We start from the raw sequence: 229116 nt of genomic DNA, 5'->3' as shown, positions 1-229116 counted from the left end.
CGAGGTCGTAGCCGGTGAGCGGGCCGTCGTCGAGATGGAGCGAGGAGAACATCGGGCTGTCGGCGCGGAAGGTGCCGTGGGCGGCCACGTGCGCGAGCCGGCAGCCGTCCACGGCTTCCAGCACCGCCTGCGCCGTGGCCGTGCCTCCTTCCAGCACGGTGAGCCCCGGGTCCTCGTACAGCTCCTCGATGGCCTGGATCTCGGCCTTGGCGTTGGGCACGTCAGGCCCGCCGACGAGGACGACGCCGCCGCCGGGTGGCGGCGCCGACGCGCGGGCGCGCAGCCAGGCGGCGGCGGACGGCGCCACGCTGAAGGCGGTCTCCCGCAGCGACGGGAGCAGCCCCCACGGCGCGGCGTGCAGCACGCTGGGCGGCACCACCACGCACGGCCCGCCGGCCAGCAGGGGGGCGACCGGCCCGAGCACGGCCTCCTCCAGCCGCCGTCCCAGCGCGGCCAGCTCCCCCGGGTCGGGCCGGAGCTGGTAGGCGAGGCGGCGCAGCCGGGACCGGGCGAACTCCGTCTCGGCGACCGCCCGCTCGGCCGGCCCGACGGCGTAGGAGCGCACCCGCCCGTCGCCGCACAGCAGCACGTGCAGGGTGCCGTCGATGAGCACCAGCTCGGCGAGCCGCCCGCCGGGGCCGAGCGCGTCCAGCACCCGGCGGCAGTCGAAGCCGCGTTCCTCTCGCCAGCCGGGGCCGCGCAGGCGCAGCGTCCCGGCCCGTACCCGGGCCTCCAGCGCGGCGCGCTCGCGTTCGAGGCGAGGGGCGGAGGCGGCGCCGCCGGAACGCGCGGCGGCCAGCAGCTGGTCGACCCGGCGCAGCGCGGCGAGCCGGCCGAGCAGCTCCTGATCGTCCGCCGGCGGCACGGGCGGCACGGCGATCGCGGTGGCGCGCCAGCGCTCGGTCCAGCCGAGCAGCTCTCGGCTGCGTCCGGCGCGGCGCAGGTGGCGCAGCGCGAGCTCGACCAGTTCGGCGCCCTGGGCGGTGACGAGCGCGCGCAGCTCCGACGAGCCGAACGTGAGCCGGTGCTCCTCGATCAGCTCAAGCCCGGCCCGGCAGGCGCGCAGCAGCCGGCGCGGCTGCCCGGCCGCCTCGGCCAGCAGCGCCTCGGCCAGCCACCCGCCGGCCCGAGCGGTGGCGGACCCGCCGTGCCTGGCCCGCGCCGCGGCGGTCAGGTGGCGGTCGGCCTCGGCGGCCCGGCCGAGCTTCAGCGCGATCCGGCCGGCCAGCAGGTGAGCCTGCCACGCGTCGGGAGAGCCGAGCTCGCCGAGCCGGCCGGCGAGGCGGCGGGCGTCGGCGAGCAGCCGCGGCGTGGCCCCCTCCGCCAGCCCGGCCTGGACGAGGATGAGCCGGGCGTGCTCGGCCCACCAGGCGCGCCGCTGCCTCGCGAACAGCGCCCGGGCCTCGGCGGCGCGCTCGCGGGCGGTCGCCGGGTCGGCGGCCAGCAGCGCGGCCCTGGCGGCGAGCAGCAGCAGCTCGGCCCGCCGGGTGGCCTGGCCGCGCAGCCGTGCGATCAGCCGCAGCCCGGCGTCGGCCTGCTCCAGCGCCTCGCGGGCGAGTCCGGCGGCGAGCATGACCGCGCACCGGTCGGCGACCAGGTCGGGCATCGGGGTGCCGAGCCGCTGGAACCCCTGGTCGGCCTCGTCGAGCAGGGCCAGCGCGGTGGGCAGGTCGCCGGCCACGAAGGCGGCGACGCCCCGGTTCTGCACGGCGACGACCGAGTCGTGCTCCTGCCTGGTGGTGGCGAACATGCGCTGCGCGGTGCGGAAGTCGGCGTCGGCGGCCCGCACGCCGCCGAGCGCGAGCTGCACGTGGCCGCGCAGGCTGAGCGCGCGGGCGGCCCACACGGTGTCGCCGGCCCGGCGCAGCGCCGGCGCGGCCACCCCGAGGTCGTCGAGCGCGTCGCCGTGCCGGCCGAGGATCCAGCGGGCCCCGGCCCGCCGGAAGAGCACGCGGGCGCGGGTGGTGCCGGTGGCCCGGCCTGCGGCGGAGTCGAGCGCCGACAGCCCGGAACGGGTGCGGCCGTGGTGCACGAGCGCGATGCCGAGGGTGGCGAGCACGTCGGCCTCCCGGTCCGGCGAGCCGGACCTGCGCGCCAGCCGCACGGCCTGCCGCAGCTCGCCGATCGCGGCCTCGATGTCGCCGAACTCGCGGTGCAGGATGCCGATCGCCTGCCGCGCGATCGAGGAGTCGTACGGGCCGCGCCGCCCCGCGAGGATGGCCCTGGCGGCCTGGAGCGCCTCTTTGGGGCGCGCGAACACCATGGCGAGCACGTCGTGTGAATCGCCGGGTTCGCGGGGCCCAGACACGCATAGATGGTAGAGCCGCCCCAGGCCCGCGTCCACGTGGTGTATCAACCGCCGGCACGGGCGCTCATAAGTGTCGGGGCGGCCTGATGGACTGGCCTCCCGCCGGCCAAGGCGACACTCCCCGGGAGGAACCGACGATGACGACACCGGATCCGGGTGGCGACGCCCGCTTCTGGACTCAGCTGGAGATGGTGAACGCCGCCCTGCCCGACGGCCTGCGCGCGGTCGCCGGGCCGGAGGGCGCCACGCCCGGCTCCTCGGTCGCGCCCGGATACGCCGAGCTCGACGGGCACGTCCTGGTGCCCGCGCAGGACCTGGAGCGGGCGGGCAACATGGTCCAGGACCTGGTGCCGGGCGAGGCCGACCCGCGGGTGGTGTGGCCGCCCGAGCACGACGCGGGCCGGGTGTCGGTGCGCCGCCTGTACGTGGGCGACCGCAGCGCCCGGCTGGTCGCCGACACGCTCACCGCGCGCCGGATGCGGGCCACGCCGGTCCACCTGGTCTCGGTGGCCGGGGTCAATCTGTGCCCCGGCGACGAGCCCGTGCCGGCCTCCGGGCCGCTGCGGCCGCCGCCGGGCGCCCGCGACGCCGGCGCCGGGGTGCGGGTGACCGTGCTCGACACCGGGCTGGTGCCCGGCTACCTCGACCACCCGTGGCTGGCGGCGGGTTCCGGCGACCCCGCGATCCCGGCCGTCGACGGCGACGTCACCGACGAGGTCACCGGCGGCGTGATCGGCCCGTACACCGGGCACGGCACGTTCGTCGCGGGGGTGGTGCGCTGCACCGCGCCGGCCGCCGACGTGCGCGTCCACCGGACGTTCCCGTACGCGGGCGCGGTGCCGGAGGACGAGCTGGGGCTGGCCGTCCGTGACACGCTCGGCGCCCACGGCTGGCCCGACATCGTGTCGCTGTCGGCCGGCACCCGCACGCGCGACGCGGCGGCGCTGCTCGGCCTGGCCGACTTCATGGCCGAGCTGACGCTGCACCCGGAGACGGTGCTGGTGGCGGCGGCGGGCAACGACGGCGGCACCGACCCGTTCTGGCCCGCCGCCTACGCCGGGCAGCCGGTCAACGCCTCCGGCGACCTGGTGGTGTCGGTGGGCGCGCTGCGCGAGGACGGCCTGGGCAGGGCGTGTTTCAGCAACCACGGCGACTGGGTGACCGTGTACGCGCAGGGCGAGCGGCTGGTGAACGCGTTCGCCTCCGGCCAGTACACCTACGGCTACCCGCACAGCGCGTCCTGCCGCCACTCCGACACCCCTCTCTACTCCGGCTGCACCTGCGTGGGGGTGATGAAGGCGGGCGACACGGCCACGTTCACCGGGCTCGCGCAGTGGAGCGGCACGTCCTTCGCCACCCCGATCGTGGCCGGGCTGATCGCGGCCCGGATGTCCGAGGCCGGCATCTCGTCGCGGCAGGCCGCGCGCCAGCTCGTGGCGGGCCGGCTGTCCGTACCGGATCTCAGCGGTTACCTGCGGTGACGGGACGTTCTCCTGTCCTGGAGCGGCTCACGAAATATCATGAGCTTTCCGCCCCTGGACCGAAAAGGACGTTGGACGACACCGTGGAAGACACCGCGCTGGACGACACCGCAGCCCTCGTCAAAGCAGCCGCCGGCGGGGAGGCCGACGCCTGGAGGGAGCTCTACCAGCGCTTCAGCGGCCTGGTGTGGGCGGTTTCCCGCGCCTACCTGCCGGTTGCGGCCGACGCCCAGGACGTCGCGCAGACCACCTGGTTCCGGTTCGCCGAGAATCTCACGAGGATCCGCGACCCCGAACGGGCCGGAGCCTGGCTGGCCGCCACGGCCAGAAACGAGGCGCTGCGCGTGATCCGCACCAGCGGCCGGGCCATCCCGGTCAGCGACGTCGCGCTGATCGGGTTCGACGTGGACGAGCGCTCGCCCGAGCTGCTGCTGCTGGAAGCCGAGGAGGAGGTCGCGGAGGCCGAGCGCGCCCAGGAGGTCTGGGCGGCCTTCCAGGAGCTGTCGGAGCGCTGCCGGCTCCTGCTGCGCGTCCTCATAGCCTCGCCGAAGCCCACCTACCAGGAAGTCGCCACCGGCCTGGGCATCGCGGTGGGCAGCGTCGGTCCCATGCGGGGACGCTGCCTGAAGCGGCTCGGAACGCTGGTGGAACGACGCGGAGTATCCGGGAGTTCCGAGTGAACGACATGGATGACGACCTCGCTCTGGAGAACGAGCTGCGCGTGATCGCGCGCCTGCTGGATCCGGTGCCGCCGCAGCTGATGGAGGACGCCATGCAGGCGTTCACGCTCCGGACGCTCGACGCCGAGCTGGCCCTGCTCGCCTTCGACTCGTGGGACGAGCAGGCCGCGACGCGGGTCCGCGGATCGGGCGCGCCCCGGCTGCTGACGTTCCGCACGGCGACGGTGGAGGTGGAGATGGAGGTGTCGGGGCCGCGCCTGATGGGGCGGCTGGTCCCGGCCGAGGAGACGGACATCCGCGTGCAGCGCCGCGACGGTGAGCAGCGGGTGCGTTCCGACGCGCTGGGCCGTTTCACCGCCGACGCCCTCGCACCCGGCCCGCTCCGGCTCCGGGTGGTCCCGCGCGGGGGCGGGCCTGTCGTCACCTCCTGGATCCGCGTCTGACAGGCCCATCGGGTGGCGGATTCCCCATGCGGTGGGGATGACCGGGTGCGCGCTGTGTGCGCGCACCCGGCCGTGCGTGGCGGGCGTTCCCGGCGATGCCGCCAGGACCCTTGGATGAGCATCGCCGTTCCCGCCGCCACGCGGCTTCGTGGCCGGCCGCGCCGGTCCCCTCCTCCCGGCGCGGCCGTCACCGTGCGGGAGCCGGGCAGGCTCCCGCCTCAGGACCCGGCTAGGGGTTCTCCCCGTAGGCGGCCAACCGGGCGGCCAGCGCCACCCTGGAGCCGATGCCGAGCTTGGTGTAGATCTTCCCGATGTGGTATTCGACGGTCTTGACGCTGATGAGCAGCTCGCGGGCGATCTGCCGGTTGGTCAGCCCGTCGGCCACCAGCGTCGCGGTGCTGAACTCCTGCGGCGTCAGCCCCAGCCGCGCCGTCACCGCCGGCTCCAGCCCGCACGCCTCCAGCTCCTGCGCGCACCGCGCGACCATGGGTCTGGCCCCCAGCCCCGCGAAGTCCGCCCGCGCGGCCTGCAACCGCTCGGCCGCCAGCCTCCTCCTTCCGGTACGGCGCAGCAGCCGGCCCAGGTCGAGCAGCACACGTGCCTCCTCCATGCGGCATCCGGCGTCGCCCGCGAGTTCGAGCGCGGCGGTGAAGCGTTCCTCGGCGGCGGCTGGAACGTTCCGCGCGGCGAACAGCAGACCTTCGAGCCTGGCCCGCTGGGCACGCGCGCGGGGCCCGTCACCGGCGTCGGCCAGGCCGTCGAGCACGACCTGCGCCTCCTGCAGCGCGCCCTCCGCCACGAACGTCTCCACGAGTTGCGGCCGCGGATCGGGCACGAACGCGTCCCCGGCGGTGGGCGGCGCCGCCCCGGCCCCGAGCACGGCCATGGCCAGATCCGCCTGCGTCTCGCCGAGCACGCTGCGCTGGCGCCCGGCCTCCTCCCGCGCCGCCGTGACGTGCGCCAGCGCCCGGTCGTGCTCGCCCCTGGCGGCCAGCGGCGCCACGCACGCCACCTCCAGGCACGGCAGCAGCCACCGCTGCCCCAGCCCTGCGGCCTCGGCCACGGCCCGCTCGGCCCGCTCGACCGCGTCGTCCCAGCGACCGTCGCGGTACTCGGCCACGGCCAGCAGGGCCAGCGCGAGCAGCCGGTGGCAGGGCAGCCCGGCCACGGCCAGCTCGCCCGCCGCCCGGTCGAGCACCTCGCGGGCCGGGCCGACCTCATCCTCTCGCAGCAGCCGCACCGCCTCGGCCAGGCTCCCCGGAGGCGCCTGCGGGCACGGGTCCCCGGCCAGGGCCAGCACGTCGTACGGTCGCGCGGCGGGGCTCTGGATCGGCTGGTCGAGCGCCAGCCTCGCCCACCGGGCCGCCTCCGGCCGGTCGTCGCCGAGCAGGCGCAGCCACGCGAGCCGCTCGGCGACGTCGGCCGCGTACGGCGTCTCCCGATGCGACCACGCCTCCTCCAGCAGCCTCCCGGCGTCCTCCAGGCGGCCCTCGGCCAGGGCGAGCCTGCCGAGCACGTAGCGGCGCACGGGGCGCGGGTCGGCGTTCGGCGACGCGGCCAGCTGGGCGGCGCGGACGACGTCGCCGCCGACCAGCACGTGCTCCAGGGCCGCGGTGCGCAGCTCGTCGCGCCTTCCGGCGGAGTGGGTGAGCCCGGCGGCCAGCTCCAGGTGGGTGGCGGCCTCGTGCCACAGCCCGTGCTGCGCCTCCTTGGCCGCGTACCAGGCCAGTTCCTCGGCCAGCCCTTCGTCGGGGCCGGACGCGGCGGCGGCCCGGTGGCGCAGCTCGGCGCCGGTGTCGCCGGCGATCCGGGCGGCGGCCAGGTGGAGCCGCGCCCGCGTCCCGGCTCCGAGAGCGTCGTAGGCTGCGGCCCTCCCCAGCGGTTCCCGGAACCGGATCGCCCGCCCGGCCTCCTCGACCAGGACCCCGGCCTCCACCGCGTTCTCCAGCGCGTCCAGCTCCGGTGTCCGGGCGCCGGTCGCTCCCTCCGTACGGGCTCCGGTCTCCGGGGAGTGGTCGGCTCCAGCCCTCGCCGCTGTGCCGGCCATCGCCCTGGCCACCGTGGCGGCCTCGTACAGGGTGCAGCCGTCCCCCAGCACCGCGCACGCCGCGATGAGCGCCCGCGCCCTCGGCCCACAGGATCGCAGCCGCCGCATGAAGGTGGCCGCGTACGTGACGGGGGCGGGCAGCCGCACTCCTGGGTCGGCGAGCACCGACGCCGGGAAGGCGGCGAGCATCGCGCGGGCGTGCAGCGGGTTGCCCAGGGTGTGCGCGTGCAGCCGCGCCGCCGCCCGTGGGGGCAGCGTCTCCCTGGCGGACGCCTGGCCCGTGCTCGCCCCTGTGGCGCCGGGTCCCCTGCTCAGCACCATGAGCGCCGGCCCGGCGCGCCCGCTCTCCTCCCCGGGCGGCGGCTCCCCGTTCTTCTCTCCCCCCGGGAGCCGCCGCCTCGTACCGGCCGCCTTTCCAGGACTCCCCATGTCCTTCGGCGGCCGTCCCCCGGTCGCGCCCTCAGGCGCCCGTTCGGGCAGCCTGGCCAGTTCCGCGACCGAGAGTCCCTGGAGGGAGATCCGGCAGGCGCCGTCGCCGGTCAGCAGCCGCCGCAGACCCACCGGCAGCCACGGATCGTCGGCGTCGCGGCAGACGACCAGCACCAGCACCCGCTCGCCGCCGAGCCTCCGCACGGTGTAGCAGAGCGCGCGCAGCGACGGCCGGTCGGCCCACTGCGCGTCGTCCACCAGCACGACCACGGGCCCGTCGGCCTGCGAGCGGCGGATCGCCTCACACATGGCCTGGCCGACGGTCCACGGATCGTCCCCCGCCACGTCGGGCAGCAGCTGGCGGACGATCCCGTACCGCAGGTGCCGTTCGCCGGCGTCGCCGCAGGCGGCGAGCGTCCGGACCTTGGAAGCGTCGCCGAGCGCTTGCCGGATGAGAGCGGTCTTGCCGATGCCTTCCGGCCCTTCGACCACCGCCCTGCGGGCAGGCCCGGCGGCCGACAGGCGCAGCTCGGCTCGTAGCAGGTCGAGCTCGGCTTCTCTCCCCACGAACATCGCTTCCTCCCTCCCTCGCCTTTCCCAGAGGTGGTTGGAGCGGATTTGATACACCTTTGAATCACGGTGTGGCAGCGGTCACACTCGCGCGGGCATCGGCTGCCGTTCGGGCGACGAGGCCGCCTGCCCGAGCTGCGCCGGCCGCTCGTCCTGGGCGTCATGGCCGCCGCCGCGCTCGTCGTCCACCGGCTGCCGCGCAGGAGCGACCGGCCGTGAACCGCCGCCCGGCCACGGCGGCACCGCGGACAGCACCAGCACCGCCCCGGCCGGCGTGATCCCCGCCGCGTAGCCGCGGCTGCCCGCCCCGGCTTCGGCCCCACGATCGCCCGGCCGTCAGCCGCTGACGAGCTCCAGGAGACGGCGCGCTTCCTCGGCCATCCTGCTGCCTCCCCGGCGGGCGGCCACCTCGGCCAGCCGTTCGATCCCGGGCCGTCCCCGCACCGGGGCCAAGGGCGCCAGGGGGCCTGCCGTCCGCGCGTACGCCGCGGTCTCGGCGGCGACGGCCAGCAGGCCCGCCAGACCGGCGCGGGGCCGCTCGCCCGGCGCGGGCAGCAGCGCGGGCAGAGCTTCGGCGAGAACACCCCACACCCCCGTGTACGCGCCGGCGGTCGTGGCCTGCTGCAGCGCCTCGGTCAGAGCGCCCAGCCTGACCGCGTCCGCGCCGAGGAGCTGGACGACGGTCCGGCCCACGGCGGCGGCGGGCAGCTCGCCCCGGGTGGTCAGCGTGACGAGCGCGTCGACGGCGTGGCCGCGCCGCTCAGGCCGGCGGTGGCCGAGGCCGAAGGTGACGACGGCCGCCACCGCGTCGCCTGCGGGCCCGTCAGCGTGCGCGAGCGCCGCCACGATCGCCTGGACCCTGTCGCTGCGGCTGAAGCCCTGAGGGAGGAAGCGGGCCAGATGGGCGGCGACGACCTCCCGGTGCGACGGCATGATCGCGGGCCACGCCGCCATGGTGTGCGGGTACGACAGGTAGCGCGCCCCGTCGAACGGCGTCCACAGCTCGGCGATCGGCGGCGGGATCTCCCGCGGCGCCGCGATCCGGCCGTCCACCTCTACGGACGCGGAACCGTACTGATTCGCCCTCGTCCGCACCTGGCACGTCACGTCGGGATCGGGCAGGCCGCCACGGCGCAGCCAGTGGGCCAGCGCCCGTCCGGGCGCGGACCCGAGCCGGTCGGCACGCTCGGCCAGTGCGGGGTCGAGCCGCCGCGGCAGGCGCAGCAGGGCCTGGTGGAAGTCGGCTTCGAGCGGCTCCGCACCGCCCGGCGACTCCATGCGCTCCAGCAGCGTCACCGGGTCGACGTGGCCGGTGGGCTCGGTGGGGGTGGCCAGCAGCACGGGCGCGCTCCCGCCCGACTCGAACAGCTCGATCACCTCGTTCAGCCGCCGGGCCAGGAACCGCTGGAGCGGGTGCGGGTAGTTCCAGTGCACGTCCTGGGCGACCATGTCGTCGGGCACCCCGCTCTCGCCGGGCGCCACCACCGCCAGCGCGCACCGGGCCAGCAAGCGCTGCAGGTCCTGCTGGGGGCCGGTCAGCAGGTACGGCTGCCGCTCGGCCGCCGTCCGGTGCCACGGCCGCAGGGCCTCGGCCAGGGCGTCGCGGTCGCGGTGGGCCAGCGTCACGAGCGCGGCGAGGATCCGTTCGGCCCGCTGCAGCTCCATCTGCCAGCTCATGGCGCCCAGCTCGTACGCGACCTCGCCGGGGGTCGTGATCGGAGGAGGCAGCGGCGCGAGCCCGCCGGGCACCGGCGCGGGCGGAACCGGCCCCACCTCCTCCCGCACCGGGATCGGCCCGATGACGGCGCCCAGCCGCTCCCGCCACCGCACGGGCAGCCCGCCCGCCGCCTCCCGCACCACCTCCACCGCCTCCAACGCACCGCCCCCGGCGACGTTCTCGATGTCTCCCACCTCCCCCGCGAGGCTCTCGGCGGCCCGCCCATCCCTCACGAGGTTCTCAGCGGCCCCCGCATCCCTCATCAGGTTCTCGGTGGCTTGCGCCTTCCTGGCGAGGCCGTCTCCCGCTCGGCGCGTAAGGGTCCTGCCGTCTCCCGCTTCGCGCGCAAGGTTCTCGGTGGCTTGCGCCTTCCTGGCGAGGCCATCTCTTCCCGCCCCGCGTGTAAGGGTCCCGCCGTCTCCTACCTCCCCCACGAGCGTCTCGAAGGGCCCCGCATCCCTCACGAGGTTCTTGGCGGCCCTCGCTTCCCTCGAAAGGATCTCGACGGCGCCCACCTCCCCCGTGAAGTTCTCGCCGTTTGCGACAACCGCCGGTTTCTGCGGCTGCTCGGTGGCCGGTGTGTACGCGCGGCCCTTCGCGGGCTTCCGACGAGGAGCGGCGGGGGACTCCGGGGTGGAGGGGGTGAGGGCCTGGTGGGCGAGGGTGGTGGCGAGGCGGGCGGCACGGTCGCGGAGTGCGGGGGACTCCTCGGAGAACACGGTGGCGAGGGCGTGCAGGGCGGCGGGGGCCCGGGAGGGCGTGGTTCGGTCGGCGATCCAGGAGAGGGCCGCGGCGACGTTCTTCTTCTCCGGGCGGAAGGCCAGCGACCGCACGGCCTCGCCGAACAGCTCGTCGTCCAGCAGCCCGGCCGCGTCGGCCCGGCGCAGCTCCCCGGCCAGCAGCCCCGCCAGCGCCGGGGACGCCGACGGCAGCAGGCGGACGAAGTCGAGCACCGGGATCTCGGTGACGTCCACGGCCAGACAGCTCCAGAGCGTCACGAACGGCGCGACCTCCTCGGGCGCTCCCCCGGCCATGAACCGGCCGGCACAGCCGTCGACCATCGTCTCCCGCTTGACCAGCCCGTCCGCGGCCATGCCCGCCAGGCGTGCCGCCGCGGAGACGCCGTGGTTGCGGGCCTCGCTCCAGTTGAGCGCAGCGGCCACCCCGGCCGCCTCGAACAGGCGGGGCGCCACGACGTCGAGCAGCGGCGGCACGTCCTGTGTCATCCAGACCGCCATGGCCAGCCGCCACGCCCAGCCCTCGGCGAAGGCGTCGTTGCCGGGTGGCTCGACGCCGGTGGCCTCGACCAGCGCGGCGGCCAGCTCCCAGTTGGGCACCCGTTCGTCGGACCCGCGCCGCCGCACCGGCCTCAGCCCTTCCACCAGGCGCACGGCGAGGTCGGCACGCCACTCGTCCGTACGGGGGGAGAGCAGGGAGACGATGCGGGCGGCGTCGGTCCGCGGGTTGCGCACCTGGCGCAGGTCCTGGCGGTCGAGCCAGTCGGCGACCTGCGCCGCCCCGCTCAGGCACGCGGCCCCGGCGGCGCGCAACCTGGGGGCCCGGTCCTGCAGCCACCAGCGGCCCTCCATGCCCTCGCGCCGCACCTCGGCCACGTACGAGGGCAGGTGCGCGGCGACGGCTCGCCTGCCGAGGTCGTTGAGCGAGTGCAGGAACGTCACCAGCTCGTCGAGCGTCCCGTCCTCGATCTTGTCGACGACCTCCCGCCACGGGTTCACCTGAGCACCTCCGCCTGGTCACGCCCGCGCAGGGGGCGTCCCAGGCGCACGATGCGCCGGAACGGCGACGGGCATGGCACGGACGCTAGCGATCACCCCCGACATTCCGCCCCACGCCGCCCACCACCCGCCCGTACGCCACGACGGGCCGGTTCGCGCGCCCCGGCATCACGACGTTGACGACACCGGGGCGGCACACGATCACACGACGACGAGCTCCCGGGTGGTGACGTTGAGACGGTCGGCGCCTGATTCGGTGCAGACGACGATGTCCTCGATCCGCGCCCCGTGTGACCCCTGCAGGTAGATGCCGGGCTCGATGGAGAAGGCGAAGCCGGGCTCCAGCGGCTCGCCGTTGCCGGCGACGATGTACGGGTCCTCGTGGCCCTCGACGCCGATGCCGTGGCCGGTGCGGTGGATGAAGTGGTCACCGTAGCCCGCCTCGGCGATGATGTCGCGGGCGGCCGCGTCGATCGACTCGCACGACACCCCGGGGCGGACGGCCGCGCAGGCCGCGTCCTGGGCGCGGCGCAGCACCTCGTAGTAGGCGGCGAAGTCGGCCGGCGGCTCGCCGACGCAGTAGGTGCGGGTGGAGTCGGAGCAGTAGCCGCTGGGCATCTGACCGCCGATGTCGACCACGACCGGCTCGCCGGCCTGGATGACCCGGTCGGACACGTCGTGGTGCGGGCTGGCCCCGTTGGGCCCGGAGGCGACGATGGTGAAGTCGACGGTGGCGTGGCCGGTGGCGAGGATGGCCTCGGCGATGTCGCGCGCCACCTCGCGCTCGGTGCGGCCGGCCCGCAGGAAGCCGGGCACCTGCCGGTGCACGGCGTCGATCGCCTCGCCGGCCTCGCGCAGCGCCGCCACCTCGGCGGGCGACTTGCGCATGCGCAGCTCGCGCAGCACGCTCCCGGCGAGCACCTGCTCGGTGTCGGGCAGCACGTCGCGGAAGCGCAGCGACGCCATCGCCCACATGCGGTCGGCGACGCCGACCTTGCCGACCGGCCCGAGCCGGTCGGCGGCGATCCGGTAGGGATCGTCCGTCTCGTCCCAGGCCACGAACTCCAGGCCGAGCCGGGAGGCGGGCGACGCCTGCGCGGCCGGCAGCTCCAGCCTGGGCACGATCATGTACGGGTCGGCCGCGGCGGGCACCACCAGGCAGGTCAGCCGCTCCAGCGGCTTGGCGTCGTAGCCGCTGACGTAGCGCAGGTCGGGGCCCGGCGTGAGCAGCAGGGCGTCGACACCGGCCTTGGCGGTTGCCTCCCGCACGGCGGCCAGGCGGGACACGGGATACAAGTCTGAGGACGTCACAGGCTTAATGTACTCGCCTAAAATCCGCGAAAAGCTCTCACCACACCCCATTCCCCAGGCACACAGCGCACGTGCATCATCACGTACTGTGATGTCAAATGTCCCGTTCCCACACCGGCCGGAGGTCCCGATGAGCATGCTCGACGGCGACATCGAGCTGCTCGCCGCCCGACTGGCGCACGCCCAGCGGCTGGGCAACATGGGCTGGGCGGAGTGGAATCTGCGCACCGGCGGCATCGTGTGGTCCGAGCAGGTGTACGCGATCTTCGGCAGGGACCCGGCGCAGGGCCCGCTGCCTCTGGCGAACCTGGCTGCCTACGTCGAGCCCGCCGACCTGGCCGCGCTGGACGAGCTGCTGTGGACGGTGACGCAGGGCGTGGAGCCGGTCCAGGCCGAGTTCCGGGTCCGCCGTGCCGACGGTGACGTGCGCAATCTGCGCATGGTCCTGGAGCCGCTGATGGCGCCCGGCGGGCCGACCGGCGTGCACGGGGTGATCCAGGACATCACGGGCCGCCGCCGCGCCGAACGCATCATGTCGGAGTCGCGCCGCCAGCTTCTGGAGGCGCGGGTGCAGGCCGCCGAGGAGCGGCACGTGATGCTGGCGCTGCGCGAGGCGATCCTGCCGGAGCCGGTCGGCTGCCTGGACCTGCCGCACACCAGGATCGCGGTACGGTACGTGCCCGCGGAGAAGACGGCGAGCCTGGGCGGCGACTGGTTCGAGGCGGCGGCCCTGCCCGACGGGCGGGCGCTGCTGGCCATCGGCGACGTGTCCGGCCACGGCCTGCCGGCGATCGCGCACATGGCCCAGCTCCGCCACGCCCTGGTCGGGCTGACGATGACGGGCGAGCCGCCGAACCAGCTGCTGACCTGGCTGAACGACCTGGTGCTGCACCGTCTGGCCGACACCACCGCGACGGCGATCATCGGCCATCTGGACGCGGCCACCCGGGTGTTCACCTGGGGGCAGGCGGGCAACCTGGCGCCGGTGCTGGTGCGCGACGGCGTGGCCAGCAGGCTCGCCCCGCCGCGCGGCATCCTGCTGGGCGCCACCGGCGAGGTGCCCTACCAGCTCGCCACGACCCGGCTGCGGGGCGGCGACCTGGTGCTGATGTTCACCGACGGGCTGGTGGAGCGGCGTACCCGCGACATCGACGAGGGCCTGGACCTGGTGATGACGGCGGCGTGCAAGCTGCCGGACCGCGACCTGGACGAAGGCCTGGACCGGCTGCTGGAGGACATCGGCGGCCCGAACCCGGAAGACGACGCGTGTCTGCTGGCGGTGGGCATACTGGGCACGTGCTGATGCTTCTGGACACTCCCTCGCTCTACTTCCGCGCCTTCTACGGCATCCCTGAGACGATCACCGCGCCCGACGGCATGCCGGTGAACGCGGTGCGTGGGCTGATCGACATGATGGCCACGCTGGTGCGCGGCCACTCCCCCACCGGGCTGGCGGCCACCATGGACGCCGACTGGCGGCCCGCCTTCCGGGTGGCGGCGCTGCCCTCGTACAAGGCCCACAGGGTCGCCCACGGCGACGTCGAGGAGGTGCCGGAGGCGCTGGTGCCGCAGATCGCGGTGATCGAGCAGGTGCTGGACGCGCTCGGCATCCCCCGGCCGCAGTCGCCGGGTTACGAGGCCGACGACGTCATCGGCACGCTCACGTACCGGGCGCCCGGCGCGGTGGACATCGTGACCGGCGACCGCGACCTGTTCCAGCTCGTCGACGACGCCCGCCCGGTGCGGGTCCTCTACACCGCGCGCGGGGTGCGCAACCTGCAGCTGGTGGACGAGGCGTGGGTGAGCGCCAAGTACGGCATCCCGGGCCGCGGCTACGCCGACTTCGCGACGCTCCGCGGCGACCCGAGCGACGGCCTGCCGGGTGTCCCGGGTGTGGGCGAGAAGACGGCGGCGGCGCTGGTCACCCGGTTCGGCTCGCTGGCGGCGATGCTGGAGGCGCTCGACGGGGGCGGCGCCGAGGGGTTCCCCGCGGGCGCGCGCAACAAGCTGGCCGCCGCGCGCGACTACCTGGAGGCCGCGCCGGTCGTGGTCAAGGTCGCGCACGACGCGCCGCTGCCCGACGCCGACCTGACGCTGCCGGTCAAGCCGCGCGACCCGGAGGCGCTGGTGGCGCTGGCCGACCGTTATGGGCTCGACGGGCCGCTCAACAGGTTGCTGGACGTGCTGAACCGCTAGGGCGCACGAGAATCCGACATATGGGTTTAATGCCGCGAGTCGCCCGGCCCGATAGGTTGACCCCGTGTCGAAGACGACCAGCATCCGGGTCCCGGCCGGGGTCCCCGCCCGCCTCGAAGACGGGTTCGGCCGGATCCGGCGCGAGCTGAAGCTGCCGGACGCCTTCCCGGCCAGAGTGGCCGAGGAGGCCGCCTGGGTGGCCCGGGTGCCCAGACCGGGCGGCGAGGACCTGACCGGTCTGCCGTTCATCACCGTCGACCCGCCCGGCTCGATGGACCTGGACCAGGCGTTCCACCTGGAGCGGCTGCGCGGCGGCTACCGGGTCTGGTACGCGATCGCCGACGTGGGCGCGTTCGTCCGCCCCGGCGGCGTGATCGACGCCGAGGCCCGGGCCAGGGGCGCGACCGTCTACCTGCCCGGCGGCAATGTGCCGCTGCACCCGCCGGTGCTGTCGGAGGGCGCGGCCAGCCTGCTGCCGGGCGCGGAGCGGCCCGCCGTGGTCTGGCGGATCGACCTCGACGGCGACGGCCGCACGGTCGGCGTGGACGTGCTGCGGGCGCTGGTGCGCAGCCGCGAGCGGCTCGACTACGAGTACGTGCAGGCGGCGGTCGAGACCGGCACCGCCGACGGCACGATCGGCCTGCTGGCCGAGATCGGCGGGCTGCGGCTGGCGCTGGAGCGCGACCGCGGCGGGGTGACGCTGCCGACGCCGGAGCAGCAGCTGGTGCCGTCCGACGGCGGCTACCGGCTGGAGTACCGGCTGCCGCTGCCCGCCGAGGCGTGGAACGCCCAGCTGTCGCTGCTGGCGGGGACGGCGGCGGCGCAGCTGATGCTGGAGGCGGAGATCGGCGTCCTCCGGGTGCTGCCCGCGCCCCGCCCGGCCGACCTGGACCGGGTGCGCCGGGTGGCGCTGGCCCTGGAGGTGCCGTGGCCCGAGGGCGCCGCCTACGGGGCGGTGGTGCACGGCCTGGACGCCAAGCTGCCCCGGCACGCGGCGTTCCTGCACGAGGCGCGGGTGCTGCTGCGCGGCGCCGGGTACGCGGCCTTCGACGGGACGCCGCCGAAACTGGCCGAGCACGCCGCGGTCGCGGCCCCGTACGCGCATGTGACGGCGCCGCTGCGGCGGCTGGTGGACCGCTACGCGAGCGAGGTGTGCCTGGCGATCGCCGCGGGCGAGCCGGTGCCGTCGGACGTGCGCCGGGCGCTGGCCGAGCTGCCGGAGCTGATGGCGGTCTCCGGCCGGCGGGCGGGCGCGGCCGAGCGGGCCTGCGTCGACCTGGTCGAGGCCTACCTGCTGCGCGACCTGATCGGGCAGGAGTTCACCGCGATGGTGGTGGACGTGCACGAGCGCGGCGGCGGGCTGGTGCAGCTGGCCGACCCGGCCGTGATCGCGCGCTGCGACGGCGACCTGCCGCTGGGCGAGCACGTGACCGTACGGCTCATCAGGGCCGAGCCGGCCACCCGCGAGGTCCGCTTCGCCCTCCCCTGAGCAGGTCCCCGGGCACGGTCCTGAGCACGGTCCTGAGCACGGTCCTGAGCACGGTCGCGGGGACGCTCCGCTGCGCGCGGGCGGTCACACCAGCGACGAGTACGCCACCACGCCGCGCCGCATCCCGTCGACGGCCTTCGTCGCGGTCTGCCTGATCGCGCTGCCGGGCGGGGCCGCGCTGCTGATCTGGCCGAGCAGGTCCATCAGCTGCTTGATCCAGCGGACGAAGTCGCCGGCCGCCAGCTCGCTGCCGTTGACGCCGTCCATCAGCACCGCGTCCAGGCTGTGGCCCTTCGTCCACCGGAACGCCGCCCAGGCGAAGGCCAGGTCGGGCTCGCGGATGGTGGACAGGCCGTGGTCGGCCTCGATGCCCTCCAGCTCGCCCCACAGCCGGATCATGGCCGTCAGCGCGTCCTGCGCCCGCCCGGCGGGGATCTTCGGCCTGCGGGCGTCGTCGGACTGGCGCGACTCGAACACCAGCGCCGACACGCACGCCGCCAGCTCGGCCGGGTCGAGCTCCTCCCACAGGCCGCTGCGCAGGCACTCGGCGGTCAGCAGGTCGAGCTCGGTGTAGAGGCGGCCCAGGCGGCGGCCCTCGTCGGTGACGTGCTCGCCGTGGAGGTAGCCCAGCTGCTCCAGCACCGAGCAGATGCGGTCGAAGGTGCGCGAGATGACGTGGGAGCGGCCCTCCACCCTGCGGCGCAGCCCTTGGGTCTCGCGCAGCAGCTTGTGGTAGCGCTCGGCCCAGCGGGCGTGGTCCTCGCGCTCGTCGCAGCCGTGGCAGGGATGCTGCCTGATCTGCCGGCGCAGGTCGTTGATCTCCTCGTCCTCCACCGCGTGGTCGCGCGCCCTGGGCGGCTTGCCCAGGTCGCGGTCGCCGATCTTGGCCAGCAGGGTGGAGACCAGGTCGGCGCGTTCCTTCGGCGAGCGGCCGTTGAAGTTCTTCGGGATGCGGATCTTCTCCAGCGGCTCGACCGGCACCGGGAAGTCGGCCGGGTCGAGCTTCTTGACCTGCTTGCCGATGGTCAGCACCAGCGGCGTCGGCCCCGTCGCCGCCGACCTGTTGCGCGGGTTGCGGCCGGGGTCGAGCACGATCGCCAGCCCGGCCCGCCGGCCGCCGGGCACCCGGATGACGTCGCCGGGCTCCAGCGCCTCCAGCGAGCGCACCGCCGCCGCGCGCCGGGCCGCGCCGCGCTGGCGGGACATCTCCGCCTCCCGGTCGGACAGCCGCCTGCGCAGCGTCGCGTACGCGCCGAAGTCGCCCAGGTGGCAGGTCATCGCCTCCTGGTAGCCCTCCAGCGCCTCCTCCTGCTTGCGCAGCTGCTTGGCCAGCCCGACGACCGCCCGGTCGGCCTGGAACTGCGCGAACGACTCCTCCAGCAGCGCCCTGGCCCGCTCCCGCCCGAACTGGCCGACGAGGTTGACCGCCATGTTGTAGGAGGGCTGGAAGCTGGAACGCAGGGGGTAGGTGCGGGTGCCGGCCAGGCCGGCCACCGACAGCGGGTCCATGGCGGGCTGCCACAGCACCACCGCGTGGCCCTCGACGTCGATGCCGCGCCGGCCGGCCCGCCCGGTGAGCTGGGTGTATTCGCCGGGGGTGAGGTCGGCGTGGGTCTCGCCGTTCCACTTGTCGAGCTTCTCGATGACCACGCTGCGGGCCGGCATGTTGATGCCCAGGGCCAGCGTCTCGGTCGCGAACACCGCTTTGACCAGGCCGCGGGTGAACAGCTCCTCCACGACCTCCTTGAAGGCCGGCAGCATGCCCGCGTGGTGGGCCGCCAGCCCGCGCTCCAGGCAGTCGCGCCACTCCAGGTAGCCCAGCACGGCCAGGTCCTCGTCGGGCAGGTGGGCGGTGCGCTCGTCGACCAGCTGGCGGATCTCGTGGCGCTCCCGCTCGGTCGTCAGCCGGATCCCGGCGTACAGGCACTGCTGGACGGCCGCCTGGCAGCCCGCGCGGGAGAAGATGAACGTGATCGCGGGCAGCAGCCCCTCGGCGTCGAGCTTCTCGATCACCTGCGCCCGGTCGGGCGGCCTGGACCGCGACGGCCGGTTGTAGCCGCGCCCGCGGCGGCCGGCCATCAGCCGCTCGGCGTCGCGCGTGACCCGCATCAGCGTCGGGTTGATGCGGGGCACGTCGTCATCGGGCAGGAACAGGTCGTAGATGCGGTTGCCGACCATCATGTGCTGCCACAGCGGCACGGGGCGGTGCTCGTCGACGATGACCGTGGTGTCGCCGCGCACCTCGCCGAGCCACTCGCCGAACTCCTCGGCGTTGCTGACCGTGGCCGACAGCGCGACCAGCCGGACCGACTCCGGCAGGTGGATGATGACCTCTTCCCAGACCGCGCCGCGGAACCGGTCGGCGAGGTAGTGGACCTCGTCCATGACGGCGAAGCCGAGCCCGGCCAGCGTGGCCGAGCCGGCGTAGAGCATGTTGCGCAGCACCTCGGTCGTCATGACGACGATGGGCGCCTCGCCGTTGACGCTGTTGTCTCCGGTCAGCAGGCCGACCTTGGCGGTGCCGTACCGCTTGACCAGGTCGTTGTACTTCTGGTTGGACAGCGCTTTGATCGGGGTCGTGTAGAAGCACTTGCGGCCCTGCTCCAGGGCGAGGTGGACGGCGAACTCGCCGACGACCGTCTTGCCCGATCCGGTCGGGGCCGCCACCAGCACGCCGTCGCCCGCCTCCAGCGCCCGGCAGGCGTCGATCTGGAAGTCGTCGAGCTCGAACTCGTACAGGCCCCGGAACGACCGGAGAGCGGCCTCGTCACCGGAGTACTTCTGACGGAAGGCCGCGTAGCGTTCCGCTGGCGTTGTCATACCGGCAAGCCTATCGAAACCGCCATTCCGGTCGGTCCCAAGGTGATCGTCTCCGGGCCGGCCGCCTTTACTAAGTCAGGTCAGTACGGTCAGCGTTCCCGGCCGGATCTCGCAGGTCACCGGGCCCGGCCCGATCCGCTCGCCGTCGGCGTAGGCCACCACGCCGGGCGCCTCCAGCCGCACGCTCCTGGCGCGCCGCACGGTGACGGCCCGGTGGGTCACGTGGGTGCCCCGGTAGACGCTGGGGAACACGCGCAGGAACTCGGCCTTGCCCAGCGCCTCCACCATCATCACGTCCAGCAGCCCGTCGTCGGGCAGCGCGTCGGGGCACACCCGCATCCCGGCGCCGTAGGAGGAGGTGTTGCCCACGGCCACGAGCATGGCCTCCCGCTCGTACGGCTCGCCGTCGTCGAGCGTGACCCGGAACGGGATGGGCTCGAAGGAGCGCAGCTCCTGCGCGGTGGCCAGCAGGTAGCGGGCCATGCCGGGCGGCCAGGTGAGCCGGTTGGCGCGCTCGTTCACCCGCGAGTCGAACCCGCAGCACACCACCCCGGCGAACAGCTCCTCGCCGTCGCCGGTGCCGATGCGGGCGGCGTCGACCGCCCGGGGCCGCATCCGCAGGACGGTCCCGGCCGCGGCGATCGGGTCCTTGTGCGCGAGGCCGAGCGCGGCCGCGATGTCGTTGCCGGTGCCGGCGGGGATGATGCCGAGGGGCACGTCGGTGCCGGCCACGGCCTGCACGGCCAGGTGCACCAGGCCGTCGCCGCCGAAGGCGACGAGCGCGTCGGGCCGCTCGGCGACCGCGAGGCAGGCCCGGTCGAGCGCGTCGGCGGCGTCGCCGCCGACGATCACGGACAGCTCGGCGCCGCCCGCGCGCAGTCTGCGGGCGACGGGTTCGAGCAGGCGCAGCGTCCGGCCGCCGCGGGCGGCAGGGTTGACGAGCAGGGCGAGATGGGGGGCCACGCCCCGGAACTTACCCCCTACCGCGCGGAACCGGAATCCTCTTCCAGCTTGCCGTCCGGATCGGAGCCGAGGTCGAGCGGCGAGATCTCGTCGTCGGACAGGTGGTCGAACTCGCCGGCGGGACGCCGCTTCTCCCGCAGGTACATGAACAGCTCGGCGCCCAGGAACAGCACGATCATCGGCGTGGCCAGCGCCATCATGGTGATCGGGTCACCGCCAGGGGTGACGATCGCGCCGAAGACGAACATCAGGAAGATGACCAGCCGCCGGTGCTTGGCCACCGTCGCGTGCTGCAGCACCCCGATGACGTTGAGGAACACCAGCAACAGCGGCAGCTCGAACGACACCCCGAAGATCAACAGCATGATCAGGACGTAGTCGAGGTACTGGTCGATCGCGATGGTGGCGACCGTGCCGTCGAGGCTGAAGCCGAGCAGGAACCCCAGGGCGACGTCCATGATGAGGTAGGACAGCGCCGCGCCCGCCACGAACAGCGGGATGGCCAGCGCCATGAACCCCATCGTGAAGCGCTTCTCGGTGCGGTAGAGCGCGGGGGTGACGAACGCCCAGATCTGGTAGAGCCAGACCGGCGACGCCAGCACCAGGCCCACCATCAGCGAGATCTTCAGCGTGATGAAGAACGACGAGAAGATGCCGTTGTAGGTGAGGCTGCACTCGCCGGTGAGCTGGTGTGACTGGGTCGTGGAGCAGTAGGGGTCCTTGAGCACCTCCCACACCGGCCCCGACACGATCCAGCCGGCGATCACGCCCACCGTCACGGCGGCGATCGCGATCAGCAGCCGGTTGCGCAGCTCGCGGAGGTGGTCCATGAGCGGCATCCGGCCTTCGGCGTCACGCGGTGCCTTGGGCTCCGACCGTTTCAGCAGCGCCATCGATGAGTCCTCGGGACGAGGTGGACGAGGTCAGGAACGCTTCTCGGTCTGGGCCGCGGCACGCAGCCGCGCGGCCTGCTCCTCCAGCTGGCGCGCCTGCTCCTCGGCCGACAGCTCCACCACGGGCGTGGCCTGGAGCTGCGGCGGGGGCGCCGGCTGGGACTGGGGCTGTGGCTGGGGCTGGGCCTGCACCACGGTGGGCTTCTCGTCATCGGTCAGCCCGCTGGTCTCCGCCTTGAAGATGCGCAGGGACCGGCCGACGCCACGGGCGAGATCCGGCAGCTTCTTGGCTCCGAAGAGCAGGACCAAGGCCACCAGGATCAGAATGATCTCCGGAGCTCCCAGGCTCATGTGACCCCCTTCATGATGAGAGCGAGGTGCGGTTTCCCCCCGATCGTACGCTGCCGGAGCCTCTGCCTCATCCCCTGGCGTCCTCTTTGCGATCGAATTGATGGTGAACATGGACAATTGCCCTGTTCAGCTTGGACGCGGCGGCGCCGACCCGGACGGCCGCGACCGCCAGGACGGCCAGTCCGGCCACACCGAGCCCGATCGACACCAGGATCCACGTCATGGCCGGTGAGCGTACAGCCCCAGCGCCCGCTCGGCCTCCTCGCGCACCCGCTCGGCCGTCCCGGGCGGCGAGACGACCCGGCCGGTGTCGCCGAGCCGCAGCGCCAGCTTGAGAATCCAGTCGTCGTCGCGGGCCCGCAGCGCGATCCGCAGCCGCCCTTCGCCCAGCTCGGCGACCTGCTCGCACGGGTAGTACTCGGCGACCCACCGCCCGGCGGCGGTCACCTCCAGCTCCACCAGCTCGTCGGTGGGCGACGGCCGGAACACCCCCTGGGCGACGTCGATCGGCTCGGCCTCGGCCGGCGGGTCGGCGGGCTCGTCGAGCACCTCGACGCCGAGCATCCGGTCGAGCCTGAACAGCCGCATCGCCTCGGCGCGGTAGCACCAGCACTCCAGGTAGGTGCGGCCGTCGGCGACGACGAGCCGCATCGGGTCGACCTCGCGCGGGGTGACCTCGTCGCGGCCCGGCACGTAGTAGCGCAGCGACAGCCGCCGTTTCCTGGTCAGCCCCTCGCGCACCCGGGGCAGCGCGTCGGGGGCGGCGTCGACGTCGACGGCGACCTGGCTGCTGACGGCGGCGGCGCCCTCGCCGGCGGCCCGCTCCAGCTTGGCGACGACCCGGGGCAGCGCGTCTCCCGGCAGCTCGGCCAGCTCAGGGGTGGCGGCGAGCATGCGCAGCGCCACCAGCAGCGCGCTGGCCTCGTCGATGCCGAGCCGCAGCGGCCTGGCGATGGTGTCGGCGTTGTCGATGAGGATCTCGCCGCCGTCCCAGGACACGTCGATGAGGTCGCCGGGGGTGTGGCCGGGCAGCCCGCACATCCACACCAGCTGCAGGTCGTCGATGAGCTGCTTCTCGGTCAGCCCGAACACCTCGGCCACCTCGCCGACCTGCGCGCCCGGATGGGACATCAGGTAGGGCACGAGGGCGAGCAGCCTCGGCAGCCGGTCGGCGGATCCGCTCACGCGAGCGCCCCCTTCAGTCGGCGGATGACGGCCTCGCGGGCGTCGGGCGGCCCGGCCACCTCGACGTCGGAGCCGAGGCTGGCCATCCATCCGGCCAGCCGTTCGGGGTCGGTGAAGGGCAGCTCGGCCTCGTCCCAGCCGTCGCCGCCCGGGGTGACGGCCCTGGCCAGCTGGCGCAGCCCCTCGCAGGCGCCGCGGCGGACGCGCACCACCGCGATCCGCTCCTGGGCGGGCTCGTCGGGGAAGGCCACCATGGCCCGCAGGTCGACGCCCTGCGGCACCTGGACGGCGCCGGCCTTGCCGGTGGTGGTCACCGGGCCGGTGATGCGGCTGAGCCGGAACGCGCGCGGCGCCTCGCGGCCCCGGTCGTAGCCGGCGAGGTACCACCGGCCGCGGCGGCTCACCACGCCCCACGGCTCGACGGTGCGGGTGTGCACGTTCTCGCTGCCGGCGCCGCGGTAGTCGAACCTGACCACCTTGCGGTCGCGCACCGCCTGCCACAGCGCGGGGAAGGCCGGGTCGCGGGTGTCGACGCGCAGCTCCAGCACCCCTCCCCCGATGCCGCCGCCGGGCCCGCCGCCGAGCGCGTCGTCGGTGTGGACGCCGCCCGCGCGCAGCTTCAGCAGCGCCCCCGAGGCCGCCTCGGCCAGGCTGGCCCGCTGCCACACCTGGGCGGCCAGGCCCAGCACGGCGGCCTCGTCGGGTTCGAGCGTGATCTCGGGCAGTTCGTACGACTGCCGCTCGATGCGGTAGCCGGGCTCGTCCTCCCAGGGATCGCGCACCACGTCGATGGGGATGCCGATCTCGCGCAGCTCGTTCTTGTCCCGCTCGAACATCCGCTGGAACGCCTCGTCGCTGTCGCGGTCGTAGCCGGGCACGGCGTGCCTGATCTGCTCGGCCGACAGCGGGCGCCGGGTGGCGAGCAGACAGATCACCAGATTCAGCAACCGCTCTGTCTTACGGCGCGACATCTGCTCACTCCTCCTTCAACGACGCTACCCTGCCCCCGTGATCAGATGGCGCAAGGGCGAGGTCGTACGGATCCGGCGCGAGTGGCCGGGAGCGATGGAACTGGATGTCGCCGTCCCCGGGGAGGACGGCCCGCCCGGCTCAGGGCCTGGCGCGCCGTGCCGGGCGCTGGCCTACCCGTCACTGGTGGGCCGCCCCGAACCCGGCGACGAGGTGCTGCTCAACACGACGGCACTCGCGATGGGTCTCGGTACGGGAGGTTACGCCATGGTGGTGGCCGTGCCGAACCGTTTGCCGGAAGATCCGCAGGGGCCCGGGCACCTGGTGAAGGCCCGCTACACGCCGTTGCAGGCCACGGTGCTGGGCGCGGACGAGCAGGACTCCCCGCACCACGAGGCGCTGCGCGAGGCGGACTCGGTCGACGGGATGCCGGTGGTGGTGGCCGACCTGCACTCGGCGCTGGCGCCGATCCTGTGCGGGCTGTACGCGGACGCGGGGCCGTCGGTACGGGTCGCGTACGTGATGCTCGACGGCGGGGCGCTGCCCGCGTGGTTCTCGATGTCGGCGGCGGCGCTGCGGGAGCGGGGCTGGCTGGCCGGGACGGTCACGGTGGGCCAGGCGTTCGGCGGCGACGTGGAGGCGGTCACCACCCACACGGGCCTGCTGGCGGCCCGCCACGTGCTGGGGGCGGACGTGGCGATCGTCGCGCAGGGGCCGGGCAACCTGGGCTCGGGCACCCGCTGGGGGTTCTCCGGGGTGTCGGCCGGCGAGGCGGTCAACGCCGCGTCGGTGCTGCTCGGGCGGCCGGTCGCGGCGCTGCGGGTGAGCGACGGCGACCGGCGCGAGCGCCACTACGGGATCTCCCACCACTCGCTGACCGCCTACGGCCGGGTGGCGCTGGCCCGCGCCAGGGTGCCGGTGCCGATCCTGCCGGGCGCGTTCGGCGAGCGGGTGCGCGACCAGGCCGAGCTGCTGGCCGTCCGCCACGAGCTGGTGCCGGTCGAGGTGGACGGCCTGCACGAGGCGCTGCGCGGCTCGCCGGTGCGGCTGTCGACGATGGGCCGGGGGCTGGAGGAGGATCTGCCCTACTTCCTGGCCTCGGCCGCGGCGGGCAGGCTGGCGGCCTCGCTGCTGGTGTAGGAGTCCTTGAACGTGAACGCCTCGGGGCCGGGGCCCTCGGTCCTGAGGCGTTCCAGCCGTGCCATCGCCTCGGCGAGCGTCGGGATGACGCCCTCGGGGACCCACCACATGACCATGTACGGCTCCGCCACCCGGTGGAACCACTCCCGGCGGAGGCGCAGCACCTCCAGGTGGCCGCTGCGGTAGACGTAGTTCCACAGCGAGTCGAGGTCCTCCCACACCGAGAAATTGACCAGCAGGTGGTCGCCGTAGTCGTGCACCACGGTCGCGGTGGGGTCCGCCTCGCTCTCCTTCAGCCGCCACACGAACCCGGGGGCCTCGTCGGCGAGCGCGTTGATCGGTTCGAGCAGGGCGACGAAGTCGGCGAGTTCGGCCGAGTCGACGGGGCCGCGCAGGTGCGCGATGTTGAGCTCCGCAAGATGCATGACGCTCAGCGAACCACTCTCCGCGCTTCTATGTCAATCTCCATTTGTTTTAGAAAGGGCGACGCAGCACTCCCCGGGCCGCGGATCCAGCCTGGCCCTCCCCGGGTCGTCGCCCAGCCCGTCGAGCAGGCCCTGGCACAGCGCCAGGTTCATGGAGCAGACGAGCAGCGGCTGCTCGTGCGACAGGACGTGGAACGGGCAGTTGCGCATGCGCAGGCCGCCGGCGTCGGCGTACGGCTCGTAGCCGCGCTCGCGCAGCACCTCCTCGACGGGCCGGCCGCCGCGGCTCCTGCCCAGCCGCTCACCGGCCAGGCGGGCCGCCCGCTCCGCCCGCTCCTCGGCGCCGAGCTCGTCGACCACTCCGGCGAGCACGGAGGCGAGGGTGACGTAGTCACGCGGCGGCAGGCTCACCGACCGCTCCCCCGCCGCCCTGCGGTAGACCTTCGCGGGCCGCCCGCTGCCCGGCCCTCCGCGCTCCGGCCGGCGAAAGCCGCTCTCCAGCAGCCCCGCCTCGACGAGCTTGTCGAGGTGGTGACCGGCGAGCGTGCGGGAGACGCCGGCGGCCTCCGCCGCCTCCTGCCTGCCCACCTCGCCGCCGCGGCCGGCCACCGCCTCGTACAGACTGCGCCGTACGGGATCGTGCAGCAGGGTCAGGGCATCGAGGTCGTCGTCGCTCACAGCCCGGAGTCTAGGGCCGGTGCGCGGCTTCTCGCGGACCCGCTCCAGCGTGCGGGCCCGGCCGGACTTCAGGCCCCCTACTGCTCGCGCGGCCTCGGCGTCGTGGCGCAGCGCGGGTGAGGAGGATCAAGGCTCTGATCATGTACGCGTGAGAACCGGGTTCGCAGGCCGTGCCCCGGGTCGCCGTCAGTAAGCGGCGAGCACGTCCACCACGTACACGAGCGTCTCCTCCGGCCCGATCCCGAGTCCCGGCTGGCCGGTGGCGCCGTAGCCGTCGTCGGGCGGCACCACCATGGCCACCCGGCTCCCGGCGGGGACCCCGGTCAGCGCCCGGTTCCAGCCCCTGATCACGCTCCCGTCGCCGACCGTGAACGCCTCGGGACGGCCGCGTTCCCAGGTGGACGTCACGATCCGGCGGTCGCTCCAGGCCGCGGCCACGTACTGGACGACGAGCAGCCGCCCGGCCTCGACCGCGGGCCCGGTGCCGCGGCCCAGCACGGCGGCGGCGAACCCGCCCGGCGGCGCCACGTCCGGGATCGTCACCCCCGGCGCCGCCCCACCGCCTACGCTAACCCCGGCCACCGCCCCCGCGTCGGCCTCCACGGCGGCGTCCCCGGCATGCGCGCCCAGAATGTCGACCACATAGAACAGATCCACCCGCCCGCCGTCCCCCGGACGGTCCTCCACCGCCGCAGGGTCCACGCCGCCCTGACGGACGGCCGTGGCGGGGCCCTCCATGACGCGGGCGGCGGCGGCGTGAGCCGCCGACGGCGAACCGGCCCACTGACCCGCAGCCATCGGGCCGTTCCCGGGCGCGTGCTCCCCAGCCCGATGAGCCGCCTGTGCCGCCTCAGATGGGAAGGTGACGTCCTGCGCCGCCTCAGACAGGAAGGTGACGTCCTGCGCCGCCTCAGACGGGAAGGTGACGTCCTGTGGCCCGCAGGGCCTGACGTCTCGTAGCCTGCAAGGCCTGACGTCCTGTGGCCCGCGAGGCCTGACGTCCTGCGGGCCGCAGGGCCCTGCCGTGAAGGCGGGTCCGCCGGTCTCCGGGCGACCTTTCGTCCCGGTGATGGTGGGCCCAGGGGTGCCGTCCCGCAACGGGATGGCGGCGGTCACCCGGCTGCCTGCCCTGCGGCCGCGGAGGGCGGCGTCGAGGCCCGCCGGGAGCGCGCCCAGCGGGAGCGCGGCGGGCGTGCCGCGGTTGAAGGTGGATTCGACGAGCCGGTTCTCCCGGCCGTCCCACAGGTGGGCGGTGTACTGGACGACGGCCACACCGCCCGGCTCCAGCGGCGCCCCGTGACCGGTGGCCGGTTCTCCCACGCGCGGTTCGGCGGGCGGCGGGCCGGCCGGGAAGGTGATCGTGGGCCGGGCTCCGAAAGACCCCGCGACCCGGGGCTCGGTCACTTCCGGTCCCGCCCCCGTACACGCGGCGAGCGCCACGAGCACGAACGCGAGCGCGACAGCCCGGCCCCGCCGTCGCCGGTGACCCCGTGGAGGGCCCTCCTGCCGCCGTCGGGACTCCCGGGTCCCGGGCAGATCCCCGACCCTGGAGGATCCTCGCTCCCGCGGGCCCGACCACCCGGAGGTCACCGCCGTGACCTCCTCGCGCACCGGAGACTCACCCGCGAGGCGCGCCCACGCTGGAGGCGGGATGGGCGGTGGACGAACCTCGTCATCGGGGCGCTGCGGTCGCCGGTGCAGGGACCGAGTGAGGGGTGGGCAACGGGATGACCTTCCTGCGCGGGCGTGCGCGCCTCCCGAAAGACACGCATGAGGGCTCGCACCGGGCACGAGCCCCGCGATGCTACCGCCCCGCCGGGTCACCCGTCAGCGAACGCGACGAAACGGGCAAGGCATTCCCGCAACCACACGACGGACGCGCCCCCGTACCGAAGGAGACACGCCCGTCGTCAGGACGGTCAGTAGGCCGACAGGACGTCCACCACGAACACCAGCGTGCTGTTGGCCGGGATGCCCTGCTGCTCCTGGGCGCCGTAGCCGAGGTCCGGCGGGATGCTCATCACCACGCGGCTGCCCACCGGCACGCCCTCCAGGCCCTTCTGCCAGCCCTGGATGACCTGCGCCAGCGGGAACGAGGCGGGCTCGCCCCGGCCCCAGCTGGAGTCGAACTCCTTGTCGGTGCCCCAGATCTTGCCGGTGTAGTGGACGCTCAGCGTGGCCCCGGCCTTGACCGGCTCGCCCTCGCCCTTGATGAGGGTCTTGACGACGAGCTCCTTGGACGGCTTGTCCTTGGTCTTCGTGGTCAGCGTCGGCGCCTTGTCGCCGCCGGGGCTCTCCACCTTGACGCCCTTGAGGGTCTCGCCGGTCTCCTTGCCGGTGGCGGCCGCGAGCGGCTTCGGCGGCGTGCCGACCACGTCCATCACGAACACCTTCGTCGCCTCCGTGGACGGCGACTGCCCCGCCGCCGGGGTGACGAGGTCGTTGGCCATGACCGCCAGCAGCCGCCCGCCGTGCTTCATCTTCGTGAAACCGTCACGCAGCAGCTGCGGGAGCTGCTCGTTCACCGGCAGGGTCTCCGGCGTCTTGGTGTCGTACGTGGAACCCTGCGCGGCGTTGTCCTTACCGTCCCAGTTCCAGACGGAAAGGTTGACGATGAGCTGGTCGCCCGCCTTGACCGCGGGGCCGTCGCCGGTCTCCAGGACCTTGTACGACGACGTGGTGGCGGGGTCGCCGGAGGGGAAGGTCACCGTGGGCTTGGCGCCCACCTCGCCGGTGACCTTCACCCCCGCGGACCCGTCTCCGGACGCGGTCGAGGCCGTATCGGAGCCGCACGCGGCGGCGAAGAAGAGCATAGGCACGGCGGCCAGAGCGGCCAGAGCGCGGCGCATGGATTTCCCTCGGGGAACGACGGTCAGATTCGCGTCACCCTACCCGAAGCCTGGTAGGCCCGAGGTAAACCGGCGCCGCTCACATGCCGGCGATCAGCTTGTCAACTCTCTCGTCCACGCTGCGGAACGGGTCCTTGCACAGCACGGTCCGCTGCGCCTGGTCGTTCAGCTTGAGGTGAACCCAGTCGACGGTGAAGTCGCGCCGCTTCTCCTGCGCCTTGCGGATGAACTCGCCGCGCAGCCGCGCCCTGGTCGTCTGCGGCGGCACCGACTTGGCCTCGAAGATCTTCAGATCGGACGCCACCCGCTCCACCGAGCCGCGCTTCTGCAGCAGGTAGTAGAGGCCGCGCTTGCGGTGCACGTCGTGGTAGGCCAGGTCGAGCTGCGCCACCCGGGGCGACGACAGCGGCAGGTCGTACTTCTTGCGGTAGCGCTCGATCAGCTGGTATTTCGTCACCCAGTCGATCTCCCGCGACACCAGGTCGAGGTCGCCGGTCTCGACGGCGCGCAGCGTGCGCTCCCACAGCTCCAGCACCCGGTGCGCGATGGCGTCGCCGCCGCGCCGGTCGACGAAGTCCTGCGCCTTCGACAGGTATTCCTGCTGGATCTCCAGGCTGGACGCCTCGCGCCCGTTGGCCAGCCGCACCCGCCGCCGGCCGGTCATGTCGTGCGACACCTCCCGGATGGCCCTGATCGGGTTCTCCAGTGTCAGGTCGCGCATCACCGTGCCGGCCTCGATCATGCGCAGCACCAGGTCGGTCGCGCCGACCTTGAGCAGCATCGTGGTCTCGCTCATGTTCGAGTCGCCGACGATGACGTGCAGGCGGCGGAACCGCTCGGCGTCGGCGTGCGGCTCGTCGCGGGTGTTGATGATCGGCCGCGACCGGGTGGTGGCCGACGAGACGCCCTCCCAGATGTGCTCGGCCCGCTGCGAGACGCAGTAGACGGCGCCGCGCGGCGTCTGCAGCACCTTGCCGGCGCCGCAGATGATCTGCCGGGTCACCAGGAACGGGATGAGGACGTCGGCCAGCCGCCCGAACTCGCCGTGTCTGCCCACGAGGTAGTTCTCGTGGCAGCCGTAGGAGTTGCCCGCCGAGTCGGTGTTGTTCTTGAACAGATAGATGTCCCCGGCGATGCCTTCTTCGCGCAGCCGCTTCTCGGCGTCGACCAGAAGGCCCTCCAGGATCCGCTCACCCGCCTTGTCGTGGGTGACCAGCTCGATGACGTTGTCACACTCGGGGGTTGCGTATTCAGGATGGCTGCCTACGTCGAGGTAGAGGCGTGCGCCGTTGCGGAGGAAGACGTTGCTCGATCGGCCCCAGGACACGACCCGCCGGAACAGGTAGCGCGCGACCTCGTCGGGGGACAGCCTGCGCTGCCCCCTGAACGTGCAGGTCACGCCGTACTCGTTCTCCAGCCCGAAGATGCGACGATCCATCACCTCACACTATGCCCACGGATGGGGAAGCGGGAGAGATCTCCGCCTGGTGTTTTCCGGCGTCAGGGCGTGAAGATCTCCTGGACCTTCACGATCTGGCCCTTGTGGACGGTGATGAGGGCCGGTCGCTCGCCTCGCTGGGCCCGCTTGATGAGGTCGGCGCGCGAGCAGCGCTTGCTCCCCAGACCGGTCCGGCGGTCGACGGTCAGGCCGGTCATCTTCTGGCCGCAGCCCAGCGCGGACAGGAAGACCACCTTCCGGGAGATGGGCGAGGCGTAGACGCGCACGTCGCCTTCCGGCGGGCCCACGAACCGGCCCTCGGTGACCTTGCCCTTCTTCCACCTGATGGGTTCGTACTCGGCCACGCCGCCGCTCACGTGGGTGATCCAGCCGCGCAGGATGCCGTTGTGGCGCGGCCGCGGCGACCTGGTGAAGTCGTGCTTCGGGTCGGCCTGGAAGGAAGTGCCGAAGATCTTGGGCGCTCTGTAGCGCGGGGCGGCGGCCTCGGCCGCCGCGGAGGACGTCAGGAGGATGGCCGCGGCGGCGCCGCCGGCGAGCAGGCTGCGGATCGTCGTGTTCACGGACCATAGGATGGCCGATCGCGCGCCGCGGTTCGACACCCCCGGCGTGATCCACCTCACACCGGGGGTTGTCGTACGAAATCGGCCGCTACAGCGGGGACGAGCCGTCGTCGACCGGGCCGTCGGGGCCCGTCGGCGGCGGCTTCTCGTCGGACTCCGCCGCCGGAGGCTCTTCGGCAGGGGGCGGGGCCGACGCCAGCAGCCGGTCGAGCTGGGCGCCCGCCAGCCGCTTGAACTTGCGGTGCTCGCGGTTGCGGTCGAGCACCGCGACCTCCAGCTGCTCCACCGGCGGCCGCTCGCCGCCAGGCTCGGTCAGCGCCTTCAGCGCCACCTCCAGCGCGTCGGACAGCGACATCGACTCGCGGTAGTGCTCCTTGAGCCGGCCGAGCACCGCGTCGGCCTGGCCGCCCATCGCGGCGAAGCCGTGCTCGTCGAAGACCGAGCCGTCGAACGTCAGCCGGTAGATCGCGTCGCCCTCGGGCCCGTCGCCCACCTCGGCGACCACGACCTCCACCTCCAGCGACTTGATCGACTCGGTGAAGATGCGGCCGAGGTTGGAGGCGTACAGGTTGGCCAGGCCGCGGCCGGTCACGTCGGAGCGGTCGTAGGAGTAGCCGTTGATGTCGGCGTAGCGGATGCCGCCCAGCCGCAGCTCCTCGAACTCGTTGTAGCGGCCGACGGCGGCGAACCCGATGCGGTCGTAGATCTCGCTGATCTTGTGGAGGGCGCGTGACGGGTTGGGCGCCACGAACAGGATGCCGTCGACGTACTGCAGCACGACCACGGAACGGCCCCGCGCGATGCCCTTGCGCGCGTAGTCCGCCTTGTCCCGCATGATCTGCTCAGGGGACGCATATCCGAAAGGCATGGACACGACTGAGGGTCCTTTCTAGCGCAGCGGGGCGATGGGGCCGTCGGGGGAGATCAGGCGCTCGTCGAGCATCTGCCGCACGTAGCCGGACACCTGCTCATCGGTCAGCCGGCGGAAACCGTCGGCGTCGATCAGCGACACGATCGGGAAGATCTTCCGCGTCATGTCGGGCCCGCCGGTCGCCGAGTCGTCGTCGGCGGCGTCGTACAGGGCCTGGATGAGCACCATCGTGATGTCGTCGGCCGACGCCCCCTCGCGGTAGAGCTTCTTGAGCGCGCCGCGCGCGAAGATCGAACCGGAGCCGATCGCGTCGAACCGCTCCCGCTCGTAAGGACCGCCCGCCACGTCGTAACTGAAGATCCGCCCCTCGTCGCGGTCGGGGTCGTAGGCGGCGAACAGCGGCACCACCACCAGCCCCTGCATCGCCATCGCCAGGTTGCCGCGGATCATCGTGGCCAGCCTGTTGGCCTTGCCCTTCACCGACATCGTGCGGCCTTCGAGCTTCTCGTAGTGCTCCAGCTCCACGCGGTAGAGCCGGGCCATCTCGATGCCGGTCGAGGCCGTGCCGGCGATGCCCATGCACGAGTAGTCGTCGGTCCGGAAGACCTTCTCCACGTCGCGCTGGGAAATGATGTTGCCGGACGTGGCGCGCCGGTCACCGGCCATCACCACCCCGCCGGCGAACGTCGCCGCCACGATCGTGGTCGCGTGCGGAACCTGGTCGCCGATCGGCGTAGCCAGCACCTCGTCTCTGCGGGGCAGCAACTCCGGCGCGTACGCGCTCACGAAATCGGTGAACGAGGAACTTCCGGTGTTCTGGAAAAGCTGGCTCACCAAGCCGGTGGGCAGATCCCTCTTCGCCACGCGACTCCCTCCCAACATTCAGTGTTCCTGTGCCGACCCTACTGTTGTTGCGTCGCTGTCTGCACTTCCCACGATCAGCTCAGGGCGAACCGTTCATCAGATCGTTTCTTTACGCCCCGCATCGCCCGTGCGATCGTCGGTATGTCCGCACGTCCTGAACAGGAGGACGCCATGCGCATGCCCCGCCTGCCCGTGCTCATCGCCGTCGCCGGCCTGGCGCTCGCCTCCTGCGGCACCGGCGCCCCCGCCGAGGGCGGCACCGTCACCCTCGCCATCGCCGCCAACTCGATCTCCGGCGGCAAGAACTCGGAATCCGCCGACTGGATCAAGAACTGGGTCATCCCCGAGTTCGAGAAGACCCACCAGAACGTCAAGGTGCTCTTCCAGCCCAGCGGCGTCGACGACGAGCAGTACAAGACCAAGCTCGCCCTGGACCTCAAGTCCGGCGCCGGGGCGGACGTCATCGACGTCGACGGCATCTGGGTCGGCGAGTTCGCCCAGGCCGGCTACATCAAGCCGCTCGCCGAGGTCGGCGGGGCCGCGGTCGACTCCTGGGAGGGCTGGTCTCAGATCCCGCAGGCGGTGCAGGGGCTGGGCATCTTCGACGGCAAGAAGTACGGGCTGCCGCAGGGCACCGACGGCCGCGTCCTGTTCTACAACAAGACCCTGTTCGGCAAGGCCGGCCTGCCCGCCGACTGGCAGCCCGCGAGCTGGCAGGACATCATCGACGCCGGCGAGAAGCTGAAGGCGGCGGGCGTGCCCACGCCCATCCAGATCAACGCCGGCACCGCCATGGGCGAGGCCACCACCATGCAGGGCGTCCTCCCCCTGCTCGCCGGCGCGGGCGCGGAGATCTACAGCCAGGGCAAGTGGACCGGCGCCTCCCAGGCGATGAAGGACGTGCTCGGCTTCTACGAGCGGATCTACGGCGGCAGCGGCCTCGGCGACCCCAAGCTGCAGCAGGAGGCCAAGGGCCGCGACAAGTCCTTCACCCAGTTCGCCGACGGCAAGATCGCCATCCTGCTCGAAGGCGACTACTTCTGGCGTTCCGTCATCGAGCCCAACGCCGGCGTCGCCCTCATGAAGGACCGCGACAAGGTCGTCGGCTACGCGAGGATCCCCGCCAAGGAGCCCGGCGCCGGCATCCGCGGCCAGGACCACGCCAGCATGTCGGGCGGCGCCGTCCGCGTGCTCAACCCCCGCTCCGCCGCCCCGCGGCTCGCCTGGGAACTGCTCGCGTTCATGCACTCCGCGGCCGCCACCGAGTCGCAGCTCGCCGGCCAGGTGCGCATCAGCTCCCGCACCGACGTCAACGACGAGGTGCTCGCCGGGGACCCGATGCTCGGGTACATCGCCGACGAGGTGCTGCCCATCACCGCCTACCGGCCCGGCCTCGCCGTCTACCCGCAGGTGTCGGTCGCGCTGCAGGAGGCCACCGCCGACATCGTCTCCGGCCGGAGCGCCGACGAGGCCGCCGCCGCCTACCAGGCGAAACTGGAAGAACTCGCCGGGGGCGCCGCCAACGTCAGCGGCTGACCCGCCGATACTGGACCCATGAGGACCTGGGTCCTGCACGTCGACCTCGACCAGTTCATCGCCGCCGTCGAGCTGCTGCGCCACCCCGAGCTGCGCGGCCGGCCCGTGGTCGTGGGCGGCGACGGCGACCCCACCCGGCCCCGGACGGTCGCCGCGACCGCCACCTACGAGGCCCGCGCCCGCGGAGTCCACTCCGGCACGCCCCTGCGCACCGCGCTGCGCCGCTGCCCCGACGCCGTCTTCCTGCCCAGCGACCCGCCCGCCTACGAGGCCGCCTCCGCCCGCGTCATGGCCGTCCTGCGCGACTTCCCCGCCGACGTCGAGGTCTGGGGCTGGGACGAGGCCTTCCTAGGCGTCCGCACCGACGACCCGGAAGCCCTCGCCCGCGACATCCAGCGAGCCGTACGCGAACGCACCGAGCTTTCGTGCTCCGTCGGCATCGGCGACAACAAGCACCAGGCCAAACTCGCCTCCGGCTTCGCCAAACCCGCCGGAGTGCACCGGCTCACCGGCGACACCTGGGCCGAGCAGATGAACCACCGGCCCACCAACGCCCTGTGGGGCATCGGCGCCAAGACCGCCGGGAAACTCGCCGAGCTCGGCCTGCGCACCGTCGCCGAGCTGGCCGCCGCCGATCCAGAGGGCCTCGCCGGCCGCTTCGGCCCCACCAACGGCCCCTGGCTGCGCTATCTCGCCCTCGGCAAGGGCGAGGCCGAGGTCGTCACCACGCCGTGGATCCCGCGTGGCCACAGTCGCGAGACCACCTATCGGGAGGACCTCACCGATCCCGCCGAGATCGCCGCCCAGGTCTCCGGACTCGCCCGCCAGGTCACCGCCGACGCCGCCGGAGCGGGCCGCGCCATCATCCGCGTCACCGTCAAGGTCCGTTTCGCCCCGTTCCTCACCCGGACCCGCCAGACGACGCTCCCCTCCCCCACCACGGACCCCGGGACCGTCACCGGCGCCGCCCTCGACGCCCTCGCCCGCTTCGACCTGAGCCGCCCCGTACGCCTCCTCGGTGTCGGCGCCGCCTACCAGATGCCCGCCCGGACCCGCACCGCGTCCCCGTAGAACGCCGGCCTCGCCGTCTCCTGAGCCGGGGCCGGACCCGGCACCCCGACTGCCCCGGACCCGGCCCGTCCGGTGGCAGTGGTCGACGGCGGAGCGTGCGCTCGGGTTGCCGTAGCGGTGTTTCAGCAGGTGGTCGTGCCGACTGTCATGATCCTTGATCTCGCGCATCGCTTCGGTAGGGCGAGGCGGGCAGCAGACCCTCTGCGCTCGCGACAGCTCTGGGTGGACCGTTTCCGGAAGCAGACCTTGGGGTGGCGCGCCCGCCCGTCGGGCACGCGTTCGTTCAGCCCGACTGCGGAGAGGCCAGGGGCCTCTCCGCAGTCGGAGCAGCGCTTACATCCTTCCGGTGGTTCCACCCGTTCGCACTCCTTGTCGATGTCCGCCTGGGCCTACTCTCCGCCCTTCTGGACGTAGCTCCGCACGAATTCCTCCGCGTTCTCTTCGAGGACCTCGTCGATCTCGTCCAGAATCGCGTCGACGTCGTCCGTGAGCTTCTCCTGGCGCTCCTGGACGTCCGGCGCCGCGGAGGCCTCGGTCTCCTCGACCTCGGACTCGCGCCGGCCGGTCTGCTTCTGCCCGCCGGTGTCCTTCGTAGCCATGCCCTACCTCCATGTGCGGGGGACTGCCTCTCAGTCCATATCTTCCCCGAACGGCCCGACATTTCGCGCCGATCGTCCCCTGACCTTACCCGCTTGACTGGATAGCGCTGCTATCCAATACTGGGACCCCCGATGACACAGGAGGTTCTGAGATGTCCCCCGCTTCACTCAGCACGGCAGGCGTGCTGCTCATCACGGTGCCGACCATCGCCTTCGGCGGTGTGACGCTGCTGCGGTTCCTGATGCGGAACGTTCCCGGCTATCTCGACAACCCGGTGCGGCGCGGTCTGTGGCGGGCCGGGCACGCGCATGCGGGCGTGCTGGTGCTCTTCAGCCTGGTGGCGATGCTGTACGTGGACCAGGCGGCGCTGTCGGACCCGGTGAAGGGGCTGGTGCGCCTGGCGATCGTGGCGGCGCCGATCCTGATGCCGCTGGGGTTCTTCCTGTCGGTGGTGCGGCCCGGCGACACCAAGCCGAACAAGCTGATCTACCTGACGTTCCTGGGCGGCGCGTCGCTCGCGGCTGGGACGCTGACGCTGGGCGTCGGGCTGGTGTAGCCCGACGCCCCGCTACTCACCGCCGGTGAGGGCGGCGACGAGGTCGGCCGCGGTGCGGCAGCGGTCGAAGAGCTCTCCGACGTGGGCCTTGGTGCCGCGCAGGGGCTCCAGGGTGGGAACGCGCTGGAGGGACTCCCTGCCCGGGATGTCGAAGATGACGGAGTCCCAGGAGGCGGCGGCGACGGCCTCGCTGTACTGCCGCAGGCAGCGGCCGCGGAAGTAGGCGCGGGTGTCGCTGGGCGGATGCTCGACGGCCCGCTGGACCTCGTCCTCGGTGATCAGCCGTTGGATGCGGCCGCGGGCGACGAGCCGGTTGTAGAGGCCCCGGTCGGGCCGGATGTCGGAGTATTGCAGGTCGACGAGCTGGAGCCGGGGGTGCGACCAGGCCAGGCCGTCGCGGCTGCGGTAGCCCTCGAGGAGCTCGAGTTTGGCGACCCAGTCGAGCTCCCTGGACAGCTGCATGGGGTCTTCGGCGAGGCGGGTGAGCACGGACTCCCAGCGGTCGAGGATGTCCTTGTTCATCTCGTCCTGCGCGGTCTCGCGTTCCTCGACGTACTTGCGCGCCTGTTCGAGGTACTCCATCTGCAGTTGGACGGCGGTGAGCTTGCGGCCGTCGCGCATGGCGATCTCGTAGCGGCAGGACGGGTCGTGGGAGACGGCGCGCAGGGCCTGGACGGGGTTCTCGACGGTGAGGTCGCGGGTGAGGAAGCCGTCTTCGATCATGGCGAGGACGAGCGCGGTCGAGCCCAGCTTCAGGTAAGTGGAAATCTCCGACATGTTGGCGTCGCCGATGATGACGTGCAGCCGCCGGTACTTCTCCGGGTCGGCGTGCGGCTCGTCGCGCGTGTTGATGATCGGCCGCTTGAGCGTGGTCTCCAGGCCCACCTCGACCTCGAAGAAGTCGGCCCGCTGGCTGATCTGGAAGCCTTCGCCGCGTGAGTCCTGGCCGATGCCGACCTTGCCGGCGCCGACCACGACCTGCCGGGAGACGAAGAACGGGGTCAGGTGGCGGACGATGTCGGCGAACGGCGTCGCCCGCCGCATGAGGTAGTTCTCATGGCAGCCGTAGCTGGCGCCCTTGGCGTCGGTGTTGTTCTTGTAGAGCTGGATGGGGGCGTTGGAGGGGATGGCGCCGGCCCGCTGCGCGGCGTCGTACATGACGCGTTCGCCGGCCTTGTCCCAGATGACGGCGGCGCGTGGGTTGGTGCACTCCGGCGTCGAGTATTCAGGGTGCGCGTGGTCGACGTAGAGCCTGGCCCCGTTGGTGAGGATGACGTTGGCGAGGCCGAGGTCCTCGTCGGTCAGCTGGCTGGGGTCGGCGACCTCTCTGGCGAGGTCGAACCCTCTGGCGTCGCGCAGCGGGTTCTCCTCCTCGAAGTCCCACCGCGCCCTGCGCGCCTTGGCCGCGGAGGCGGCCAGGTACGCGTTGACCACCTGCGAGGAGGTCACCATCGCGTTGGCGCCTGGCTGACCGGGTACGGAGATGCCGTACTCGGTCTCGATGCCCATCACCCGACGCACCGTCATGCGCACCCTCTGTTCGTCCGGATCTGTCTATCCGCCGTTTATATGCCCGAGCCTATGCCCTTCACAGTGCCCCAGGGTCACAGAGTTATGGCACCGACGTCTTTTCCACCTCTACCACGGGCGCCGCCGTGCTCACGGATGCCCGGCGGGGCTTGAGTATGCGCTGGATGGGACGTTCGGCGAACGCGTAGACCGCGTACGACACGACGACGGCCACGACGGTGGTGATGACCGCGGTGGCCCACGGCGGCAGATCGCCGACGAGGAGCGGCACGAGCGCGGCGGCGATCACGGAGTGGAACAGATAGAGCGGGTACGTGGTCGCGCCGAGCGCGGTGAGCGCGGGACGGGCGCGCAGGCGCAGCAGGCCGAGGGCGACGAGCGCCATGACCAGATAGATCAGCGTCATGGTGATGACGACGCTGACGTCGGTGACGGGCATGTTCTTGAAACCCGCGAGCTCGATCCGGCCGTGCACCCGTTCCAGCGCCGCGTGCAGGGACATGCCGTACGAGGCCGCGACGTAGATCCAGGGCAGCCAGGCGCTGCCCTGCTTGTGGATGAGGTAGAGGGCCATGCCCGCCACGAAGTAGGGCGCGTACCGGGGCATGAGGATCTCGTTGAGCACCGGGTTGCCGAGGAGTTCGGCGCCGAGCGCGGCGACGAGCCAGACGCCGCAGAAGACGAGCACCCGGCCGTAGGTGACGCCGGCCACGACCAGGATGGTGATGAGCAGGTAGAAGCGGAGCTCGGCCCAGAGCGACCAGTAGACGCCGGAGGCGTCGCCGATCTTGAACAGCCGCTGGAACATGGTGGCGTTGACCAGATACTCGCCGGTGGAGAGCTTGGGGTCGAGCGCCTTGGTGCTGGTGAGGCCGTAGACGCCGGCGACGGCGAGGAGGCTGAGCCAGTAGGCGGGGTAGAGCCTGACGAGGCGGGAGCGGGCGAACGAGCCGAGGCCACGCCCCCAGATGGTCATGAGGATGACGAAGCCGCTGATGATGAAGAACAGCTCGACGCCGAGGATGCCTAACCCGGCGATGGGGGCGAGGGCGGGGAACAGCTCGGCGGGCCGGTCGCCCCAGACGGACGCGTAGGCCACGAGGTAGTGGAAGGCCAGCACGGCCAGGGCGGCGATGAAGCGCAGGAGGTCGAGCTCGGCCAACCGGCCGTCCCCACGAGCATGCTTCGGCCGGTTCTGTTGGTGCATGGGGACTTGGACGCCCCAGTGATCATTCCGGTTCCCTCCTTTCACATCCGTCACACAGATGTTTTCTTAGCCCAAGTCGCGGTAAGCGGTCGCGATCGCCGGGGTCGGGCGCGTACCTGGTCACCCTGCGCTCTGAGCCCGCCAGGTCCGCTGAGACGTGATCGTGCGGCCTTCGCGCCGGGGTCCGGCGGCGTGCACGCGGCTCGGCCGCCGTGGCCAGCCGTGTTCTCCCAGCCGGGCACCCCGTCACTGATCGCCCGTACGGACTCCATGCCTCCGGCGCGCAGTTCCGGAGATCCGCTGTCGCCGCCATCGCGGTGGACCAGGTGGTTTCGCCTGGCCGTCACCACGGTGGCGGACGGCGCCACCTGCTGCGGGCCCGCGCCTGGTGGTGACGGCCGGCGAGGTGGCCGTCCGGGACAATGTGGTCACCCCGCCCGCCCCGGAAGGATCAGCACCATGACTCCCCGCGACCACCCCGTCCGCACGCCCGTCCCATCGTGGGAGGAGGCCGCCGAGGTTCTCCGGACGGCCGCCTCCGCCGTGGAGGCAGCGGACGGCGCCGATCTCACCATGGCGGCCGCGGCGCGCGGCGACTCCACCGCGCTCGCCGCGGCCCTGGAGCGCATAGCGGCCGCCTGCCCCGGCACGCTCGCCGTCTCCGTCCGCGCCATCACCACGCTCCCGCCCTCCGGATCGCCCCCCAGCCCAGGACGAACCGCCCCCACCTTCACAACCCCAGCACACACCGACCTCTCCGCCGCGGCCTCGGACCACACCGACCCCTTCGTCACGGGCTCAGCACACGCCGGCCTCTCCCCCGCAGGCTCTGCACACACCGGATCCACCGCCGTAGGTGCGGCCCGCACCGGCCCCTCTCTCGCGTCGTCGGCTCAGGCCGAACTCTCCGTTTCAGGCAGGGTGCACGCCGAGGTCTCCGGTATGGGGCCGGGGAGCCGGGTGGACGCGGGGCTCTCGGCGTTGGCCTGGTGTGAGGACGTGGAGCTGCCGCTGGCCAGTGTGGGCAAGGTGCTGCTGCTGGCCGAGGTGGCGATGGGCATCGACGGTGGCGTCCTGGACCCGGACGAGCCGGTGTCCCTGCATGACGACGACTACTGCGGCGGGTCGGGGCTGCTGCCCGGACTGTCCGCGCGGACGTGGACGGTCGGCGACCTGGCCCTGCTCACGGCGTCGGTGAGCGACAACACCGCGACGAACGCGCTGCTGCGCCGCATCGGCCTGGACCGGGTGAACGCCACCGCCGCGGCGCTCGGGCTGACCCGCACCCGCCTGCTGGACCGGATCCGGGAGCCTCGCGGCCCCGAGCATCCGCCGGCCTTCGCCCTGGGCACCGCCGGTGAGCTGGCGGGCCTGGCGGCGCTGCTGTCCGGCCCGGAGGGGTGGCAGGTGCTGATGCGCGGGTGGATGCTGGCCAACACCGACCACGGCCTGGTGCCCGCCTTCATGGGGCATGACCCGGAGGGCGGCCGGCTGGCCAACAAGACGGGCACCGACGACGGCGTCCGCGCCGATGTGGGCATCCTGGGCCCTGTCGCCTACGCGGTCCTGGCATCCGGCCCGCCGGGCTCCGACCACGGCCTCGTGCGGGCCGTCCGTCAGGCGGGCGCCCTCATCACCGCGGCGTCCCGTACGCTTCCCTGGCCCGCCGCTCCGGAGAGGGGCTAGCCCACGGCAGGAGCCGCCGACCGGCGTTTCGACGCGGCGGCGGCTCCTGGTCGTGATCTAGAGGTACTGACCGGTGTTGGCGACCGTGTCGATCGAACGGCCGGCCTCGGCGCCCTGCTTGCCGGAGACGAGCGTGCGGATGTAGACGATCCGCTCGCCCTTCTTGCCGGAGATGCGGGCCCAGTCGTCGGGGTTGGTGGTGTTGGGCAGGTCTTCGTTCTCGGAGAACTCGTCCACGCAGGCCGTGAGGAGGTGTTGCACCCGCAGGCCCTTCTGCTTGGTCTCCAGGAACTGCTTGATGGCCATCTTCTTGCCCCGGTCGACGATGTTCTGGATCATCGCGCCGGAGTTGAAGTCCTTGAAGTAGAGCACTTCCTTGTCGCCGTTGGCGTAGGTGACCTCGAGGAAGCGGTTCTCTTCGCTCTCGGTGTACATGCGCTCGACGACGCTCTGGATCATGCCCTGGATGGTGGCTTCTCGGGAGCCGCCGTGCTCGGTCAGGTCGTCGGGGTGGAGCGGGAGGTCGGTGACCAGGTACTTGGAGAAGATGTCCTTGGCCGCCTCGGCGTCCGGCCGCTCGATCTTGATCTTGACGTCCAGGCGGCCGGGCCGCAGGATCGCCGGGTCGATCATGTCCTCGCGGTTGGAGGCGCCGATGACGATGACGTTCTCCAGGCCCTCGACTCCATCGATCTCCGACAGCAGCTGGGGCACGATGGTGTTCTCGACGTCGGACGACACGCCGGACCCGCGGGTGCGGAAGATCGAGTCCATCTCGTCGAAGAACACGATCACCGGGGTGCCCTCGGAGGCCTTCTCACGGGCGCGCTGGAAGACCAGGCGGATGTGCCGCTCGGTCTCGCCGACGTACTTGTTGAGCAGCTCCGGGCCCTTGATGTTGAGGAAGAAGCTCTTGCCTTCCTGGCCGGTGCGCTCGGCGACCTGCTTGGCCAGGGAGTTGGCGACGGCCTTGGCGATGAGCGTCTTGCCGCAACCGGGCGGGCCGTAGAGCAGCACGCCTTTGGGCGGACGGAGCTGGTGCTCGCGGAACAGGTCGGAGTGCAGGTAGGGCAGCTCGATGGCGTCCCTGATCTGCTCGATCTGCCGGGAGAGGCCGCCGATCTCGTGGTAGGAGATGTCGGGCACTTCTTCCAGGACGAGCTCTTCGACTTCGGACTTCGGGATGCGCTCGTACACGTAGCCGGAGCGGGCTTCGAGCAGGAGCGAGTCGCCGGCCCTGATGGGCTGGCCGAGCAGCGAGTCGGCCAGGCGGACGACGCGCTCCTCGTCGGCGTGTGAGATGACCAGGGCGCGCTTGCCCTCGTCGAGGAGCTCCTTGAGCATCACGATCTCGCCGACCTCTTCGTAGCCGAGCGCCTCGACCACGTTGAGCGCCTCGTTGAGCATGACCTCCTGGCCACGCTTGAGCGAGTCGACGTCGACGGACGGGCTGACGTTCACCCGCAGCTTGCGGCCGCCGGTGAACACCTCGATCGTCCCGTCGTCTCTGGCCTCCAGGAAGGTGCCGAAGCCGGATGGCGGCTGCGCCAGCCGGTCGACCTCCTCCTTGAGGGCGACGATCTGGTCCCGGGCCTCCTTGAGGGTTGCCACCAGGCGTTCGTTCTGGCCGGTAACGGCCGCGAGGTTCGCCTGTGCCTCATGGAGACGCTCTTCGAGGACCCTGGCCTGACGGGGTGACTCGGCCAGCTTCCGCCTCAGCGCGGTGATCTCCTCTTGGAGGAAGGAGACCTGTGTTGAAAGATCAGCGACCTCCCGTTCGCGCTGCGCGGCTCGAGCCTCAGCATCATCGCGAGCTGCCACGCCCCGTCACCTCCTTCCCAGTCGAGGGCGACTACTAAGGACCTTACCTATCTCGGGCCCCTCCGTAACCTGGCCGGGCAGTGTTCGTACAGTGACTATCTGTATTCGGTGAATAATCCCCAATGGGGTGTTTAATACTCCCAGCATATGAACACGGTGATCTGTTCCCGTGTCACGCATCGGCGCAGCCTCGTGGCCAAATTGTCATAGTTCTTCGGTGGTTCCCTTCGGTCTCCGGCGGCGCGGCGGCGGGGTCACGCCGTCGGCCATGCGCCTGGCGGAGACGAGGAACCCGGTGTGGCCGATCATCCGGTGATCGGGCCGCACGGCGAGTCCTTCGACATGCCAGTCGCGAACCAGGGTCTCCCACGCGTGGGGCTCGGTGAAACTCCCGTGATCGCGAATGGCCTCGACCGTCTTGGACATCTGGGTGGTGGTGGCCACATAACAGCAGATGACGCCTCCGGGGGTGAGCGCCTTGGCGGCGGCGTCGACGCACTCCCAAGGGGCGAGCATGTCCAGGATCACCCGGTCGACGTCGGACTCGTCAATGGACGAGACGAGGTCGCCGACGACGAGCCGCCAGTTGTCGTCCATCGGGCCGCCGTAGAACTTCTCCACGTTCTTGGCGGCCACGTCGGCGAACTCCTGGCGGCGCTCGTACGAGGTCACGTGCCCTTCCGGGCCGACCGCGCGCAGCAGGAAGCAGGTCAGGGCGCCGGAGCCGACGCCCGCCTCGATCACCCGCGCGCCCGGGAAGACGTCGGCCATGCCGACGATCATGGAGGCGTCCTTGGGGTAGATGACGGCGGCGCCGCGCGGCATGGCGAGCGTGTAGTCCTGCAGCAGGTGGCGGAAGGCGAGATACTGGGTGCCGCCGGAGGAGCGCACCACGGAGCCCTCGGGCTGCCCGATCAGCTCACTGTGCGGGATGGCGCCCTTGTGGGTGTGGAAGACGCCGTCCTCCTTGAGCGTGATGGTGTGGCGCTTGTTCTTGGGGTCGGTGAGCTGCACCTGATCCCCGGGCCGGAACGGCCCATGCCTGCGGAAACCCATGGCGGCAAGGTTATAGGGCTTTCGGCGGGCTCCTGACGCGCGATATCTATGAGGGATGCTCCCGCGTGAAGTGATCGCCGTCGGCCCCCTGGTGCTGCGCGCCCCGGTGGACGAGGACGCGGCGGCGATACGTGCCACCTGCGACGATTCGCTGACGGCCCGCTATCTGCCGCTGATCTCGTCCCCGTACACGATGGAGGACGCGCACGAGCACGTGCGCCGGGCCAAGACCGTGTGGGAGTCGGGCGGAGCGGAGTTCTCGATCACCGAGGAGGGGCGTTACGCCGGCTCGGCGGGGGTGACGCCGCTCACCCCGTACGGGTCGGCGACGGTGGAGCTCGTGGTGGCGCCGTGGGCGCGCGGGCGGGGCGTGGCCGGGGCGGTGGCGCGCGGGCTGACGGAGTGGCTGCTCGACCACGGGGTGGAGCGGGTCGAGCTGGAGACCGAGGTGGAGAACCTCCCGTCCCTGCGGGCCGCCTACCGCGCCGGGTTCACCGAGGAGGGGCGGCGGCGCGACGCGAAGGCGCTGCGCGACGGCCGGCGGGTGGACCTGGTGTCGTTCGCCAGGATCGCCCGCGACGGCGGCGAGCCGGTGGAGCAGGCGCTGCCGTTCTTCGAGGGCGGCGAGCTGGGCGACGGGGTGGTGCGGCTGACGCGGATGGTGGTGGAGGACGCCGCCGACTTCCACCGGATGCTGGGCGAGCCGAGCGTGTCCCGATACAACGTGGGGCCGGGCAGTTCGCTGGAGGAGGACGAGCGGCGCTGCCGGGCCACGGGCTACCTGTGGCTGTCGGGGCAGCGGATCGAGCTGGCGGTCAGGGACTCCGTCAGCGGGGCGTTCGCCGGTCACCTGCAGCTCCTGCACAGCATGCCGGCGTTCGGCCAGGGCATGATCGGCTACTCGCTGCTGCCGGAGTTCCGCGGCAGGGGGCTGATGACGCGGGCGGTGCGGCTGCTGTCCGACTGGGCGTTCGCGCACACGTCGCTGCACCGGCTGGTGGCCGGGACCGACGCGGCCAACCTGGAGTCGCAGGCGGTGCTCGAACGTGCCGGGTTCGTGCGTGAGGGGGTGCGGCCGGAGTTCTTCCCGCAGCCTGACGGGAGCCGTACGGACGAGGTCTCGTGGCTGCGGCTGCGCCCGGGAAGACAGATTTCCTCTTGAGGTATGGCCAAGGGGCCCGTGCGGGGTGATACTCCGGGTCACCGCCCCTGAGTGTCGCGTGATCGGGCTGCGCGACCCTGTCGAGGGAGTGCCGCGATGCCGCTCGACCGTGCCGAAGTCGCCATGCGTGAGCTGGTCTCCTCCTTCACCTGCCTGGAGTCGTCCCGGCTGATGGACAGCCTGGCCCGGGCCGCCGCCGCCGTCGTCCGGGTGGGTTATGCCGGTTTCGTGCGGGTGGACCCGCTCCGGGAGGAGGCGTGTGCCGTGGTCACCCACGTGCCGCCGGGAGACCCGCTGCGGGTCCGGCTCTGGCTCGCGGAGTGCGGGGTGCTGAAGGAGCTGGCGGTGTCGCGCGGGCCGGTGCTGCTGGCCTGCGACAGGTCGGTGGGGACACCGGGGTTCCTGGCGACGCCGCTGGCCACGGTCACCTGCGACCACGCGTTCCTCTGGGCGGCGGGGCGGGCCTTCGACGACCGCGACGAGCACCTCCTCGGCCGCTTCGCGATCGCGGCGGGGCGGGCGCTGGAGGCGTCCAACGGCCTGGAGGCCGCGGCGCGGCTGCTCCGCGGCGTCCAATCCCTCCCCCTCTCCCCCAAACCCTGCCTCCCGGCCCCCCGCCGCCTCTCCCCCCGGCCTGACCCCCGCTGACCGTACGGAGTCTGGCGTCACCCAGCGGGATCCCCTCGTACGCATCCGGCTGCGGACGGAACACCGGCCCTCCAGTCGCAGCGCCCGAGCGCCCCGACCCGTCAAGGCAGCGCGGGGACGGCAAACTCCCGTACGGACTCGCGCCCTTCGCAGACAGGCAGTTGGATACGCGGGAAGACCGGCACCCCGGAAGTCCCCAGCGTCGGCGGGAACATCCGCGCCCCCCGTGCGATGACAGGTGGATAGAGAGAAGGCTCAGCACGGAGCCTGCGGCACGGCATGGCACGGCACGCATATGCACGGCACGGAGCGCAGTCGCACCGTACGAAAGCGGAAAGGGCCGGATTCGGACCCAGGGCCGGCTGCGGCATGAGGGCCGTTTGGGGTCGGAGGGCCGATTGCGGCGAGAGAGGCCCCTTGGGGCAGGACGAGTGCGGCGGCAAGGGCCCTTAGGCCGAGGGGTGGCAAACGCACCGTACGGACCCGGGCCCTCCCCGGACAGGCAGTTGGTGGGAACCACCGCGGGAGACCGGCACCCCCGCGTCGGCGGGAACATCCGACTCCCCGTGCGCTGTTAGGCGGATAAAGAGGGCGCGGCACGGAGCCTGCGGCACGGCACGCACCGAGCGCAGCGGCACCACACGAGAGGAAGCGGAAAGGGCCAGATTCGGACCCAGGGCCGGCTGCGGCGTAAGGACCGTTTTGGGCCGAAGGGCCGCTTACGGCATGAGGACCCGCCTGGGGCCGGAGGGCCGATTGCGGCGAGAGAGGCCCCTTAGGGCAGGACAAGTGCGGCGCCTGGAGGATCGGAGGGTCGATTGCGCGCCAGGACTCCTTGCGGCAGGACGACTACGGCGGCAAAGCCCTTTGGGGCAGGGGCCGGTTCGGGGTGGTGAGCCCACTAAGGCGATCGGGCCGCTTGGGACTCAAGGGGCAGTCGGGGCGAAGCCTGTCGGCCCGATCCCGGCGACCAGCTGCCCGTCAGCACGGCGTTTACGGGCCGCAGAGTGGGACACAAGGGCGGACTAGGACGGAGAGGTCCGTTCGAGAGGCTGAGACCGCAGGGCGATAGGGCTGATTGGGGCTTGAAGGGCAAGTCGCGGCGGGAGCGGTCGGCCCGATCCCGGCGATCTGCGGCTCGTCAGCCAACGGTGTGTACGGGGCGTGAGGGCCGTACACACCGTCGTACGGGGCGCCAAGTCCGGTGGGACCCCAGGGCCGATGGGGACGGCGAGGGTCGGGCGGGAGGCTGAGGCTATCCGCGGTCTGCGTCCGTACGGTGACTAGGTCCGTATGGTGAAGGGGTTGTGTACGGGGAGGACGTCGACGTGGTCCAGCCTGAGAGGGGCTGGGCGTCGATGGATGCCCGCGCCTTCGGGGAAGGCGCGGGGGTGGGGTGTCAGCCGCGGTGGGGTTCGAAGCGGAGGGTGCGGGAGACGCCGACGCGGACGGTGGTGCCGGGGGCGATGGTGACGGGCTCGTTGGGCGGGATGTCGTAGAAGTTGGGGTCGCCGGGCGGCTGGATCTGGGTGCCGTTGACCGAGCCGAGGTCGACCAGGTTGACGTCCCAGCCGTCGAGCGCCACGCGCAGGTGGCGGCGGGAGACCGACCCGTCGGGGCTGGTCACCTTGGCCGGGCGGGCGCTGCCGCCGGCGACCTCGGGCGCCCGCTCGGGATCGCGGCCCAGCAGGTAGTCGGTCTCCAGCGGCAGGGCGGTGCCGTCGTCGAGGACGAGGACGCCCAGCGCGGGGCGCGGGCCCTTGTAGGGGACGAGCGCGCGCTGCACGAGCGCGATGCCGCACACCGCGCAGTAGGGCGCGCGCGGGTCGTTGAAGTGGTCGTTCTTGCAGTCGACGCCGTAGACGAGCGGCCGGTCGCCGTGGTCCTGCTCCTGGACGGGCGCGGCCTGCTGCTCCTGCGACGGCGGGCCCATGGGCGGGTGCAGGTCGTGGGGCGGGCCCATCGGCGGCTGCAGGTCCTGGGGCGGGCCCATGAGGGGCGGGCCCGGGTCGTAGTGGTCCTGCGGGGGCGGGCCCATGGGGGCGGGCTGCTGTTCGTACTCCGGCATGGTGCCGTTGCCGGAGGACGGCGCGGCGGGCGCGGGCTCGTCGTAGGAGGGGAACGGCGCCGGCTCGGGCCTGGCGGGCGGCTGGTCGATGACCGGCGGGCCCATCTGCGGCTGGGAGTGGGGCTGCGGCTGCGGGCCGGAGGGCGGCTGGGGAGGGAGCGGCGGCGGCTGGTCGGTGCCCGACATGGGGTAGGGCGGCGCCTGGGCGGGCGCGGGCGGCTCCTGTCGCGGCATCAGGTCGGGCTCGAAGTGGAGCGCCGTGTTGGGCATCTCGCTGGTGAGCGGCCTGGAGGGAGCCGGGCTCTGGGCGGTGAGCTCGCCGACGATGCCGCCGCCGTGGACGACGCCGCTCTCGAAGCGGACGGCGGGGTGGGGGCGGCCGGCGCCGGGCAGGACCAGCTCGACGCGTTCGACGGGGCCGCCGATGAGCCGGTCGGCCCAGGTGAGCGAGTCGCTGCCGGACAGGCGCGTCTCGCCGGCCGGGCCGGTGACGTGGGCGGAGGCGGCGCCGCTGACCAGGACGGCCACGCCGTCGCCGACGCGGCCGGCGACCGCGCAGGTGCCGGGGTCGCTGGTCATGGTGGCGGCGAGCACCTGGGCTGCGCGCCGCGCGAGCGCCCTGCCGTCGCCCCCGGATGCGGCCGTCTGGCGCAGCGCGTCGATCAGGCGGGTGCCGGAGTCCTCGTCGACGTCGCACACCAGGAGCAGGCCGCTCTCGTACGCGACGAGCCCGTTGCCGGGAAGCGGCCGCACCGTCCCGAAGCCCTGGTCCGTCATGAGTCCTCCCACATGACCGTGCTGCGCTCGGTCACTCAACTGTCCTTCCCGGAAGCAGGCGATGCCGTGGTGCGCGCATCACCGTGCTGGCCACCAGCCATACGCATACCCAGGCAACAGGGCCGCGTCGCGTCTCGATTCGGTGAACCGTGGGACGCGGTGAACCCGTCAACTGTGCAAGTTTGGCCAAACAGCACACTATCGGGCCAGACGTCGTGCCTTCGAATCGCAGGGCCGGCTAGATCACCGGGAAAGACACTAGTCGTGGCCGGCCGCTTATTCGAGTGGGACAAATCAGACGCCGGTGAAGACCCGGTTGACGTCGGCGGTGGACAGCACGCCGTAGATCTCGCCGCCCCGCTCGACGAGGAGGTACTCGCCCGCGGGGGTTTCGCGCATGGCTTCGATGAGCGGCTCACCCACCAGGTCGGCGGCGAGGACCAGGGACGGCTCCAGGGACTTGGCCATGGAGCCGACGTTCACCCAGGGGCGCCGGTGCTCGGGCGTCGCCTGCACGGCCGACTCGTTGACGATGGCGAGCGGGCGGCCGTCGTGGTCGACCACGACGAGCGCGCCGGCGTGCTCCTCCGAGGCCCGGCGCAGCGCCTCGGCGAGCGGCGTCTCGGCCGTGACGGGGATCGCCCTGCGGGCCAGGGTGCGGGCGTTGACCTGGGGGATGCGGGCGCGGATGCGGGCCGCGCGCAGCGACTGGGAGGCGCCCATCCAGATGAAGGAGGCCAGCACGAGCGGCCAGATGAGGTCGCGGAAGTCGATCTCCTGCCCGGTGGCCGTCGCCAGCGCGAAGGGGGCGGCGACGAGCAACGCGGCGAGGATCCGGCCGCCCCAGGCCGCGGCGACGGTGCCGGTGCCGGGGTCGCGGGCGATCTTCCAGATTCCCGCGCGGAGCATCCGGCCGCCGTCGAGCGGCAGGCCGGGCAGCAGGTTGAAGACGCCGACGATGAGGTTGGCCACCCAGAGCTGCCAGATGAGCACCTGCGGGATCCCGTCGCCTTCGACCAGGAAGACGTCGGCCAGCCAGCCGACGCCGGCCAGGCCGAGGGAGAGCGCGGGCCCGGCGGCGGCGACCATGAACTCCTTGCCGGGGGTCGGCGGCTCCTTCTCGATCTCGGAGACGCCGCCGAGCAGGTAGAGGGTGATGCGGCGGACGGGCAGGCCGTACCACTTGGCCAGGACGCTGTGGGCCAGCTCGTGCAGCAGCACCGACACGTACAGCAGCACCGCGAAGGCGAACGCGACGCCGTAGGCCCCGGCGGCGCTGACGCCGGGGATCATGTAGCGGAAGGTGTCACCGAAGAGCCAGGTGATGAAGGCCGCGACGATGAACCACGTCCACGACACGTAGACCGGGATGCCGAACGGCTTTCCCATCAGAATTCCGGAGGATTCCTGTCGCGGGCTCTGCTCGCTCACCGCACTCCTTGCCGTCCAAGCGCCGTCCACATGCCGTCAGAGCCGTCGAACGCGCCGTCGAAAGCGCCCTCGGCCACGGGCTGTGCCTGCCTTGATGCTACGCGCCGCGCAGGGTGATCCAGGACGCGCGTGTCCCTTTTGTGCCGGGGCATTGTGTCGGAGGGGTGGCCTAGAGTGCGGGTCATGACGTTGACCGAGCCGGAGATCATCGGAGCCCTCTCCCCGTCCCGGGCGGGCGACTTCATGACCTGCCCGCTGCTCTATCGCTTCCGGGTGGTCGACCAGTTGCCGGAGAAGCCGTCGCAGGCGGCGGTGCGCGGCACGGTCGTGCACGCGGTGCTGGAGCGGCTCTACGACCTGCCAGCGCCGGAGCGTTCGGTACGCGCCGCCCTGGAGCTGCTGGAGCCGCAGTGGCTGCGGCTGCTGGAGGAGGACCCGCAGCTGGCGGAGATGTTCACCGGAGACGGCGAGCAGGCGGCGTGGCTGGCCCAGGCGCGCGAGATGCTGGAGCGCTACTTCACGCTGGAGGATCCCACCCGGCTGGAGCCGGCCGAGCGCGAGCTCTACGTGGAGGCGGTGCTCGACGGCGGGCTGATGCTGCGGGGCTACGTCGACCGGCTGGACGTCGCGCCGACCGGCGAGGTCCGGGTGGTCGACTACAAGACGGGCAGCGCCCCGGGGCCGGAGTTCGAGGCCAAGGCGCTGTTCCAGATGAAGTTCTACGCGCTGGTGCTGTGGCGCCTGCGCCGCGAGGTGCCGCGGCTGCTGCAGCTGGTCTATCTGGGCGGCCGGGGCGAGGTGCTGCGGTACGCGCCCGACGAGGCCGATCTGCTGGCCACCGAGCGCAAGGTCAAGGCGCTGTGGAAGGCGATCGCGCGGGCGCTCGACACCGGCGAGTGGCGGGCGCGGCGCAGCCGGCTGTGCGACTGGTGCGATCACCAGGCGTTGTGCCCCGAGTTCGGCGGCACTCCCCCGCCGGTGCCCGACCGGCAGCCGGGCGACACGGTGCGCGGCAGCCGCCGCGCCGCCACCGACGAGCTGTAGCCGCCTTCTCCTCCTGCAGGAGGAGGAGCCCCGGCTCACCTGGGCTTACAGTGAAGCGGTGCGCGCAGACCGAACGACGTTCCATGACTCGGTCCTGGCGGTGCTGGCGGCCGTGGTGTCGCTGTCGCTGTTCCTGACCGAGAACGTCGGCCGGCTGGAGGCGCAGGGGCTGGTGGTCGACGGGCTGCGCGGCCCCGACTCCCTGGGCGCCTTCCTGGTGCTGTCGAGCTGCGCTCCGGTGGCGGCGCGCAGGCGCTGGCCGCTGGCGGGGCTGTGCGCGAGCCTGGTGCCCGAGACCCTGCTGGCGGCCTTCGGCTACGGCTACGGCCTCGCCGGGGTGGGGGCGCTGGTGATGCTCTATTCGGTGGCCGCCAACCGAGGGCTGGCGGCGGCGCTGGGCGGGCTGCTGGTGTCGCTGGCGGTCTACTCGGTGGGGGCGGCGGCCGGGCCGGTCCGCACGGCCCACTGGAGCGACCATCTGATGATGGCCGTGGTGCTGGTGGCGGTCTGGGGCACGGGCCGGAGCATGCGGCTGCGCAGGGCGTACCTGGAGGAGCTGAAGGACCGGGCGGCGCGGCTGGAGCGGGCGCACGCGGCCGACACGCGGGCGGCGCGGGCGGAGGAGCGCTCCAGGATCGCCAGGGAGCTGCACGACGTGGTGGCGCATCACGTGTCGGTGATGACGGTGCAGGCGGCCGCGGCGCGCAAGGTGCTGGCGTCGGATCCCGACGTGGCGCGGGAGGCGCTGACCGCGATCGAGCACACCGGCCGGCTGGCGATGTCCGAGATGCGCGACATCGTGGGCGTGCTGCGCACCGACGCGGGCGTGGAGCTCGGGCCGCAGCCGGGGGTGCGCGATCTGCCCGCGCTGGTGGAGCAGATGACGGAGGCGGGCCTGCCGGCGCGGCTGTCGGTCGAGGGCGAGGCGGTCCCGCTGCCGGCGGGCGTCGACCTGGCCGCCTACCGCACGGTCCAGGAGGCGCTGACCAACAGCCTGCGCCACGCGGGGCCGGGCGCGAAGGCGGTGGTGACCGTGCGTCACGGACGGTGCGAGCTGGACGTGCGGGTGGTGGACGACGGGCGCGGCGAGGCGGCGCGGCCGGAGGAGGCGGGTCACGGTCTGGTCGGAATTCGCGAGCGGGTGGCCCTCTGTGGTGGAATTCTGAACATCGGCCCGAAATCGGGGGGCGGTTTCGAGGTGCGGGCGAGGTTCCCGTTGAAGGACGGATCATGACGATCAGGGTGCTGCTGGTGGACGACCAGCCGCTGCTGCGCACCGGTTTCCGCCTGATCCTCGAGGCAGAGCCCGACATCACGGTGGTCGGTCAGGCGGGCGACGGCAAGGCCGCGCAGGAGCAGACTAGGGCGCTGCTGCCGGACGTGGTGCTGATGGACATCCGCATGCCGGGGGTCGACGGGATCGAGGCGACCCGCCGGATCGTCCGCGACGCGCCCCGGGCGGTGCCGTCGGCGCACGTGCCGAAGGTGCTGGTGCTGACGACCTTCGACCTGGACGAGTACATCGTGGAGGCGCTGCGGTCGGGGGCGTCGGGGTTCCTGCTGAAGGACGTGCCGCCGGACGAGCTGGTGCAGGCGATCCGGGTGGTGGCGGCGGGCGACGCGATCGTGGCGCCGAGCGTCACGCGCAGGCTGCTCGACCGGTTCGCGGCCCGGCTGCCGGCGGCTCACGAGCAGCCCGCGCCCGCGCGGCTCGACCGGCTGACCGAGCGGGAGCTGGAGGTGCTGCGGCTGATCGCCAAAGGCATGTCCAACGCGGAGATCGCGGCCAAGCTGGTGGTCAGCGAGACGACGGTCAAGACCCACGTCGGCAACGTGCTGACGAAGCTGGGGCTGCGCGACCGCGTCCAGGCGGTGGTGCTGGCCTACGAGACGGGGCTGATCACCCCGGGCGCCCTGTCGTAGCGGACGCCCGGGGCGGCGATCAGGCGATCAGGCCTGGGCGGTGTCGTCCGCGGCGGCTCCCGCGGTGGCGACCGGGGCGTTCTCCGGGAAGTGGCAGGCCACCTGGTGGCCGTCGGCCAGCTTCTCCAGCGGCGGCTCGACCTTCTTGCAGATCTCCTGCGCCTTCCAGCAGCGGGTGTGGAAGCGGCAGGCGGGCGGCGGGTTGAGCGGGCTGGGCACGTCGCCGGTGAGGCGGATGCGCTCGCGGTCCCTGCGCGCCTTCGGGTCGGGCACCGGCACCGCCGACAGCAGCGCGTTGGTGTAGGGGTGCATGGGCGTCGCGTACAGGCTCTTGCGGTCGGCGATCTCGACGATCTTGCCGAGGTACATGACCGCGACCCGGTCGCTGATGTGCCGCACCACCGACAGGTCGTGGGCGATGACCACGTAGGTGAGGTCGAGCTCGCTCTGCAGGTCCTCCAGCAGGTTGACCACCTGGGCCTGGATGGACACGTCGAGGGCGGAGACGGGCTCGTCGGCGATGATCAGCTTGGGCTTGAGCGCGAGCGTGCGGGCGATGCCGATGCGCTGGCGCTGGCCGCCGGAGAACTCGTGCGGGTAGCGGTTGTAGTGCTCGGGGTTGAGCCCGACCAGCTCCAGGATGTCCTGGACGGCCTTCTTGGTGCCCTGCTCGGTCTTGATGCCCTGGATGCGGAAGGGCGCGCCGACGATGGCGCCGACCGTGTGCCGGGGGTTGAGCGACGAGTACGGATCCTGGAAGATCATCTGCATGTCGCGGCGGAGCGGCCGGAGCTTGCCCTGGCTCAGGTGGGTGATGTCCTGGCCCTCGAAGACCACCTTGCCGCCGGTGGGCTCCAGGAGGCGGGTGACCAGCCGCCCGGTGGTGGACTTGCCGCAGCCGGACTCGCCCACCAGGCCGAGGGTCTCGCCCTTGAACACCTCGAAACTGATCCCGTCGACCGCCTTGACGGCGCCGACCTGCCTTCTGAACAGGCCCGCGGTCACAGGGAAGTGCTTCTCCATGTTGTGCACGGAAAGAAGCGGCTCGTTCTCGCTCACTGGGTCTCCAGGACTGGCTTGATCTCGTTCTCCCACAGCGCCCGCCGTTCCGTCCTGGGCATGTGACAGCGCACCAGGTGGCCGCGCTCGGTCGGGGCCAGGTCGGGGACCTCGGTGGACGCGCGCCCCTCGGTGCGCTCGGCGTACGGGCAGCGGGGGTGGAAGGCGCAGCCCGGCGGCACGTTGATGAGGGACGGCGGGGAGCCCTTGATCGGCAGCAGCCGTTCGGTCGGCTCGCGGTCGAGCCGGGGCATCGAGCCGAGCAGCCCCCAGGTGTAGGGGTGCTCGGGCTGGTAGAAGATGTCGTCGGCCTTGCCGTACTCGACGCATTTGCCCGCGTACATGACGAGGATGTCGTCGGACAGCTCGGCCACCACGCCGAGGTCGTGCGTGATGATGATGAGCGCGGAGTTGAACTCGCGCTGCAGGTCGCGCATCAGATCGAGGATCTGCGCCTGCACGGTCACGTCGAGCGCGGTGGTCGGCTCGTCGGCGATGAGCAGCTCGGGGTCGCAGGAGAGCGCCATGGCGATCATCGCGCGCTGGCGCATGCCGCCGGAGAACTCGTGCGGGTAGCTGTCGACGCGTCTGGCCGGCTCCGGGATGCCGACGCGGCCGAGCAGGTCGATGGCGTGCTTGCGGGCGACCTGCTTGCTGACGTCGTGGTGGATCCGGTAGGCCTCGATGATCTGGTGGCCGACGCTGTAGTACGGGTGCATCGACGACAGCGGATCCTGGAAGATCATCGCCATCTTCTTGCCCCGCAGGCGGCGTACCTGCTCGGCGGACATGGCGACGAGTTCCTCGTCGTCGAGCCAGATCTCGCCGGAGATCCGCGCCCGGCCGCCCTTGTGCAGGCCGAGGATGCTGAGGCTGGTCACGCTCTTGCCGGAGCCTGACTCGCCGACGATGCCGAGGGTACGGCCGCGTTCGAGGGAGAAGCTGAGGCCGTCGACCGACCTGACGAGGCCGTCGTCGGTGGGGAAATGGACCTTCAGGTCCTTGACGTCAAGAAAGCTCACGACAACCTCACCCTCGGGTCGACCCAGGCGTAGAGCAGGTCGACGACCAGGCTCGCGACGACCACGAAGCAGGCCGCGAACAGGACGACTCCCATGACCTGCGGCAGGTCCTGGTTTCTGATGGCCAGGATGGCGAACTGACCGAGGCCGGGCAGAGTATAGGTGGTCTCGGTGAGGACGGCGCCGCCGATCAGCAGGCCGAAGTCGATGCCGAAGAGGGTCAGGATCGGGGTGAGCGCGGCTCTCAGGCCGTGTTTGACCACCACGTCCCGCTCGCGCAGGCCCTTGGCCCTGGCTGTGCGGATGTAGTCCTCACCCATGGTCTCCAGCATGCCCGCCCGGGTGAGCCGCGCGTAGGTGGCGGCGAACAGGAACGCGAGCGTGATCCACGGCAGCAGCAGATTGTAGGCCCACTGCGCCGGATTCTCGGTGAAGTCCGTCCACGAGCCGCCCGGCGGTGTCCAGCCGAGGCCGTAGGAGAAGACGACCAGCGTGACCATGCCGGTGAAGAAGATGGGCAGCGACACGCCTGCCAGGGCGGTGCCCATGGACAGGCGGTCGAACAGGGTCCCGCGCCGCAGCGCTGAGATGACGCCGACGGAGACGCCGGCGACCACCCAGAGGAACGCGGCGCCGATGGCTAGGGAGAACGTCACCGGCATCCGGTCGAGCAGGTCCGGCCAGACGGGCTGGCCGGAGATGAAGGAGTAGCCGAAGCAGGGCGCCGGGCACTGTTCCACGCCCGCGCCGTAGTCGTACTCGGTGCCGACGAAGATGCCCTTGACGAACCGGCCGTACTGCACGATCACGGGATCGTTGAAGCCCAGCCGCTCGGCGACCAGGGCCACCGTCTGTTCCGTGGCCGCGCGGCCGACGTAGCGCGAGGCCAGCGACTCCGGGGTCGACCCGGCCCACTGCGGCACCACGAAGAAGATGCCGAAGGTGACCATGCTGATGATGATCAACATGGCGATCGCGCCGATGAATCGTCTGATGATGTATGTGACCACCGCTGGCGGCCGGATGGCCTGCCCGTCGCCGGGCAGGCCATCCCTGCCTTCACCTGCCTTCGCTAGATCCCCGTGCCTCGCCTGCTACTCGACGCCGAGCAGGATGTAGTCGTACATGCTCTGGCCCTCGTTGTAGGCGATGTTCGTCACGCCCTCGCCGCGCAGGAGCAGAGCCTTGGCCCAGACCACCGGCAGGATGGAGGCGTCCTCCATGACCGCCTTGTCGACGTCGACCCACAGCTTGCCGCGGGCCGTCGCGTCGAGCTCGGCCGAGGCCTGGTCGATCAGGCCGTCGACCTTGTCGCTCTTGACGCTCAGGTTGTAGTTGCCGGCGTCGCGGATGGTACGGCTGTCGACGATGGCCTGCATGAAGCCGTAGCCGTCGGGCCAGTCGGAACCCCAGCCGTGACCGGCCAGGCCGATCTTGTTCTTCTTCTGGTACTCGACGTTGCCGGCGTAGTCGGAGAAGTAGCTGGAGGCCGGGAAGCCCTTCAGCGTGAGCTTGATGTTGACCTTGGCCAGAGCCTGCTGCATCGCCTCGGCCAGCGCCTTCTCACGCGGGCGCTCGGCGCGGTAGGTCATGGTGGTCTCGAAGCCGTCCGGGTGGCCGCAGGCGGTCAGGGCCTGCTTGGCCTTCTCCAGGTCGCCCTTGTTCTCGGGAGTCTGGTAGAGGTCGAACTTCTCCTGGCCGACGACGGGCGGCGGCATGACGTTGGTCGCGATGTCGCCACCGGCGACGGGGCCTCCGTAGGCGGTCTGGTTGGCGACGCGGTCGGCGGCCCACATGACGGCCTTGCGGCACTCGACGTTGTCCAGCGGCGGAGCCTCCGGGATCACGGAGACGTACCAGAGCCGGGGGATGACCGGGTTGTCCGTGCGCGCCTTCAGCGCCGGGTCCGGGAGGACCTTGCCGAGGGCGGCGGGCTGGAGACCGGTGCCGGGGATGTCCAGGTGGATGTCACCGGCGATGAGCTGGTTGTCGAGGTCGTCGGCGTTGACGTTGAGCTGGACCTCGATGCGGTCGGGCAGCGCGGGCCGGTTCGGGTCGGTCGCCGGGTCCCACTGGTCGTTGCGGACCAGGGCGAAGCGCTTGCCGGTCTCGTTGGTCTCGAACTTGTACGGACCGGAGGAGACGACCTTCTCCCGGTACTTCGCGCCGGTGTCCTTGTCCTTCGGAACCGGGGCCGTCATCGGCATCTGGACGACGTAGTCCATCGACGCGAACGGCTTCTTCAGCTTGAAGACGATGGTCTGGTCGTCGGGGGTCTCAATGGCGGAGCTGTAGTCCGCGTCCGGGGTCTTGTAGACGCCCTTGTAGTCCTCCGGCCAGTCGAGCAGCTCGTTGAGGTACGACGGGCCGTGCGGGAAGGTCTCCTTGTCGAAGGAGCGCGCGACCGCGTAGGCGACGTCCTTGGACGTGATCGGGGTACCGTCCTCGAACTTGACGCCCTGCTTGATCTTGTACGTCCAGCTCTTGCCGTCGTCGCTCGGCTCGCCGAGTCCCTCGGCGAGGTCGGGGATGACGGTGTTGCCCTCGGGGCCGGGGCCCGGCTTGTACATCGTCAGCGTCCGCCAGTAGAGCCGGCCGAAGTTGAACGAGTAGCCGTAGTAGGTGTCGGCCGGGTCGAGGCTGTCCCAGTCGCCGGAGTGCGCGGCCTTGAGGGTACCGCCCTTCTTGGTCGAAGGGTTGTAGACCTGGGTCAGGGCGGCGTCGGCCACGGGTTGCGCGGCGGCGCCGGAGGCCGACTGGGCCGGCTGCTGCTGCGTACCGCCCCCTCCGCCGCCGCAGGCGGAGAGCACCAGGGCGAGGGCCGCTGTCGCGGCCGCTGCCAGTGCGGATTTCCTTCTCATTGATACCCCTTGTTAGTGGAGATGGGGATGGAGCATGGGCGAAGGTCAGTGCGCTCGCGGGTCGAAGGCGTCCCTCAACCCGTCGCCGAACAGGTTGAACGCGAGAACGGTGATGAAGATCGCCAGACCCGGGAAGATCACGAAGTGCGGCAGCGTGTAGAAGCGCACCGCTTCGGAGAGCATGCCGCCCCACGTGGGGGTGGGCGGGTTGACGCCGACGCCGAGGAAGGACAGCGCGGCCTCGAACAGGATGTTGGCCGGGATGAGCAGGGTCGCGTAGACCAGGATCGGCGCCATCAGGTTGGGCAGGATCTCCCGGAACAGGATGTAGCCGTTGCGTGCGCCCAGGCTCCTGGCGGCGTCGACGAACTCGCGCTCGCGCAGCGAGAGCGTCTGGCCGCGGACGATGCGCCCGATGCTGGGCCAGCTGAAGAAGCCGATGATGAAGATCAGCATGGCGATCCGCAGCCCGTTGCCCTCCAGCCCGAACCCCTCGCTCGGCATGACGCCGACCAGCGCGATCGCGAAGACGAGCAGCGGGAAGGCCAGGAACACGTCCATGATGCGGCCGATGATCTGGTCGACCCAGCCGCCGAAGTAGCCGGCGATGACGCCCATGACGGTGCCGATCAGCACCGACACGATCGTGGCCAGGAAGCCGATCAGCAGCGAGATGCCGGCCCCGGCGACGATCCGGCTGAAGATGTCGCGGCCGTTGACCGGCTCGACGCCGAGCAGGTGCTCGGCGCCCATGCCGCCGTAGGCGCCCAGGGGCAGCAGGGTGTTCGGGTCGATCGCGTCCTGGTTGAACTCCAGGGGGTCCTGACCGAACAGGTTGATGATGGGCGTGGCGAAGATCGCCATGAGGATCAGCAGGAGCACGGTGATGCCGCCGGCGAGCGCGATCTTGTCGCGCCGCAGCCGCATCCAGGCGATCCGGGTGAGGGACCGGCCCTGGACGGCTCTGTCCGCTCCGGAAAGCGTGGGCTCCGGCGGCACCTGCGCCGAAGCACCGGAAACGTCGAGCGGTGCGGTCATGCCGGATAGCCCCCTGAATTCTCAGACGACGTTGTCTGGAGTTTCGTCTTTCAGACCGCTTCGTCGCGACCTTCAGGAGGCAGAATGTATGGCCTGAGCTGCGCTGACTAGCCCCTCAGACCGCTATGTGGCTCAACTGTGATTGACGCGAAACGCATTCGTATCGATCTTGGTGGGATTGTCCACGGCCAGTCCTGGTTGCGTCTCAGATCCGTGACATACGCGGATCTAGCTGATGCCACGTCGCCGGAGAAGATCCTCGATGTCCGAGAAATCGTCATCGCCCTTCGAGGCCTTCTTGTTCTCGACGGCGGGCTTGGCGGCCGCCTGTGGCCGGCCTGCGGCGGGCGCCTGGGCGGGGGTCTTCGCAGAGGTCTTCGCCGGGGCCTCTGCGGCGGCGGGCGCCCCGGCCTCGGCCTTGCGGAGCTTACGGCCGCGCAGCACGCCGGAGACGACGAACAGCACCACCGAGAGTCCGGCCACGGCCACGCCCGACCACACCACCGGGTTGAACACCAGGTTGGCCACGAACCCCACGGCGGTGGAGCCGATGGTCCAGATCGCGCGCAGGGCGTCGGTCAGGTAGGCGGCCAGCGGCAGCAGCGCCCAGGCGAGCATCCGCAGCCCCGAGGCCGCTCCCCTGCGCCGGAACGCCAGGAAGCTCAGCACCAGCCCCGCGGCGGTCAGGCCGATGCAGAGCGGGAACCATGCGATCTGTTCGAAACCCATTCGGGACACCCCTCGGTATGCGCGTTTCTCTCCATCCTGGCACGCGATCCGGCGTCTGCCCCTCCTCCGGGAGAACCACCGATCCCTTAGGGGGACCCGGCTCCCGGCCTACGGGATCTCCGGGTTCGTCCCCGAGGGCTCACCCGTGCGCCTTCTCGCGCCCGTACGGGAGCGTGAGGGCGTCAGGCGGCCAGGAGGGCGCGCAGGTCGGAGGGGCCGACCTCCGCGAGAGAGGAGACCACCAAGCGGCCCGGCGCCGGCTCCACCGGCAGCAGGCTGGGCACCGCGACCACCGCGCAGCCCGCGGCCGTCGCCGCGGCCACCCCGTTGGGCGAGTCCTCCAGCACCACGCAGCGCACCGGCTCCACGCCCAGCAGCTGGGCCGCCGTCAGATAGGGCTCCGGGTCGGGTTTGGTGCGGAGGACGTCGTCGGCGGTGACGACGGCGTCGAACCGGTCGCGCCCCACTTCCTTCAGCACCGCGTCCGCGATCTCCTTGAGCGAGGCGGTCACCAGCGCCACCGGCACCCCTTCGTCACGCAGCGCGTCGAGCAGCTCGGAGGCGCCCGGCATGACCCGCACGCCGCCCGCCAGGCGGGCCACCATGCCGGTCGCCATCCACTCCCGGACCGTCCACGCGGGCACCGTCGACTCCGACACGGCCAGCATGTAGTCGACGGTGCGCTCCATGGAGCCGCCGACGAGGTGGGCCTGGTGCCCGGGGGTCCACTGGGCGCCGAGCTGCTCCATCACCTCGGTCTCGACCTCCAGCCACACCGTCTCGGTGTCGACCAGGAGGCCGTCCATGTCGAAGAAAACCGCTTCCACCCGTGCTCCCTGGGACCGACGGACCGTCAGACGTTGAAGTATTTGGCCTCGGGATGGTGCGCGACGAGGGCGGAGGTGGCCTGCTCCGGGTGGAGCTGGAACTCCTCCGACAGCGTGACCCCGATGCGCTCCGGGTCGAGCAGCTGGAACAGCTGCACCTGGTCCTCGAGGTTGGGGCAGGCGGGGTAGCCGAACGAGTAGCGGCAGCCCTGGATGTTGACCTTGAGCATGTCGTCGAGCGACTCGTCGCCGCCGATGCCCCACTCCGACCGGGTGCGGGCGTGCCAGTATTCGGCCAGCGCCTCGGTGAGCTGCACCGACAGGCCGTGGAGCTCCAGGTAGTCGCGGTAGGCGTCCTTGGCGAACAGCTCGGCCGTGGCCTGGGAGATCTTGCTGCCCATGGTGACGACCTGCAGGCCGACCACGTCGGTCTCCCCCGAGTCCTTGCCCCGGAAGAAGTCGGACAGGCACAGGTGGCGGTCGCGGCGCTGGCGCGGGAACGTGAAGCGGGTGCGCTCGCCGCCCGACTCGTCGAGGATGATCAGCGAGTCGCCGTCGCTGACGCACGGGAAGTAGCCGTAGACGACGGCCGCCTCCAGCAGGCCCTCGGTCTGCAGCCGCTCCAGCCACATGCGCAGCCTCGGCCGGCCCTCGGCCTCGACCAGCTCCTCGTAGCCGGGGCCGTCGCCGCCCCTGGTCGGCTTGAGCCCCCACTGGCCGAGGAACAGCGCCCGCTCGTCGAGGAAGGCCGCGTAGTCGGCCAGCGGGATGCCCTTGACGATGCGGTCGCCGTGGAACGGCGGCTTCGGCACCGGGTTGTCGGCGGCCACGTCGGAGCGGGACGGCAGCTCCTCGACGGGGGTGCGGTCGAGCTTGGCGCCGGTCTTGACCCGCCGCTGGCGCAGCGGCGGCAGCTGGGCGCCCGCCACGCCGCGCTTGACCGCCATGATGGCGTCCATCAGGCGCAGGCCCTCGAAGGCGTCGCGGGCGTAGCGGACCTCGCCCGCGAACAGCTCGGCGAGGTCCTGCTCGACGTAGGCGCGGGTGAGCGCGGCGCCGCCGAGCAGCACGGGGTACTTCTCGGCCAGGCCCCTGGAGTTGAGCTCCTCCAGGTTCTCCTTCATGACCACGGTCGACTTGACCAGCAGGCCGGACATGCCGATGACGTCGGCCTTCTGCTCGTCGGCGGCCTCCAGGATGGCCGAGACGGGCTGCTTGATGCCGAGGTTGACGACCTCGTAGCCGTTGTTGGACAGGATGATGTCGACGAGGTTCTTGCCGATGTCGTGCACGTCGCCCTTGACGGTGGCCAGCACGATGCGGCCCTTCGTCTCGCCCTCGACCCGCTCCATGTGCGGCTCCAGCTGTGCGACGGCGGCCTTCATCACCTCGGCCGACTGCAGCACGAACGGCAGCTGCATCTGGCCGGAGCCGAACAGCTCGCCGACCGTCTTCATGCCGTCGAGCAGCACGTCGTTGATGATCTCCAGGGCGGGCCGCTGGGTCAGCGCGTCGTCGAGGTCGGTCTCCAGACCCTTGCGCTCGCCGTCGATGATGCGCCGCTTGAGCCGCTCCCACAGCGGCAGCGCGGCCAGCTCCTCGGCCTTGCCTGCGCGCAGGGCCGCCGCGTCGACGCCCTCGAACAGGTCCATGAACCGCTGCAGCGGGTCGTAGCCCTCGCGCCGCCGGTCGTAGACCATGTCGAGGGCGACCTGGCGCTGCTCGTCGGGGATGCGCGCCATCGGCACGATCTTGGACGCGTGGACGATGGCGGAGTCGAGGCCGGCGTTGACGCACTCGTTGAGGAAGACCGAGTTGAGCACCATGCGGGCGGCCGGGTTGAGGCCGAAGCTGATGTTGGAGACGCCGAGCGTGGTCTGCACGCCGGGGTAGCGGCGCTTGAGCTCACGGATGGCCTCGATGGTCTCCAGGCCGTCGCGCCTGGTCTCCTCCTGGCCGGTGGCGATGGGGAAGGTGAGGCAGTCGACGATGATGTCGTCGACCCGCATGCCCCAGTTGCCCGTCAGGTCGTCGACGAGGCGGCTGGCCACCCGCACCTTGTGGTCGGCGGTGCGGGCCTGGCCCTCCTCGTCGATGGTGAGCGCCACCACGGCGGCGCCGTGCTCGCGCACCAGCCGCATGATCCGCTGGAAGCGGGAGTCGGGGCCGGTGCCGTCCTCGTAGTTGACGGAGTTGACCGCGGCGCGGCCGCCGAGCATCTCCAGCCCGGCGCGCAGCACCTCCGGCTCGGTCGAGTCGAGCATGATCGGCAGGGTGGAGGCGGTGGCCAGCCGGAACGCCAGCTCCTTCATGTCGGCCACGCCGTCGCGGCCCACGTAGTCGACGCACAGGTCGAGCATGTGGGCGCCGCCGCGCGCCTGGTCGCGGGCCGTCTCCACGCAGTCGTCCCAGCGGCCTTCCAGCATGGCCTCGCGGAAGGCCCTGGAGCCGTTGGTGTTGCACCGCTCGCCGATGGCCAGGAAGGAGGTGTCCTGGCGGAACGGGATCGTCTGGTAGAGGGAGGAGACGCCGGGCTCGGGGTGCGGGCGGCGGCGGACGACCTCCCGGCCGTGCACCCGCTCGACCACCTGGCGCAGGTGCTCCGGGGTGGTGCCGCAGCAGCCGCCGACGATGGACAGGCCGTAGTCGCGGACGAAGGTCTCGTGGGCGGTCGTCAGCTCCTCGGCACTCAGCGGGTAGTAGGCGCCGTCGGAGGTGAGCACGGGCAGGCCGGCGTTGGGCATGCACGACAGCCGCAGCCGCGAGTGGCGGGCGAGGTAGCGCAGGTGCTCGCTCATCTCGGCGGGGCCGGTGGCGCAGTTGAGGCCGATCACGTCGACGCCGAGCGGCTCGATCGCGGTGAGGGCGGCGCCGATCTCGGAGCCGAGCAGCATGGCGCCGTTGGTCTCGATCGTCACCTGGGCGATGATCGGCACGTCGCGCCCGGCCGCGTCGATCGCCCGCTTCGCGCCGAGCACGGCGGCCTTGACCTGCAGCAGGTCCTGGGAGGTCTCGACGATGAGCGCGTCGGCGCCGCCGGCGATCAGGCCGGCCGCGTTGTCGCGGTAGGCGTCGCGCAGGACGGCGAACGGCAGGTGGCCGAGCGTGGGCAGCTTCGTGCCCGGCCCCATCGAGCCGAGCACGAAACGCGGCCGGTCGGGCGTGGACCAGTGGTCGGCGCGCTCCCTGGCGATCCTGGCGCCGGCCTCGGAGTATTCGTAGACGCGGTCGCCGATGTCGTACTCGCCGAGCGCGGCGAGGTTGGCGCCGAAGGTGTTGGTCTCCACGCAGTCGACGCCGACGGCGAAGTAGGCGTCGTGGACGCCCGCGACGATGTCGGGGCGGGTGACGTTGAGCACCTCGTTGCAGCCCTCGTGGCCCTGGAAGTCATCGAGGGTCGGGTCGTGGGCCTGGAGCATCGTTCCCATGGCGCCGTCGGCGACGACGACTCGCTGGGACAGCACTTCTCGAAATGACCGGGCGATGCTCATGCGCTCCAGCTTATCGGCTGCGCCACACCGGGATCCCCCGCCCGCCGGGCCCCGCCTCGCACGTCCAGCGCCTGGTGCGACGCCCTCCCCTCCGGAAGGGGACACACCAGGACAAGGCGGCGAAGAACCGTCCTCCGGCAGGGCCCGCGGGCTCAGCTCGCAGCGTACGCCGCTCCGCCCCGTCCCTCGCCTGACCTGGCGTTCCATCACAGCCTGTACGGCGGGAGCCACTGATCGCGCTTACCACGTGACAGGAGTACCTCCTCACCGCATAGGCTTAGCGCGATGGTGCAGACAGGAGGCGACACGTGATCGAGCTCGAAGGGCTCCCCGAGCTCGTCGACCCGGTGCTCATTGCCGCGTTCGAAGGGTGGAACGACGCGGGCGAGGCCTCGAGCGGTGTGATCGCCCATCTCGAGTCCGCCTGGAAGGCCGAGCCGCTGGCCGAGCTGGACCCTGACGACTACTACGACTTCCAGGTCACCCGCCCCGTCGTGGAGATGGGCGACGGGCTGACCCGGTCGATCATCTGGCCGACGACGAGGCTGCTGCGGGCCCGGCCGCCGGGCAGCGAGCGCGACGTGGTGCTGCTGCGCGGCATCGAGCCCAACATGCGCTGGCGGTCGTTCTGCGCCGACATCATCGACGTCTGCCGGGAGCTGGGCGTCGACATGGCCGTCATGCTGGGCGCGCTGCTCAACGACTCGCCGCACACCCGTCCGGTGCCGGTCCTCGGCTCGGCCACCGACGACGGCCTGGCGCGCTCGATCAACCTGGAGCTGAGCCGCTACGAGGGCCCGACGGGCATCGTCGGCGTCCTGCAGCACGCGTTCGGCCGCGCCGGCCTGAGCGCCGTCACGCTGTGGGCGTCGGTGCCTCACTACGTGGCCCAGCCGCCCAACCCGAAGGCCACGCTGGCGCTGCTGCGCCGGTTGGAGGACGTGCTGGAGATCCCGATGCCGCTGGGCGACCTCGACGAGGAGGCCCGGGCGTGGGAGCACGGCGTCGACGAGCTGGCCTCGCAGGACAGCGAGGTGGCCGAATACGTCAAGGAGCTGGAGGAGCGCAAGGACGCGGCGGAGCTGCCCGAGGCGAGCGGCGACGCGATCGCGGCCGAGTTCGAGCGCTACCTGAGGCGCCGCGACCGCGACACCGACGGCTGACGTCCGGCGTTCGCTTCCCCGCCGATCGCCGATCGGCCGCGGCCGAGGCCATGGGCGCCTTGGACGCCGGCGGACATTTGCGGCCAAAAACCTAAACGCCGGACTTTTTCCGTACGCCGGTTCATAATCGGGTTTCCGCTGACCGTCCACGTGAGGCCGATCATGGCGATTCCGTCCGGAAGCCCGCACCTGACCAGCCAGGACACCAGGCGTCTGGTCCTGCAGATGGCCGCGCCCCTGCGTGAGGACGGGCCCGGCGGTCAGGTGACCCACTTCCTGGCCCTGCTCCAGGACCGTCTCCCCCTCTGGCTGGGCGTCCTGCGCGACCTGGAGCACCGCGCGGGCCGGGGTCAGGTGCGCGACAACCTCGTCGTGGTGGCGCGGGCCGGCATCGGCTACTACGCGGACGTGCAGTCGGCCGCGCTGCCGGTGTTCTCCTCCCCCGCGGTCACCGTGCGCTTCCGGCACGCGCTCAAGGCGAACGGGCTGGGACCGCCCGCCGAGGTGACCCCGCTCGCCTCGTACCTGCGGGAGGAACGGCTGCTCGGGCGGGTGGCCGCGGAGGTCGACCCGGAGGCCAGCGCCCGGCTCCTGCTCGCCGGCTGCCTCCGCCACGCCTTCGTCGAGCTCTTCGTCGGCGCCGACGCCGGACCGTCACGCGAAACCGCCGCCGAGGAGATCGTCCGCGAACTACGGCTGGAACCCCGGTGAGACTGGAAAACGGGCTGAGCGGACCCCCGGGGCCGTCCTCCGGACGCGGCCAGAGCCACAGGCCGCCGCGCGGAGGCTGCCCGGCGGTGCGGGGAGACCGCCCGGCGGTGCACGAAGGCCGCACGGGGATGCGGGGAGGCCGCCCGGGGATGCGGGGAGGCCGCACGGCGGTGGGGTGTCAGCCGGCTGCCGAGGTGGCCGTGTGGTGGCGCAGGGCCTGGTCGTGGCGGTGCCAGACCAGGGCGGCCACGTCGGGGTCGGCGCCCAGCGGCGGGGTGACGAGGTCGGCGCCCGCGGCCGCCAGGCGGGCGTGGAAGAAGCCGGGCGCCAGCAGGTAGGAGGCGAGCGCCACCCGGGCCGCCGGGCCGGAGCGGAGCCGTTCCATCGTCTCCGCCAGCCCCGGCGAGCCGGAGGAGACGAAGGCGGCGGTGACCGGGCGGGACAGGCGGACGGCGAGCTGGTGGGCGGCGGCGCGCACGCCGGCCAGCGCGGACGGGTCGGAGGACCCGGCCGCGCCCAGCACGACCGCGTCCGTGGCGCGCAGCCCGGCCCTGTTGAGCCGGCGGGCGAGCGTGGCGGTCAGCAGCCGGTGCGGGCCGAGCGGCGGGGCGACGAGGGCGCCTGGCCGGTGCTCGGCGAGCACCGCGGGCAGGTCGACGTGCACGTGGTAACCGCCGGCGAGCAGCAGCGGGACCACGACCACCGGCCCGGGGACGGCCGGCAGCACGTCACGCAGCAGCGGCGCGCTGATCTCCAGGTACGCGAGCTCGACGCGGCGGCGGGGCCGGGCCGCGCGGACGGCTCCGGCCAGCGCGGACAGGGTGCGCTCCCCCTCCTCGCTGCGGGTGCCGTGAGCGGCCAGGACGAGCGTCGGGGTCACCGCGCGCCCTCGTACCGGCAGGCGAGCCGGTAGCCGCGCTTGACCACGGTCTCGACGATCCCGGCCGGCCCGAGCGCGCGGCGCAGGCGGGTGACGGCCATCTCGACCGCGTGCTCGGCCGAGTCCCTGACGGCGCTGCCGGGCAGGACGGTGCGCAGGTCGGCGCGGGAGACGACGTGGCCGGGCTTGTCGGCCAGGCGCTTGAGCACGGCCATCGGCGCGGGCGGCAGCGGCCGCAGCTCGCCGTCGACGACCACGGCGTGGCCGCGGATCTCCAGGCGGTGCCCGCCTGCTTCGAGCCGGGTGACGGACTGGGCGGGCAGGTGGCGGGCCAGGACGCGGGCGAGCGCGCCGAGCCGGGCCCGGTCGGGCTGCAGGGTGGGCACGCCGCGGTCGGCGAGCGGGCCCGCGGTGACCGGGCCGACGCAGGCCGCCACGACCGGGCCGGCGAACGCGGCCAGCAGGGCGTCCTCGGCCCCCTCCGCGCGGGCGGCGTTGAGCATGGCGTGCACGGCGGGCGCGCTGGTGAAGGCGACGGCGTCGACGGAGCCCGAGACCGTCTGGGTGATCAGGCGCCGCAGCGGCGACGGGTCGCGGTACGGCAGCCACCGGTAGACGGGGATCACGATCACCTCGGCGCCGGCCTCGCGCAGGTCGGCGACGAAGTCGGTGAGCGGCTCGCCGTGCTGCTGGACGGCGATGCGGCGGCCGCGCAGGTCCTGGGCGAGCAGGTAGTCCTTGACCTCGGCGCAGGATTCGGTGGCGGGGGTCCAGTGGTCGTTGAGCCCGGCGGCGCGGACCGCGCCTCTGGCCTTGGGCCCGCGGGTGAGCAGGCGTGCCCCGGCGAGGTGGTCGCCCAGGTCGGAGGAGAGGCCCCAGCCCTCCGCCGCGGCCATCCAGCCGCGGAAGCCGACGCCGGTGGTGACGACCACGTCGTCGACGGGCCTCTCCAGGCTCCGCCGGGTGGCGGCGAGCAGGTCGGCGTCCTCGGCGAGCGGGACGAGCCTGATGGCGGGGGCGCTCAGCACGCGGGCGCCGCGCCGTTCGAGCAGCGCCCCGAACTCCTCGCGCCGGCGGGTGGCCGTGACGCCGACGGTGAAGCCCGCCAGCGCGTCGGGCGCCGTCTCGGGCGAAAGGACGGCGTCCCCGATGGATGACCCGCTCATGCGAGAACCTCGTCGTGGATCGGGACACCCGGCCGGGCCCCGAGCACCCGGCCGGGCATCACACGTACGTGAACCGGAAGTGAGATCACGCCTTCATCGTGGATTCGGAGGGTTTCCGCGCTGGGTCTCTTCTGTTACCGCTGTGCTACAAGCGACAGCCCGCGCGGTTGGCGGCGGACCCGGGAGGGAAACCCGTCGGTGTGCGACGCGGCTATTCGGGGAGGCGCGGGTGACGGTGCGGCCGATCCTGGCTTTCGACGATCCGGCGCTCCGCTCGGTCGCGGAGCCGGTCAAGGACTACGACAAGGAGCTGCGCGGGCTGGTCAAGTCCATGACGGCGACGTTGCGGGCGGGCGTCGGCCGGGCCGGGCTGGCCGCTCCTCAGGTGGGGGTGCCGCTGCGGGTGCTCGTCTACGCCTACGAGGGCGCGTCAGGCCATCTCGTCAATCCGCGGCTGGAGCTGTCGGAGCGGCGGATCACGGCGGACGAGGCCTGTCTGTCGGCCCCGGGCGTGTGGTGGCCGCTGCGGCGCGCTTTCATGGTCGTCGCGCGTGGCCGCGACATGTTCGGCAAGCCCGTCACGGTGCGGGCGCTGGGCGTGCTGGCGAGGGTTCTGCAGCACGAGTCCGATCATCTGGACGGGGTGCTGTTCAGCGACCACCTGTCAGCGGACGAGCGCGAACGCTTTCTGGCCGCGGCGCTGCCCTCGGGATGAGCGCGCGGCGCTGTTCCGGATCCAGGCCGCCCCAGACGCCGTGCGTCTGGCCGCTGCTGATCGCGTAGTCGAGGCACGGCTCCCGTACGGGGCACGTGTGGCAGATCGTCTTGGCGCGTTCCACCTGCGACTGGCCCGGACCCTGGAGCGAGATCGGGAAGAACAGCTCAGGGTCCAGGTCAGAGCAGGCGGCCCTGCGTGACCAGTCGAGCATCATCATGCTCATCGCGCCTACCCAGCGCCTTCCGGGTCATACCTCTTCGAGCAGGCGGTCCCAGTCGAGCAGGAACCTGTCGAGCCCGTAGCGCGCCAGCGCGGCCGTCCGCGCGGCCTTGCCGGCCTGGGCGGCCCGCTCCGGGTCCGCCGCGAACTCCCTGAGCGCCTGGGCCAGCACGTCCACCCGGGTGGAGACGACGCCCGCCTCGGGCGGCACCGCCTCGACGGCCTCGGTGGCGGCCAGCGCGACCACGGGCATGCCCAGGGTCATCGCCTCGATGAGGGCGAGCCCGAGCGAGGTCCACCGGTAGGGGTGCAGGTAGACCCGCCGTCTGGCGAGCTCGGCGTGCATGCGGGCCTGCGGCAGGTCCTCGTACGTCCCGTACGGGAGACCTTCGACCTTCATGCCGAACAGGTCGAGCGGCACCTCGGCGGCGAAGCGCGGCAGCAGGTCGGTGCCGGCCACCCGGGTGCGCCGGACGGGCTCGTTGACCACGACGCCCGCCCGGGGCAGTTCGCCGGTGTAGAGGTGGCCTGGGTCCACGACGCCGTGCTCGACGACCCGGGTGGGAGCCCGGCCGTTGTCCCAGAACAGCTCGTTGAAGTGGGTGACGTGCACGAGCGTGATGTCGGAGCGGTCCGCCAGCGGGTGACGGGTGCGTGGCACGTCGCCGACCGGCGTGTTGTGCTCGACGTAGACGCCGGGCAGGTCGCGGCCGAGCCACTCGCGGGCCAGGTCGAGCTCGTGCGGGCGCTGGTAGACGACCACGTCGACCGGCTCGTCGCGGAGCCGGTCCCACGGCACTTCCCTGGCGCTACTAGGCCACGGATAGGTGTCGGCCCGTCCCCTGCCGTCGGGGCCGCGGCCGGGGACGAGCGGCAGGACGTACTCGTGGCGGCCGTGCACGAACGAGGTGGTCCACGAGCCGTGGACGTGCCAGAGGAGGATCCTCACCAGCGGCTCCAGCCGAGCGCCCGCGACCAGGCGGAGCCGCCGGCGGCGACGGGGGCCGGCGCGGCGTCCGCCTCGCGCAGCAGCCGTTCGGCCACGTCGGTGAGGTCGTCGGCGACCTCGGGAGCGTGCTCGATCTCCTCGCGCCGCGTCTCCACGGTCGGCACCAGGATGCCGCGCGCCCCGGCGGCCCTGGCCGCCTCCATGTCGCGGCCGATGTCGCCGACCATGACACACTCGCGCGGGCTCACGTCCAGCACCGCGGCGGCCCTGATGAGCAGGCCGGGCGCGGGTTTGCGGCAGGTGCAGCCGTCGCCGTCGTCGTGCACGCAGATCGCCCACGCGTCGAACGGCCCGAGCAGTTCCTCGACCCGGGCGTTCACCTGTTCCATCTCGTCCGCGGTGATCAGGCCCTTGGCCACGCCCGACTGGTTGGTCACCACCGCCACCGGCAGGTCGGCGCGGCGCAGCCTGCTCAGCGCCTCCAGCGCGCCCGGCATGGGCCGGACCCGGGCCGGGTCGCCGTTGTACGGGACATCCCTGATCAGGGTTCCATCCCTGTCGAAGAGCACCGCCCCGGGACGTCGTTGTTCGAACACCATCCACCTCCGTCGCGTGGCCCACAGCTACCCGGCGCCATATCGGGCAAACAACTACTCAGGGTGACCAGACGCCAGAGTTCGGGGGTGTTTGCCCATTTCAGCGAGGGGGGTGTGTTTGAGGAGCGCTCCTCTCGGTAGCCGTTCTCCTAATCTTCGCAGGAAGGGAACCGATGAGATTTCTCGGCATCAACGCGATCTTCCATGACCCCGCGGCGGCCCTGGTCGTGGACGGGAGGGTGGTCGCCGCCGCGGAGGAGGAGCGGTTCAGCCGGCGCAAGCACGGCAAGCGCCCGCTCCCGTTCTCCGCGTGGGAGCTGCCGGAGCAGGCGGCCGCCTGGTGCCTGCGGGAGGCGGGCATCGGCCCCGAGGACGTCGACGCGGTGGCCTACTCCTACGATCCCGCCCTGGTCGAGCAGCGCCCGGACGGCGACTGGGAGGAACTGCGCACCCGTTACGCGGTACGCGCCCCGCTGTTCCTGTCCACGGCGCTGCCAGGGCTGGACGCGGCGCGGGTGCGGTTCGTGCCGCACCACATCGCGCACGCCGCCTCGGCGGGGCTGGCCTCGCCCTGGCGCGACTGCGCGGTGCTGGTGTGCGACGGCCGCGGCGAGAACGTCTCCCACCTGGCCGGCCGCTACACCGGCGGCGAGCTGGAGGTGCTGGCCGCCCAGCCGCTGCCGCACTCGCTCGGGCTGATGTACGAGGACGTGACCGAGCACCTGGGATTCCTGCGCTCCTGCGACGAGTACAAGGTGATGGCGCTCGCCTCGTACGGGCGGCCGCGGTTCCTGGAGGAGCTGCGCGAGCTCGTCTACGCGACGGGTGACGGCGGCTTCCACGTGACGCCGATCGAGTGGGGCGGGTACGCCAAGGCGCTGCGCAAGGGCGAGCAGTGGACGGACGACCACGCCGACCTGGCGGCCAGCGTGCAGGCCCGGCTCGAAGAGGTGCTGCTCGACCTGGCCCGCTGGCTGCACGAGCGGACCGGCGAGCGGCGGCTGGCCCTGGCCGGCGGGGTCGCGCTGAACTGCGTGGCCAACACCCGCCTGCTGGCCGAGGGTCCGTTCGACGAGGTGTGGGTGCAGCCGGCCGCCGGCGACTCCGGCACCGCGCTGGGCGGGGCGCTGCACCTGGCCCAGGTGCACGGGGAGCCGGCCGCCCCGATGAGCACCGCGGCGCTCGGCCGCGGCTTCACCGACGAGGAGCTCGGGGCGTGGCTGGACGTGGCCCGCGTCCCGTACACGCGCCCCGCCGACCTGGCGGCGGCGGTGGCGGACGAGCTGGCCGCCGACCGGCTCGTCGCCTGGTTCCAGGGGCGGTCGGAGTACGGGCCGCGGGCGCTCGGGCACCGCTCGCTGCTGGCCCACCCGGGGCACGCGGCCAACACCGAGCGGCTCAACGACGTCAAGGGGCGCGAGCAGTTCCGGCCGATCGCGCCCATGGTGCTGGAGGACCGGGCCCCCGCCGTCTTCGGCCGGGGGCCGGTGCCGTCGCCGTACATGCTGTTCGTGCACGACGTGCTCCCCGGCTGGCGTGAGCGCGTCCCCGCCGTGGTGCACGTGGACGGGACCGCCCGGGTCCAGACCGTCTCCCCCGCCGCCGAGCCGCTGATGGCGCGGGTGCTGGCCGAGTTCGAGGCGCGGACCGGGCTGCCCGTCGTGGTCAACACGAGCCTCAACACCGCCGGGCGGCCCATGGTGGACGACCCGCGTGACGCGCTGGAGTGCTTCGGGTCCTCGCCGGTGGAGGTGCTGGCCCTGGGGCCCTACCTGATACGGCGGGGGGAGGTGTTCGCGTCGTGATCACGGTGGTGATCCCCACGATCGGGCGGCCGAGCCTGCGCGCCACGCTGGCCGCGCTGGCGGACGTCCCGGTCGTGGTGGCCGACGACCGGCCGGGCGCCGCCGAGCCGCTGGAGGTGCCCGGTGGCGTACGGGTCGTGCGCTCGGGCGGGCGCGGGCCCGCGGCGGCGCGCAACGCCGGCTGGCGGGCGGCGGACACGCCGTGGGTGGCGTTCCTGGACGACGACGTGGTGCCGTCGCCCGGCTGGGCGCGCGCGGTCTGGAAGGACCTGGTGGACCTGCCGGAGGACGTGGGGGGCAGCCAGGGGCGGATCACGGTGCCGCTGCCGTCCGGGCGACGGCCCACCGACGGCGAGCGGCACACCGCCGGGCTGGTGGACGCCGACTGGCCGACGGCCGACATGGCCTACCGGCGCTCGGCGCTGGAGCGGGTGGGCGGCTTCGACGAGCGGTTCCCGCGCGCCTACAGGGAGGACGCCGACCTGGCCCTGCGCGTGCGGCGGGCCGGTTACCGGCTGGTCAAGGGTGCGCGGGTGACGGTGCACCCGGTGCGCGACGACGGTTTCTGGGCCAGCGTCAGGTTCCAGCGCGGCAACGCCGACGACGCCCTGATGCGCCGCCTGCACGGGCCGGCCTGGCGCGCGGCGATCGGCGTCCGCGGGCGCCTGCGCCGCCACGCCCTCACGACGGCCTTCGCCGCCGCCGCTCTCGCCCTGGGCACCGCCTACAGCCTGACCGCTCACCAGGCCGCCTTCTCCCGTTGGAGGCTCGTCCGAGGGCCGGTCGAGGCCGGGGCCTGGCTGGCGGGGGCGGGGTGGGTGCTCATGACCGGGGAGTTCGTGTGGGCCCGGGTGCGGCCGGGGCCGCGGAGCCCCGGCGAGGTGGCGCGGATGGCCGTCACCGGCGTGCTGATCCCACCGGTGGCCTGCTGGCACCGGCTCAGGGGGGAATGGGAGGTGCGGCGATGAGCGCTCCGCGGGTGCTCGTGGCGCGGCTCGACGACGCCGGGGACGTGCTGCTGGCCGGCCCCGCCGTGCGGGCCGTGCGCGGGCGGGCGGGCGAGGTCGTCTTCCTGGCCGGCCCCCATGGCAGCGCGGCCGCCGGGCTGCTGCCCGGGGTGGACCGGGTGGTGGAGTGGCGGGCGCCGTGGATCATGAGCGAGCCGCCGCCCGTGACGCGGTCCGAGGTGGACGCGCTCGTCCGGGAGGTACGGGGCTGCGAAGAGGCGCTGATCCTGACCTCGTTCCACCAGTCGGCGCTGCCGCTGGCCCTGCTGCTGAGGCTGGCAGGGGTAGGGCGGATCGCCGCCATCAGCGACGACTACCCGGGCTCGCTGCTCGACGTGCGCCACCGGGTCGACGAGAGCGTCGACGTGCCGGAGGCGGAGCGGATGCTGGCGCTGGCCCGGGCCGCCGGGTTCGAGCTGCCGCCCGGCGACGACGGCAGACTCGCAGTTCGACAGCCACTTCCGGATATCAGCCGAGAAACAGGGCAATTGCTCAATGTCGGCGGCGTTGCCGACAAAGGCGCGTATGTCGTGGTGCACCCGGGGACCTCCGCTCCCGCCCGGACCTGGCCCGCAGAGAGGCATCGCCAGACCGTACGAGAGCTGGTCCACGACGGGCACCAGGTCGTGGTCACCGGCAAGGAACGCGATCTCACCGCCTTCGTCGCCGGCGAGGACGCCGTGGACCTCGGCGGGCGGACTTCGTTCGCCGAACTCGCGGCCGTCCTCCAGCGTGCCGGGGTGCTCGTGGCGGGCAACACCGGCCCGGCACACCTGGCGGCGGCGGTCGGCACGCCGGTGGTCAGCCTGTTCGCCCCTGTCGTCCCCGCCGAGCGGTGGGCCCCGTACGGCGTGCCCACGGTGCTGCTCGGTGACCAGCACGCGCCCTGCCGGGCGAGCAGGGCGCGCGTCTGCCCGGTCCCCGGGCACCCGTGCCTGTCGCAGGTGACGAGTGAGCAGGTGGTCAAGGCAGTGAGGGAGCTGACGCAGTGAAGATCGATCTCATCTCGGAGCACGCCGACCCGCTCGCCGCGATCGGCGGCGTGGACTCCGGCGGTCAGAACGTGTACGTGGCCGCGCTGGCCACCGCGCTGGCCGCGCGCGGCCACTCGATCGTCGTGCACACCCGTCGCTCCCACGCCGCCCAGCCCTCGTCGGTGCGGCTCTCCCCCCGCATCACCGTCGAGTACGTGCCGGCGGGCCCGGCGGCCCCGGTGCCGAAGGACGAGCTTCCCCCGTACATGCCGGAGTTCACCGACCGGCTGGCCGACCGCTGGGCGCTGCGCGCCCCCGACGTGGCGCACGCGCACTTCTGGATGAGCGGGCAGGCGGCGCTGCAGGCGGCGGACGGGTTCCCGGTGGTGCAGACGTTCCACGCGCTCGGCACGGTGAAGCGGCGCTGGCAGGGCGGCGCCGACACCAGCCCCGCGCACCGCGTGGCCACCGAGCGGGCCATCGGCCGGCGCGCCGACGCGGTGCTGGCGACCTGCGGCGACGAGGTCACGGAGCTCGTCGCGATGGGCGTGCCCGAGCGGCGGATCACGGTCGTGCCGTGCGGCGTCGACCTGGAGACGTTCTGCCCGGACGGGCCGGTGGCGCCGCGCACGGAGGGGCCGATGGTGCTCAGCATCGGCCGGCTGGTGCCGCGCAAGGGCGTCGACACGGTGATCGCGGCGCTGCGCCGGCTGCCCGGCGCCGAGCTGGTCATCGCGGGCGGGCGGACCGACGACGAGGAGGCGGTGCGGCTGCGCGAGCTGGCCGAGGGCTACGGGCTGGCGGACCGGGTGCACGTGATCGGCAGCGTGCCGCGCGAGCACGTCCCGGCGCTCATGCGCGCGGCCGACGTGCTGGTCACCGTGCCGTGGTACGAGCCGTTCGGCCTGGTGCCCGTGGAGGCGATGGCGTGCGGCGTGCCGGTCGTGGCGTCGGCGGTCGGCGGCCACCTGGACACCGTGGCCGGATGCGGGCTGCTGGTGCCGCCGCGAAGGCCGAGGGCGCTCGCCAGGGCGCTGAAGGAGGTGCTCGGCAGACCGGACATGCGCCGGGAGATCGGCGGGGCCGGCGCACGCCGGGCCCGGGAACGGTACGGCTGGCCGCGCATCGCCGAGCAGACCGAGGCCGTGTACACGCAGGTGATCGACGGACAGCCGAGCCGTCTCGCCGCGCTGGGGGGGTAATCATGGACACGCATCTGGAGAAGCTCCGCACGGCCCTGACCAGGGTCGACGACCACGCCACCACGATCCGCGCCTGGGGCGGCAAGCTCGGGGGCGTGCTCGCGGCCGGGGGCAGGCTGCTGGCGTGCGGCAACGGCGGGTCGGCGGCCGAGGCCCAGCACCTGACGGCCGAGCTGGTCGGGCGGTTCCGCGCCGACCGGTCGCCGTACGCGGCGATCCCGCTGCACGCCGACACCTCGTCGCTCACCGCGATCGCCAACGACTTCGGCGCGGACGAGATCTACGCCCGCCAGGTGCACGCGCACGGCCGTCCGGGCGACGTGCTGATCTGCCTGTCGACCAGTGGCCGCAGCGCCAACGTGCTGGCCGCGGCGCGGGCCGCCCAGGAGCGCGGAATCCTGTCGTGGGCGCTGACCGGGCCCGCGCCGAACCCGCTCGCCGACCTGTGCGACGACGCGGTCGCCGTGCCCGCCGACGAGACGGCCACGGTGCAGGAGGTGCACCTCGCCATGATCCACATGCTCTGCGACGCGGCCGAGGAGGCCCTGTGACGGATCCGCGGCGGGACCGGGACGTCCATCGCGGTCCCCCGCCGCCGGGTCCGCTGGTCGTGATCGGCGACACGCTGCTGGACGTGGACGTCGACGGCGAAGCCGTGCGGCTCTGCCCGGACGCGCCGGTGCCGGTGGTCGACGTGACGGCCGAGCACGCCCGTCCCGGCGGGGCGGGGCTGGCGGCGCTGCTCGCCGCCCGTGACGGCGCCGACGTGGTGCTGATCACCGCGATCGGCGACGACCCCGCGGGGCGCCGCCTGTGCGGGCTGCTGTCGGCCGAACTGGAGCTGGTACGCCTCCCGCTGCGGGGCGAGACCGTACGCAAGACCCGCGTACGAGCCGGAGGCCAGACACTCCTGCGCCTGGACACCGGCGACGGAACCGCCCCACCCTTCCCAGAAGCGCCCACGACCGGACCCGCCCACCAGGACGAACCGCAAGAAGCCCCCGAGACCAGGGACCCGCACTCTGACCACTTCGACCACCACGCCCTGCCCACCGAAGACCACACCCAAGACACGGACAGCCACACAATCGCCGCAGGCGAATATCCGCAGCACGCGAACGTGACCACCTCCGACCCGCACAAGCCGGAACCGAACCCAACCGCCGCTAACGGAAACGCCCGCGACGCGGACGTGACCGCCGCAGGCGGAAACACAACCACCGACCCACACACCCCGGAGCCGGACCCAATTCTCGCGAAGGGAAACGCCCGCGACGCAGACGTGATCGTCACAGGCGGAAACACGACCGCCGACCGACACACCCGGGAAGGGGGCCCAACCGCCACCAACAGAAGCGTGCGCGACACCGAACTGACCGCCGCAAGCGGAAGCGCGAGTGCCGCCAACCCACACACGCCGGGACCAGACCCAACCCTCGCGAACGGAAACACGCCCAACGCGGACATGACCGCCGCAAGAGGAAGCGCGAGTGCCGCCAACCCACACACGCCGGAATCGGACCCAACCGCCGCTAGGGGAAACACGCGCGACTCAGACGTGACCGCCGCAGGCGGAAGCGTCAGTGGTGCCGAACGACACATGTGGGAGTTGGGGCCGGATGCCGGTGTCCAGGACGTGACGGCCGAGGGCGTGGATACGGCCGTCGTGGGGGGACATTTGGCCGCTGGGGATGGGTATGCGCGGGCGGTTGAGGTGGTTGCCGGGGCGGGGGCGGTGCTGGTGGCGGATTACGGCCGGGGGGTGGCGGCGGTGGCGCGGGAGTTGTTGCGCGGCTGTGCGGCGCCTGTGGTGTGGGATCCGCACCCGAGAGGCGTAAGGCCGCCCCGGGGATGCGCGCTGATCACGCCGAGCGAGGCCGAGGCCAGGTTGCTGTGCCCGGGCGAGTTCCCGGGCGCCGACCGGGCGGCACGCGCCATCCGGGAGGAGCTGGACGCCGGCGCGGTCGTGGTCACCCGGGGCGCCGGGGGCGCGTCCCTGGCGCTGGCCGACGGCACGATGCTCAAGATCCCGGCGCCGGTCCGGGCGAGCGGCCAGGACCCGTGCGGCGCGGGAGACAGGCTGGCCGGGGCCGCGGCGCTCGCGATGCGGGCCGGGGCCGGCGTGGCGGAGGCGGTGATCACGGGCGTCGGCGAGGCCTCGCGGTTCGTCGCCGGCGGCGGCGCGGCCGCCGTCCGCGTCCAGGAGCAGGAGCTGGGCGACCGGCCGCGCACCGCCGTCGAGGTGGCCGAGCTGGTCCGGGCGTCCGGCGGCCGGCTGATCGCCACCGGCGGCTGCTTCGACCTGCTGCACGCCGGGCACGTCAGCCTGCTGCGGCGGGCCCGCGCGCTCGGCGACGCGCTGGTCGTGTGCGTCAACTCCGACGAGTCCGTGCGCAGGCTCAAGGGCCCGTCGCGCCCGATCGTGGACGTGACCGACCGGGTCGAGGTCCTGCGCGCGCTGAGCTGCGTGGACGCGGTGCTGGTGTTCGACGAGGGCACCCCGGTCCGCGCGATCGAGCTGCTCCGCCCTGACGTGTGGGTGAAGGGCGGCGACTACGAGGGCGGCACGCTGCCCGAATCCGAGGTCCTGGCCGGCATCGGCGCCGAGACGGTGGTGCTGGACCTGCTGCCGGGACGTTCGACAACCAATCTGATCAAGGAGATCCGATGAACGTACTGATCACGGGGGGCGCCTCGGGCCTCGGCCTGGCCACCGCGGAAGCGGTCGAGAAGGAGGGCTGGCGATCGTTCGTCGTCGACGTCCGCGAGCCGAGCCAGCGCTTCGAGCACACCACCGCGGACCTGGCCGATCGGGAGCAGGCCGAGCGCGCGGTCCGCGAGCTGGCCGAGCGGGCCGGCGGGCTGGACGCGGTCGTCACCGCGGCCGGCATCGACCGGTGCGGGCGGCTGGAGGACGTGCCCGCCGACGACTGGGAGCAGGTGGTCAAGGTCAACCTGCTCGGCACGGCCTCCGTCGTGCGGGCCGCGCTCCCGTACCTGAAGAGGTCGCGCGGCCGGATCGTCACCTGCGCGTCCACGCTCGGGCTGCGCCCGCTGAGCGACGCCTCGGCCTACAGCGCGTCGAAGTTCGGCGTGGTCGGGCTGACCCGGGCGCTGGCGGTCGAGCTGCGCGGCGAGGTGGGGGTCACCCTGCTGGTGCCGGGCGGCATGCGGACGGGCTTCTTCGACGGCCGGCCCGAGCAGTACAAGCCCGGCCCGGAGGCGGGGCTGAACGACCCCGCGGACGTCGCCCAGGCGATCGTGTTCGCGCTGGGCAGGCCGGTCGGCTGCGAGATCAGGGAACTCGTCGTCTGCCCGGACACGGAGACATCATGGCCCTAGAACTCCTGGTGCTGCGCGGGCTGGGGCTGGGCGACCTGCTCACCGCCGTGCCCGCGCTGCGCGCGCTGCGCCAGGCGCATCCGGAGCACCGGATCACGCTCGCCACCCCGTCCTATCTCGGCCCGCTGCTGCCGCTCACCGGCGCGGTGGACGAACAGATCGACGTGTCCGGGCCCGGCCCGGTGCCGTTCGAGCGGCCGGACCTGGCGGTCAACCTGCACGGCCGGGGCCCGCAGAGCATCGAGGCGCTGCGCCGTACCGAGCCGGGACGGCTGATCAGTTACGAGACCGGCCCGCCGTGGCAGGACGGCGTGCACGAGGTGCGGCGCTGGTGCGACCTGCTGAGGTGGTACGGCATCCCGGCCGACCCGCAGGACCTGACGCTCGGCGTCTCCGACCGTACGGGGCCGGCGATCGTGCATCCCGGCGCCGCCTACCCGGCCAGGCGCTGGCCGCCGGAGCGGTTCGCGAAGGTGGCGGCGCTGCTGGACGACGACGTGGTCGTCACCGGCAGCGCCGAGGAGGCCGGGCTGGCCAGGAGGGTGGCCGAGCTGGCCGGGCTGCCGGCGGATCGGGTGCTCGCCGGCCGCACCGACCTGGCCGAGCTGATCGAGCTGGTGAGCAGGGCGCGCCTGGTGGTGTGCGGCGACACCGGCGTGGGCCATCTGGCGACCGCGTTCTGCGTGCCGTCGGTGGTGCTGTTCGGGCCGGTCTCCCCGGCGCAGTGGGGGCCGCCGCCCGGGTGGCGGCACGTGGCGCTGTGGGCGGGCAGCCGGGGGGACCCGCACGGCGACCAGCCGGACCCGGGCCTGCTGAAGATCGAGGTATCCGAGGTCGTCGACGCCGCGATGGAGGTCACGTCATGAGGGCGCTGGTCACCGGAGGAGCCGGGTTCCTCGGCTCCCACCTGTGTGAGCGGCTGCTGGACCGGGGGGCTGACGTGGTGTGCATGGACAGCTTCCTCACCGGCGGGCCGCGCAACGTGGAACACCTGGTCGACCGTCCGTCGTTCCGCATCGTCGAGTGCGACCTGACCGGCTACGTGCACGTCGCCGGTCACGTGGATCTGGTGCTGCACTTCGCCTCGGCCGCCTCGCCGGCCGACTACCTGCGCTACCCGATCGAGACGCTGCGCGTCGGCAGCGTCGGCACGCTGCACGCGCTCGGGCTGGCCAGGGAGAAGGGGGCCAGGTTCGTGCTGGCGTCCACCAGCGAGGTGTACGGCGACCCGCTGGAGCACCCGCAGCGCGAGACGTACTGGGGGAACGTCAACCCGGTGGGGCCGCGCAGCGTCTACGACGAGGCCAAGCGCTTCGCCGAGTCGCTGACCACGGCCTACCGCGACTCGCGCGGCACCGACACCGGCATCGTGCGGATCTTCAACACGTACGGTCCGCGCATGCGGCCGTTCGACGGCCGTGCCATCCCGACGTTCATCCGGCAGGCGCTGACCGGCGAGCCGATCACCATCACCGGCGACGGCTCGCAGACCCGGTCGATCTGCTACGTGGACGACACGGTGTCGGGCGTGCTGGCCATGGCCGAGAGCGACTTCGACGGCCCGGTGAACCTCGGCAACCCGGACGAGCTGACCATGCTCGACCTGGCCACCATGATCAAGGAGCTGACCGGGTCGGCGTCGCCGATCGAGTTCGTCGAGCGGCCGGAGGACGACCCGAAGGTGCGCCGGCCGGACACCACGCTGGCCGCCGAGCGGCTCGGATGGACGGCGAAGGTGCCGGCCGGTGAAGGGCTGCGGCGCACCATCGAGTGGTTCGCCCGCGAGCTGGACGGTCACCGGCCGGCCCGGATGACGGTCTAGAGCGCCACGCCGAGCAGGGCGTCGGCCAGGTCGCGGACCAGGGCCGGCGCCGCCCGGTCGCTCCCGCCGCCGTCGAGTGCCTCGCCGGCCCACCGGTCGACGGCGGCCACGGCGCCGGGGGCGTCGAGGTCGTCGGCGAGCCGGTCGCGCACCTCGGCCAGCAACGCCTCCGCGGGCGGCCCGGCGGTCACGGCCACGGCGGAGCGCCAGCGCTCCAGCCTGGCCTCGGCGTCGGCGAGCAGGTCAGGGGTGTAGTCCCAGTCGGCGCGGTAGTGCCTGCACAGCAGGACGAGCCGGACCGCCATCGGGTCGTGCTCGGCCCGCAGCTTGGAGACGAACACCAGGTTGCCCTGGGACTTGGACATCTTCTCGCCGTCGAGGCCGACCATGCCGGCGTGCGTGTAGAAGCGGGCAAACGGCCACTCGCCGGCGGCCGCGTACCCCTCGGAGGCGCCGCACTCGTGGTGCGGGAAGATCAGGTCGGAGCCGCCGCCGGCCACGTCGAAGCCGGAGCCGAGGTTGTCGAGGGCGATCGCGGTGCACTCGACGTGCCAGCCGGGCCTGCCGCGGCCCAGCCGCGAGTCCCAGGCGGGCTCGCCGGGCCGCTCGGCCCGCCACAGCAGCCAGTCGAGCGGGTCTCGCTTGCCGGGCCGCTGCGGGTCGCCGCCCCGCTCGGCGGACAGCTCCAGCATCCGCTCCCGCGAGTAGCCGGAGACCTCGCCGTAGCGGGGGGCGGCGGCCGCGTCGAAGTAGACGTCGCCGTCGAGGGTGTAGGTGACGCCGCGCTCGGCCAGCTCGCCGATCAGCTCCGCCACCCGGCCGACGACCTCGGTGACGGCGACGTACTCGCGGGGCGGCAGGATGCGCAGCGCCTCCATGTCGGCGCGGAACAGGTCGATCTCGCGCTCGGCCAGGCTCTGCCAGTCGACGCCGGTCTGCTCGGCCCGCTCCAGCAGCGGGTCGTCGACGTCGGTGGCGTTCTGCGTGTAGTGCACGGTGTGGCCGGCGTCGCGCCACATCCGGCCGACCAGGTCGAAGGCGAGGTAGGTGTTGGCGTGGCCGAGGTGGGTGGCGTCGTAGGGGGTGATGCCGCAGACGTACATCCTCGCGGTCGGCCCGGGATCGGTCTGCCGGACCTGCCGGGACGCGGTGTCGTAGAGCCGCAGGGGGACGCTCGCGCCGGGGAGCCTGGGAACGTTGGGGGCGGACCACGATTTCATGTCTTCGAGCCTATCCGTGCTGATCAGCGGTCATGTCGGTGAACTCGTACGTCACGCCGTCCGGCGCCAGCGTCAGGAGGGTGACGCTGAGGGAGGCGAAGACGCGGCCGTCGGGCAGCTCGTGCCGGACGATCAGCGCGTCGGGGGCGTCGGAGGGCGGGTCGCGGAGCGGCTCGTGCCAGTCGGCGTCGCCGGCGAACCTCGGCAGGTTGGTGGTGACGCGCTCGTGGCCGGGGTCGAGCCCGGTGTTGACGATCACGCTGGTGCCGTCGGGCAGCTCGGCGGCTTCCAGCCGGTGCCCGTCCCAGCTGAAGACGCGGGCCCCGGACAGGCCGGCGAGCACCAGGTGGAACGGGTCGTAGCGGGTCAGGTCGACGTCCGGCATCTCGCCGGAGGAGACCGCGAGCAGCGGCAGGTCGCCGCGAGAGAGCTTGCTGATCTCGGGGGCGGGCAGCCCGCGGCCGTTCAGCAGGGCGGCGGCGCGGCGGGCCTGCCGGTCGACCGCGAGCCAGGTGCCGCCCGCCTTGAGGTCGCGCCCGCCGACGACACCGGGATGGTCGGGCCAGTGTTCGGCCGGGCCTTCCCACGGGCGGTCGGCGAACTCGTCCCTGATGCCCATCAGGGTCAGGGGCCGACCCGTTCTCACGATCACCGTGCACATGCGGCAAAGCGTACAAAACTGCTCTAGATGGGCGGCCAGGGGATGGCAGGCCAGCCCTCGAAGGGATACGGGTGCACGCCGGTGTCGAGCAGCCGCCGCACCCGCTTCCAGGTCGCCTCGACCTCGGCCGTCGTCAGCAGGTCGCGCAGCTTGCGGCCCAGCGAACCGGAGTCGAGGTCGCGCTCCAGCTTGGCCAGCACGCCCACCGCCTCGCGCGACAGCGGCTTGCCCCGCCACTGCCACAGGACCGTGCGGAGCTTGTCCTCCACCGCGAAGCAGACGCCGTGGTCGACCCCGTAGACGTGGCCGGTCGGCAGCGGCAGCAGATGGCCGCCCTTGCGGTCGGCGTTGTTGACCACCGCGTCGAAGATCGCCATCCGGCGCACCACCGGGTTGCGGCTGCGCACCAGCCGCATCAGGTCGATCTCGCGTTCGGTGTCGATCCACAGCTGGCACATGCCGGGCCCGAACGGCCCCTCGCGGTAGACCGTGGGCGGCACGATGTGCCAGCCGGTCGCCTGGGAGACCTCGTAGGCGGCGACCTCGCGGGCGGCGAGGGTGCCGTCGGGGAAGTCCCACAGCGGGCGCTCGCCGCGTACCGGCTTGTAGACGCACGCGACCGCGCGCTCGCCCAGCCTGACCGTGCAGTAGAGGGTCATGTTGGTGGCTTCGACGAGGCGCCCGGCCATCTCCAGGCGGCCGTCACGGAGCAGCTTGAGCGTCTCCTCCTCGTCCATGGCCGAGGGGAGGGCAGGCCTGACGGCGGGCTCGCTCTCCGGAGCGGTCATGAAGCCGCCTCACCTCCGCGGTAGCCGTTGAGACGTACGCACACGTGCCCCTCGGCGTCGAGCGGCTGCCCGCAGAGCGGGCAAGGCGGGCGGCCCGCCGCGACGATGTCCAGCGCCCGCCGGGTGAAGGCCCTGGCGGCGCCGGCGCTGATGCGGACCCGCAGCACCGCGGGCTCGGGCGCCCCGAGGTCTTCCTCGTCGACCATCTCCTGGGCCTCGATGACCACCTGCGACCTCTCGGGGTCCCACGCCAGCGCCATCGTGCCGACCCGGAAGTCCTCGGCGACCGGGACGTCGAGCGGGCCCTCGTCGGCCAGCTCGGCGGGGGCGATGGCGGGCACCTGGGCGGCGCCTCCGCTGCGCCGCAGCACCTCGTCGAGCAGCTCTTCGAGCCTGCCGGCGAGCGCGGCCACCTGCAGTTTCTCCAGCGCGACCGTGGTCAGTCTGCCCTCGGCCCTGGCCTGGAGGAAGAAGGCGCGCGCGCCCGGCTGGCCGAGGGCGCCCGCCACGAACCTCTCCGGCGGGTCGTAGTCGAAGACCGGCATAGCCTGACCTTACGTGGTCCCGGGCCCGCCGCCGACGGCGGCATCGCTCCCGGTGGAGTTTTCTCCCCCGTCTTTCTCCTCCGAATCCTCAGAAAGCTTCAATTCCCCCATATCGTTAAGTTTGAGAACAAAGGGACGCAAGGGTGCATAGCGAATAACGGTGAGAGCGGCCGGATCAGCGGTTATCCGCTGAAACTGATCGAGGTGGAGCCCCAGAGCGTCCGCGACGATCGCCTTGATCACGTCTCCGTGACTGCACGCCAGGTAGACAGCCTTCTCCCCCAGACGTCGATTCCAGCCCCGGATGGCGGCGACGGCGCGGTGTTGCATGGCGGTCATCGCCTCCCCGCCGGGGAAGACCGCCGCGCTCGGGTGGGCCTGCACCACCGGCCAGAGCGGATCCTTGGCCAGCTCCTTCAGCTCGCGCCCGGTCCAGTCGCCGTAGTCGCACTCCAGCAGCCGCTCGTCGGTCTCGACGGGCAGGCCGCGGCCCGCGGCGACGGCCTCGGCGGTCTCGCGGCAGCGCTCCAGCGGGCTGGAGACGATGGCGTCGAGGCGGACGCCGGCGATCCGCTCGGCCAGCGCGGCGGCCTGCGCCCGGCCGGCGTCGCTGAGGTGAACTCCAGGTGTGCGGCCGGCCAGGACCGGCCCGGTCAGATCGGTCAGCCCGTGACGGGCCAATAGCAGCGTCGTCATCCACCCAAGTGTCGCAGGCGTCTGTCGCGGTGTTTCACGGCCCCGAGCGGTAATCTGGCGGGATCATGGAGCAGCGTTATGTCGGCCGCAGCGGCCTGTCGGTGTCCCGGCTGGGCCTCGGCACGATGACGTGGGGGCGTGACACCGACGCCGACGACGCGGCGGCCCAGCTCGGGATGTTCCTCGACGCGGGCGGCACCCTCGTCGACACGGCCGACGTCTACACCGGCGGCGACGCCGAGCGGGTGCTCGGCCGACTGCTGCGCGACCAGGTGCCGCGCGAGGAGCTGGTGATCTCCACCAAGGCCGTGGTGACGCCGATGGGCCACCGGCAGCGCGACGCCTCCCGGCGCCACCTGATCGCCGCGGTCGACGCCTCGCTGAGCCGGCTCGGGGTCGACTACGTCGACCTGTGGCAGCTGCACACCTACGACGCCGAGGTCCCGCTCGACGAGACGCTGGCCGCGGTCGACACCATCGTCTCCTCCGGCCGGGCGCTCTACGCGGGCGTGTGCGACTACACCGGCTGGCAGCTCGCCGCGGCCTCGGTGACGCAGCGGGTGATCCCGGGCCGGGCGCCGATCACCTCGGTGCAGACCGAATACTCCCTGCTGGCCCGCGACGCGGAGCGCGAGCTGTTGCCTGCCGCCCACCACATGGGCGTGGGCGTGCTGGCCTGGTCGCCGCTGGGCCGCGGGGTGCTGACCGGCAAGTACCGCACCGGCATCCCCGCCGACTCGCGGGCCGCCACCCCTCACTTCGCCGACTTCGTCCGCCCGTACCTCGACGACAGGAGCCGCAGCGTGGTCGAGTCCGTCGTGACGGCGGCCGAAGGGCTGGGCGTCTCGGCGACGGCGGTGGCGCTGTCGTGGGTCCGCGACCAGCCGGGGGTCGCCTCGGCGATCGTCGGCGCCCGCACGCTCGCGCAGCTCAAAGGCACGCTGCTCGCAGAAGACCTGGAGCTCCCGATCGAGATCCGAGAGGCCCTTGATGACGTCTCGTCCCCCGAATGACGAACGAGAGCCTCGCTCGCGTGTTACTAGTCGATACCGAATCGCAACTTTACCCCGAAAAACCCTGCGTCGTCTGGCCTGTGTCCATAAGGATTTTCCTCGGAAGCGACGCGGGAGGGGACGGATGGGGAGCAGAACCGCGATCTCGGCTGGGATCCTCGCGGTGTCGATGGTGACGCTTCCCGTCGCCGCCGCCGCCCCGGCGGGGGCCCAGGTCCTCGACTGCGAGCACGGCGGGGGCGGCCTGCTCTCGGGCCTGACCGACGGCCTGTGCGACACCGTGGGCGCCGTGACCGGCACGGTCGACAAGCTGACCGGCGGGCTCACCGAACCTCTCACCGAAGGACTCGGCAAGACCACCGACAAGGTGCTCGGCACCGTCGGCGAGGCCGTGCCGACCGCCGCGCCGCGTTCGTCGGCCGAGCCTTCCGCCGACGCCAAGCCCTCCGCCAAGCCCAAGAAGACCCTGCTGCCCGAGCCGCTCAGCGACGTCTGCCTGCCGGGGCTGGCCTGCGAGGGCGAGGGCCTGCTGGAGGAGACGCTCCGCCCCACGCCCGAGACCACCGGCCGTACGACGGCCGAGCCCGAGCCCGAGCGGGAGCGCGAGGAGCGCCGCCGCGACCCGGCCGACCGGGACCGCGAGGACGACCGGGAGGAGGCGGACGCGGCGCCCACCACCTGGCCGACGCAGCCGCCCGCCCGCGAGACGCACTCCGTCGACGGCAGCGAGGAGCCGGTCACCGACGACCCGGCGGCCGACCCCGAAGACCTGCGCATCGACCTGCTGTGGCCGGATCCGTTCACCGACAAGCTGCCCCTTCAGGTGGGCAGGGAGCCGGTGGTGCGGCCGGTGGCGAAGGCCTCCGACGTGGTGGGCACCACGCTGACCGTGGTGCTGCTCGCCACGGCGGTCCTGGCCAGCCGCGTGGTGCAGCAGCGCAGGCGCCGGAGCGAGCAGCACGAGTCGATCCCGTTCGAGCCGGCGGGGCGGCACCGGCTCGCCTGAGGGTCAGCCGCCGATCGCGTGGACGCCGCCGTCGACGTGCACGATCTCGCCGGTGGTGGCCGGGAACCAGTCGGACATCAGCGCCACGCAGGCACGGGCGGCCGGCACCGTGTCGGCGAGGTCCCAGCCGAGCGGGGCCCTGTCGGGCCAGCTGTCCTCGAACTCCTTGAAGCCCGGGATCGACTTGGCGGCCATGGTGCGCAGCGGCCCGGCGGCCACGAGGTTGACGCGGATGCCGTGCTTGCCGAGGTCGCGGGCGAGGTAGCGGTTGCACGACTCGAGGCCGGCCTTGGCCACGCCCATCCAGTCGTAGACCGGCCAGGCCTTGGTGGCGTCGAAGTCGAGGCCGACGACCGCGCCGCCGTCCTTCATGAGCGGCAGGCAGGCCACCGCGAGCGCCTTGTAGGAGTAGGTCGACACGTGCAGGGCGGTGGCGACGTCCTCCCACGAGGTGTTGAGGAAGTTGCCGCCGAGCGCCGTCTGCGGGGCGAAGCCGATGGAGTGGACCACCCCGTCGAGGCCCTCGACGTGCTCGCCCACCCGGGCGGCGAGCGTGTCGAGGTGGTCGGTGTCCTGCACGTCGAGCTCCAGGACCGGAGCGGGATCGGGCAGCCGCTTGGCGATCCGCTCGACCAGGCTCAGCCGGCCGAACCCGGTGAGGACGACGGTCGCGCCCTCCTCCTGCGCCAGCTTGGCGACCGAGAACGCGATGGACGCGTCGGTCAGCACGCCCGTCACGAGGATCCGCTTGCCTTCGAGTATGCCCACGTCAGTGCCCCATTCCCAGACCGCCGTCGACGGGGATCACGGCCCCGGTGATGTAGGAGGCGTCGTCGCTCGCCACGAAGCGGACGACGCGCGCGACCTCCTCGGGAGACGCCTGGCGCCCGAGGGGGATGTTCTTGACGATCGCCTCGGTGTCGAGCTCGGCCGTCATGTCGGTGGCCACGAACCCGGGCGAGACCACGTTGACCGTGATGCCGCGCGAGCCGTACTCGCGGGCCATGGAGCGGGCGAAGCCGATCAGACCGGCCTTGGAGGCGGCGTAGTTGGTCTGGCCGGCCTGGCCGAGCAGGCCGATCACGGAGGAGACGAGGATGACGCGGCCGCGCTTGAGCCGCATCATGGGCCGGATGGCCCGCTTGGCGACGCGGTAGGCGCCGGTGAGGTTGGCGTCGATGACGTCGGTGAAGGTCTCCTCCTTCATCATCGCCAGCAGGGTGTCCTTGGTGATGCCGGCGTTGGAGACGAGGACCTCGACCGGGCCCTGCTCCGCCTCGACCTTGTCGAAGGCGGCCTCGACCTCGGCCATGCTGGTCACGTCGCACCGGACCCCGAACAGCCCTTCCGGCGGCTCCCCCGAGCGGTAGGTGACGGCGACGGCGTCGCCGGCGGCGGCGAGTTCACGGGCGATCGCGAGGCCTATGCCGCGATTGCCTCCGGTGACGAGTACAGAGCGTGCCATGACACCAGACGCTATCGGCTACCCGCCGGTACCCGCTTATCCGGGGGACACAAGATCACGGGGTTAGGATCGTGGACATGCGCCAGATCGACTCCGATTTCCTCGCGCTGCCGCTGCGGCGGCTCGCGGACGCCGCCCTGCAGCGCGCCCGCGACCTGGGCGCCGAACACGCCGACTTCCGGCTGGAACGCGTCCGCGCCGAGACGCTCAGCCTCTACGACGCCCGCCTCGAAGGCGCCTCCGACGCGGACGACCTGGGCTACGCCGTCCGCGTGGTGAAGGGCGGCACCTGGGGCTTCGCCGCCGGGATCGAGCTGACGCCGGAGGCCGCGGCGCTGGTGGCCGAGCAGGCGGTCCGGGTGGCGCAGGTGAGCGCGCCGATCAACCGCGAGCCGATCGAGCTGGCGCCCGAGCCGGTGCACGCCGACGCCACGTGGGTGTCGTCCTACGAGGTCGACCCGTTCGAGGTGCCGCAGGCCGACAAGGTGGCGCTGCTGGCCGACTGGTCGGCGGGGCTGCTCAAGGGCGCCGACCACGTCTCGGCCCGGCTGCTGCAGGTCAAGGAGCAGAAGTTCTACGCCGACACGGCCGGCACCACGACCACGCAGCAGCGGGTGCGGATCCATCCGAGCCTGAACGCGATGAAGGCGTCGGAGTCCGGCTTCGACGACATGTCCACGATCGCGCCCCCGGTGGGCCGCGGCTACGAGTACCTCACCGGCACGGGGTGGGACTGGCGGACGGAGCTGGAGGCGCTGCCGCTGCACCTGGCGGAGAAGCTGGCGGCGCCGTCGGTCGAGGCCGGCGACTACGACCTGGTGGTCGACCCGTCCAACCTGTGGCTGACCATCCACGAGTCGATCGGCCACGCCACCGAGCTCGACCGGGCGCTCGGCTACGAGGCCGCCTACGCCGGCACCAGCTTCGCCACCTTCGACCAGCTCGGCGAGCTGGTGTACGGGTCGCCGTCGATGAACGTCACCGGCGACCGCACGGTCGAGCACGGGCTGGCCACCGTCGGCTACGACGACGAGGGCGTGCTGGGGCAGAGCTTCGACATCGTCCGCGACGGCGTCCTGGTCGGTTACCAGCTCGACCGGCGGATGGCGCTGATGAAGGGGCTCGGCCGGTCCAACGGGTGCGCGTTCGCCGACTCGCCCGGCCACACCCCGATCCAGCGGATGGCCAACGTGTCGCTCCAGCCCGCGCCCGGCGGCCCCGACACCGAGGAGCTGATCGCCGGCGTGGAGCGCGGGCTGTTCATCGTCGGCGACAAGAGCTGGTCGATCGACATGCAGCGCTACAACTTCCAGTTCACTGGTCAGCGCGCGTACCGGATCTCCCACGGGAAGCTGGCCGGGCAGGTCCGCGACTTCGCCTACCAGGCCACCACGACCGACTTCTGGCAGTCGATGGAAGCCGTCGGCGGGCCCCGGACCTACGTGCTGGGCGGCGCGTTCAACTGCGGCAAGGGCCAGCCGGGGCAGGTCGCGCCGGTGAGCCACGGCTGCCCGTCGGCGCTGTTCAGGAACGTCCGGATACTCAACACCGTTCAGGAGGGCGGAAAGTGACTCCCCAGCAGATGGTGGAGAAGGCGCTGGAGCTCTCCACGGCCGACGGGTGCGTGGTGCTGGCCGACGAGCAGTCCACGGCCAACCTGCGTTTCGCCGGCAACACGCTGACCACCAACGGGGTGGCGCGCTCCAGCCGGCTCACGGTGATCTCGGTGGCCGGGCAGGGCGTCGGCGTGGTGTCGCGCGCCGCCGTCCGCCCTGACCAGCTCGCCGACGTGGTGGCCGCCGCCGACGCGGCGGCGCGCGACGCGCGGCCCGCCGAGGACGCCCGCGAGCTGGTGTCCGGGGTGCCCGCCAGCCCGTCCTGGGACGAGCCGGTGCCGCCGACCGGCATCGACGTGTTCGCGGACTTCGCGCCCGCGCTCGGCGAGGCGTTCTCGGCCGCCGCGTCGGGCGGCAGGAAGCTGTACGGGTTCGCCGAGCACACGCTCACCTCGACCTTCCTCGGCAGCTCCGCTGGGCTGCGGCTGCGCCACGACCAGCCGACCGGCAGGCTGGAGCTCAACGCCAAGTCCGAGGACCTCAAGCGCTCGGCGTGGACCGGCGTGGCCACCCGCGACTTCACCGACGTGGACGTCGCCGCCCTCGACTCCGGGCTGGCGCGGCGGCTCGACTGGGCCAAGACGCGGGTCGACCTGCCCGCGGGCCGCTACGAGACGCTGCTGCCGCCGACGGCGGTGGCCGACCTGATGGTCTACCTCTTCTGGTCCGCGGGCGCCAGGGACGCCGTGGACGGCCGCTCGGTGTTCGCCAGGCCGGGCGGCGGCACCAGGGTGGGCGAGCAGCTCGCCACGGTGCCCGTGACGCTCTCCAGCGACCCCGCGGCCGACGGCATCGCCTGCTCGCCGTTCGTGACGGCGCACTCCTCCGGCCGGCAGAGCTCGGTGTTCGACAACGGGCTGCCGCTGTCGTCCACCGACTGGATCCGTGAGGGGCGGCTGGAGGCGCTGCTGCAGACCCGCTACTCGGCCGAGCTGAGCGGGCTGCCGGTGACGCCCGCCATCGACAACCTGATCATGAAGGGCCCCGGGGAGGGCCGCTCGCTGGACGACATGATCGCCTCCACCAAGCACGGGCTGCTGCTGACCTGCCTGTGGTACATCCGCGAGGTCGACCCGCAGACGCTGCTGCTGACCGGGCTCACCCGCGACGGCGTCTACCTGGTCGAGCACGGCGAGGTGGTGGGCGAGGTCAACAACTTCCGGTTCAACGAGAGCCCGGTCGACCTGCTGGGCCGGCTGAGCGAGGTGGGCGGCGCCCGGCAGACGCTGGCGCGTGAGTGGGGCGACTACTTCACCCGCACCGTCATGCCCGCCGTGCGGGTGCCGGACTTCAACATGTCGACGGTCAGCCAGGCGAGCTGATCGCCAGCTCGTGCACCCTGCTCCACCGCTGCCCGGTGACCAGCCGGGCGGTGAGGTCGTCCAGGTCGTAGACGATCGACCAGCGGGTGTGCGGCTGCGCCACCCGGCGCAGCAGGTCGAGGGCGTCGGCGCCGGTGCCGGTGCCCTTGGCCAGGGCGCCGTAGCGGGCGTCCGACAGCCGGTCGGCCGGGCTGGTGCCGGCCATGGTGATGTTGGTGAGGATCCGGTCGTCGACGACGTGCAGTTCGCCGCCGCCGTACTCGGCGACGACGGCGCGGCCGGTCCGGTCGGCGATCAGGTAGTGCACCTGCGGCCCGCCGGTGAACTCGACGTCGTAGCGGCGCATCAGCGCGATCGCCTCGTCCACGGTGGCGGCCCGGTCGAGCATCAGCCGGATGATGCGCGTGGTGCCCACCAGCGCGCGGCCCGGCGTCCGTTCGGGCAGCTCGGCGTCGGGCGTCTGGGCCAGGCCGACGGCCAGGCCCTTCTCGTTCATGCCGTCGAACGGCAGCAGCACCGCGTGGCCGAGCCGCCGCCGGTGCCCCGGGTCCGTCAGGTCCGGCCCGCCGCCGTCGAGCACGTACGAGACGTCGGAGACGGAGATCGAGGCGTACGCGCCGGGGGCCTTGGCGTGCACCACCATGGCGGCGTTCGGGTCCCAGTCGAAGTTGCGGGCGAACTCCGGGCCGCCGGCCGACTCGGGGCCGCGGGCGAACAGCGAGCACGCCCAGGCGCTGTCGGGGCGGGCCAGCTCCTCGTCGGTGAGCGGCGCCTCGGCGTCGTAGCCGCCGTGGTAGGTCATCTCGTACATCGGCAGGTCGTCCAGCCGCCGCAGGCTGCCCGCGGTCCGCTCGACCTGGTCCTGGTTCTGCCGTAACACCGGGCTCTCCCCCGCGGGCCGCCGCGCCGCCGGCTCCCCCGCGCACGCCACTGCGGAAGCGACGAGGAGCAGTGCCGTCAACACCCCCGCGGTACGGCTGCGCATGACCGAAGTGTGCCGTCCGCTCCCCCCATCTGTCACCCCCTACAGAGCCTCTCGTGATCGCCCGCCGCCCGGGAGAGGCATGGCTGGAGTGACCGGATCCCCCCCTGACGCCCCCGGTCGTGGAGGCGCGTGAATCCCACCCCGACGCCCGCCGTGGATGAGAGGCCGCTTCCGCCCCCTGACGCCCACCGCGGACGAGGGGCCGCCCCCGGCCCGACGAGGTCCCTCGATCGCGTAGCGGGTCGGCACGTGATGCGGCCGGTGCCGCGGCGGCCGGACGGCCGACGGAGGTGCGCCCGACGGAGGTGGCTGTCGGCCGACCCGCCAGCGCGTCGAGCACCCACGCGGGCAGGCCGGTGGTGCGGGACCGGCGTTGTCCGCCGGCACCGCGGTTGCCTGGGCGCCGCCGCGCGGTGGTGGCCGCCGAGGCAGCGCCATCGGTACGACGGCCGGCTAGCCCGATGGTCACCGACCTTATGCCCGCCCTTTCCGCCGGAGGGGCGACCGCCGCCGTCCCGCCTCGATGCGTCCCTACGGGGATCCGAAACCGATCGCCGCCATTGCCGGTGGCGGCAGAGCGGTAGTCGCCGGGGTTGGGACGGTGGGGGCGCCATTGCGGCCTGCGGGTGGCGCCGGAGGCTGGTTGAGGGGCGGGTGGGGTGGTGTCAGGGCGGACGTAGAATGGGCACTATTTGATCTTGGATGACCATGCCGGATGGGGAGGGTGGGCGGTGCGGACCGTTGTGGCGGAGATGGCGGGGCGGCTGGTCGAGGTGCCGGGGGTGGTGGGGGTGCTGCTGGGCGGGAGCCGGGCGCGTGGGGAGCACCGGCCGGAGTCCGACTGGGATCTGGGCGTCTACTATCGGGCGCCGCTCGACGTGGAGGGGCTGCGGAAGCTCGCGGGGCCCGGGGTCGAGGTGGCCGGGCCGGGCGGGTGGGGGCCGTGGGTGGACGGCGGGGCGTGGCTGGAGGTCGGCGGCGTGGCGGTGGACTGGATCCTGCGCGACGTCGACCGGGTGCGGCGGGTGTGGGAGGACTGCCGGGAGGGCCGCTACGAGGTGGGCGTCCAGGTGGGGCATCCGCTGGGGTTCTGGTCGCCGTGTTACGCGGGTGAGGTGGCGCTCGGCGCGATCCTCGCCGATCCGCACGGGGAGCTGGGACGGCTGCGGCGGGAGGCCGCCGTGTACCCGGAGCGGTTGCGGGAGTCGCTGATGGGGGCGGCCGAGGAGGCCGGGTTCCTGGTGGAGGTGGCGGGCAAGGGCGTGGGCAGGGCGGACACCCTCTACGTCGCGCTCTGCCTGTCGCGGGCGGTCGGCGTGCTGGTGCAGGCGCTGTTCGCGGCCGAACGGCGGTGGTGCCTCAACGAGAAGGGCGCACTGGCGGTCGCGGAGACACTGCCGGGCGCCCCCGCCGGGTTCGGCCGCCGGGCCCGCGCGCTGCTCGGCGGCCTGGGCGAGACCCCGGAGTCGCTGGCCACGGCGGTGGACGCGGCGCGTGAACTGGTGGCGGAGACGCGGGACGCGCTCCACCGGTGAGTCGATAGCGGAAACCCAGGACGCGCTCCGCCCATGAGCCGGCGGCGGGAACCCCAGACGCGCTCCATGAGCCGGCGGCGGAACCCTAGGGCAAGCTCTGCCGGTGAGCCGATGGCGGAGACCCGGGGCGCGTTCGGCTGGTGAGCTGACGGGAAACCCGGGACGCGCTCCGCCGGTGAGCCGGCGGTGGAGGCCCGGGGCGCGCTCGATCTGTAAGCCAGTCAGGACGAGCGGTTCCGCGGGCGGGTGGCGTCCGCCGTCTCGTCGCTGATCGCCCTCGGCCGTCGAGCCGCGAGGGCTCGCCCGTCCTACCCGGCCGGGTGGCGTCCGCCGTCTCGTCGCATCGCCCGCGGCCGTCGAGCCGCGGGGGCTTAACGGTGTTAGCTGTCCTCCAGGCGGAAGCCGACCTTCATGCCGACCTGGAAGTGGGCCACCTCCCCCGCGTCGATGTGGCCGCGCACCTCGGTCACCTCGAACCAGTCGAGGTGGCGCAGGGTCTGCGAGGCCCGCCTGATGCCGTTGCGGATGGCCTGGTCGACGCTCTCATGCGAGGTGCCGACGATCTCGGTCACGCGGTACGTACGATCCGTCATCTCCGAATCCTCCTTACTCCAAGGCCATGATCGCATGACCCATAGTGCCGTCCAGGGGCGCTGTCGCCGCCGGCCCGTCCGAGGTCTAACGTGGGGGGTATGAGGAGTTGGCGCAGGAAGCAGGCGGTCCACACGGTCACGGACGCCAGGCCTTCGCTGAGCACCGACATCCGGCGCCGGGAGCGGAGCTACCTCATCAAGATGGGCATCCGCACGATCTGCCTGATCCTGGCGGTGGTGGTGCCGCTGCCGTGGCCGTACAAGCTGCTGTTCATCGCCGGTGCGGTCTTTTTGCCGTACATAGCGGTTATCGGGGCCAATGAGCGTGGCAAGGACGCCCCACCTCCCACCTTTCAGACCCCGGAAGCTAACCAAAGCGAGATACCGATGCACCGACGCGAGATCGGGTCGTGACTAAGTCTTGACGCATCCCACGGGTTGTAGGTGTACGCTTTAGCCAAGCGCTCCGGTCCCCCGTCGGAGTGCTGGTGCCGGCGTTCCGGGCCCCCGTCGGAACGCCGATGAAGCGACGCCGGGTGGTTTGCCCCCGTAACCACCCGGCGTCGCCCTTTTCCCAGCAAAACTTTCGAAGCTGATGATCTGTTCACGAGCCGGCTTCGCAGTCGGATAGGGCCGCTTTCCCGAAATCGTTTACACCCCGCCGGCCCCACAATTCACAGGGAATCTTCAGGGTCGGGCGGGGCTTGACTGCACGAGTTCGTTCCAGTGTCAGCGGTCGGTCAGCGTCTCGGTTGTGGTCTGGCCCCAATTCCTGGCGAGCGCGGTCAGCCGCTCCACCGCCTCCTCCGGCGCGGTCCCGGCGCCCTGGGCCAGCCCCAGCAGGTAGGCGGTCAGCGGCGCGGCCGGCCTGGCCACCCCGTGCGCGACCTCCTTCGTCAGCTCCAGGATCTGGTCGCGATCCACCCTGGCCGGGTCGATGCCCAGCTCCTCGCAGGCCAGCGCGGTCCACTCAGCCAGCACGTTCATTCCGAGCCTCCTCCAGGTCGTCCCTGGTGTCGCAGTCGAACCAGGCTTGCCGGGGCAGCGGCACCCGCCGCCCCACGAGCGGCGCCAGCAGCCCGCGCAGCGACCGCCCCTCGTAGGCCGCCAGCGCCTCCCGCAGCCCGGCGGCCTCCCAGACGCCGAGCAGCCACTGTTCGCGTCCTTCCCCGTCCACGGCGACCACTCCACGCCCTGCGCCGGTCTGCGCCAGGAGGGTGGAGAGGTGGGAGGGGGCCAGGAACGGGAGGTCGCCGGCGAGGAGGACCACCCAGGGGGCGGTGACCTCGGCGAGCCCCGCCCGGAGCGCGGGCACCGGCCCGGCGCCCGGCGGGTCCTCGCGGACGAAGACGGCGCCCGGGATGGCCCTGGCAGGTCCCACGATGACGACGCGCCCGGCCTCACGGGCGGCGGCGGCGACGTTGCCGACCATCGGCGTGCCGCCCACCTCCAGGCCGGGTTTGTCCACCCCGCCCAGCCGTTCCGCCCTGCCGCCCGCCAGGATCACCGCGTCGAACACGTCTCCACCGTACGCGGTCATGTCCTCAGGAGTTCCAGAAGACGCGGCCCGGGGAGCGCGTGGGCGGTGCGGCCCTCGGCGCCGGTGGTGGTCCCGGCCGCGAGCAGGGAGTTCAGTACGGACTCCTCGACGGCGTCCATGGCCGCGCCGAACAGCGGGTTCAGCTCGTGGTCGGGCATCGGGGCGTGCCCGGTGCTGGTGGTGAAGGCGATGGCGTAGTCGCCGCTCCCGTGGCTGTAGTCGGCGCCCACCCGGCCGAGCGCGAAGACGGCCCGCCTGGCCAGCCGGGTGAGCTGCCGGGCGTCCACGGGCGCGTCGGTGGCGATGACGATCATGCAGGAGCCCGCCTCCTCCGGCCCGGCTGGAGGGAGGCACTCGCCGGGGAGGCCCAGGGAGGAGGGGGTGATCGGGCGGCCGTGGAGGCGGAGGGTGCCGCCGAAGTTGGCCTGGACGAGGGCGCCCAGCGTGACCTGCTCGCCCGCGGCACGCAGCAGGCGGGAGGCGGTGCCGATGCCGGCCTTGAAGCCCAGGGCGGTGGTGCCGGTGCCGGCGCCGGCGCAGCCCTCGGCGACGGGACCGCCGGCGGCCGTGGCGACGGCCCGCAGGACGTGGGCCTCGGTGACGGGGCGGGCGCGGATGTCGGACAGGTGGCCGTCGTTGCACTCGCCGACCACCGGGTTGAAGGTCCGTACGCCGGCGCAGCCCGGCTGCGCGAGCATCCAGGTCACCAGCGCGTCGGCGGCGCGGAACGCCGACAGGGTCGCCGTGAGCACGATCGGCGACTCCAGCAGGCCGAGCTCGGACAGCTGGGTGGCGCCGACCAGCTTGCCGTGGCCGTTACCGGTGAACAGCCCGGCGGGGAGCGGCGCGTGCGGGCCGATCCCGCCGGGCACGACGGCGGTGACGCCGGTGCGGACGGCGGGGTCGCGGACGAGGGTGACGTGCCCGACGCCCACGCCGGGCACGTCGGTGATCGCGTTGTGCCGGCCGCTGTCACCGGTGGCGAGGCCCAGGTCGCGGGCCCGCACTAGCCGCCGATCGCCGACATGGGGCGGGCCGGCTGGAGGAAGGAGGGGTCGTCGATGCCGTGGCCGGGACGCTTGCCCGCGACGGCGGCGATCCACCGCTCGGCCAGCTCGTCGTCGGTGGCCCCCGCCCGCATGGCGGACTTCAGGTCGGACTCCTCGCGGGCGAACAGGCAGTTGCGGATCTGGCCGTCGGCGGTGAGCCGCACGCGGTCGCAGGCGCCGCAGAACGGCCTGGTGACGGACCCGATCACGCCGACCCGCGCGGGCCCGCCGCCGACCAGGAACCGCTCGGCCGGCGCGCTGCCTCGCTCCTCCACGTCGTCGGGGGTGAGCTCGAAGGAGCCGGACAGCAGCGCGAGGATCTCGTCGGCGGTGACCATGTTCGCGCGGCTCCAGCCGTGCTGCGCGTCGAGCGGCATCTGCTCGATGAAGCGCAGCTCGTAGCCCTGCTCCAGGCACCAGCGCAGCAGCGGCACCGCCTCGTGCTGGTTGACGTCGCGCATGAGCACGGCGTTGACCTTGACCGGGCGCAGCCCGGCGCGGTGCGCGGCGGCCAGGCCGTCGAGCACGTCGGGCAGCCGGTCGCGGTGGGCGAGCCGCTTGAACGTGTCACGGTCGAGCGTGTCGAGGGAGACGTTGACCCGGTCCAGCCCGGCGCCGGCGAGCGCGTCCGCCATGCGGGCCAGGCCGATACCGTTGGTGGTGAGCGACACCTGCGGCCGGGGCCGCAGCGCGGTGGTGCGGGCCACGATGTCGGCGAGCTCCCGGCGCAGCAGCGGCTCGCCTCCGGTGTAGCGGACCTCGGTGACGCCGAGGCGCTCCACGCCGATGGTGACGAGCCTGACCACCTCGTCGGCGGTCAGGAGCTGGGCGTTGGGCAGCCAGTCGAGCCCTTCCGGCGGCATGCAGTAGGTGCAGCGCAGGTTGCATTTGTCCGTGAGGGACACCCGAAGATCGGTAGCCACCCGCCCGAACGAGTCACGCAGCATGGGCGTCACCTCCCGTGGTCGCCAAAAGGACAGCCTACGTCCGCCTTGTGTCCGGTCTCAAAACGGCGCATCACCGTACGGCCTCCTGGAGGACGAGCGCGTGGCGTGCCACGTGGGCCGCGTCGGCGAGATACAGCGCGTCGTGGCCGCCGGCCAGGTGGGCGGCGAAGGCGGCATCGCCCGCCGCCGCCTTCTCGCGGATCAGCCGCGCCATGCCGTGCAGGCGCTCCCCCACCATGTCCGTCAGGGCCGCGCGGTCGGCGGCGGCGAGCCCGTACGCGTCGCAGAACAGCCCCAGCCGCCGCGCCTGCTCGGGCACGGGCGTGGGCGCCTCCCCGTGGCCCTGGGCGGTCAGGGGGACGAACCGGTAGGCCGCGTACGCGACGTCCCAGAGCCTCGGCCCGGGGTGCGCGGTGTCGAAGTCGATGAACGCGACGGGCGCGCCGTCGCGGAAGACGCAGTTGTACGGGGCGATGTCGGCGTGGCAGACGACCTCGGCGGGCTCGCGCGGCGGGAAGTACCACGCGGCGTCGCCGGGCGGCGTGAAGCCGGTGGTCGCGTCGTGGTAGGCGCGCAGCAGGCCGGCCACGGCCCGCAGGGTGGCGTCGTCGCGCACGTACGGGGGCACCGGGTCGCAGGCGACCGTGCCGGGGACGAAGTCGAGGATCTCGCGGCCCTGCCCGTCGAGGCCGTGGGCGCGGGGCGCGCCCGTGAAGCCGCGCGCGGCGAGGTGGCCGAGCAGCGCGTGCACGGCGGGCGTCCACGGACCGGCCGGCCTGCGCACGGTGTCGCCGACGCGGACGACCACGTTGACGCCACCGCCCGCGAGGATCTCCTCGGTCGTGGATCCGGTCGGGTCAGGCAGCACAGCTCACGCTCCACCCACGCTCCACCCGCAAAGGGCCGTAACAGGATGATCGTAACAAGCTCAATTAACCGTCCCATATTCCGTGCCAGCGTAAATGAGTGGGCTGGAGCGGCGGTTCCAGGGCAGACTGGATCAAGGACGATCAAGGAGTTTCCCGTCATGCCGAACCAGCCCGCCCCGAACCTGCTGTCCTGGGCCAGCGAGATCGACGACCGCACGATCGAGCAGGCGGCCCGCGCCGCCCGGATGCCGATCGTGTCCGGTCACGTCGCGCTCATGCCCGACGCGCACGTCGGCATCGGCGCGACGGTCGGCTCGGTCATCCCCACCGAGGGCGCGATCATCCCGGCCGCCGTCGGCGTCGACATCGGCTGCGGGATGGTCGCCACGGAGACCACGCTGACCGCCGCCGACCTGCCCGACACGCTCGCCGCCCTGATGTCGCTGGTCGAGCGCCGCATCCCGGCCGGCGTCGGCCAGGGACACCAGGACCCGTCGGTCGACCGGGCGCTCAGCGAGCTCGGCCACCCGCACACGAGCCTGACGCGGGAGCAGGAGACCAAGGTCGCCCGCCAGTTCGGCACCCTCGGCTCGGGCAACCACTTCGTCGAGGTCTGCCTGGACGAGCGCGACCGCGTGTGGACCGTGCTCCACTCGGGTTCGCGCGGCATCGGCAACCAGCTCGCCACCATGCACATCACCGGCGCGAAGAACCTGATGAAGCGCCAGGCGATCGGCCTGGAGGACCCGGCGCTGGCCTACCTGGTGCAGAACACGCCGGAGTTCGACGCCTACATCGAGGACATGCTCTGGTCGCAGCACTACGCCATGGCCTCGCGGGCCCGCATGGACAAGGTGCTGGTCAACGCCCTGTTCCAGGTCGTCGGCACGGGCCGGAGGGTGCGGACCATCAACTGCCACCACAACTTCACCCAGCTGGAGACGCACCACGGCAAGCGGCTGTGGATCACCAGGAAGGGTGCGATCAAGGCGGACACCGGCGACGAGGGCGTCATCCCGGGCTCGATGGGCGCGCAGTCGTACATCGTGCGCGGGCGCGGGAACGCCGACTCCTACCACTCGTGCGCGCACGGGGCGGGGCGGCGGATGTCGCGCACCCAGGCCAAGCGCGAGCTGTCGGCGAGGTCGCTGAAGGCGGCGATGGGCGGCCGAACCTGGAACGCCGACCGGGCCGCCGCGCTGGTCGACGAGCACCCGGAGGCCTACAAGCCGATCGACCGGGTGATGGACGACCAGAAGGACCTGGTCACCGTGCAGCACACGCTGCGGCAGGTCTTCAACTACAAGGGCTGAGTACGATCAGTCGGATGACATCCGTCTACGTGTTCAACGGCCCGAACCTCAACCTGCTCGGCACCCGCAAGCCGGAGGTGTACGGGACCACGACCCTGTCCGACGTCGAGACGATGTGCCGGGAGGAGGCCGAGGCGCTCGGCCTGGAGCTGGTCTTCGGGCAGTCCAACCACGAGGGCCAGCTCATCGACTGGATCCAGGAGGCGGGCGCCGCGGTCAAGGCCGGCCAGGCCGTCGGCGCGGTGCTGAACCCCGGCGCCTACACCCACACCTCGGTCGCGCTGCACGACGCGATCGAGGGCGTGGAGCTGCCGGTGATCGAGCTGCACATCTCCAACGTGCACCGCCGCGAGCCGTTCCGGCACCACTCCTACATCTCGCCGGTGGCCAGAGGGATCGTGGTCGGTTTCGGGGTGTACGGGTACGTGCTGGCGATCAGAGGGCTGCACAACGCCGCGCGACCGGCCTAGAATCCTGTTCTAGATTTGTTCCGGGCTCCGGAGGAGGCGCGGTGGGCGAGCTGAAGGTGACCTGCGACCCGGAGGACGTCGGCCTCGACTCCGCCCGCCTCCGGCGGATCGACGCCCATTTCGCCCCGTACGTGGACGACGGGCGGCTGCCCGGCTGGCTGGCGCTGGTGAGCCGGCGCGGCGAGATCGCCCACCTGTCCGCGTACGGGTCGCGCGACGTCGCGTCGGGCGCCCCGGTGGAGCCGGACACGCTGTTCCGGATCTACTCCATGTCCAAGCCGATCACCTCGGTCGCGGTGATGATGCTGTACGAGGAGGGGCTGCTGGAGCTGACCGACCCGGTCAGCCGCCACCTCCCGGCGTTCGCGGACGTGCGCGTGTACGAGAAGGGGCCGGCCTTCTCCCCCGTCACCCGGCCGGCGGCGGAGCCGGTGCGGGTGTGGCACCTGCTCACCCATACCTCGGGCCTGGTGTACGGGTTCCAGCACGTGAGCGTCGTGGACGAGCTCTACCGGCGGGCCGGGTTCGACCGGGGTGCGCCGCGCGGGATGGGCCTGGCCGAGGCGGTCGACCGGTGGGCGGAGCTGCCGCTGCTGTTCGAGCCGGGCACGCAGTGGAACTACTCGGTGGCCACCGACGTGCTGGGCCGGCTGGTCGAGATGGTGTCGGGCCGGCCGCTGGACGAGTTCCTGAGCGAGCGGATCTTCCGGCCGCTGGGCATGGACGACACCGGGTTCTGGATCGATGGTGAGCGGGCGGGGCGGATGGCCACGCTCTACTCGGCGGACCGCCACCGCAGGGCCGTGCCCATGGACACGCGGGGCGCGGAGCTGCGGCGGCCGTCGTTCCTGTCGGGCGGCGGCGGGCTGATCTCGACGGCGGGCGACTACCACCGGTTCACCCAGATGCTGCTGCGCGGCGGCGAGCTGGACGGGGTTCGGCTGCTCGGTCCGCGCACCGTCGCCTACATGACGCGCAACCACCTGCCGGGCGGGGCCGACCTGGAGGAGTTCGGGCGGCCGGTGTTCGCCGAGGTGCCGTACGCGGGGGTCGGGTTCGGGCTCGGGTTCGCGGTGGTGCGGGACGCCGCCCGGCACCGGACGCTGAGCTCGGCGGGCGAGTTCAGCTGGGGCGGGGCGGCGAGCACCGCGTTCTGGGTGGACCCGGCGGAGGAGCTGACGGTCGTCTTCATGACCCAGCTCCTCCCCTCGGACACCCATCCGATCAGGAGCAGGCTGCGGCAGCTCGTCTACCAGGCGCTGCTGTAACTAGCGCCAGGCGGGGGGCTCGCCGGTGTCGACGAGGTTCCACCGGCCGTCGGCATGCAGGCGGTCCTCGTAGTAATGGACGGTGGGCGGCAGGCCGACGCGCGGCCCGGCGGCGAACTCCTCCCGCGCGGCGCGCCGCAGGTGCTCCGGGTCCACGCCGAGGGTGTCCGCGGCGACCCTGGCGAGGCGTTCGAGCGCGTGGTGGCCCATGAAGCTGTCGTAGGTGAGGCTGAAGACGCGCTCGCGCGGCTGCTCGACGTCGCGGGAGACGACGTTCACGGGCGGCAGGTCGCGGGTCAGGCCGCGCTCGGCGCGGGTGGCGGGGTCGATGTAGACGCCGCAGTCGCGGTACAGGATCGCGGTGCGGCGGCCGTCCGGGTCGAACGCGAACAGCGTGTTCTGGCCGTGCGGCTCCGGTACGCAGCCCGTGGCGGAGACGGCGCGCAGCCAGAGGCGCACCATGGGGGCGACGACCCGGCTCGCCAGCCAGCCGGTGGGGTCCTCGCCGCTGCGGGCGGCGAGCTGCGCCATGAGCGGCGGGTCGTCCGGGCCGCGCACGTCCTGCCCGTACAGCGCGAACAGCGGCACGGTGAACCGCGGGGTCCCCCGGGCCGGGCCGGGGAGCAGGTGGGGGCGGATCTCACGGATGAGGAAGCCCCAGGCCTCGGCCGGGTCGGCGCCCAGGACTCCGGCGGCGACCTCGGGGAGGACCGGCAGCCCGGCCGCCGACAGCTCCTCGGCCGCCCAGAGCTGCACCGAGATGATCGGCCGCCGCAGCCGCCGGGTGAAGCGCGACAGCCGCCGGGGGTAGTGGAGCTTGACGAAGTGCGGCTCCACCGGCTCGTCGCCGATGCGCTCGACGAACACGGTGCGGGCGTTGGCCGACGGCACCACGGTCAGGTCGGGCCCGCGTTCGGTGAGCGCGTCCCGGTCGGGCAGGCCGGGGAAGGCGAGCGTCTCGGGGTGCACGGGCAGCAGGAACCCGTCGCCGCCCCGGTAGAGCTTGACCGTGGTGGACTCCAGCGCGTTGCGCAGAAAGGTCCCCCGCTCGGGCGGCACGCGGAAGGTCGGCACCGCGAACCGGTCGAGGCCGAGCTGCGGATGGTACGGCTCGGAGATCTCCAGGTCCGCGGAGAAACGACTGTAGGCGCGGGTGCCCGCGCCCAGATACCGTTCGGCGTACTGCCACACCCGCAACGGTTCCCGCCGGTCGTCAAAGATCATTCGCACCCGTTCCTTGGTAGGAGAGCCGGTAGATACCCGGCCCGGCACGGTCTCAGTCGAGGTAGCGGAAGCGCGGCGGGGGGTGCATGAGGAACTCGTGGTGGGACAGGTTCCAGGCGTACGCGCCGGTCAGCTCGAACACCACGAGGTCGCCCGGCCGCAGCCCGGTCACCGGGACGTCGCGGGCGAGCACGTCCCTGGGCGTGCAGAGCTGGCCGACCAGGGTGGCCGGGCCGGTGAGCGCGGGGCCGGCGATCGCCCGGTGCAGGACGGTGAACGGCTGGTCGTGGCCGCGGGCGACGGGGGTGCGCAGGTGGTGGGTGCCGCCGCGCAGGACGGCGTAGTCGCGGCCGTGGTTGCGCTTGACGTCGAGCACGTCGGTGACGTACCAGCCGTGGTACGCGGTGAGCGACCGGCCGGGCTCGACCCGGAGCCGCGCCCCTGTGGCGGGCAGGGCGGCGGGCAGGGCGGCGGCGTACGCCTTCCAGTCGAACACCTGGTCCGGCGCCCGGTAGTCGACGCCCATGCCGCCGCCGAGGTCCAGCTCCGGCTCGGTGAGGCCGGGCAGGTGTGCGCGGAGCCAGGGCAGCGCCCAGGACGTCACCCGGCGGGCCAGAGCGGCCATGGCGGGGGCGTCGTGCTGGGCCCAGGTCAGGTGGGTGTGCAGGCCGCGCACCCGGATGTGCGGGGCGGCGGCCAGCAGCGGCAGGCAGGCGGCCAGGCCGTCCTGGTCCATGCCGAACGGGCTGGCGGCGGCCTGCCGGGTGTCCTCGCCGGGCAGGTCCGGGTTGGCGCGCAGCAGTACGTCCGCCGGGGCGCCGAGGGCGATCAGGCGGGCCAGCTCGCGGGGGCTCTCCACGTGCAGCCGGTGCACGCCGGGCGTCAGGGCGAGGGCCAGCTCGGCGTCGGTCTTGCCGGGTCCGCTGAAGGCGATCGGCAGGTCAGGGGCGACCTCGCGCACGTGCGCCAGCTCGCCGCCGGAGGCCACCTCGAAGCCGTCCACGTACGGGACGAGCGCGCGCAGGATCTCGGCGGCCGGGTTGGCCTTGACGGCGTAGTAGAGCTCGGCGGTCCCGGCCAGCGCGCCGCGCACTCCGGCGGCGTGCGCACGCAGCGCCGGCAGGTCGTACACGTAGGCGGGCAGGTCTCCCCCGCCGGCCAGCCGCAGCGCCTCCGCCCGCACGGGCTCCGTCACCATCGGCGCTCCCCCCTCTCGTCCCCTGGAGCAGACGGTACGGCAGAGGGATCATGGTCCGCGCGCCGGGGCGGGACGGACGGAAACCCCGTCCCGCCGGCCCCCGTCGCGTACCGGAGAGGGGTGTCCCGGACGGGACGGGGCGGCGGGACGGGGTGGTTCCGTTCCTCCGCCCCGTCGAGGCAGTCACGGGGACGGAGGAACGGAACGGGGGCGGAGGGTCAGAGGGGTGACCGCGCGGGCTCCTCGGCGCTCGCCGTGCCTCCCTCGAACCCGCGCGGGGATCTCACGGTGAGGCGCAGGTGTAGCCGGACACCGTCTGGGTGTTGCCGTTGGGCCGGCTGACCTGGAAGCCGAACGAGGTGCTGGCGCTCGGGCCGAGGTTGCCGTTGTAGCCCATGCTCTTGGCGGTGACGGTCTGGCCGCTGGTGGTGAGGGTGGCGTTCCAGGAGCCGGTGACGCTGTGGCCGGCGGGGAGGGTGAAGGTGACGGTCCAGCCGTTGATGGCCGACGATCCGCTGTTGGTCACGGTGACGGGCTGGATGACGTACCCGTTGCCCCACTGGGTCTGGACGGTGCCGGTGGCGGTGCAGGGGCCGCTCGGGCCGCCGCCGCCGGTGGTGGTGAAGGTGACCGCGCTGGACGGGCTGGACAGGTTGCCGGCGCCGTCACGTGCTCGCACGTACACCTGGTACTGGGTGTTGGCGGACAGCCCGGTCAGGTTGATCGAGTTGGTGGACGACTGGCCGAGCTGCGGGTCCGTGGTGCCCTGCTCGCGGTAGACGTTGTAGCCCGCCAGGCCGCTGCCGCCGGAGTCGGTGGAGGCCGACCAGGTCAGCGTGGCCGAGCTGCCGGTGACGTTGGAGGCGGCCGGGGTACCCGGGGTGGTGGGCGGGGTGGTGTCGGAGGGGGTGCCGCCGTCGAGCGCGTTGTGGACGGCGGTGTAGGACGGCTTCTGCTGGTAGTTCTCGTCGTAGATGAGCGCGGCGCCCTCGCCGGAGAACGTGTCGGGCACCCACGAGTGCCTGTCCGTGAAGCCCCAGATGGTGACGCCGGCGCAGGCGTTCACGGCCAGGCAGGCCTGGATCACGTCCCGGTAGTAGTTGGCCTGGGTGGTGTCCTTGCTGGAGCTGCGGGGCATCTGCATGCGGACGTCCACCTCGGTGATGCGGACCTGGACGCCGAGGGCGGCGAAGCGCTCAAGGTTCTGCCGGAGGTCGCTGGGGAAGCCGTACTGGATCGCCAGGTGGCTCTGGAAGCCGACGCAGTCGACGGGCACGTTCTGCTCGCGCAGCGAGCGCACCAGGTTGTACATGGCGGTGCTCTTGGCGTTGATGCCCTCGACGTTGTAGTCGTTGATGCACAGCCGGGCGTCCGGGTCGGCGGCGCGGGCGTAGCGGAAGGCGTCGGCGATGTAGCTCTGGCCCAGCGTGTTGTACCAGAACGACGAGCGCAGGTTGCCGTTCTCTTCGAAGACCTCGTTCACCACGTCCCAGGAGACGACGGCGGCGTTATTGGCGTAGCGGCCGACGACCTGGCTGATGTGGTTCTGCATGGCCGAGCGCATGGCGGTGGCGCCCAGGCCCTGCACCCAGCCGGGGGTCTGGTTGTGCCAGACGAGGGTGTGGCCGTGCACCTGCTGGTTGTTCTGGGTGGCGAAGTTGACGATGGTGTCGGCGCCGGAGAAGTTGAACTGGCCCTGGTTGGGCTCGGTGGCGTCCCACTTCATCGCGTTCTCGGCGGTGATCTGGTTGAACTCGGTCGCCGCGATGTTCCGGTACTGGGTCTCGTTCGACAGCGGTCCGGTGGCGAGCGCGGTGCCGATGAACTTGCCCCGCGCCGCGGCGTGCTGGCGCAGTGGGGCCGAGGCGTCGGCGGGGCCGGCCGGCAGGAAGAACACGGCGAGCAGCCCGAGCAGGGCCGCCGCCGCGAGCGTCCTGGGCCGGCTGCCGGGTCTGATGGGGGTTGACGAAAGCACGAGCACCTACCTCCGGAAGCTTGCCAAGATCCGGTCCCGAAATCTTTCGGCGTCTTCGGGATCCCTGCCGGGACGGTAGGGACAGGCAGGAGACAGGGTCAATGCCCGCGCGCGCACGCTGCTGTTAGAGCAGGTGGAGAGCTGAAATTATCGGCAATCTCGTGAAACTTTCATCGAACGATGCGCCTGCTCTCATGATGGCGTGCCCGCCCCCGCTGGGGGAGATGAGGGGCGGGCACGGTCTGGTGGGCCCTCGTCAGGCGTCGTCGTCCGACACCCGGGAGGCGTCGGCGCAGGTGCTGGTGCCCGTGCTGAGCAGCTTCAGCGCGGCCCCGCAGGTGCTGACCGGCGCGGAGACCGGCTCGACGATCTCGTCGTTGAAGATGATCACATCGCCGATCAGGGAGGAGGCGGGCTTGGCGGTCTCGGGAGCCTCGGCGGCGGCGGGGGCGGCGGGGACGGCGGTGCACACCAGGCCGGCGATCACGCCGCCGAGACCCGTGACGGCGAGGCGCCGGCGGGACCGGCCGTCTGGTCGGAACGGTGGCGGCTGCTCTGCATGATCCGGTCGATCAGCGCGAGCGCCACCGCCGAGGCGATGAAGGTCAGGTGGATCAGTGTCTTCCAAAGCAGCTCCCTGTCGGTGACGGCCGGTCTGGCCGCGTTGATGAAGATCTGGAGGAGGTGGATGGACGAGATGCCGATGATGGCCATCGCGAGCTTGACCTTGAGCACGTTGGCGTTGACGTGGGAGAGCCACTGCGGCTGGTCGGGGTGGCCCTCGATGCGCAGCCGCGAGACGAACGTCTCGTAGCCGCCGACGATCACCATGATCAGCAGGTTGGAGATCATCACCACGTCGACCAGGCCGAGCACGATGAGCATGACGGTGGTCTCGGCCGGATGGCCGGTGAATCCCAGATGGACGAGATGCACGAGCTCGGCCATGAACCGCCACACGTAGACCACCTGGGCGGCGATGAGGCCGAAGTAGAGCGGCGCCTGGATCCAGCGGCTCAGGAACATCACATAGCCGAGCCGGCTGGCGGCGCGCCGCCGGGCGGGAAGGGTGCGCAGCTGCGGATACATCTAGGACGTGAGGATGTTCACGTGCTGGACCACGGCCTCCAGGCGGGCGATCGGTTCGCCGCCGATATGAGGCGGCAGGACGATCGCCGCCGCGGCGAGGGCGGCGGCCAGGGCTCGGTCGGACATCGCAGCTCCTTGGTTCATAAGCGGGGGGACGCGCGCGGGGGCGGGGACCGGGGGATCCGTCCGGGCGGCGCGGCTGGAGACCGCGCCGCCCTCGCCACCGGCCTGGGGGAAGGTGTCAGGGAGCCAGGCAGTGGACGGCGGGGAGCTCGGCCGGGATGCCCGGCGAGCTGGGGTCGACGAGACTGGTCGCACCGGCGGCGCTCTCGGCCAGACAGAGCGAGACCGCGACCGGGTCGACGACGGCGTGGGCGGGGGTAGCGGCGAGCAGGCCGGCGGCCACGAGCGTGGCGGCCGTCAGCGAGCGGGTGGTGGGTCGCATGTGCCCTCCTTGGGCGGGTAATCGGGTCACCCCGGGATTGCTACCCACCGTAATCACAAAGTAACTCTGCGTACAAGAGATGCCTGTGGATTCTCATCTTCCCGCCGGATAAATCCCGCTTCACACCACAAAATCCGGCCTTTGCACGAGGTTGTGGATCATGTTAACTAGAGGTGAAAAGTCTCGATCGTCGCGGTAGCTGACACCTGTTCCGGGAAGGACCGGGCACAGTGACGCTCGTCATCGATGGCGTCTCCGTACGCCGGCGCGGGGAGATCTGGCTCGACGACATCCACCTGGAGTCATCCGGTGGCATGACGACGCTCCTCGGGCCGATGACCGCGGGGAAGACCACGCTGATGCGGGTGGTGGCCGGGCTGCTGCCGCCGGACGCCGGGCGGGTGGTGGTCAACGGCGAGGACGTCACCGGCGTGTCGGTGCGCAAGCGGTCGGTGGCCTTCGTCTACCAGCAGTTCATCAACTACCCGTCGCTGACCGTCTACGAGAACATCGCCTCCCCGCTGCGCCTGGCCGCGGAGTTCCCCAAGGGCGAGGTGGACCGGCGGGTGCGCGAGGTCGCGGAGCTGATGGGCATCGGCGAACTGCTCGGCCGCCGTCCCGGCGAGCTGTCGGGCGGCCAGCAGCAGCGCACCGCGATCGCCAGGGCCCTGGCCCGGCCGGTGGACGTGCTGCTGCTCGACGAGCCGCTCGCCAACCTGGACTTCAAGCTGCGCGAGCAGTTACGCGCCGACCTCAAGCGGATGTTCAGGGACTCCCCCGGCGTGGTGCTGTACGCGACGGCGGACCCGAACGAGGCGCTGTCCTTCGCCGCGCCGACGGTGGTGCTGGGCGAGGGCCGGGTGCGGCACCGGGGCGACCCCGCGGACCTGTACGCCGGGCCGCCGACGCTGGAGGTGGCCGCGACGCTCAGCGACCCGCCGCTGAACCTGCTGCCCGGCCTGGTGCGCGACGGCCGGATCGAGTGCCTGGGCGCCCCGTTCCCCGCGCCGGGCCTGACCGGGCCGGACCGGCGGGTGGTGGTGGCGGTGCGCCCGCACCAGGTGGGCATCGAACGGGCCGGCCCCGGGATGCTGGAGTTCCCGGCCGAGATCAGGCTGGCGGAGGTGACGGGCAGCGCCACGTTCGTCCACCTGCTGCTGGAGGGCGGGACGCACCTGGTGGCGCATCTGGCGGGCACGCACCCGTACGAGCCGGGAGAGCCGGCGGTCGCGTACGTGGATCCGGCGCGGGTGTTCGTGTTCGGCGAGGACGGCGCGCGGCTGCATGCCCCGCTGGGGGCGGAGGTCCGCCCGCATGGCTGAGATCCGCCTGGAAGGCGTGGCGCACAGTTACGACGGCGGCGGCACGTGGGCGCTGAAGCCGATGACGTGGACCTGGCGGACCGGCCGGGCGTACGCGCTGCTCGGGCCGAGCGGGTGCGGCAAGACGACGCTGCTCAACATCGTCAGCGGGCTGCTGACGCCGACGCGGGGACGGATCTGGTTCGACGACCGCGAGGTGACCGGGGTGCCGCCGGCGGGGCGGAACATCGCGCAGGTCTTCCAGTTCCCGGTGCTGTACGACCAGATGTCGGTCTACGACAACCTGGCCTTCCCGCTGCGCAACCGCGGGTACCCGAGGCAGGAGGTGGACCGGCGGGTGCGCCGGGTGTCGGGCCTGCTCGGGCTGGACGAGCACCTGCGCCGCCGGTCGCGGCGGCTGGACCCGGGCCGCCAGCAGATCGTGGCGCTGGGCCGCGGCCTGGTCCGCCCGGAGGTGGCCGCGGTGCTGCTGGACGAGCCGCTGACCGTGGTGGACCCGGCCATGAAGTGGACGCTGCGCAGCAAGCTCAAGGAGATCCACCGCGACACCGGGCACACGCTGGTCTACGTCACCCACGACCAGACGGAGGCGCTGACGTTCGCCGACGAGGTGGTGGTGCTCAACGACGGCGAGATCGTGCAGGCCGGCGAGCCGGGCGAGCTGTTCCTGTCGCCCGCGCACGAGTTCGTCGGCCATTTCATCGGCTCGCCCGGCATGAACGTGCTGGACGGGGCGGTGGCCGGCGGGCTGGTGCGGGTGGGCGACGCCGCGGTCGGCCGGGCGTCCGGCGACCTGCCGCCGGGGCCGGTGCGGATCGGGGTGCGGCCGGAGTTCGTGCGGCTCACAAGCGAGGAGGCGCCGCCCGGCATCGCCGCCCGGGTGACCGGGATCGACCGGATGGGCGCGTACGACCTGGTGCACGCCCAGGTGAACGGGCACCCGCTGGTCGCCCGCACGGACGCGGCGGCCGTGCGCGAGCCGGGCTCCGTGACGTTCCTGCGCTTCGCGGAGGGCCGGGCGTTCCTGTTCAGGGACGCGGTCCGGTGCGGGGTGGTCGAGCCGCTGCCGGGGAGCGCCCCGTGACGGCCGCCCTCCCCTCGCGGCGGACGGAGCCGGCCGCCGAGGACCGGGCCCAGGGCAAGCGGCGCGCCAACCGGGCCTGGTTCCTGGTGCTGCCGGTGGTGGTGTCGGTCGCGTTCACCGCCGTCATCCCGCTGATGACGGTCGTGAACTACTCGGTGCAGGACATCTTCAGCCCGGACGACCGGCTCTTCGTCGGCCTGGAGTGGTTCCGGTCGGTGGCGCGCGACCCTGAGGTACGGGCCGCGTTCGTCCGCACGCTGCTGTTCTCGGCGCAGGTGCTGCTGCTGGAGATCCCGCTGGGCGTGGCGGTGGCGGTGGTGATGCCGCGTCGCGGCCTCGGCGTGCCGGCGGCGCTGGTGCTGGTCGCGCTGCCGCTGCTCATCCCGTGGAACGTGGTGGGCACGATCTGGCAGATCTTCGCCCGGCCGGACATCGGGCTCGGCGGCTGGGCCGTCAACAACGTGCTCGGCCTGGACTACAACTACACGCTGGACGCCGGCGACGCGTGGATCACCGTGCTCGTCATGGACGTGTGGCACTGGACGCCGCTGGTGGCGCTGCTGGCGTACGCGGGGCTGCGGTCGATCCCCGACCCGTACTTCCAGGCGGCGCAGATCGACGGCGCGTCGGCGTGGGCGACGTTCCGGCACATCCAGCTGCCGCGGCTGCGCGGGGTGCTGACGATCGCGATCCTGCTGCGGTTCATGGACAGCTTCATGATCTACACCGAGCCGTTCGTGGTGACCGGGGGCGGGCCGGGGAACGCGACCTCTTTCCTCAGCGTCCTGCTGTCGAAGATCGCGGTCGGGCAGTTCGACCTGGGGCCGGCGGGGGCGTTCTCGCTGCTGTACTTCCTGGCCGTGCAGATCGTCTGCTACGTGTTCTTCACCGTGCTGACCAGGACCGGGAGGTGAGCACGGTGCGGAGGCTGCCGTGGGCGCGGACGGTGTTCTGGCTGTACGGGATCACGCTGATGCTGCCGCTGCTGTGGATGTTCGGCATGTCGATCCGCCCGAACCAGGACATCCTCGGCAGCTTCCGGCTCATCCCGGAGCGGGTGACGTTCGACAACTACGTCACGTTCTTCACCAACCCGGTGTGGTACTCCAGCTATCTCAACTCGATCGTCTACACGTCCATGAACGCGGTCATGTCGCTCGTCATCGCGCTGCCGGCCGCGTACGCGTTCTCCCGGTTCAGGTTCGCCGGGGACAAGCACCTGTTCTTCTGGCTGCTGACGAACAGGATGGCGCCGCCCGCGGTGTTCCTGCTGCCGTTCTTCCAGATCTACCAGGCGGTCGGGCTGTTCGACACCCATCTGGGCGTGGCCATCGCGCACATGCTGTTCAACGTGCCGCTCGCGGTGTGGATCCTGGAGGGCTTCATGTCCGGGATCCCGCGCGAGATCGACGAGACGGCCGCGATCGACGGCTACTCGCTGCCCCGGTTCTTCGTCAGGATCTTCCTGCCCATGATCCGGTCGGCGATCGGCGTCACGCTGTTCTTCTGCTTCATGTTCAGCTGGGTCGAGCTGCTCATCGCGCGCACGATCACGTCGGTGAACGCCAAGCCGATCGCCGCCACCATGACCCGCACGGTGAGCGCGGCGGGCGTCGACTGGGGGCTGCTCGCGGCGGCCGGGGTGCTGACGATCGTGCCGGGCGCGATCGTCATCTGGTTCGTCCGCAACTACATCGCCAAGGGCTTCAGTCTGGGGAGGGTGTAGCCGATGCCCGACTGGATGGTGTGGACCGGGCCCACCGCCGCCGTCTTCGTCGGCCTCGGCCTGCTGCTGTGCGGGATGGCGATGTGGGCGAGGATCTCGCCGCCGGTGTCGCGGCGGGGGTTCCTGCGCATCGAGACCGATCGGGGGGACCGGCTGTACATCGGCCTGATCAGCGCGGCCGCCGTGCTCGCCGGGTGGATCGCCGTCACCGATCTGTCCATGTGGCTGGCGCTGGCGGTGGCGTTCCTGGTGGTGCTGGCGATCGGGATGTGGGGCTGACTAAGGAGGCGGCGATGCCGTTCGGCAGGAAGATCCCCAAGAGGAGCACGATCTGCGCGGCCGTGCTCGTCCTGCTGGCCACGGGCTGCTCGCAGGGCGGCGGCTCGGCAGGTGGCGGCGAGTTCAGGGAGGCCGACGCCAAGGCGGCCGCCCAGCGGTGGGTGTCCACCGAGTTCACCCCGAGCACGCTCTCCAAGGAGCAGCAGCTCGCCGAGATGGACTGGTTCATGAAGGCCGCGGCCCCGTACCGCGGCATGGAGATCAACGTGGTGTCGGAGACGATCACCACCCACGAGTACGAGTCGCAGCAGCTCGCCAAGGCGTTCTCCGAGATCACCGGGATCAGGCTCAAGCACGACCTGATCCAGGAGGGCGACGTGATCGAGAAGCTGCAGACGCAGATCCAGGGCGGCCAGAACATCTACGACGCCTACGTCAACGACTCCGACCTGATCGGCACCCACGCGCGCGGCGACTACGTGCTGCCGCTGTCGGACTACATCGCCGGGGAGGGCAAGGCGGTCACCTCGCCGACGCTGGACCTGGAGGACTTCATCGGGATCAGCTTCACCACCGGGCCCGACAAGAAGATCTACCAGCTGCCCGACCAGCAGTTCGCGAACCTGTACTGGTTCCGGTACGACTGGTTCACCGACCCGGCCATCAAGAAGCAGTTCAGGGACGCGTACGGCTACGAGCTCGGGGTGCCGGTCAACTGGGCCGCGTACGAGGACATCGCCGACTTCTTCACCAGCAAGGTGAACGGTGACGGCACGATCGACGGCCAGAAGGTCTACGGCCACATGGACTACGGGCGCAAGGACCCGTCGCTGGGCTGGCGGTTCACCGACGCGTGGCTGTCGATGGCGGGCAACGGCGACCCGGGCATCCCGAACGGGCTGCCGGTGGACGACTGGGGCATCCGGGTGGAGAACTGCCGCCCGGTCGGCTCGTCCGTCAGCCGGGGCGGCGACACGAACGGGCCCGCCGCCGTGTACGCGCTCACCAAGTACGTCGACTGGCTGAAGAAGTACGCCCCGCGCGAGGCGGCGGGCATGAACTTCAGCGAGGCGGGCCCGGTGCCGGCGCAGGGCAACATCGCCCAGCAGATCTTCTGGTACACGGCCTTCACCGCCGACCTGACCCAGCCGGGGCTGCCGGTGGTGAACGAGGACGGCACGCCCAAGTGGCGGATGGCGCCGAGCCCGCACGGCGCGTACTGGAAGGACGGCCACAAGCTCGGCTACCAGGACGCCGGCTCGTGGACGCTGCTGAAGAGCACCCCGGCCGAGCGCAGGGCGGCGGCCTGGCTGTACGCGCAGTTCGTCACGTCCAAGACGGTGTCGCTGAAGAAGTCGATCGTCGGGCTGACGTTCATCCGCGACACCGACATCCGCAGCGAGTACTTCGAGCAGAACGCGGAGAAGTACGGCGGGCTGATCGAGTTCTACCGCGGCCCGGCGCGCGTGCAGTGGACGCCGACCGGGACGAACGTGCCGGACTACCCGCGGCTGGCGCAGCTGTGGTGGCAGAACGTGGCCACCGCCGTCACGGGCGAGACCACGCCGCAGCAGTCGATGAACAGCCTGGCCAAGCAGCAGGACGACATCCTGTCCCGGCTGGAGCGCCGCGGCTACGGCGGCCAGTGCGCGCCCAAGCTGAACCAGGAACGGGACGCGCAGTACTGGTTCGACCAGCCGGGCGCGCCCGTGGCGAAGCTCCCGGACGAGCGCGGCAAGCCGGAGACCCTGGACTACGACGAGCTGATCGCCCGCTGGAAGAAGGCGGACTGACCCGCGCGGGTGGAGTGGGCGAACCCGACTGTCAGCGGGGTTCCTGCCTGCGCGACATGCGGTGGAGCCGGGCGTGCAGCACGGTCATCCTCCGCGTGAACTCCCGCTCGTCGGAGTACACGTCGTAGTCGTCGATCTCGTGGAACGCCTCGTCGAGAAGCCGGCCGAGATCGCCGTGCGCCCGCTCCCCCGCCGCCATGGCTTCCCTTCTCGCCGCCACCCAAGCGTGGCGGAACCGCTCGACGTCGAGACGGCCCGCCACGAACCCGTCGATCAGCGAGAGTTTCCTCCGGGTGACCGACTCCGGTGGCACCTCCGCCGGCGTCCGCCAGGAGGGCCATCGGGGCGGATGAGCCGCCGCGACCTCCAGCAGGAAGGGATTCGTCGTGGCGAGCCGCCGCGCGAGCCGCGCGAAATCCGCCTTCGCCTGTTCGGTCCCGCAGGCGAGGCAGGCCGCGACGAACGCACGAGGGCCGGAGACGAGGGCGTACTGCCGCATGGTCATGAGGACCGCTCCCGACATGTCGGGCAAAGTCATGACGACGTCGGAGCCGGCCCACGAACCCGGGAGCGCGAGGGCGCCATCGCCCACCAAGATCGTCTCGACTCGCCGTGCACCGAGCGGCGCGGCGAGGACGCGGGTCTGGCCGCACGCACGCAGGCCGCGCCCGATCGAGGACAGGAGCCTGGAGTCTGGGACGGGCCGCGACGCCACGGGAACGGTGACCTTGTCCCCCACGGCCGTCCAGGCGGCGCTGAACCCCGTACCGCCGTCGAGCATCTTCTCGACCCGGATCACCCGATGATCAGGAGTCACGGATTCATCCTGGCGGCTCGGCACGGGAAGGGGCCGGTGTCAGGAGGCCGGGACCGGGTGCTCGTCCGCCTGCTTGGGGTCCGGGAGGTCCAGGGTGTCGCGGAGGGTGACGGACTTGAAGAAGAGGGTGGCGATGACGCCCACGACCGAGAGCCCCGCCGAGATGAGGAAGATGTGACCGGTCGCGTCCCCGTACGCGGATCGGACGATCGTCTTGATCGGCTCCGGCAGGGCGGCGATGTCGAGGGTGGCCGCGCCGCCGCTGGCCGAGGCCGGGATGCCGGCCTTGGCCAGCCCCTGGCTGATGCTGGTGGCGACCTGGTTGGCGAGGACGGCGCCGAGGACCGAGACGCCGATGGTGCCGCCGAGCGAGCGGAAGAACGTGATGGCGCCGCTGGCCGCGCCGAGTTCGCGCAGCGGGACGGTGTTCTGGATGGCCAGCACCAGGTTCTGCATCGACATGCCGACGCCCACGCCGACCAGCACCATGGCGGCGCCGATGAGGTACAGCGACGTCTGGTGGTCCATCGTCGACAGCACCAGGAAGCCCAGGGTGAGCACGATCGAGCCGGTCACGATGTACGGCTTGATCTTGCCGCTCCTGGAGACCATGCGGCCGCTGATCGTGGAGGAGACCAGCACGCCCGCCATCATCGGGATGGTGAGCAGGCCCGCCTCGGTCGGGGTGTAGCCGCGGCCGATCTGGAAGTACTGACCCAGGAAGACCGAGCCGCCGAACATGGCCATGCCGACCGCGAGGCTGGCCACGATGGCCAGGGCGGGGGTGCGGCGGCGGATGACGTGCAGCGGCACCACCGGCTGGGCGGCCCTGGTCTCCACCCAGGTGGCCAGCGCCAGGAGGACGGCGCCGCCGCCGGCCATGGCCGCGGTCTGCCACGACAGCCAGTCGAAGGAGTTGCCGACGAACGTGATCCAGATGAGCAGCACGCTCACGCCGGCCGCGATGAGGGTGGCCCCGGCGTAGTCGATCTTGACGTTGTCCTGGCGGACGGTGGCCACGTGCAGCGTCTTGTGGAGCAGACCCAGGGCGACGACGGTGAAGGGCACGGCGATGAAGAAGCACCAGCGCCAGCCGAGCCACGAGGTGTCGGCGATGAGCCCGCCGAGCAGCGGCCCGCCGACGGTGGCCACGGCCATGACGGCGCCGAGGTAGCCGTTGTAGCGGCCGCGCTCCTTGGGGCTGATCATCGCGGCGATCACGACCTGGACCAGGATCTGCAGCGCGCCCATGCCGAGTCCCTGCAGCGCCCGGAAGGCGATGAGCTGCTCGGTGTTCTGGGCGAACCCGCAGGCCAGCGAGGTCACCATGAAGATCACGATGGAGATCTGGAGCAGCAGTTTCTTGCTGAAGAGGTCGGCCAGCCGCCCCCAGATGGGCGTCGACGCGGTGGCGGCCAGCAGGGAGGCGGTGACGACCCAGGTGTACTGCGACTGGGTGCCCTTCAGCGCGCCGATGATCTGGGGCAGCGCGACCGACACGATCGTGCCGCTGATCATGGCGACGAACAGGACCAGCAGCAACCCGCTGAGGGCTTTCAGCACCTGCCGATGCGTCATCGGCTCGGCAGGTGCTGTCATGGGTGCGCTCACGCGCGACCTCCGTTTCGGATCTCGGGGTGACGACCGGCTACTCTACTTCCCATTGAGAAAGTTTGCGCATTGCGCATCTATTCCCGGCGGGTAGAGTGACCGCAAGATGGACACCACGACGCTGGGACTGCGCGAGCGCAAGAAGGCCGAGACCCGGCAGGCCGTGCACGAGGCGGCGCTGCGGCTCGTCGTCGAGCACGGCTTCGACGGCGTGACGGTCGAGGCCATCGCCGACGCCGCCAACATCTCCCGCCGCACCTTCTCCAACTACTTCGCCGGCAAGGAAGACGCCCTCCTGTACGGGGAGGAGGAACGCTTCCGCCGGCTGGTGGCGCTGGTGCAGGAGCAGCCTCCCGGCCACAGCGCGTGGCAGGCCATGCGGGCCGCGATCCTGGATCTGTACGAGGAGGTCGGCACCCCCGACCGCGAGTGGGCGATCCGCACCCGGCTGGCCAAGAAGCATCCGGCGCTGCTGGCACGCCAGCTCGCCAACCACGCCGCACTCGAACGCGAGCTGGCGCAGGCCATCGCCGACCGGCGCGCCCCGGCACGGCCGCGGGTGATGGCGGCGGCCTTCCTCGGGGCGCTGCGCCTGGCGACCTTCCAGTGGATCGAGGAGGAGGAGGCCCGGTCCCTGCTGGAGGTCGGCGAGGAGATCCTGGACGAGGTGGCCAGGCCCTTCACCTGACGGAGCGAGGAAAGGGCGGGACACCACGCCCGTGGCGCCCCGCCCGTTCGTGACCTACGACGTCGCGACGGGTTCGGGGAGCGGGAACGGGCCCGCCGTGGCCGGGATCGGCGGGTCGTCATCCACCGCGCGGTAGTCACAGGTGAAGACGTGCTCGCCGGGACCGGCCTGCACCGGCGCCCGACCCGGCAGATCGACCTCGGCCGTCGTGCCGGGCGGCACCGTCACCTCGACCGTCAGCTCCGTGCCCGCCCGCCGCCACGACACCGCCGCCCGCCCGTACGGGGTGTCGTGCGCGGCGCGGGCGTGGGTGAGGCCGCCGCCCGGCCGCGGCGCGACCCGCAGGCGGCGGTAGCCGGGCGCCGCGGGGGCCAGCCCGGCCACCACGCGGTGCAGGTAGTCGGCCACCGCCCCCAGCGCGTAGTGGTTGAACGAGGTCATCTCCCCCGGATTGACCGACCCGTCGGGCAGGAGGCTGTCCCACCTCTCCCAGATCGTGGTCGCCCCCATCGTCACCGGGTAGAGCCACGACGGGCACTCCCGCTGCGTCAGCAGGTGGTAGGCCGCGTCGTGGGAGCCCGTCTCCGCGAGGGCGTCGCAGACCAGCGGGGTGCCGACGAAGCCGGTGCCGATCCGGTACCCGTCCCTGGCGACCAGCTCCGCCAGCCGCCGCCCGGCCCTATCCCGCTCGCCGCCGTCGTCGAGCAGACCGAAGCGGAGGGCGACCGCGTAGGCCGTCTGGCTGTCGCCGACCAGCCGTCCCGACGGCGTGACGTACTCCCGCCGGAACGCCTCCCGCACCTCCCCCGCCAGAGCGGCGTGACGGGCCGCGTCGTCGTCGTGGCCGAGCAGCCCGGCCACCCGTCCCAGGATGGAGGCGGTGGAGAAGTGGTAGGCGGTGGCGATCAGATAAGGGTCGGTGCGCCCGTCGGCGGGCGCGTCCGGCGGGGCGGACGGGTCGAGCCAGTCGCCGAACTGGAACCCGTCGGACCACACCCGGTCCGGCCCCGCCAGCCCGGCGACCTGGTCCACCCAGGCCCGCATGCTCGGATACTGCCGCCGCAGCAGCTCCAGGTCGCCGGTGCGCTCGTACAGCACCCACGGCACGAGGACCGCCGCGTCTCCCCAGGCGGCGGCCGGCAGCGGCGGGAACTGCACCTGCACCCACGGCACGTAGGGCGGGACCGTGCCCAGCTCGGCCTGCTCGGCGGCGAGGTCGCGCAGCCAGGAGGCGAGCGGGCCCGCGCAGTCGTACAGGAACGCCGCGGCCGGGGCGAACACCTGGATGTCGCCGGTCCAGCCGAGCCGCTCGTCGCGCTGCGGGCAGTCGGTGGGGATGTCGACGAAGTTGCCGCGCATGCTCCACACCACGTTCTCGTGCAGCCGCTCCAGCAGCGGGTCCGAGCAGCCGAACCAGCCGGTGCGGCGCATGTCGGTGTGGCAGACGACGGCGACCACGCCGTCCGGCGGGATCTCCCCCGGCCAGCCGGTCACCTCGGCGTAGCGGAAGCCGTGGATGGTGAAGCGCGGCTCCCACTCCTCGGCCCCGCCGCCGCGCAGGGTGTAGGTGTCGTGCGCGGCCGCGCCGCGCAGCGGGCGCACGGCCGGCGCGCCGTCCTCCAGGACCTCGGCGTGGCGCAGGGAGACGGTGTGCCCGGCGGGACCCTGCACGCGGATGCGCAGCCGGCCGGAGATGTTCTGGCCGAAGTCGAGGATGGTCTCGCCGGACGGCCCGGTCAGGGTGGCGACGGGGGCGAGCGTCTCCACCCGGCGCACCGGCGGGCCGTCGGGAGCCACCAGCAGGGCGGGGTCGTGGTCGAGCACGTCCGCGGGCAGCCAGCCGGAGTCGTCGAACCCGGGCGACGACCAGCCGCCGGGCAGCAGCCGGGCGTCGTGCTTCTCGCCGTCGTACAGGCCGGTCGCGGTGATCGGGCCGGGGGCGGCGCGCCACGAGCCGTCGGTGACGAGCGTCTCGGTGCCGCCGTCGGCGTAGACGAGTTCGAGCTGGGCGATCAGCGCGGTGCGCGTCCCGTACGTGCTGGTGCTGCCGTCCAGGAAGCCGACGCGGCCCCGGTACCAGCCGTCGGCGAGCATCGCGCCGATCGCGTTGGGGCCGGGCCGCAGCAGGGCCGTGACGTCGTGGGTGCGGTAGCGGAGCCGGTGGCCGTAGCTGGTCCAGCCGGGCGCGAGCACGTCGTCGCCGACGACCTGGCCATTGATCTCGACCTCGTACAGGCCGTGCGCGGTCACGTACAGACGGGCCCGCACGGGCCGCTCGCGCAGGTCGAAGCCGCGGCGCAGCAGCGGCGCCGGGCCGTCGGGCGGGCCGGTGAGCGACGTCGGCGGCGCGGCGGCCGCGGCCTGCCAGCGGTCCGCCGTCAGCAGCCCGGTCTCCGCCTCCGACCAGGGGCTCCAGTCGCCGGCCCGGCCGCCGCCGTGCACCCGGACGCGGACGGCGCAGCGTTCGGCGGGGCCGAGCGGTTCGCCTGGCCACGGCACCAGCCGGGACTCGGCCGAGCGCACCAGGTGGGTGGCGGTGCCGCCGCCGGTGCGGATCTCGATCTCGTACGCGTCCTGCGTCCAGGACGGCGGTGCGGCGGTGACGGTCCAGGTCAGGCGTGGCCTGGACGCACCGATGCCGAGGGGCGGCCGGTGCGGGTCGAAGCGGTGGTGCTCGAAACGGGGGGCGTCGACGGTGATGCCGGACGCTCGGGTCATGGTGCTCCTCGTGCGAGTGGGTCAGCCCTTGATCGCGCCGGCGGTCATGCCGGCCACGATCTTGCGGTTGAAGAAGACGAATGCCAGCAGCGGCGGGATCGTGATCAGGACGATGTCCATGAACAGCAGGTTCCACTGGGTGCTGTACTCGCTCTGGAAGTTGTAGAGGGTGAGCTGGACGGTGGCGTTCTCGTCGCCGGGCAGGAAGTAGAGCGGGTTGACGAAGTCGTTGAAGACGGCGACGAACGTGGTGAGGATCACGGTGATGGTCACCGGCCGCATCAACGGGAAGATCACCCGGAAGAACAGCGCCATCCCGGTGCAGCCGTCGATCATGGCGGCCTCGTCCAGCTCGCGCGGGATGGCGGCGATGAACGCCCGGTAGAGCAGCATCGCGAACGACAGGCTGTAGGCGACCTCGACCAGGATGAGCCCCGGCAGCGTCTTGAACAGCCCGATGCCCTGCAGCACCCAGATGGTCGGCACCACGGCCGGCGGGATGATCAGCCCGGACAGCACGAGCAGGTTGACCACGCCGGCCACCCGGCCGGGCCGCCGCTGCAGCACGAACGCCGCCATGGAGGCGAACACCACGAGCAGCGCGACCGAGGTGACCGTGAGGATGGTGCTGTTCACGTACGCGGTCAGCAGCAGGTAGTCGCGGGCGGAGATCACCTCCACCAGGTTCCGCACCACGGGCCAGCTCGTCGGCCAGGCGAAGTCCAGGTCGGCGGCCTGCTTCTCGTCCTTGACCGCGGTGAGCAGCATGAACGAGAAGGGCACCAGGAAGACGGCGGCGGCCACCGCCAGCGCGAGCGTCTCGGCGCCGATCCTGCGCGCGGTTGTCCTCACGAGTGGATCTCCCGGCGGTCGAGCAGGCGGACGAGCGGGACCACGATCGCGGTGACGGCGAGGAACAGGATCACGTTCCCGGCCGTGGCCAGGCCGTAGAAGCCCGCCTGATACTGCTTGTAGATGATCGAGGCGATGACGTCGCTGGTGAAGCCGGGACCGCCCCGGGTCATGGTCCAGATGAGGTCGAAGGTGCGCAGGCCGCCGATGAACGACAGGATGATCACCGAGTAGGTGGCGGGCCAGGACAGCGGCAGCGTGACGTGCCGGAACCGGTGCCAGGCGCTGCCGCCGTCGACCTCGACCGCCTGGTAGTAGTCGCGCGGGATCGACATGATCCCGGCGATGTAGATGACGGTGGCCAGGCCCACGCCCTTCCAGGCGTCGACCAGCGCGACCGACAGCAGCGCGGTCGTGGCGTCGCCGAGCCAGTCGGGGCCGGAGATCCCGAAGACGCCCAGCGCCTTGTCGACCAGGCCGGTGTCGGGTTTGAGCAGGACGCTGAAGGTGATGCCGACCGCGACGGTGCTGACCAGCACGGGGAAGAACACGACCGAGCGCAGGAAGCCGCGCAGCCGCAGGTTCGAGGTGAGCAGCACGCCCAGCAACAGGCCGAGCACCACCTTCAGCCCGCTGGTGACGACCGCGTAGACGATCGTGTTCCGGAAGCCGACGCGCAGGTTCTGCTCGGCGAAGAAGTCGCGGAAGTTGTCCAGGCCGACGAACGTGCTGTCGAACAGCGTCCACCGGGTGAGCGCGAAGTAGAAGGCCATCACCGTCGGCACGAGGAAGATGACGGTGTAGACGATCCCGGCCGGCAGGTAGAACGCGTACGGGTAGACCGCGCGGGCCTTGGGCCGGGCCGGGCGGCGGCCGCTCTCCGGAGCGGCCACCCGGCGAGGCCGGGCCGAGGTCACCATCCGGCCAGCCCCAGTTGCCTGGCCTGCTTCTCCACGTCCTTGTCGTACTGGGCCGCGCCTTCCGCCGGCGTGGTGAGCCCGGAGCCGACGGCGACGGTGATCTGCTCCAGCGACGGGCCCTTCACCGGCGAGACGAACTCCAGCGCGGGCGCGGATGCGCCGCTCTCGATGTAGGCGCTGAGGTCCTTGGCCACCTGGATGACGTCCTCGGGCAGCTCGGCGCCCTTGATCCGGTACGGTCCCGTCGGGGCGACGCCCTCGGAGAACGCCTGGGCGCCGGCCGGTGAGGCGATGAAGGCGAGGAACTTCTTGGCCGCGTCGACGTGCTCGCTGGAGGCGGGGATGTAGGCGCCGGCGGGCTCCCAGACGGTGGCGCCGTGGGTGCCCGGGTCGTCGCCGGGGATGCCGAAGAAGCCGATGTCGGTCTTGCCGGACGGGTACTGCTCGATGAGGGCCGGCATCACGCCGGTGAGCATCGGGTAGTGCGCGCCCTTGCCCTCGGCCAGCAGCTTCAGCCCGTTGTCCAGGGTGGCCGAGCCGAACCCGTCGTTCAGCAGGCCGGCGGCGTGCACCTCGGCGAGCTTCCGGAACCCCGACAGCGCGGCCGGGGTGGTGGCGTACTTGGCCTTGTTGGCGGTGTAGCCGGCGGCGAAGGCGGGCACGGCGGCCTGGACGTTGTAGAAGTCGCCGAGCACGAACAGCTGCGAGGTCCAGGTCTCCTTGAAGGTGGAGATGACCGGCGCCAGGCCGGCGGCCTTGACCTTGTCGTTGTTGGCCATGAACTCGGCCCAGGACCTGGGCGCCTCCATGCCGAGGTCGGCGTAGACCTTGCGGTTGTAGAGGATGCCGCCGCCGGCCGCGGTGCCGGCCGGGACCCCGTACACCTTGTCCTGGTGGGACACCACCGGCAGGTAGGACTCCTGCACGTTCGCGAGGACGGGGTCGCCGGTGAGGTCGACGAGCGTCTGGCTCGGGTTGAGCGCCTGGATGAGCGAGCCCGAGTTGTACCAGAAAACGTCGGCCATTTCGCCGGTGGAGAGCCGGGTTTTGACGATGTTGTCGCCTTCGGCGCCGCCGGGACGGGTCTCGGTGTCGATTTCGACAGTGGGCTCGGCGGCCTCGAACGCCCGCACCACGGATTCTGCGGCGGCCACGGTGGCCTCGGCGTTGTCGATGAGCAGCTTGAGCGTGACGGTCCCGTCGGCCGAGGTCGGCTCGGACGACCCGCATGAGGTCAGTGACGTGACCACGGCGGTGGCGGCGGCTGCGATTCTGAGGCAAGCGGCCTTCATGACGCCCTCCAGGAATTTCGCGTGGACCATTAAATCGTTTCAAGCCCCCCAATCGCCGCTAACTTAAACTTTGCGATTCGGTAGCGTCAAGACCTTGTCCGGATAACGATTCCCATCGGGGATATTTCCGGAAATTCATGGCATGCGGAAAGGCCGCTTTCCGGTTATGTCGTGAAAGCGGGCGACGCCGAGGGAATCCGGGTGCTCCGAGACGGGATGTAGAACGTTCTCCATTGCTATCCTCCACTCCGGAGGGGTGTCAAGAGGCTCGACGGCACGTCTGGTGTGGTTCGTTCTACGGGGAGGCCGGATGACCAGGGTGACCATCGCGGACGTGGCGCTGCACGCCCAGGTGTCCAGGTCGGCGGTGTCCAAGGTGCTCCGCGACGCCTACGGGGTCAGCCCTTCCATGCGCGCCCGGGTGCTGGCGGCCATCGACGAGCTGGGCTACCGGCCGCACGTGGCGGCCCGCGCGCTGCGCGGCCACACCTCCACTCTCGGCGTGCTCCTGCCCGACCTGCGCAACCCGTTCTTCCCCGACCTGGTCGACGGCGTCGTCGAGGAGATCGCCGGCACCGGGTACGAGGTCGTGATCAGCCAGGGGGGCCGCGGCCCGGCGAGCGAGTCGCGGGCCATCCACGCGCTCATCGACCAGTCGGTGGGCGGGATCGTGCTGGTCGCCCCCCTCAGCCCGCAGTCCGATCTGGAGGCGATCGCCGCCACGGTGCCGGTCGTGGTGCTCGGCCGCCACGACCGCTCCCCCCGCTACGACGCCGTCTTCGACGACGACGAGGTGGGCGCCGAGCTCGTGGTCGAGCACCTGGCCGGCCTGGGCCACCGCCGCATCGCGCACATCGCCCACCGCGACTCCAGCCGGGGCGAGCCCGCCACCCTGCTGCAGGCCATCCGCGCGCGGGCGTACGAGCGGGCCATGGTCCGGCTGGGTCTGGGCGAGCACGCCGACATCGCGTGGACCACGTACACCGAGGAAGGCGGCCACAAGGGCGTCGGCGAGCTGCTGAGCCGGCCGGAGCCGCCGACGGCGATCTTCGCGGGCGCCGACCTGGCCGCCATCGGCGCCCTCGCCGCGCTGCGCGAGGCCGGGCTCGCCGTGCCGGACGACGTCTCGGTCGCCGGATACGACAACAGCTGGCTGGCCGCGCTGGCACACATCTCGCTCACCAGCGTCGACCAGTCGGGCGTCACCATGGGCCGCACGGCGGGCCGGCTGCTGCTGGAGCGCATCGGCGGCCGGACGGCGTCGGCGCGCATCTCGATCACGCCCACGCTGGTGCCCCGGCGTACCACGGCGGCGGTGTCCTGACCAGGCCCGCACAGCGGCTTCCCGCTCTCCGCACCAGCGGAATATGTTCGTACGCGGTGCGGTGCTCGGCATCGGATATCGTCGTGAGAGCACACGGTTCGGGATAAACCACACATCTTTCACCTGCCGGACCAATCGGGCGTTAATCTTTGCCCGGCAGTGCGTCATACGTATCATCAGGAGTCCACTTGAACGTCCATGCCGACGTCGCGAGGCGACGCGTAGAGGAGCTGCTGGGCACTTCGGACGAGCAGATCCTGCGCCGCTGGAGCGCCCTCGCCAAGGCCCCGGTAGACGAGCTGAAGGAGCTCTACCAGGCCTTGCGCACCGCCTTGGCGGAGGAAGGCAATGACCTCGCCGACATCCGCGGCCTGCTCGCGGAGCTCTCGCGCGACCGCGTCCGCCAGGGCCACACCCCCTCCGACACCGCACGCGCGGTGTTCGGCCTCAAGGAGGCGGTGTACGAGGTCGTCGAGGCCGACGGGGAGCCCGAGGCGCTGCGCGGGTTCATCTGGTTCTCGCGGCTGATCGACGACCTGGGCCTGTACACCATCGAGACGTACTCGGCCGCCAGGGAGACGGTCATCCTCGACCAGGCCGAGCAGCTCCTGGAGCTGTCCACCCCGGTGGTCAAGCTCTGGGACGGCATCGTGGCCGTGCCCCTGGTCGGCACCCTCGACTCGGCCAGGACCCAGGTCGTGATGGAGAAGCTGCTGCAGACCCTGGTCGACACCGGGTCCGAGCACGCGGTCATCGACATCACCGGCGTGCCCGCCGTCGACACTCAGGTGGCCCAGCATCTACTCAAGACCGTGGTGGCCGCCCGGCTCATGGGCGCCGAGTGCGTGATCTCCGGCATCAGCCCGCAGATCGCGTACACGATCGTCACGCTCGGCATCGAGTTCGGCGACATCGTGACCAAGGCCACCCTGGCCGACGCGCTCGCGTACACGCTGGAGCGCAGCGGCATCGAGGTGGGCGAGCACCGGCGGACCCAGATCGCGATCCGCGCGGAGGACGCGTGATGGAACGTGTCCCCATCCTCAAGCTCGGCGACATCCTGATCATCTCCATCCAGATAGACCTCGACGACCAGAGCGTCCTGAGCCTGCAGGAGGATCTGGCGGGGCGGGTCGTCGCGACCGGCGCCCGGGGCGTCATCATCGACATCACGGCGGTGGAGATCATCGACTCGTTCATCGGCAGGATGCTCGCCACCATCGCGGCCATGTGCCGGCTGCTCGACGCCGACACCGTGGTCGTCGGCATGCGCCCGGCCGTGGCCATCACCCTGGTGGAGCTCGGCCTGTCACTGGGCGGCGTGCGGACCGCACTCGACCTGGAGAAGGGCGTCGCGGCCCTTGAGCACGTCCGCGGCAGGGGCGCGACGCGATGACGGACGGCGGCCGGATGCCCATCGCCAGCAACGCCGACGTGGTGGCGGTCCGCCAGCAGGTGCGTGCCGTCGCGATCGAGGCGGGCATGTCCTTGATAGACCAGACGAAGGTGGTGACGGCGGCGAGCGAGCTGGCACGCAACGTGCTGGTGCACGCCGGCGGGGGCCGCGTCACCGTGGAGGTCGTCGAGGACGGCCGGCGTCGCGGCCTGCGTCTGGCCTTCAGCGACGAGGGCCCCGGCATCGCCGACGTCGAACAGGCGCTGGTCGACGGCTACACCACCGGCCCCGGGCTCGGCCTCGGCCTCGGCGGCTCGCGGCGGCTGGTCGACCAGTTCGACCTGACCTCCGCCCCCGGTGAGGGCACCACGATCGTCGTGACGAAGTGGGCCCGCGGATGATCGAGGCCGACCAGGTCCGCGACGACGCCTGGATCCGCGCCGAGGAGCCCAGCTCGGTGGGGGCGGTGCGCAGGCTGGCCATCGACCTGGCCAAGACGGCCGGGTTCGGCGACGAGCGCGTCGGCCAGGTGGCGGTGGCGGTCACCGAGGCCGTCTCCAACCTGGTCAAGCACGCCGTGCAGGGTGTGGCCCTGGTCCGCCCCTGCCCCGGCGCGCCGGAGGTGGTCGAGCTGATCACGCTGGACCGGGGGCCGGGCATGCCGGACGTGGCGCGGGCGCTGCGCGACGGCTACTCGACCTCCGGCACGCTCGGCATCGGACTGGGCGCCATCACCCGCATGGCGTCCTCGTACGACGTGCACTCCCTGCCGGGCCGGGGAACGCTGCTCGCCGTGCAGTTCGCCGCGAAGGGAACGATCGAGCCGCCGCCGGCCAGCGGCTTCGTCCGCCCCATCGGCGAGGAGGTCATCTCGGGTGACGCCTTCGCCGTGTCCAGCGGCGAGCAGGCCCTCACCGTCCTGGTGTTCGACGGGCTGGGCCACGGACCGGCCGCCGCCCACGCCTCCAGGAAGGCGGTCGAGCTCTTCCTGGAGGGGCCCGACGACGAGCCGCTGGCCATCCTGCGCCGCCTGCACGACGGGCTGGCGCACACCCGCGGCGGCGCGGCCGCGGTCGCGCGGGTCACCTCCGCGCGGGTGAGCTACGCCGGGCTGGGCAACATCTCCGGCTGGATCGCGCACGCCGACGACCGCCAGGGCATGGTGTCGGTGCCCGGCATCACCGGCCACCAGCGGCGGCGCCTCAGGCAGTACGAGTACGACCTGGACGAGCACGCGACGGTCGTGCTGCACTCCGACGGGCTCACGGACCGGTGGTCGCCCGCCACCATGCCGGGCCTGTTCTCCCGCTCCCCCGCCGTGATCGCTGCCGGGCTGCTCCGCGAGGCGGGCAGCCGGCGGGACGACGCCTGCGTAGTGATCGTGAGGCCGCGACGTGACCGCGCTTGAGCTTTTCAGGATGCACCTGGCCGAGGACCGGGACGTGTTCGTGCTGCGCCGGCTCGGCCGCGCCGCCGCCGAGCTGGCCGGGTTGGAGACTCAGGACCAGATCCGGATCGCCACCGCGCTCAGCGAGGTGGGCCGGGAGGTGATCGGTTCGGGCACCCTCGTGCGTTCCACACTGGAGGACGGCGAACTGCTCATCACGATCGAGCACGCCGCCGACGCCCACCCGGCCGCATCGGACGGCGTGGCGCTGGCCCGCCGCCTGGTGGACAGGGTCACCGCGGACGACGGGCGGGTCACCCTCGTCAAGCGGCTGCCGGGGCGCAAGCCCTCGATGCCGGCCGCGCGGATCCGCGAGCAGCTGGCCCGCGTGGCCCCCACCACCGCGATGGAGGAGCTTCGCCAGCAGAACAGGGAGCTGGCCGCGACCCTGGAGGATGTGCTGCGGCTCAACGCCGAGCTGCAGGAGACCAACGCGGGCGTGCTGGCCCTGTACAACGAGCTGTCCACGGAGCTGGAGGAGACCAACAGGGGCGTGGTCGCCCTCTACGCCGAGCTGGACGAGAAGTCCAGCCAGCTGCGTGAGGTGGCCGAGACCAGGAACCGGTTCTGGGCCACGGTCAGCCACGAGCTGCGCACTCCGCTCAACTCCATCATCGGCCTGGTGCGGCTGCTGACCGGCCCGGGCGGCGAGCCGCTCTCCAGGGAGCAGGAGCAGCAGATCGGGTTCATCGGCAGCTCGGCGGAGACGCTGCTGGCGCTCGTCGGCGAGCTGCTCGACATGGCCAAGGCCGAGTCGGGCCCGCTCCATCCCCAGCTCGGTTCCGTGAACCTCGTCAGGCTCGTGCACCAGCTCAGAGCCACCATGCAGCCCACCAGCGACGTCGCCCTGCACACCGAGGTGGCGCCGGAGGTGGGCGAGATCTACACCGACGAGGGCATGCTCACCCGGGTGCTGCGCAATCTGGTGGCGAACGCGCTGAAGTACACCCAGGAGGGCGAGGTGCGGCTGAGCGCCCGCCTCGACGAGGAGGCCGGCCAGGTGGTGATCACGGTGTCCGACACCGGCATCGGCATCTCCGAGGAACACCTGAGCCGCGTGTTCGAGGAGTTCTTCCAGGTGCCCAACGCGCTGCAGGTCAAGACCAAGGGCACCGGCCTCGGCCTGCCGTACGCGCGCAGGCTGGCCGAGGCGCTCGACGGTCAGCTGGAGCTGACCAGCGCGCCCGGCTCCGGCACGACCGCCACCCTGCGGCTCCCTCGCCGCCACGGGCCTCCCGAGATCGGGCGGCTGCTCATCGCCGACGACGACCAGGGCTTCCGCGAGCTGGCCCGTAGGATGCTGTACGGGGTCGCGAGCGAGATCGAGGAGGCCGCCGACGGCATCGAGGCGCTGGAGCTGATGACGGCGCGGCCCCCGGACGTCCTCGTGCTGGACATGCTGATGCCCAGGCTTGACGGCAACGCGCTCCTGCAGCGGATGTCGGAGGACGAGAACCTGGGGGAGGTCTCGGTGGTCGTGGTGACAGTGGCGCCCGGCAAGGCGGCGGAGGGCCATCCCGTGCTGTCGAAGCAGGGGATGCGCCGTCATGACCTGCTGGAGGCGGTGCGCGAGGCGGTCAGGGGGCGCGGTGCCTGACTCCGGCCCGGCCAGCGTGCTGGTGGTCGACGACACGCCGGCCAAGCGCTACATCCTGTCCAGCTGGCTGCGCCGGGCCGGTCACAGCGTGATCGAGGCGGGCGGCGGCGAGGAAGCGATGGCGGTGCTGCACGCGCACCATCCCGACCTGGTGGTCCTGGACGTCTGGCTGCCCGACATGAGCGGCTTCGAGGTGTGCGAGCGGATCAAGGCCGATCCGGCGACGGCGTCCATCCCGGTCATCCAGGTGTCGGGCAACGCCGTCACCGTGCAGGACCGTACCGAGGGTCTGGAGCGGGGAGCCGACGCCTACCTGGCGGAGCCGATCGAGCCGAGTGAGTTCATCGCGACCGTGGAGGCGACGCTGCGCTACTCGCGCGCGCGGCGGCGGGCGGAGGTGATGGCCGACCGGCTGGCCGAGCTGGCCGAGGTGACGCTGCGGATCAACCGGTCCGACTCGTTCGAACGCCTGCAGGAGGTGGCCGTCCAGGGCACCGCCTCGATCCTGGGCCGCCAGGCGAGGGCGCTGGCGGTGCCGGCCGACGGGCGGCTGCGCCGCTACCTCGGCCAGCCGGGCGAGCGCGCCGTCACCAGGGACGTCGCGCCCGACCTGCTCGACCGGTTGTGCGAGATGGTCCTGGGCCCGAGCGCCGGCGCCGAGCTGGTCACCATCTCCCCCGCCGACTGGGCCACGCTGATGCCGGCCTCGGAGGTCACGCGGCCCGTCGTGGGTGTGCTGTGCCGCACCAAGAAGGGCAGGCCGCCGGTGTTCCTGGGCGTGGAGGCCGATCCCATACTCGACGGCAACGAGATCAACCTGCTGCGGCAGCTCGCCCAGGAGCTGGCGCTCGCCGTGGAGGCGCTGCGCGCCTACACCCAGGAACACACGATCTCGCTCACCCTGCAGCGCAGCCTGCTGCCGACGCGGGTGCCCGAAGTGCCGGGGCTGTCGGTGGGGCTGCGTTACCGGCCCGCGGTCGACAGCGTGGAGGTCGGCGGCGACTTCTACGAGGTGCTGGAGGCCGACGACCGGGTGCTGGTGGCGATCGGCGACGTGATGGGCCACTCCCTGCACGCCGCCACCGTCATGGCCGAGCTGCGGCACGCGCTGCGCGCCGCGGTGATGGACCAGGTGGACCTGGCGGCCTCGATGAGCCTGCTGAACAAGGTCCTGCGCCGTTACCACCCGGGCATGACGGCCACGGTCTGCATGCTGCTGCTGCACCCCGGCACCGGCGAGGTCCAGCTCGCCAACGCCGGTCACATCCCTCCCCTGCTGGTCGGCGACGGGGCGCGTTACCACGGGATGGGCAATCTGCTGCTCGGGGTGGCGGAGGAGGAGTACAAGGTGGACCACCTGATGCTCCCGCCGGGCGGCACGATCGTCCTGTTCACCGACGGGCTGCTCGAAGACCGCGACGTGCTGCTGGACGTCAGCCTGGAGCGGGCCAGGGAGCTGGCGGAGACGGTCGAGGACGACCTGGAGCATTTCTGCGACCGGATGCTGGCCGCCTTCGGGTCGCGCGAGGACGACGTGGCGCTCGTGGTGCTGCGGCGGGACGCCTGACGGCTATCGTGGGTGGCCGATGAACGAGTCGACGCAGCCGCTGGACCGCGCAGCGGCGGAAGAGTACGCGAGCTGGTTCCGGGCGCTGGCCGACGCCACCCGCATCCAGATCGTGTCGCTGCTCGCCCGGCGCCGGGGGCCGATGAGCGTCGGGGAGGTCGTGGCGGCGTCCGGGGTGGGCCAGTCGACCGTGTCCCACCATCTGAAGATCCTCGCCGACGTCGGCTTCGTGCTGGTGGAGCGTCAGGGCACGTCCAGCCTCTACCGCATCAACGAGCAGTGCGTCGGCGCCTTCCCGACGGCCGCCGACGTGGTGATGGGCCGCCCTCTGCCGGACGCCCGGCTCTGCGACTAGGCGCGCGGCGCGTACATGATGACCGCCACGCCGACCAGGCAGATCGCCGCGCCCGCGAGGTCCCAGCGGTCCGGCCGGAAGCCGTCGACCAGCACCCCCCACAGCAGCGACCCGGCCACGAACACGCCGCCGTACGCGGCGAGGATGCGCCCGAAATGCGGGTCCGGCTGGAAGGCGGCGACGAAACCGTAGGCACCGAGCGCGAGCACGCCGGCGGCGATCCAGAGGAGCCCGCGCTGCTCCCGCACCCCCTGCCACACCAGCCAGGCCCCGCCGATCTCCGCGACGGCGGCCAGCGCGAACAGGATCAGGGAGCGGACGGTCGTCATGGGGCGACTGTATAGAGCGGGACAGCCGAGCGGATCACGGGGTGCGCCGCCGCCATCCGGGGACCTGCCGGGTCGTGAGATCAGCGCGACCGTTTGAGAACCGTTCCTCCTGGTAGTCGCCCTTCTATGGATAGGGACATCCAGGCCGTGGTCGTCGGTGATGTGATGCTCGACTCGTGGCTGCGCGGGCCGGTCAAGCGCATCGCCCAGGAGGCGCCGGTCCCCGTGGTGAGTGTCGAGGCCACCGAGGACGCGCCGGGCGGGGCGGGCAACACGGCGGCCAACCTGGCCGCGCTGGGCGCGCGCGTGCGGCTGATCGGGCCGGTCGGCGACGACGCCTGCGCCGAGCAGCTGGCCACGGCGCTCAGCCTGCTGGGCGTGGACGCCCGCATGGTGACCGTGCCCGGCAGGCGCACCCCGCACAAGCAGCGGCTCATGGTCGGCGAGCAGCTCATCGCCCGCTACGACGAGGAGGACCGCGACCCGATCCCGGCCGCGGCCGAGGCCCGCGTGATCGAGGAGCTGCGGGAGTCGCTGCCCGGCGCAGACGTGGTGATCGCCTGCGACTACGGGGCGGGCGGGTGCACGGACGCGGTGCGGCGGGCGCTGGCCGGGCTGCCCCTGCTGGTGGTGGACGCGCACGCGATCACGCCGTGGCGGACCTGCGCCCCCGCGGTGGTGCTGCCGAACTACGGCGAGGTCCTGCAACTGCTGGGTGAGGACGGCGGCCACGACGACCGGGTGCGCTTCCTGACCGAGCGTTCCGGCCGGCTGCTGGCGGAGTCGGGCGCGCGGATGGTGGTGACCACGCTGGACGGCGAGGGCACCCTGCTGCACCAGGAGGGACGGCCGCCGTACCGGACCTACGCCGAGCCGGCGCCGGACCACATGACGACCGGGGCGGGCGACACCTACACGGCGGCGTTCGCGCTGTGGCTGGCCGGCGGGGCGGCCCCGGAGCAGGCGGCGCAGGCCGCACAGGCCGCCGCCGGGGTGGTGGTGCGCAGGCCGGGCACCGCCACCTGCACCAGGCAGGAGCTGCTGCGGGCGTTGCACCGGGAGGACGGGCGGGCGCAGACGCCGGAGCGGCTGGCGGCCCGGCTGGACGAGCACCGGCGGCGCGGGCAGCGGATCGTGTTCACCAACGGCTGCTTCGACGTGCTGCACCGGGGGCACGTGACGTACCTCGAACGGGCCGCCCGGCTCGGCGACGTGCTGGTGGTGGCGGTCAACAGCGACGCGAGCACGGCGCGGCTGAAGGGGCCGGGGCGGCCCATCAACTCGTGCGAGGACCGCATGTCGGTGCTGGCGGCGCTCGGTTACGTCGACTACGTGATCTCGTTCGAGGAGGACACGCCCGAGCGGCTGCTGCGGATGGTCCGCCCCGACCTGTACGTGAAGGGCGGCGACTACACGCCCGAGATGCTGCAGGAGGCTCCGCTGGTGCGGGCCATGGGCGGCGAGGTGCGGGTGCTGGACTACGTCTCGGACCGGTCCACGACGGCGATCATCGAGCGGGTGCGGTCGCTGCCGGAAGAGGATCCGGCCGGGCCTTCATGAGCACTGTGTCATCATACTGTGACATATCGTGATATCGGGGTACGGGACTCCTGGTTCGTCGCTCGTTCGGGGGGTTCGAAGATGACCGGAAGTCCTGTCGTGATCGGCGTCAACCGTACCCGGGACGGGTCGATCGCGGTCGCCCGCGGCCGGACCTCGGTCCACAGCCTGCAGAAGGAGCGGATGACCCGCCGCGAGCACCACCGGGGCCGGCTCGGCGACCTGCCGGACCACTACCTGCCCCGGCTGCCCCAGCTCGCCGGGCCGGTGGACCTCGTGGTGGAGGGCTACTCGTCCGACACCGAGATCGCCAATCTGGCCGCCTACCGTGCGGAGCTGCGCGAGACCCTCGGCCTGACCGGGGACACGCCGGTCGTGCTCGTCTCGCACCACCTGAGCCACCTCTACAGCGCCTTCCCGCCGTCGCCGTTCGAGGAGGCCGCGGGGCTGGTCGTGGACACGCAGGGCAGCCGGGTGCGGGACTTCACCGAGCGGGTGGAGCTGCCCCGCGGCACGCCGGGCGACCTGCTGGAGGTGTCGTCCTTCTACCGGTGCGCGCGCGGCCGGGTCGAATGCCTGGCCAAGCAGCTCTGGGACGGCGACTGGACCAGGCCCGCGGGGCTGGGCTGCTTCTACGCGCTGCTGACGCGGATGCTCTGGCCGAGCGGCGGGGGCGACGAGGGCAAGGTGATGGACCTGGCCCCGTTCGGCGACCCGGACGCGCTCGGGCTGCCGGAGCTGGACGTGCGCGGGCACGAGGTGTTCATCCCGCGGGCGTGGCTGGACACGTTCGACCAGGGCGCGGCGTTCCGCTACGTGACCAACGGCGCGAGCACGTTCAAGCGGTCGGCCAACCTGGCCGCCGCCGGTCAGCGCGCGTTCGAGCGGGCGCTCGACCGGCTCGCGGCCTGGCTGCACGAGCGGACGGGCCTGGCGGACCTGGTGTTCGCGGGCGGCACGGCGCTGAACTGCACGGCCAACGGCCGGCTGATCCGCGGGTCGCCGTTCCGCGAGGTGTTCATCCCGCCGAGCCCGCACGACGGCGGCACCGCCGTGGGCTGCGCCCTGTACGGGATGATCGAGTGCCTGGGCGCCGAGAGCGGCTTCCGGTGGGCCGACGACTTCCTCGGGCCCGAACCCGACCCGGCCGAGATCGACGCGGCGGTGCGGGCGCTGCCGGAGGATCTGACGGCCGAGCGGCCCGCCGACCTGGCGGGCGCGATCGTCGAGCTGCTGGCGGGCGGCCGGACGGTGGGCCTGCACCAGGGGCGCTCCGAGTCGGGGCCGCGCGCGCTGGGCAACCGGAGCATCCTCGGCGACCCGCGGGTGCCCGAGCTGCGCGACTACGTCAACGTCGAGGTCAAGGGCCGCGAGTGGTTCCGGCCGCTGGCCCCGCTGGTGCTGGCCGAGCACGCGGGGCGGATCTTCGACGTGGACCGGCCGGCGCCGTTCATGCAGTACACGGCCGAGGTGCGGCCTGAGCACCGCGAGGAGCTGCCCTGCGTCACACACGTGGACGGCACCGCCCGGCCGCAGACGGTGGAGCCGGGCCGCACGCCGTTCCTGCACGAGCTGCTGACCCGCTGGCATGAGAGGACCGGCTGCCCGGTGCTCGTCAACACCTCGCTGAACGGGCCGGGCGACCCGCTCACCGAGACGCCGGAGCACTCGGTCGGCACCCTGCGCAAGACCGGCCTGCACGCGCTGGCCCTGCCGCCCTACCTCATCCGCAAGCGCGACGAGCCGCCTGTCCCCGGCGACGACTGGCAGCCTCCGGCGCGTCCCGTCTAGCACGTCGCGGGCACCCGCAGCGCCATGGCCTGGCGGCGAGCGACCGGCGCGGCCGAGGAGCTGCCGGGAACGAGCGAGGGCCCGCACCCCGGAACGGGATGCGGGCCCTCGGCCGTGGAGCGTCAGGCGGGGACGATGTTCTCCGCCTGCGGGCCCTTCTGGCCCTGGGTGATGTCGAAGCTCACCTTCTGGCCCTCACGCAGCTCGCGGTAGCCCTGAGCGGCGATGTTGGAGTAGTGGGCGAAGACGTCGGCGCCGCCGCCGTCCTGCTCGATGAAGCCGAAGCCCTTTTCGGCGTTGAACCACTTCACGGTGCCTGTGGCCATGTCATTTCTCCTTTGATGAGTACAGAGCCGGAGTGTCCGGACCCATCCGGAAATGACCGGTAAAACAAAATGCGCCCGACGGTTACATACCGTTAGGCGCACACGAAGTCATGGGTACCAGAACTGCAACGTCTCTAAGACTAGCACGGCCCCGCGCGTGCTCGGCCAACATGACTCGCGAGCAAATTCTGTTGAATTTTTCACGTTTGACGATCTGTATTAGCCGGACCTTGTCAAGATCACACAGCTATCGTGGCCCGCATGTTATCGGGTCCTGAGGCGGGATTCTCGTCACTGGGGCAGCGCCTGGAGGCCGCCCGTGACCGTGCGTTCGTGGGGCGGGAGGAGGAGCAGGCCCTCTTCCGATCCGCGCTCGGCACGGACCGCTCGTTCATGGTCCTGTTCGTGCACGGCTCGGGCGGCATCGGCAAGTCGGCGCTGCTGCGCCGGTTCGCCGCAGAGGCCGCCGCGGCGGGCCGTCCGGTGGTGACGGTGGACGGGCACACCGTCGACCCGTCGCCCGGCGGCTTCGAGGCCGAGGCCGGGCAGGTGCTGACCGTGGAGCGCGGGGTGCTCCTGGTCGACACGTTCGAGCGGTGCCAGGGCCTGGAGGGCTGGCTGCGCGAGAGGTTCCTGCCGCGGGTGCCGGCGGGAGCCCTCGTCGTGGTCGCCGGGCGCAACCCGCCCGACCTGCGCTGGCAGGCCGACCCCGGCTGGGCCGAGGTGCTGCGGGTGATCCGGCTGCGCACGCTCGCGCCGCAGGAGGCGATGGCGCTGATCGACGCCCGCGGGGTGGCGGCGGACCTGCGCGAGCCCCTGCTGGCCTTCGCGGGAGGCCACCCGCTGGCGCTGTGCCTGGGCGCGGCCGTCGCCGCCAAGGACGAGCGGGCCTCGGCCCGCTGGACCCTGGACAAGGACATCCCGGAGGAGCTCGCCGAGACGCTGCTGGACCAGCTCGTCGGCGAGGTGCCCTCGGCGGCCCACCGCCATGCCCTGGAGGTGTGCGCCCACGCCCACGCCACCACCGAGGAGCTGCTGCGCGCGGTGCTGCCCGACCATCCGAAGCCGCTGTTCGACTGGCTGCGGCGGCTGCCGTTCATCGAGTCGGGCCGGCACGGCCTGTTCCCGCACGACGTGGTGCGCGACGCGCTGGAGGCGGACCTGCGCTGGCGCGACCCCGAGGGGTACGCGGACATGCACCACCGCATCCACGCCCACCTGGCCGCGCAGGTGCGGGCCGCCGCAGGGCAGGACACGCTGACGGCCATGGGCTCGCTGTTCTTCCTGCACCGCCACGACGGGGTGACCTCGAAGTTCCAGAACTGGCGCGGCGACGGCGAGGTGCACGAGGAGGCCTTCAACCCCGAGGACCGCGACGAGGTCCTGCGGATGGCCGCCGAGGCCGAGGGCGAGGCGTCGGCCTCGGACGCCGCTTACTGGATCGACCGGCAGCCGGAGGGGTTCTGGGTGCACCGGCGCACCGAGACCGGCGAGCCGGTCGCGCTCATGTCGTGGGTGCGGGTGAGCGGCCCGGCCGAGCCGGACGCCGACTGCCCGCTCATCGCGGCGGCGTGGCGGCACGTGGAGGAGACCGCGCCGCCGCGGCCCGGCGAGCACATCGCGCTGGCCCGCGCCTGGGTGCTGCCCCCCTTCCACGGCAGGTCGCCGGTCATGGACCTGGTGCAGTGGCGCGCGGTGGGCGAGTGCCTGCGCTCCGACCGGCTGGCCTGGACGTTCCTGGTCATGCGGGACCCGGACTCGTGGCGGCGCTACCTGGGCCACTACGACATGCACGACCTGGGCGTCCGCATCCCGCTGGGACGCGAGACGTTCGGCCTGTTCGCGCACGACTGGCGCACCATCACGCCGGAGGCCTGGCTGGAGCGGATGAGCACGCGCGGGCTGGGCCTGCGCAGGCCCGCGTCCCCGCAGGGCAAGGAGCTCGCGGTGCTGGCGCGTACGGACTTCGACGCGGCGGTACGCGACGCGCTACGGAACGTGTCGCGGCCGGACGCGCTGGCGGGCAACGCGCTGGCCCGGTGCCGGCTGGTCGCCGTGCACCCCGAGCGCGACCCCGCGCGGGCCGTGCGCGACCTGCTGGAACAGGCGGTCGAGCAGGTGCGGCAGGACCCGCGCGCGGACCGCTTCCACCGGGCGCTGGCCACCACGTACTTCGGCCGCGTCCCCACCCAGGAGGCCGCGGCCGAGAGGCTGGGGCTGCCGTTCAGTACCTACCGGCGGCATCTGGCGGCCGGACTGGAACGGGTGGCGGAGATCCTGTGGCACCAGGAGGTGTTCGGGGCCCGGCCAGACGCCTGACCAGCGGGGCGGCGGGCCGCTCCACCCAGCGGTGCACGGCGTGGGCGGCCAGGCACATGACCGCGACCAGCGCCGCCAGCAGCACCCACCGGTCCACGGCGCCGCCGGTCCGCTCGATGACGACGAAGCCGATGTGACCGTGCAGCAGGTAGAGCGGGTAGGTGAGCGCTCCCGCCGTCACCAGCCAGGGCCGGGCGAGCGGCCGCAGCGCGCGCACCGCGACCAGCGTCATGACCAGGAACGCCGCCGCGATCACGATCGCGATCACCCACGGGTCGTACTCCGCCCCGTACCGCCGCCCGACGGCGTCGGCGTACCCGATGCCGCGGTACACCGCGTTGGCCAGGCAGAGCGGCACGAGGAGCAGCGTCTGCCAGGTGACCCCGAACCGGTACACCATGAACAGCGCCATGCCGGCGATGAAGTAGTGCGCGAACTCCGACTGCACGACCAGGTCGGCGACCCCCGGCAGCACCCCGGCCTGGACCAGGGCGGTCATGGCCAGCCACCCCCACAGCATGGCCATGACCCGGCCCCTGGTCATCCCCACCCAGGCGAACGCCAGGATGAGGAAGTAGAACCGCATCTCGGCCCAGAGCGTCCAGTAGACGACGTCCACGTTCGGCACGTCGGCCACCGACTGGAACATGGTCAGGTTGGCCAGCACCTGGATCGGCGAGACCTCGAACATGCCCTGGCCGAGCGTCACCGTCACCAGCGCGGTCACGGCCACGCCCAGCCAGTACGCCGGGTAGAGCCGGGCCAGCCGGGAGGCGGCGAACGCGCGCGGGCTCTTGCCCCAGGCGCTCATCAGCACCACGAAGCCGCTGATGAGGAAGAACAGGTCCACGCCCAGGTAGCCGTACTGGGTCAGACCGGAGATCTCCGGATACGTGATCGTCGTCGTGCCGCCCACCGGCCCGGAGAACGTGTAGTGGAAGAGCACCACGCACAGCGCCGCCGCCAGCCGTAACCCGTCGAGTTCGTACAGCCGGTCCGCCTTGCGGTGCCGGCTCTCGTACGCCTTGTCCCGCCCCCTGTTCACCCGGCGAGCATGCGCCGGGGCATTGTTCACTCAACAGGTCGTTCTACGCTCATTAACTGCTCAATGTCCCCTTTACGCCATGGGCCTGAACTGCCCGGGGCCCGGCGGCGTACCTCTGAGCGCAGGGTGTCGCCGGAGGAGGAGGTCGGCCGAGGTGCGTCAGCGGATCGCCGGGGTGGCCGTCGCGGTGCTGGGGTTGTGGGCGACCGGCTCCCACGGGGCGCTGGAGGAGCCCGTCAGCCGGGCGGCGGCCTGCGGGGCGGAGGGGACGCCGCGGGAGCCGGCGTGCGCCGCCGCGGCGGCGGCGAACGGCGGCGGCCTGCCGGACGCGTGGGACGACCTGCGGGTGGCGGACGTCGGCGGGCGGGATCGCGAGGTGATCCCCGACGGCAGGCTGTGCAGCGGCGGGCTCGACGCCTACCGGGGCCTGGACCTGCCGCGCGCCGACTGGCCCGCCACCACGCTCGTGCGGGGCGGCGACTTCACCTTCAGGTACCGGGGCACGATCCCGCACCGGGGCAGTTTCCACCTGTACGTGACGGCTGACGGTTACGACCCCGCCCGGCCGCTCGGCTGGGACGACCTGGAGCCGCGCCCGTTCGTGGAGGCGACCGACCCGCCGATGCGGGACGGCTCGTACGTGATGGAGGGCCGCCTGCCCGCGGGCAAGACGGGCCGCCACCTGATCTACACGGTCTGGCGCAACACCGACACTCCGGACACGTACTACTCGTGCTCGGACGTGGTGTTCACGATCGCCGCGAAGCCGCCGGACGGGGCCGCCGGCCTGCCCTGGCTGGCGGGCGGCGGCCTGCTCGCGCTGGCGGGCGGGCTGGCCCTGCTGGCCCGCCGCCAGGACAGAGGACGCTAGGCCGGCCCTCCTACGCGGGGTGGGGCTGGGGGGTCGCGGTGGGGCCGCGCACGATCGGCTTGCCGTCTTCCCAGTCGACCCGGTCCAGCCAGAGCCGCCGCCCCGGCTCCACGCTGCCGATCGCGTCCGGCGGCCAGGCGTGGTAGAGCAGCCAGGTCTGCCCGCCCGGCGTGGTCACCAGGTAGCTGTGGCCGGGCCCGGCCGCCCCCTCGCCGCTGGACAGGATCGGGTTCTCGGGGGCGTCGTGGCAGGGGCCGAGCGGGGTGTCGCAGGTGGCGTACCCGACCGCGTACGCGGCGGCGTCGAAGGCGTTGGCCGAGTAGAACAGGTAGTAGCGGCCCTCGTGGCGGACGAGCTGGGGCGCCTCGACGACCTTGCCGTGCCAGGCTGCGGTGTTCGCCAGCAGCCGCACCCGCTCCCCTTCGAGGCCGAGCCCGTCGGGGGTGAGGCGCTGCCCGTACAGCCAGGTGGTCTCCCCGATCGCGTTGCCGTCGTTCTTCCAGTAGAGGTAGAGCGCGCCGTCGGCGTCGCGGAACGGGCTGGCGTCGATGGAGCCGCCCTCGCCGGCCTGGCAGACGAGCGGGGTGTCGGAGTCGTCCCTGAACGGCCCCTCCGGGCGGGCGGCGGTGGCGACGCCGACGCACTGGCGGCCGGTCCCGGCGGCGCGGGCCGTGTAGTAGAGGGCGAACCGGTCGCCGGTCACCTGGATCGCCTCCGGCGCCCAGGTGTGGCCCGGCTCGGCCCACGAGCCGAGCTCGGGCAGCACGTCGCCGCGGGGCGTCCAGGTCACCAGGTCGGGCGAGGTGAGCAGGGGCACGTTCGCGCCGCCCCCGTTGGTCCCGTACGCGTACCACGTCGCGCCCACCCGGAGGGCGCCCGGGTCGGGGAAGTTCGCGTCGTGGACCGGGTTGGTGAAGGTCATGCTCTCTCCCGTGGGGGTTGCCGTCGAACAGGCGGCCAGCAGGCACAGGAGCGCGCCCGCCAGGACGCGGGGGTTCATGCCCGGCGCCCCAGTCTGACCATTGTCCAGGAGGCCGGGGGAAGCACCGCGGTGAGCGTCCCGCCGTCGGCCTTCACGCCGTCGAGCGGCCGGGGCCGCACCTCCTCGGCGGGGCCGCCCACCCGGTGCGGGTCGTCCTCGGCGAGGGTGCACGCCTCGACGACGCGGTCCGCGTGCACGTCCCGCAGGTCGGCGGTCATCTCCAGCGGCCGGTCCGGCGACCGGTTGACGGCGAACAGCGTCACCCCGTCCTCGTCGAGCGTGGCCACCGCGGACAGCTGCGGCACCTCGCCGTGCCGTCCGGTGTCGAGCGACGGCGACACCGGCTCGACGCGCAGCACCTCGCCGCGCGCGTGCCGGGCGGTCAGCGCGAACGGGTGGAAGATGCTCTGCCGCCAGGCGGGGCCGCCGGGTTCGGTGCGGATGGGCGCGATGATGTTGGCGAGCTGCGCCTGACAGGCGACCGCCACCCGGTCCGCGTGCCGCAGCAGCGTGATGAGGAGGTCGCCGACGACGACGGCGTCGGCGGCGGTGTAGGTGTCCTCGATGAGGCGCGGCGCCTCCTCGAACGGCTCCCGCTCGCGGCCGTGGTAGTCGGCCTGGTTCCACACGTTCCACTCGTCGAAGGACAGGTCGATCCGCTTGCGGGTGCGCTGTTTGGCGGCGACGTGGTCGGCGGTGGCGACCACCGAGGAGATGAACCGGTCCATGTCGGCCGCGCTGGCCAGGAAGCCGGGCAGGTCGCCGTCCTCCTCGTAGTACGCGTGCAGCGACAGGTAGTCGACGGCGTCGTAGGCGTGCTCCAGCACGGTCGCCTCCCAGCCGCCGAACGTCGGCATCCGGCTGTTGGAGCTGCCGCAGAGCACCAGCCGCACGTCCGGGTCGACGAGCCGCATGGCCCGCGCCGTCTCGTTGGCGAGCCGGCCGTACTCGTCGGCGGTCTTGTGGCCGACCTGCCACGGCCCGTCCATCTCGTTGCCCAGGCACCACAGCCGGATCCCGTACGGGTCGGGCCTGCCGTGCTCGGCCCGCAGGTCGGACAGGCGGGTGCCGCCGGGGTGGTTGGCGTACTCCAGCAGGTCGCACGCCTCCTGGATGCCGCGGGTGCCGAGGTTGACCGCCATCATCGGCTCCACCCCGGCGGCCCGCGTCCAGGTCATGAACTCGTCGAGGCCGAACCGGTTGGTCTCGATCTGCCGCCAGGCCAGGTCCAGCCGGGTGGGCCGGTCGGCGACCGGGCCGACGCCGTCCTCCCAGCGGTAGCCGGAGACGAAGTTGCCGCCGGGGTACCGTACGACGCTCACCCCCAGCTCGCGGGTCAGCTCCAGCACGTCGGCGCGGAAGCCGTGCTCGTCGGCGGTCGGATGGCCGGGTTCGAAGATCCCGGTGTAGACGCAGCGGCCCATGTGCTCGACGAACGAGCCGAACAGGCGCCTGCCGACCGGGGCGATGGTGAAGTCGCGGTCCAGGGTCAGCCGTGCGGTCTCCACGTAAACAGCTCCTTGAAATGCGGACGGGTCAGCCCTTGAGGCCCGACCGGGACACGCCCTCGATGACGTAGCGCTGGGCGATGACGAACAGGACGAGGACGGGGACGCTGGCGAGCACCGCGCCCGCCATGATCACCGGATAGTCGATGGTGTAGGCGCCCTGCAGGATGGACAGCCCCGGCGGCAGCGTGAACTGGTCCGGGCTGAACAGCACGTAGATGGGCCAGATGAACTCGTTCCAGTTGCTCAGGAAGGTGAGCACCGCCAGCGTGGCCAGCGCGGGCCGGGCCAGCGGCAGCACGATGCGCAGGAAGATCTGCAGGTGGTTGGCGCCCTCCAGGGTGGCGGCCTCCTCCAGCTCGGGCGGCAGCGACAGGAAGAACTGGCGCAGGAAGAACACCCCGAACGCGCTGGCAGCGCCGGGCACGATGAGCGCCCACGGGCTGTCAAGCCAGCCGAGCTGGTCCACGACGAGGAAGTTCGGGATGAGCAGCGTGAAGCTCGGCACCAGCAGCGTGCCCACGATGATCCCGAACAGGAGGCCGCAGCCGCGGAACTCCAGCCGGGCCAGGGCGTAGGCGGCGGTGGAGGCGACCACCAGCACGAGCACGGTCTGCCCGGTGGCGGCGACCATGCTGTTGAGGAACCAGCGCAGCACCGGCGTCTCGCTGGTGCCCTCGGCGAGCGTCCGGTAGGCGCCGGTGCTCCACTCCTCGGGCACGAAGGTGGGCGGGATCCGGGTCGCCTCGACGTTGGTCTTGAGCGAGGTGAGCAGCATCCACAGCAGCGGCACGATCACGATCGCGGCGAAGCCGACGAGCATGACGTACCAGGCGGACGCCTTCAGCGTCTTCATGACCTGCTCCTGAAGATCCGAAAGTTGATCACGCTGACCACGATGAGGGCGAGGGTGAGCACGTAGCTCATGGCGGCGGCGCTGCCCATCCGGTAGTCGACGAGACCCTCCTGGGCGATGTACATGATCGCGGTGCGGGTCTCGATCCCGGGCGCGCCCTGGGTGACCAGCAGCGCCTGGCCGAACATGTTGGCCGAGGCCAGGATCGTCACGGTGGTGACGAACACCGCCACCGGCCGCAGCCCTGGCAGGGTGACGTGCAAGAACCTCTGCCAGGCGCCCGCCCCGTCCACGGACGCGGCGTCGTACAGCTCGCGCGGGATGTCCTGCAGCCCGGCCAGGTAGATGACGGCGTTGAAGCCGAGCGTCCACCACACCGTGATGCCGATCAGCGACACCCACGCCCACGGCAGGTCGGTCGTCCACGGGATGTCCAGGCCGAACAGGTGGTTGACGAACCCCAGGTTCGGGTCGAGCAGGATGCGCCACATGACGCCGATGACCGCGACGCCGAGCACGAACGGCAGGAAGAACACCGCGCGGAAGAACGTGCGGCCGGGGAAGCGCCGGTTCAGGATCATCGCCACCCCGAGCGGCAGCACCACCAGCGGCGGCACGCTGCCGAGGGTGAAGACGCCGGTGGCCTTCATCGAGGTCCAGAAGTTGTCGTGCACCGGCGAGTCCGGGTCGAACAGCGCCGCGTAGTTGTCCAGCCCGACGAACGGCTTGCCGGGCAGCAGGTAGTCCCACTCGTGCAGGCTGATGTAGACCGCCGGCACGGCCACGAACAGGCAGAACAGCAGCAGGTACGGGCTCAGGAAGAACAGCGGCGTGAGCCGCCCGCGCCTGCGCACGGGGGGCGCCGTCATGCCTCCCCCGACCGGTGCGGGCCGCCGGATGCGTACGTCCACCACGGGATCAGCCGCCGTACTTCTTGCGGTTCTGCTCCAGGAGCTTGTCGGCCTTGGTCACGGCGTCCGACAGGGCGGCCGCCGGCTCCTTCTTGAGCAGGATCGCGCTGTTGACGGCGGTGTCGATGAGCGGGCTGACGTCGGCGACGCCCGCGACCGGCGGCGGGAAGAACAGGTGGTCGATCTGGGAGCCGATGGTCGCCTGCTCCTTCAGCGCCTGGAACTCGGCGCTCTCCCTGATCGCCTTGCGGGCGGGCACCTGGCCGCCCTTGGCCCACTCCAGGGAGTGGCGGCTGATCCAGTTGATGAACACCTTGGCCGCGGTGAGCTTGTCGTCGTCCTGGCTGCGCTGCTTGAACACCACGAACTGGTGCGAGCCCGCCCACGCCGCCGGCTGGGAGCCGATCTGCGGCAGCGGCGCGACGCCCCACTCCAGGCCCTCGACCTCGTTGAGGGTGTTGATGGTCCAGATGCCGTTCCAGTTGAAGGCGGCCTTGCCGTTCTTCAGCGCGATGACGTCGGCGTCCTGGCCCACGTTCTTCGGGCTGTAGCCCTTCTTGACCAGGTCGACGAGCCAGGTCAGGGCCTGCACGCCGGCGTCCCCGCCGAACATGGCCTTGGAGGCGTCGTCGTTGAAGAGCGTGCCGCCGTGCTGGTAGAGGAGGCTGGTGAACTGGAACGTGCCGGTGAACGGGAACGGGGTCGCCCAGTGGCCCTGCACGCCGGCCTTCTTCAGCTCCTCCAGCGCGGCCAGGTAGTCGCCGGCGGTCTGCGGCGGCTTCTCCGGGTCGAGGCCGGCCTCCCGCATGACGGTCTTGTTGTAGAACATGCCGAGCGGGTGCACGTCCAGCGGGATCGCGTACCGGCCGCCCTTGTAGGTGCCGGCCTGCCAGACCGGCGGGGAGAAGTCGGCCTCGGCGAGCTGGAGCGAGGCGGCCAGGTCGTCCAGCGGCAGCACGATCTGGCGGGCGGCGTTGGTCGCCACGCTGTCGACGTGCATGATGCCCAGGTCGGGCCCCTGTCCCGCGGTGACCGCGGCGGGCACCTTCGCGTAGTAGTCCGCCCACTGGTAGACGTTCATCGTCACCTTGATGTTGGGGTGCTCGCCGTTGAACTGGTCGACGAGCTTCTTCATGTACGGGCCGTCGCCGCCGGTGAAGCCGTTCCAGAAGGACAGGGTCACGTTCGGGCCCGTGTAGGCGGTCGGGGCGGCGGAGGCGGGGCCGGACTGGCGGGCCGCGGGACCGGCGGGACCGCCGCCTCCGCCGCAGGCCGCGAGGAGCAGGGCGGTGCCGGCGCCGGCGCCGAGGCCGAGCAGGCCGCGGCGGGTGAGGGTGTGGGTAGACGTCTCGGTCATCACGATCACTTCCCCAACGGTGGTGAGATGACCGCATTTCTACATCGATGAATCCAACGTTGTAAACAGGAGGAGACTGAAGTGTTACATCGTTGGAAACCCGGCTATAGTGCCTCTGTGCAGCCACGACTGAAGGACGTCGCCGAGCTCGCCGGAGTGTCGATCAAGACGGTCTCCAACGTCGTCAACGGCTATCCGTTCGTCAAGCCGGAGACCCGCGAGCGGGTGGAGCGGGCCATCGCCGAGCTGAACTACCGGCCCAACCTGACCGCGCGCAACCTGCGGCAGGGCCGGTCGGGGGTGATCGCGCTGGCGGTGCCCGACCTGGACATCCCCTACTTCGCCGAGCTGGCCACCAACGTGATCTCCGCCGCGGACCGGCACGGCTGGACCGTGCTCATCGACCAGACGCAGGGCGACCGGGCCAAGGAGCGCCTGGTCGTGTCGGGCATCCGGGCCCACCTCATCGACGGCCTGCTGTTCAGCCCGCTCGCGCTCACCGCCGCCGACCTCGCCCAGCGCGCCGACCACACGCCGATGGTGCTGCTCGGCGAGCGGATCGGCCGGCGGCGCACCGCGTACGACCATGTCTGCATCGACAACGTGGCTGCGGCGCAAGAGGCCACCTCGCACCTGACCGGGCTGGGCAGGCGCCGCATCGCGGCGATAGGCGCGCGCCAGGCCGCGTCCGGGGCGACGGCGCGGCTGCGGCTGCGCGGCTACCGGCAGGCGCTGGCCGCCGCCGGGCTGGCGGAGGACCCCGCGCTGGTCGTGCCCGTCGACGCCTTCCACCGCGCGGACGGGGCCCGGGCGATGGCCGATCTGCTGGACTCGGGGGCCGGGCCGGACGCGGTCTTCTGCTTCAACGACACGCTCGCCCTGGGCGCGCTGCGCACGCTGCTGTCGCGCGGGGTGCGGGTGCCGGACGACATCGCGCTGTTCGGCTTCGACGACATCGAGGACGGGCGGTTCTCCACCCCGTCGCTGTCGACCATCGCGCCCGACCGCGCGGGCATCGCCCAGACGGCCGTCGACCTGCTCGCCGGCCTCCTGGCGGGCCCGGCTCCCGACCGGCGCCCCCAGGAGGTGTGCGCCTCCCACACGCTGATCGCCCGGGAGAGCACCCTGGGGGTTCAGGCCCAGAGCGCGGCCGGGTCCTCCAGCACCGAGCGCACCGTGGCCAGCGCCGCTCCCAGCAGCGGCCCGCGCCTCCCCAGCTCCGACACGGTCAGCGCCTCCGGGTCCCACTCCCGTACGGTCACCCGCGCGGCCAGCTCCCGCCGTATCGGCGGCACCAGCCACTCCCCCAGCTCCGCATAGGCCCCGCCGAGCACCACGGCGGCCGGGTCGAGCAGATTCACCGCCCCGGCCAGCGCCGTCCCCAGCGCCCTCCCGGCCTCCTCCAGCGCCGCTACCACCCGCGCGTCCCCCTCCCGCGCCCGCGCCGCCAGCAACCCGATCCCATCGGGACCGGGCATCCGTCCACCCCATCCGCCAGACCGCTCTTGGATCCCCGCCCCAGGCGCATCGGGATCGACCAGGAGGCCGGCCACAGGTATTCCGGGATCAGAGGAAACCGCCGGAAGCCCCGCCTCGTGCGCATCGGGAACCGTCGCACGGCCCTCTGCCGAGACGCCCTTGGGTCCGTACGGAAGAGCCGCGGGAAGCCCTGCCCTCAAGCCTCTGGAACCGGAGGAAGGAGCCGCCTCGCGGTGCCCAGCCTCACCGGCAGCCACTCCGTAAGGCAGAGCCGCCTGCCGCCCGGGGGCGCCTGAATCGTAGAGAGAATCCGCCGGAGTGCCCCCGCTCCCGGAAGGCGTCACCGGAGGGTCCCCGGAACCGGAAGGAGCCGCTTGCTGCCTCGACGGCGCGGCACCCAGGTCAGGTGAAAGGGCCGTCATCCGAGGTTCTACCCCAGGGGTGGTGGGGGCGGAGGGGGAAGGGAGGCCGGCGGTGCGGAGGACGGCGGCTTTGGCGGCGTACTGCTCCAGGCAGCCGCGGGCGCCGCAGGAGCAGGGCGGGCCGTCGGGGTGGACCGGCATGTGGCCCAGTTCGCCGGCAAGGCCGCGTGCGCCGGTGAAGAGGCGGCCGCCCACCACCAGGGCGGCGCCGATGCCGCTCTCCGCCGAGACGTGGATGAAGTCGGACGCCACCGGGTGCGCCCAGAGCTCGGCGAGCGCCCCCAGGTTTGCCTCGTTCTCGACCCGCGGCGGCAGCGCGCCCGGCCAGAGGTCCGCCACGGGCACGTCGTGCCAGCCCAGGTTGGGGGCGCTCCCGACGGTGCCGGAGGCGTCGGCGACCAGGCCGGGCACGGCCATCACCGCCGCCACCGGCCGCAACCCCAGCCCGGCAACGTCTGCCGTCGCGTCGTCGGCGAGCGCGGACAGCCGGGCGAGCACCTCGGCGGGCGGCAGAGCGGCGTTCGGGCTGTCCACCACCGTCCAGGCGCGTACCTGGCCGCGCAGGTCGGTCACGCACACGCCCAGGTGCTCGACGCCGACCTCCAGCCCGAGCCCGGCGGGACCCCTGTCGCTGACCATGAGCGCGCTGCCCGGCCGCCCGACCCGCCCGTTGGCGGCCGGTCCCAGCTCGGTCAGCAGCCCGGCGGCGAGCAGCTCGTCGACCAGGCTCGACACGGCCGCCCTGGTCAACCCGGTGTGCCCGGCGACGGCCGCCCTGGACACCGGGCCGTGCCCGGCGACGGTGCCCATCACCAGGGCCAGGTTGTGATGCCGCATGCTCCGCTGCGACGCGGGCCGCGTCCCGCCTCTCACCCCGGACCTCCCCCGAACAACGCCCTCACCTGACCGACCACCCCCAACGGCGCAAACCGTACCGAAGCGCCAACCAAACAGCCGGGCCCCGCCCACCAAAAACCCAGACCAACGCTCACCCGCGCGTCACCCTCGATCACACAGACCCAAGAACCGGACCGGGGAGCGTACTCGGTGCGGGCGGAAAACCGGAGTGGGGAGCGCCCGACCCGCCCCCCACAGCCCGCGCCAAAGACCAAGACCGGCGGGCATCCCCAGCACTGCCCCCGTCGCACTGACCGAAGGACCAGAACAGGGAACGTACGCGGCCCGGGCCAGGGAGCGTACGCGCCGTGGCCGGGGACAGCCTGCGAGGGCTCCCGGCGTGGTCAGCAGGTCTCCGCGCCGGTACAGGAGGGGAAGCCGGACCAGGGAGGGTGCGGGGGTCGGGTACGAGGGGCCGGGGGAAGGGGCGCATGACGGTTCTTCCGGGTCAGAGCCGGTGGGGACGCATGGCGGTTCTTCCGACATCAGAGCCGGGTGAAGAGCTGGCCGGCGCGGGGCAGGGTGCCGGCGATGCGTTCCACCGCCGCGACGTCCCGGGGCACCGGCTCCAGGAGCTCGCCGCGGGCCGTGCCCCAGCGGCGGGCGACCGCGTCCGGGGCCTCGCCCGTGAGGAGGGCCGCGGCCTGGGCGGCGGCGCCGAGGGCGACGAGCTCGGCCGCCGCCGGCACCAGCACCGGCCGCCCGGACAGGCGCAGGATCGTCTGCCGCCAGGCGGCGCCCCTGGCGCCGCCGCCGATGAGCAGCAGCGGCGTGGCCGGGTCGGGCCGCTCGCCGCCGGCGCGCAGCACGTCGTCGAGCGCCGCCAGCAGGGCCGCGGCGGCGCCGTCGTAGGCGGCCTGCAGCACCTGCCCGGCGGTGGTGTCGTGACGCAGCCCGTAGACGAGCCCGGCGGCGTGCGGCAGGTTGGGGGTCCGCTCGCCGTCGAGGAACGGCAGCACGACGGCGTCGCCGCCCGGCTCGACCGCCTCCCGGTCCCGGCCGAGCAGGGCGGCGATCTTGTCGATGGCCTGGGTGCAGTTGAGCGTGCAGGCCAGCGGCAGCCAGTTGTCCAGCGCGTCGGCGAACCCGGCGACGATGCCGGTCGGGTCCTCGGGGTGCTGCCGCGTGACGGCGTAGACGGTGCCGGAGGTGCCGAGGCTGAGCACCGGGGTGCCGGGTTCGAGGCCGAGGCCGAGGGCGGCGGCCATGTTGTCGCCGGTGCCCGAGGCGACGAGGGTGCCCTCGGACAGCGGCCCGCCCGCCCGTACGGTGCCCGCCCGCCCCGAGACGACCCTGGGCAGGAGCGCCGGGTCGAGCCCGATGTCGCGCAGCAGGTCCGTGTCGTACCCCTGGGGTGTCCACCAGCCGGTGCCGGAGGCGTCGCCGCGGTCGGTGACGCCCTCGCCGGTCAGGCGCTCGGTGAGGTAGTCGTGCGGCAGCCGGACGGCCGCGGCCCGCGCGGCGTGGTGCGGCTCGTTCTCGCGCAGCCACAGCCACTTGGAGATGGTGAACGCCGCCGTCGGCACGCTGCCGGTGCGCCGGGCGAGCGTCTCGGGGCCGTACTTGTCGGCCAGCGCGGCCGCCTGACCGGCGGAGCGGACGTCGTTCCAGAGCAGGGCGGGACGGACGGGCGCGCCGGACTCGTCGAGGGTGACCAGGCCGTGCTGCTGGCCGCCGACGGAGACCGCGCCGGCCCGGCCGGCCCAGCCGGTCTGCTCGACGGCCGCGCACAGCGCCCGCCACCACTGCTCCGGGTCGCTCTCGCGGCCCGCGCCCGAGGTCACGCTGTGCGGGGCTCGGCCCTCTCCCACGATCGCGCCGGTGTCCACGTCCACGGCGACGGCCTTCGCCGACTGGGTGGAGCTGTCGATGCCGATGACGACGCGCTGTGCCGACATGGTGCCTCCCGGTTGTGGGCTTCCCTACCGCGCTCCCGCATATTAATTTGTTTTTTGCCCTTACGAATAGGAGTCCGATGACTGACAGCCTCACTCCCCGCCCGGAGCACAAGTTCTCGTTCGGCCTGTGGACCGTCGGATGGCAGGGCCGCGACCCGTTCGGCGACGCCACCCGTCCCCCGCTGGACCCGGTGGAGAGCGTCAACCGCCTCGCCGAGCTGGGCGCGTACGGCGTGACCTTCCACGACGACGACCTCATCCCGTTCGGTTCGACCGACGCCGAGCGCGAGGGCCACGTCAAGCGCTTCCGCCAGGCGCTGGACGCGGCCGGCCTCGTGGTGCCGATGGCGACCACGAACCTGTTCACGCACCCGGTCTTCAAGGACGGCGCGTTCACCGCGAACGACCGCGACGTGCGCCGCTACGCGCTGCGCAAGACCATCCGCAACATCGACCTCGCCGTCGAGCTGGGCGCCAAGGTGTACGTGGCGTGGGGCGGGCGCGAGGGCGCCGAGTCCGGCGCTGCCAAGGACGTGCGGGTGGCCCTGGACCGGCTCAAGGAGGCGTTCGACCTGCTCGGCGAGTACGTGCTCGGCCAGGGGTACGATCTGCGCTTCGCGGTCGAGCCCAAGCCGAACGAGCCGCGCGGCGACATCCTGCTGCCCACCGTCGGCCACGCGCTGGCGTTCATCGAGGAGCTCGCCCATCCCGAGCTGGTCGGCGTCAACCCCGAGACCGGCCACGAGCAGATGGCCGGGCTCAACTTCACCCACGGCATCGCCCAGGCGCTGTGGCACGGCAAGCTCTTCCACATCGACCTGAACGGCCAGACCGGCGTCAAGTACGACCAGGACCTGCGGTTCGGCGCCGGCAACCTGCGTGACGCGTTCTGGGTGGTGGACCTGCTGGAGACCGGCGGATACACCGGCCCGCGGCACTTCGACTTCAAGCCGCCGCGCACCGAGGACATCGACGGCGTGTGGGCCTCGGCGGCCGGGAACATGCGGACGTACCTGCTGCTGAAGGAGCGAGCGGCGGCGTTCCGCGCGGACCCGGAGGTGCAGGAGGCGCTGCGGGCGGCCCGGCTGGACGACCTGGCCCGCCCGACGCTGGCGGACGGGGAGTCGCTGGCGGACCTGCTGGCCGACCGCACCGCCTTCGAGGAGTTCGACGCGGACGCGGCGGGCGGCCGCGGCATGGCGTTCGAGCGCCTGGACCAGCTGGCGATGGACCACCTGCTCGGCGCCCGCTGACCGGCCGACCGGCCGTCCCCGCATACGCCGCCGCCCCCGCCCGCACCTCGCCGGGTGGGGGCGGCGGTGTCCCTCCGCACGATCGACCGGCAGCCCGCCGTAGCGGTGCGGAGGTCCCGATGATAGACAGCGGTGGAGGGAAGCCCGGCGCGGACGCCGCGCCGGGCCGGTTCGACCGGACGCGGCCGAGTATGGCAGCGTACGGGCAAGCAGGCGAGGCTCGCCCAGGCTCCGAGGAGGCGAACGCGACATGGACGTGGTTTCGGTGGGCGAGGTCACGGACGGGACGCTGACCGTGGTGCTGCGCGGCGACATCGACTTCACGAACGCCGCGCGGGTGCGGGAGACGATCTCCTCCGCGGTGTCGGCGCGGCGGCCCCGCGCGGTGCGGGTCGAGATGGGCGAGGTGACGTTCCTCGACTCCTCCGGCGTCGGCGTGCTGGTCGACGCCATGAAGTCGGCGTGGGAGGTCGAGGCCGGGTTCAGGGTGGTCAACCCGACCCCCCGGGTCTTCGACCAGCTCAGGATCGCCGGGCTCCTGGACGCCTTCGGGCTCGGCTGACCGGCCTCCGCGCGGGCCGGTGGCCGCGCGTTCGACAGCGGCAGTGGTGAACCGAGTCCCACCTGTCCGCGTATCCCCATGAGAAGGGGCCTCTCGCAGGCGTCCCAGACGCCTGAGAGGCCCCTTTGGTTTACACAAATATCCGGTTTTTGGTGACAAAGGCGAGACGGACTCGGCAGAATGCGGAATCCATCCAGCCTCTCTACCGCAAACTGGAAGGAATCCCCCCATGCGTAGACCCTTAGGGGTACTCGCTTGCCTCGTGGGCGCGGCCGCGCTCTCGGCACCCGTCGCCACGGCGAACGCCGCGACGGTGCCCCAGTCGGCCTGCCGCGTCTCCGTGACCAAGCCGCGTCTCGCCGACGACGGCAAGATCCGGGCGACCGCCGCCCTGCGCGGCTGCTACACCTACGGCACGGTACGCGTGCGCATCCTGCGAGCGGTGCCCGGCAAGGACCGGATCCTCAAGAGCGGCGCCGACCGGGGCCGCAGCCCTCGCGTCACCGTCGCGATGGCGTGCGCGCCGGGCACGTACTACGCCGTCGCCACCGACTACCGCGGCCACGCGGGCAAGTCCCGGGCGGTCCGCGTGAAGGAGTGCGACCTGGCCGCCACGCCGGTCCCCAGCGCGACGAGGACTCCCCAGCCCGCTCCGACGGCCACCCGCACCGCCACGCAGGCGCCGAGGCCGACCCCCACCCAGACCCGCACGGCGACGCAGACGCCCAGGCCGACCCCCACCCGCACCGCCACCCAGGCTCCCCAGCCCACGACGACCTCGTCGCCGGGCACGGTGGGCACGGCCGAGGAGAACGAGGTCGTCCGCCTCACCAACGCCGAGCGCGCCAAGGGCGGCTGCCAGGCGCTCAAGCACGACGCGCAGCTGAACAAGGCCGCCGCCGGGCACTCCTCGGACATGGCCAGGAACGGCTACTTCAGCCACACCTCGCAGGACGGCCGCTCGTTCATGGACCGCATCCGGCAGGCCGGCTTCACCGGCGGCCGCGGCTGGGCCGAGAACATCGCCATGGGCCAGCGCACGCCGGCCGACGTGGTCAAGGCCTGGATGAACAGCTCGGGTCACCGGGCCAACATCATGAACTGCTCGTACAACCTGATCGGCGTCGGCGCCGTGAAGAACTCCTCGGGCCAGATCTACTGGACCCAGAACTTCGCCGCCCGCTGACAGCCTGCTGAGCTTCTCCTCACGCGGCGTGTGGAGGAGACCGCGGCGCCTCGCGACTCCCACCGCGGGGCGCCGCGGCATGTCAGCCGCCGCGCCCCCACACCTACCAGGCCTGTCAGGCCGACAGCGAGTTCGGGTGACGGTGGTGCACCCCGATCACCGGCACCTCGTGCAGGCTCCCCGAGTAGAGGAACTGGGTCATGCCGACCAGCAGCCGCCGCACGTCCTCCTGAGGGCGCACCACCAGGCGCAGGAACTGGCTGGTGGTGCCCAGCTTGTTGCCGCACTCGCGGACGTACACGCCGTGCTCGGCCAGCAGGTGGTCGCGCAGCGGCACCCCGTCGAAGCCGGACGGCAGCTTCACCAGCAGGAAGTTGCCCTGCGACGGGAACACCGTCAGCTCCGGCATGCACGACAGCTGGTGGTACATGGCGCGCCGGTCCTGGGCGAGGCGCCGCAGGCTCTCCTGGTACTCGCCCATGCACTGCTTCATCATGAACACGACCACCTCGGCGAACGAGTTCAGGTTCCACTTGGGCAGCGCGTCCGCGATCTTCCCGGCCAGCGCCGGGTTGGCGACCAGGTAGCCGAAGCGGATGCCGTGCAGCCCGAAGTTCTTGCCGAGGCTGCGCAGCACGATCACGTTCGGCCGCACCGCCGCCTCCGCCGCCACCCCGGGGTAGGGCTCGGCGTCCACGAAGTCGCCGAACGACTCGTCCACGATCACCAGGTCGAGGTCGATGAGCTGGTCGAGCAGGTGCAGCACCTCGTGCTTGGGCAGGTAGCCGCCGTCGGGGTTGTTCGGGTTGCAGATGACCGCGACGCGGGAGCCGCGGGTACGGATGAACGACACGTAGTCGTTGACGTTGAGCGCGAAGCCCCGGCTCTCCAGCAGCGGATACATGTCGACCCGCTTGCCGGTCTCCATCGGCTGGTCGGTCCAGCGGCCGAAGGTGGGGATGGGGATCGCCAGGCTCTCCCGCACCAGCAGGTGGTCGATCCAGGTGATCAGCTCGGTGGAGCCGTTGCCCATGGCCACGGTCTTGGGGTGGAGCCCCATCGTGGCCGCCAGTTCGGCGGTGATGGTGTCTGCGCCGCTCGGGTAGAACTTCAGGATCGTCTCCAGGTTCCTCCCCAGGTGCTCGAAGATCTCCGGCGTGGGGAAGTACGGGTTGCACGGGATGCAGAAGTCCACCGGCGGGCGCTGGCCGTCGGAGCCGCGCAGCAACGAGAAGTACGAAGGGCTGTGCGCCTGGGCACGCAAAAGGCTGAGCTCCACGACACCTCCATGGCACCTGAACAGAACGTGAGAAGGTACGCGCCAGGGCAGACCCGGGTTCAGCGGGGGACGGCCCGAGGCCGCCTCGGGGCCGCCTGGCATGATGCGAGGAAAACCCCGAAGGAGCGGATTCGTGCGGATCCTCCTCGTCCAGCCCGCCCGCTGGTCCCCCGACGGCCACGCGAACCTCACCGCCGTCGAGACGCTGCTGGCCGGCGCTCCGCCCGCCGACCTGGTGGTGCTCCCCGAACTGGCCGGCTCCGAGCTGCCGCGGCGGGAGTACCTGGAGCGGCTGCGCGGCCTGGCGGCACGGGCCCGCGCCGCCGTCGTGGGCGGCTCCCACTACGCGCCCGCCGGCGCCGGCAAGGTCAACCAGGGTCTGGCGGTCTCCGCGGCCGGCGAGGTGCTCGCCGGGTACGGCAAGTTCCACCCGTACGGGGTCGAGCGGGACGACGGGGTCGTGCCCGCGCCGATCGGGGACGGCTTCGAGGTGGCCGGCCGCCGGGTGCGGGTGCTGCTCTGCGCCGACCTGTGGTACTCGGGGAGCCTGGCGGGCCCGCCTGCCGACGTGGTGGTGGTGCCCGCGTTCTCGGTGACGCAGTGGCCCACGCCCGGCCCGGCGCGCAGCCTGTGGGAGCACATGAGCGTGGCGCGGGCGTACGAGTTCATGACGTACGTGGCGGTCAGCGACTGGCATCACGAGGCCGGGTACCACGGGCAGCCCTGCGCCGGGGTGACCGGTCTGGCGAACCCGTCGCCGGCTGACGGAGCGGGGTTCTTCACCGCCCAGCCGTCGGCCGCCGTCGCCGCGTACGAGCTGGACTTCGAGCGGCTGGGCAGGTTCCGCCGCAACCGGGCCGACCGGAGCTTCGCCTTTACCAAGTAGATCGCCCGGTCGCCCCGCGAGGGGGGACCGGGCGACATCGTGCGTTTCTCAGTGGCGGTGACGGTGGCCGAGGACCTTCACCCAGTCGGTGCCCTCGGAGGGCGCCAGGTGGCGAGAGCCTTCGAAGACCCCGCGCCAGGTGCCGGACGTGCGGGCCCTGACCTTGGTGTGGAAGGAGCCGTCACGGTAGGTCTTGACCGTGTCGACGTGCTCCCACCTGCCGCTGCCGGCCGGCTTGAAGAGGATGACGATCCGCTTCCAGCCGAGGTGGTGCCAGGTGCCCGTCTCGTCGCAGTGGTCGGCGTGGTGGACCGACACGAAGCCGTCGATGTAGTCCTCGTCGCACTTCACCGAGAGCTTGCCCTTGACCGACAGCGGCTGACCGCGCCACGCGGGCTCGGGGTTGACGTCGATCTGCAGGCGCGTGCGGCCCTCGTCGTCGGCCATCGCGGGGGTGGCCGTGCCGGCGAGCACCGCGGCGCCCATGGCGGCCGCCGCCACTCCGGCGGCGAGTCGTCGCATCATGAAAGTGACTTCCTTCCCCGTAGGAGGACGCACCCCACGACAGGGCGCGTCAACGCCAATGACGCGTAAGGGTAAGGAAAAGTTCTGGTAAAGCCGATCACGATTCCGCAACGCCGCCGGCTGTCCCTACAACTGGTGGATCTTCGAGTCGTCCTCGGCCTGCTGACCGTTCCCGGGGTAGCGGACCCGCCACTCGCCGCCCTCCCGGCCGGGCACGGTGCGTGAGAAGCCGCCCTGGCCGTCGGTGACGGCCTCGGCCGCGCGTTCCCAGCCGTCCGACGCGTCCCGCCGCCACAGGATCTCGACCCGCTGCTCGCGGAACGGCAGGAATCCTGCGTAGCCGCGCGGATCCAGCCTCTTCAGGCGGCCGCTCACCCGCACGCCCGCAGCGTCACGCTCCGCCTTCACGGCCGCCAGCCTGGTCTCCCGCCTGAGCTGGAACGAGGCGTACTCGGTCCGCTCCGCTCCCCCTTCGCCCCTGGCGGTCACGGTCACGGTCCAGGTGCCGGCCGGGTAGAAGCGGTTGAGCCGCTTGTCGGGCAGGAAGCGCCAGGTCTGCCAGCCGTCGGTGACCAGGCGCGAGGCCATCGTGGCCGCGATGGACCCGCTCGACTTGGGCTCGCCGGGCCCGTCCTGGGGGAACCGGCCTTCCTCGCGCTCGTCCGCGGCGGGCGGCCGGACCGGCCGGCGGCTGTCGAGCACCGGCCCCGGCGGAGCGCCCGGCTCGACCTCGACGACGACCCCGTGCCGCCCGCTCACTCCCCTGGCGACCACGTCGATCACCAGACGGACGGAGTCCTCGGCTCCGACGACGGGCGCGGCGGGCCGTACGTCGATCTCCCTGATGACGGGCTCGTCCTCGGCGGCGGACGCCGGAGCGGGCACGCTCAGCGCCGCCGCCGCGAACGAGGCGAGAAGTAGGCATCTGATCATGCGCAAGACGGTAGGAACCGCTCGGCCATGACCGGGGCCACGACACACGCCCCTGATGGCAAAACCGGCTCAGTCGGTATAGAGGCTCTCGATCAGATCGCCGTACTTGCTGTGCACCACCCGCCGCTTGAGCTTGAGGCTGGGCGTCAGTTCCTCGCTCTCGGGCGTCCACTCGGTGCCCAGCAGCGCCCACTTCTTGATCTGCTGCACCCGGGCCAGCTTCGCGTTGGCCGTCTCCACCGCGCCGCCCACCTCCTTGAGCACGTCCGGGTGCTCGGCCAGGTCGGCGAGCGTGGTGTAGGAGATGCCGCGCGACTGCGCCCAGCCGGGGGCGATCTCGCCGTCGAGGGTGAGGATGGCCACCGGGTAGGGGCGGCGGTCGCCGTACGCGAGCGCCTGGCCGATCAGCGGGTGCTCCTTGAGGTGGTTCTCGATCTCGGCGGGCGAGATGTTCTCCCCGCCGGCCGTGATGATGAGCTCCTTCTTGCGGTCGACCACCCGGTAGAAGCCGTCCTCGTCGACGGTGCCGATGTCGCCGGTGTGCACCCAGCCGTCGGCGTCGATGAGCTCGGCCGTGGCCTCCGGCCGGTTGAGGTAGCCGCTGGTGTTGAGCGGGCTCCGGGTGAGGATCTCGCCGTCCTCGGCGATGCGGACCTCGGCGCCCGGCTCGGCCCTGCCCACGGTGCCCAGGCGGTAGCAGTCGGGGGCGTTGCCGGTGAACGCCCCGGTCGTCTCGGTCATCCCGTACACGTCGATGACCTTGAGCCCGAGCCCGGCGTAGAAGCGCTGCACCTCGCCGGGGAGCGGCGCGGCGCCGGTGGCGGTCCACTCCGCGCGGTCGAACCCGATCATGCCGCGGATGATCGACAGCAGCGAGCTGTCGGCCTTCTCGTACGCGGCCTCGATCTCCGGCGTCATGGTGTGGCCGTACTGTCCGGCCTCCACCCAGGCGACGCCGGCGGCCATGGCCTGGCGCACGGCGGCCTGCTGCTCCTCCGGCTGGGTGGACATGACCGCGAGCAGCCGGGCCATCATCTTCTCCCACACGCGCGGCACGCCGAAGAACAGCACGGGCCTGACCTGCCCGAGCGTCGCGCCGAGGTTGGCCAGGTCGGTGCAGAAGTAGACGTGGGAGACCTTGACCAGCGGCAGGTACAGGCTGAGCACCCGCTCGGCGATGTGCGCGTAGGTCAGGTAGGAGATCTGGGTGCCTTCCAGCGGCAGGTTCGCCATCCGGTCGGTGCAGGCCACCTCGTAGAAGACGTTGGCGTGGCTGAGCGGGACGCCCTTCGGCCGGCCGGTGGTGCCCGAGGTGTAGAGGACGGTGACGGGGTCGCCGGCGGTGACGGCCCGCCAGCGGGCCTCGACCGCGGCGGGGTCCTCCGCCAGCCGGGCCCTGCCCAGGTCGAGGAAGTCCTGCCAGGACATGAAGCGGTCGCCCTCCGGCGCCCCCTCCAGCATGATGATCTTGCGGAGGTCCGGCAGCCGGTCGAGCGACGGCTCCCAGCGGGCCAGCTCGGCGGGCCCGCCGATCACCGCGATCTTGGCGGCCACGTCGCCCGCCACGAAGGCGACCTGGTCCGGCGCGAACGTGCCGTAGATGGTGCAGCCGACGCCTCCGGCGTGCACCGCGCCGAGGTCGGCGAGCACGTGCTCGCTCCGGTTGACCATCATGAGCGCGACCGCGTCGCCGGGCTCCAGCCCGAGGGCCGCGAAGCCGGCCGCGATCTCCAGGACCCGCTCCCTGGCCTGGCCGTAGGTGAGGGTGGACCAGCCGTCGCCGTCCGGATCGGAGTAGGCGGGGGCGTCGGGGTATTGTTCGGCGGTCTTTCTCAACTGCTCGCACAGGGTGAGCCCGGCGATGGAACGTTCGATCTCCGCCCGCACCTCGAGGACGTCGGCCATGACACCCGCCTTCAGTCAGTAATCACTTGCGCAGCTGGGATGCATCGCACCACACGGCGCGAGTAGCGGCAAGTATCTGGAGAAGCCGTCACGTACAGTGATTATTCACGTGCTTCCTGTGACCGGAGGGTCCGGATGGGTAACGACGGCAAGACGTTCTTCGGTCACCCGTGGGCGCTTGCGACTCTGTTCGGCACGGAGATGTGGGAGCGGTTCAGCTGGTACGGGCTGCGCGCCATCCTGGCGACGTTCATGGTCGCCTCCCCCGCCCATCAGGGGCTGGGCCTGTCGCAGGAGACCGCGCAGGCCGTGGTGGGCATCTACGGCGCGCTGATCTACCTGGTGGCGCTGCCCGGCGGGTGGATCGCGGACCGGATCCTGGGCGCGCGCCGGTCGGTGTTCTGGGGCGGGTTCGTCATCATGTGCGGCCACATCAGCATGGCCGTCCCGGTTCCTTCGCCGGCCTACGTCTGGCTCGGCCTGCTGCTGATCGTCCTGGGCACCGGGCTGCTCAAGCCCAACATCTCCGTCATGGTGGGCAAGCTGTACCCGGAGGACGACGACGCGCGCAGAGACGCCGGGTTCTCGCTGTTCTACCTGGGCATCAACCTGGGCGCGTTCTTCGCGCCGATCGTGGTCGGCTCGCTGGCGGCCGGCGACCGGTGGCATCTCGGCTTCGGCGCGGCGGCCGTCGGCATGGCGTTCGGCCTGCTGCAGTACACGATCGGCGGCCGGGTCAGCCTGCGCGGGGTCGGCGACCGGCCGGAGGTCCCGCTGCGCCCGCACGAGCTGCGGCGGGTCGGGCTGACGGCGGCGGGGGTGGCGGCCGCGGTGGCGATCGCGCTGGGCGCGTGGGCGGCGACGGGCACGTTCACGCTCGGCCGGTTCACCGCGGTGATGACGGCGGTGATCATCGCCGTGCCGATCGCCTACTTCGGCTACATCATGCTGGGCGCGCACGACCTGAGCGAGGACGAGCGGTCCAGGATGAAGGCCTACATCTGGCTGTTCGCCGCCGCCTCGATCTTCTGGATGATCTACGACCTGGCGCCCAGCAAGCTGCTGTTCTTCGCCGAGAACAACACCGACCTGTCGCTGTTCGGCATCCCGATCCACGCGGCCACCACCCAGTCGTTCAACCCGCTCTTCATCATGATCTTCGTGCCGGTGTTCGCGGCGCTGTGGGTGAAGCTCGGCGACCGGGTGAGCACGGCGCAGAAGTTCGGCTTCGCGCTGGTCATGGTCGGGCTGAGCTTCGTCGTCATGGCGACGGCGGCGAACCTGGCGGAGAGCGGCCGGGTGTCGGTGTGGTGGCTGGTGCTGGTCTACCTGGTGCAGGTGTTCGGCGAGCTGGCGCTCAGCCCGGTGGGGCTGTCGGTGACGACCAAGCTGGCGCCGCGCGCGTTCAAGGGCCAGATGCTGGGGGTCTGGTTCATCGCGGTGTCGGTGGGCGACGCGGTCGGCGGGCAGACCGGGCGGCTCGGCGACGTGATGTCCGAACCGGCCTACTACCTGGTGCTGGCCGCGATGGCGATCGTCGCGGGGCTGGGGCTGTTCGCGTTCAACCGCAAGCTGCGCGCCATGATGGCCGAGCACCACGCGCCACCCGCGATGCCGCCGGTCCGGTAGACAGTCCAGCGTGGCAGAACTCTTCGATCTCGTCGGCATCTTCGTCTTCGCGCTCACCGGCGCGCTGATGGGGGTGCGCAAACGTCTGGACGTGGTGGGCATGGCGGTGCTGGCGGAGATCACCGCGCTCGGCGGCGGCATCATGCGCGACCTGGTGCTGAACGTCTCCCCGGTGGCCTTCCAGAGTCTCGGCTACGTGCTGGTGCCGCTGGCGGCGGCGACCGTGGTGTTCTTCTGGCATCCGCACGTCACCCGGGTGATGCCGCTCATCCTGGTGCTGGACGCGGCCGGGCTCGGCCTGTTCTGCGCCGTCGGCACCGCCAAGGCGATGGAGTACGGGCTCAGCCCGCTGCACGCCACCCTGCTCGGCGTCACCACCGGCGTGGGCGGCGGCATGCTGCGCGACGTGCTCGCGGGCGAGATCCCCACGCTGCTGTACGACAGGCAGCTGTACGCGGTCCCCGCGCTCATCGGCTCGGCGGCGATGGCCGGGATGTCGTGGGCCGGGCTGAACGGCTGGCCGGTGGCGCTGGGGGCGGCGGTGCTGACCTTCGGGCTGCGCATCGCCGCTATGCGGTACAACTGGCGCGCCCCCCTGGCCCGCGGCGTCGGCGAATGAGCCCTCAGACCATAGGACTCAGCGCGTCCGGCCTGCGCACCGCCCCGGTGAGGCCGAGGCGCCTGGCCGTGTGCAGCCGGGTGACCGCCTCCCTCAGCACCTGGGGCGGCTGGGTGAAGGGCAGCCGCAGGTAGCCGTCCAGCGTCCCCTCCAGGCCGAACCAGGGGCCGGGCGCGATCCGTACGCCATGGCAGGCGGCGGCCTCGGCGAGGGAGACGGCCGAGCCGGAGTCGAGCCGGATCCAGAGCGTGCCGCCGCCCGGCGGCACCGCGAACTCCCAGCCCGGCAGCCGTGCGCGCAGCTCGGTCACGAGCGCGTCGCGCGAGGCGCGCAGCGTGCGGCGGCGCTCGGCCCTGGTCTGCGCCAGGCGCTCGAACAGCGCGGCCACGACGAGCTGCTCCAGCACCGGGCTGGCGATGTCGACCGACGCCCGGTGCTGCGCCATCCGGCGGGCGAGCGCGGCCGTGGTGCGGATCCAGCCGATGCGCAGCCCGCCCCACCACAGCTTGGACGCCGAGCCGATGCTGATCACGGTGCCGCCGGTGTCGAACGCGGCCATCGGCGCGGTGCGCGGCACCTCGTCCAGGGCCAGCTCCGACCAGGTCTCGTCGACGAGCAGGAAGGTGCCGGCCCGCCTGGCGGCGCCCACGACGGCGGACCTGGTGGCGTCGTCCATGAGCGCGCCGGTCGGGTTCTGGAAGTCGGGCATGAGGTAGGCGAGCCGGGCGGCGGCCTGCCGCATCGCGCCGGAGACCAGGTCCTCCGGCCAGCCGCCCGAGGAGACGCCGACGGACGTGACCCGGGCGCCGAGCCGGCGGGCGGCGTCGATGGCGTGCGGGTAGGTGGGCGACTCCACGATGATCGCGTCGCCGGCGCCGGCCAGCACGCCGAGCACCACCATGATGGCGTGCTGCGAGCCGGTGGTGACGAGGATCTGCTCCGGGCGGGTGGCCAGGCCGCGCTCGGTGTAGCGGGCGGCGATCCGCTCGCGCAGCACGGGCAGCCCGAGCGGGTGGTAGCCGTTGCCCATGCCGTACCTGGGCACCTCCTCGACGGCCTGCGCCATGGCCGCGCGCAGCGCGGACGGCGCGGGCGGGGCGGCGGCGTGCAACTGGATGAGGCCCTCGCCGTCGACGGCGAGCCACGGGTTGTCGGCGGTGACGGCCGGGTCGGGCAGCGCGGTCCAGCTTCCCGAGCCCTGCCTGCTCTCCAGGAAGCCGCGCTCGCGCAGCAGGTCGTAGGCGGCGGTCACGGTGGTGCGGCTGACGCCGAGCGTCCTGGCCAGGTCGCGTTCGGCCGGCATGCGTACCCGGACCGGGATCTGCCCGCCCATGACGGCGGCGCGCATCGCGTCGGCGAGCGCCCGGTAGTAGGGCCGCGCGTGCGGACCGGCGTCGACGAGCCGGGCCACCTGACCTGCCGAAAGAAACCGCATAAGGCCACTTTTCAGGATTGGCCCTGTCTTGGCAAACCGGCCATGTGCCACGGTGAGGTCATCATGAGCGAAGCGACCATCCCGCATGCCGGTTCCCTGCCCGGACGCCTGCTCCGCCTCTACGGCGGCCTGGCGCTCTACGGGGGCGGCATCGGGCTCCAGATCGAATCCGGCCTCGGCAACGGCCCCTGGGACGTCTTCCACCAGGGGACCGCGCTGTGGACCGGCCTCTCCATCGGAACCATGATCATCATAGTGGGCGCGGTGGTCATGCTGTTCTGGATACCGCTGCGGCAGCGGCCCGGCTTCGGCACGATCAGCAACGTGATCTTCATCGGCCTGTTCGCCGACGCCGCGCTCCACCTGCTGCCCTCCCCCGGGAACCCGGTCGTCGGCTGGCTCTATGTCGCGCTCGGCGTGACGTCCGTCGCGCTGGCCACGGTCCTGTACATCAGCGCCAGGATGGGCGCGGGCCCGCGTGACGGCATCATGACCGGCCTGACCAAGCTCGGCCTCTCGGTGCGGCTGAGCCGGTTCCTCATCGAGATCACCGTGCTGGCCGCCGGATGGCTGCTCGGCGGCACGGCGGGGCTCGGCACCCTGGCCTTCGCGCTCGCCATCGGACCGCTCACCCAGCTCTTCACCCGCTGGTTCCCGCTCGATTGAGGTTAGTGTCGGGGCATGCGGATCGAGGACTACGCGCTCATCGGTGACATGCAGTCGGCGGCTCTGGTCGGCAGGGACGGCTCCATCGACTGGCTCTGCCTGCCCAGGTTCGACTCCCCAGCCTGCTTCGCCGCCCTGCTCGGCAACGACCGCAACGGACACTGGTGGCTCGGCCCGGCCGGCAGGCGGCCGGCCGACCGGCGCCGCTACCGGCCTGACACGCTGATCCTGGAGAGCGAGTGGGACACCCCCACCGGCACCGTCCGGGTGATCGACTTCATGCCGCCGCGCGACGTCAACCCCGACGTGGTCCGCATCGTGGAAGGGGTGTCGGGCACCGTCGAGATGTCCACCCAGCTGCGGGTCCGCTTCGACTACGGCCGGATCGTGCCGTGGATGCGCCGCAACGGCGGCCACCTGCAGGCCGTCGGCGGCCCCGACTCGGCCTGGCTCCACTCCCCGATCCCGCTGCGCGGCGGCGACTACGCGCACACCGCGACCTTCGAGGTGAAGGCGGGCGACCGGCTGCCGTTCGTGTTCACCTGGCACCCGTCACACGAGCCGATGCCGCCCCAGATCGAGTGCGAGGACCAGCTCGTGCAGACCGAGGTCATGTGGCGCGACTGGGTGGGCGCCTGCTCCTACCAGGGGCCGGACAGGTGGCGCGACGCCGTGGTCCGCTCCCTGATCACGCTCAAGGCGCTCACCTACTCCCCCACGGGCGGCATCGTGGCCGCGCCCACCACCTCCCTGCCCGAGGACATCGGCGGCGTGCGCAACTGGGACTACCGCTACTGCTGGCTGCGCGACGCGACCATGACGCTGGACGCGCTCATCGGCTCCGGCTACCTGGAGGAGGCCGCCGCGTGGCGGGCGTGGCTGCTGCGCGCCATCGCGGGCCGGCCGCAGGACCTGCAGATCATGTACGGGGTCGCGGGCGAGCGCCGGCTGCCGGAGCTGGAGCTCGGCTGGCTCGACGGCTACGAGCGCTCCCGTCCGGTCAGGATCGGCAACCAGGCGGTCGACCAGCTCCAGCTCGACGTGTACGGCGAGGTGATGAGCTCGCTGTACCTCGCCCGTACCTCCGGTCTGGGGCCGGACGAGCGGGCCTGGTCGATCCAGCGCAAGCTGCTCGACTACGTCGAGGAACACTGGGACGAGCCGGACGAGGGCCTGTGGGAGGTGCGCGGCCCGCGCCGCCACTTCGTGCACTCGAAGGTGATGTGCTGGGTGGCCCTCGACCGGGCGGTCAAGTACGTCGAGCGGTTCGACCGCACCGGCCCGGCCGACCGCTGGCGCGCGGCGCGCGACAAGATGCACACCGAGATCTGCGACAAGGGCTACGACCCGCACCGCAACACCTTCACCCAGTCCTACGGCTCCCACGAGCTGGACGCGGCGCTGCTGCTCATCCCCATGCTCGGGTTCCTGCCGATCGACGACCCCCGGGTGACGGGCACGGTCGCCGCCATCGAGAAGGAGCTGATGGCCGACGGTTTCGTGCTGCGTTACCCGGTGGCCGAGGACAACGACGTCGACGGGCTGCCCGGCGGCGAGGGCGCGTTCCTGGCGTGCAGCTTCTGGCTGGTCGAGGTCATGGCCATGCAGGGGCGCAAGGAGGAGGCGGCCGAGCTGTTCGACCGGCTGCTGGCGCTGCGCAACGACGTCGGGCTGCTGGCCGAGGAGTACGACCCGCGCTACGACAGGCTGGTGGGCAACTTCCCGCAGGCGTTCTCGCACGTCCCGCTGATCCACGCGGCGCGGGCGCTGTCGAAGCTCATGTGAGCCCTAGACGGCCAGCCTGGCGAGCACTTCGGCGAACTCCGGCGGCGGGGCCACGACCAGCCTCGTCTGGCCCTGCCGCAGCTCGATGTCGGCCCTGATGAGCGCGAGCCGGCCGTCGTGCCACCAGTAGACCTGCGAGCTGAGCCCGCCGGTGCGGGCGGCGTGCACGCGCAGCCGCTCGATCGCGCGCACCACGCCGATCCCGTCGACCGGGTGGACGAGCAGGGTGTACGGGTCGGGCAGGACGACCAGCGCCCCGTCGGCGGGCACCGGGAGATACTCCTCCAGCCAGCGCAGGTGAGTCGCGGCGGCCGGGGTCGCCGCGGTGAGCCGGGTGACCGGGGTGCCCGACAGCTCGACGGACTCGGTGGTCAGCCGCACGCCGAGCCGCACGTTGGACACGGCCAGCTCCAGCGCCCGCGCGGCCGGCACCGGCCAGCAGCCGGCCTCCTCGGGCCGTACCGGGCGGTCGCCGACGGCGAGCAGTTCGACCAGGTCGCCGTTGAGGTGGCGGCCAACCACCCGGGCGGGGTCGGCCACCTCACCGGCCGGCTCCACGCGGGTGGTCAGCAGCGGCCGGACCTGTTCCAGGTCGCAGTAGTCGAGCGGGCCGCCCGCCACGGCGTGCGCCAGGTGCTCGGAGACGAGCGTCGGCCAGTCCTCGCGGGCCCGGCGGACCGCCTCCCTGCGCAACCCGGTCAGCCTGACCCGGATCTCCCGGGGGCCGCGCATGGTCAGGGAGGCGCCGTCGGCCGCGAACACGCAGGTGTAGCCGAGGGACTCGGTGACGAGGGCGAGCAGCGAGTCGAGGTCGACGTCCTCCACCGATCGTCGCGAGGGCTCCTGTTGGAAGGATGGCACGCGCCGTGTCCCTTTCTGTCGGTTTTGTCCCCTTCTTGTCCTACCTTGCCTGGTCCTCGTTCCAGTAGGGGCCGGTCAGGGAGCACGATTCGGTATCAATAGCCCCAAGAGCCCCAAGCCACACACTCATCTGGGGCGATCCATGCCCTACGGGAAGCCCCGCGACGACCGGCACCCCGAGCGGCTCCAGGCGGTCACGGAGCACCGGGTAGGGATCGCCGCAGTCGACCCAGGACCCGAGCGCGATCCCCCGCACGCCCGCGAACGCGCCGGCCTGCAGGAGCTGGGTGAGCATGCGGTCGACGCGGTAGGGCTCCTCGCCGATGTCTTCGAGGAACGCGATCCGGCCGTCGAACGACGGCTGGTGGCGCGTGCCGCACAGCGAGGCCAGCAGCGACAGGTTACCGCCGGTCAGCACCCCTTCGGCCCGGCCGGGCACCAGCACCCGATCGCCCGTGACCGGCGCGGCGGCGCCGGACAGGGCCGCGAGCATCGCGTCCCAGGTGACCGGCTCGGGGCCCTGCTCGCCGCCGATCAGCACGTTGCCGGGCATCGGGCCGTGCAGCGTGGGCACGCCCAGCTCCACGGCGAACGCCTGGTGCAGCGCGGTGATGTCGCTGGAGCCGATGAGCACCTTCGGCCCGGCGGCCCGCATCGCGTCCCAGTCGATCAGGCCGAGCAGCCGGGCCGCGCCGTAGCCGCCCCTGGCGCAGAACACCGCGGACACCGCCGGATCGCACCACGCCGCCTGCAGGTCGGCCGCCCGCGCCGCGTCCTCACCGGCCAGGTAGGGCAGATCCTGGCGGTCGAGCGCGTGCGGGCCGACGATGACCTTCATGCCGAGCCCCTCCAGGCGCTCGACCCCCCGCTTCAGCACGGCGGCGTCCGCCGGGCCCGACGGGGACACGACGGCGACGGTGGCGTCATGGTGCAAGAATCCGGTTGTCTCTATCACCCGGAAAACGGTGTCACACTTACCTCTCGTATGCGACTTCCGCCCCACATCCTCGTGGTCAACGGCATCAAGGTCCGCAGGCCGGTGTTCCTGGTCGGCGCCCCGCACTCGGGCACGGACCTGCTGGCCCGCGCCCTCAAACGGGCGCCCGGGTTCCACCTGACGACGGGCCGCGCGTGCGTGGCGCACGTGGTGTACGCCTTCGCCCGCCGGCCGTCGATCGGCCGCACCTCCGGCGCGGTGCGGGTGCTGCGTGACGCGCTGGCCGAGTCGTGGCAGGTGCTGAACGGCTCGTGCGGGCTGTGCTCCGACGCCTGCCGGGAGGCGGGCGGCGTGACCAGCACCGGCCCGTGCGTGGCGACCGGCGAGGTCACCAGGTTCGGCGACGCCAGCCCCGACCTGCTCTACGCCGTGCCCGTGCTGCGGCGCGCCTTCCCCGACGCGCGGTTCGTGCAGCTCATCCGCGACGGCCGGGACGTCACCGCCGACATGCTCGACGACCCGGCCTGCCTGGCCTGGTTCAAGCCCGTGATGCTGCCGGAGGACACCGAGTTCCCCAACGAGTTCCTCGGCGTCAACCGCGACGAGCACCGCGACCGCTGGAAGACCATGCCGGTGGCCGGCAAGAGCGCGCTGCGCTGGCGCAGCGCGGTGCGGCTGAACGCGACCCTCCGCCAGGAGCTGCCGGAGGACCAGCTCATCACGGTCCGCTACGAGGACCTGGCGCTCAGACCCGCGCAGGAGGCGGCCAGGCTGTCGGAGTTCCTGGACACCCGGGTGCCGAAGGTCGCCCTGTACGCGCCCGCGCCCCGGGTGGGCGGCTGGCGCGCCCGCCTGCGGGCGGAGGACGCCGAGCTGGTGGAGAAGGTGGCCCGCCAGGAGCTCACCCGGCTGGGCTACCTGACGAGCTGAACTGGGTGCGGTAGAGCTCGGCGTACAGCCCGCCGCGGGCCAGCAACTCCTCGTGGCGGCCGCGCTCGGCGACGCGGCCGGCGTTCACGACCAGGATCTCGTCGGCCTCCCTGATCGTGGAGAGCCGGTGCGCGATCACCAGCGAGGTGCGGCCCGTCAGCGCGGTCTTGAGCGCCTGCTGCACGGCCGCCTCCGACTCCGAGTCCAGGTGGGCGGTCGCCTCGTCGAGCACGACCACGCGCGGCGCCTTGAGCAGCAGCCGGGCCAGCGCCAGGCGCTGCTTCTCGCCGCCGGACAGCCGGTAACCGCGCTCGCCGACCACGGTCTCCAGCTGGTCGGGCAGCGCCTCGACCAGCTCGCCGATCTGCGCGGCCCGCAGCGCCGCCCACATCTCCTCCTCGCTCGCGCCGGGGCGGGCGTAGAGCAGGTTGGCCCCGATCGTGTCGTGGAACAGGTGGGGGTCCTGCATGACCACGCCCACGGTGTCGCGCAGCGAGGCGAGCGTGGCGTCGCGCACGTCCAGGCCGTTGATCCGGACGGCTCCGCCGGTGACGTCGTAGAGCCGGGAGACGAGCGAGGTGATCGTGGTCTTGCCGGCGCCGGAGTGGCCGACCAGGGCGATGAGCCTGCCGGGCTCGGCGGTGAAGGTCACGCCGTCGAGCACCTGCGCCGACGGGCCGGTGTCCTGCTTGGCGACCGACTCCAGGGACGCCAGCGACACCTCATCCGCCGACGGGTAGCGGAAGCTCACGTCGTCGAACTCGATCGTGACCGGGCCGTCCGGCACCGGACGGGCGCCGGGCCGCTCGGCCACCATCGGCTTCAGGTCGAGGATCTCGAAGACCCGGTCGAAGCTCACCAGGGCCGTCATCACGTCGACGTGCACGTTCGACAGCGACGTGAGCGGCCCGTACAGGCGCATGAGCAGCGCGGCCAGGGCGACGAGCGTGCCCAGCTCGAACACGTCGCCCACGGCCAGCACGCCGCCGATCCCGTACACCAGCGCCGTCGCCAGGGCGGCGACCAGGCCGAGCGCGACCCGGAAGACGGCGGCGTACATGCCGACCCGCACCCCGATGTCGCGCACCCGGGCGGCGCGCTCACCGAAGACGGCGGCGTCGTCCTCGGGCCGGCCGTAGAGCTTGGCCACCATCGCGCCGGCCACGTTGAACCGTTCGGTGGTGACGCTGCTCATCTCGGCGTCGAGCTGCATCTGCTCGCGGGTCAGCGCCGACATGCGGCGGCCGACCCACTTGGCGGGCACGATGAAGATCGGCAGCAGCACCAGGGCGACCAGCGTCACCTGCCACGACAGCACGAGCATGGCGGCGAGCACCAGGACGAGGCTGACGATGTTGGACACCACGGACGACAGCGTGCTGGTCAGCGCCCGCTGGGCGCCGATCACGTCGGTGTTGAGCCGTGACACCAGCGCCCCGGTCTGGGCCCGGGTGAAGAACGCCACCGGCATCCGCTGCACGTGGTCGAAGACCTCGGTGCGCAGGTCGTAGATCAGGCCCTCGCCGATGCGGGCGGAGAACCACCGTTGCGCCAGGGTCAGCCCGGCGTCGACGACCGCCAGCGTGGCGATCGCCACCGCCAGGCCGATCACCACTCCGGTCCGCTTCGGCAGGATGCCGTCGTCGATGATGGCCTTCATGAGCAGCGGGTTGGCCACGACGACGACCGCGCCCGCCACCACCAGCAGCAGGAACGCCGCGATCTGCCGCCGGTAGGGGCGGGCATAGCCGGCGATCCGCCGCACCGTGCCGGGCGCGAGCCGCTGCTTGGTCACCGAGCCGTCCCGCCGCAGCGACGCCCACACTTGGGGGCCGAAACCCCCTCCCATCATCGCCATCCAGGGGAAATCCTCTCACTCCCCCAGCTAAGCGTCGCGGGGCCGTCCGTCGATTCCCTTATCAGCTTCTGGCGAAACCGCCCCGCCCCGTCAAGACTGGGCGTTGAAGAGGGCCCTGAGGCGTTCGGCCTGCTCGGCGCCCTCCGCGGCTCTCTGCTCCTCCAGGGTGCGCGCGGACGCGCCCTGAAGGAGCCGCTTGGTCGCGGCCGCCGCGTCCCGGTTGGTCGACAGCAGTTGCGCGGCCTTGTCGGCCACGGCCTTGTCGAGGTCGCCCCCCGCGACCACGTGTTCGGCCAGGCCGATGCGGAAGGCTTCGTCGGCTTCCACGATCCTGGCCGTCAGGCAGATGTCGATCGCCTTGGCCAGGCCCACCAGCTCCACCAGGGGCTTGGTGCCGGTCAGATCGGGCACCAGCCCGAGCGCGGGCTCTTTCATGCAGAACTTGACATCGTCGGCCACGATCCGCAGGTCGCAGGAGAGCGCGAGCTGGAAGCCCGCACCGATCGCGTGACCCTGCACGGCCGCGATGGAGACGATCTCGGGGCGGCGCAGCCACAGGAAACCCTGCTGAGCCTGGTCGACCAGTCGCTTGAGCGAGCTGTCGTCCTGCCTGCCGGCCGAGCCGAACGAGCCCTGCCCCGGCACCCCTTCTTTCGTGAACATCCGCAGGTCGATGCCTGCCGAGAAGGACGGTCCCTCACCTTTCACCACGACCACGCGCACCTGCTCCGGCAGGCCGGCGCCGATGCGTGCAAGAGCCGACCAGGTCGCGGACGTCTGCGCGTTCCGCTTGTCCGGCCGGTTCAGAGTGACCGTGGCTATCTCACCGTCCACCTCGTAGCGCAGGCCGATCTCCGCCAGCTCCTCGGCGGAAACCTCCTCCGCGTACCCCCCGCGCTGCTGTGGCGCCTTCGCGTCGCCCATCACCGCTGCCCTCCTCGCTGTACCGTCGCGCCCGAGCTTACAGAATGAGATTCTGGCCCGGGCGCGACGGCAGGCTGACTAGGGACGAGCGGCTGCGGTCGCGCGTTCCGAGGCGGCCGTCAGCGCTTGGACTTGCCCCGGGTCGCCCCTCCGCGTCCGCGCAGAGTCACCCCGGACTCGCTGAGGATGCGGTGGATGAACCCGTAGGACCGGCCGGTCGAAGCCGCCAGGGCGCGGATGCTCTCGCCCGCGGCATAGCGCTTCTTCAGATCGCCGGCCAGTTTCTCGCGATCGGCCCCCGTCACCCGGGTGCCCTTCTTCAGTGTCTCGGCCACGAGTACCTCCTGTAGTGCCGGACTTCCGCAGCGTTACTCCGCCATGATCAGTCATTTCAGCGGGATCGGCTACCTACTCCACGGGAAAAGATCCGTACCCACCCAAATTAAGATCAGGCAAGTGCCACAAGATCGGAAAATTCCTCGCTCCACGCGTCTTCAGTTCCGTCTGGCAGCAAGATCACCCTATCCGGTGACAGGGCGTCAACGGCACCCTCGTCATGGGTCACCAGCACGATCGCTCCTGAATACGACCTCAGAGCGTTGAGAACCTGCTCACGACTGACCGGATCGAGGTTGTTCGTCGGCTCGTCGAGCAGCAGGACATTCGCGCTCGACAGCACCAGCGTGGCCAGCGCCAGGCGGGTCTTCTCGCCTCCGGACAGGACTCCGGCGGGCTTGTCGGCGTCGTCCCCGGTGAACAGGAACGAGCCGAGGACCTTGCGCAGCTCGGCGTCAGTGAACGTTCCGCCTGCCGAACGCATGTTCTCCAGGACGGTTCTGTCACTGTCGAGCGTCTCGTGCTCCTGGGCGTAATAGCCGATCTTCAGCCCGTGGCCCGGCCGGATCTCCCCGGTGTCGGGCCGCTCCACCCCGCCCAGCAGGCGCAGCAGCGTGGTCTTGCCGGCGCCGTTGAGCCCGAGGATGACCACCCGGTGACCTCGGTCGATGGCCACGTCGACGTCGGTGAAGACCTCCAGGGACCCGTAGGACTTGGACAGGCCCTCCGCCATCAGCGGGGTGCGGCCGCACGGCTGGGGATCGGGGAAGCGCAGCCGGGCGACCTTGTCGCTCACGCGCTCCTCCTCGGTGGAGGCCAGCAGGCGGTGCGCGCGGCGCATCATGTCCTGCGCGGCCTTCGCCTTGGTGGCCTTGGCGCGCATCTTGTCGGCCTGCGAGAGGAGCGCGCCGGCCTGCTTCTCGGCGTTGGCGCGCTCGCGCTTGCGGCGCTTCTCGTCGGTCTCGCGCTGGGCGAGGTAGGCCTTCCAGCCGACGTTGTAGTGATCGACGACGCACCGGTTGGCGTCGAGGTGGAGCACCTTGTTGACCGTGGCTTCAAGAAGCTGGACGTCGTGGCTGATGATCACCAAGCCGCCCTGATGAGAGCGCAAAAAATCACGAAGCCACCCGATTGAGTCCGCATCTAGGTGGTTTGTCGGCTCGTCGAGAAGGAGAGTTTCCGCCCCGCTGAAAAGAATTCTCGCCAATTCCACCCGCCTGCGCTGGCCGCCAGAAAGCGTTTTCAGCGGCTGCCCGAGCACCCGGTCGGCCAGGCCGAGGCTGGAGGCGATGGAGGCCGCCTCCGACTCCGCGGCGTAGCCGCCGAGCACGTGCATCTGGTCCTCCAGGCGGCCGTACTGCCTGACGGCCTTCTCGCGGGTGCGCTCGTCGGCGGAGGACATGCCGGCCTCGGCCTCGCGCAGCTTGCGCAGCACCTCGTCCAGGCCCCTTGCCGACAGGACGCGGTCGCGGGCCAGCACCTCCAGGTCGCCCGTGCGGGGGTCCTGCGGCAGGTAGCCGACGCTGCCGGTGCGGGTGACGGTGCCGGCGGCGGGCAGCGCCTCGCCTGCCACCACCTTGGTCAGCGTCGTCTTGCCGGCGCCGTTGCGCCCGACGAGCCCGATCTTGTCGCCGGGGTTGACCCGGAAGGAGGCGTTCTCGATGAGGAGGCGCGAGCCCGCACGCAGTTCGATGTCAGTGGCAATGATCATGATTGACGAAGCACTCCCGAGCTAGGAAACGAGGGATGAGGGCGAGCGACGCCGGTCAATCGGGAGTGTGCATACGGATCAGTGTAGGGCCCGTGCCTGGAGCTCCGCCTTCGCTCGAAGCGTCACGTACGAGGGAACGCCGGGGGGCCGTCGTTCGATTCCGGCAGGTGCCGGGCGATCAGGGCCAGGTTCTGGATCGCGGCGAGGCCGTACTGGGCGGCGTCGTTGGTGCTGACGAACGGCGCGTCCCAGAGGGCGGCGGGCACGTGCGGCCCCTCGACCCGGGTCAGCCGCCAGTCGGGTTCACGTTGCAAGGGGTTGCTGTTGAGCTGGTCGCCCTCATCGTGGAAGAACCTGCGCCAGGCCAGCGCGGCCAGGTCCGCGTCGTCGAGCCGGGCGGCGGCGTAGGCGGCCAGGCGGCTGTGCGCCTGGATCAGCGAGATCCCGGTCAGCGGGCGGCCGGTCTCGGCGGCCTGCGCCTCGGGCGTGGCGAGGTAGAGGCGGCAGTAGTCGAGCCACGCCCGTTCGAATCCGGGCACGTCCAGGCCGAGCGAGAGCAGTTCGGAGCACACCTCGGACAGGCCGAAGACCGCCGACAGGTGCGAGACCGAGACGGTGTCGCGCGAGGTGTCGAACCGGCCGGTGTCCAGGTCGAGGCGGGCCTCGCCGGTGAGGAACCCGTTGGGCAGCGCGCCGATGCCGGCCATGGTGCGCAGCAGCTTGTCCCTGGCCCGCCCGTCGCCGTAGCGCTCCCAGCGGGTCAGCCAGGCGGCGGCGAGCGCGCCCCAGTCGGCGCCGAGCCCGACCGACAGCGCCGACGGGTCCGGCGTGTAGTCGTCCTCACGGACCTTGCGCAGCGGGTCGAGCGCCGCGTACGCCTCCTCAGCTTCGGCCACCTCGTCGAGCAGGTCGCCGGTGCGCTCGTCGGCGGTCAGGTAGTAGAGGAAACGACGGTAGGCGGCGCTGGAGATCCGCAACTGCTTGCAGCTGCACCCCCAGTGCTGCACGTTGTGCCGGCTGCCCAGGCCCTTCCACCGGCCCAGATGGTAGACGTCGACCTCGCCGGTGTGGCGGGTCATGGCCTCGGCGAAGCGGAACACGTCGGCCCGCCCGGTGCGCAGGAACTGGTACCACAGCCACAGGTCCGGCGACAGCTCGGAGTTGTCCCAGGCGTAGCCGCCGACGTCGTAGCGCCAGGTGTGCCGGTCGGCGTCGTAGGTGTGCATGACGTCGCCGTAGTCCCAGAACCCGTACCAGCGGCGCTGCTCGCGCTCGCGCGCGTACAGGTCGAACAGGAAGTCCAGGCGGTCCTCGATCGCGGCGCGGGCGGAGGTGGCGCGGTCGGGCGGCGCCCAGTCGCCGAACACGCCCGCCGCCCTGATCCGCTCCGGGCTCGCGACCAGCAGCGGCGGCTCGTTCATCGCGGCCGCGTGCGCGGCCAGGTCCGGGTGCGCGGGCGTGGCCCCGTACACGCGCAGGGTCAGCTCGTGGGTGCGGGCGATGCCGTACGGGTCGCCGAAGCCGGGTTCGTGGTCCTCGTACGTGATCTCCAGGCCTTCGAGCTGCTCGGCGAAGGTGTCCTGGCCCAGGCCGTCGTGCCAGAACCGCAGGTCCATGGCGGGCGCGGACGGCGACCAGAGCCAGACCGTGGCGGTGGCCAGGCCGGTGGCGGCGTCGCGGACGTCGAGCCTGGCCGGGTGGAGGCGCCAGAAGTCGCGCAGGCCGAAGCCGAGGCCGCCGCTCGTGCCGCCGGCGTAGCCGTACCCGGCCGAGCGGGTCCCGGACGGGATCGTCACCCACGCGTGGCCTTCGGCGGTGCGCTTGCGCATCAGGTAGCCGTCGGCGGAGTTCTGGTCGAGCGTGTAGTCGTTCCAGGCGGGGACGAGGTGCAGGCGGCCGGCCACCTCCGGGTTGCCGACGGGCCCGCACGGGCGGCCCTCGACCTGGGCGCGCCGCACCCGCTCGCCGGGGTCGCGGCGCAGGCCGGTCAGGCCGCGCACCGCCTCGGTGAGGAAGCCGTCGCGGCCGGCCAGCCGGATGTGCCGGTCGTGGAGCTCGTCCCGCATCACGACGCCGGCCCGCAGGCCCAGCCCGGCGAGGAAGTCGCGGCCGGGGTCGCCGTCCCAGACGAACGTGTGCGCGATCCGCACGTCCTCGGCGCCCGCGTAGAAGTAGAGGCGGACGGTGAAGGGCAGCCAGTCGCCGTGCCGGCCCTCCGCCCTGATCACCGCGCGCACCGGCCCGTCCTGTTCCACGGTGACCCGCTCGATCCGTCCCGTGGCGCTCTCCCGTCGGACCGCGCCCCCGTCGTCGGGGGTGGGCCCGTCCTGGCGCAGGCTGACGAGGCGGACGTCGCGGAGGATCTCCCTGCCGTCCCGCCCGGCGGAGCGGACCAGCGTGTCCCCCGACGGCTCGATCGTCCAGGCGACGGTCCCGGTGCTCACCCTGATCAGGCCGCCCTCGCGGGTGACGGTGACGGGCACGTGCGGCGCCGCGGGCTCCCTTCCCGGTACGAGGACGTACGCGTCCTCCCCGGCGGCCGCCGCGGCGTGGGCGGACCACTTGACCGAGCCGTCCGGCCAGGTGGCGGTCACCCAGCTCTGCACCGGCACCTCTCCCCCGCCGGGGCCGGTCAGGGCGAAGGGGACGCCGGGGGCGACGGCGCCGCGCGGCCATGGCACGCCCCAGGTCACCCCCTGCCCGCCGCCCGGACGGTCCAGCCAGCGCAGCGAGGTCTCCGCTCCGGTCACTCCTTCACCGACCCGATCAGCACGCCCTTGGCGAAGTGTTTCTGCAGGAACGGGTAGAAGAACAGGATCGGCAGCGTGGCGATCACCACGACCGCGAACATCAGACCCCTCGCGGGGAAGAACACCGTGTCCAGCGCGCTGATGGCGTTGGCCGCGTCGGGGCTGGTGAGCTGCCGGACCAGCACCTGCAGGGTCCATTTGTCGTTGTCGTTGATGTAGAGCAGCGGCGACATGTAGTCGTTCCAGATGCCCACCGCGTAGAACAGCGAGAACGTGGCGATGATGGGCTTCGACAGCGGCATGACGATCTTGAAGAAGACGCCGAGCTCGTTGCAGCCGTCGATCCGCGCCGCCTCCTCCAGGGCCTGGGGCAGTTCCTGGAAGAACGACTTCACGATGATCAGGTAGAAGGGGTTGATCGCCAGCGGCAGGATCAGCGCCCAGTAGCTGTCCAGCATCCCCAGGTCGCGCACCACCAGGTAGGTCGGCACGATCCCGCCGCCGAAGACCAGCGTGAAGACGACCAGGTTGAGCACCAGGGTGCGGCCGGGCAGGTAACGCTTCGACAGCGGGTAGGCCATGGTGAAGGTCAGCGCGACCTGCAGCACCGTCCCCACGGCGGTCACCGCGATGGTGGTGAGCAGTGCCCGCAGCATGGTGTCGTTGGCGAAGATGTACTCGTATGTGCTCGTGACGAACTTCTCCGGCCACAGGAAGAACGGCCGGGTGGAGATCTCCGCCTCGGTCGCGAACGACCCGGCGAGCACGTAGAACAACGGGAGCACGGTGACCAGCGCCACCGCGCCGAGCACGACGACGTTGAGCGTGTCGAACACGCGGCTGCCGAGCGAGCTGTAGTGCTTGATCGGCGTGTTGGCAGGTTTCTTGTCGGACACGGCCGCGCGCTCCTCAGAAAAGTCCGCGCTGGCCCATGCGCTTGGCCAGCCAGTTGGCGCCGAAGATCAGGATGACGCCGGCGATGCCCTTGAACAGGCCGACCGCCGTGGCGTAGCTGTAGCCGCCCCCGGCGATGCCGACGTAGTAGACGAAGGTGTCGAACACCTCCGCCGTCGAGCGGTTCAGCGAGTTGGTGAGCAGCCAGATCTGCTCGAAGCTCTGGTCGAGGAGGTTGCCGGAGGTCAGGATCGCCATGACCACGATCGTGGGCCGGATCGCCGGCAGCGTGACGTGCCAGAACTGCCGGAAGCGGCCGGCGCCGTCCATCCGCGCCGCCTCGTACAGCTGGGTGTCCACGCTGGCCAGCGCGGCCAGATAGATGATCGTCCCCCAGCCTGACGTCTTCCACAGCAGCTGCAGGATGACCAGCGGCCTGAACCACTCCGGCTGGGCCATGTAGTCGACCTTGGGGCCGCCGCCGGTCAGGCTGTGGATCCAGCCCGCGATCACGCCGAAGTCCACCGCGAACAGCAGGTACGTCAGCGAGAAGACGATGGTCCAGGACAGGAAGTGCGGGATGTAGATGAGCGACTGCACGTACCGCTTGTAGACGCTGACCCGCAGCTCGTTCAGCAGCAGCGCCAGGATGATCGGCGCCGGGAAGACGAAGATCGCGGTCAGCAGGGCGAGGAACAGGGTGTTGAAGAGCAGGCGCGCGAAGTCCGGCCCGGTGAACAGCGCCTCGAAGTGCTTGAGGCCGACCCAGGGGCTGCCGGAGTAGCCGAGGAACGGCACGAAGTCCTGGAAGGCGATGGTCAGGCCGTACAACGGCAGATATCTGAAGATCGCGAAGTAGGCCAGGCCGGGGATGAGCATCACGTACAGCCAGCGGTAGCGCGTCAGCGCCGCGCGGACCGACACCCTGCCGGATCCGTCCCGGTTGTTCTTGGGGGCCGCCTCGGTGACGGGCGACGCCAGATCGGTGGCCACGGCGGCCTCCTTTCGAAAGGAGAGGCCCGGGTGGCCCCCGGGCCTCTCGGTCGTGCCGGTCAGCCGCCTATCTTGGAGATCCCGTCCTGGAGCTCGGCGAGGATCTGGGTGCCGCCGCTGTCGTACCAGCGCTTGATCTCGGCCTTGAACTCGTCCTCGGTCAGCGCGCCCGCCAGATACTTGATGCGGGCGTCGGTCGGGATCGGGCCGAGCGTGGCGCCCTTCTCGACCGCGGTCTGCGAGATGACCGGCAGCGACGGGTCGTGCACGGCGGTCTGCAGGTCCAGCTCCATGAGCTCGTCGCGCTGCTTCAGCCAGTCCTGCTCGGCCTGGCTGGGGCGCATCCACTCGTACGCGTCACCGGCGACGCCGACGCTGGCGGTCGTGCCGAGCTGGATGAAGCCGAACTGCACGTCGTTGTTGATGACCTTGACCGCCGGGTCGTCTTCGTTGATCTTCACGGCGTAGCCGTCCTCGACCTTGAAGTTGCGGCCCTCGATGCCGTTGTTCAGCAGGATCGAGCCTTCCTTGCCGGCCAGCTTGTCCAGCGTGGTCAGCACGTCGTCGAGCTGTTCCTCGGTCTGGACGCGCTGCTTGGAGATCGCCACGATGCCGTTGTAGCCGGTGAACGGCAGGGAGAACTTCTGCCCGTCGGGCCGGGTCAGGTTGCCCGCCATCGCGACCTTCTGGTCGTAGGTCTCCGGGTCCAGCTCCTTGAACTTGTCGAAGAGCTCGCCGGCCCGGACGTTGACGTCGATGATGATGCCGCCCTTGCCCTGGAGGAACGGGTCGTTCCACTTGCCGGTGTCCAGGGTGGCCCAGTCGGGGTTGACCAGGCCCTCGTCGATGAACTTCTTGGTGTACTTCTGCGCCTCCCAGAACTCCGGCACGTCGAACTCGGGGACGAGCTTGCCGTCGCGCATGCCGTAGTTGTTGGGGGCGCCGAACCAGACGTCGATGGCGTTGTACGGGCTGGACGCGGAGAACACGGGGGCGGGCCACTTCGGCAGGATGAGGCCGTAGGTGTCCTTCTTGCCGTTGCCGTCGGGGTCCTTCTCGGTGAACGCCTTGGCGATCTCGTACAGGTCGTCGGTGGTCTTGGGCGGCTCCAGGTCCAGCTTCTCCAGCCAGTCCTTGCGGAGCACGACCGCCGAGCGCAGCAGCGGGCGGACCCGGTAGATGCCGTAGTTGCGGCCGTCGGTCTTGGAGTTGATCCAGGCCTGCTGCGACTTCGGCTTGAGGTTCGGGTACTTGTCGAGCTTGTCGGTCAGGTCCCAGAACGCCCCCGCCTTCGCGGCCTGGACGAACGACGCGCCCTTGTTGTCCTGGATGACCACCACGTCCGGGATGGCGTTGGAGGCCAGCATGACGTTGGTCTTGTCGTTGTACTCGGCGTTGGGAACCCAGGTGATCTGCAGCTTCTTGCCCACGAGCTTCTCGACGGCCTGCTGGATCTCGCCCTTGGGGTCGGGGGCGGTCTGGAACAGCGGGACCATCATGGTCAGCGTGTCGCTTTCCGCCGCCCCCTCACCGGCGCCGCTGGAGCAGGCGGACGCCACGAGAGCTGCTGTTAGCGTTAACGCACCGGCGGCCAGCCGGCGACGACGGGATGCGGTCATCGGTTCCCTTTCGAGTGCAGGCGCGCCTCGTTCTCCTCGAAGAACCGCAGGCACAGCCACGTGTTGAGGCAGATCCACGCGCCGACGCTGAGGAGGAGCGCGAGGAGGGGGGCCGCCACCGTCGCGAAGACGATCGCGGCGAGCACGAACAGCAGGAGCACGGACGAGGCCGGCCGGGTGAGCGCCAGCAGTGAGGCCTTCAGCAGGTAGGCCGGCAGCGGCAGGTCGTAGTGCGCGTAGAGCGGCCCCAGGTAGGACCCGACGCAGGCGAGCGCCACGAGGGCCACGAGCGTCGCCACCTGCCATGCCCTGGCGCCGGGCCCGAGTGCGGCGAAGTAGAGGAGGTTGCCGACGAGGACGGTGGCGACCACCGCCAGGGGCAGGACGAGCAGGGACGCGCGGACGAACTCGCGCCGGTAGACGCGCCAGAACTCGGGCAGCGCATGAATCGATTCACCACGAGCGTGCCTCCGGGCCAGCGTGTACGCGGCCACGGTGGCGGGCCCGAGCCCGAGCACGACGCCGCCGAGTAGCGTGAAGACGACCCACAGCACGTTCAGCCGGGCCGCCCAGACCACCTCGGAACAGGCGGCCTGCAACCTGATTGACATGGCGGGATGGCTCATCCGGCAGCACCTTCTCGTGGCGTGTGCGCGGACCCGGGGACGGGAGCCGTTGCATGCTGGTTCCCGTCCCGTTACGCGGGGGTGAACGGCGGTCGGTTGCTGCGAAAGTAGTGTTGAATCGACTCAAAGTCAATGCGTCGCCACCCCCGGATTCCGCCACCTCCCTGAACCCCATCCGTCCGCGCCGCCGGTCCAGCGGAACGAGGACCGAGAAGGTCACCCCGCCGCCTGCACGCCCACCGCGTCGAGCACCGCCGTCAGCGGGTCCACCCCTGCGCGACCAGGTGGAAGCCATGACTCTCGCGCGGATTGCAGCTGTGCAACGATCTTTCCCGATCGCCGGCTCGGACCGTCCGTCCCACGCCGGCCAGGCACCGGAACACCAGGCCGTCGGACGGCAGCTCTCCAGCCGCATCCTGCCCAGACGCACACTCCAGGCACGCGTCCGCTTCCCCGGACGGTGGAGCGCCGCTCAGGCGTCTCTGCGGATCGCCTTGCTCGACTCGCGGACGACCAGGTCGGGCTGGAAGATCACCTGCCTGTGACGGTGCTCGTCCGGTGAGGAGACCTCCTCCAGCAGCAGCTCGATGGCGGTACGGCCGAGCAGCTCACGCGGCTGACGCACCGACGACAGCGGCACCGCCGCGGCCGCGGCGAAGTCGATGTCGTCGTAGCCGACGATCGCCACGTCGTCGGGCACCTTGAGCCCCCGCAGCGACATGGCCTGCAGGAACCCGAGGGCGAGCAGGTCGTTGGCGCAGAAGGCGGCGGTCGGCCGCTCGGCCCCCGGCAGCGCGGCCAGGCGTTCGCCGGCGGCCCGCCCTGCGGCCACGCCCAGCGCCGTGGTCTCGAAGTCGACGAGCTCGGCGCCTTCCCCGGCGGACGCGGACACAGCGGCGGACACGGCGGCGGACACGGCGGCGGAGGCCCCGGCGTGGCGGTCGGCGACCTGTTTGATCGACAGCGGCCCGCCGACGAACGCGATGCGCCGGTGGCCGCGCTCGATCAGGTGGGCGGCGGCCACCTGGCCGCCGAGCCGGTCGTCGACGGCGACCGAGCACTGCATGCCGGTGGCGGCGCTGTCGACCAGCACCACGGGCGTGCCCCTGGCGGTGAGCTGGGCCAGGCGCGGGCTGGCGGCGTCGACCGGGGTGATCAGGACGCCCAGCACCCGCTGCTGCTCCAGCTGGTCGAGGTGGCGGCGCTCGCGGTCGGGGTCGGCGGCGCTGTTGCAGAGCATCATCATCGTGTCGTGCTCGTCGGCCACCGCCTCGGCGCCCTGGGCGACGTCGGCGAAGAACGGGTTGGAGACGTCGAGGACGACCAGCCCGACCGTGCGGCTGCGCCCGACCCGCAGGTGACGGGCCACCTCGTTGCGGACGAACCCCAGCTCGCGGATGGCCTCGAAGACCCGCTCACGCGTGGCGGGCGAGACGATCTCGGGGCGGTTGAGCACGTTGCTCACGGTGCCGACCGAGACCCGCGCCAGCTGCGCGACCTCCTTGATGCTCCTGGTCCCCATTGATCCTCACGAGGCCGTGCCGCTGTTAACGGGTTCATCATAGCGGCCTTGAAGATTTTTTTGAATCGTCTCAAAGACGTGGCGATCCCGTGATCAGACTCGCGCGGCCCCGGCCGCCATCCCGTCCAGCATCAGCCCGAGGAACCAGGTGGGCCGGGCCGCGACGTGTGCGGGCAGCGAGCCTGGATGGCAGGCGAACAGGTTGAGCAGCGCCACCACGTCGTCCACCCCCACGTCGGCGCGCATCCGGCCGTCGGCCTGGGCCTGCCGGACGAGCGCGGTGAAACGTTCCAGCCAGCGCTGACGGGTCTCCTCGAACCCCGGCCCGACCGTCGCCTCCTCGGGCACCCCGGCCAGCACGGCGGCGAGCACGCCCCGCCCCGAGTCGCCCGCCCACAGCACGAACGCCCGCAGCGCGCTCCAGGCGTCGCGCTCCTCGGCCACGGCGCGGTCGAGGGCCTCGCCCAGCGAGTGCACGTAGTGCTCCCCCATGGCGGCGAGCAGCGCGGCCCGATCGGGGAAGCGCCGGTAGAGCGTGCCGACGCCGACGCCCGCGCGGCGGGCGATGAGCTCCATGGGCGCGGCGGGGCCCCGCTCGGCCATGACGGCCGCCGCGGCCTCCACGATCTTGCCCAGGTTCCGCCTGGCGTCCGCCCGCACGGAGGAAATCGTACCGCCCCGAATAAGTGGACGGCGAGATTCCGCTACCTGTACGGTCCACCTAACCGGAATGATGTCATCCACTTAGGGGAAGTCCATGATCGTGGTCACCGGCGCCACCGGCTCCATAGGCCGGGCGCTCGTCGCCCTGCTCCCGCCCGGCGAGGTCGCCGCCGTCACCCGCGAGCCCGCCGGTCTCGGCGGTCCGTACGTGCCGGGCGACCTGGAACGGCCTGAGTCGATCGGCGCGCACCTGTCACCCGGCGACCGGCTGTTCCTCAACAGCTCGCTCTGGCCCGGCGTCGTGGACGCCCACCGCGCGGTCGTCGACCTGGCGCGGGAGGCCGGGGTGGCGCAGGTGGTGACGGTCTCCGTACGCCACGCCAGGCCGGGCGGCAGGCTCGGTCAGGACCCGCACGGCCGCATCGACGAGCACCTGCGCGCGTCCGGTCTGCCGCACGCGATCCTGCGGCCCGGCGGGTTCATGCAGAACCTGCCGGGCGAGGTGCGCGACGGCCGCATCCATGGCTCGTACGGCGCGGCCAAGGTCAGCTACATCGACGCCCGGGACATCGCCGCGGCGGCGGCCGCCCTGCTGACCGCGCCGGTGGGCCCGAGCGCCACGTACACGCTCACCGGGCCCGAGGCGCACACCCACGACGAGATCGCCGCGGCGGTCACGGCGGCGATCGGCCGGCGGGTGACCTACGTCGACCTCCCGGTCCCCGCCATGGCCGCCCACCTGGCCGCCCAGGGCGTGCCGCAGGGCGCCGCCACGGAGGTGGCCACGATGATGCGGGAGATGGAGACGGAGGACTGGGCCTCGGTCACCTCCGCGGTCGAGGACCTCACCGGCCGCCCGCCGCGCCCCCTGACGGCCTTTCTCGCCGACCACGCCCACGCCTTCGGCGCCTGACCTCCTCCGCCGGGCGCGGTCACACGGGGTCGGTGACGCGCACGCGGACGGCCCGGAACTGGGCCGGGGTCTCCTTGAGCACCGTCAGCTTCGGGTCGGGGACCGTCAGGAACGGCTCGGTCTCCAGGGCCAGCAGCGGCGCCAGGCGCGGGTCGGCGCGCAGGGCGTCCACCGCTCTGCGGTCGCCGCCCAGCACGACGGCGTCCAGCTCGTGCGGCGTCAGGACCCGCAGGGCCGTCTCTGCGGCCGCCTCGAAGGCCTTGCCCGCCTGGTTGGACCTGCGGCGGGCGAAGCGCTGCTGCGACCAGCCGCCCGCCGCCGTGCGCCCCTGGACCAGCCGCGACCCGACCTTCGACGCGACCAGCGCGGTCCCGTCGAACACCCCGGCCGCGTATCCTCCGAGCCGCACCAGCACGACCCCCACCCGACGGGCGGCGCGGGAGTGCTCGACGAGCCTGGTGACGTGCGGCGGGCCCGGACGCATCGGCGGGAAGGGCACGTGCAGCTCGGCCACCGCCCCGTCGCGCGCCGTCAGCCGCACCAGGCGGTCGTCACCGGCGGCCTCGAAGGGCCCGTGGCGGGCGGCGAACCCGTCGATCCACGGATTCAGCCGCTCAGGCGGCACGGAGACCCACCGGCCGCCGCCCTTCGCCGGTCGCGCGTTCATGCCGGAAGGCTAACCGACCGGCGGCGCGCGTTCACCGGCCGGGGAATCTCCGGGGAAATGTCGGTGAATTCCACCGCGGGAGACTGTCGCGGGGTCCCGGACCAGCCCATCATCGCTACGTGTCCTCCCTGCTCACAGGCCCTCTTGTGGATCTCGACACGGGTTCGGTGATCGCCCGGCCGGCGATGCTCGACCCGTCGGGGAATCTGCGGGCCGCGCCGCTGCCGATGGTCCTGGACGTCCCGGTCCAGGTGGTGCTGTCGGGCGCGGGGGCGATGGCCCCGCTGCACGAGGCGCTGCGCCGCGCCGGCCGGCATCCGCGCGAGCTGATCCTGCTGCTGAGCGGCCCGTGCGCGCCGCAGGAGCGCCGGCTGCTCAGGGTGGCGCTCGACGGGCTGCGGGCCCACGGCTACCTGCTCGGATTCGGCGGCGCCGGGACCGAGCACGTGCCGCTGGATTTGATCGCGGACGCGTCCCCGTACCTGGTGGGGATCGCGCCGGAGCTGATCGCGCGGGCGCCCCGCGACCACCGGGCGGTGGCGGCGGCGCGCGCGGTGGTGACGCTGGCGCGCGGCGTGGGCGCGCACGTGCTGGCACCCGCGATCGAGGACGAGGCGCAACTGGCCGCGGCGCGCTCGTGGGGCGCGCGGATGGCGACCGGGCCGCTGCTGTCGCCCGGCCCCGACGGGCTGGTACGGGTGCCGCTGGGCACGGCCGACGACCAGCCGGAGGCGACGCTCGGCCCCCGCGTGCAGGAGCTGCTGCTGCCGGCGGTGACGCTGCCCGAGGCGGCGAAGGCGGAGCAGGCGGTGGAGGCGTTCGGGCGCGAGCCGACGATCACCAGCGTGGTCCTGGTGGACGAGTACCAGCGTCCGCTGGGCAGCCTGGACCGCGGCCGGTTCCTGCTCTCGATCGCCTCCCGGTACGGGCACGCGCTGTACGGGTCGAAACCTGCGCGGCGGCTGGCCGATCCGCCCCGCACGGTGCCGCGGACCACTCCGGCGGTGGCGGCGATGCAGGCGGCCGGCCGGGACACCGGCCGCGTCTACGACGACCTGGTGGTCACCGACGAGGTGAACCGCTGCCTCGGCATCGTCCGGATCTCGGACCTGATCAGGCAGGTAACGACTCGCCCGGCGCTCTGGGCAGATCGGCGCGTCCCGGGATAGGAAGGGAGCGTGACGCGGCAGCTGAACAGACGGGCGGTGCTCGGCGCGGGGATGCTCGCCGGGGTGGCGGCCTGCACCTCCTCCCCCGCCCCCGAGCCGTCTCCGGCCTTCGACGCGGACGACTGGGAGTCGGTGCGCGCGCAGTTCACGCTCGATCCGGCGTACGGGCAGTTCGCGGCGTTCGTGCTGGCCCCCGCGCCGGCCCCGGTGCGGGCGGCGATCGAGCGGCACCGCGCGGGCCTGGACGCCGACCCGCACTACCTGCCCGCCGGCAACGCCTCTCCTGACGCCACCGTACGGGAGACGGCCGCGCGCTTCGTCGGCGCCGACGCCCGGCAGCTCGCGCTCACCGACAGCACCACGATGGGCCTGGGCCTGCTCTACTCCGGCATGCGTCTCAAGGACGGCCAGGACGTGCTCACCACCGAGCACGACTTCCTGGCCACCCACGAGGGGGTGCGGCTGCTCGCCGACCGCACCGGCGCGAAGGTGCGCAGGGTCAGGCTGTACGACGACCCGGCCCAGGCGTCGGAGGCCAGGATCGTCGAGGCGATCAAGGACGGCCTGGGGCCGCGCACCCGCGTGGTGGCGGTGACGTGGGTGCATTCCAGCACGGGGGTGCGGCTGCCGATCCGGGCCATCGCCGACATGCTGGCCGAGGCCAACCGGGGCCGCGACGAGGCCGACAGGGCGCTGCTGTGCGTCGACGGCGTGCACGGGTTCGGCGCGATGGCCGACGAGATGGGCGACCTGGGCTGCGACTTCATGGCCAGCGGCACGCACAAGTGGCTGTTCGGGCCGCGCGGCACCGGCATCCTGTGGGGCCGGGCCTGGGACGCGCTCGCCCCGGTCATCCCCGGCTTCGGGCGGTCCTCGTTCGTGGCCTGGCAGCGCGGCGAGGGGCCGGCCGAGACCACGGCCGACCTGGCCACGCCGGGCGGCTACAAGGCGTTCGAGCACCGGTGGGCGATGACGCAGGCGTTCAACTTCCAGAAGGCGATCGGCAAGGACCGCATCCAGCGGCGCACCCAGGAGCTGGCCACCCGGCTCAAGGCCGGACTGAGCGCGCTCCCGCACGTCCGGCTGGCCACCCCCGACTCCCCCGGCCTCTCGGCGGGGCTCGTGTGCTGCTCGATCGACGGCATGGACGCGGCCCAGGCGGTGTCCCACCTGCACGGGCGCAAGGTCATCGCCTCCACCACCCCGTACAGGCCGTCGCTGCTGCGTTTCGGCACCAGCATCGTCACCACGCCCGAGCAGGTCGACCACGCCGTCGAAGCGGTGAAAGGACTCGCCTGACGTCCTGCCGGCCGCTCGTGAGGGTTCCCGCCTCGGGCACGCGTTTCGCCGGCCCGCCGCTTCGACCACGGGTTGCGCTACTAGAGCCGGCAGGCGTAGATGTCGGTGACGAGGATGGCGCGGGCGCCGAGGTCCCACAGTTTGTCCATGACCTGCTGGTGGCCCTGGCGGCGGACCATCGCGCGGACGGCCACCCAGCCCTCGCGGTGCAGCGGCGAGACCGTCGGCCCCTCCATGCCGGGCGTGAGCGCGATGGCCTCCTCGATCCGCTCGGCGCGGATGTCGTAGTCCATCATGACGAAGTCGCGGGCGTGCACCACGCCCTGGATGCGGCGGACGATCTGCTGCATGGCGGGCGAGTCGGGGGTGCCGTTCCGCTTGATCAGCACGCCCTCCGAGCGCATGATCGGTTCGCCGAACACCTCCAGCCCGACGTTGCGCAGGGTGGTGCCGGTCTCGACCACGTCGGCCACCGCGTCGGCGACGCCCAGCCTTATGGCGGTCTCGACGGCGCCGTCGAGCTTGATCACGCGGGCGTCGACGCCCTGGTCGGACAGGTACTTCTCGAGCAACCCGGTGTAGGAGGTGGCCACCCGCAGCCCCTGCAGGTCGTGCACGCTGGTCAGGGTGCCGGCCTTGGCGGCCAGCCGGAAGGTGGAGGCGCCGAAGCCGAGCGGCATGATCTCCTCGACGGGCGCGCCGGAGTCGATGAGCATGTCCCTGCCGGTGATGCCGGCGTCGAGCGTGCCCTCGCCGACGTAGACGGCGATGTCGCGGGGGCGCAGGAAGAACAGCTCGCAGCCGTTCGCCTCGTCGACGACGAACAGCTCCTTGCTGTCTCTGCGGGGCCGGTAGCCGGCCTCCTTGAGCATGGTCTGGGCGGCCTCGCTGAGAGCGCCCTTGTTGGGTACGGCCAGACGTAGCATGTCAGTGGTCCTCGGATGGGTCGCGAAACGTGCGGGACGGGCGGAGGCGGGCGCGGGGCGCCCTAGAGATGCTTGTACACCTCGTCGAGCCCGATCCCCTTCGCGATCATCAGCACCTGCACGTGGTAGAGGAGCTGCGAGATCTCCTCGGCGGCCCGGTCGTTCGACTCGTGCTCGGCGGCCATCCAGCTCTCGGCGGCCTCCTCGACGACCTTCTTGCCGATGGCATGGACGCCGGCGTCGAGCGCGGCCACGGTGCCCGAGCCCGCGGGCCGGGTCTGCGCCTTCTCGGACAGCTCGGCGAACAGCTCTTCGAAGGTCTTCATGATCTCTCTCGTCGTTCGGCAGGAATGCTACTCAAGCCTAGTCTGCGCCAGGCACCGGACTCACCCGCGGCCGGGCGCGTTCCCTGGCGCGTCGCGCCCGGCCTCTCGGGTGGGGTGGTCCGTTCAACCGGCAGTCACCAGGGCACGGGGCCGTCCTCGCTGAAGAACCCACCGGTCGGCCCGTCCGCGTCCAGCGTCGCCAGTCTTACCACGACCGTCGCGCCCTGCGCGGGGGTGAGGAACCCGCGGTGGTCGTTGATGTCCGTGGCGACGTAGCCGGGGGCCGCGGCGTTGACCAGGATGCCGTCCTTCCGCAGCTCGTTGGCGTACTGCACGGTCAGCGCGTTCAGCGCGGTCTTGGAGGGCGAGTACGCGGCCGACTGCGGCAGCCCGCTCAGCGGGCCGCCCGGCTCGCTGTTGACGGTCAGCGACCCGCCGCCGCTGCTGAGGTTGACGATCCGCGGCGCCGGCGACCGCCGCAGCAGCGGCAGCATGGCGTTGGTGACCGCGATCACCCCGAAGACGTTGGTCTCGAACACCGACCGGACCATGTCCAGGTCGACGCCGCTGGGGATCTGGTCGACGGCGTCCTCGGGCGGGACCTGGCCGGAGCCGGTGATGGCGGCGTTGTTGACCAGCACGTCGAGGCGGCCGAACCGCTCCTCGACCCATCCGGCGGCCGCCTCGACGGTGGCGAGGTCGGTGACGTCGAGGGTGACGGCGTGCGCGTCGCCGCCTCCCGCGCGCACCGCCGCCGCGGCCTCCTCGCCACGCCGCGCGTTCCTGGCGCCGATCAGGACCGTCACGCCCAGTTCGGCGAGTCGCTCCGCGGTCGCCCGGCCGATCCCCTTGTTCGCCCCGGTGATCAGGGCGATCTTCCGGTGTGTGTTCCGCTCGTCCATCGCCAAGCTCCTGTCTCAGTGAGTCTGTCCGCCCCGGGACGAGACAGGCCGGCCGCGCTGTGACATGGACGGCCGATGTCACAGACGGCTGTGCTGTCTCGTCCCGGGTGGCGGAGAAAGCCAGTGACGTGGGGAAAGGTGATGGTCATGCGGGTGTTCGTGGCCGGCGGGGCCGGGGTGCTGGGACGGCGGCTGGTGCGGCGGCTCGTGGCGCGCGGCCACCAGGTGACGGCGACGACGACGGGCGCGGGCAAGCTGGGCCTCCTGGAGCGCCTCGGCGCCGAGGCGGTCGTGATGGACGGGCTGGACGCGGAAGCGGTCGGCGAGGCGGTGGCCAGGGCCCGGCCGGACGTGATCGTGCACCAGATGACCGCGATCGGCGGCAAGCCCGACATCAAGCACTTCGACCGCTGGTTCGCCACCACCAACCGGCTGCGCACCGAGGGGACGGACCACCTGCTGGCCGCCGCCGAGGCGGCCGGCGTCTCCCATGTCGTCGCGCAGAGCTACGCCTCGTGGAACGGCATCCGTACGGGCGGGTGGGTGAAGACGGAGGAGGATCCGCTGGACCCGACGAGCACGGGCCAGGGGGCGGCGGCGATCCGCCACCTCGAACAGGTGGTCGCCGCGGCCGGGGGCGCGGTCCTGCGCTACGGCGCCTTCTACGGGCCCGGGGCCACCGACGCCCAGGTCGAGCTGGTGCGCAAGCGGCAGTATCCGGTCATCGGCGACGGCGGCGGCTACAGTTCGTGGGTGCATCTCGACGACGCGGCCGAGGCCACCGTCCTGGCCGTGGAACAGCGGGCGAGGGGCGTGTTCAACATCGTCGACGACGAGCCGGCCCCGGCGCGCGAGTGGCTGCCCTATTTGGCCGCGTGCGCGGGGGCCAAACCGCCGATGCGGATCCCGGTCTGGCTGGCCAGGCCGCTGGCCGGGAGGACCGCGGTGGCGATGATGACCGAGGGGCGCGGCTTCTCCAACGCCAAGGCCAAGCGGGAGCTGGGCTGGCGGCTGCGCCACCCCTCCTGGCGTCAGGGCTTCAAGGAGGAGCTGGCGTGACCAGGACGGAGGAGTTCCAGGAGCTGCGGCCGCTGCTGTTCTCGATCGCCTATCGGATCCTGGGCAGCGTGGGCGAGGCCGAGGACGCGGTCCAGGAGGCCTGGCTGCGCTACGACGCCTACCCCGGGCGACCGGCGTCGGCCAAGGCGTTCCTGGCGGCCACGGTGTCCAGGATCGCGATCGACGTGCTGCGCTCGGCCCGCGTCCGGCGGGAGCAGTACACCGGCCGGTGGTTCCCCGAGCCGCTGCTGGCCGACCCCTACGAGGATCCGGAGCGGGCGGCGGAGCTGGCCGACTCGCTGTCGATGGCGGCCTTGCTGCTGCTGGAGCGGCTCAGCCCGCTGGAGCGGGCGGTCTTCGTGCTGCGGGAGGTGTTCGGGTTCGGCTTCGGCGAGGTCGCCGCGGCGGTGGGGCGCTCGGAGGCGGCGTGCCGCCAGCTCGCCGTGCGGGCGCGCCGTCACATGGAGGCGGGACGCGCCCGGTTCGAGACCGACCGCCGCGAGCGGGACGAGCTCGCCGGACGGTTCTTCGACGCCTTCCGTGACGGGGACGTCGACGGGCTGCGCGACCTGCTCGCCGCCGACGTGCGGATGGTCGGCGACAGCGGCGGCAACGCCCCGCTGTGGGGCACGGGCGTCTTCGGCGCCGGCAAGGTGGCCAGGGTCCTGGCCGGGATCGCCGGGCCGTTCGTCCGCATCGGCGGCGTGGTGCAGCCGCACGAGGTCAACGGCCAGCCGGGCGCGATCTTCCGCGACCGGGACGGCAGGATCGTCAACACCCTGACCCTCGACATCCTCTCCGGCCGCGTCCAGACGATCCGCGCAGTGATCAACCCCGACAAGCTCCGCCACCTGGGCCAGGTCGCGGACGCCTGGGCCATCGTCCGCGAAGCCAACCAAGCCCGCCGCCCCACCCCCCGGCCATGACACCCGGTCCGCAGCTCGCGAGCGCGAACAACACCCCCCCACAGCCCCACACCCCAGCCACAACACCCGGTCCGCAACTCGCGAGCGCGAACAACACAACCCGCCGCCCCACACCCCAGCCATGACACCCGGTCCGCAACTCGCGAGCGCGATCAACACGCCCCACTGCCTCCTACCCAGGCCATAACACCCCCCAGCCGACCAGCCGCCCCGCGCCCCCTCCCACCAGTACCCCGCGAACAAGCGGCACCCGCTCCGCACCCACACCGGCGCCCCAGTCCGCGATCGCCCTCACGGCCCGCCGTCTCGCCTCCCCCACCCCGCACCGCCGACGCCGGACCGGCATGACCACCGTCCGCACCTGCGAGCACCCCTTCGGACGAACGGAGCGGGAACTCGAATGCCGCTCCTGCAGGCCCCGTCGTGCAAGCCTCGCCGTACACGCCACTGACCCACACCTCCGCACATCGCGAACACCCCCGCACCGTTCGACTGAACGGAACGGGGGCGCTCGCATGACTTCGGGTCGTGCGCGCCCCGCCGAACACATCACCCACGACCCGCCGTACACACCACTGACCCACACCTCCGCACACACGAACACCCCCGCACCGTTCGACTGAACGGAACGGGGGCGCTCGCATGACTTCGGGTCGTGCGCGCCCCGCCCATCACATCACCCACGACCCGCCGTACACACCACTGACCCACACCTCCGCACACACGAACACCCCCGCGCCGTTCGGGTGAATGGCGCGGGGGTGTTCGTATGGCGCCGGCCTTGCGTGCCCTGCCGGACGGAGCGCAATCACCACCCCCGCACATGCGAACACCCCCGCGCCGTTCGGGTGAACGGAGCGGGGGTGCTCGTATGGTCTGGCCTTGCGTGCCCCGTCGGATGGACGGAACCCGTCACGGGCGGTGTGGGTCAGCGGTCGAAGCTGCGGCCGGAGCTGCCGCGGCGGTAGCCGCCGCCCCTGGTGCCGCGGTCGTCCGAGCGGAAGTTGCCGGGACGGTAGCCGTCGCGGGGACGGTCGTCGGAGCGGTATCCGCCGCGGTCGCGGTCACCCGTGGAGGGGCGGCCGCGGTCGGCGGAGTAGCGGTTGCCGCGGTCGTCGGGACGGAACCCGCCGCCTCGCGTCCCGCGGTCGTCACGGTAACCGCCGCCACGGGGACGGTCACCGTCGCGGGCGGGACGGTCGTCGCGGTAACCACCGCTGGGGCGGTCGTCACGGTAGCCACCGCCACGGGGACGGTCGCCCTCGCGGAAGGGGCGGTCGCGGCGGTCCTCACCGAAGCTGCGCGGCTGCGCGTCTCCGCCGTCGTGGCGGCGCGGGCCGCCGAACGGCCGCTCGCCCTCGTGGCGGCGCTGACCCGAGAAGCCGTCCTCGTGACGGCGAGGGCCGGAGAAACCGTCCTCGTGACGCCGGGGACGGCGCTCGCCGTCGAAGTCGCGACGGGGACGGCGGGAGCGGCCGTTGTGGTTGTCGCGGCGCGGGCGCAGGGGCTTGCGGACGTCCGGCTCCCACACGGGGATCGACTCGCCGCTCGGCACGCGGGCGCCGGTGACCTCCGCCACCCGGGGGTGGCCGGGGGTCGCCTTGAGGCGGAACGGGTGGATGCCGGCCCGCCGGGTCAGCGACTCGGTGGAGCGGCGCTCGTTCGGCAGCACCAGCGTGACGACGGTGCCCTTCTCGCCGGCGCGGGCCGTGCGGCCGCCCCGGTGCAGGTAGCTCTTGCTGTCCTGGGGCGGGTCGACGTGCAGCACCAGGCTGATGTTGTCGACGTGGATGCCGCGGGCGGCGACGTCGGTGCAGACGAGCACGTTGACGGAGCCCTCGCGGAACTCGGCCAGGATGCGGGTGCGCTGGTTCTGGCGCTTGCCGCCGTGCAGGCCGCCAGCCTTGACGCCGACCCTGGCCAGTTGCTTGCAGAGGCGGTCGACGCCGTGCTGGGTGCGCACGAAGATGATCGTGCGGCCCTCGCGGTTGGCGATCTCGGCGGTGATGTCGAACTTGTCGTCGCGGGTCACCTGCAGCACGTGGTGCTCCATCGTGTCGACGGGCGAGGTGGCCGGTGCGACGGAGTGGCTGATGGGGTCCTTGAGGAAGCGCTGGACGAGCTTGTCGACGTCGCCGTCGAGGGTGGCGGAGAACAGCAGCCGCTGCCCGCTGGGCGGGGTCTGCGCGAGCAGCTCCGTCACCACCGGGAAGAAGCCGAGGTCGCACATGTGGTCGGCCTCGTCAAGGACGCTGATCTCGATGTCCTCCAGCGAGCACTCGCCCTGCCGGATCAGGTCGCCGAGCCGGCCGGGGGTGGCGATGACGACGTCGACGCCGCGGCGCAGCGCCTCGATCTGCTTGCCCATGGACATGCCGCCGACGACGACCTTCATGCGCAGGCCGAGGCCGCGGCCGAGGGGTTCGAGGGCGTCGTGCACCTGGAGGGCGAGCTCGCGGGTGGGGACGAGGACCATCGCGCGGGGGCGTCCGGGGGCCGGCTTGACGCCGGAGATGCGGGCCATCATGGGGAGGCCGAAGGCGAGGGTCTTGCCGGAGCCGGTCTGGCCGCGGCCGAGCACGTCGGCGCCGGCGAGCACGTCCGGGATGGCCGCGCTCTGGATGGGGAACGGGGAGCCGATGCCCTGCCTGGCCAGGCCGTTCACGAGCGGCTTGGGCAGGCCGAGCAGCTCGAACTCGGACGGGCCCTGCTCGGGGGTCGTCTCGGGCAGGACAGCGTCAAGCATGGTCACGAAATTCGTGCCTTTCAGTCGAAGTGGCACGTCACTTCTGCGAAAGGACGAGCCAGGACGTACGGCGACATTGCCGTACACATTGCAGTGCGCCCGCCATCGGGGCGGAGCTTGGGGGAAGGCGCACCTGAGGGCGCCGGCCGCAGGCGGCGCGGGACGCGCGATGAGGCGTCAGGTGTCCTTGGGTGCCAACACGGGAGAGATCACGCTTATTCCCGAGGAGGATCTCCGGACTTTCCGGAGACCTCCGGCATGCTGAAGCGGCCGGCGCCGAGGCGCCAGCCTCCAGCAGAAAAGATCAGACGTTGAAGCCTAGCATACGAAGCTGGTCGCGGCCCTCGTCGGTGATCTTGTCAGGGCCCCACGGCGGCAGCCAGACCCAGTTGATCTTCACGTCGGAGACCATGCCGTCGAGCGCGGAGTGCGCCTGGTCCTCGATGACGTCGGTCAGCGGGCAGGCCGCGCTGGTCAGGGTCATGTCGATGGTGGCGACGGGCTTGCCGTCCTGGCCGGGATCGAGGTTGAGGCCGTAGATCAGGCCGAGGTCGACGACGTTGATGCCGAGCTCGGGGTCGACGACGTCCTTGAGCGCCTCCATCAATTCCTCGACGGTCGCGTCACCGTCGAAGCCGGTCGGGGTCTCGACAGGCTTGCTCATTGTGCAGCACTCCTCACCACAGCGTCCTTGTAGGCCATCCATGACAGCAGCGCGCACTTGACGCGCGCGGGGAATTTGGCCACCCCGGCGAACGCCACCGCGTCGCCGAGCACGTCCTCGTCGGGCTCCACCTGCCCCCTGCCCTGCATGAGGCGGGTGAACTCGTCCACCACGGACAGGGTCTCCCGTACGGTCGAGCCGGTCGTCAGCTCGTGCAGCACCGAGGCCGCGGCCTGGCTGATGGAGCAGCCCTGACCGTCGTAGGAGACGTCTTCGATCTTGCCGGCCTCGCCCACCCTGACCCGCAGCGTGATCTCGTCGCCGCACGTCGGGTTCACGTGGTGAACCTCGGCGTCGTACGGCTCGCGCAGCCCCCGCCCCTGCGGGTGCTTGTAGTGCTCCAGGATCAGCTCCTGGTACATCGACTCGCCGATCATCGCTATGCGAACACTTTCTGGACGTGGTGGAGGCCGCGCACCAGGGCGTCGATCTCGCCCGTGGTGTTGTACAGATAGAACGACGCCCGCGTGGTCGCCGGTATTCCGAACCGCAGGTGCAGCGGGCGCGCGCAGTGGTGACCGACGCGCACCGCGACGCCGAACGCGTCGTCGAGGATCTGCCCCACGTCGTGCGGGTGTATGCCGTCCAGCGTGAACGCGAGCGTGCCGCCGCGCATCTCCAGCGAGTCGGGGCCGATCAGCCGCAGCCCCGGCAGCTCGCGCAGCGCGTCGAGGCCGTACGCGGCGAGCTCGCGCTCGTGGGCCTCGACGGCCGCCATGCCGACCCCGCTGAGGTAGTCGACGGCCGCGCCGAGGCCGATGGCCTCGACGATCGGCGGCGTGCCGGCCTCGAACTTGTGCGGGATGGGGGCGTAGGTCGAGCGGTCCATCCAGACCGCCTCGATCATCTCCCCGCCGCCCAGGAACGGGGGCATGGCCTCGAGCAGCTCGCCCCGGCCCCACAGCACGCCGATGCCGGAGGGGCCGACCATCTTGTGGCCCGTGAAGGCGACGAAGTCGACGCCCAGCGCGGCCACGTCCACCGGGTGGTGGGGCACCGACTGGGAGGCGTCGAGCATCACCAGCGCGCCGGCCTGCCGGGCGCGGGCCAGCACGTCGGCGACCGGGTTGACGGTGCCGAGGACGTTCGACTGGTGAGCGATCGAAATGATCTTCGTCCGCTCGGTGACCAGGTCGTCGAGCCCGGACAGGTCGAGCCGGCCCTCGTCGGTGACGCCGAACCACCTCAGCGTCGCACCGGTGCGCTGCGCGAGCAGCTGCCACGGCACGATGTTGGAGTGGTGCTCCATCTCGGAGATGACGATCTCGTCACCGGGGCCGAGCCGGAAGCGGTCGTCGGTGTTGGCCGGGTTGCCGAAGGAGTAGGCGACCAGGTTGAGCGCCTCGGAGGCGTTCTTGGTGAAGACGACCTCGTCACGCGAGGGAGCGCCGACGAAAGCGGCGATCTTGTCGCGGGCGCTCTCGTAGGCCTCGGTGGACTCGGCGCCCAGGGCGTGCATGGCACGCCCCACGTTGCTGTAGTGCAGCGCCAGGTGCTCGCGCATGGTCTCGATGACCTGTGTGGGCTTCTGGGAAGAGTTGCCCGAGTCGAGATAGACGAGCGGGCGCCCGCCGGGCAGCTCGCGGGAGAGAACCGGGAAGTCCTTCCTGATCCTCTCCACGTCAAAGCTGGTCTGAGTCATGCAGATGCCTTCGTGTACTGCTCGTAGCCCTCGGACTCGAGCTTGTCCGCCAGCTCCGGCCCGCCCTCCTCGACGATCTTGCCGTTGGCGAAGACGTGCACGAAGTCGGGCTTCACATAGCGCAGGATGCGAGTGTAGTGCGTGATCAGCAGGACGCCGGTCTCGCCGGACTCGCGGAAGCGGTTGATGCCCTCCGACACCACGCGCAGCGCGTCGACGTCGAGCCCGGAGTCGGTCTCGTCGAGCACCGCGATCTTCGGCTTGAGCAGCTCCAGCTGGAGGATCTCGTGGCGCTTCTTCTCGCCGCCGGAGAAGCCCTCGTTGAGGTTGCGCTGGGCGAAGGAGCCGTCGATGGCGAGCGCGTCCATGCCGTTCTTCAGGTCCTTGGCGAACTGGCGCAGCTTGGGCGCCTCGCCGCGGACGGAGGTGACGGCCGAGCGCAGGAAGTTGGACACCGACACGCCGGGGACCTCGACGGGGTACTGCATGGCCAGGAACAAGCCCGCGCGGGCCCGCTCGTCGACCGACAGCTCCAGCAGGTCGACGCCGTCGAGCAGCACCTGACCGCCGGTGATCGTGTACTTCGGATGACCGGCGATGGCGTAGGCGAGCGTGGACTTGCCGGAGCCGTTGGGGCCCATGATGGCGTGGGTCTCGCCCGACTTCACGGTCAGGTTGACGCCGCGCAGGATTTCCTTGTCCTCGACGGCGACCTGCAGGTCACGGATCTCAAGGGTGGACATTGCTTAGGACTCCTTCGAGAGCGAGACGAGCACGTCGTCGCCGTCGATCTTGACTGTGTAGACGTTCACGGGCTTGGTGGCGGGCGGGCCGGTGGGCTTGCCGGTGCGGATGTCGAAGCACGAGCCGTGCAGCCAGCACTCGAGCGTGCCGTCGTAGACGTCACCCTCGCTGAGCCGCACCTCGGCGTGGGAGCAGACATCGTGCAGGGCGAACACGTCGCCGCCCTTGCGCACCAGCGCCACCGGCGTCTCGCCGAGCTCGACGGCGATGACGCCACCGTCGGGGATGTCGCCGATCTGGCAGACCTTCTCGAAACTCATCGGGCGAGCTCCGCCTCCAGCGCCGCCATGACGCGGTCGCGGATCTCCTGGATCTGGATCTTCTCGACGAGCTGGCCGAGGAAGCCCCTGATGACCAGGCGGCGCGCCTCGTCGTACGGGATGCCCCGGGCCTGGAGGTAGAACAGGTGCTCGTCGTCGAGCCTGCCGGACGTGGAGGCGTGCCCCGCGCCGGCCACCTCGCCGGTGAGGATCTCCAGGTTGGGCACCGAGTCGGCGCGGGCGCCGTCGGTGAGGATGAGGTTGCGGTTGAGCTCGTAGGTGTCGGTGCCCTCGGCCGCGACCCGGATGATCACGTCGCCGATCCAGACGGCGTGCGCGTCCTCGCCCTGGAGCGCGCCGCGGTAGTCGACGTTGCTCTTGCAGTTGGGCTGCGAGTGGTCGACCAGGAGGCGGTGCTCCAGGTGCTGACCGGCGTCGACGAAGTAGACGCCGGTGAGGTCGGCGTCGCCGCCGGGCCCGTCGTAGGACACGCTGGGCGACAGCCGGACCAAGTCGCCGCCGAGCGTCACCACGAAGCTGCGGAAGGTGGCGTCCCTGCCGAGCCTGGCGTGGTGGTGGCTGACGTGGACGGCGTCGTCCTGCCAGTCCTGCAGGCTGACCACGCGCAGCGTGGCGCCGTCGCCTACGGCGAACTCCACGTTGTCGGCGTAGACCGCGCTGCCCTGGTGGTCGAGCACGATCACGGCCTCGGCCATCGGCTCGACCTGGACCAGCAGGTGACCGTACGCGGCGCCGTCGCCGGCGCCGGTGAGCGTGACGACGGTCGGCTTGGACGTGACGGCCTCGCGCGCCACCGTGAGCACGGTCGCCTTCTCGAAGGCGTTGAACGCCTGCGCGCTGACCCGGTCGGCGGGCACGTAGACCTTGCCGAGCCGCGGGTCGTCGCGGCCCACGGTCTCGACGGTGACCTCGGGCGCGGCGTCCACGTCGACCTTGACGTGGCCCTCGGCCACGGCCTTGCCGTCGTGCAGGCCCTTCAGGCGCGAGAGCGGGGTGAAGCGCCACGCCTCCTCGCGCCCGGCCGGCACCTCGAAGTCGGCCAGGTCGTACGACGCCTTCTCGTGCAGGGTCGACAGGGGCTTCTCGTTCAGGCCCATCAGCCGACGGCTCCTTCCATCTGCAGCTCGATCAGCCGGTTGAGCTCGAGTGCGTACTCCATGGGCAGCTCGCGCGCGATCGGCTCGACGAAGCCGCGCACGATCATCGCCATCGCCTCGTCCTCGTCGAGCCCGCGGCTCATGAGGTAGAACAGCTGGTCCTCGCTGACCTTGGAGACCGTGGCCTCGTGGCCCATCGAGACGTCGTCCTCGCGGACGTCGACGTACGGGTAGGTGTCGGAGCGGCTGATCTGGTCGACGAGCAGGGCGTCGCACTTGACGGTGCTGGCGCTGCCGTGGGCGCCCTCCTCGATCTGCACGAGACCGCGGTAGGAGGTGCGTCCGCCGCCGCGCGCCACCGACTTGGAGATGACGGTGGAGCTGGTGTGCGGGGCGAGGTGGACCATCTTGGACCCGGCGTCCTGGTGCTGGCCCTCGCCCGCGAACGCGACGCTCAGGGTCTCGCCCTTGGCGTGCTCGCCCATGAGGTAGACGGCGGGGTACTTCATCGTGACCTTGGAGCCGATGTTGCCGTCGATCCACTCCATGGTCGCGCCCTCGTAGGCGACGGCGCGCTTGGTGACCAGGTTGTAGACGTTGTTGGACCAGTTCTGGATGGTCGTGTAACGGCAGCGGGCGTTCTTCTTCACGATGATCTCGACGACCGCGGAGTGGAGCGAGTCGGACGAGTAGATCGGCGCGGTGCAGCCCTCGACGTAGTGGACGTAGCTGTTCTCGTCGACGATGATCAGGGTCCGCTCGAACTGGCCCATGTTCTCGGTGTTGATCCGGAAGTAGGCCTGCAGCGGGATCTCGACCTCGACGTTCGGCGGCACGTAGATGAACGAGCCACCGGACCACACGGAGGTGTTGAGCGCGGCGAACTTGTTGTCGCCGACCGGGATGACGGAGCCGAAGTACTCCTTGAAGAGCTCCTCGTGCTCCTTCAGGCCCGTGTCGGTGTCGACGAAGATGACGCCCTTCTCCTCGAGGTCCTCACGGATCTTGTGGTAGACGACCTCGGATTCGTACTGGGCGGCGACGCCGGCGATGAGGCGCTGCTTCTCCGCCTCGGGGATGCCGAGCTTGTCGTAGGTGTTCTTGATGTCGGCGGGCAGCTCGTCCCAGGACGTCGCCTGCTTCTCCGTCGAACGCACGAAGTACTTGATGTTGTCGAAGTCGATGCTGGTGAGGTCGGAGCCCCACGTCGGCAGCGGCTTCCTGTCGAACAGGCGGAGGCCCTTCAGGCGAAGGTCGAGCATCCATTCCGGCTCGTTCTTCAGCGTGGAGATGTCGCGTACGACCTCCTCGGACAGGCCTCGCTTGGCCGCCGCGCCGGCGGCGTCGGGGTCGGCCCAGCCGAACTTGTAATTCCCGAGGCCTTCCAGCTCCGGGCGGTCGGTGACAGTCACCCTCCGGTCTCCTTGCTCTTCTCGCGAGTGCTTTTCTCGGCAGTTGCTCTATGTGGGACCCCCAGCGTCTGGGGGCTCACGTGCGTGGTGCAGACCCCGTCGCCGTGCGCGATCGTGGCCAGCCGCTGCACGGGGGTGCCGAGCAGTTGCGCGAACGCCTCCGTCTCGGCCTCGCACAGCTGCGGGAACTCCGCGGCCGCGTGGGCCACCGGGCAGTGGTGCTGGCAGAGCTGGTCGCCGCCCGACTTGGCCTTGGTGGCCGAGGCGGCGTAGCCCTCCGCGGACAGAGCCTGGGCCAGCACCTGGACGCGCTGGTCGGGTGGCACCTGCCGCATGACCGGCTCCAGCCGCCGCAGCAGGCCTGAGACCTGTGTGCGGGCGAAGTCGGCCACCGCCTCCTCCCCCAGACGCGCGGCCAGGAAACGCAGCGCGCTCCCGGCCAGGTCGTCATAGGCGTGCTCGAAGGCGCTGCGCCCCGCGTCGGTGATGGCGAACAGCTTGGCCGGACGCCCGCGCCCCCGCTGACCGCGCGGCCGCACCGTACGGGGTTCGATCATCCCGTCGGCGAGCAGCGCGTCGAGGTGGCGGCGGACGGCCGCGGGCGTGAGCCCGAGCCGCTCGCCCAGCGCCGACGCGGCGATGGGCCCGTGCTCCAGAATGAGCCGGGCGACGCGCGCACGGGTGCTGCGCTCGCTGCCTGGCTCTATCAAGGGCACGTTTTTCACAACATCAGTGTGCCCTAATTCCTTCCCGGTCCACAAACGGTTCCGAGCAGCGGGTCAATGCAATTTCTCACTCAGGTAAGGCTTACCTAACAGACTTCGGGGCCATGATCGCGAAGACCACGGCGGAACAGGCGAACAGGCCGGTCATGACGACGGCCATGGGCAGCGCCGTGTCCGCGCCGAACAGCCCGACGAACGGCGCCGCGACCGCGCCCAGCGCGAACTGCAGCACGCCGAGCAGCGCCGAGGCCGCTCCGGCCACCTGCGGCGGCTGGCCGGCCAGGGCCAGCGCGCCGGTGCCCGGCAGGATCAGGCCCTGGCCGCACATGATGACGAACAGCCCGGCCACGACCCCGGTCAGCCCGAGCCCGATGACGACGGCCAGCAGCAGGAGCGCCCCGCCGGCCAGGGCGACGCCCAGACCGGCGAGGATGAGCCGGACCTGCGGCACCCGCCCGGCCAGGCGCCCGCCGACCTGCGACATGGCGATCAGGCCGAACGCGTTGAGCCCGAAGATGAGCGAGTACTGCTGCGGCGAGGCCCCGTACACGTCCTGGAGGACGAACGGCGAGCCCGAGATGTAGGCGAACATGGCGCCGAACGCGAGCCCGGCGGTCAGCGCGCAGCCCATGAACGGCCGGTCGCGCAGCAGGCGCGAGAAGCTGCGCAGGGTGTGCCTGAACCCGCCGCTCTCCCGCTGGTCGGCCGGGAGCGTCTCGCGCACCCCCGCCAGCACGGCCAGCATCAGCACGAGCCCGGCCAGGCTCAGCGCCACGAACACGCCCCGCCACGAGGTGAACTCCAGCAGCTGCGCCCCGGCGATCGGCGCCAGGATCGGCGCCAGGCCGCTGACCAGCATGAGGCTGGCGAAGATGCGGGCGATGGCGGCGCCGTCGTACAGGTCGCGCACCACGGCGCGCACGATGACCAGGGCCGCGCCGCCGAGCATGCCCTGCACCAGCCGCAGCGCGATGAGCACGGGCACGGAGGGGGCGAACGCGCACAGGAGCGACGCCACCATGAAGCCGCCCACGCCGACGATCAGCGGCACCCGCCGGCCGCGCACGTCGCTGAGCGGCCCGGCCACCACCTGACCGACGGACACGCCGACGAGGCAGGCCGTCAGCGTGAGCTGGACCTGGGCGGGGACGCTGAGCATCTCCTCGGTGATGGCCGGCAGCGCGGGCAGGTACATGTCGATGGACAGGGGCCCGATCGCGGAGAGCGCCCCGAGGATGAAGAGCAGGAGCCCCGCGCGGCGGCGGCTCTCCTGGACGACCGGTTGCGCGGCTTCTGCCACGGACATGCGCGTTTACCTCTCCATGCGGGCCAAAATGTGAGATGCGGACATGAACCGAGAGGACTAAACCCTTTTCTGGTAATACTCATTCCCGGTTTCCGGAAATTTCCGGTAAACGTATCGTTCGTAGGTGAAACCTCCCTGACAAGCCGACGCGGGGCTGACCGGCGAACCACCCCCGGCGGTCCCTAGACTCGTGCTCATGACATCCCCAGCCGTCGAGATCGTCGACCTCGTGAAGCGGTACGGAAGCACCGCCGCGATCGACGGGCTCACGCTGAGCGCCGCCCGCGGCGCGGTGACGGCCGTCCTCGGCCCCAACGGCGCGGGCAAGACCTCGACGGTGGAGATCTGCGAGGGGTTCCGCACGGCCGACGGCGGCACGGTGCGGGTGCTGGGCCTGCCGCCCGCCTCGGCCGCGCTGCGCCCCCGGGTCGGCGTCATGCCGCAGTCGGGCGGCGTGCCGCCCGCCGCGCGCTGCGGCGAGTGGCTCCGGCTGGTCTCGCGCTTCCACGCCCGGCCGCTGGATCCGGGCGCCCTGCTGTCCAGGCTGGGCCTCTCCGATCACGTACGGACCCCGTTCCGGCGCCTGTCGGGCGGGCAGCAGCAGCGGCTGTCGCTGGCCGCGGCCGTCATCGGCAGGCCCGAGCTGGTGTTCCTCGACGAGCCCACGGCGGGGCTCGACCCGCAGGCCCGGCACGCCTGCTGGGAGCTGGTGGGCGAGCTGCGCGCCGCCGGGGTGTCGGTGGTGCTGACCACCCACCACATGGACGAGGCGGAGCGGCTGGCCGACCACGTGGTGATCATCGACAGGGGCCGGGTGGTGGCCGAGGGCAGCCCGGCCGCGCTGACGGGGGCCGAGCGGCAGCTCCGGTTCCGCGCCCGCCCGGGGCTGGCGCTGGAGGAGCTGCTCAACGCGCTGCCGATCGGCAGCGCGGCCAAGGAGTCGCCGTCCGGCCACTACATCGTCGAGGGGCAGGTCGACCCGGGGCTGCTGGCCACCGTGACCGCCTGGTGCGCGGCGGAGGGCGTGACGGCCGACGACCTGCGCATCGAGCGGCGCACGCTGGAAGACGTGTTCCTGGAGCTGACGGGCAGGGAGCTGCGGTGACGACACCCACACTCGACTTCACGCCCGCACCGGGGGCGGCGCCGTTCCCGCGGATGGTGCTGGCGCAGGCGGGGGCCGAGATCCGCGGCATGCTGCGCAACGGCGAGCAGCTCCTGCTCACCATGATCATCCCGGTGCTGCTGCTGGTCGGCTTCTCGGTGGCGCCGCTGATCGACGTGGGCGGCGGCAGCCGGGTCGACTTCCTGGCGCCGGGTGTGCTGGCGCTGGCGGTGATGTCGACCGCGTTCACGGGCCAGGCGATCGCGACAGGGTTCGAGCGGCGCTACGGGGTGCTGAAGCGGCTGGGCGCGACCCCGCTGTCCAGGGGCGGGCTGATGCTGGCCAAGACGGTGGCGGTGCTCGCGGTGGAGGCCGTCCAGGTGGTGGTGCTCGTCGCGGTGGCGCTGTCGCTGGGCTGGAGCCCGCAGGGCTCGCCGGTGGCCGCGGTGCTGGGCTGCGCGCTGCTGGTGCTGCTGGGCACCGCCGCCTTCAGCGGGCTGGGGCTGCTCATGGCCGGTCTGCTGCGGGCCGAGGCGACGCTGGCCGCGGCCAACCTGGTCTACCTGCTGCTGCTGGCGGCGGGCGGGGTGGTGTTCCCGCTGGCGAAGTTCCCCGAGTCGGTGCGGCCCGTGCTGGAGCTGCTGCCGATCTCGGCGCTGACGGGCGGCCTGCGCACCGTGCTCGGCGGCGGCGCGCTGCCGGTGGCCGCGGTGGCGGTGCTGGCCGCGTGGGCCGTCGTCTCCCTCGTGCTGGCCGCCAGGACCTTCCGCTGGGAGTGATCATTCGGGGCGGGGCGCGGCGTCCTCCTCGGGGGCGCGCGCGCCGTAACGGCGGCGGCTGACCGCGGCGACCACCGTGAGCGGCGCGGCGACGGCCGCGGCCAGGCCGAACAGCAGCCCGTACGATCCGCTCCCGGCCAGCGGACCGGCCGCCCACGAGGCGACGGCGCTGCCCATGAACAGGCACGACGCGAAGAACGCGACCGTGGTGCCGCGCGCCTGCGGCACCACCGAGGTGGCCCAGGTCTGCAACGACGAGTGCATGAACGACCAGCCTCCCCCGAGCAGCAGCGCGGTCAGCGCGACCGTGCCGAGGTTCGCCTCCACGGCCACGATCGCGTACCCGGCGCACATCTGGGCCCCGCCGATCAGGATGAGCGACCACACCGGCCGGCCTCCCGCCAGCCGCTTGACCACCTGGGAGAACAGGTAGACGCCCAGGCCGTAGGCGGCCGCGGCCAGGCCGGCCAGGGCGGAGGAGACGCCCTGGTGCTGCAGGACCGTGGCCAGGAACGTCAGCATGCCGAGCAGCACCGCGCCCTCGACGAACGCCAGCGCGAACACCAGCAGGGCCCACGGGCGGCGCAGCACCGCGCCGACGTGCCGGCCCAGGCCGCCGATCTCGGCGCGCGGCGGTTCGGGCAGCGTCCGCAGCGCCACGGCGCAGGCCAGCGCGCACACCGCGGGCACGGTGAACGCCGCCCGCCAGCCGGCCAGGTCGCCCAGCACGCCGCCGAGCCCGGTGGCCAGCGCGGTGCCCAGCGCCATCAGGCCCATCAGGTCGGACAGGGCGCGCTGCCGTACCGACACCTGGAACGTGTCCCCCACGTACGTCAGCGACGTGGGGATGACCGCGCCGAAGCAGGCGCCCGCGGCGACCCGGGCGACGATCAGCGCGGGCAGCGCCGGCATGGCCGCCGAGGCCAGGCCCGCGAGCCCGGCGCCGAGCAGGGCCAGCCGCATCACCCGCACCCGCCCGAACCGGTCCGACAGCACCCCCCAGACCGGCTGCGACACCCCGTAGGCGAGGTAGTAGCCGCTGGCCACGGCCACCGCGGTGGCCAGCGGGACCTCCAGCTCGGCCGCGATGAGCACCAGGAGCGGCGTCACGACCAGGCGGTCGAAGCTGCTGACGAACGAGGCGGCGGCGAGCGCGGCCGGCGGCCGGGTGAGGGTGACGGGCGGGGCTGAGGCGCTCATGTGCTCCTGCATCCGGTTGGGGGGATATTGATCAGTAAAACACCCTCTGACAGGAATGTCGGGCGAGGTCGGTACGCTTCAGGGCGTTGTGTCCGATACGAGGAGTTCCGTGCCCGCCTTCACCCTTGACGACCCGGTCGACCGCGGCCTGCCCCGGCCGGGGAACCTGCTGCGCACCGCCGCCGACTCCATCCCGCCGTCCGGGCTGGTGCTGCTGGCGATCTTCTCGGTGCAGCTCGGGGCCGGGTTCGCCAAGCAGCTGTTCACGGCGCTGCCGCCGAGCGCGGTGGTGTTCCTGCGCATCGCCATGGGCGCGCTGATCATCGGCGCGGTGGCGCGGCCGAGGCTGAAGGGCATGGCGTGGCGCGACTGGGCCGTGGGGATCGGGTTCGGCGTGACGCTCGCGCTGATGAACCTGACCTTCTACGAGGCCCTGGCGCGGCTGCCGATGGGGGTCGCGGTCGCCATCGAGTTCCTCGGCCCGCTGGGTGTGGCGGTGGCCGCCTCCCGGCGGCGGCTGGACCTGGTCTGGGTGGGGCTGGCCGGGACCGGGGTGGTGCTGCTCGCGCCCCGGGGCGAGTCGGCGTCGGCGAGCTGGGTGGGCATCGCGTTCGCGCTGGCGGCGGGCGCCTGCTGGGCGGCCTACATCCTGCTGTCGGCGGCGGCCGGGAGCCGCTTCCCCGGCACGACCGGGCTGGCGTTCGCGATGGTGGTCTCGGCCGTGGTCGTCGCGCCGGTGGGGGTCGTCTCCGGCGGGGCCGACCTGCTCCAGCCCGAGCTGCTGATGATCGGGCTGGGCGTGGGGCTGCTGTCGTCGGTGATCCCGTACTCGCTGGAGCTGAACGCACTGCGCCGGATGCCGAAGCACGTGTTCGGCATCCTGATGAGCCTGGAGCCCGCCGCGGCCGCGCTGATCGGCGTGCTGGTGCTCAGCGAGGTGCTGCACGTCCAGCAGTGGGTGGCCGTGGTGTGCATCGTCGCGGCCAGCCTCGGCACCACCAGGGCGGTGCGGCGGCGCTAGCCCTCGCGGGCCGCCCAGATGCCCCTGACGTGCCGGATGTGCTCGCTCATGATGTGCTCGGCGGCTCGCTCGTCGCCGCCCTTGAGCGCGTCGAGCAGCGCGAGGTGCTCCCTGGCGGAGTCGGCCAGCATGCCGCGCTCCGACAGCTGTGACAGGCCGTAGAGGCGGGCGCGGGTGCGCAGGTCCTTGACCACCTCGACCAGGTGGCCGTTGCCGGACAGGCCGAGCAGCTCCAGGTGGAAGCGCAGGTCGGCGTCGACGTAGGCGAGCAGGTCGCCCCGCTGGGCGGCGGCGAGGATCTCCTCGGCGGCCGGGCGGAGCCGCTCGAAGTCGGCGGCCCGGCCGGCGTCGGCCATCCGGGCGACCGTCGGCACCTCGATGAGCTCGCGGATCTCGGTCAGCTCGTCCAGGTCGCGCTCGGACAGCTCGGTCACCCGGAAGCCCTTGTTGCGCACGGCCTCCACCAGGCCCGCCTTGGCCAGGTCGAGCATGGCCTCGCGGACCGGCGTGGCGGAGACGCCGAACTGGGCCGCCAGCACCGGCGCCGAGTAGACCACCCCCGGCCGCATCTCGCCGGTGATCAGCGCCGCCCTGAGCGCCTGCGCCACCTGCTCGCGCAGGCTCTGCCGCTCGCCCACCATCGGCAGGTCGAGCCGGTCCTCGGCAGCCATCGCCCTTCCCTTCGCTCAGGTCTCACCATGCCAGGCTTCGTACGCGGCGGCCGCGACCACCAGGTCCTCCCATGCCATGCCGGTGCCCTTGAACACGCGCGGCCCGGCCCCGGCGGCCACCCGGCCGGCTACCAGGTCGGCGAGGTCGCCGGCGAGATGGTGGGTGGTGATCGTACCGTGGCTGATCGGGATGACGACATCGCCTGCTTCGGCGAGCGCGGCGGTCCTGGCCTCCACGACCACCGTGGAGCGGGCCATCAGGTCTCCGTCGAGCTCCCGCGCGTCCGGCTCGTGCGAGCCGATGGCGACGACGGTGGCGCCGTCGCGGACCAGCCCGCCGGGGAACAGCGGCTCCCTGGCGGTCGTGCAGCAGGCGATGAGATCGGCGCCCCGGACAGCCTCCGCCACCTCGTCCGTCACCCGTGCCGGGGAGCCCGGCTCCTGCGGGCGGGCGGTGAGTGCGGCCGTTTCCAGGCCGAGGGCCGCGCAGCGGGCCGCGAAGGCCTGCACGCGGGCCGGGTCGCGGCCCACGACGGTGACCCGGCGCAGCGGGCGGACCTCGCCGAACGCCAGGACGTGGCCCCACGCCTGCGGGCCGGTGCCGAACACCACCAGGTCGCCCGCGCCGGGGTCGGCCAGGTGGCGGACCGCCAGCGCGGAGACGGCCGGGGTGCGCAGGGAGGTGAGCGCGATGCCGTCCATGGCGGCCAGCGGCGTCAGAGTCTCGCCGTCGTACAGCAGGTAGGTGCCCTGGATGCGGGGCAGCCCGCGGGCGGCGTTGCCGGGCGCGACGGTGGCCGCCTTCACGCCGGCGTAGCGCCCGAAGGCGGCGGGCATGAGCAGGAGCTGCCCGGCGGGCAGCTCGACGACGGGCCGCCGCGGCGTCTCCTCGGGGTCGAGCCCGGCGCGCAGCGCGTCCTCCAGCAGCTGTACGGCACGCGCGGCGGGCACCAGCCTGGCCACGGCGTCCGCGTCGAGGTAGGGCAGTCCGCTCATCGCAGCGTGAACCCGGTGCCGAGCGGGTCGTCGGGGTCGAGCTCGAAGGAGTGCCGCCCGGTGCGATAGGCCATGCCCTCGATCTCGGGGATCACCCCGGCGCCGGTCACGCCGTTCACCCGTGCCATGAACGTCGTGCCGACGACGCTCTCGTGCACGAGCGGGTCGCGCAGCCCGTCCTCGTGCAGCAGCGCCAGCCGGGCGGCGGTGCCCGACCCGCACGGCGACCGGTCGACCTCCCCGTCGGCGAACACCGTCACGTTGCGCTGGCGCGCGTATCCGGGCTCCCCGTCCAGCTCCTCGTGGAAGATGACCCCGTACACGCCGGACAGCCGGTCGTCGCCCGGGTGGCGGGCCGCCGGGTGCCCGGCCAGGTCCGCCTTGATGCGCCGTCCCCAGGCGATCAGCTCGGTCAGGTGCTCCGGCCCGACCTTCAGCCCCACGGCCGCGGCCGGCACCGAGGCGTAGATCGCTCCCCCGTACGCGACGTCGACCTGCACGCCGGCGGCCTCGACGCCGCGCGCGATCACGTACGAGGGGACGTTGACGAAGGTGACGGCGGTGACGCGGCCGCCGGCGCTGCGCACCCGCGCCGTGACGCGGCCGGAGGGCACGTCGATGACCACGTCCGTCTCGCCGTCGGGGGCGGCCTCGACCAGGCCCTCGCGCACGGCGTGCACGCCGAGCGCGATCGTGCCGTGGCCGCACGCGGTGGAGTAGCCGTCCTTGTGCCAGAACAGCACGCCGAGGTGCGCGCCGGGGTCGTCGGGCGGTACGAGGAAGCAGCCGTACATGTCGGCGTGGCCGCGCGGCTCGTGGCAGAGCAGCCTGCGGACGTGGTCGGCGGACGCGGCGTTGGCGCGGCGTTCCAGGACGGTGGCGCCCGGGATGTCGGGGACGCCGCCGGTGACGATCCGGAACGGCTCGCCGGCCGTGTGGTAGTCGACCGTCGTGACGGTTGTCGGGATGGTCGTGGGGATGGTCACAGCTCGAAGCCCTCCGGGAAGGGGTCACGCGGGTCCAGGAAGTACTGGGCGGTGCCGGTGATCCAGGCGCGGCCGGTGATGGACGGCACCACGGCGGTCCTGCCGCCGACGCTGGTCTCCTCCAGCAGCCTGCCCACGAACCGGGTGCCGATGAACGACTCGTTGACGAAGTCGCGGCCGATCGGCAGCTCGCCGCGGGCGTGCAGCTGGGCCATCCGGGCGCTGGTGCCGGTGCCGCACGGCGAGCGGTCGAACCAGCCGGGGTGGATGGCCATGGCGTGCCGCGAGTGGCGGGCGTCGGAGCCGGGGGCGGCGAAGTAGACGTGGTGGCAGCCGCGGATGCGGTCGTCCTCCGGGTGCACCGGCTCGGCGGCGGCGTTGATCGCCTCCATGGTGGCCAGCCCGGCGGCGAGGATCTCGCCGCCGGCCTTGCGGTCGAACGGCAGCCCGTACGCGTCGAGGTCGGCGATGGCGTAGAAGTTGCCGCCGTACGCCAGGTCGTAGCGGATCTCCCCGTACCCGGGGACCTCCACGACGGCGTCGAGCCGGTCGGCGTAGGACGGGACGTTGCGCAGCGTCACGGACATCGCCATGCCGTCCTGGACCGCCACGTCCACCTCCACCAGCCCGGCCGGGACCTCCAGCCGGACGGTGGTGACGGGCTCGGTGACCTCGACCATGCCGGTCTCGACGAGCACGGTGGCCACGCCGATGGTGCCGTGGCCGCACATCGGCAGCAGCCCGGACACCTCGATGAACAGCACGCCCCAGTCGGCGTCGGGCCGGGTGGGCGGCTGCAGGATGGCGCCGCTCATGGCGGCGTGGCCGCGCGGCTCGTTCATCAGCAGCTTGCGCACGTGGTCGAGGTGGTCTCGGAAGTGGACCCGCCGCTCGGCCATGGTGGCGCCGGGGACGACCTCGACGCCGCCGGTGATGACCCGGGTCGGCATGCCCTCGGTGTGCGAGTCGACGGCGTGGAAGACCCGCCTGGTCCTCATCGCAGGCCCTCCGCGAGCGCCTTCTCGGTGACGGCGCGGACGGCCGCCTCCTGCTCGGCGGTGAGCGGCTGCCGGGGCTGGCGGCACGGGCCGCCGCGGCGGCCGGCGAGGTCCATGGAGAGCTTGATGGCCTGGACGAACTCGGTCTTGGAGTCCCAGCGCAGCAGCGCGTGCAGCTGCTTGTAGAGCGGCAGCGCCGTCGCCAGGTCGTGCGCCGTGGCGGCCTGGTAGAGGGCGACGTTGGAGACGGGCAGCGCGTTCGGGTAGCCCGCGATCCAGCCCTTGGCCCCGGCCAGCGCCAGCTCCAGCAGCACGTCGTCGGAGCCGATGAGCAGGTCGAGCCCGGGGGCCAGCTCGGCCAGCTCGTAGGCGCGCCGAGGGTCGCCGGTGAACTCCTTGACCGCCACGATCAGCCCCTCCTCGTGCAGCCTGGCCAGCAGCGCCGGGGTCAGGTCGACCTTGGTGTCGTAGGGGTTGTTGTACGCGACGACGGGCACCCCGGCTCCGGCCACTTCACGATAGTGCGCGAAGACGGCCCGCTCCTCGGCCCGGTAGGCGTTCGGCGGCAGCAGCAGCACCGACCCGCAGCCCAGCTCGGCGGCCTTCTCGGCCCACCGCCGCGACTCGGCCGCGCCGTACGCGCCGACGCCGGCCATCACGCGGTCGCCGCCGACCGCCTCGACGGCGGTCTCCAGGACCCTGGCGCGCTCCTCGGGGGTGAGGGTCTGGTACTCGCCGAGCGAGCCGTTGGGGACGACGCCGTCGCAGCCGCTCTCCACCAGCCAGCGGCAGTGCGCGGCGTAGCCGTCGTAGTCGACGGACAGGTCGTCGTGCAGCGGGAGCGTGGTGGCGACCATGATGCCGTGCCAGGGGCGGGTGCGTTCAGTCATGGGGTTCCTCCAGGGTGAGTTCGGCGAGGGCGGCCAGGGTGACGGGCTGGGCGATGGGGCGGCGGGGCGCGGCCTGGCCGCCGCCGACGAGGCAGGCGACGGGGTAGGCGCAGACGCGTCCCTGGCACCAGCCCATGCCGGCCCGGGACAGCAGCTTGGCGGAGCGCGCGTCGGTGGCCCCCAGCTCGCGCGCCTCGCGGATCCCGGCCAGCGGCACCTCCTCGCACCGGCACACGACCGTGTCGTCCCGCAGCCAGCCGCGCCATCCGTCCTTGACGGGGTAGGCGGCCAGCAGCGCGGCGGCGAACGCGCGCATCCGCGTCCGCCTCCTCAGCAGGACCTCCGGCACGCCGGCGGCGCGTGTCGCCGGGGCGGTCTCGTGGGCTGTCACGATGGACAGGCCCGCGACGCGGCCTTCGAGCTCGGCCAGGTGGCGGCCGCCGACGCCGGTGGGCTCGCCCGCGGCCCAGACGCCGGGGACGGTGGTGCGCTGGGCGGCGTCGACGGAGAGCACCGGGGTGCCGTCGGCGTCCGGGCGGGTGGCGCAGCCGAGCTGGATCCCGAGGTCGAGCTGGGGGACGAACCCGTAGCCGGTGGCGAGCGTGTCGCAGGGGACGCGGCGGGCCGACAGCACGTTCCAGTCGCGGTCCAGGCGGGCGACGGTGACGGCCTCCAGCTCCCGGTCACCGTGGGCGGCCACCACCGCGTGGCGGGTCCGGTACGGGACGCGGCGACGGGCCAGCGCCGCCAGGTATCCGGCGGCCTCGCCGGCCTTGTCCAGGGCGAGCAGGGGGTGCCGGGCCAGGCCGAGCCCGCCGTTGGCCTCGTACACGCCGGGAACCTCGGCCCCCGCCGCGGCCAGGCCCGCCGCGACGGGCAGCAGGAACGGCCCGGTCCCCGCCACCACGACCCGCCTGCCCGCCACCACTCCGTGCCCTTTGAGCAGCGCCTGCGCCCCGCCCGCCGTGAGCACCCCGGGCAGGTCCCACCCGGGGAACGGCAGCGGCCGGTCGTGCGCCCCGGTGGCGATCAGCAGCCGACGGCTCCGGACAGCGGCCCCGCCCAGACAGTGGACGGTGAACCCGTCGTCCTCCCGGGTGACGGCCCACACCTGCCGTCGCGTCATGACGTCGGCGCGGTCCTCCAGGGCCCGCACCTGGCGGGCGAACCGCTCGAAGCCCTTGGTCGCGGGCTCGTCCGGTACGTCCCGGTGCCGGAAATACTGGCCCCCGGGCCGTACCCCGGAGTCGACGAGCGCCACCCGCAGCCCCCGCTGCGCCGCCGTCAGCGCCCCCGCCACCCCGGCGGGCCCGCCGCCGACGACGGCGAGATCGTAGACGGTCATGAGGTGGTCACCTCGTCCCCCGGACGGGCCTCGGCCAGGCAGGCGCGCTCCACGGGCCCGCCGTTGACGCTGATCAGGCAGTCGAAGCAGATCCCGATCCCGCAGAAGAGACCCCGCGGCCGGCCGCCCACGCGGGTGGTGCGCCAGGCGCGGATGCCCGCCGCGTGCAGGGCCGCGCCGATCGTCTGGCCGGGCCGCGCCGGCACGGGCCGCCCGTCGACGGTGATCTCGAAGGTCAACGGTCCTCCCCGGAGCGGAAGCGGTCAGGACGGAACGGCCACAGGTCCAGGTCGGGCCGTCGGCCGGTGAGCACCTGGGCGAGCAGGTGGCCGGTGGCGGGCGCCAGGCCGATGCCGGCGCCCTCGTGGCCGCAGGCGTGGTGCAGCCCGGGCGCGCGCGGGTCGGCGCCGATCACGGGCAGGTGGTCGGGGCAGTACGGGCGGAACCCGCAGTAGGACCGGATGGCGCGCACCTCACGCAGCGCCGGGAACAGGGCGACGGCCTGGGCCGCCAGCCGCGACAGCACCGGCAGCGAGGTGGTCCGGTCGAACCCGACCCGCTCCCTGCTGGCCCCGATGAGCACGGTGCCCGCCGGGGTGCCCTCGACGACGGCCGAGGTCTCCAGCCCGGCGGAGTCGCTGGCGACGTTGGTGACGTACGCGGCGGTGTAGACCTTGTGCCGGATGAGCGGCCGGGGCAGCGGTTCGGTGACGAGGATGAATCCGCGCCTGGGCAGAATGGGCAGCGTCACCCCGGCGCGGGCGGCCAGCTCGCCGCCCCAGGTGCCGGCGGCGTTGACCACGGCCCCGGCCAGCATGTCGCCCTCGCTGGTGCGCACGCCGGTGACGCGGTCGCCGGAGCGGGTGAAGCCGGTGACGGTGACGCCGAGCCGCACCTTCAGCGCGCCGCGGCCGAAGCTGTCGGCGCCGTGCCGGAGCAGCTGGGCGGCGGCCAGCATGGGCTGGACCTGCGCGTCCTGCGGGTAGTGGACGCCGCCGGCCAGCCCGCCGGCCAGCTCGGGCTCCAGCGTGCGCAGCCTGTCCGCGGGCACGACCTCGTGCGGCACGTCCTGCTCGGCGGCCAGTTCCACCAGCCGTTCCTGGACCTCGGGCGTCTCGGCGACGACCAGGCCGCCCTTGGGCTCGTACTCGAAGCCGCCACCCGTCGCGGCCAGCTCCCGCCACAGGCGGCTGGACAGCAGGGCGAGCTCCAGCTCGGGGCCTGGCTCCTTGTCGGAGACGAGCACGTTGCCCTCGCCCGCCCCGGTGGTGCCGCCGGCCACGGGGCCGCGGTCGAGGACGGTCACGTCGAGCCCGGCGCGGGCGGCGTAGTAGGCGCACGCGGCTCCGACGACCCCCGCGCCGACCACGATGACGTCGGACATCGCCCACCTCCCTTCAGTAATATGTCACATACGCCGGAGGTTGAAAAGGCGGTGAAAGGACCGGCCCATGGGGCCCGTACCATCGATGACGTGAAGCTACCCACGGACCATCACTCCCCCCTCGTACGGCGCCTGTTCTCCTTCTGGGCGCCGACACCCGCGACCATGCGGGGCTGGGCGCTGGCTTCCGTGGTGGTCAACGCCGGCATCACCGTGAGCGGCGCGGTGGTGCGCGTCACCGGCTCGGGCCTGGGCTGCCCGACCTGGCCGCGCTGCACCCCCGACAGCTTCGTCCCGGTCGCGCACCCCGAGGTCGACCCCCTCAACATGGCCATCGAGTTCGGCAACCGGCTGGTGACGTTCCTGGTGCTGGTGGTGGGCCTGGCCTGCGTCGTCGCGGCGATGCGGCTGTCGCCGCGGCGCGAGTCGCTGGTTCGGCTGGCCTGGCTGCAGCCGGTGGGCATCGCCGCGCAGGCGCTGTGGGGCGGCGTGGTGGTCGGCACCATGCTCAACCCGATCACGGTGAGCATGCACTTCCTGCTGTCGATCGGCCTGACCGCCGCCTGCTGGGCGCTCTACGCGCGCGCCGGCGAGGGTGACGCGCCGGCCCGCCCGGTGGTCCACCGCGACCTCCGGCGGCTCGGGCAGGTCCTGGTGGCGGCGGTGTTCGTGCTGGTGGTCGCGGGCGTGGTGGTGACGGGTACGGGGCCGCACTCGGGTGACGTGGTGGCCTCGCGGTTCGGCTTCGACATCGAGACCGTGGCGCGGCTGCACGCCGACGTCGCCTACCTGGTGGTCGGGCTCACGTTCGCGCTGGCGTTCGCGCTGCGCGTGACCGGCGCGCCCCTGCGGGCCCGCCGGGCGGCGTGGACGCTCCTGGCGGTGGAACTGCTGCAGGGCGTGATCGGCTACGTCCAGTACTTCCTGGGCGTGCCCGCCGCCCTGGTGACGCTGCACGTGCTCGGCTCGACCCTGGTGTGGATCTGCGCGCTCCGGGTGGTCACCGCGCTGCGCACGCACGACCCGCTGGACGAGCCCGCCGCCCGGCCCGTCGCCGAGGCCGCCGCCCCCGCCTGATCGGGCCCCGGCCACTCCCCCACCCGGTCGTCCTCCGCGACCCGTGCCTGTCTGTCAGGCTTTGGGGTGAGAAGTCCGCCACTCCCCCACCGCCGTGAGGCGCCTTTCGCGGCATTCGTCCGCCCCTCTCGGAACTCAGCCGGGCGCGTAACCGGCCGTGCCGGCGGGCGCGGGCGGCACCGGGAACTCGGCGCGGGCGGTGCTCATGCACTCCAGCAGGGCCCGCTGCTCCTCGTGGAAGGTCTGCTCGTCCACCATGCGCCGGGCGGCGCGCTCGTGCAGCAGCCCCAGCTCGGTCGCGGCGAGCTGGTAGTCGCTCATCGCGCGCAGCCCTTTCCTGCCGCCGTACATGCGGGCCCACTGGCGGGCGTGCCTGCGCCGGGGCAGCGCCGACAGCATGTGGATGTCGTCCCTGGTCACCAGCTTGGTCGGCTCGTACGGGGGCAGGTAGAGCTGGATGAGCGCGACGATGCGGCGCCGGTCGCGGACCACGACGCCGATCAGCACCACGAGCACCACCATCAGCACCAGGTAGGCGACGACCAGCCCGGGGAAGCCGCCGTACGAGACGAGCCCGTTCCAGAGGCCGTGCAGGATCATCGCGCCCGACCAGCCGGCCATGATGGAGAAGGTCCGCTCCGGCCCGTGCCGCTGCGCCGCGAAGGCGACCGCCACCCCGATCATCGAGGTGAACAGCGGATGCGCGAACGGCGACAGGATGCCGCGCAGCACCACGGTGACGGCCAGCCCCACCCCGCCGGCCTCGGAGTTGAGCGCGGCCAGGTAGTAGCTGACGTTCTCGCTCATGGCGAAGCCGAGCCCGACCATGCTGGCGTAGATGATGCCGTCGGTGAGCCCGTCGAGCTCGAACCTGCGGAAGCGCAGCATCCCGAGCAGGACGAGCCCTTTCATCGTCTCCTCGACGACGGGGGCGCCGAAGGTGGCCGCGATGTTGCGGGCGCTGGCCTCCGACAGGTTGACGGTGTCCATGATGTAGTGCAGGTTGAGCGAGTTGACCACGCCCGCGACCAGCACGGCCACGCCCGCCCCCCAGGCGAAGGCGAAGATCAGGTTGCTGCGCGGCTCCGGCTCCATCCGGTCGAGCGCGAGCACGGCGGCCAGCAGCAGCGGCACCGGCGCCAGAGCCAGGGCCAGCGCGATGAAGAACTGCACCGGCTCGCCGTTGAGCACGTCGAAGGAGAACGACACGAGCGTGCAGATGCCGGTGAGGACCAGCCCGATGATCAACGCTGACGACGGGCGGTCCTTGAACACCCAGCGTGGATCATGGGACGGCATACGGTGACTGTAACCGATCAGGAATGTGATGTCCTACCTGCGATTCGGTTACAGGCGGCAAGGGATCAGGACAGCAGCGGGTCGATGGCGACGGCCAGGAACAGCAGCGCCAGGTAGGCGTTCGACCAGTGGAAGAACCGCATCGGCCGCAGGTCCACCCCGGTCTTGCCGGCGTTGAGCCGGGTCAGCAGGGCGTGCACCTCCCACAGGCACAGCGCGCCCAGCACGGCGGCCACCGCCGGGTAGAACAGCGTGGTGCCGGCGACCGGCCACAGGGCCAGCGAGCACAGCACGGTCGCCCAGGTGTAGGCGATCGACTCCAGGATCACCCGGCGCTCGGTGGCGACCACGGGCAGCATCGGGACCTTGGCCGCCGCGTAGTCCTCCTTGTAGCGCATGGCCAGGGTCCAGGTGTGCGGCGGCGTCCAGAAGAACACCACGCCGAAGAGCACCAGCGGCGCCCAGTCGAGCCGCTCGGTGATGCCCGCCCAGCCGATCAGCACCGGCATGCAGCCCGCGATGCCGCCCCACACGATGTTCTGCGCGGTGCGCCGCTTGAGGATCAGCGAGTAGACCAGCACGTAGTAGAGGATCGCGGCGGTCGACAGCGCGGCCGCGAGCCAGTTGGTCGTCAGCCACAGCCCCGCGGTGGACAGCACGCCCAGCACGATGCCGAAGACCAGCGCGGCCCGCGGCGACACCTGGTGCCTGGCCAGCGGCCGGCGCCGGGTGCGGCGCATCTTCTGGTCGATGTCGCGGTCGATGTAGCAGTTGAGCGCGTTGGCGCTGCCCGCCGAGAGCGTGCCGAACACCATGACCGACACCGCCGTCCACAGCGGCGGCAGGCCGCCGGCCGCCAGGAACATCACGGGCAGCGTCGAGATCAGCAGCAGCTCGATGACGCGCGGCTTGGTGAGGGCTACGTAGGCCATGACGACCTCACCGATCGACCGCGGCGCGGGATGCGCCGGGGTGGTCTCCCGGTGGCCGGGGGCGTCGTGCGGCCTGCTCGCCTGCCTGTTCGTCAGCACCGTCAAGGCGCTTCCAGCACGTGCGGAGTCAACGCGTAACCTCGGATTGAAGCGGATTCGTGAGGGCAGCCGGGGCGTCCCTGGGAACAAGCAAACTGTAGTCGCAGGGATGGGCGGTCCGGCCAAGGGGGTGCGTGGGCCTGTTCACGGACACGCTCGGGTGGATAGGGAATCGATGGCCGTCTCCACTCGGTTAGGGTCCCGTGTGGGCGGGATTTTGCCAACAGGCACCATCAGCAGACGAATAGATTCCGGAGATCGAGCTTGAGCACCGAACTCGTGCCAGCCCTTGAGTGGACCGACCTCGACAAGCAGGCCGTCGACGTGGTCCGAGCGCTGGCGATGGACGCAGTGGAGAAGGCGGGCTCGGGACACCCAGGCACCGCGATGAGTCTGGCTCCCGCCGCATACCTGCTCTTCCAGCGTGCGATGCGGCACGACCCGACCGACCCCAACTGGATCGGCCGCGACCGCTTCGTGCTCTCCGCCGGGCACACCAGCCTGACGCTGTACATCCAGCTCTACCTGTCGGGCTACGGGCTCACGCTGGACGACCTGCGGCGGCTGCGCCAGTGGGACAGCCTCACGCCCGGTCACCCGGAGCACGGCCACACCGCCGGCGTGGAGACCACGACGGGCCCGCTGGGCCAGGGCCTGGGCAACGCCGTGGGCATGGCGATGGCGGCCCGCCGCGAGCGCGGCCTGTTCGACCCGGACGCCGAGCCGGGCCGGTCGCCGTTCGACCACCACATCTGGTGCGTCGTCAGCGACGGCGACATCGAGGAGGGCATCAGCCACGAGGCCAGCTCGCTCGCCGGCCACCAGAAGCTGGGCAACCTCATCGTCATCTGGGACGACAACCGCATCTCCATCGAGGACGACACCCTCATCGCCAAGTCCGAGGACGTGGTCAAGCGCTACGAGGCCTACGGCTGGCACACCCTGAGCGTCGACTGGACCCAGTCCGGCGACTACGCCGAGGACGTGCAGGCGCTGCACGAGGCGCTGGAGGCGGCCAAGGCCGAGACCGACCGTCCCTCGTTCGTCCGGCTGCGCACGATCATCGGCTGGCCCTCACCCAACAAGCAGAACACCGGCAAGATCCACGGCTCGGCGCTCGGCGCCGAGGAGGTCGCCGCCACCAAGCAGGTGCTCGGCATGGACCCCGCCAAGACCTTCGACGTGCCCGCCGAGGTGCTCCAGCACGCCCGCGAGGTGGCCGCCCGCGGCCGTCACGAGCACGCCGAGTGGGAGCACGGCTACCGGCGCTGGCGCTCGGCCCACCCGGAGCGGGCCGCGGAGCTCGACCGCATCTCCCACCGTGAGCTGCCCGCCGGCTGGGCGGGCGCGCTGCCGTCGTTCGACGTGGGCGGCTCGATCTCCACCCGCAAGGCCTCCGGCGAGGTGCTGAGCGCGCTCGCGCCGGTGCTGCCCGAGCTGTGGGGCGGCTCGGCCGACCTGGCCGAGTCCAACAACACCACGATGAAGGGCGAGCCGTCCTTCATCCCCGAGGAGTTCCAGACCAAGGAGTTCCCCGGCAACCGCTACGGCCGCACGCTCCACTTCGGCATCCGCGAGCACGCCATGGGCGCCATTCTCAACGGCATCGCGTTGCACGGCGGCACCCGCCCCTACGGCGGCACGTTCCTGGTGTTCTCCGACTACATGCGCCCGTCGGTGCGGCTGGCCGCGCTGATGAAGCTGCCGGTCGTGTACGTGTGGACGCACGACTCCATCGGCCTGGGCGAGGACGGCCCGACCCACCAGCCGATCGAGCACCTGTGGTCGCTGCGCGCCATCCCCGGCCTGGACGTGGTGCGCCCGGCCGACGCCAACGAGACGGCCGCGGCCTGGAAGGCGGTGCTGGAACACACCGACCGGCCCGCGGCGCTCGCACTGACCCGGCAGAACCTGCCGGTCCTGGAGGGCACCAGCGCCGACGGCGTGGCCCACGGCGGCTACGTCCTGCGCGAGGCCTCCGACGGCCAGCCCAAGGTCATCCTCATCGCGACCGGCAGCGAGGTGGAGATCGCGATCCACGGCCGCGAGCTGCTGGAGTCGCAGGGCATTCCGGCACGGGTCGTGTCGATGCCGTGTGTCGAGTGGTTCAAGGGGCAGGACTCCGCATACAGGCAGACCGTCCTGCCGTCGTCGATCCGGGCTCGGGTCGCGGTCGAGGCGGGCATCGCCCTCGGCTGGCACGAGTTCGTCGGAGAGTGCGGCGAGGTCGTGAGCCTCGAACACTTCGGCGCCTCCGCGCCGTACAGGACGTTGTACGAGCAGTTCGGGCTGACGGCGGAGCGTGTGGCCGCGGCGGCCAGGGCGTCCCTGGCCAAGCTGGGCCAGGACAAGGGCGAGACGACGGGAAACTGAGTGACATGAGCGAGATCCTGAAGAAGCTGTCGGGCCAGGGCGTGGCCATCTGGCTCGACGACATCAGCCGCGAGCGCCTGCGCACGGGCAACCTGGAGCAGCTGATCCGCGAGAAGAACGTCGTCGGGGTGACGTCCAACCCGACGATCTTCGCCAGCGCGCTGAGCAAGGGCGACGCGTACGACACGCAGATGCACGACCTGGCGGTGCGCGGCGTCGACATCGGCGAGGCGGTGCGCGCCATCACCACCTACGACATCCGGTGGGCCGCCGACGTGCTGCGCCCGGTCTACGACTCCACGTCGGGCGTCGACGGCCGGGTGTCGCTGGAGGTCGACCCGCGTCTGGCGCGCGACACCGAGAAGACGGTCGCCGAGGCGAGGGCGCTGTGGTGGCTGGTCGACCGGCCCAACCTGTTCATCAAGATCCCGGCGACCCTCGAAGGCCTGCCGGCGATCACGCAGGCGATCGGCGAGGGCATCAGCGTCAACGTCACGCTGATCTTCTCCCTGGAACGCTACCGCGCCGTGATGGACGCCTGGCTGGCCGGTCTGGAGGCCGCCCAGGCCAAGGGGCTCAACCTAGCGACGATCGAGTCGGTGGCGTCGTTCTTCGTCAGCCGCGTCGACACCGAGATCGACGGCCGGCTCGACAAGCTCGGCAGGCCCGAGCTGAAGGGCAAGGCCGCCGTCGCCAACGCGCGCCTGGCCTACGCCGCGTTCGAGGAGATCATGAACACCGACCGCTGGCAGCGCCTGCGCGCCGCCGGCGCCCGGCCGCAGCGCCCGCTGTGGGCCTCGACCGGCGTCAAGAACCCCGACTACGCCGACACCATGTACGTCGACCAGCTGGTGGCGCCCGGCACGGTCAACACCATGCCGGAGAAGACGCTCGACGCGACCGCCGACCACGGCGACGTCGGCGGTGACAGTGTGCGTCCCTTCTACGAGCAGGCCTGGAACACCATGGCCGAGCTCAAGGACGCCGGCATCGACTACGACGACGTGGTGCGGGTGCTGGAGGATGAGGGTGTGCAGAAGTTCGAGGCGTCCTGGAACGAACTGCTCGACAGCGTACGCAAGAACCTGGTCCCCTAGACCGCCGGCGCCGCGGCGAGGAGCCCGGCTCCTCCGCCGCGGCGCACCCGCACAGGAGGTTTGAGATGAGTGACCCGGCAGGGCCCCCGGAGGAGGCGCTCGCGGTCGCGGCCGCCGTCGCCGGCACCTCGACGACGATCGAGGTGGCGGCCGCCAACCCGCTGCGCGACCCGCGTGACAAGCGGCTGCCGCGGGTGGCGGGCCCGTGTGTGATGGTGCTGTTCGGCGTGACGGGTGACCTGGCCAAACGCAAGCTGCTGCCGGCCATCTACGACCTGGGCAACCGGGGGCTGCTGCCGCCCGGTTTCTCGCTGGTCGGGTTCGCCCGGCGTGATTGGCAGGACCAGGATTTCGCCCAGCTGACGCATGACGCGGTCAAGACGCACGCCCGGACCCCGTTCCGTGAGGAGGTCTGGCGGCAGCTGCGCGAGGGCATCCATTTCGTGCCGGGCGAGTTCTCCGACGACGGCGCGTTCGACGCGCTGGCGATGGCGCTGCGGGAGATCGACGAGCTGCGCGGCACGGGCGGCAACTACGCGTTCTACCTCTCGGTGCCGCCGAAGTTCTTCCCCGTGGTGGTGGAGCAGCTCAAGCGGACGGGGCTGGCGCAGGCGCCCGACGGCTCGTGGCGGCGGGTGGTGATCGAGAAGCCGTTCGGCCACGACCTGAAGTCGGCGCACGAGCTGAACGAGATCACCACGTCGGCCTTCCCGGAGAGCTCGATCTTCCGGATCGACCACTACCTGGGCAAGGAGACCGTCCAGAACATCATGGCGCTGCGGTTCGCCAACAACCTGTACGAACCGATCTGGAACCGCAGCTTCGTCGACCACGTGCAGATCACGATGGCCGAGGACATCGGCATCGGCGGCCGGGCCGGCTACTACGACGGCATCGGCGCGGCCCGCGACGTGATCCAGAACCACCTGCTGCAGCTGCTGGCGCTGGTGGCGATGGAGGATCCGACCTCCTTCGACGCCAAGGCGCTGCGCCGCGAGAAGGAGAAGGTGCTCAGGGCCGTGCGGCTGCCGTCCGACCTGGCGCTCAACACGGCGCGCGGCCAGTACGCCGCGGGCTGGCAGGGCGGCCAGAAGGTGGCCGGCTACCTCCAGGAGGACGGCATCTCGTCCGACTCGATGACCGAGACGTACGCCGCGGTCAAGCTGGAGATCGCCAACCGGCGCTGGGCCGGCGTGCCGTTCTACCTGCGCACCGGCAAGCGGCTGGGCCGCCGGGTGACCGAGGTGGCGGTGGTGTTCCAGCGGGCTCCGCACCTGCCGTTCAGCAAGGACGACACCGAGATATTGGGGCAGAACGCGCTGGTGGTGCGGGTGCAGCCGGACGAGGGCATCACGGTGCGGTTCGGCTCGAAGGTGCCGGGCACCGCGATGGAGGTGCGCGACGTGTCCATGGACTTCGCCTACGGCGAGTCGTTCCTGGAGACGTCGCCCGAGGCGTACGAGCGGCTGCTGCTCGACGTGATGATCGGCGACCCGCCGCTCTTCCCGCACCAGCGCGAGGTGGAGCTGTCGTGGACGATCCTCGACCCGATCGAGGAGTTCTGGGCCACCCAGGGGCAGCCGGAGCCCTACCCCTCCGGGTCGTGGGGGCCGCCGTCGGCCGACGAGATGATGGCCCGCGACGGGCGCGTGTGGAGGAGGCTCTAGTGACAGGCGTTGGACGCGGCACGAGACCGGCGCGGGAGGCGTCGTGACTACCTTCATGCTGGCCGACACGACGGCGGGGAAGATCTCCAGCCAGCTCACGCAGTTGCGCCACCAGATGGGCGCGCCCGCGGTCGGCATGGTGCTGACGCTGGTGGTGGTGTGCGAGGAGCGCGACCAGTACGACTCGGTGCGCGCGGCCACGGAGGCGGCGCGCGAGCACCCGTCCCGCATCATCGTGGTGATCAACAGGGAGACCGAGGAGGCCAACCGGCTCGACGCCGAGCTGCGCATCGGCGAGTCCGCGCCGGGCGAGACGGTGGTGCTGCGGCTGTACGGGGAGCTGACCGACCACGCCGACTCGGTGGTGAGCCCGCTGCTGCTGCCCGACACGCCGGTGGTCGCCTGGTGGCCCGGCCGGGCGCCCGACGTGCCGTCGGAGGACTCGATCGGGACGCTCGCCCAGCGGCGGCTCACCGACGCCAGGTCCGCCCCCGACGGGGTCGCCGCCCTGGTGGCCAGGGCCAAGGGCTACTCGGCCGGCGACACCGACCTGGCGTGGGCGCGGCTGACGCCGTGGCGCAGCCTGCTGGCGGCCGCGTTCGACCAGCCGGTGGGCAAGGTGTACGGCGGGCAGGTGGCGGCCTCCGCCGACAACCCGAGCGCGCCGCTGCTGGCCGCCTGGCTGGGGGAGCGGCTCGACGTGCCGGTCGGCACCGCCGAGTCCGACGGGCCCGGGCTCACCGAGGTGCGGCTCACGCTCGACGACGGCGAGCTGTCGGTGACGCGCGACGACGCCCGGGTGGCCACCCTGTCGCGTCCCGGCCAGCCCGACCGGAACGTCGCCCTGACCCGGCGCCACCTGTCCGAACTCCTCGCCGAGGAGCTGCGCCGGCTCGACTCCGACGAGACGTACGAGCTGGCCGTCAAGCGCCTGGCCCGGACGTACGCACACTAAGGTGATACGGGTGAGCGTTCCCACTGTTGTCGTGCACCGCGACGCCGACGTGCTGGCCAAGGCCGTGGCCGCGCGGATCATCACCCGGCTGGTCGACGCGCAGTCCGCGAAGGGCTCCGCGTCCTTGGTGCTGACCGGCGGCACCGTCGGCATCGCCACGCTGGCCGCCATCCGCGACACCCCCGCCAGAGACGCCGTCGACTGGCGGCGTCTCGACATCTGGTGGGGCGACGAGCGGTTCCTGCCCTCGGGCGACCCCGAGCGCAACGAGACGGGCGCCCGGCAGGCGCTGCTCGACCACGTCGACGTCGACCCGTCGCGGGTCCGTGTGATGGCCGGGCCCGACTCGGGCCTGTCGGCGGAGGAGTCGGCCGACGCCTACGCCACCGAGCTGGCCAAGGCCGCCCGGCCCGAGGACCACGGGCCGGCGCCCAGCTTCGACGTGATGCTGCTGGGCATGGGCCCCGACGCGCACGTAGCGTCGCTGTTCCCCGGGATGCCGGCGCTCTACGACACCCGCCCCGCGGTGGCGGTGCACGGCGCCCCGAAGCCGCCGCCGACCCGGATCACGCTGACGCTGCCGGTGATCCAGGGCTCGCGCGAGGTGTGGGTGGTGGCGGCCGGCGAGGAGAAGTCCGGCGCCGTCCGCCTGGCCCTGGAGGAGTCCGGCCCGGTGCAGGTCCCGGCGGCGGGCGCGCGCGCCCGCGGCCGCACCCTGTTCCTGCTGGACCGCGCGGCGGCCAGCAAGATCCCGCCCGGCCTGGGCCGCATCGCCTCTCCCTGACCCTCCGTCCTCCGGGCCGCCGCCGGCGTTCGCCGAGGGCGGCCCTCGTCATGTCCGCGCCGTCATCGAGATCGCCAGCGGCACGACCGCCCACGCGGCGAGCGCCGCGACGGGTTTCCTGCTCAAGGACACCCCGCCCGCCGACCTGCTCCGGGGCATCGGGGTGGTCGCGGCGGGCGAGTCCCTCCTGGCTCCGACCGTCCCCCGGCGCACACCCCGCCCGGCGCCGGCGATGAAAGTTTCATCCCTCCGGCCCGGCCGGGCACGCCCCTCCCGTCTCCCCCCGGCACCGCTGCCGACCTGCGCCGACCCGTGGTTCATGACGGCCGGCGAGGCGTGGCGCGACCGGCTGTGAGCGGCGCCGGAGCCGGGGGTTCTTTCCGTGATCCCGGTGCTGTGCTTGAGTCGGCAGCATTCGGAAAGCGCTTACCGGGAGTTGGACGATGCGCCTCAGAACGCTCCTCGCTTGCGCCGGCCTCGTGGCCGGCACCCTCGCGGCGGTGTCGCCCGCGCACGCCGCCTCCACCCGGTACGAGGCCGAATCCGCACCGGCGGTCTGCACCGGCGCCATCGAGTCCAACTGGGCCGGCTACTCCGGCAGCGGCTTCTGCAACGGCGCCAACGCCGCCGGCGCCCACGCCCAGTTCACCGTGACCGCCGGGGCCGGCGGCACCGCCACGCTCCGGATCCGCTTCGCCAACGGGACCACGAGCTCCCGGCCGGCCGGGCTGACCGTGAACGGCGCCGCGGCGGGGACCCTGTCCTTCGAGGGCACCGGCGCCTGGTCCACGTGGCAGACCGCGACCGTGACCGTCCCCGTGAACTCCGGCGCCAACACCGTCCGGCTGAGCCCGACGACCTCCGCGGGCCTGCCCAACCTGGACTACCTGGACTCCGAGACCGGCGGCGAGCAGCCGGCGACCACCCTCTACGTGGCGACGAACGGCGACGACACCGGCCCCGGGACCCTGGCCTCGCCGCTGCGCACGATCCAGCGGGCGGTGGACCTGGCGCAGCCCGGTCACACGATCCTCATCCGGGGTGGCACGTACGCGCCGGGCACGAACATCCGGATCCTCAAGGACGGCACTCCCGCGCAGCCGATCACCATGACCGCCCACGACGGCGAGCGGGTGATCATCGACGGCGAGAACATGCCCCACACGCCGGGCGCGGTCGGCTCCAGCATCCCGCGCGCCGAGCGCGGCGCCGTCCACATCGAGGGCGACCACTGGCGGCTGGCCGGGCTGGAGATCGTCAACGGCCCGTACGGGATCTTCGGCCTGGACGCCAGCGGCAACGTCTTCGACCGCCTGGTCACCAGGGACAACTACGAGTCGGGCCTGCACCTGCAGGGCGCGTCGAGCGGCAACCTGATCGTCGACCTCGACAGCCACGGCAACCGCGACCCGCGCAAGAACGGCGAGAGCGCCGACGGGGTCGCGATCAAGGAAGGGTCCGGCAGCGGCAACGTGATCCGCGGCGCCCGGCTGTGGAACAACTCCGACGACGGCCTGGACTTCTGGATGTTCCTCGGGCAGGTCACCGTGGAGTCGTCCGTGGCCTGGGGCAACGGGTTCAACCGGTGGAACCTGCCTGACTACACCGGCGACGGCAACGGCTTCAAGCTCGGCGGCGGCGACCCGGACCCGGCGGTCGGCCATGCCGTGCGCAACTCCATGGCCTTCGACAACGCGGTGCACGGCTTCACCGACAACGGCAATCCCGGCCGGTTGGTGACCGACCGCAGCACCGCCTGGCGCAACGGCGGCACCGGCTTCGACTACGCCGACTCCGTCTCCGTCCTGACCAGGAACCTGTCGGTGGCGAACCGGACGCAGGCCGCGCCGGGCTCGTCGTCGAGCTCCGGCAACTCCTGGGACCTCGGCGGCACGTGGACGCTCGCGAGCACCGACAGCGGCACGATCACCGGCCCGCGCGCCGCGGACGGCTCGATCCGCTCCTCGTCCTTCCTGCGGCCCGCCAACGGCGCGGACGTCGGCGCCCGCCTCTGACCGAAACAGCGAGACCAGCCTGAGAAGAGAGGTAGGACAAGGATGAGACGAGCAGGCGCATGGCGGCTCCCGGCCGCGCTGTCCACGGCGGCCCTGGTGGCCGCGCTGGGTGTGGCCTTACCGGCACTGAACGCCACGGCGGCCGTCGGCAGCGCCACCGGCTACGCGACCGCCAACGGCGGCACCACCGGCGGTGCGGGCGGGCAGACGGTGCGGGCCACCACGGGCACCGCCATCCACGCGGCCCTGTGCAACCGGGCCAGCAGCAGCACCCCGATCACCATCGAGGTCGAAGGCACCATCAACCACGGCAACACCTCCAAGGTGTCGGGCGGAAGCTGCAACACCGCCGCCGGTGTGATCGAGCTCAAGCAGATCAGCAACGTCACGATCATCGGGGTCGGCAACGGCGCCGTCTTCGACCAGCTCGGCATCCACATCCGCGAGGCCAGCAACATCATCATCCAGAACGTGACCGTACGGAACGTCAAGAAGTCGGGCTCGCCCACCTCCAACGGCGGCGACGCCATCGGGATGGAGAGCGACGTACGCAACGTCTGGGTCGACCACGTCACCCTGGAGGCCTCGGGCGGCGAGTCGGAGGGGTTCGACGGCCTCTTCGACATGAAGGACAACACCCAGTACGTGACGCTGTCGTACAGCATCCTGCGCAACTCCGGCCGCGGCGGGCTCATCGGGTCCAGTGAGAGCGACCGTTCGAACGGCTTCGTCACCTTCCACCACAACCTGTACGAGAATATCGACTCCCGTACGCCCCTGCTGCGCGGCGGCATCGCGCACATCTACAACAACTCGTACGTGAGCCTCCACGAGTCCGGCATCAACTCCCGGGCCGGAGGGCGGGCCAAGGTGGAGAACAACTACTTCAGGAACTCCAAGGACGTCCTGGGCACCTTCTACACCAGCGAGGCCGGCTACTGGCAGGTCGCCGGCAACATCTTCGACAACGTGACCTGGTCCAGCCGCAGCGGCGACAACAACCCGGCCGGGCCCAACCCGCAGTCCAACACCAGCGTCAGCGTCCCGTACTCCTACAGCATGGACGGCGCCTCGTGCGTGCCGAACGTCGTCTCCCAGACGGCGGGCGCCAACAAGGGCCTGCGGGTGTCGAACGGCAGCTGCACGCCGCAGACACCGGGGCCGACCCCCACGAACAGCCCCACCCCGACGGTCAGCCCGACGCCGACGACCACGCCGACGGGCGGCGGGACCAACCTCAGCATCGGGGCCGGCGCCGACGGCTCCAGCAAGGCCTCCGGGACGAGCTACGGCAACGTGATCGACGGCAACGCGGGCACCCACTGGTCGCCGAGCGGCTCGACCGGTGACATCTCGGTCAAGTGGGGTTCGGCGAAGACGGTGTCCAGGGTCGTCATCCGTGAGGCGTCGGGCTCCTCGATCGGGTCCTGGCAGCTCGTCAACCACGACAATTCCGCCGTGCTGGCATCCGGCAGCGGGGCGGGCGCCATCACCTTCACCCCCACCACGCTGAAGAAGATCACCTTCCGGATCACCGGTTCGTCCGGCACACCGAGGGTCGCCGAGTTCGAGACCTACAGCGGCTAGCACCTGAGCGAGGGCGGGGCCACCGGGCGGCCCCGCCCTTTCGGCCGGTTCGGGGGACGTGGAAGCCTGCCAGCCGGAAGGGCCGTGGCCGCCCTGGCCGGGGAGCGGGACTCTCACCGCCCCCCCGCGGGCTTGCGGTAGGTGACGAGCTTGTCGTCCTTCCCCGGGTACGCCATGATCAGCAGCCGCTGGGTGCCCCTCTCCTCGCCCTTCCACGGGAACCAGGCGTGGTGGACGCGGATGCGGTAGCGGCCCCGGCGGCCGCCGGGCGACAGGTCGGGCAGTACGATGCCGGCCAGGACGTCATGGAACACCAGCTCGCCGTCCGTGCTGGTGTAGCCGGCCTCGGTGACGTGGTCCCAGCCCTTCGTCTCCACCGGCGGGCGGCGGGAGTACGTCTCCAGGGTGACGCAGAGGTGGTACTCGGAGTCCACCGACACCGTCAGGTGCCCGGGACCGGACTCGACCAGGTCGTCGTGCCGGCCGCCGCCGGAATCGCCGGTGCTCGCCGTGTCCCGCATCTCCAGTCCGGTCTCCGGCCACACCGGGTCATCGAGCCGGACCGCCTTGACGGGCTCGATGAGCGGACGGTGGCGCGGGGTGGCGGCGCACTTGGCCCGCTCCTCGCCCTGGAACGCGGCGAACTCCTGGTCGTCCGCCTCCCGCTCGGTCTTGACCTTCGCCGCGGCGGCGGGGCAGATGTCGTCGATCGCCCAGTACAGGTCCCGGACCCGCAGTCCTTCCACGGACTCGACCCGGGCCAGCTCGCGCGGGTCGTCACGGGTGTAGACACCGCACAGGCTCCGGCCGTAGGCGAGCAGCGCCTGGTCGGGCATGGTGGCGGGGATGTCCAGGACCTGGCCGGTGCGTACCTCGCAGATGAACGCGCGCTCGCCCGTGAGCGGCGCGGGCTCCACCCCCGTCTGCCGGCGGTCCGGTGGTGAACAGTCGGCGGCGGTGGTGACCGTGCCCAGCGACCGGTCGGCGGCCGGGACGAAGATCAGCGCCACGGCCGTGGCGAGCGCCATCGCGAACACCCGGCGCCCCCGCCGGGCGGCGGGCGGGGCCGCGTACAGGAGGAACAGGACGAGGGCGGAGACCGCGAGCGCCGCGCTGTACCAGAGCGGCGAGAGGCCGAACACGAGCTGACCGTCCAGGCCCCCGCCGAACTGCCCGTCCGGGTAGACGGCGAGCCGCTCCTCGGCCATCTCGGGAACGACCTGCCAGTCCTCCTCCGGCCGCGCCGTGAGCGCCGTCACGACGCCCGCCGCGGCGGCGAGGAGCAGGAACAGGATCGTGCCGGTCAGCAGCCGCCTGCTCCTGCGGATGACGGCCACCAGGACGAGCACGGCCGGGGCGCCCACCCCGACGAGCACGTCCACGGCGACCCAGGCCAGGCCCGCCGGGTAACTGGAGTACTCGCGGAAGAACATGTCCACCGCGCCCCTGGGGCCGATCCAGAAGGGCATCCCCTGGGCGAGGTTGACGGCGGCCGGGACCGACGGCAGCACCACGGCCACGGCGGCGAGCGGCCACGGGCGCACCGCCGCCCGCTCGCCCCGGCGCGTGGACGGCTCCGGTGGCGGCCCGGCCAGTTCGTGGGCCGTCCGCGCCATCCAGATCAGCTCGAAGACGCTCAGGATGGTGCGGACCATGAGGATCACCGTGCCGTGGTCCGCGATGCCGCCGAACCCGACGATCATGAACGATCGGGACGACAGCGACGCCAGCACCGCCGCGACCATGCCCGCCCGCACGGTGTCCCGGCTCCAGCGCCCGTCCCGGGCCTGCCCGATCAGCACCGGCACCACCCACAGCAGGTGGAGCACGTTGCCCAGCCGCGGCAGGTCCCAGTACTGCCCCAGGCCGTAGGCGACGATGGCGACCAGGTCCACGGCGGTGTCGGCCAGGCCCGCCACGAGTGCCACGATCCGCAGCCACCGGGGGACGGATCCGGCGAGGACCACGAAGAACAGCCAGACGATGGCGAACTGGGTCAACGTGCCGGGCAGTTCGAGCCACCACTGGTACGGGATCGGCGCCTCGTACGCCAGGGCGCAGGCAAGGCTCACGTACAGCGCGGCCCGCAGCAGCCGCACCGGCCGCGCCAGGACAGGCGCCTCGCCGGCCCGCCGCCCGCGCAGGATCTGCCACAGGGCCCAGCCGGTCAGGATCCCGCCCCCGGCCAGGATGACCTCCACCCACCAGGTGTAGGGCACCATGTCCGTGTCCCAGCCGTGCACGACGAGCGCCCGCAGCACGGCGGCGTCGCCGGTGACCAGCGCGAAGACGCCGGCGACCACGGCGGCGCCCCCGAAGGCGACGGCGATCGGGGCGGCGATCCAGCCGAAACGGTAACGGCGCACGGGACATCTCCCGAGAAGGGGAACGGGTGAACGAAAGGCGACCAACGCTAGCGAGCCGTCCTGAGAACGATCAACGCCACGGCAGGGGGAACGAGCCGGGCCACCACCTCCGCGTGGCGAACCGGTCGGCCACCCATGCCCCGCCGTGGCGGCGTCAGGCGGGCGGGGTGGTGAGGCAGGCGTGCAGGCGGCGGGCCTGGCGGACGAGTTCGCTGCCGGGTCGGCGGCTCGCCAGTTCGGCGATCACCGGCAACTCGCCCCGCGCACCCACCCATGAGGCCACGTCGGCCGCGAGCGACACCATCCGGGTGTGCCCCGCGGTGGCCCGCTCCCCCGGCCCCGGCAGAGAGGCGGTCAGCCAGCCGGCCATCACCTCCCACACCTCCCGGTGCGCGCCCTTCAGCGCCGCCTCCCTGAGTGCCGCGAGAGCGCGCTTCGGCCCTTCCCCGCCGTGCCGCAGCACCTCGGCGAGCCGCCGGCCGGCCTCCTCCCCCGCCACACCACCCCCCGCGGCCAGTCGCAGGAACGCCTCCACCGCCAGGTCCTGGCCGGCGTCGACCAGCGAGTACGCCAGCATCAACGACATCCCGGGCCCCGCCGGGCCGTCGCCGTCGGCCAGCAGGGCGACGTCGGCGGGTTTGTACGCGCCGAAGTACCCGCGGCGTCCCGGATCCGGCTCTCGGCCCCCGGATCGGCCAGCTCCCTGATCATCGCGCCGGCCCACGTGCTCGCGTGCCACCACGGCGCTCCCCTGAACTCGTTGTCGGGGGTCGCGTACCGGGTCAGCGCGGCGGGCAGCCGGTCGCGTTCAGGCCCCGCGAAGAGCCTGACGAACGCGTCCAGCCAGCGCTCGGTCCTGATCCAGCTGGACTCCTTGGGCATGAAGTCGCCCAGCTCACCGGGAGTGCGGAGCGGCGGCGGCATCGGGGCGGCCTGGGGCTCGGGCGGCAGCGTGCCGGGCGTGAACGTCTCCGGCTCCGGCTCCGCCGCCACGTCGCCTCCGAAGGCCGCGGCCAGCGCGGCTCCCTGGTGGGCGGGGAGCGTCGCCACCGCCTCGCGCAGCGTCTCGGCTCCGGCCGGCCCGAACCGGGCCGTGTGCTTGACGGCCAGCCTCACCGCGCGCTCGCGGGCGCCGGCGGCCTCGCAGAGCAGGGCGACGGCCAGCGCGGGCGCGTAGGCGTCGAGGTCGTCGTCGCCGTCCTTGAGCAGCCGGTCGAGCCAGGTCAGGCCGGCCCGTACGAGCTTGCCCTCCTTGCGGAACAGCAGACCCTGGACGGCCTCGCCAGCGTCGGCGGCGGGCACCGGACCGCCCCGCTGGACCTGCTTGAGCGCCAGGTCGGCGACGTTGGCCGCGGACGCGGGCAGCAGCGCCAGGTAGTCGCCCAGGCGGCCGGCGACCTCCTCGGGGGCGGGGTCGAGCCGCTCGTGGAGACGGACGAAGAAGCGCAGGCCGGTGGCCTCGCCGCCGCGCAGGAACCGGGTGAGGCAGCCGTCGAGCAGCACCTGCCGGGCGATCCTGCCGGTACGGGCGGGGTGCCGACGATCCAGGCGAGGGTGAGCGGGTCGTGCGCGGGCGAGACGGCGCCCGTGTGGCGCAGCAGCCTCAGGGCGAGCTGGACGCGCCGGTCGCGGGTGGGGCGGGTGCCGCGCAGCCGCAGCGCGAAGCGTACGGCGAGGTCCTGCTGCCAGGCGACCGGCCGGGCGGACACGACGTCGAGGATGAACGGCACGTCGTCGCGCCCGGGCTCGTCCCACTGGCGCTGCAGGTCTGGCCTGCTGAGCCAGGTGGCGACAGCGGCGGCGCCCGCGATGGTGGCGGCCCCGGCGACCCGCATCGGCTCGATCCAGAGGTCATGCCGCGACCGGCGGACGTGCTCGTGGTACTCGGGTAACTCGTACATCGACCGGCCCCTCCTGCCGGCGAGCTCGCGGACCGCGGCCATGCGCTGTTCGGCGCGCTCGTGCTCCCTGCGCCGGCCGACCTCCTGGGCGACGGGCAGGTGTCCCGGCAGGGCGGCGGCCACTTCGCGGCGCTGCTCGTCGTCGAGCCTCGTCACCAGCTTGACCACGGCGGGCGTGTCTACCGCCTCGATGGCGGACCTGACCTCTTCCCAGGCGTTCGTCATGATCGGGACCTTAGGGGGTCCCGCCGACAAATCGCGGGATCGTCAGGCGACCAGGGCGTCGATCTCGGCCAGGAGTGCCTTCTTGCGCTCCTGGGCCAGGTAGGACGCCGTCACCGCGTTGCGGGCGAGCTGGGCCAGCTCCGCACGGCCGAGGCCGAAGACGCGGGCCGCCACGCGGTACTCGCCGGCCAGGGTGGTGGCGAACATGGGCGGGTCGTCGCTGTTGAGCGTGACGAACAGGCCCTCCTCCAGCAGGCGCGGCAGCGGGTGGTCCTCGATCCGCGCCACCTGGCCGGTGCACACGTTGGAGGTGGGGCACACGTCCAGCGGGAGCTGCGTCTCGCGCAGGTGGGCGACGAGCCGGGGATCGGCCAGGCACGCGATGCCGTGACCGACGCGCTCGGCGCCGAGGCCCTCGATGACCTCCCAGACGGTCTCGGGCCCGGTCATCTCGCCGCCGTGCGGGACGCTGTGCAGCCCCGCCGCCCGCGCGGCGGCGAACGCGTCGCGGAAGGCGTCGCGGTAGCGGGGCCGCCGCTGCTCGATCCCGCCCAGGCCGAAACCTACCAATGCCGCGGGAGGTTCTTCGAGCGCGTGGTCGAGCGTGATCTTCGCGGCCTCCTCGCCGAACTCGCCGGGGATGTCGAAGATGTACGCGATCTCGACCCCGTGCTCGTCGAGCGACCGCCGCGCGGCCAGGTCGAGCGCCCGGGTGACCTCGCCTCTGGGGATCCCGGTGATGTGGTGCGCGTACGGGGTGACCTGGAGCTCGGCATAGCGCCCGCCCTGTCCCGCCAGGTCGCGGGCCAGCCCGGTGACGAGGGTGGCGATGTCCTCCGGCTCGCGGACCA

The 229116-nt window shown here is 72.2% G+C and carries 205 protein-coding genes and 1 pseudogene (2 of these 206 running past the window's edge); 83 read left to right on the top strand and 123 right to left on the bottom strand.

The genetic code is table 11. From position 1 onward, the window contains the following. A protein-coding gene (locus tag FR742_RS14420) for a CHAT domain-containing protein (protein WP_148031439.1) crosses the window boundary here: on the bottom strand, positions 1-2308 show its 5' portion. The gene continues 275 nt to the left of window position 1, outside the view; the window shows 2308 of its 2583 coding nt (coding positions 1-2308); its start codon is at positions 2306-2308; its stop codon lies beyond the left edge, outside the window. A gap of 137 nt (positions 2309-2445) precedes the next feature. Between FR742_RS14420 and FR742_RS14415 the strand changes: the two genes are divergently transcribed. The 3 genes from FR742_RS14415 to FR742_RS44535 all read left to right on the top strand — a co-directional run bounded on the left by FR742_RS14415 (position 2446) and on the right by FR742_RS44535 (position 4912). Then, positions 2446-3789 (top strand): S8/S53 family peptidase, encoded by a 1344-nt coding sequence (locus FR742_RS14415; protein ID WP_148031438.1) that lies wholly within the window; start codon positions 2446-2448, stop codon positions 3787-3789. A 71-nt stretch (positions 3790-3860) separates the two neighbouring features. Beyond that, positions 3861-4469: an RNA polymerase sigma factor gene (locus FR742_RS14410; protein WP_219545710.1), complete on the top strand. Its 609-nt coding sequence runs from the start codon at positions 3861-3863 to the stop codon at positions 4467-4469. Next, positions 4466-4912 carry a hypothetical protein gene (locus tag FR742_RS44535; protein WP_187281145.1) on the top strand — a complete coding sequence of 149 codons (447 nt, stop codon included), beginning with the start codon at positions 4466-4468 and terminating at the stop codon, positions 4910-4912. Before FR742_RS14410 ends, FR742_RS44535 begins: the two co-directional genes overlap by 4 nt. Positions 4913-5141: 229 nt before the next feature. Here FR742_RS44535 and FR742_RS14400 read toward each other — a convergent pair whose 3' ends face one another. Next, entirely contained in the window at positions 5142-7961 is a 2820-nt protein-coding gene (locus FR742_RS14400; protein ID WP_148031437.1) for an AAA family ATPase, read from the bottom strand. A gap of 66 nt (positions 7962-8027) precedes the next feature. Between FR742_RS14400 and FR742_RS44530 the strand changes: the two genes are divergently transcribed. Beyond that, the gene (locus tag FR742_RS44530) at positions 8028-8177 is read left to right on the top strand and encodes a hypothetical protein (protein ID WP_187281144.1); all 150 of its coding nucleotides are present in this window, start codon (positions 8028-8030) and stop codon (positions 8175-8177) included. Positions 8178-8294: 117 nt separating this feature from the next. Here the strand turns inward: FR742_RS44530 and FR742_RS44525 are convergent, their stop codons facing one another. Together FR742_RS44525 and FR742_RS14390 are read right to left on the bottom strand one after the other, a co-directional pair. Next, entirely contained in the window at positions 8295-11411 is a 3117-nt protein-coding gene (locus FR742_RS44525; protein WP_187281143.1) for a DUF6493 family protein, read from the bottom strand. A gap of 201 nt (positions 11412-11612) precedes the next feature. After that, a complete protein-coding gene (locus FR742_RS14390; RefSeq protein ID WP_261808523.1) occupies positions 11613-12722 on the bottom strand; it encodes a Xaa-Pro peptidase family protein in 1110 nt (369 codons plus the stop codon). Positions 12723-12852: 130 nt separating this feature from the next. Between FR742_RS14390 and FR742_RS14385 the strand changes: the two genes are divergently transcribed. The 3 genes from FR742_RS14385 to FR742_RS14375 all read left to right on the top strand — a co-directional run bounded on the left by FR742_RS14385 (position 12853) and on the right by FR742_RS14375 (position 16407). After that, positions 12853-14025 carry a PP2C family protein-serine/threonine phosphatase gene (locus FR742_RS14385; RefSeq protein WP_148031436.1) on the top strand — a complete coding sequence of 391 codons (1173 nt, stop codon included), beginning with the start codon at positions 12853-12855 and terminating at the stop codon, positions 14023-14025. Then, positions 14025-14918: a 5'-3' exonuclease H3TH domain-containing protein gene (locus FR742_RS14380; RefSeq protein ID WP_148034548.1), complete on the top strand. Its 894-nt coding sequence runs from the start codon at positions 14025-14027 to the stop codon at positions 14916-14918. Before FR742_RS14385 ends, FR742_RS14380 begins: the two co-directional genes overlap by 1 nt. A gap of 64 nt (positions 14919-14982) precedes the next feature. Further along, positions 14983-16407: an RNB domain-containing ribonuclease gene (locus FR742_RS14375; protein WP_187281142.1), complete on the top strand. Its 1425-nt coding sequence runs from the start codon at positions 14983-14985 to the stop codon at positions 16405-16407. 84 nt (positions 16408-16491) lie between these two features. Here the strand turns inward: FR742_RS14375 and FR742_RS14370 are convergent, their stop codons facing one another. The 7 genes from FR742_RS14370 to FR742_RS14345 all read right to left on the bottom strand — a co-directional run bounded on the left by FR742_RS14370 (position 16492) and on the right by FR742_RS14345 (position 23590). Then, on the bottom strand, positions 16492-19227 hold the full coding sequence (locus tag FR742_RS14370) for an RNA helicase (RefSeq protein WP_148031435.1): 2736 nt from the start codon (positions 19225-19227) through the stop codon (positions 16492-16494). Between the two features lie 75 nt (positions 19228-19302). Further along, positions 19303-20190 carry a diacylglycerol kinase family protein gene (locus tag FR742_RS14365; protein ID WP_148031434.1) on the bottom strand — a complete coding sequence of 296 codons (888 nt, stop codon included), beginning with the start codon at positions 20188-20190 and terminating at the stop codon, positions 19303-19305. A 17-nt stretch (positions 20191-20207) separates the two neighbouring features. After that, on the bottom strand, positions 20208-21083 hold the full coding sequence (tatC, locus tag FR742_RS14360; protein ID WP_261808522.1) for a twin-arginine translocase subunit TatC: 876 nt from the start codon (positions 21081-21083) through the stop codon (positions 20208-20210). A gap of 30 nt (positions 21084-21113) precedes the next feature. Continuing rightward, entirely contained in the window at positions 21114-21434 is a 321-nt protein-coding gene (gene tatA, locus FR742_RS14355; RefSeq protein ID WP_148031433.1) for a Sec-independent protein translocase subunit TatA, read from the bottom strand. Positions 21435-21501: 67 nt separating this feature from the next. Continuing rightward, positions 21502-21657: a hypothetical protein gene (locus FR742_RS44520; RefSeq protein WP_187281141.1), complete on the bottom strand. Its 156-nt coding sequence runs from the start codon at positions 21655-21657 to the stop codon at positions 21502-21504. After that, the gene (locus FR742_RS14350) at positions 21654-22619 is read right to left on the bottom strand and encodes a YafY family protein (protein WP_148031432.1); all 966 of its coding nucleotides are present in this window, start codon (positions 22617-22619) and stop codon (positions 21654-21656) included. Before FR742_RS14350 ends, FR742_RS44520 begins: the two co-directional genes overlap by 4 nt. Then, positions 22616-23590 carry a YafY family protein gene (locus FR742_RS14345; RefSeq protein ID WP_148031431.1) on the bottom strand — a complete coding sequence of 325 codons (975 nt, stop codon included), beginning with the start codon at positions 23588-23590 and terminating at the stop codon, positions 22616-22618. The genes FR742_RS14350 and FR742_RS14345 overlap by 4 nt, the downstream gene beginning before the upstream one ends. Before the next feature lie 37 nt (positions 23591-23627). On the opposite strand from FR742_RS14345, the gene FR742_RS14340 reads away from it, so the two are divergent. Beyond that, on the top strand, positions 23628-24728 hold the full coding sequence (locus FR742_RS14340) for a DUF3866 family protein (protein WP_187281140.1): 1101 nt from the start codon (positions 23628-23630) through the stop codon (positions 24726-24728). Here FR742_RS14340 and FR742_RS14335 read toward each other — a convergent pair. The 8 genes from FR742_RS14335 to prcB all read right to left on the bottom strand — a co-directional run bounded on the left by FR742_RS14335 (position 24674) and on the right by prcB (position 32434). Further along, complete coding sequence (locus FR742_RS14335) at positions 24674-25153, bottom strand: DUF3291 domain-containing protein (protein ID WP_148031430.1); 480 nt, start codon at positions 25151-25153, stop codon at positions 24674-24676. The genes FR742_RS14340 and FR742_RS14335 overlap by 55 nt on opposite strands. A 33-nt stretch (positions 25154-25186) precedes the next feature. Continuing rightward, on the bottom strand, positions 25187-25831 hold the full coding sequence (locus tag FR742_RS14330) for a metalloregulator ArsR/SmtB family transcription factor (RefSeq protein ID WP_148031429.1): 645 nt from the start codon (positions 25829-25831) through the stop codon (positions 25187-25189). Positions 25832-26017: 186 nt separating this feature from the next. Beyond that, the gene (locus tag FR742_RS14325) at positions 26018-27235 is read right to left on the bottom strand and encodes an FKBP-type peptidyl-prolyl cis-trans isomerase (RefSeq protein WP_148031428.1); all 1218 of its coding nucleotides are present in this window, start codon (positions 27233-27235) and stop codon (positions 26018-26020) included. Positions 27236-27750: 515 nt separating this feature from the next. Further along, positions 27751-28680 carry an FKBP-type peptidyl-prolyl cis-trans isomerase gene (locus FR742_RS14320; RefSeq protein ID WP_148031427.1) on the bottom strand — a complete coding sequence of 310 codons (930 nt, stop codon included), beginning with the start codon at positions 28678-28680 and terminating at the stop codon, positions 27751-27753. A 79-nt stretch (positions 28681-28759) separates the two neighbouring features. Next, entirely contained in the window at positions 28760-30118 is a 1359-nt protein-coding gene (gene pafA, locus FR742_RS14315; RefSeq protein ID WP_148031426.1) for a Pup--protein ligase, read from the bottom strand. Between the two features lie 62 nt (positions 30119-30180). Further along, on the bottom strand, positions 30181-30699 hold the full coding sequence (locus FR742_RS14310) for a hypothetical protein (RefSeq protein ID WP_261808521.1): 519 nt from the start codon (positions 30697-30699) through the stop codon (positions 30181-30183). Between the two features lie 88 nt (positions 30700-30787). Then, entirely contained in the window at positions 30788-31567 is a 780-nt protein-coding gene (gene prcA / locus FR742_RS14305; RefSeq protein ID WP_187281424.1) for a proteasome subunit alpha, read from the bottom strand. A gap of 21 nt (positions 31568-31588) precedes the next feature. After that, complete coding sequence (gene prcB, locus FR742_RS14300; RefSeq protein WP_148031424.1) at positions 31589-32434, bottom strand: proteasome subunit beta; 846 nt, start codon at positions 32432-32434, stop codon at positions 31589-31591. 171 nt (positions 32435-32605) lie between these two features. Here prcB and FR742_RS14295 point away from each other — a divergent pair, with 171 nt between their 5' ends. Together FR742_RS14295 and FR742_RS14290 are read left to right on the top strand one after the other, a co-directional pair. Next, positions 32606-33970: an extracellular solute-binding protein gene (locus FR742_RS14295; protein WP_148034543.1), complete on the top strand. Its 1365-nt coding sequence runs from the start codon at positions 32606-32608 to the stop codon at positions 33968-33970. An 18-nt stretch (positions 33971-33988) separates the two neighbouring features. Continuing rightward, positions 33989-35041, top strand: coding sequence for a DNA polymerase IV (locus FR742_RS14290; RefSeq protein ID WP_148031423.1), 1053 nt, complete (start codon positions 33989-33991; stop codon positions 35039-35041). A gap of 389 nt (positions 35042-35430) precedes the next feature. Here the strand turns inward: FR742_RS14290 and FR742_RS14285 are convergent, their stop codons facing one another. Further along, positions 35431-35640, bottom strand: a complete 210-nt coding sequence (locus FR742_RS14285) for a ubiquitin-like protein Pup (protein WP_148031422.1) — start codon at positions 35638-35640, stop codon at positions 35431-35433. Between the two features lie 152 nt (positions 35641-35792). Here FR742_RS14285 and FR742_RS14280 point away from each other — a divergent pair, with 152 nt between their 5' ends. Further along, positions 35793-36197, top strand: a complete 405-nt coding sequence (locus tag FR742_RS14280; protein ID WP_148031421.1) for a hypothetical protein — start codon at positions 35793-35795, stop codon at positions 36195-36197. Between the two features lie 12 nt (positions 36198-36209). Here the strand turns inward: FR742_RS14280 and dop are convergent, their stop codons facing one another. Both dop and FR742_RS14270 read right to left on the bottom strand, forming a co-directional pair. Then, entirely contained in the window at positions 36210-37724 is a 1515-nt protein-coding gene (gene dop, locus FR742_RS14275) for a depupylase/deamidase Dop (RefSeq protein ID WP_148031420.1), read from the bottom strand. 85 nt (positions 37725-37809) lie between these two features. Beyond that, entirely contained in the window at positions 37810-38889 is a 1080-nt protein-coding gene (locus FR742_RS14270) for an acyltransferase (protein WP_246640118.1), read from the bottom strand. Between the two features lie 504 nt (positions 38890-39393). Here FR742_RS14270 and FR742_RS45785 point away from each other — a divergent pair. Then, positions 39394-40620, top strand: coding sequence for a serine hydrolase (locus FR742_RS45785; RefSeq protein ID WP_261808520.1), 1227 nt, complete (start codon positions 39394-39396; stop codon positions 40618-40620). A 57-nt stretch (positions 40621-40677) separates the two neighbouring features. Here the strand turns inward: FR742_RS45785 and arc are convergent, their stop codons facing one another. After that, positions 40678-42441, bottom strand: coding sequence for a proteasome ATPase (arc, locus tag FR742_RS14260; RefSeq protein WP_148031418.1), 1764 nt, complete (start codon positions 42439-42441; stop codon positions 40678-40680). Between the two features lie 204 nt (positions 42442-42645). After that, entirely contained in the window at positions 42646-43497 is an 852-nt protein-coding gene (locus FR742_RS14255) for a tRNA (adenine-N1)-methyltransferase (protein ID WP_148031417.1), read from the bottom strand. A 55-nt stretch (positions 43498-43552) separates the two neighbouring features. Here FR742_RS14255 and FR742_RS14250 point away from each other — a divergent pair, with 55 nt between their 5' ends. Both FR742_RS14250 and FR742_RS14245 read left to right on the top strand, forming a co-directional pair. Then, the gene (locus FR742_RS14250) at positions 43553-44659 is read left to right on the top strand and encodes a GNAT family N-acetyltransferase (RefSeq protein ID WP_148031416.1); all 1107 of its coding nucleotides are present in this window, start codon (positions 43553-43555) and stop codon (positions 44657-44659) included. A 96-nt stretch (positions 44660-44755) separates the two neighbouring features. Further along, the gene (locus FR742_RS14245; RefSeq protein ID WP_148031415.1) at positions 44756-45307 is read left to right on the top strand and encodes a hypothetical protein; all 552 of its coding nucleotides are present in this window, start codon (positions 44756-44758) and stop codon (positions 45305-45307) included. Positions 45308-46706: 1399 nt separating this feature from the next. On the opposite strand, the gene FR742_RS14240 is transcribed toward FR742_RS14245, so the two are convergent. Both FR742_RS14240 and FR742_RS14235 read right to left on the bottom strand, forming a co-directional pair. Next, on the bottom strand, positions 46707-48152 hold the full coding sequence (locus tag FR742_RS14240; protein WP_148031414.1) for an FHA domain-containing protein: 1446 nt from the start codon (positions 48150-48152) through the stop codon (positions 46707-46709). 294 nt (positions 48153-48446) lie between these two features. Beyond that, the gene (locus FR742_RS14235) at positions 48447-49541 is read right to left on the bottom strand and encodes a site-2 protease family protein (protein WP_187281139.1); all 1095 of its coding nucleotides are present in this window, start codon (positions 49539-49541) and stop codon (positions 48447-48449) included. A 225-nt stretch (positions 49542-49766) separates the two neighbouring features. On the opposite strand from FR742_RS14235, the gene FR742_RS14230 reads away from it, so the two are divergent. The 3 genes from FR742_RS14230 to FR742_RS14220 are packed head-to-tail and all read left to right on the top strand — an operon-like array spanning position 49767 to position 52550. Beyond that, a complete protein-coding gene (locus FR742_RS14230) occupies positions 49767-50627 on the top strand; it encodes a RecB family exonuclease (RefSeq protein WP_148031412.1) in 861 nt (286 codons plus the stop codon). A gap of 58 nt (positions 50628-50685) precedes the next feature. Continuing rightward, positions 50686-51861, top strand: a complete 1176-nt coding sequence (locus FR742_RS14225; protein ID WP_148031411.1) for a sensor histidine kinase — start codon at positions 50686-50688, stop codon at positions 51859-51861. Then, the gene (locus FR742_RS14220) at positions 51858-52550 is read left to right on the top strand and encodes a response regulator transcription factor (RefSeq protein ID WP_148031410.1); all 693 of its coding nucleotides are present in this window, start codon (positions 51858-51860) and stop codon (positions 52548-52550) included. The genes FR742_RS14225 and FR742_RS14220 overlap by 4 nt, the downstream gene beginning before the upstream one ends. 27 nt (positions 52551-52577) lie before the next feature. Here FR742_RS14220 and FR742_RS14215 read toward each other — a convergent pair whose 3' ends face one another. The 8 genes from FR742_RS14215 to metH all read right to left on the bottom strand — a co-directional run bounded on the left by FR742_RS14215 (position 52578) and on the right by metH (position 63577). Continuing rightward, the gene (locus FR742_RS14215) at positions 52578-53573 is read right to left on the bottom strand and encodes an ABC transporter ATP-binding protein (protein WP_148034541.1); all 996 of its coding nucleotides are present in this window, start codon (positions 53571-53573) and stop codon (positions 52578-52580) included. A gap of 32 nt (positions 53574-53605) precedes the next feature. Continuing rightward, positions 53606-54631, bottom strand: coding sequence for an ABC transporter ATP-binding protein (locus FR742_RS14210; RefSeq protein WP_148031409.1), 1026 nt, complete (start codon positions 54629-54631; stop codon positions 53606-53608). Next, entirely contained in the window at positions 54628-55641 is a 1014-nt protein-coding gene (locus FR742_RS14205; RefSeq protein WP_148031408.1) for an ABC transporter permease, read from the bottom strand. Before FR742_RS14205 ends, FR742_RS14210 begins: the two co-directional genes overlap by 4 nt. 84 nt (positions 55642-55725) lie before the next feature. Next, the gene (locus tag FR742_RS14200; RefSeq protein ID WP_187281138.1) at positions 55726-57492 is read right to left on the bottom strand and encodes an ABC transporter substrate-binding protein; all 1767 of its coding nucleotides are present in this window, start codon (positions 57490-57492) and stop codon (positions 55726-55728) included. Positions 57493-57537: 45 nt separating this feature from the next. After that, positions 57538-58530 carry an ABC transporter permease gene (locus tag FR742_RS14195; RefSeq protein WP_148031407.1) on the bottom strand — a complete coding sequence of 331 codons (993 nt, stop codon included), beginning with the start codon at positions 58528-58530 and terminating at the stop codon, positions 57538-57540. Positions 58531-58758: 228 nt separating this feature from the next. After that, positions 58759-59259, bottom strand: coding sequence for a cellulose synthase (locus FR742_RS14190; protein ID WP_148031406.1), 501 nt, complete (start codon positions 59257-59259; stop codon positions 58759-58761). A gap of 182 nt (positions 59260-59441) precedes the next feature. Beyond that, positions 59442-60086, bottom strand: coding sequence for an HAD family phosphatase (locus tag FR742_RS14185; RefSeq protein ID WP_148031405.1), 645 nt, complete (start codon positions 60084-60086; stop codon positions 59442-59444). A gap of 26 nt (positions 60087-60112) precedes the next feature. Next, the gene (gene metH, locus FR742_RS14180) at positions 60113-63577 is read right to left on the bottom strand and encodes a methionine synthase (protein WP_148031404.1); all 3465 of its coding nucleotides are present in this window, start codon (positions 63575-63577) and stop codon (positions 60113-60115) included. Positions 63578-63885: 308 nt separating this feature from the next. Between metH and FR742_RS14175 the strand changes: the two genes are divergently transcribed. Beyond that, positions 63886-64740: a PAC2 family protein gene (locus FR742_RS14175; protein ID WP_148031403.1), complete on the top strand. Its 855-nt coding sequence runs from the start codon at positions 63886-63888 to the stop codon at positions 64738-64740. A gap of 162 nt (positions 64741-64902) precedes the next feature. Then, complete coding sequence (locus tag FR742_RS14170) at positions 64903-65451, top strand: TetR/AcrR family transcriptional regulator (protein WP_148031402.1); 549 nt, start codon at positions 64903-64905, stop codon at positions 65449-65451. Positions 65452-65629: 178 nt separating this feature from the next. On the opposite strand, the gene FR742_RS14165 is transcribed toward FR742_RS14170, so the two are convergent. Further along, entirely contained in the window at positions 65630-66331 is a 702-nt protein-coding gene (locus FR742_RS14165; RefSeq protein WP_148031401.1) for a sirohydrochlorin chelatase, read from the bottom strand. After that, positions 66328-67497, bottom strand: coding sequence for a uroporphyrinogen-III synthase (locus FR742_RS14160; protein ID WP_148031400.1), 1170 nt, complete (start codon positions 67495-67497; stop codon positions 66328-66330). Before FR742_RS14160 ends, FR742_RS14165 begins: the two co-directional genes overlap by 4 nt. 229 nt (positions 67498-67726) lie before the next feature. On the opposite strand from FR742_RS14160, the gene FR742_RS14155 reads away from it, so the two are divergent. Next, on the top strand, positions 67727-68212 hold the full coding sequence (locus FR742_RS14155; protein WP_148031399.1) for a peptide deformylase: 486 nt from the start codon (positions 67727-67729) through the stop codon (positions 68210-68212). Here the strand turns inward: FR742_RS14155 and FR742_RS14150 are convergent. Genes FR742_RS14150 through FR742_RS14140 form a run of 3 tightly spaced genes read right to left on the bottom strand, consistent with a single transcriptional unit; the run spans position 68148 to position 69982 of the window. Further along, the gene (locus tag FR742_RS14150; RefSeq protein WP_378524897.1) at positions 68148-68426 is read right to left on the bottom strand and encodes a WhiB family transcriptional regulator; all 279 of its coding nucleotides are present in this window, start codon (positions 68424-68426) and stop codon (positions 68148-68150) included. The genes FR742_RS14155 and FR742_RS14150 overlap by 65 nt on opposite strands. A gap of 36 nt (positions 68427-68462) precedes the next feature. Next, the gene (locus FR742_RS14145; RefSeq protein ID WP_148031398.1) at positions 68463-69383 is read right to left on the bottom strand and encodes a glycosyltransferase; all 921 of its coding nucleotides are present in this window, start codon (positions 69381-69383) and stop codon (positions 68463-68465) included. Beyond that, entirely contained in the window at positions 69380-69982 is a 603-nt protein-coding gene (locus tag FR742_RS14140) for an HAD-IIIA family hydrolase (protein ID WP_246640123.1), read from the bottom strand. The genes FR742_RS14145 and FR742_RS14140 overlap by 4 nt, the downstream gene beginning before the upstream one ends. 170 nt (positions 69983-70152) lie before the next feature. Between FR742_RS14140 and FR742_RS14135 the strand changes: the two genes are divergently transcribed. The 9 genes from FR742_RS14135 to FR742_RS14090 are packed head-to-tail and all read left to right on the top strand — an operon-like array spanning position 70153 to position 80131. Then, a complete protein-coding gene (locus FR742_RS14135; RefSeq protein WP_148031397.1) occupies positions 70153-71784 on the top strand; it encodes a carbamoyltransferase C-terminal domain-containing protein in 1632 nt (543 codons plus the stop codon). Next, on the top strand, positions 71781-72752 hold the full coding sequence (locus FR742_RS14130; RefSeq protein ID WP_148031396.1) for a glycosyltransferase family 2 protein: 972 nt from the start codon (positions 71781-71783) through the stop codon (positions 72750-72752). The genes FR742_RS14135 and FR742_RS14130 overlap by 4 nt, the downstream gene beginning before the upstream one ends. After that, positions 72749-73783, top strand: coding sequence for a glycosyltransferase family 9 protein (locus FR742_RS14125; protein ID WP_148031395.1), 1035 nt, complete (start codon positions 72749-72751; stop codon positions 73781-73783). The genes FR742_RS14130 and FR742_RS14125 overlap by 4 nt, the downstream gene beginning before the upstream one ends. Further along, positions 73780-74967 (top strand): glycosyltransferase, encoded by a 1188-nt coding sequence (locus tag FR742_RS14120; protein ID WP_148031394.1) that lies wholly within the window; start codon positions 73780-73782, stop codon positions 74965-74967. Before FR742_RS14125 ends, FR742_RS14120 begins: the two co-directional genes overlap by 4 nt. Positions 74968-74969: 2 nt before the next feature. Next, the gene (locus FR742_RS14115; RefSeq protein ID WP_148031393.1) at positions 74970-75518 is read left to right on the top strand and encodes an SIS domain-containing protein; all 549 of its coding nucleotides are present in this window, start codon (positions 74970-74972) and stop codon (positions 75516-75518) included. After that, positions 75515-77638 carry a PfkB family carbohydrate kinase gene (locus FR742_RS45780; protein WP_261808519.1) on the top strand — a complete coding sequence of 708 codons (2124 nt, stop codon included), beginning with the start codon at positions 75515-75517 and terminating at the stop codon, positions 77636-77638. The genes FR742_RS14115 and FR742_RS45780 overlap by 4 nt, the downstream gene beginning before the upstream one ends. Next, positions 77635-78309 (top strand): SDR family oxidoreductase, encoded by a 675-nt coding sequence (locus FR742_RS14100; RefSeq protein WP_148031392.1) that lies wholly within the window; start codon positions 77635-77637, stop codon positions 78307-78309. The genes FR742_RS45780 and FR742_RS14100 overlap by 4 nt, the downstream gene beginning before the upstream one ends. Next, complete coding sequence (locus FR742_RS14095) at positions 78300-79175, top strand: glycosyltransferase family 9 protein (RefSeq protein ID WP_148031391.1); 876 nt, start codon at positions 78300-78302, stop codon at positions 79173-79175. Before FR742_RS14100 ends, FR742_RS14095 begins: the two co-directional genes overlap by 10 nt. Further along, positions 79172-80131 (top strand): UDP-glucuronic acid decarboxylase family protein, encoded by a 960-nt coding sequence (locus FR742_RS14090; protein ID WP_148031390.1) that lies wholly within the window; start codon positions 79172-79174, stop codon positions 80129-80131. The genes FR742_RS14095 and FR742_RS14090 overlap by 4 nt, the downstream gene beginning before the upstream one ends. On the opposite strand, the gene mshC is transcribed toward FR742_RS14090, so the two are convergent. Genes mshC through FR742_RS14065 form a run of 5 tightly spaced genes read right to left on the bottom strand, consistent with a single transcriptional unit; the run spans position 80128 to position 84041 of the window. Then, entirely contained in the window at positions 80128-81351 is a 1224-nt protein-coding gene (gene mshC / locus FR742_RS14085; RefSeq protein ID WP_148031389.1) for a cysteine--1-D-myo-inosityl 2-amino-2-deoxy-alpha-D-glucopyranoside ligase, read from the bottom strand. The genes FR742_RS14090 and mshC overlap by 4 nt on opposite strands. A gap of 10 nt (positions 81352-81361) precedes the next feature. After that, entirely contained in the window at positions 81362-82012 is a 651-nt protein-coding gene (locus tag FR742_RS14080) for an NRDE family protein (protein WP_148031388.1), read from the bottom strand. 23 nt (positions 82013-82035) lie between these two features. Next, positions 82036-82800: an SCO1664 family protein gene (locus FR742_RS14075; RefSeq protein ID WP_148031387.1), complete on the bottom strand. Its 765-nt coding sequence runs from the start codon at positions 82798-82800 to the stop codon at positions 82036-82038. After that, a complete protein-coding gene (locus FR742_RS14070) occupies positions 82797-83345 on the bottom strand; it encodes a DUF3090 domain-containing protein (protein WP_148031386.1) in 549 nt (182 codons plus the stop codon). The genes FR742_RS14075 and FR742_RS14070 overlap by 4 nt, the downstream gene beginning before the upstream one ends. Before the next feature lie 9 nt (positions 83346-83354). Beyond that, entirely contained in the window at positions 83355-84041 is a 687-nt protein-coding gene (locus tag FR742_RS14065; protein WP_148031385.1) for a histidine phosphatase family protein, read from the bottom strand. A gap of 65 nt (positions 84042-84106) precedes the next feature. Between FR742_RS14065 and FR742_RS14060 the strand changes: the two genes are divergently transcribed. Together FR742_RS14060 and FR742_RS14055 are read left to right on the top strand one after the other, a co-directional pair. Next, positions 84107-85054, top strand: coding sequence for an aldo/keto reductase (locus tag FR742_RS14060; RefSeq protein WP_148031384.1), 948 nt, complete (start codon positions 84107-84109; stop codon positions 85052-85054). 124 nt (positions 85055-85178) lie between these two features. Then, a complete protein-coding gene (locus FR742_RS14055; protein WP_148031383.1) occupies positions 85179-86060 on the top strand; it encodes a hypothetical protein in 882 nt (293 codons plus the stop codon). A gap of 3 nt (positions 86061-86063) precedes the next feature. Here the strand turns inward: FR742_RS14055 and fabI are convergent, their stop codons facing one another. Next, entirely contained in the window at positions 86064-86828 is a 765-nt protein-coding gene (gene fabI / locus FR742_RS14050; RefSeq protein WP_148031382.1) for an enoyl-ACP reductase FabI, read from the bottom strand. 1 nt (position 86829) lies between these two features. Beyond that, a complete protein-coding gene (gene fabG / locus FR742_RS14045) occupies positions 86830-87525 on the bottom strand; it encodes a 3-oxoacyl-ACP reductase FabG (RefSeq protein ID WP_148031381.1) in 696 nt (231 codons plus the stop codon). A 77-nt stretch (positions 87526-87602) separates the two neighbouring features. Between fabG and FR742_RS14040 the strand changes: the two genes are divergently transcribed. Together FR742_RS14040 and FR742_RS14035 are read left to right on the top strand one after the other, a co-directional pair. Next, positions 87603-89096, top strand: coding sequence for a TldD/PmbA family protein (locus FR742_RS14040; protein ID WP_148031380.1), 1494 nt, complete (start codon positions 87603-87605; stop codon positions 89094-89096). Next, positions 89093-90463, top strand: a complete 1371-nt coding sequence (locus tag FR742_RS14035; RefSeq protein WP_261808518.1) for a metallopeptidase TldD-related protein — start codon at positions 89093-89095, stop codon at positions 90461-90463. The genes FR742_RS14040 and FR742_RS14035 overlap by 4 nt, the downstream gene beginning before the upstream one ends. On the opposite strand, the gene FR742_RS14030 is transcribed toward FR742_RS14035, so the two are convergent. Next, entirely contained in the window at positions 90447-91448 is a 1002-nt protein-coding gene (locus tag FR742_RS14030; RefSeq protein WP_148031379.1) for a linear amide C-N hydrolase, read from the bottom strand. The genes FR742_RS14035 and FR742_RS14030 overlap by 17 nt on opposite strands. 731 nt (positions 91449-92179) lie before the next feature. Here FR742_RS14030 and FR742_RS14025 point away from each other — a divergent pair. Continuing rightward, entirely contained in the window at positions 92180-92983 is an 804-nt protein-coding gene (locus FR742_RS14025) for a nucleotidyltransferase domain-containing protein (protein WP_148031378.1), read from the top strand. 380 nt (positions 92984-93363) lie between these two features. Here FR742_RS14025 and FR742_RS14020 read toward each other — a convergent pair whose 3' ends face one another. Continuing rightward, the gene (locus FR742_RS14020; protein ID WP_148031377.1) at positions 93364-93576 is read right to left on the bottom strand and encodes a dodecin; all 213 of its coding nucleotides are present in this window, start codon (positions 93574-93576) and stop codon (positions 93364-93366) included. A gap of 99 nt (positions 93577-93675) precedes the next feature. Between FR742_RS14020 and FR742_RS14015 the strand changes: the two genes are divergently transcribed. Then, positions 93676-93990 carry a DUF3099 domain-containing protein gene (locus tag FR742_RS14015; protein ID WP_148031376.1) on the top strand — a complete coding sequence of 105 codons (315 nt, stop codon included), beginning with the start codon at positions 93676-93678 and terminating at the stop codon, positions 93988-93990. A gap of 315 nt (positions 93991-94305) precedes the next feature. Here FR742_RS14015 and FR742_RS14010 read toward each other — a convergent pair whose 3' ends face one another. The 5 genes from FR742_RS14010 to FR742_RS13990 form a co-directional block, all read right to left on the bottom strand. Further along, the gene (locus FR742_RS14010; protein ID WP_148031375.1) at positions 94306-94563 is read right to left on the bottom strand and encodes a DUF6457 domain-containing protein; all 258 of its coding nucleotides are present in this window, start codon (positions 94561-94563) and stop codon (positions 94306-94308) included. Continuing rightward, positions 94547-95116 (bottom strand): molybdenum cofactor guanylyltransferase, encoded by a 570-nt coding sequence (locus FR742_RS14005; RefSeq protein WP_148031374.1) that lies wholly within the window; start codon positions 95114-95116, stop codon positions 94547-94549. Before FR742_RS14005 ends, FR742_RS14010 begins: the two co-directional genes overlap by 17 nt. Then, positions 95113-96123 carry a P1 family peptidase gene (locus FR742_RS14000; protein ID WP_148031373.1) on the bottom strand — a complete coding sequence of 337 codons (1011 nt, stop codon included), beginning with the start codon at positions 96121-96123 and terminating at the stop codon, positions 95113-95115. The genes FR742_RS14005 and FR742_RS14000 overlap by 4 nt, the downstream gene beginning before the upstream one ends. Continuing rightward, positions 96123-97112, bottom strand: a complete 990-nt coding sequence (gene moaA / locus FR742_RS13995; protein WP_222708927.1) for a GTP 3',8-cyclase MoaA — start codon at positions 97110-97112, stop codon at positions 96123-96125. Before moaA ends, FR742_RS14000 begins: the two co-directional genes overlap by 1 nt. Positions 97113-97182: 70 nt before the next feature. Next, complete coding sequence (locus FR742_RS13990) at positions 97183-97980, bottom strand: phosphotransferase enzyme family protein (protein WP_261808517.1); 798 nt, start codon at positions 97978-97980, stop codon at positions 97183-97185. A 159-nt stretch (positions 97981-98139) separates the two neighbouring features. On the opposite strand from FR742_RS13990, the gene FR742_RS13985 reads away from it, so the two are divergent. Genes FR742_RS13985 through FR742_RS13975 form a run of 3 tightly spaced genes read left to right on the top strand, consistent with a single transcriptional unit; the run spans position 98140 to position 101032 of the window. After that, on the top strand, positions 98140-99294 hold the full coding sequence (locus FR742_RS13985) for an RtcB family protein (RefSeq protein ID WP_148031371.1): 1155 nt from the start codon (positions 98140-98142) through the stop codon (positions 99292-99294). A 14-nt stretch (positions 99295-99308) separates the two neighbouring features. Then, the gene (gene aroQ, locus FR742_RS13980) at positions 99309-99764 is read left to right on the top strand and encodes a type II 3-dehydroquinate dehydratase (RefSeq protein ID WP_148031370.1); all 456 of its coding nucleotides are present in this window, start codon (positions 99309-99311) and stop codon (positions 99762-99764) included. A gap of 41 nt (positions 99765-99805) precedes the next feature. After that, positions 99806-101032, top strand: a complete 1227-nt coding sequence (locus FR742_RS13975; protein WP_148031369.1) for a serine hydrolase — start codon at positions 99806-99808, stop codon at positions 101030-101032. Here the strand turns inward: FR742_RS13975 and FR742_RS13970 are convergent, their stop codons facing one another. From FR742_RS13970 to FR742_RS13945, 7 genes are all read right to left on the bottom strand, one after another. Further along, the gene (locus tag FR742_RS13970; RefSeq protein WP_148031368.1) at positions 101033-102256 is read right to left on the bottom strand and encodes an IucA/IucC family C-terminal-domain containing protein; all 1224 of its coding nucleotides are present in this window, start codon (positions 102254-102256) and stop codon (positions 101033-101035) included. Positions 102257-102308: 52 nt separating this feature from the next. Then, positions 102309-103454 carry an alanine racemase gene (locus FR742_RS13965; RefSeq protein ID WP_148031367.1) on the bottom strand — a complete coding sequence of 382 codons (1146 nt, stop codon included), beginning with the start codon at positions 103452-103454 and terminating at the stop codon, positions 102309-102311. Between the two features lie 283 nt (positions 103455-103737). Continuing rightward, positions 103738-105429: an endo-1,4-beta-xylanase gene (locus tag FR742_RS13960; protein WP_261808516.1), complete on the bottom strand. Its 1692-nt coding sequence runs from the start codon at positions 105427-105429 to the stop codon at positions 103738-103740. A gap of 256 nt (positions 105430-105685) precedes the next feature. After that, positions 105686-105916 carry a hypothetical protein gene (locus FR742_RS13955; RefSeq protein ID WP_148031366.1) on the bottom strand — a complete coding sequence of 77 codons (231 nt, stop codon included), beginning with the start codon at positions 105914-105916 and terminating at the stop codon, positions 105686-105688. Further along, positions 105913-106518 (bottom strand): TIGR00645 family protein, encoded by a 606-nt coding sequence (locus tag FR742_RS13950; RefSeq protein ID WP_148031365.1) that lies wholly within the window; start codon positions 106516-106518, stop codon positions 105913-105915. Before FR742_RS13950 ends, FR742_RS13955 begins: the two co-directional genes overlap by 4 nt. After that, the gene (locus FR742_RS45775) at positions 106519-106644 is read right to left on the bottom strand and encodes a hypothetical protein (RefSeq protein ID WP_261808515.1); all 126 of its coding nucleotides are present in this window, start codon (positions 106642-106644) and stop codon (positions 106519-106521) included. A 115-nt stretch (positions 106645-106759) separates the two neighbouring features. Then, positions 106760-106963, bottom strand: a complete 204-nt coding sequence (locus FR742_RS13945; protein WP_148031364.1) for a hypothetical protein — start codon at positions 106961-106963, stop codon at positions 106760-106762. Positions 106964-107193: 230 nt separating this feature from the next. Between FR742_RS13945 and FR742_RS13940 the strand changes: the two genes are divergently transcribed. Genes FR742_RS13940 through FR742_RS13915 form a run of 6 tightly spaced genes read left to right on the top strand, consistent with a single transcriptional unit; the run spans position 107194 to position 113167 of the window. Next, a complete protein-coding gene (locus FR742_RS13940; protein WP_148031363.1) occupies positions 107194-108285 on the top strand; it encodes an ABC transporter ATP-binding protein in 1092 nt (363 codons plus the stop codon). Beyond that, positions 108278-109369, top strand: a complete 1092-nt coding sequence (locus tag FR742_RS13935; RefSeq protein WP_148031362.1) for an ABC transporter ATP-binding protein — start codon at positions 108278-108280, stop codon at positions 109367-109369. The genes FR742_RS13940 and FR742_RS13935 overlap by 8 nt, the downstream gene beginning before the upstream one ends. Next, positions 109366-110283: a carbohydrate ABC transporter permease gene (locus tag FR742_RS13930; RefSeq protein ID WP_222708926.1), complete on the top strand. Its 918-nt coding sequence runs from the start codon at positions 109366-109368 to the stop codon at positions 110281-110283. Before FR742_RS13935 ends, FR742_RS13930 begins: the two co-directional genes overlap by 4 nt. A 59-nt stretch (positions 110284-110342) precedes the next feature. Next, positions 110343-111095, top strand: a complete 753-nt coding sequence (locus FR742_RS13925) for a carbohydrate ABC transporter permease (protein ID WP_148034532.1) — start codon at positions 110343-110345, stop codon at positions 111093-111095. 3 nt (positions 111096-111098) lie between these two features. Beyond that, positions 111099-111374, top strand: a complete 276-nt coding sequence (locus FR742_RS13920) for a DUF2160 domain-containing protein (RefSeq protein ID WP_148031361.1) — start codon at positions 111099-111101, stop codon at positions 111372-111374. 14 nt (positions 111375-111388) lie between these two features. Continuing rightward, on the top strand, positions 111389-113167 hold the full coding sequence (locus FR742_RS13915) for an ABC transporter substrate-binding protein (protein ID WP_148031360.1): 1779 nt from the start codon (positions 111389-111391) through the stop codon (positions 113165-113167). Positions 113168-113198: 31 nt separating this feature from the next. Here FR742_RS13915 and FR742_RS13910 read toward each other — a convergent pair whose 3' ends face one another. Next, positions 113199-113984 (bottom strand): hypothetical protein, encoded by a 786-nt coding sequence (locus FR742_RS13910; RefSeq protein ID WP_148031359.1) that lies wholly within the window; start codon positions 113982-113984, stop codon positions 113199-113201. A gap of 39 nt (positions 113985-114023) precedes the next feature. Then, a complete protein-coding gene (locus tag FR742_RS13905) occupies positions 114024-115562 on the bottom strand; it encodes an MDR family MFS transporter (protein ID WP_148034531.1) in 1539 nt (512 codons plus the stop codon). 139 nt (positions 115563-115701) lie between these two features. Here FR742_RS13905 and FR742_RS13900 point away from each other — a divergent pair, with 139 nt between their 5' ends. Continuing rightward, the gene (locus FR742_RS13900; protein ID WP_148031358.1) at positions 115702-116283 is read left to right on the top strand and encodes a TetR family transcriptional regulator; all 582 of its coding nucleotides are present in this window, start codon (positions 115702-115704) and stop codon (positions 116281-116283) included. A 54-nt stretch (positions 116284-116337) separates the two neighbouring features. Here FR742_RS13900 and FR742_RS13895 read toward each other — a convergent pair whose 3' ends face one another. From FR742_RS13895 to FR742_RS13880, 4 genes are read right to left on the bottom strand one after another with little or no spacing between them, the layout of a single operon-like run. Next, positions 116338-119001, bottom strand: coding sequence for a glycoside hydrolase family 78 protein (locus tag FR742_RS13895; protein WP_148031357.1), 2664 nt, complete (start codon positions 118999-119001; stop codon positions 116338-116340). 21 nt (positions 119002-119022) lie between these two features. Beyond that, positions 119023-119853, bottom strand: coding sequence for a carbohydrate ABC transporter permease (locus FR742_RS13890; protein WP_222708924.1), 831 nt, complete (start codon positions 119851-119853; stop codon positions 119023-119025). Next, positions 119850-120773: a carbohydrate ABC transporter permease gene (locus FR742_RS13885; RefSeq protein WP_148031356.1), complete on the bottom strand. Its 924-nt coding sequence runs from the start codon at positions 120771-120773 to the stop codon at positions 119850-119852. The genes FR742_RS13890 and FR742_RS13885 overlap by 4 nt, the downstream gene beginning before the upstream one ends. Continuing rightward, on the bottom strand, positions 120767-122065 hold the full coding sequence (locus FR742_RS13880; RefSeq protein ID WP_148031355.1) for an ABC transporter substrate-binding protein: 1299 nt from the start codon (positions 122063-122065) through the stop codon (positions 120767-120769). The genes FR742_RS13885 and FR742_RS13880 overlap by 7 nt, the downstream gene beginning before the upstream one ends. Positions 122066-122375: 310 nt before the next feature. Between FR742_RS13880 and FR742_RS13875 the strand changes: the two genes are divergently transcribed. From FR742_RS13875 to FR742_RS13840, 8 genes are all read left to right on the top strand, one after another. Next, positions 122376-123389, top strand: a complete 1014-nt coding sequence (locus FR742_RS13875) for a LacI family DNA-binding transcriptional regulator (protein ID WP_148031354.1) — start codon at positions 122376-122378, stop codon at positions 123387-123389. A gap of 188 nt (positions 123390-123577) precedes the next feature. After that, positions 123578-124414 (top strand): STAS domain-containing protein, encoded by an 837-nt coding sequence (locus tag FR742_RS13870; RefSeq protein ID WP_148031353.1) that lies wholly within the window; start codon positions 123578-123580, stop codon positions 124412-124414. Further along, entirely contained in the window at positions 124414-124785 is a 372-nt protein-coding gene (locus tag FR742_RS13865) for an STAS domain-containing protein (protein WP_187281137.1), read from the top strand. Before FR742_RS13870 ends, FR742_RS13865 begins: the two co-directional genes overlap by 1 nt. Then, a complete protein-coding gene (locus tag FR742_RS13860; protein ID WP_148031351.1) occupies positions 124782-125186 on the top strand; it encodes an anti-sigma regulatory factor in 405 nt (134 codons plus the stop codon). The genes FR742_RS13865 and FR742_RS13860 overlap by 4 nt, the downstream gene beginning before the upstream one ends. Then, positions 125183-126193, top strand: coding sequence for an ATP-binding SpoIIE family protein phosphatase (locus tag FR742_RS13855; protein WP_148031350.1), 1011 nt, complete (start codon positions 125183-125185; stop codon positions 126191-126193). The genes FR742_RS13860 and FR742_RS13855 overlap by 4 nt, the downstream gene beginning before the upstream one ends. Next, positions 126180-127829 carry an ATP-binding protein gene (locus tag FR742_RS13850; RefSeq protein WP_148031349.1) on the top strand — a complete coding sequence of 550 codons (1650 nt, stop codon included), beginning with the start codon at positions 126180-126182 and terminating at the stop codon, positions 127827-127829. The genes FR742_RS13855 and FR742_RS13850 overlap by 14 nt, the downstream gene beginning before the upstream one ends. Next, positions 127822-129396, top strand: a complete 1575-nt coding sequence (locus FR742_RS13845; protein WP_261808514.1) for a SpoIIE family protein phosphatase — start codon at positions 127822-127824, stop codon at positions 129394-129396. The genes FR742_RS13850 and FR742_RS13845 overlap by 8 nt, the downstream gene beginning before the upstream one ends. Positions 129397-129415: 19 nt before the next feature. Next, positions 129416-129751 carry a helix-turn-helix transcriptional regulator gene (locus FR742_RS13840; protein WP_148031347.1) on the top strand — a complete coding sequence of 112 codons (336 nt, stop codon included), beginning with the start codon at positions 129416-129418 and terminating at the stop codon, positions 129749-129751. Here FR742_RS13840 and FR742_RS13835 read toward each other — a convergent pair. After that, positions 129748-130080 carry a YnfA family protein gene (locus FR742_RS13835; protein ID WP_148031346.1) on the bottom strand — a complete coding sequence of 111 codons (333 nt, stop codon included), beginning with the start codon at positions 130078-130080 and terminating at the stop codon, positions 129748-129750. The two genes, FR742_RS13840 and FR742_RS13835, sit on opposite strands and share 4 nt — an antisense overlap. A gap of 126 nt (positions 130081-130206) precedes the next feature. Between FR742_RS13835 and rfaE2 the strand changes: the two genes are divergently transcribed. Together rfaE2 and FR742_RS13825 are read left to right on the top strand one after the other, a co-directional pair. Continuing rightward, on the top strand, positions 130207-131640 hold the full coding sequence (gene rfaE2, locus FR742_RS13830; protein WP_148031345.1) for a D-glycero-beta-D-manno-heptose 1-phosphate adenylyltransferase: 1434 nt from the start codon (positions 130207-130209) through the stop codon (positions 131638-131640). An 81-nt stretch (positions 131641-131721) separates the two neighbouring features. Continuing rightward, a complete protein-coding gene (locus FR742_RS13825; protein WP_148031344.1) occupies positions 131722-133431 on the top strand; it encodes a carbamoyltransferase C-terminal domain-containing protein in 1710 nt (569 codons plus the stop codon). Between the two features lie 122 nt (positions 133432-133553). Here FR742_RS13825 and FR742_RS13820 read toward each other — a convergent pair whose 3' ends face one another. Beyond that, positions 133554-133757 carry a cold-shock protein gene (locus tag FR742_RS13820; protein WP_148031343.1) on the bottom strand — a complete coding sequence of 68 codons (204 nt, stop codon included), beginning with the start codon at positions 133755-133757 and terminating at the stop codon, positions 133554-133556. Positions 133758-134018: 261 nt separating this feature from the next. On the opposite strand from FR742_RS13820, the gene FR742_RS13815 reads away from it, so the two are divergent. Beyond that, positions 134019-136076 (top strand): ATP-binding protein, encoded by a 2058-nt coding sequence (locus FR742_RS13815; protein WP_148031342.1) that lies wholly within the window; start codon positions 134019-134021, stop codon positions 136074-136076. Here FR742_RS13815 and FR742_RS13810 read toward each other — a convergent pair. Beyond that, positions 135982-137121: an acyltransferase gene (locus tag FR742_RS13810; RefSeq protein ID WP_187281136.1), complete on the bottom strand. Its 1140-nt coding sequence runs from the start codon at positions 137119-137121 to the stop codon at positions 135982-135984. The genes FR742_RS13815 and FR742_RS13810 overlap by 95 nt on opposite strands. Before the next feature lie 154 nt (positions 137122-137275). On the opposite strand from FR742_RS13810, the gene FR742_RS13805 reads away from it, so the two are divergent. Then, on the top strand, positions 137276-137992 hold the full coding sequence (locus FR742_RS13805; RefSeq protein ID WP_261808513.1) for a lytic polysaccharide monooxygenase: 717 nt from the start codon (positions 137276-137278) through the stop codon (positions 137990-137992). Between the two features lie 10 nt (positions 137993-138002). Here the strand turns inward: FR742_RS13805 and FR742_RS13800 are convergent, their stop codons facing one another. The 5 genes from FR742_RS13800 to FR742_RS13780 are packed head-to-tail and all read right to left on the bottom strand — an operon-like array spanning position 138003 to position 143606. Next, positions 138003-138992: a glycoside hydrolase family 43 protein gene (locus FR742_RS13800; protein WP_148031340.1), complete on the bottom strand. Its 990-nt coding sequence runs from the start codon at positions 138990-138992 to the stop codon at positions 138003-138005. Next, positions 138989-140482, bottom strand: a complete 1494-nt coding sequence (locus FR742_RS13795; protein ID WP_148031339.1) for an alpha-N-arabinofuranosidase — start codon at positions 140480-140482, stop codon at positions 138989-138991. Before FR742_RS13795 ends, FR742_RS13800 begins: the two co-directional genes overlap by 4 nt. 28 nt (positions 140483-140510) lie before the next feature. Further along, the gene (locus tag FR742_RS13790; protein ID WP_148031338.1) at positions 140511-141338 is read right to left on the bottom strand and encodes a carbohydrate ABC transporter permease; all 828 of its coding nucleotides are present in this window, start codon (positions 141336-141338) and stop codon (positions 140511-140513) included. Then, the gene (locus tag FR742_RS13785; protein ID WP_148031337.1) at positions 141335-142207 is read right to left on the bottom strand and encodes a carbohydrate ABC transporter permease; all 873 of its coding nucleotides are present in this window, start codon (positions 142205-142207) and stop codon (positions 141335-141337) included. Before FR742_RS13785 ends, FR742_RS13790 begins: the two co-directional genes overlap by 4 nt. 49 nt (positions 142208-142256) lie before the next feature. Continuing rightward, the gene (locus FR742_RS13780; RefSeq protein ID WP_148031336.1) at positions 142257-143606 is read right to left on the bottom strand and encodes an ABC transporter substrate-binding protein; all 1350 of its coding nucleotides are present in this window, start codon (positions 143604-143606) and stop codon (positions 142257-142259) included. Positions 143607-143687: 81 nt separating this feature from the next. Here FR742_RS13780 and FR742_RS13775 point away from each other — a divergent pair. After that, positions 143688-144719: pseudogene (locus FR742_RS13775) on the top strand (LacI family DNA-binding transcriptional regulator); the annotation flags it as partial. 20 nt (positions 144720-144739) lie between these two features. Here FR742_RS13775 and FR742_RS45770 read toward each other — a convergent pair. Then, positions 144740-146344 (bottom strand): ROK family protein, encoded by a 1605-nt coding sequence (locus FR742_RS45770; RefSeq protein ID WP_261808512.1) that lies wholly within the window; start codon positions 146342-146344, stop codon positions 144740-144742. A gap of 545 nt (positions 146345-146889) precedes the next feature. After that, positions 146890-148302: a xylulokinase gene (gene xylB / locus FR742_RS13765; RefSeq protein WP_148031334.1), complete on the bottom strand. Its 1413-nt coding sequence runs from the start codon at positions 148300-148302 to the stop codon at positions 146890-146892. A gap of 77 nt (positions 148303-148379) precedes the next feature. Here xylB and xylA point away from each other — a divergent pair, with 77 nt between their 5' ends. The 3 genes from xylA (at position 148380) to FR742_RS13750 (ending at position 151303) form a co-directional block, all read left to right on the top strand. Beyond that, positions 148380-149555, top strand: a complete 1176-nt coding sequence (gene xylA / locus FR742_RS13760) for a xylose isomerase (protein ID WP_148031333.1) — start codon at positions 148380-148382, stop codon at positions 149553-149555. Positions 149556-149805: 250 nt separating this feature from the next. Further along, positions 149806-150117 (top strand): STAS domain-containing protein, encoded by a 312-nt coding sequence (locus FR742_RS13755; protein ID WP_148031332.1) that lies wholly within the window; start codon positions 149806-149808, stop codon positions 150115-150117. Between the two features lie 229 nt (positions 150118-150346). Continuing rightward, positions 150347-151303: a CAP domain-containing protein gene (locus tag FR742_RS13750; RefSeq protein WP_148031331.1), complete on the top strand. Its 957-nt coding sequence runs from the start codon at positions 150347-150349 to the stop codon at positions 151301-151303. Between the two features lie 115 nt (positions 151304-151418). Here FR742_RS13750 and FR742_RS13745 read toward each other — a convergent pair whose 3' ends face one another. After that, entirely contained in the window at positions 151419-152582 is a 1164-nt protein-coding gene (locus FR742_RS13745; RefSeq protein ID WP_219547738.1) for a histidinol-phosphate transaminase, read from the bottom strand. A gap of 133 nt (positions 152583-152715) precedes the next feature. Between FR742_RS13745 and FR742_RS13740 the strand changes: the two genes are divergently transcribed. After that, positions 152716-153468, top strand: a complete 753-nt coding sequence (locus tag FR742_RS13740) for a carbon-nitrogen hydrolase family protein (protein ID WP_187281134.1) — start codon at positions 152716-152718, stop codon at positions 153466-153468. Positions 153469-153516: 48 nt separating this feature from the next. Here FR742_RS13740 and FR742_RS13735 read toward each other — a convergent pair whose 3' ends face one another. The 3 genes from FR742_RS13735 to FR742_RS13725 all read right to left on the bottom strand — a co-directional run bounded on the left by FR742_RS13735 (position 153517) and on the right by FR742_RS13725 (position 156831). Continuing rightward, positions 153517-153993, bottom strand: coding sequence for a hypothetical protein (locus FR742_RS13735; RefSeq protein ID WP_148031328.1), 477 nt, complete (start codon positions 153991-153993; stop codon positions 153517-153519). Between the two features lie 126 nt (positions 153994-154119). Then, positions 154120-154926 carry a hypothetical protein gene (locus FR742_RS13730; RefSeq protein WP_148031327.1) on the bottom strand — a complete coding sequence of 269 codons (807 nt, stop codon included), beginning with the start codon at positions 154924-154926 and terminating at the stop codon, positions 154120-154122. 69 nt (positions 154927-154995) lie between these two features. Then, positions 154996-156831 carry a long-chain fatty acid--CoA ligase gene (locus FR742_RS13725; RefSeq protein ID WP_148031326.1) on the bottom strand — a complete coding sequence of 612 codons (1836 nt, stop codon included), beginning with the start codon at positions 156829-156831 and terminating at the stop codon, positions 154996-154998. Positions 156832-156966: 135 nt separating this feature from the next. Here FR742_RS13725 and FR742_RS13720 point away from each other — a divergent pair, with 135 nt between their 5' ends. After that, a complete protein-coding gene (locus tag FR742_RS13720; protein ID WP_148031325.1) occupies positions 156967-158460 on the top strand; it encodes a peptide MFS transporter in 1494 nt (497 codons plus the stop codon). Positions 158461-158470: 10 nt separating this feature from the next. Continuing rightward, on the top strand, positions 158471-159079 hold the full coding sequence (locus tag FR742_RS13715) for a trimeric intracellular cation channel family protein (protein WP_148031324.1): 609 nt from the start codon (positions 158471-158473) through the stop codon (positions 159077-159079). Between the two features lie 4 nt (positions 159080-159083). On the opposite strand, the gene FR742_RS13710 is transcribed toward FR742_RS13715, so the two are convergent. Continuing rightward, positions 159084-160514, bottom strand: a complete 1431-nt coding sequence (locus FR742_RS13710) for a PLP-dependent aminotransferase family protein (RefSeq protein ID WP_148031323.1) — start codon at positions 160512-160514, stop codon at positions 159084-159086. A 63-nt stretch (positions 160515-160577) separates the two neighbouring features. Here FR742_RS13710 and FR742_RS13705 point away from each other — a divergent pair, with 63 nt between their 5' ends. Together FR742_RS13705 and FR742_RS13700 are read left to right on the top strand one after the other, a co-directional pair. Then, positions 160578-161180, top strand: coding sequence for a YitT family protein (locus tag FR742_RS13705; RefSeq protein ID WP_148031322.1), 603 nt, complete (start codon positions 160578-160580; stop codon positions 161178-161180). A gap of 15 nt (positions 161181-161195) precedes the next feature. Next, complete coding sequence (locus FR742_RS13700; protein ID WP_148031321.1) at positions 161196-162965, top strand: glycoside hydrolase family 15 protein; 1770 nt, start codon at positions 161196-161198, stop codon at positions 162963-162965. Positions 162966-162968: 3 nt separating this feature from the next. On the opposite strand, the gene FR742_RS13695 is transcribed toward FR742_RS13700, so the two are convergent. Together FR742_RS13695 and FR742_RS13690 are read right to left on the bottom strand one after the other, a co-directional pair. Beyond that, positions 162969-163826, bottom strand: a complete 858-nt coding sequence (locus FR742_RS13695) for a hypothetical protein (RefSeq protein ID WP_148031320.1) — start codon at positions 163824-163826, stop codon at positions 162969-162971. 40 nt (positions 163827-163866) lie between these two features. After that, positions 163867-164781, bottom strand: a complete 915-nt coding sequence (locus FR742_RS13690; RefSeq protein ID WP_261808511.1) for an LD-carboxypeptidase — start codon at positions 164779-164781, stop codon at positions 163867-163869. Positions 164782-164811: 30 nt separating this feature from the next. Here FR742_RS13690 and FR742_RS13685 point away from each other — a divergent pair, with 30 nt between their 5' ends. Next, positions 164812-165693: a sulfotransferase gene (locus tag FR742_RS13685; RefSeq protein ID WP_148031319.1), complete on the top strand. Its 882-nt coding sequence runs from the start codon at positions 164812-164814 to the stop codon at positions 165691-165693. Here the strand turns inward: FR742_RS13685 and FR742_RS13680 are convergent. The 11 genes from FR742_RS13680 to FR742_RS13630 form a co-directional block, all read right to left on the bottom strand. Beyond that, on the bottom strand, positions 165665-167551 hold the full coding sequence (locus tag FR742_RS13680) for an ABC transporter ATP-binding protein (RefSeq protein WP_148031318.1): 1887 nt from the start codon (positions 167549-167551) through the stop codon (positions 165665-165667). The genes FR742_RS13685 and FR742_RS13680 overlap by 29 nt on opposite strands. A gap of 90 nt (positions 167552-167641) precedes the next feature. After that, a complete protein-coding gene (locus FR742_RS13675; protein ID WP_148031317.1) occupies positions 167642-168475 on the bottom strand; it encodes an enoyl-CoA hydratase/isomerase family protein in 834 nt (277 codons plus the stop codon). Between the two features lie 119 nt (positions 168476-168594). Continuing rightward, positions 168595-168810: a helix-turn-helix domain-containing protein gene (locus FR742_RS13670; protein WP_020547488.1), complete on the bottom strand. Its 216-nt coding sequence runs from the start codon at positions 168808-168810 to the stop codon at positions 168595-168597. 113 nt (positions 168811-168923) lie between these two features. Beyond that, positions 168924-170522 carry an ABC-F family ATP-binding cassette domain-containing protein gene (locus tag FR742_RS13665; RefSeq protein ID WP_148031316.1) on the bottom strand — a complete coding sequence of 533 codons (1599 nt, stop codon included), beginning with the start codon at positions 170520-170522 and terminating at the stop codon, positions 168924-168926. 122 nt (positions 170523-170644) lie between these two features. Next, the gene (locus tag FR742_RS13660; protein ID WP_148031315.1) at positions 170645-173272 is read right to left on the bottom strand and encodes a Tat pathway signal sequence domain protein; all 2628 of its coding nucleotides are present in this window, start codon (positions 173270-173272) and stop codon (positions 170645-170647) included. After that, positions 173269-174168, bottom strand: a complete 900-nt coding sequence (locus tag FR742_RS13655) for a carbohydrate ABC transporter permease (protein ID WP_222708923.1) — start codon at positions 174166-174168, stop codon at positions 173269-173271. The genes FR742_RS13660 and FR742_RS13655 overlap by 4 nt, the downstream gene beginning before the upstream one ends. Positions 174169-174181: 13 nt before the next feature. After that, positions 174182-175159, bottom strand: coding sequence for a sugar ABC transporter permease (locus tag FR742_RS13650; RefSeq protein WP_222708922.1), 978 nt, complete (start codon positions 175157-175159; stop codon positions 174182-174184). 59 nt (positions 175160-175218) lie between these two features. Beyond that, on the bottom strand, positions 175219-176718 hold the full coding sequence (locus FR742_RS13645) for an extracellular solute-binding protein (RefSeq protein WP_261808510.1): 1500 nt from the start codon (positions 176716-176718) through the stop codon (positions 175219-175221). A 56-nt stretch (positions 176719-176774) separates the two neighbouring features. Further along, a complete protein-coding gene (locus FR742_RS13640; protein ID WP_261808509.1) occupies positions 176775-177404 on the bottom strand; it encodes a YesL family protein in 630 nt (209 codons plus the stop codon). Between the two features lie 472 nt (positions 177405-177876). Then, complete coding sequence (locus tag FR742_RS13635) at positions 177877-178926, bottom strand: LacI family DNA-binding transcriptional regulator (RefSeq protein WP_148031313.1); 1050 nt, start codon at positions 178924-178926, stop codon at positions 177877-177879. 93 nt (positions 178927-179019) lie between these two features. Further along, on the bottom strand, positions 179020-179586 hold the full coding sequence (locus tag FR742_RS13630) for a TetR/AcrR family transcriptional regulator (protein ID WP_148031312.1): 567 nt from the start codon (positions 179584-179586) through the stop codon (positions 179020-179022). A 97-nt stretch (positions 179587-179683) separates the two neighbouring features. Here FR742_RS13630 and FR742_RS13625 point away from each other — a divergent pair, with 97 nt between their 5' ends. Beyond that, positions 179684-180502 (top strand): NAD(P)H-binding protein, encoded by an 819-nt coding sequence (locus FR742_RS13625; protein WP_148031311.1) that lies wholly within the window; start codon positions 179684-179686, stop codon positions 180500-180502. A gap of 19 nt (positions 180503-180521) precedes the next feature. On the opposite strand, the gene FR742_RS13620 is transcribed toward FR742_RS13625, so the two are convergent. After that, a complete protein-coding gene (locus tag FR742_RS13620; protein WP_148031310.1) occupies positions 180522-181169 on the bottom strand; it encodes an acVLRF1 family peptidyl-tRNA hydrolase in 648 nt (215 codons plus the stop codon). 146 nt (positions 181170-181315) lie between these two features. Here FR742_RS13620 and FR742_RS13615 point away from each other — a divergent pair, with 146 nt between their 5' ends. After that, positions 181316-182338: an EAL domain-containing protein gene (locus FR742_RS13615; protein WP_261808508.1), complete on the top strand. Its 1023-nt coding sequence runs from the start codon at positions 181316-181318 to the stop codon at positions 182336-182338. Between the two features lie 9 nt (positions 182339-182347). After that, positions 182348-183637 (top strand): aminotransferase class V-fold PLP-dependent enzyme, encoded by a 1290-nt coding sequence (locus FR742_RS13610; protein ID WP_222708921.1) that lies wholly within the window; start codon positions 182348-182350, stop codon positions 183635-183637. A gap of 80 nt (positions 183638-183717) precedes the next feature. On the opposite strand, the gene hisG is transcribed toward FR742_RS13610, so the two are convergent. The 3 genes from hisG to FR742_RS13595 form a co-directional block, all read right to left on the bottom strand. Beyond that, entirely contained in the window at positions 183718-184563 is an 846-nt protein-coding gene (hisG, locus tag FR742_RS13605; RefSeq protein WP_148031309.1) for an ATP phosphoribosyltransferase, read from the bottom strand. Between the two features lie 62 nt (positions 184564-184625). Next, positions 184626-184889 carry a phosphoribosyl-ATP diphosphatase gene (locus tag FR742_RS13600; protein ID WP_148031308.1) on the bottom strand — a complete coding sequence of 88 codons (264 nt, stop codon included), beginning with the start codon at positions 184887-184889 and terminating at the stop codon, positions 184626-184628. A gap of 134 nt (positions 184890-185023) precedes the next feature. Continuing rightward, the gene (locus tag FR742_RS13595) at positions 185024-185791 is read right to left on the bottom strand and encodes an SDR family oxidoreductase (protein ID WP_148031307.1); all 768 of its coding nucleotides are present in this window, start codon (positions 185789-185791) and stop codon (positions 185024-185026) included. A 147-nt stretch (positions 185792-185938) separates the two neighbouring features. Here FR742_RS13595 and FR742_RS13590 point away from each other — a divergent pair, with 147 nt between their 5' ends. Together FR742_RS13590 and FR742_RS13585 are read left to right on the top strand one after the other, a co-directional pair. Next, a complete protein-coding gene (locus FR742_RS13590) occupies positions 185939-186850 on the top strand; it encodes an NAD(P)-dependent oxidoreductase (protein WP_148031306.1) in 912 nt (303 codons plus the stop codon). Then, on the top strand, positions 186847-187776 hold the full coding sequence (locus FR742_RS13585; protein WP_148031305.1) for an RNA polymerase sigma-70 factor: 930 nt from the start codon (positions 186847-186849) through the stop codon (positions 187774-187776). Before FR742_RS13590 ends, FR742_RS13585 begins: the two co-directional genes overlap by 4 nt. Before the next feature lie 928 nt (positions 187777-188704). On the opposite strand, the gene FR742_RS13580 is transcribed toward FR742_RS13585, so the two are convergent. From FR742_RS13580 to FR742_RS13535, 10 genes are all read right to left on the bottom strand, one after another. Further along, positions 188705-190522: a DEAD/DEAH box helicase gene (locus FR742_RS13580; RefSeq protein WP_148031304.1), complete on the bottom strand. Its 1818-nt coding sequence runs from the start codon at positions 190520-190522 to the stop codon at positions 188705-188707. A gap of 304 nt (positions 190523-190826) precedes the next feature. Then, positions 190827-191186, bottom strand: coding sequence for a metal-sulfur cluster assembly factor (locus FR742_RS13575; RefSeq protein ID WP_148031303.1), 360 nt, complete (start codon positions 191184-191186; stop codon positions 190827-190829). Next, complete coding sequence (sufU, locus tag FR742_RS13570; RefSeq protein ID WP_148031302.1) at positions 191183-191623, bottom strand: Fe-S cluster assembly sulfur transfer protein SufU; 441 nt, start codon at positions 191621-191623, stop codon at positions 191183-191185. Before sufU ends, FR742_RS13575 begins: the two co-directional genes overlap by 4 nt. A 2-nt stretch (positions 191624-191625) precedes the next feature. After that, positions 191626-192888: a cysteine desulfurase gene (locus FR742_RS13565; protein ID WP_148031301.1), complete on the bottom strand. Its 1263-nt coding sequence runs from the start codon at positions 192886-192888 to the stop codon at positions 191626-191628. Further along, positions 192885-193631, bottom strand: a complete 747-nt coding sequence (sufC, locus tag FR742_RS13560; protein WP_148031300.1) for a Fe-S cluster assembly ATPase SufC — start codon at positions 193629-193631, stop codon at positions 192885-192887. The genes FR742_RS13565 and sufC overlap by 4 nt, the downstream gene beginning before the upstream one ends. Positions 193632-193634: 3 nt before the next feature. Further along, positions 193635-193952 carry a non-heme iron oxygenase ferredoxin subunit gene (locus FR742_RS13555; RefSeq protein ID WP_148031299.1) on the bottom strand — a complete coding sequence of 106 codons (318 nt, stop codon included), beginning with the start codon at positions 193950-193952 and terminating at the stop codon, positions 193635-193637. Beyond that, positions 193949-195070: a Fe-S cluster assembly protein SufD gene (gene sufD, locus FR742_RS13550; protein WP_148031298.1), complete on the bottom strand. Its 1122-nt coding sequence runs from the start codon at positions 195068-195070 to the stop codon at positions 193949-193951. The genes FR742_RS13555 and sufD overlap by 4 nt, the downstream gene beginning before the upstream one ends. Next, positions 195070-196482, bottom strand: coding sequence for a Fe-S cluster assembly protein SufB (sufB, locus tag FR742_RS13545; RefSeq protein WP_148031297.1), 1413 nt, complete (start codon positions 196480-196482; stop codon positions 195070-195072). The genes sufD and sufB overlap by 1 nt, the downstream gene beginning before the upstream one ends. Beyond that, positions 196479-197198 (bottom strand): metalloregulator ArsR/SmtB family transcription factor, encoded by a 720-nt coding sequence (locus tag FR742_RS13540; RefSeq protein WP_148031296.1) that lies wholly within the window; start codon positions 197196-197198, stop codon positions 196479-196481. The genes sufB and FR742_RS13540 overlap by 4 nt, the downstream gene beginning before the upstream one ends. A 91-nt stretch (positions 197199-197289) precedes the next feature. Further along, a complete protein-coding gene (locus FR742_RS13535; protein ID WP_148031295.1) occupies positions 197290-198513 on the bottom strand; it encodes a multidrug effflux MFS transporter in 1224 nt (407 codons plus the stop codon). Positions 198514-198709: 196 nt separating this feature from the next. Here FR742_RS13535 and FR742_RS13530 point away from each other — a divergent pair, with 196 nt between their 5' ends. Together FR742_RS13530 and FR742_RS13525 are read left to right on the top strand one after the other, a co-directional pair. Next, positions 198710-199618: an ABC transporter ATP-binding protein gene (locus FR742_RS13530; RefSeq protein WP_148031294.1), complete on the top strand. Its 909-nt coding sequence runs from the start codon at positions 198710-198712 to the stop codon at positions 199616-199618. A 53-nt stretch (positions 199619-199671) separates the two neighbouring features. Further along, positions 199672-200397, top strand: a complete 726-nt coding sequence (locus FR742_RS13525; protein WP_148034523.1) for an ABC transporter permease — start codon at positions 199672-199674, stop codon at positions 200395-200397. Here FR742_RS13525 and FR742_RS13520 read toward each other — a convergent pair whose 3' ends face one another. Further along, complete coding sequence (locus FR742_RS13520; RefSeq protein WP_222708920.1) at positions 200398-201597, bottom strand: MFS transporter; 1200 nt, start codon at positions 201595-201597, stop codon at positions 200398-200400. A 109-nt stretch (positions 201598-201706) separates the two neighbouring features. Here FR742_RS13520 and FR742_RS13515 point away from each other — a divergent pair, with 109 nt between their 5' ends. Continuing rightward, complete coding sequence (locus tag FR742_RS13515) at positions 201707-202618, top strand: DMT family transporter (protein ID WP_261808507.1); 912 nt, start codon at positions 201707-201709, stop codon at positions 202616-202618. Here the strand turns inward: FR742_RS13515 and FR742_RS13510 are convergent. From FR742_RS13510 to FR742_RS13475, 8 genes are read right to left on the bottom strand one after another with little or no spacing between them, the layout of a single operon-like run. Beyond that, on the bottom strand, positions 202615-203289 hold the full coding sequence (locus FR742_RS13510) for a GntR family transcriptional regulator (protein WP_148031291.1): 675 nt from the start codon (positions 203287-203289) through the stop codon (positions 202615-202617). The two genes, FR742_RS13515 and FR742_RS13510, sit on opposite strands and share 4 nt — an antisense overlap. Before the next feature lie 15 nt (positions 203290-203304). Beyond that, positions 203305-204285 (bottom strand): ornithine cyclodeaminase family protein, encoded by a 981-nt coding sequence (locus FR742_RS13505; protein WP_148031290.1) that lies wholly within the window; start codon positions 204283-204285, stop codon positions 203305-203307. Then, a complete protein-coding gene (locus FR742_RS13500; protein WP_261808506.1) occupies positions 204282-205271 on the bottom strand; it encodes a proline racemase family protein in 990 nt (329 codons plus the stop codon). The genes FR742_RS13505 and FR742_RS13500 overlap by 4 nt, the downstream gene beginning before the upstream one ends. Beyond that, entirely contained in the window at positions 205268-206269 is a 1002-nt protein-coding gene (locus tag FR742_RS13495) for a proline racemase family protein (RefSeq protein ID WP_148031289.1), read from the bottom strand. The genes FR742_RS13500 and FR742_RS13495 overlap by 4 nt, the downstream gene beginning before the upstream one ends. Then, the gene (locus tag FR742_RS13490) at positions 206266-207159 is read right to left on the bottom strand and encodes a dihydrodipicolinate synthase family protein (RefSeq protein ID WP_148031288.1); all 894 of its coding nucleotides are present in this window, start codon (positions 207157-207159) and stop codon (positions 206266-206268) included. The genes FR742_RS13495 and FR742_RS13490 overlap by 4 nt, the downstream gene beginning before the upstream one ends. After that, on the bottom strand, positions 207152-208504 hold the full coding sequence (locus FR742_RS13485; protein WP_148031287.1) for an NAD(P)/FAD-dependent oxidoreductase: 1353 nt from the start codon (positions 208502-208504) through the stop codon (positions 207152-207154). Before FR742_RS13485 ends, FR742_RS13490 begins: the two co-directional genes overlap by 8 nt. Next, entirely contained in the window at positions 208501-208743 is a 243-nt protein-coding gene (locus FR742_RS13480) for a (2Fe-2S)-binding protein (RefSeq protein WP_148031286.1), read from the bottom strand. Before FR742_RS13480 ends, FR742_RS13485 begins: the two co-directional genes overlap by 4 nt. Then, the gene (locus tag FR742_RS13475; protein WP_148031285.1) at positions 208740-209888 is read right to left on the bottom strand and encodes an FAD-binding oxidoreductase; all 1149 of its coding nucleotides are present in this window, start codon (positions 209886-209888) and stop codon (positions 208740-208742) included. The genes FR742_RS13480 and FR742_RS13475 overlap by 4 nt, the downstream gene beginning before the upstream one ends. A gap of 90 nt (positions 209889-209978) precedes the next feature. Here FR742_RS13475 and FR742_RS13470 point away from each other — a divergent pair, with 90 nt between their 5' ends. Continuing rightward, entirely contained in the window at positions 209979-210965 is a 987-nt protein-coding gene (locus FR742_RS13470) for a heme A synthase (protein ID WP_261808505.1), read from the top strand. Positions 210966-211100: 135 nt separating this feature from the next. On the opposite strand, the gene FR742_RS13465 is transcribed toward FR742_RS13470, so the two are convergent. After that, positions 211101-212264 carry a PrsW family intramembrane metalloprotease gene (locus tag FR742_RS13465; protein WP_148031283.1) on the bottom strand — a complete coding sequence of 388 codons (1164 nt, stop codon included), beginning with the start codon at positions 212262-212264 and terminating at the stop codon, positions 211101-211103. A 65-nt stretch (positions 212265-212329) separates the two neighbouring features. Next, a complete protein-coding gene (locus FR742_RS13460) occupies positions 212330-213301 on the bottom strand; it encodes a heme o synthase (protein WP_246640638.1) in 972 nt (323 codons plus the stop codon). Between the two features lie 336 nt (positions 213302-213637). Here FR742_RS13460 and tkt point away from each other — a divergent pair, with 336 nt between their 5' ends. From tkt to FR742_RS13420, 7 genes are all read left to right on the top strand, one after another. Beyond that, positions 213638-215668 carry a transketolase gene (gene tkt / locus FR742_RS13455; RefSeq protein WP_261808859.1) on the top strand — a complete coding sequence of 677 codons (2031 nt, stop codon included), beginning with the start codon at positions 213638-213640 and terminating at the stop codon, positions 215666-215668. Between the two features lie 5 nt (positions 215669-215673). Beyond that, the gene (gene tal / locus FR742_RS13450; RefSeq protein WP_148031281.1) at positions 215674-216765 is read left to right on the top strand and encodes a transaldolase; all 1092 of its coding nucleotides are present in this window, start codon (positions 215674-215676) and stop codon (positions 216763-216765) included. 65 nt (positions 216766-216830) lie between these two features. Then, positions 216831-218432, top strand: coding sequence for a glucose-6-phosphate dehydrogenase (gene zwf / locus FR742_RS13445; RefSeq protein WP_246640637.1), 1602 nt, complete (start codon positions 216831-216833; stop codon positions 218430-218432). A gap of 43 nt (positions 218433-218475) precedes the next feature. After that, the gene (locus FR742_RS13440) at positions 218476-219387 is read left to right on the top strand and encodes a glucose-6-phosphate dehydrogenase assembly protein OpcA (RefSeq protein ID WP_396989222.1); all 912 of its coding nucleotides are present in this window, start codon (positions 218476-218478) and stop codon (positions 219385-219387) included. Positions 219388-219397: 10 nt separating this feature from the next. Beyond that, a complete protein-coding gene (gene pgl / locus FR742_RS13435; protein WP_148031280.1) occupies positions 219398-220171 on the top strand; it encodes a 6-phosphogluconolactonase in 774 nt (257 codons plus the stop codon). 443 nt (positions 220172-220614) lie between these two features. Further along, on the top strand, positions 220615-222186 hold the full coding sequence (locus FR742_RS13425) for a right-handed parallel beta-helix repeat-containing protein (protein ID WP_148031279.1): 1572 nt from the start codon (positions 220615-220617) through the stop codon (positions 222184-222186). Between the two features lie 42 nt (positions 222187-222228). Next, the gene (locus FR742_RS13420) at positions 222229-223773 is read left to right on the top strand and encodes a polysaccharide lyase family 1 protein (RefSeq protein WP_148031278.1); all 1545 of its coding nucleotides are present in this window, start codon (positions 222229-222231) and stop codon (positions 223771-223773) included. Positions 223774-223886: 113 nt separating this feature from the next. Here FR742_RS13420 and FR742_RS13415 read toward each other — a convergent pair whose 3' ends face one another. The 4 genes from FR742_RS13415 to add all read right to left on the bottom strand — a co-directional run. Beyond that, positions 223887-226139, bottom strand: a complete 2253-nt coding sequence (locus FR742_RS13415) for a hypothetical protein (RefSeq protein WP_148031277.1) — start codon at positions 226137-226139, stop codon at positions 223887-223889. 154 nt (positions 226140-226293) lie between these two features. Further along, a complete protein-coding gene (locus FR742_RS13410) occupies positions 226294-226725 on the bottom strand; it encodes a hypothetical protein (protein ID WP_148031276.1) in 432 nt (143 codons plus the stop codon). Continuing rightward, entirely contained in the window at positions 226716-227642 is a 927-nt protein-coding gene (locus tag FR742_RS13405; RefSeq protein WP_148031275.1) for a hypothetical protein, read from the bottom strand. The genes FR742_RS13410 and FR742_RS13405 overlap by 10 nt, the downstream gene beginning before the upstream one ends. Before the next feature lie 665 nt (positions 227643-228307). Continuing rightward, positions 228308-229116 carry the 3' portion of an adenosine deaminase gene (gene add, locus FR742_RS13400; RefSeq protein WP_148031274.1) on the bottom strand. The gene runs 205 nt beyond the window's last position, so the window shows 809 of its 1014 coding nt (coding positions 206-1014); the start codon falls outside the window, past its right edge — the gene reads right to left on this strand; its stop codon occupies positions 228308-228310.

The sequence above is a fragment of the Nonomuraea sp. C10 genome (genome assembly GCF_008017515.1).
In the GTDB taxonomy this organism is placed as follows: Bacteria; Actinomycetota; Actinomycetes; order Streptosporangiales; family Streptosporangiaceae; genus Nonomuraea; species Nonomuraea ferruginea.
Note: the sequence above shows the minus strand (reverse complement) of the source record. Positions and strands in the feature narration are given on the sequence as shown.

Bases quoted from the DNA above. Each gene is read 5' to 3' on its own strand.
- FR742_RS13785 (WP_148031337.1), bottom strand. From the start codon at position 142,207: ATGACGGCGCCCCCCGTGCGCAGGCGCGGGCGGCTCACGCCGCTGTTC.
- FR742_RS14370 (WP_148031435.1), bottom strand. From the start codon at position 19,227: ATGACAACGCCAGCGGAACGCTACGCGGCCTTCCGTCAGAAGTACTCC.
- FR742_RS13665 (WP_148031316.1), bottom strand. From the start codon at position 170,522: ATGATCATTGCCACTGACATCGAACTGCGTGCGGGCTCGCGCCTCCTC.
- FR742_RS13680 (WP_148031318.1), bottom strand. From the start codon at position 167,551: ATGGCGATGATGGGAGGGGGTTTCGGCCCCCAAGTGTGGGCGTCGCTG.
- FR742_RS14320 (WP_148031427.1), bottom strand. From the start codon at position 28,680: ATGCGCCGCGCTCTGGCCGCTCTGGCCGCCGTGCCTATGCTCTTCTTC.
- FR742_RS14010 (WP_148031375.1), bottom strand. From the start codon at position 94,563: ATGAACGTGCTGGCTGAGTGGACCGCGCTGGCCTGCGAGGAGCTGGGC.
- FR742_RS13945 (WP_148031364.1), bottom strand. From the start codon at position 106,963: ATGCGACCCACCACCCGCTCGCTGACGGCCGCCACGCTCGTGGCCGCC.
- FR742_RS13590 (WP_148031306.1), top strand. From the start codon at position 185,939: ATGCGGGTGTTCGTGGCCGGCGGGGCCGGGGTGCTGGGACGGCGGCTG.
- FR742_RS13875 (WP_148031354.1), top strand. From the start codon at position 122,376: ATGACCAGGGTGACCATCGCGGACGTGGCGCTGCACGCCCAGGTGTCC.
- FR742_RS14255 (WP_148031417.1), bottom strand. From the start codon at position 43,497: ATGGGTTTCCGCAGGCATGGGCCGTTCCGGCCCGGGGATCAGGTGCAG.
- FR742_RS45770 (WP_261808512.1), bottom strand. From the start codon at position 146,344: ATGCGGCATCACAACCTGGCCCTGGTGATGGGCACCGTCGCCGGGCAC.
- FR742_RS13495 (WP_148031289.1), bottom strand. From the start codon at position 206,269: ATGAGGACCAGGCGGGTCTTCCACGCCGTCGACTCGCACACCGAGGGC.
- metH (WP_148031404.1), bottom strand. From the start codon at position 63,577: ATGAGCATCGCCCGGTCATTTCGAGAAGTGCTGTCCCAGCGAGTCGTC.
- FR742_RS13425 (WP_148031279.1), top strand. From the start codon at position 220,615: ATGCGCCTCAGAACGCTCCTCGCTTGCGCCGGCCTCGTGGCCGGCACC.
- FR742_RS13935 (WP_148031362.1), top strand. From the start codon at position 108,278: ATGGCTGAGATCCGCCTGGAAGGCGTGGCGCACAGTTACGACGGCGGC.
- FR742_RS14160 (WP_148031400.1), bottom strand. From the start codon at position 67,497: ATGAGCGGGTCATCCATCGGGGACGCCGTCCTTTCGCCCGAGACGGCG.
- FR742_RS14335 (WP_148031430.1), bottom strand. From the start codon at position 25,153: ATGCATCTTGCGGAGCTCAACATCGCGCACCTGCGCGGCCCCGTCGAC.
- FR742_RS13865 (WP_187281137.1), top strand. From the start codon at position 124,414: ATGGAACGTGTCCCCATCCTCAAGCTCGGCGACATCCTGATCATCTCC.
- sufC (WP_148031300.1), bottom strand. From the start codon at position 193,631: ATGTCCACCCTTGAGATCCGTGACCTGCAGGTCGCCGTCGAGGACAAG.
- FR742_RS13485 (WP_148031287.1), bottom strand. From the start codon at position 208,504: ATGACCGTCTACGATCTCGCCGTCGTCGGCGGCGGGCCCGCCGGGGTG.
- FR742_RS13490 (WP_148031288.1), bottom strand. From the start codon at position 207,159: ATGACTGAACGCACCCGCCCCTGGCACGGCATCATGGTCGCCACCACG.
- FR742_RS13600 (WP_148031308.1), bottom strand. From the start codon at position 184,889: ATGAAGACCTTCGAAGAGCTGTTCGCCGAGCTGTCCGAGAAGGCGCAG.
- FR742_RS13730 (WP_148031327.1), bottom strand. From the start codon at position 154,926: ATGATCAGATGCCTACTTCTCGCCTCGTTCGCGGCGGCGGCGCTGAGC.
- FR742_RS13700 (WP_148031321.1), top strand. From the start codon at position 161,196: ATGCGGATCGAGGACTACGCGCTCATCGGTGACATGCAGTCGGCGGCT.
- FR742_RS13780 (WP_148031336.1), bottom strand. From the start codon at position 143,606: ATGACCGAGACGTCTACCCACACCCTCACCCGCCGCGGCCTGCTCGGC.
- FR742_RS44520 (WP_187281141.1), bottom strand. From the start codon at position 21,657: ATGACGTGGATCCTGGTGTCGATCGGGCTCGGTGTGGCCGGACTGGCC.
- sufU (WP_148031302.1), bottom strand. From the start codon at position 191,623: ATGATCGGCGAGTCGATGTACCAGGAGCTGATCCTGGAGCACTACAAG.
- FR742_RS13710 (WP_148031323.1), bottom strand. From the start codon at position 160,514: ATGCGGTTTCTTTCGGCAGGTCAGGTGGCCCGGCTCGTCGACGCCGGT.
- FR742_RS13675 (WP_148031317.1), bottom strand. From the start codon at position 168,475: ATGGGCGACGCGAAGGCGCCACAGCAGCGCGGGGGGTACGCGGAGGAG.
- FR742_RS13885 (WP_148031356.1), bottom strand. From the start codon at position 120,773: ATGGTGACCTCGGCCCGGCCTCGCCGGGTGGCCGCTCCGGAGAGCGGC.
- sufD (WP_148031298.1), bottom strand. From the start codon at position 195,070: ATGGGCCTGAACGAGAAGCCCCTGTCGACCCTGCACGAGAAGGCGTCG.
- FR742_RS13925 (WP_148034532.1), top strand. From the start codon at position 110,343: ATGCTGCCGCTGCTGTGGATGTTCGGCATGTCGATCCGCCCGAACCAG.
- FR742_RS13505 (WP_148031290.1), bottom strand. From the start codon at position 204,285: ATGAGCGGACTGCCCTACCTCGACGCGGACGCCGTGGCCAGGCTGGTG.
- tal (WP_148031281.1), top strand. From the start codon at position 215,674: ATGAGCGAGATCCTGAAGAAGCTGTCGGGCCAGGGCGTGGCCATCTGG.
- FR742_RS14235 (WP_187281139.1), bottom strand. From the start codon at position 49,541: ATGGGAAAGCCGTTCGGCATCCCGGTCTACGTGTCGTGGACGTGGTTC.
- xylB (WP_148031334.1), bottom strand. From the start codon at position 148,302: ATGTCGGCACAGCGCGTCGTCATCGGCATCGACAGCTCCACCCAGTCG.
- FR742_RS13970 (WP_148031368.1), bottom strand. From the start codon at position 102,256: ATGATCTTTGACGACCGGCGGGAACCGTTGCGGGTGTGGCAGTACGCC.
- FR742_RS14015 (WP_148031376.1), top strand. From the start codon at position 93,676: ATGAGGAGTTGGCGCAGGAAGCAGGCGGTCCACACGGTCACGGACGCC.
- FR742_RS13465 (WP_148031283.1), bottom strand. From the start codon at position 212,264: ATGCCGTCCCATGATCCACGCTGGGTGTTCAAGGACCGCCCGTCGTCA.
- FR742_RS13475 (WP_148031285.1), bottom strand. From the start codon at position 209,888: ATGTCCGACGTCATCGTGGTCGGCGCGGGGGTCGTCGGAGCCGCGTGC.
- FR742_RS14385 (WP_148031436.1), top strand. From the start codon at position 12,853: ATGAGCATGCTCGACGGCGACATCGAGCTGCTCGCCGCCCGACTGGCG.
- FR742_RS13820 (WP_148031343.1), bottom strand. From the start codon at position 133,757: ATGGCCACAGGCACCGTGAAGTGGTTCAACGCCGAAAAGGGCTTCGGC.
- FR742_RS14075 (WP_148031387.1), bottom strand. From the start codon at position 82,800: ATGACCGCTCCGGAGAGCGAGCCCGCCGTCAGGCCTGCCCTCCCCTCG.
- FR742_RS13815 (WP_148031342.1), top strand. From the start codon at position 134,019: ATGTTATCGGGTCCTGAGGCGGGATTCTCGTCACTGGGGCAGCGCCTG.
- FR742_RS14060 (WP_148031384.1), top strand. From the start codon at position 84,107: ATGGAGCAGCGTTATGTCGGCCGCAGCGGCCTGTCGGTGTCCCGGCTG.
- FR742_RS14150 (WP_378524897.1), bottom strand. From the start codon at position 68,426: ATGCTCGACTGGTCACGCAGGGCCGCCTGCTCTGACCTGGACCCTGAG.
- tatC (WP_261808522.1), bottom strand. From the start codon at position 21,083: ATGGCGCTGCTGAAACGGTCGGAGCCCAAGGCACCGCGTGACGCCGAA.
- FR742_RS14030 (WP_148031379.1), bottom strand. From the start codon at position 91,448: ATGCGCAGCCGTACCGCGGGGGTGTTGACGGCACTGCTCCTCGTCGCT.
- FR742_RS14125 (WP_148031395.1), top strand. From the start codon at position 72,749: ATGAGCGCTCCGCGGGTGCTCGTGGCGCGGCTCGACGACGCCGGGGAC.
- FR742_RS14200 (WP_187281138.1), bottom strand. From the start codon at position 57,492: ATGAGAAGGAAATCCGCACTGGCAGCGGCCGCGACAGCGGCCCTCGCC.
- FR742_RS14400 (WP_148031437.1), bottom strand. From the start codon at position 7,961: ATGTTCGTGGGGAGAGAAGCCGAGCTCGACCTGCTACGAGCCGAGCTG.
- FR742_RS13565 (WP_148031301.1), bottom strand. From the start codon at position 192,888: ATGACTCAGACCAGCTTTGACGTGGAGAGGATCAGGAAGGACTTCCCG.
- FR742_RS13595 (WP_148031307.1), bottom strand. From the start codon at position 185,791: ATGGACGAGCGGAACACACACCGGAAGATCGCCCTGATCACCGGGGCG.
- FR742_RS13755 (WP_148031332.1), top strand. From the start codon at position 149,806: ATGGACGTGGTTTCGGTGGGCGAGGTCACGGACGGGACGCTGACCGTG.
- FR742_RS13530 (WP_148031294.1), top strand. From the start codon at position 198,710: ATGACATCCCCAGCCGTCGAGATCGTCGACCTCGTGAAGCGGTACGGA.
- FR742_RS14290 (WP_148031423.1), top strand. From the start codon at position 33,989: ATGAGGACCTGGGTCCTGCACGTCGACCTCGACCAGTTCATCGCCGCC.
- FR742_RS13900 (WP_148031358.1), top strand. From the start codon at position 115,702: ATGGACACCACGACGCTGGGACTGCGCGAGCGCAAGAAGGCCGAGACC.
- FR742_RS13860 (WP_148031351.1), top strand. From the start codon at position 124,782: ATGACGGACGGCGGCCGGATGCCCATCGCCAGCAACGCCGACGTGGTG.
- FR742_RS13825 (WP_148031344.1), top strand. From the start codon at position 131,722: ATGACCGGAAGTCCTGTCGTGATCGGCGTCAACCGTACCCGGGACGGG.
- FR742_RS13520 (WP_222708920.1), bottom strand. From the start codon at position 201,597: ATGAGCGCCTCAGCCCCGCCCGTCACCCTCACCCGGCCGCCGGCCGCG.
- dop (WP_148031420.1), bottom strand. From the start codon at position 37,724: ATGACGGTGCGTCGGGTGATGGGCATCGAGACCGAGTACGGCATCTCC.
- FR742_RS14250 (WP_148031416.1), top strand. From the start codon at position 43,553: ATGCTCCCGCGTGAAGTGATCGCCGTCGGCCCCCTGGTGCTGCGCGCC.
- FR742_RS13685 (WP_148031319.1), top strand. From the start codon at position 164,812: ATGCGACTTCCGCCCCACATCCTCGTGGTCAACGGCATCAAGGTCCGC.
- FR742_RS13720 (WP_148031325.1), top strand. From the start codon at position 156,967: ATGGGTAACGACGGCAAGACGTTCTTCGGTCACCCGTGGGCGCTTGCG.
- FR742_RS13510 (WP_148031291.1), bottom strand. From the start codon at position 203,289: ATGGCTGCCGAGGACCGGCTCGACCTGCCGATGGTGGGCGAGCGGCAG.
- tkt (WP_261808859.1), top strand. From the start codon at position 213,638: ATGGACGCAGTGGAGAAGGCGGGCTCGGGACACCCAGGCACCGCGATG.
- FR742_RS14220 (WP_148031410.1), top strand. From the start codon at position 51,858: ATGACGATCAGGGTGCTGCTGGTGGACGACCAGCCGCTGCTGCGCACC.
- FR742_RS14230 (WP_148031412.1), top strand. From the start codon at position 49,767: ATGACGTTGACCGAGCCGGAGATCATCGGAGCCCTCTCCCCGTCCCGG.
- FR742_RS13420 (WP_148031278.1), top strand. From the start codon at position 222,229: ATGAGACGAGCAGGCGCATGGCGGCTCCCGGCCGCGCTGTCCACGGCG.
- FR742_RS13555 (WP_148031299.1), bottom strand. From the start codon at position 193,952: ATGAGTTTCGAGAAGGTCTGCCAGATCGGCGACATCCCCGACGGTGGC.
- FR742_RS14080 (WP_148031388.1), bottom strand. From the start codon at position 82,012: ATGTGCACGGTGATCGTGAGAACGGGTCGGCCCCTGACCCTGATGGGC.
- hisG (WP_148031309.1), bottom strand. From the start codon at position 184,563: ATGCTACGTCTGGCCGTACCCAACAAGGGCGCTCTCAGCGAGGCCGCC.
- FR742_RS13840 (WP_148031347.1), top strand. From the start codon at position 129,416: ATGAACGAGTCGACGCAGCCGCTGGACCGCGCAGCGGCGGAAGAGTAC.
- FR742_RS13635 (WP_148031313.1), bottom strand. From the start codon at position 178,926: ATGGGGACCAGGAGCATCAAGGAGGTCGCGCAGCTGGCGCGGGTCTCG.
- FR742_RS14115 (WP_148031393.1), top strand. From the start codon at position 74,970: ATGGACACGCATCTGGAGAAGCTCCGCACGGCCCTGACCAGGGTCGAC.
- FR742_RS45775 (WP_261808515.1), bottom strand. From the start codon at position 106,644: ATGTCCGACCGAGCCCTGGCCGCCGCCCTCGCCGCGGCGGCGATCGTC.
- FR742_RS14195 (WP_148031407.1), bottom strand. From the start codon at position 58,530: ATGACCGCACCGCTCGACGTTTCCGGTGCTTCGGCGCAGGTGCCGCCG.
- FR742_RS45785 (WP_261808520.1), top strand. From the start codon at position 39,394: ATGACTCCCCGCGACCACCCCGTCCGCACGCCCGTCCCATCGTGGGAG.
- moaA (WP_222708927.1), bottom strand. From the start codon at position 97,112: ATGCTGCGTGACTCGTTCGGGCGGGTGGCTACCGATCTTCGGGTGTCC.
- FR742_RS13705 (WP_148031322.1), top strand. From the start codon at position 160,578: ATGAGCGAAGCGACCATCCCGCATGCCGGTTCCCTGCCCGGACGCCTG.
- zwf (WP_246640637.1), top strand. From the start codon at position 216,831: ATGAGTGACCCGGCAGGGCCCCCGGAGGAGGCGCTCGCGGTCGCGGCC.
- FR742_RS14065 (WP_148031385.1), bottom strand. From the start codon at position 84,041: ATGACGACGCTGCTATTGGCCCGTCACGGGCTGACCGATCTGACCGGG.
- FR742_RS13620 (WP_148031310.1), bottom strand. From the start codon at position 181,169: ATGAACGCGCGACCGGCGAAGGGCGGCGGCCGGTGGGTCTCCGTGCCG.
- FR742_RS14040 (WP_148031380.1), top strand. From the start codon at position 87,603: ATGCGCCAGATCGACTCCGATTTCCTCGCGCTGCCGCTGCGGCGGCTC.
- FR742_RS14240 (WP_148031414.1), bottom strand. From the start codon at position 48,152: ATGACGGACCAGGGCTTCGGGACGGTGCGGCCGCTTCCCGGCAACGGG.
- mshC (WP_148031389.1), bottom strand. From the start codon at position 81,351: ATGAAATCGTGGTCCGCCCCCAACGTTCCCAGGCTCCCCGGCGCGAGC.
- FR742_RS14415 (WP_148031438.1), top strand. From the start codon at position 2,446: ATGACGACACCGGATCCGGGTGGCGACGCCCGCTTCTGGACTCAGCTG.
- FR742_RS13985 (WP_148031371.1), top strand. From the start codon at position 98,140: ATGCCGAACCAGCCCGCCCCGAACCTGCTGTCCTGGGCCAGCGAGATC.
- FR742_RS13905 (WP_148034531.1), bottom strand. From the start codon at position 115,562: ATGACGCATCGGCAGGTGCTGAAAGCCCTCAGCGGGTTGCTGCTGGTC.
- FR742_RS14380 (WP_148034548.1), top strand. From the start codon at position 14,025: ATGCTTCTGGACACTCCCTCGCTCTACTTCCGCGCCTTCTACGGCATC.
- FR742_RS14095 (WP_148031391.1), top strand. From the start codon at position 78,300: ATGGCCCTAGAACTCCTGGTGCTGCGCGGGCTGGGGCTGGGCGACCTG.
- FR742_RS13915 (WP_148031360.1), top strand. From the start codon at position 111,389: ATGCCGTTCGGCAGGAAGATCCCCAAGAGGAGCACGATCTGCGCGGCC.
- FR742_RS13895 (WP_148031357.1), bottom strand. From the start codon at position 119,001: ATGACCCGAGCGTCCGGCATCACCGTCGACGCCCCCCGTTTCGAGCAC.
- FR742_RS14055 (WP_148031383.1), top strand. From the start codon at position 85,179: ATGGGGAGCAGAACCGCGATCTCGGCTGGGATCCTCGCGGTGTCGATG.
- FR742_RS13580 (WP_148031304.1), bottom strand. From the start codon at position 190,522: ATGCTTGACGCTGTCCTGCCCGAGACGACCCCCGAGCAGGGCCCGTCC.
- FR742_RS14245 (WP_148031415.1), top strand. From the start codon at position 44,756: ATGCCGCTCGACCGTGCCGAAGTCGCCATGCGTGAGCTGGTCTCCTCC.
- FR742_RS14135 (WP_148031397.1), top strand. From the start codon at position 70,153: ATGAGATTTCTCGGCATCAACGCGATCTTCCATGACCCCGCGGCGGCC.
- pafA (WP_148031426.1), bottom strand. From the start codon at position 30,118: ATGGATCGTCGCATCTTCGGGCTGGAGAACGAGTACGGCGTGACCTGC.
- FR742_RS13950 (WP_148031365.1), bottom strand. From the start codon at position 106,518: ATGTATCCGCAGCTGCGCACCCTTCCCGCCCGGCGGCGCGCCGCCAGC.
- aroQ (WP_148031370.1), top strand. From the start codon at position 99,309: ATGACATCCGTCTACGTGTTCAACGGCCCGAACCTCAACCTGCTCGGC.
- FR742_RS13855 (WP_148031350.1), top strand. From the start codon at position 125,183: ATGATCGAGGCCGACCAGGTCCGCGACGACGCCTGGATCCGCGCCGAG.
- FR742_RS13640 (WP_261808509.1), bottom strand. From the start codon at position 177,404: ATGAGCCATCCCGCCATGTCAATCAGGTTGCAGGCCGCCTGTTCCGAG.
- FR742_RS14140 (WP_246640123.1), bottom strand. From the start codon at position 69,982: ATGGTGTTCGAACAACGACGTCCCGGGGCGGTGCTCTTCGACAGGGAT.
- FR742_RS14170 (WP_148031402.1), top strand. From the start codon at position 64,903: ATGGCGATTCCGTCCGGAAGCCCGCACCTGACCAGCCAGGACACCAGG.
- FR742_RS14285 (WP_148031422.1), bottom strand. From the start codon at position 35,640: ATGGCTACGAAGGACACCGGCGGGCAGAAGCAGACCGGCCGGCGCGAG.
- FR742_RS13535 (WP_148031295.1), bottom strand. From the start codon at position 198,513: ATGTCCGTGGCAGAAGCCGCGCAACCGGTCGTCCAGGAGAGCCGCCGC.
- FR742_RS14100 (WP_148031392.1), top strand. From the start codon at position 77,635: ATGAACGTACTGATCACGGGGGGCGCCTCGGGCCTCGGCCTGGCCACC.
- FR742_RS13835 (WP_148031346.1), bottom strand. From the start codon at position 130,080: ATGACGACCGTCCGCTCCCTGATCCTGTTCGCGCTGGCCGCCGTCGCG.
- FR742_RS14190 (WP_148031406.1), bottom strand. From the start codon at position 59,259: ATGGGTTTCGAACAGATCGCATGGTTCCCGCTCTGCATCGGCCTGACC.
- FR742_RS13735 (WP_148031328.1), bottom strand. From the start codon at position 153,993: ATGATGCGACGACTCGCCGCCGGAGTGGCGGCGGCCGCCATGGGCGCC.
- FR742_RS13800 (WP_148031340.1), bottom strand. From the start codon at position 138,992: ATGAACCCCCGCGTCCTGGCGGGCGCGCTCCTGTGCCTGCTGGCCGCC.
- FR742_RS13920 (WP_148031361.1), top strand. From the start codon at position 111,099: ATGCCCGACTGGATGGTGTGGACCGGGCCCACCGCCGCCGTCTTCGTC.
- xylA (WP_148031333.1), top strand. From the start codon at position 148,380: ATGACTGACAGCCTCACTCCCCGCCCGGAGCACAAGTTCTCGTTCGGC.
- FR742_RS13725 (WP_148031326.1), bottom strand. From the start codon at position 156,831: ATGGCCGACGTCCTCGAGGTGCGGGCGGAGATCGAACGTTCCATCGCC.
- rfaE2 (WP_148031345.1), top strand. From the start codon at position 130,207: ATGGATAGGGACATCCAGGCCGTGGTCGTCGGTGATGTGATGCTCGAC.
- FR742_RS13625 (WP_148031311.1), top strand. From the start codon at position 179,684: ATGATCGTGGTCACCGGCGCCACCGGCTCCATAGGCCGGGCGCTCGTC.
- FR742_RS14005 (WP_148031374.1), bottom strand. From the start codon at position 95,116: ATGACCGCGTACGGTGGAGACGTGTTCGACGCGGTGATCCTGGCGGGC.
- FR742_RS13410 (WP_148031276.1), bottom strand. From the start codon at position 226,725: ATGTCGTTGATGCTGGCGTACTCGCTGGTCGACGCCGGCCAGGACCTG.
- FR742_RS14070 (WP_148031386.1), bottom strand. From the start codon at position 83,345: ATGCCGGTCTTCGACTACGACCCGCCGGAGAGGTTCGTGGCGGGCGCC.
- FR742_RS13880 (WP_148031355.1), bottom strand. From the start codon at position 122,065: ATGAAGGCCGCTTGCCTCAGAATCGCAGCCGCCGCCACCGCCGTGGTC.
- FR742_RS13965 (WP_148031367.1), bottom strand. From the start codon at position 103,454: ATGGTGACGGAGCCCGTGCGGGCGGAGGCGCTGCGGCTGGCCGGCGGG.
- FR742_RS14295 (WP_148034543.1), top strand. From the start codon at position 32,606: ATGCGCATGCCCCGCCTGCCCGTGCTCATCGCCGTCGCCGGCCTGGCG.
- FR742_RS13750 (WP_148031331.1), top strand. From the start codon at position 150,347: ATGCGTAGACCCTTAGGGGTACTCGCTTGCCTCGTGGGCGCGGCCGCG.
- FR742_RS14020 (WP_148031377.1), bottom strand. From the start codon at position 93,576: ATGACGGATCGTACGTACCGCGTGACCGAGATCGTCGGCACCTCGCAT.
- FR742_RS14280 (WP_148031421.1), top strand. From the start codon at position 35,793: ATGTCCCCCGCTTCACTCAGCACGGCAGGCGTGCTGCTCATCACGGTG.
- fabG (WP_148031381.1), bottom strand. From the start codon at position 87,525: ATGGCACGCTCTGTACTCGTCACCGGAGGCAATCGCGGCATAGGCCTC.
- FR742_RS14345 (WP_148031431.1), bottom strand. From the start codon at position 23,590: ATGTCGCGCCGTAAGACAGAGCGGTTGCTGAATCTGGTGATCTGTCTG.
- prcA (WP_187281424.1), bottom strand. From the start codon at position 31,567: ATGCCTTTCGGATATGCGTCCCCTGAGCAGATCATGCGGGACAAGGCG.
- FR742_RS14215 (WP_148034541.1), bottom strand. From the start codon at position 53,573: ATGGAGAAGCACTTCCCTGTGACCGCGGGCCTGTTCAGAAGGCAGGTC.
- FR742_RS13790 (WP_148031338.1), bottom strand. From the start codon at position 141,338: ATGAAGACGCTGAAGGCGTCCGCCTGGTACGTCATGCTCGTCGGCTTC.
- tatA (WP_148031433.1), bottom strand. From the start codon at position 21,434: ATGAGCCTGGGAGCTCCGGAGATCATTCTGATCCTGGTGGCCTTGGTC.
- FR742_RS13525 (WP_148034523.1), top strand. From the start codon at position 199,672: ATGGTGCTGGCGCAGGCGGGGGCCGAGATCCGCGGCATGCTGCGCAAC.
- FR742_RS13575 (WP_148031303.1), bottom strand. From the start codon at position 191,186: ATGAGCAAGCCTGTCGAGACCCCGACCGGCTTCGACGGTGACGCGACC.
- FR742_RS14090 (WP_148031390.1), top strand. From the start codon at position 79,172: ATGAGGGCGCTGGTCACCGGAGGAGCCGGGTTCCTCGGCTCCCACCTG.